This window comes from Ligilactobacillus sp. LYQ139, from assembly GCF_045033025.1.
Classification (GTDB): Bacteria; Bacillota; Bacilli; order Lactobacillales; family Lactobacillaceae; genus Ligilactobacillus.
Window position 1 is genome coordinate 1 of sequence record NZ_JBJFZW010000001.1, and the last position, 230686, is coordinate 230686.

The window sequence follows — 230686 nt, forward strand, 5'->3', positions numbered from 1 at the left end:
CTTAAAAAAGAATAAAAAATTAAAAGTGTGTGCACACGATGTGCACAGTTTTTGCAAAAACATACGAAAACATATGATTCATCAAAAAACAAAATCCCGCAAAATCAACGTTTTACGGGGTTTTATGATAACATATGATTCATTAAAAAGGGGAGTACAAAATGTGCAATATATAATGGCAGCTAGCTTCTAATTCCCGCAGTTTAAGGAATATAAATCATTGTTGATAACATAATTTATATTTATTTGAATGATTTTCTTAAATAGATACTAGTTTAATTTTTCTTTTTGAAAATGACATTTGATACGATATAAATAAATAAAGTAATTATCAAACATAAGATATATTGCATAGCATACATCTTAAGAATGCTAACAGGTACCGCTTGGGAATAAAAAACAGCCAATCTTCCCTGCCATATCCATGGTATTAAGAACCAAAATTTATCAAACAAAACGGTATTCCCCAATACCGCTGTAAATGATCCTATAATTCCTAATAATAATGTTATTCCGTTACTAAAAACATAGGCAATTATCCTGTAAATTTCATACTGTGAAATAGAAAGGATCCACATAAATAAACTAATAACAATCCCTTTTAAAAGAAATCCACCACTAAGTTTTGAAAAAACACCCCAATATATTATTGACGACCCCAAAATTACAATTAGATAAAGTACAATGTAAAAAAATAATTGCTCATTTAACATTCTTTCTTTACGTGTGGGTACTGATATCAAATTTTTAAAATGACCGGCTTTAGATTCTCGCTTGTTTACTATTGTAATAATGATACTTATTACCAGTGGAGTCATTAAAGACACCAACTGATAATACATCTTTACTGCAATTTGAGCTGTACATCGAACGTGCACTCCATAATACACTCCAAGTATTATAGGAAACGCTACTAAAGCAAATAAATGTAACCATAATATGCTACTTCGTTTGTTTTTTATAAATTCAGCTCTAAATATATTAACCATTATTCTTTACCTCCAATCTGCTAAATATTGTACTTGCTAGTATAGTTAAAACAATTGTCAAGAGTATGGAAGCAAATATCGGCCAATATACTGGATGGATGGTTGTATACTGCTTAATTGGAAGTCCGTTTACTTGAAGTTTTATCCAATAGACCGGAAAAATAGCTGGCCAGTTATAAGGAAATAATTTTCCAAAAACAGATTGGGTTGACGGTGATAAAAAGAAACTAGCAAAGGAAACAATTAATACCAAATAAATATTGAAAATACGAGCTAGAATTGTATATAGCGGAATTAACCAAAGTGAGGATAAAAATATACCAATCACTGATATTAAACAATTTATTAAAGAAACTTTAATTCCCATTACCCCGCCTAAAATTAGTGTTAGTAATACAAAAATAAGGTTTACTTTTACGGATAACATCATTTCATAAAGTAGGCCAGAAACACCATATAATTTTAAATTTATTGGAGAACTAGTAATTACTTTGTACTGAGTGCTATGTTTTTCATGCTGATCTATGAGTCCCGCTTCCAATGCTAAAAAAACATTTAACCATAAGAAGCTCCACTGATTTATAGCACTTTCTACTACATACCCAGTTGAAGAGAAAAAGATAACATCAGCAATGATTATAAGAACGGGAAATAGGAAAGGTAACTTTGTTACTAACAATCGTTTATTTTTTAGAGATTCACTTTTATAGTAATCGACTAATTTACTAATCATTTCCTTTCCTCCCGTCTGCAATGGTTTTATTGAAGAGTTTTTCAAGGTCTGTATTTAGAGTGTACTCTTCTTCTAGAAGTAATCTTCCATCCGAGATTATTCCTATATAGTCAGCCAACTTTTCAATTTCAGATAACATATGACTTGCAATTATAATCGTGATGCCTTTTGATTTTAATTTGACGATCAAATTTCTCAGTTCCTGAATTCCTATTGGATCTAATCCATTTGTTGGTTCATCAAGGATCAAAAGCTGCGGATCTCCCACTAATGCTAATGCAATTCCTAATCTTTCTTTCATCCCTAAAGAAAAGTTTTTGGAAAGTTTTTTACTATCTTCTAACCCTACAGTACTTAATATTTTTTCAATATTGCTATCAGATTCTCCCCGTAATCGGTTAATAACTTGGATATTTTCTCTTGCTGTTAAATTTCCATATATTGGAGCCTCTTCTATTAGTGAACCGATATTAGATAAATCCTTTCTTGTCCATTTGTGGTGGTTAAATTCTACATCGCCACTTGTTGGTGAAGTCATTCCTGTAATTATCTTCATAAGTGTAGTCTTACCAGCTCCATTTGGCCCTAATAAACAATATATTTTATTTTCAGGTATATGAATATTTACATTATTTAATGCTTGTTGATTACGATAAGACTTAGTTAAACTTTTTGTTGTTAATATGAAATTCATTTTATTTCTCCTTCATATACGTTTAGATTGACATCTTTTAAAACATATTTGGATTTATATTTCTTTCTAAATTCTTTTATGTTCAAAATGCTTTTCAACATAGCTAATCGCACATTCTTATTATTTATCAACAATACGCAAATTATATCAGTAATAATAATTTTTGTCTTGCCAAAACTTTGTCTAACGGTACGTGGTAGTATATTTGCTAGTTTTGATCTCCCGCCATACGAGCGTTGTTTTGTATGAAGTGATTTTTGTTTACTCTAATATTTGTTGCAAGTAGGGGATGGGTTAGCTGCCTGCACAAAATGATCCCAAGCTGTAATGGCTGGGGTCGTTTTGCATATAATATAGGCGTTTAAGAGTGATTGTAACAATCCTGAATCTAACGTTGCACACATATAAGATAATATATTCACCATAAAAGACTCTTTCGTTATTTTGCGGAGGAGTTTTTTATTAGCACTAATATTAAACTGAAATGTACTAAAAAATATATTGGTATAGCGCTTAAAAAAGAATAAAAAATTAAAAGTGTGTGCACACGATGTGCACAGTTTTTGCAAAAACATACGAAAACATATGATTCACCAAAAAGTAAAACCCCGTAAAATCAATATTTTACGGGGTTTCGTGATAACATATGACTCATTAAAAAGGAGAGTACAGGATTTGAACCTGCGCGCCGGTACTACCGGTTCGCCGGATTTCGAGTCCGGTGCATTACCACTCTGCCAACTCTCCGTAACGCTACTTATTATAAAAGGTTCGTGAGAAAGTTGCAACAATCATTTGATTGGTGATTATTTGTAATTAATTGGACAATCTCCTAAAAGGTAGCCGGCAACGACTACCTTTTGTTTTGCTAACAGTTGGCGCTTCCAGGCAAAAAGAGTACAATGAGAAGGATATTGAACGGCTATCAAGAATAGCTAGATACGGGGTGATCGGTTATGCCAATGTACTTGTTAATTATTTTTGCGGTCGTGCTGCTTGACCAACTCGTTAAGTTTTTTGTGCGGACCCAGATTCCAGTAAACGTTAGTTATACGTTAGTCCCGCACATTTTATCAGTAACGCACGTCCAGAATTACGGGGCAGCGTGGAGCCTCCTTCTTGGTCACCGGATCTTCTTCTTGATTTTTACCGTAATTGCGTTATCAATCATGATTTATTTTTTCCGTGATCTATGGCATAACTGGGGATACGCCCTGGGAATTTCCCTGATGATTGGGGGAACGCTGGGAAACTTTATTGACCGGCTCGTGGTAGGCTACGTGGTTGATATGTTTGAATTTAGGTTTATCCAGTTTCCCATCTTTAACGTTGCCGATGTTGCCCTGACACTTGGCGTGATCATCGTCTTGCTAACTGTGATGCAGGACGATGCCTTGTAAAAACATGTTGACGACGACGATTACAACCCAACAGGGCCGCATTGATAAGGTGTTACCCCAGCTGTTCCCGCAGTACTCCCGGTCACAGTTTCACCGGTTGATTAAATCCGGGGCGGTCACGGTTAACGGCAGTGTTCCCCGTGCCAAGGATCAGGTTCGGCAGGGCGACCTGATTCAGGTGATGGAACCAAAGCCCGTTCACCTTGATTTACAACCGGAAAACATTCCGCTGGATATTGTGTATGAGGATGACGACGTATTAGTGGTGAATAAACCACAGGGGATGGTGGTTCATCCGGCACCGGGGCATCCCAACCATACGCTGGTCAATGCGCTACTATACCATTGTCCGCTCTCGACCATTAACGGGACTTACCGGCCAGGGATTGTCCACCGGATTGATAAGGATACGTCAGGGTTATTGATGGTGGCCAAAACCGACCGGGCACACCGGTCGTTGGCTGCCCAGCTAAAGGCTAAGACCAACATTCGCGAATATACGGCGCTTGTTCACGGCAACATTCGGGAAGATCATGGTACTGTAGATGCCCCGCTTGGCCGTAACCCTAAGAACAGAAAACAGCAGGCGGTAGTTTCTGATGGGCGGATGGCGGTAACACACTTTACGGTGGCACGGCGGTACGGCGATTACACCTTAATTAAGTGTCAGCTTGAAACTGGGCGAACGCACCAGATTCGGGTTCACATGAAATATATTGGGCATCCGCTTGCTGGTGATCCTCTATACGGGCCCCGAAAGACATTAACGGGAAACGGTCAGTTTCTTCACGCGGGAAAACTAGGGTTTACTCATCCAGTAACTGGAAAACAACTTATCTTTACGGCCCCGCTTCCGCCAGTGTTTGAACGAACGCTGGCGCGGCTTGACAAACGGGGCCGGATTCAGTAAATTAAAGGTAACAATTGTCCTTTTAATTTGGTCCTGTGAGGCTAATAAGGGGGTACGGTTCGGTTATTAGTATGGCCGAGAGAACCGCTTAGCCTTACTTTTATATGGCTAAGTGGTTCTTTTTTGTGAACAGGAGGAAATTTTATGACCAAACAAGTCTTAGATGCGATGGCGATGAAGCGGGCACTGACCCGGATGACCTACGAAATTATTGAAAAAAATAAAGGCGTTTCGGGACTAGTTCTTGTTGGGATTAAGACCCGTGGTATTTTCCTTGCTCAGCGGATTGCTGCGCGGTTAAAACAGCTTGAGGGTGCGGTTGTTCCGGTAAAGGAACTTGATGTGTCGCAGTACCGGGATGATCAACCGTCATCAATCAAGCGACAGGCGGCGGCAGAGGCGGATGATCTTAATTTGACCGGCCAAAACGTTGTTCTGGTTGATGACGTGCTGTTTACCGGGCGGACAATCCGGGCAGCGTTAGATGCCCTGATGGATCAGGGCCGTCCGGCGCGCATTTCACTTGCGGTCTTAATTGACCGGGGACACCGGGAATTACCGTTACGTGCTGACTTTGTCGGAAAAAACATTCCGACGGCGCAGGACGAAGATGTTAAGGTAGCTGTCACTGAAGTTGATGACCATGATGCCGTTACAATTGAACATAAGTGATTTAATTCAACCATTTAATTGACCCCCGTGAGGGCAAAACGGTTGGGTTTTCTTTGCGAAAACTCTCTTTTGCCCGGACCGGCGGAAAACGGTCCGGGTTTTTATTTTGCAGAGAGGGGAAGCCGAAAAGGCAGAAAGGAGTCAGAGATGACTGACGAGTTTGTTCGTTTACCACACTTTGTATCCGTTAAGGACCTGACAGATGATCAGGTAATGAAAATTATCCACCGCGCCCAGGCATTTAAGCGTGGTACCGCTGATTTTTATCTGCGGCAACCTGTGTACGCGGCCAATATGTTCTTTGAAAATTCCACACGGACACGTTCCAGCTTTGAGATGGCGGAACGGCGGCTCGGAATTCAAACGATTCCGTTTTTCCCGCAGGCCAGTTCAATGAAGAAGGGCGAGACGCTGTATGATACGTTGCTCACCTTGGGGGCTGTGGGATGCAACCTGGCAGTCATCCGTCACTCCGAAAATGAGTATTACAATCAGTTAATTAATCTCCGGCCAGACCAGCACCTGAATATCGGTATTTTGAATGCCGGTGATGGTAGCGGGCAGCATCCATCCCAGTGCATGCTGGATATGTTAACAATCTACGAGCAGTTTGGCCATTTTGACGGGTTGAAGGTGGCGATTATTGGTGACTTAACCAATTCCCGGGTGGCTCGGAGCGACATGCAGATGTTAAAGACGCTTGGCGCAACGCTGTACTTTGCGGGGCCAGAAAATTGGTTTAGTGATGAGTTTAACGCGTACGGAGAATACCGGGATGTTGATGAGCTTGTAAGCATGGTTGATGTTGTGATGCTGCTTCGCGTGCAGCACGAACGACATGCTGCTGGGGAGGATGATCATTTTAATGCGGCTGCTTACCACAAGCAGTATGGAATTAACCGGGAACGGTACGAACGGATGAAAGATCAGACGATTATCATGCATCCGGGGCCGATTAACCGGGATGTGGAGTTTGCGAGTGCGCTGGTTGAAGCACCCAAGTCTCGCTTTGTGAACCAAATGCAAAACGGGGTCTTTGTCCGGATGGCGATGCTTGAAGCGGTCTTACGGGGCCGTCAGTTAGGGGGATTGGAATAATGAATATCTTAATTAAGGACGGAAATGTTTTTCATAATAATCAGGTTACGCAACAGGATATCCTTGTAAGTGACGGGCGGATTCGCGCCATTGGAAGGGATCTGGATGCACTAGGAGAAGAAATTGACCGCACCATTAAGGCGACTGACAAACTGGTTACGCCAGGCCTTGTTGACGTTCATGTACACTACCGGGAACCGGGGCAAACGTATAAAGAAACCATTAAAACGGGAAGCCAAGCGGCAGCTCATGGGGGATTTACGACTGTGTGTGCGATGCCGAACGTTGATCCTGCGCCGGATACGCCGGATAAATTACGGGCCATGGAAAAGTTGAACGCGCAAGATGGGGTTGTGCATATTTACCAGTACGCCACGATTACCCAGAACCGGACAAGTGAGCGTCCGGTTGATTACCAGGCCCTAAAAGAAGCGGGCGCTATTGGATTTAGTAACGATGGTTCGGGGATCCAAACTGCTGGCGCGATGATGACGGCCATGGAAGGAATTGCCGCAACGGGGTTGCCGCTTGCGGCTCACGTCGAGGATGAATCGCTTAAGCTTAACGGGGTGATGAATGCCGGCCAGCGGGCTGCTAAATTGGGCTTACCTGGAATTCCGGGAGTGGCAGAATCTTCCCAGGTTGCCCGTGACCTCCTGTTAGCGCAGGCAACAGGTGTGCACTATCACATTTGCCACGTTTCAACAAAAGAAAGCGTGGCGCTGGTCCGGTGGGCTAAACAACAAGGCATTCACGTTACGTGTGAAGCAGCCCCGCATCACATGTTACTTACAGAAGACGACGTTACGGTGGATGATCCGAATTTTAAGATGAACCCGCCGTTACGGAGCGAAGCTGACCGGCAGGCCGTCATTGACGGGTTGTTGGACGGAACAATTGATATGATTGCCACCGACCACGCGCCGCATAGCAAGGAAGAAAAAACGGGTGATTTGCGCCACGCAGCGTTTGGAATTACCGGAAGTGAAACGGCGTTCAGTACGCTGTATACGCGCTATGTACGGACAGGGGTCTTTACGCTTCCACAGTTGTTGAACTGGCTGAGTCGGCGGCCGGCAGAACTGTTCCACTTGGATCAAGCGGGGACGTTAATGCCCGGACAACCAGCGGACATCGCAATTTTTGACCTGAAGCAACCGCACGTGTTAACCGCGGCGGAATACTACTCTAAGGGAACCAATACGCCGTTTACCGGGCACCGGGTATATGGGACCACCGTTCTAACCATGGTTGCTGGCCAGGTTGTTTACGAGCAAAAGGAGGATTAAGCCGTGGAGCGTTACTTAGTACTTGAAGATGGGACCGTCTTTACCGGCGAAGCCTTTGGGGCAGCCGGTGAATGTACCGGCGAAGTTGTATTTAATACCGGGATGACGGGGTACCAGGAATCCGTAACAGACCAGTCATATGCTAATCAGATTCTGACATTTACGAATCCTTTAATTGGAAATTACGGGGTTAATCTGGACGATTATGAGTCAATTGAACCCAGTTGTTGCGGAGTTGTATGCCGGGAGTTAGCCCGGGTTTCCAGTAGCTGGCGGAAGCAAGACACTTTCGACCACTTTCTAAAGCAGATGGATATTCCGGGAATTAAGGGAATTGATACGCGGATGCTGACAAAGATTATTCGTTCGCACGGAACAATGAAGGGACGAATTACAAACGTTGCGCCGGATAAGCACACCCTTGATCAGCTGAAGGCCACGGTGATTAATGCCGGAATTATTGAGCAGGTAACAACCAGCAAGCCATACCCGAATCCGGGAAGTAAACGGAACGTGGTGCTAGTAGACTATGGCCTCAAGCACAGTATGCTCCGGGAACTTGGCAAACGGGGGTGCAACACGATTGTGCTCCCCGCAACGGCGACCGCCGAAGAGATTTTACGGCTTAATCCGGATGGGGTCTTGCTATCAAACGGCCCTGGCGACCCGGTTGATATTCCGGCAGCCGCTGCCATGGTGCAAGAAGTCGAGAAGCACATTCCGTTGATGGGAATTTGCATGGGCCATCAGATTTTTGCGCTGGCTAACGGGGCTAAGACCTTTAAGATGAAGTTTGGTCATCGCGGATTCAACCATCCAGTTCGGGAAATTGCCACGGGGCGGATTATGTTTACTTCCCAGAACCATGGGTACGCGGTTGACCCGGATTCGGTTGATCCGAACGAATTAATCATTACACACCAGGAAATCAACGATCACACCGTTGAGGGGCTGCGTCACCGGAAGTATCCGGCCTTTTCCGTCCAGTTCCACCCGGACGCAGCGCCGGGGCCGCATGATGCGGTCGACCTCTTTGACGACTTTATGCAACTTATTGACGAACGAAAGGAAGCGCACCGGAATGCCTAAGCGAACAGATATTCATAAGATTATGGTAATCGGCTCCGGCCCAATTATTATCGGCCAGGCCGCTGAATTTGATTACTCCGGAACCCAGGCCTGCATGGCATTGCGGGAAGAGGGGTACGAGGTGGTTTTAGTTAACTCTAATCCGGCCACGATTATGACGGATACGGAAATTGCCGACAAGGTGTACATCGAACCCCTGACGGTTGACTCGGTTTCTCGGATTCTGCGGCAGGAGTACCCGGATGCCCTCTTACCAACAATTGGGGGACAAATTGGGTTAAACCTAGCAGTGGCCCTGCATGATTCGGGAATCTTAGACGAACTCGGCATTGAATTACTCGGAACAAAATTGGATGCAATTGATCAGGCGGAAGACCGGGAACGGTTTAAGCAATTAATGAAAGACCTTGACGAGCCAGTTCCGCCTTCCAAGACGGTTAACACCGTGGAAGAAGCCACGGATTTTGCCGCTGAAATCGGGTACCCTGTTATTGTACGGCCGGCCTTTACAATGGGAGGTACCGGTGGTGGAATGTGTGACACCAAAGAAGAGCTCGAGGAGATTGTTGCCAACGGGTTAGACCTTTCCCCGGCAACCCAGTGTTTAATTGAAAAGAGTATTAAGGGGTACAAGGAAATTGAGTTTGAAGTGATGCGCGATTCTGCCAACAACGCAATGGTGGTTTGTTCGATGGAAAACTTCGATCCGGTTGGGATTCACACCGGGGACTCAATTGTTATGGCGCCAACACAAACGCTAACGGACCGTGAGTACCAGATGCTACGGGACTGTGCCTTAAAGCTGATTCGGGCTCTCAAGATTGAGGGGGGCTGTAACGTTCAGTTAGCCATCGATCCTAACAGTTTTAACTACAGTGTCATTGAAGTTAACCCACGGGTTTCGCGGTCATCTGCCCTGGCTTCTAAGGCGACGGGGTACCCGATTGCTAAGATGGCAGCCAAAATTGCGGTAGGGTTAACCTTAGACGAAATCATCAACCCGGTTACGGGGACAACCTACGCTGAATTTGAGCCGGCCCTTGATTACGTGGTTGCGAAGATTCCGCGGTGGCCGTTTGATAAGTTTACCAAGGCAGACCGGAATCTTGGGACGCAGATGAAAGCGACGGGGGAAGTAATGGCAATCGGCCGGAACGTTGAAGAAGCGCTCCAAAAGGCCGTCCGGTCCCTGGAAATTGATGAAAAGGACTTAATTTCACAAGTGGCGCAGGAAGCTACGGATGATCAACTGGAAGCAAAGCTGGTGCACCCACAGGATGATCGGTTATTCTACTTAGCTGAGGCTTTTCGGCGGGGCTACACCCTGGAAGAAGTTCACGAGTTTACTAAGATCAGCCCGTATTTCCTGGACATCGTTAAGCACATTACCGAGTTGGAGCAGGAGTTAGCAGCTAACCGGCGTGACGTGAATGTTTTGCGGCGGGCGAAGTACTACGGCTTTAGTGACTACACGGTGGCCCGACTGTGGGATGTTCAAGAAGACGATGTCCGCAAATTTCGGCTAGACAACGAGATTAAGCCGGTTTACAAGATGGTGGATACGTGCGCGGCTGAATTTGAATCCCACACGCCGTACTTCTACAGTACCTATGACCAGGAAAACGAAAGTATGCGGTCAAAAAAGGAATCCGTGATGGTTATTGGATCAGGTCCAATTCGGATTGGGCAGGGGGTCGAGTTTGATTACGCCACTGTTCACGCCGTTAAGGCGCTTCAGGATGCTGGGTATGAAGCTATCATTATGAATTCCAACCCAGAAACGGTGTCCACCGATTTTTCTGTTTCGGACAAACTATACTTTGAACCATTAACGTTGGAAGATGTTCTTAACGTGGTCGACTTAGAACAGCCTAAGGGTGTAATTGTTCAATTTGGGGGACAAACTGCCATTAACCTTGCAGCTGGTTTGGAAGCCCATGGCGTTAAGGTACTTGGGACGACGGTAAAGGACCTTGATCGGGCAGAGGACCGGGAGCTATTTGATGAAGTAATCAACGACCTTGGGTTGAAGCAACCAATTGGTAAGACGGCGACGACACAGGAAGCTGTTCTTAAGTGTGCTCAAGAAATTGGGTACCCGGTTTTAGTTCGGCCAAGTTATGTTTTAGGGGGAAAGGCCATGGCAATCGTAAACGATGAAGCCGAACTCCTTGCTTACCTGAAGGATAACGCAACGGCGGCAATTGACCACCCCATTTTGATCGACGCTTACTTGGAAGGGCGTGAGTGTGAGGTGGATGCCATTTGTGACGGGACTGACGTGCTGTTACCAGGAATCATGGAACACATTGAACATGCTGGGGTTCACTCCGGGGATTCAATGGCCGTGTACCCACCGCAAACGTTTAGCCAGGACATCAAGGACCAGATTGTTGCGGCAACTAAAAAACTTGCCGTGGCGCTTAAGTGCATTGGGATTATGAATATTCAGTTCATTGTGCACGATAATGAAGTGTACGTGCTGGAGGTTAATCCGCGGGCTAGTCGGACGGTACCGTTCTTAAGTAAGATTACCGGGATCAAAATGACACAAGTGGCGACAAAAGTTATTCTTGGCTCCACTTTGAAGGAACTAGGATACGAATCCGGTCTTTTCCCAGAAAGTGATCGTGTAAACGTTAAGGCACCTGTCTTCTCGTTCAGTAAACTAGCCGATGTTGATAGCTATCTTGGACCAGAGATGAAGTCTACCGGTGAAGTAATGGGAAGCGATAAAACGTTTGAAAAGGCTCTTTATAAGGCCTTTGTCGGCGCAAAGATGGAGTTACCAGAAGCAGGGCGGGTCCTGTTGACCATTGATGAACGGGATAAGGAAGCAGTCCTTCCACTAGCTAAGCGTTTCAGCAGAATTGGGTACCGAATCTTTGCAACGAAGGGGACGGCTCGTTTCCTTGAGAGTAACGGGCTTCACGTTACCCAGGTTAATAAGATTGGTGAGGATGATCAGCAGCATTACGGAATCTTGAGCATGCTTCAGCGGAACGCTGTTCAGCTGGTAATTAACACGATGGGGGATGACCAGGATGTCGCCTCCGATGGTTTTACGATCCGGCAAACGGCCATTGAACACAACATTCCGTTGTTAACATCGCTGAACACAGCGGACGCTCTCTTAAAAGCGCTTGAGAACCGGTCATTTGCAACGGACGCACTATAAAATGAGGTGAAGTATCGATGGAAATGACTAACCGGTTAGCCGTTAAGTTACCAGGATTAATGTTGAAAAATCCGCTGATGCCTGCTAGCGGGACGTTTGGGTTTGGGGACACCCCCTTAGCTCAGCAGGTAGACTTAAACCAGTTTGGAGCAATGGTCATTAAGACCGCAACGCCCCGGCCCCGGGTGGGCAACCCCGAACCCCGGATTGCGGTGCTGGATGACGGCGTCTTGAATGCTGTTGGCCTTGCGGGTCCCGGGGTGGATGCGGTAGCCAACGAAAAAATTCCAGCAGTGCGGCAAAAATATCCAGACTTGCCAATTATTGCGAGCGTTTCGGGCGGATCGATTGAGGAATACGCCGCAGTAGCTGCTAAGTTAGCAACGGCGCCAGTGAACGCACTGGAAATCAACGTTTCGTGTCCGAACGTTAAGGATGAAGGAATGTTATTTGGAACGGATCCAGCACAGGTCGAAGCCATTACCCGCGCCGTGAAGAAGCGGGTTGGGACGCTTCCTGTTTACGTTAAGCTGACCCCCAATGTTACGGATATTGTGACAATTGCTCTTGCCGCTGAACGCGGGGGCGCTGATGGGTTAAGCTTAATTAATACGCTGTTAGGGATGCATATCGACGTGCACACGGGGACTCCTGTTGTTGCAAACGTCACGGGAGGATACTCCGGTCGCCCGGTGAAGCCAATCGCAGTGCGTATGATTTACCAGGTGGCCCACGCAACAACCCTGCCAATCATTGGTATGGGCGGGGTTGCGACAGCTGAGGACGTGCTTGAAATGATGATGGCAGGCGCAAGTGCCGTGGCTGTCGGGAGCGCTCACTTTGCAGATGCCCATGCAATTGAACATATCGTAGCTGCTTTGCCTGCTTTAATGGACGAGCTCCACGTTGAAAGTCTCGCTCAGTTGCACGCTGATGTAAGGAGGAAATTTATTAATGAAGATTAACCGACCGATTATTGCATTAGATTTTCCTGACCAGGAGCAGGCAACTCGTTTTTTGGACCGTTTTCCCCAAGACGAGCACCTTTTCGTTAAAATTGGGATGGAAATGTATTACAGCGAAGGACAAGATTTTGTGCGGGCGCTCCTTGACCGGGGGCATGACGTTTTTCTTGACTTAAAGCTGCATGATATTCCCCACACCGTTCACGCCGCTGCCCGGGTGCTGGGAAAACTTGGGGTGCAACTTACCACCGTCCATGCTGCGGGTGGTCGGGAGATGATGGCCGCTGCGAAGGAAGGATTACTTGACGGGGCTGCCGGGCAACGGATCCCTCAGATTTTAGCGATTACCCAGTTAACGTCAACGAGTGAAGAACAGATGCACCGCGAGCAGCTAATTCAGGTTGGCTTGCAAGAAAGCGTGCTTAACTATGCGCGCGTTGCCCAGCAGGCGGGAATGGACGGGGTAGTATGTTCCGCCCATGAAGCCGCTGCAATTGCCGCGGTTACTGCAGCTGATTTCATGCGGGTTACTCCCGGGATTCGGCTGGCAGGCGGCGCGGTTGGTGACCAAAAACGGGTAATGACCCCTAATCAGGCAGCCGCCAACCAATCAAGTGCTATCGTGGTTGGTCGGGCGATTACTCAGGCGGATGATCCGGTAGCGGCATACCGGCTAGTGAAGAAGTTATGGGAGGAGTAACAAATGAAACAGATTGCAAAGGACCTTTTATCAATCAAGGCGGTTGAATTGTCACCAACCAAACCGTTTACGTGGGCAAGTGGGTTAAAGAGTCCGATTTACTGTGATAACCGGTTAACGATTAGTTATCCGGAAATCCGGACCCGGATTGCACAGGGGATTGCTGCGCAGATTAAGGAGCGTTACTCGGGTGTTGCGGTAATTGCTGGAACTGCAACGGCGGGGATTCCCCACGCAGCGTGGGTTGCTGCGGAATTAAACCTACCGCTTGTCTATGTTCGTTCAAAACCAAAGGATCACGGCCAGGGCCGGCAGGTTGAGGGGGTTCTTCCTACTGGGGCCAAGACGGTGGTCATTGACGATTTATTATCAACGGGTGGCAGTGTACTTAAGGCGGTTACGGCTGCTAAAACCGAGGGTGCTCAGGTCATTGGGGTTGCCGGGATCTTTAGCTACCAACTTCCACAGTTGGACGAAAACTTCCGGAATGCGGGGATCCCGTACACGACGATTACCAACTATACTGAGTTGTTAGATGCCGCGGTAGAGGAAAATTACGTTACTGCAGAAGAACGGGCTGTGCTTTCTGATTGGCGCCAGGATCCGCAGGCGTGGGGTGCCCGGTTTAAGAATTAGCTTCATAGTAAAGTGGTAAAATTACCTTGATTACTAGCGTGAATCCCAATATAATGTTAGTCTACAGCTGGTGAGAAACTACCAGGAGCCAACGTTACTGCGTTGAGTACGAATAGTGAGGACGACAATGAAGAGTAATAAGCAGAATATTTTTTCGGCAAAGGCACTGTCGTATTTTTTGCAATTAGTGGAAACTATGAGTTACACGCGGGCGGCAAAAATTCTTGGGATCACGCAGCCTGCACTTACCCAACAAATTAAGCGGCTGGAAAAGGCAATCGGGGCACCGTTGTTTTATTCGACCGGGAAAACACTCCACTTATCGGATGCCGGGTACACTATGCTGGATGCAACCAGACAGGTAAAGGACATTTTGAACAGGGCGCAGAACGAAATCCAGCAGATTAGTTCGGCGACGTATGGGGTAATTAACGTAGGAATTTTGTCATCAATTGAGGATACCGTAATTACGGACTTTGTGACACGGTATGCTCACGAACACCCAGATATTCGGATTCAATGTTACATGATGTCGCGGAAAGAAATCTGGGCGGGGTTGGACGATAATACCTTAGACATTGCAATCCTTTACCTCCCGGATAACCGGATTAAGGATTGGCAGGCGTACGAGAAATGGCGGATAATTACTGACGAACTGATGTTTTTGAATGCAGATTCTCACGCCACAGCAGCTTCGATTAAGTTGGCAACGGCCACGACGATGGACTGGGTCTCGTATCCGGGAAATTACTACATTCATCAGGTTATTAACCAAGCGTCCGAACAGCGGATGGTAACCGAGCCAAACTACGTTGCGTCCTTCACACGGCCGTCCCAGATTTTTCGGTTTGCAATTAGTAATCGCGTTAGTACGGCGCTTCCTAAGTCATTTTTACTAGCTCACCGGCATGAAAATCCCTTAACAGTTCAACGGTTTATGCCAGCAATCCACTTTGACATGGACTGCATTTGCCGGAAGGATAAGGGGTCAATTCCCCGGATTGCGTTTTTCATGGATAGGTTTAAGGAGTACCTTGATGCGGCGGATTATACCGAACGCTTGACAGCGATTCACCAAGCGCGTTAGTTTTAAGAAAGAATAATTAAGAGGAGACAATGGCATGAAAGAATTAGTTTTTGGACACAAGAACCCAGATACCGACACGATTGCATGTGCTAAGGAGTATGCATATTTACAAAACAAACTTGGTGGGGAGGTTGAAGCCGTTGCGCTCGGCGAACCCAATGATGAGACGAAGTTTGTGTTAGACTACTTTAACGAGCCAGCACCACGGGTAATCACCAAGGCTGCGCCGGAAGTTGATGCTGTAATGCTGGTTGACCACAATGAGGCCCAGCAGAGTGTTGATGACCTGGCGGACGTTACGGTTACGCACGTGGTTGACCATCACCGAATTGCAAACTTTGAAACGCAAGGACCATTGTACTTTCATGCTGAACCGCTTGGTTGCTGCAGTACGATTATTTACAAGGAATACAAGCAGCACGGAATTGATGTGCCGAAAAACATCGCTGGATTGATGCTTTCCGGGATTATTTCCGATACGCTGCTATTGAAATCGCCAACAACGACTGATGAAGACCGGCAGGCGGTAAAGGAGTTAGCCGCAATTGCGGGGGTTAATTATGAGGAATATGGCCTGGCAATGTTAAAGGCCGGAACAAACCTTGACGATAAGAGTGAGGAACAGTTGATTAGTGCCGATGCTAAGTCGTTTAACATGGGCAATAAAACGGTCCGAATCGACCAGATTAACACGGTTGATTTGAACGACGTTTTTAAGCGGGAAGCTGCTTTCCGGGCTGCGATTGAAAAGCAGAACGCAGCGGAAGGATACGACTTGTTCCTACTGATGGTAACGGATATCCTTAATTCAGATACACGGTTGATGGTAGTGGGTGAACCGCAAGCCGTTGTTGAGAAGGCCTTTGGCAAGAAGATCGTTGATGGCAAGGTGGATCTTCCAGGCGTTGTTTCCCGGAAGAAGCAAGTAGTTCCACCATTGGAAAAGGCTTTTTAAGTAAGAAATAAACATTCTTTAAGAGGGGAATGGCGATTGGCAAGACGTCAATTACCACCTCTTTTTTCTTAATTTCTGTTTTTTTGCCTGGTTTGCCGGAATTCACCGTGGTATCCAGGCAAATCTATTGTATAATGGCAAAGATAAAGTTTGTTAGGAGGGGTATTGTGGCTAGTCAAGACCGGAATGCCAAACGAAGAACGCGACGGCACCAGCACCAACGGATAAAAAAGGACGGCCGAAAAGTCGTTTGGGGAACCGTTACTGGAATTATCGTTCTGGTTCTTTTAGTTGTTGTTTTCGGGGTCCACTATTTGCGGAGTGCTGAGCAACCGCTCAATCCCAATTCGCACCAGCAAATTGAGGTAAAAGTTCCCGTGGGTAGTTCACCCAAGCAAATTGGGGCGTTACTTGAAAAAAAGCGTGTTATTAAGAGTGGATTTGTCTTTAACCGGTACACCCGGAAGCATAATATGGGAAACTTCAAGGCGGGTTACTATGAGTTTACTCCGGCAATGACACTTAATCAGATTGCAAAGAGTCTCGAGCAAGGGGGCAACAGTCATCCACTCGCCGGACGGGTTCTTGTTCGGGAAGGAGCTACGATTGACGAAATTGGGAATGTCATTCAAGCGCGTACCCGTTATTCAAAACGGGATTTCTTAAATCTAATGGAAAACAAAGCCTTCATTAAGGCCCTTGTGAAGAAGTATCCGCAATTGCTTGGTTCAGCGGTTAACGCAAAGCACGTTCGTTATCAACTTGAAGGCTATTTATACCCGGCGACGTATTATGCCAATAAGCATACAACGTTAAAGCAACTGGTTGAACAAATGGTTGCCAAAGAAAACCAGGAGATGAGTCCGTACTACGATGAAATTAAGCATCGGGGATGGACCGTGCAAGAAACACTAGCCTTAGCGGCTCTAGTTCAAGGTGAGGGTGGCAGCTCGGATGTTCAGGCAAAGATTGCGGGGGTTTTTGAAAACCGGTTGGATAAGAATATGAAAATTCAGTCGGATGTTTCAATTCAGTATGCCTTAAATAAGCACCATAAAAACATTACCTACAAGGATTTACAGGTTAACTCCCCGTACAACTTATATCAGCATGCGGGTGTTGGCCCCGGCCCGGTTAACAATCCCAGCATTGTTGCGGTGCAAGCCGTGCTTCACCCCAAGGACCGTGATCAGGGTTACCTATACTTTGTGGCCAACATGAAAACCGGGAAGGTTTACTTTACGCAAACCTACAGTGCACACCAGCAGAACGTTGATAAAGTAGATAGTGATAATAACTAAGGAGTAAGTAAATCAATGACAGAACAAGAAACACGGCGCCGGCCCGTTATTATTGGGGTCACTGGGGGTTCCGGAAGCGGAAAAACAACCGTTAGTGAAGCAATTTTTCACCAACTTAACGGGCATTCAATCCTGATGATCCAGGAGGATTCATACTACAAGAATCAGGATGATAAGCCCTTCGAGGAACGGGTAAAAACGAATTATGACCACCCGGATGCGTTTGACACTGACCTTTTTATCAAGCAGTTAAAACAGTTACGTGACTGGAAAACAATAGAAAAGCCGGTGTACGACTACGTTAACCATACCCGGAGTAAGGAAACAATCATTCAAGAACCTAAGGAAGTCATCATCGTCGAAGGAATTCTGGTGCTTAACGATCCGCGGTTACGGGATCTAATGGACATTAAGATCTTTGTTGATACTGATGATGATATTCGGATTATTCGCCGAATTCAACGGGACATGGAAGAACGGGGCCGGTCGCTGGATTCAATTATCAATCAGTACATGGCAACGGTAAAGCCGATGTACCACCAATTCATTGAGCCGACCAAACGGTACGCTGACATCATCGTACCGGAAGGAGGCCAAAATCACGTGGCCATTGATCTGCTGGTAACAAAGATTCGCGACGTTATCCGGAAGAACCGTGAACGGGTTTAGCGTGGTATAATCAACAATGCACTAACTGGACAGGAGGAAAACATTCATGGCAGATGAAAAGTCATTTCCAATGACCCTTGAAGGGAAAAAGAAAATTGAAGATGAATTAAACGATTTAATTACAAACCGGCGGCCGGAAATCGTCAAACGAATTAAAATTGCCCGGTCATTCGGGGACCTTTCAGAGAACTCCGAATATGAAGCAGCCAAAGATGAGCAGTCTTTCAATGAAAGCCGAATTAAGGAACTGGAAAATATGCTTCACCACGCTGTAATCATTGATAGTGAAAGCATCGATAAGAATGAAGTGGCTGTGGGAAAGACCGTAACATTTCAGGAATTACCAGACGAAGAACCAGAAACTTACAAGATTGTTGGCGCAGCAGAAGCTGACCCGTTTAACGGTAAGATTTCTAACGAATCGCCGATTGCTAAGGGGCTAATTGGACATAAGTTAAACGAAGAAGTAACGCTGACAACGCCAGGTGGTGAAATGACGGTTAAGATTACGGCAGTAAAATAAAAGTGAGAAATGTGCTAAAACGGCCGTAGTAAAAGCAACAAGCAAACGCAATATGCAGCACCGGGGGAACAGGTTATGATTTTCGTCGGTCCGGTTATTTTTAGCATCGCATTATACAAAAAAGTAAGGGGATGTGATTTACGTCACATCCTCCTTATTTTTTAGATAGTTCACTTTCGTGATAAGCGTTTTTGAGCTTGCTTAAAATTTTTCTATAAGTTTGCGTCCGTCTTGAAATTAAGCGGGGATAAGGCGGTTGCTGCTGTTACAAGTTCGCTGATGAGGGTATTCATTTTATTTAACCCCATTGCCTGCATCTTAATTGATGCTGAGGTCATTAGTTCTGTCCTGAGCGCTGGGGAAACTGTCAGTAGCTGTTCGTCGGTCGTAGCAAGCATCTGCCGGAATGTGGTGGTCAGTTCCTGTTGTACCTTATGCAGTTTATCACCTAAAACCGGGTAATTGGCATCAACAAGCACGCCAGCCAGTTTGTAAGTCCAGTACGCTGAATCAGGGCTGTACTCGTGTTTTCCGACCTTGTATGCGGCGTGAATATCTGTTGTTCCCGCGTAGGTTGGGACAAACACGCTTTGGGCGGTAACGCCCATTGCTAACCAGTGAATTCCCTGCATTTCCTTCGGCATTGTTGGCCGGATTTCTAATAGGTGGGATTCCTGCGTTTTAGCCAGGCTAATTGGCCGGAATCGGTGTTTATTGGAATTGTCCTTTCCCAGTAAGTCATAGGGTGTCTGCTGGTAGTGGTTGGCCAGTAGTGCCATCAAATCTTCCCGTTGAAGCAGGTGATCAGGGCGCATGATAAACGAGAGGTTTTCACTGGTTGGGGTTTCTGTTCCCGATTGTTCAGGGGAAAACAACTGGTGCCCCACCCAAACCCGGGGCGTGCTATACGTCTCATCACTGGCAGTGTGGGTACCAAAAATGTTACGGAAATTAAAGGTGGTTGGGTTAGGATTCAGGTGATGTTTGTTGACAAAGTTGGCAATTCCCGGGGCAACCATAAAGTTCGCTGAATCAGTTAAATCCACATCCTGAATTGCTAACTGGTTGGCAACCACCGCATAAGCGTCGTCCGGAATTCGTTGGGCAACCCAGTAATGACCCGTTGCAATTTCCATGTACCAAACTTCATTCTGGTCGGCGAATAAGACACCGTTTGTCTCCGCTGCTCCGTATTCCGTGACGATTTTTCCAAGGCGGGCAACTCCTTCCCGGGCTGAATGAATGTATGGGAGCACAACCGTAACCATGGCCTCTTCGCCAATCCCCGTACTGGTATTGAGCGGATCATAGGCTAAGACACGTTCGTTGGCATAGGCACTTTCCGTTGCACTCATCGCAACGTTTTCTTCGTTAATACCATTTTCTTCAAAAACCCCGTACTTTAGCGTCCATTCGGGGGTTGCCGTATACTTTAACCGCGTAGTCGGCAGGTCAATGGTAAAACCGTTATCCGGCGACTTAAACTGCTGGGGCGTGGTTGCTTCCTGGTGAGCGTGAATAACCATGTGCTTAGGCCACGCGGTATTGGCATCTTCGTTACGCCCAATAATCGGGGTTCCCATTGCCATGGCGTTTTTACCAACTAAAATACTTGTGCATGATGAAAAATAGTCCTCTTTCCGGGGCATTAAAATCCCTCCCAGGTAGATTAAAGTTATCCCGATTGTATCACATTAGCATTGTGCTGCGCTTGAATTCGTTGAGGAGGACCGGTAGAATGAGAATGATTATTGATGGTAAGGAGGGGCTAACATGCCATTAGTTCATATTGATTTACTGGCTGGCCGGTCAGAAGAACAGCTGCGGAGTCTGGTAAAAGATGTTACCGCTGCGATTTCTAAAAATACGGGAGCACCAGCTGAGCACATCCACATCGTGCTTAACGAAATGCAGCACGACCGGTACTCGGTTGCGGGTGTACTGAAAAGCGACGAAGAAAAGTAGGGATTAGTTTCTAAGAAGCATGTCTGATGGGTCAATCCTTTGTGGATAATAATTCCATGCGTGGTTTTCGATTAAGATTATAAAAGAGACTGTGACGGGAATTGATATAAGCTTCAAACCTTGAATTTACTTTATCCAAGATTTGGGAGCATATCAAAAAAACACAGTCTCTTTTGTTTATACTTTCCGGTAATTTTACGGAACAAGAGTATAATTACTTCCTGGAAAGAGGGTTCCTTTCTAAAAAGTAAGTTGCAGGTAATTCGCCAAGTAGTGCGCCATTCCATCATGGTCGTTATCCTTGGAAGTAATGGCGTCCGCCACCGCTTTAATCTGCGGTGTTGCGTTCTGCATTGCAACCCCGTGACCGGCGAAGCTGAGCATCTCGGCGTCGTTATGCTCGTCCCCAAAGGCGATTACCGCTTCACGTGGAATATGATAGGTTGTCATGAGGTGTTTGATACCAGTCGTTTTACTGACCCCACGACGCGAAAGTTCGAGGATTGGTCGGGGGCCGCCCCAGACGCCAACGTGAATTTGGTCTCCAAACCGGTCTTCAAGTGTAGCGACCGTTGCTGCCTTCGTTTTCTGGTTAGCGGCGACAAGCATGATTGAAAGCGGATCATTTTGGATGTTTTCTGCCCGGAGCAATTGTTCTGGGCGTGTTGCTAGGGGAAAGAACTCGTCAATTTCGTAATTGAGTTGGTCAACCAAACACCGGAACTTACTTTCAATGGAAACAATTTGTAAGTTAAGTTCTTCCTTGGCATCTTCAATGGCCAGCGCAATGTGCGGATCAATTGTTTCGGTGTATTCACCCCGCCAGTGTCGGTGGGGGATGCTGCCGAGGGCGCCGTTGAAGTTAATCATGGGACTAGTAAGGCCAAGTTCGTCGTAAATTGTTGTGCACATGCGGTATGGGCGGCCGCTAACGATTGCCACAACGTGCCCGGCAGCACTGGCCGCTTGCAACACCTGTTTAGTATAGGGGGTAACTATTCCCGTACTTGTTAAGGTGGTGCCGTCCAAATCAAGGGCAATCAGGTGGTTTTGCATCCGTCATTCCTCCGTTTACATAATTCTCAATTGTTCATTCTACGTGTTTTTAAGCAAAGAAACAATTTAATTTTAAGAGGGCGATTTAAATGACAAAGGCAGGGCATAAAATGAGTCCGTTTTCGGTGTTTCTTTTGGGTGTTGATAGTATGATTGGGTCCGCCGCGTTTTTGCTACCAGGTAACTTATACGGTAAAGCGGGAATCATGATTATTCCAATCCTAATTCTTTCAGGAGTATCCGCCTTGTTACTGGCGTTGTGTTATGCAGGTTTGGCGAGTCGAACCAGTGGTAACGGCGCGGGGTGGTTATACGCTTATAACGAATTTGGGCAGTTTGCCGGATTTGAAGTGGGTTTATTTACTTGGTTACAGGGAGTAATGACGATTGCGACTGAAATTGCCGCGTTTTTGACGGCTCTTCAGGTGTTTTTCCCCCAACTTTACCATCCGACTACCTATCGGATAACGGGAATCCTGGTTATCCTCGCGATTTCAGTAATTGGCATTTTGGGGCAACGGGTATCAAACGCAGCGAACGATACGGCAACCTTGTTAAAATTAGCGGTGTTACTTCTATTTGTTATCGGCGGTGTTTGGTTCATTCACGGCGCCCACTTATTCCATAGTCCAGCTCACTCGTTTGCATCGTATAATAACGCGTATAGTAACGTCTTTTACATGTACACCGGCTTTGCATTTCTCCCGGTTGCTGCGGCGGAAATGCGCAATCCCCAAAAGAATTTACCGCGGGAACTATTGGCGGTGATTACGGCAGTCGTAACCCTTTATGTGGTGGTCTTTGTGGTGGTAATTGGAATGTTAGGACGGCGGATTACAATGAGTTCAGCGCCGTTAGCTTTGGCATTTGCAACCCGGTTTGGATTTTGGGGAAAGTTACTTATTACGATCGGAACGATTGGTTCCATTTTGGGAGTCGCCATTTCCCTGTCGTATAGTACCCCGTTTGTGGCGTCCTCACTGGCAAATGAGCATAAACTGTTGCCAACATTTTTTGGGATTAAGACCAAGAACGGAGCGCCGTGGGTAGCGATTCTCTTGACGGCGGGAGTATGTGCGTTGCTTTTCCTAAGCGGAAACTACCTGTTCTTGGTGCCATGTGCGGTGATTGTTTCATTGGTTCAGTATTTCTCCACTGCATTGGTAATGCTCCGGGTAAAGTGGCGGCAACACCTGCATAAGGAACAAGCCCATACCGGATTCCACCTTCACGGTGGGGTGACCGTACCATTGATGGCACTCATCGTGTGTGGGTATATTCTGGTTAACCTTCAGTGGCGGGTAATTGTGTTTGGCGCCATGTTGTTGGCAGCAGGGATTCTTTTGTATGTGGGAGATACTACCGTTCAGCAGTGGCGTCACCGGCATCCCCTAAAATAATCTGTCGTTAAGGAAAATTCGAAGAAAACAAAGGAGGCTGTACCGTAAATCGCGGCCTCCTTTGTTTTCAAATAATTTGATATCAAAAAAACGCCGTTCCAAAACGAAACGACGAATATAACCTAATTAATAACAACCAGGTTATTATAGCGACTTCCCTGATAAAAGACAAGCGCTTTTTTTAGTTTTGCCGGTCATGCTCTGGTTTACCAATGATGATCAGTAGGACTGCAGCCAAACCGGTGATAATTCCGATTAACCACCACCTGCTGGTAAGGTGAGTTCCTCCCAGATAAAAGGCGCTAATTAAGGCGACAAGCAAAACACCAACCATGCTAAGCCACTGTAGTTTAGTAAAAGCAACGCCCGTTGTACTTCGCTGTTCCCGCCGGGTAATGTATGGCAGGATAATTCCGAGCCCAACGAGGACAATGATGGCGATGAGATTGATGGTTAGTTCATACCACCAAGTACCTGAGAACGTGGTAACATCTTGCGGAGCAATTCCAAGGATGGTTGCAATCGCCGTTACAATCAACATCCACCAGCCAACAACCAACGCAAACTTCCGGTTTTTAATATAAACATACGTGGACGGGAATTGGTTTTGCTTGAGCCGCACCATGATAAAAGCAAAGAAAATCCAGCAGGTCACTCCTGGTGATACGATTCCGTTTAGGTTTAATAACCAGTTGAAGATATCGTTCATATCCGGCAAGAAGATTCCTAAACCAATGATGAACGCACTTAAAACACATGTGAGGATATACCCGTTAATTGGCAACCCGGCAGCGTTGGTTTTTCGCAGAAACTTGGGCATGTACTTGGTGCCGGTATCTGAAATCAACATCCGGGTCATGGCATCAAGTAGCACTGCAAGCAAGGCGGCCAAATAGAAAACTTCGGTCCACGCAAAGCAGTACATGAAAAGGTTTCCTACATGATAATGCCGACCAAGTGCCTGGAAGGCGTAGTACGACCCGTTCATTTTAAGGTCGTTTGGTAGGTGGTGGGCGTTAAAGAAGACTCCCAAAGAGAAGGACCCGAAGATGGTCAAAAAGGCGGTCATGACTGCTAGCATGATCATTGCTTTGGGGAAGTCTGTCTTTGGTTTCTTCATTCGGGTAACGAACGGGGCAACTAATTCGGCACCGTTCATGGCATAGATTAGCATCCCGACCGTTGCGAAGTACTTAAAGTTAAATTTCGGCAGGATAGCGTGCAGGTTCATTGGCTGGGTGGCAATGTGGCCGCCCATCGCAATTGCTGTAATTGTCATGATGACAAACAGTACGGTCATCCCAAACATGGCAATGCCTCCAATGGTACTAAGAATTTCCATGGAGTGCTTAAACCGTGATTGGATCGCGATAAAGACGACAAAGACAATTAGGCTTAAGAGGGCAAACATGCTGTTGGAGAGGGTGTGTTCAAGGTGATCGTTGCCGTTAAAAGCCCATCCCAACCCAACAACGATTGAGTTTGCCGTGTCGACCACGTAGGGAATTGAAGCCGCCCAGTATGTCCAGGCAGTGAAATAGCCGAGAAATTCGCCACTTGTTCCTCGTACCCATGAACTTAAACCACCGCCTTCATTACTAAATGCCGACCCGAGGTGCCCGACCATTAATGAATACGGAATAACGTAGAAAAAGAGCATGATGATCCACGACGTAATAACGCTCAGTCCTTGGTTTTGAAAATTGTAAATTAAATCGTCAAAACCAATGACCGTCACGAAGTCCATTAAGGCGAGAACCGGCCAACTAATGTATGATTTTTTAGTGGTTTTAGACAAATCACTCATTGTGATAATACCTCCCTTAATAGCTTAATAATGATGAGCAGTGCACCGCTGTTAAGTGTACCATAACTATTTGCTAGTAAATTATTTAATTATAATCGAAAAATATTTGTTGTTTGATAGTTGTACCGAAAGGATGGGACTAATTAGTGAAGAAGTGAGTGAGCATATTATTTGAACCGGGAGAAGGGCGTTTCTATACTGAGAATGAAAATGTGCGCGGGTAAAAAGTGAAATTTCTCCACGCTCCCATTTGGGGGTAAAAGCGTTTTGCCCAAACAACGCATACTTTCATCCCCCATCTGTGGATATCCCACAGACCATTACCATAACGAAGGAGGTTATCTGAAGTGATAACCTCCTTTTCGTGCTAATAATGATGATACTTGGTAAGATGGAGACAGAAAAATGACTAAGAGGAAGGTGGGCTTAATGACAGTAAATGCGCTGGCCCTGATTAAACAACTAACCGCCCTATTAACGGCGGGAAACCAAACGGTGCGGCTGGCAGATAAAACCGGGACAAGAACGGTACGGCAGATGATTCAGTTGACTTGTACGTTAGCGGATGATTACCAAGCATTAGTTAACCGCCGCATGCTGGCAGCTGCTCGGGTTGTTTCACGGCCCATCTACGAGCGGGGCGTCTTTTTATTGTTTATTTTGCATGATCACGGGGAGAGTGTTTCCCGGGCACAGCTCTTCTACCATTCGAGCCGGCTACGGCAGTATTTGTGGACAAGAACGATTTGCGCGCACCCTGATTCGTTTATGGCCCTTGAACCGTTAGCATCAGCGTTTGCCGCCCAGGACGGTCAGTGTTGGGGGCAACATCATATGAGCCTTGCTAGTTGGTTAGCGCAGCGAATCGATGACGAGCGAACGACGTTTAATGCGCTTGAACAAAAGGCACAATACTGTGATTTAGCGTCATTTGGCCGCGATGACCGGCGAAAAACGTGGTACCGAACGGATCCGGAAGTATGGGGCCACGGGCCAAAGATTAGTAGTATCGCGGATGTTGCCCGGTTTGTATTGGGGGACCAGCATAATTACTGTCACCTGGTGTTTTACGGGTTAAATTCGTTGTTTACTCACGGGTATTATTTACCGGAAGTTCTTATCAAGGATATTACCGGAACATCATTCTTTGTTGCCGGGTTATTAGATGCTATCGTAGCTGCTGTTTTCAAGGAAGGGCATCCTACTAATAAGGAGCGTCGGCAGTTCCATCACCTTCATCAGCAGGTGATGGGATTGTTTAAGGCGCCAACTGTACCGCAATGGCCGCGAAGCGCTCATCCGGAGCGAGTTGTGCGGGGAACGGACGTTGCCTTTATGGCGCAGGCCCGGGCAACTTTAGATGCATACCGCTGGCTGCGAAAAGAGGGACGGAATCAGGCGGCACGTGTTCTTTTCCGCACTCTGAATGAGCAGTGGGTAAGTATCCGATGGATTAAGGCACAACCGACTAACGAAGCACAACGCGCGCTCTTTAACCGGTTTGTTTTAACCGCCCGTCTTCAACTTGTACGCGATGTGCGTCGTTTTGTTACGGCGGAACAGGCGGAAACGTTGACCCCCGTAGTAGAAACCCTCACCGACACGCTAGTTCAAGCGGCAATACCCGTGATGAATCAGCGAACACTCAGGCGGGATAAGCAACACCGGAACTGGTTAGCAATCGAACAGGGGCCGGGAAAACACGCCCGGTCTTTCCGGGCAGTGGAACGAATGGTAGTCCCGCATGGTACGTTTGCGTACCAGTACGCTAACGGGTTTCATTCCGTGCACGCCCACGGAATTAACCTGAATTTACCGTTTTTCATGGATGACCAGCAAACGCCGCTCTTTTTGTTGGGCGATTCTGCCGGAATGAAGATTAATGATCAGGTAGTGGCGGATCTTGTTTCGGAGGTGGAATAGGGATGGGACAACTTGGAATTATTATTTCCCCCGCCAAAAAGATGATGCGGGATACGGATGATTTTCAGGACGTTACCCGCCCCCTGTACCTGGACGATGCACGAATGATTCGGGATTATTTGCGGGCAATGAGATATGCGGACCTAGCAGCAATGTGGCATGCAAGTGACCGGATTGTTAAGGCGAGCTACCATAATCTTCAAACCATGGATTTGGAGCACAACCTTACACCGGCAATTATGGCCTTTCAGGGACTAGCGTACCAATACATGGCGCCCGACCTATTCACCGATCACGGGTTAGCCTACCTGCAGGACCACGTGACCATTCTATCAGGCTTTTACGGGGCACTTCGTCCGTTTGATGGGGTGGCTCCATACCGGCTGGAACTAAAGGCGAAGATTCATGTGAATGGTAGCCGCAACTTGCCGAATTTTTGGGGGAGCAAGCTCCATGATGCAGCATTTCGGAACGGGAAGGTCGTGTTAAACGTTGCTTCGGCGATGTTTGCCCGGACGGTCCGACGGTATCTTCAACCAGACGAACAATTAATTGACTGTGTTTTTGGCAAGTTGATTAATGGCCGGGTGGTTCAACGGGGAACGCTGGCAAAGATGGCTCGGGGGGAAATGGTCCGCTACCTCGCAGAAAACAATGTAACACAGCCCGAAACCGCCCGGCAGTTTCAAACTAGGGGCTACCGGTACCGTCCGGAATTTTCAAATTCAACCAGGTACGTTTTTATTCAGGATGAAGTGAATTAGGGAATAAATAAAACAAGCGTGGTGAAAGGAGCGCGCCTGTTGAAGTGGTGTGGAGTGCTTCAATAGAAGAGTTCTTCATCACGCTTGTTTTTTGCGTTAATACACGGCTTGATTAATTCAATCAGTGTTCTTGGACATACACTTTATGACTTCGGGGAAATTCCCGGCTGAACGCCCGCTTCAGGGCCCGTTTAGCGTTTTGCCCGTCAAGTTGGGTCCGTTCTTCGGCGTAGCCGTGTTCAATAAGTTCGGCTCCCCCGTCATCAATCAACTTAATCCGCACGGACCGATCCTTCTTAAACGTGTAGAATCCTAGTTCCTGTTTCCGACGCTTTTTAAGGTTAGTGATGGCTGTTTTTTGCGCTTGTTTTAGTTCAATCAGTTTCATTTCATTTGCCCCCTAAAAACTGTTCAAGTTCCTGGGTAAAGTCTGCCTTTGTGATGTTAGTTGTTAGGTATTCTACGGTTGCATTAGCGCCGTGCCGGGTAAAGGCAACCCGCATTGCTGGCAATTGCGGGGGATTAACCCGGCATTCATAACACTTAGTGCCCGCAACGGGGATGCGGGTTGCAAGTTTAGTTTTAGCGAAGTCCGTGGCAAACTGCTGGGTAAGCTGTGCGACGATAGCCTTTTGGATGGTTGCAACCTGGTGCTTATACGTTTTAAAGACTTTCTTGCAGCCCTTTTTATTATAGGTAATTTCCACCGTAATTCCTTCTTTCCGTTCTTAGTATATACCAGAAGGAAAGTTAGATGCGACCTGGAGCAACCGGTCGCTTGAAGTAAGTCTTCCGGGTATAATGGGATCAGAAAAATAAAGAGGTGGACAAAGTGGATCAAGGGATTAACGCAGCGCTGCTTGCCGGGTTTAGTGGTACCCGGGAAAAAACAACGGGGGTATGGGGGCCCCGGATAATTACTAACGAGCCGGGGGAAGAATTATGGAATTACCTACGGTTTGAATTGGAACACTGTACCCGTTTCCGGTGGATGATTGCGTTTGTTACTCCCGCGATGCTTGTTCCCTTAAAAGCCGTTTTAGCGGATCAACCGGCAGGGGTCACGGGGCAAATTATTACGGGAACTTATGCGGGCTTTAATCCTCCCGCAGCGTTTTATGAACTTAATAAGCTTCCGGGAGTTACGGCCCGGGTGGCAACTAGTCAGGGATTTCACGCTAAGGGTTATGCCTTTACCCGAAAAACGGGAGAGGAAGTGCTCTTTACGGGGAGTGCAAATTTCACTAAACAAGCGCTCCTTACGAACCGGGAGCTAACATTGCGGGTGGTGGGAACCACCCGCGGTACCGTTTTTCAGGAGTTTACAACAGCCTTTGAAGCGGAATGGAAGCAAGCCCATCCCATTACTCCAGCGTGGATTAAGGATTATGCTGCGACCTACCACCCGCTGGTGACTACCTCGCTGCACCAAAAATCCACCCAGAAAGTTACCCCGAATAAGATGCAACAAGAAGCCTTAGCAACCCTGCAGGCGTCCTGGAAACGGGGAGAACACCGGACACTAGTAGTATCGGCTACCGGAACCGGAAAGACATACCTAGGAGCGTTTGCCGTTCAGGCATTTCAACCGCGGCGCTTCTTGTTTATTGTGCACCGGGAGGAAATCGCCCTCAAAGCCCGGAAAAGTTTTCAACGGGTGTTAGGTGGACCTGCAAGTGCCTTTGGGATTTTGAGTGGCCATCATCACGACTGGGACGCCCAGTACCTTTTTGCGACCGTTCAAACCATGGCGCAAGAACGGATACAACATCACTTTTCCCCCACAACCTTTGACTTTATCCTTATCGATGAGGCGCACCGGGCCCCCGCACCAAGTTACCAGCGCGTGATGAATTACTTTACCCCGCAGTTTTGGTTGGGAATGACGGCAACTCCAGAGCGGATGGACGATGCGGACGTGTACGCCCTGTTTGATTATCATGTTGCCTATGAGATCAGACTTCGAGCGGCGATTGATAGTCACATGGTATGCCCGTTTGATTACGTTGGGGTAGCGGACTATACGTACCAAGGCCGGATAATTGACGAACAGGTTCCGTTAAAGCGCCTGGCAGCACCAGCGCGGGTACAGTATGTTTTGCAGCAGCTTGCCTATTACGGTACGCATGGTCCGGTACACGGGTTGGTGTTTTGCAGCCGGCAAGCAGAGGCCAAAAAAATTGCCGCGCAGTTCACGGCAGCGGATCACCCCGCGGTTGCGCTGACCAATACTGATGGGCCAACTACCCGGGTAAAGGCGGTCCAGGATCTTGAAGCTGGGCGGATTGAGTACATTATGACCGTTGATTTATTTAACGAAGGAATTGACATTCCATGTGTTAACCAGGTGGTAATGTTGCGGAGTACCCAGTCACCGGTTGTTTTTACTCAGCAGTTAGGACGTGGATTGCGGTGGGCTACCGGGAAGACGAGTGTCCTTGTGCTTGATTTTATCGGGAACTATAAGAATAATTACATGATTCCGATTGCGTTAACGGGACATCTCCCGGCGGCGAATCCCGCTGTTCGGGATATAGTAGCTGCCCCTCCAACCATGGGGATTACAACAATCAATTTCACCCGGGTTGCCCGGGAGCGGATTTTGCGAAGCCTGGAACAAACAAAGGTGGATGCGCTGGTGCACCTTAAGCAGGCGTACCAAACGCTCAAGCAACGATTCGGCCGGGTACCATTGCTCCACGACTTTGCTGCCGCAGAAACGGTGAGTCCGCGGGCGTTTACCCACCAAACGCGGGTGAAAAACTACAACCAGTTTCTTGCGCGGATGAAGGATGACCGTCCACTAACTAAGTGGGAGGATCAAGTGCTCACGTTTATTACCCAGGAGTTGGTGAACGGACTCCGACCACACGAATTGGTTTTGCTGAGGTTATTGCTTGAAAATGACGGCGTAGTGACTGAAAGAGCGTATAAGGAAGCGCTCAATCAATACCATGCTGCCACCGATCCCGCTACCCTTACTTCAGTGATGGGGATTCTCAACCTTAGTTTTTTTGATGTGACGGTGGGAAAAACGACGCGCAAAAAGCAGTACGGGAACCAAGCAGTGGTAGTTCAGATGGCGGCGGGATTTGCGTGGACAGAACCTATGGTCACCGCCTTACGGAAACATGATTGGTTCCGTTGCCTGGTTACCGATACGGTTATCACGGGACTTCAGTTAGTCCAGAAGGCGGATTCCCGAACAGCATTTACCCGGGGAAGGGAATACACCCGCAAAGATGTGTGCCGGCTGTTAAACTGGCCGAAGGATATTAGTGCACCATTATACGGTTATCGCGTTATTGATGGGGTGTGCCCCATTTTTATCACCGTCAAGAAGGCCACCGGCCAGCGAAGTGCACGGTACAAGAACGATCTACGTTCGGGCGATCGTTTGCGATGGTACACCCGTAGTCCGCGAACGTTAAGGTCGCCTGAAGTTCAGGAGTTACTGGCAGGAGTTAGTGCGGGGCACCAGCAAGTGAAAATGCTTTTATTTGTGAAACGGGATGATGGGCGGAAGGCGTTTACTTACCTGGGAGAAGTTAAAGTCGTGCCGACCAGTATTCAAGAAGAGGTGTTAAATGGCAAGAAAACGGTGGGGATGGACCTACAACTGGAGCACGCCCTTACCCTGGACCAGTACCGGGAGTTATTTACGGATTGAGAGGTAAGAAAAAGGCAAATGATGCCTGCCGCCTTTTAATAATTACTTGATAATTTAAACCAAATGAGCAGGACAAGGACTAAAAACGAACCGCGTTATAATGCAGTAATTCGGTTCGGCTTCAAACAACTTGCCGTGCTCATTTATTTTAATATAACGCTGAAACGTAGAAGTAAGCGGGAACGTGCAGCTGGTGTAGGGTGGCTTGAACTACGGTTTCATACGGCGCCTTGGCAGGGAGGGCCGCTTGTTGTTCGGCAATACGAGCCATAAAACGCTGGTTTTGGCGGGCAATTCGTGTGGCCTCTTCCATCGTAAACGGGATTCCATGTCCAGGATAGAGGGTGGCGGTTGAAGGAAAGAGTGTTTCCACCTGTCGTAAAAATTGCCGGTAACGGGTTCGTAAATGGGGAACAACTTCTTGACTGATGGGATCAATGTCGAGGAGTGAATTAAAAATAATCCCGGCAAGGAGAAGGTCCCCAGTGAACCAGTGGCCAGCTTCGTCTGTAATAATCGTATCTTGGGCACTGTGTCCGGCTAGGGTGCGAGAGTGCAGGCCAAACTGGGTGAGGGCCGTAAGGGGATAAAATGTCCGCTTTCTGAGTGCCGGTACTAACCGGGTTTCTAAGCGTTGTTGAACGTTGCGGCGAACCGCTGGAGGAACGACAACGGGAAGCTTCAGGCGATCAATCGCTTGCTGATAAGCTGAGGTACCGTAAAAGGCGAGCCCCGGAGCGGCATAAACTGGAATTTCAGGAGGAAGTGCTTCTAATAACCCCACATGATCTGGGTGGTGGTGGGTAACCACTACGCCCTGGAGGTCGGTGACCTGTAAGTTAAGTTGCGCTAATGCGGCCGTTAACCGGGCATAGTTTGCCGTTCCCGCAAAGCCCGCGTCGATGAGCAGCCGTTCGTGGTAAAGCAAAAAACTGTTCGCTGCTCGGGCGTGGGGATGCGGGGCCGGAAACGTAATCTGGTAAATATTATTTGTCCACTGTTTCATTTGAATTTCTCCGTTATAATTATCAAACATGACTATTTACCGTTGTGTGAAACGGGTGGGATTTAATTTGTTGATTACTGTTGGCAGGATTAGCAACGTACAAGAGGCAGGCTAAGGCAATAAGAAGTGCTAATAAAGAGCGCATCCACTGACCGTTTTCGCCAGGAATAAGCTGGTGTTGGTAGTGGCGAAGAATGTAAAACATTCCACTTCCAAATCCAATGAGACTAAGGAGCGCACTACTTCCAATGAAAAAGCCAATTCCCAAACCAACAAGTGCCCCTAACCACCGATCAAAAATCGCACCGATTAGCGTTCCAATTAGAGCGCAAAGAAAGATTCGTTGGCTAGTAAACGTCAATGCCAAAAAGAGGCCGCCAAATAAGCCTAGTTGCCACCAAACATAGTGTTTATTGCGGTCACCATGAGGACCGTTAAAAAGATTATTAAGCATATTTATTCCTCCGTTTCGGGTTGAATTCTTGTCCAGGACGTTCCTTCCGCCGCCCAAAATGAATGCTGTTAGAATAAGGGTGAGGTGAAAAGAATGCAAGTTTTATTTCATGTGAACGAGCCCGCACGGTTATCTGGTGCGGTACGGAACATTGATAACGTGTTAGATGAAATCCCGGCGATAAGCGTTGAATTGGTGGTTAATGGGCCGGCAGTCCGGGCGCTGGTTCCTAAAAACGATGCGGTTGCGCGCTTAGCAACTAAACCTGCAGTGACCGTTGCAGTATGTCAAAACTCTCTCCGCCGGTTTAACGTTGAGCCCGTTCAACTCCCTGATACCATGACAATCGTGGCTAGCGGGGTAATTGAACTTGTTCGAAAGCAGGAAGCCGGGTTTGCGTACATTAAGCCGTAAGGCTAAAGGCAGTACCGGCAAAACAAAACAATGGCTAAAACAATGGCACCACTCCCAACGATGCGGTGCATCACCTTATCGGGAAGGTGACGTACAAGGAGGGGACCTAAATATCCGCCGATAAAGAAGCCACATGCCATGGGGATTACAAATTGCCAGGTAATTTGTGTTTTAATGAGATACACAATCGCCGTCAATAGGTTAGCAACTACAAGAACAGCGTTTTTAACCGCGTTGACCTGGGCAAAGGTTCCCGGAATAAGTGTAAAGAGGGCTAAAAGCATTACCACCCCGCCGCCAGCGCCAAAGTACCCCGTGTAGATGCACACAAGAAAGGCAAGAGCCCACGCGCCCAGTCGATGGAGCGGGGATTTATGTTGCTCCTTCTGGTGAAATCGCGGAGGAAATAGCATGATAATTCCGGCAAGGGCGATAAAGAAGGGAACCACCATTTTAAAAACTGTTGCTGGGAGCGCAAATAAAAGGAGTGCCCCTAGAATCGCGCCCACAATTGTCATTGGTAAAAGAATCAAGAGGCGGCGCCCCTGGCCCTTTAATTCGTAACGGGATGAGAGAACGGCGCTAAGTCCTGACGTTACCAGGGCTAAACTGTTAGTGATGTTGGCGGCTACCGGTGTCATTCCCATTAGGAGAAGGGCTGGATACGAAACAAGCGAGGCTAATCCCGCTGCCGAACTAACGGTCCCCGCGGCAATTCCCGCAATCACCAGCCAGCAAAGTGTGATTATCCAATGCATCATGGTTAAGGCTCATCTCTTCTTTATCATCGTGTTATCGGTTTCCATTGTACCACGGGATGGGGATTGTTTTTTTACGGTGAAAGGGCGATAATAAGCGGTATTAAAAATGTAGCTTATAAATAGGAAGTGGGTTAGCATGACGGGACAAAAGACCGTTTCAGAATGGCGGCATAATTTATATATTTTGTGGATTGGAAACTTTATCGTTGCGATGGGATTCCAATTATTTATGCCGTTTTTTCCGCTCTATATCCGGACACTCGGATCCTTTAATCGGTTTCAGTTAAACATGTGGAGTGGGGTTGTGTTCTGTGCAGCTTATTGCGTTTCCTCGTGGATGGCACCAATTTGGGGGAAGTTTGCGGATCAACACGGGCGTAAGAAGGTGCTATTGCTATCATCCGCCGGGATGGCTACCATGGTGACCCTCATGGGGTTGGTAACAAATGTTTACGAATTAGCACTGTGCCGGTTATTACAAGGTTTTTTTTCGGGCTACATTAGTAATACGTCTGCCTTAATCGCAGCCAGCGTTCCGGGAGAGCGGAGCGGCCAGGCGTTGAGTTTACTGTCAACTGGGACAACGGCTGGAATGTTAATCGGTCCGTTCTTTGGCGGGGTAATTGCCAATACGTTCGGGTACCGTCTTACCTTTATCCTTACGGGATTATCATTATACTTCGTGTGTGGTTTTACATTGCTTTTTGTATGGGAAAAACACTTTACGCCGCTTTCCGCACGGGAAATGCTCTCGACTAACGAACTGTTTCATAGTTTAAAACACCCGCGGATTATCGTGGGAATGATTGTAACCACCCTGATTATTCAAGCGGCTAATAACTCAATTTCGCCGGTAATTAGTTTGTATATCCGGCAACTCATGCATGGTCAGGGCCGGGTAGCCCTTGTCAGCGGAATTATTGCGGCTTTACCCGGGATTTCGACTCTTTTAGTAGCGAAGACCTTTGGGGCGTGGGGGGACCGGATCGGCACGCATAAAATTTTATTGGCAGGCTTTATTTTTGCTTTTATTGTGTTTATTCCGCAAGCTTTTGTTCGGAATGTTTGGGAACTGGGAATCCTGCGCTTTTTAGTGGGCATTTCGGACGCTGCCTTACTGCCACAGGTTCAAACCATGCTGGCGAAGTATTCAAACTCCCGGTACTCCGGCCGGATCTTTAGTTATAACCAGTCCGCGCAGTTTGCCGGAAACATTGTCGGCTCGCTGCTTGGGTCAACTGTTTCCGGACTTTGCGGGTACGGGGCGGTCTTTTTGTCAACCGCTGGGTTAGTGGCCGTTAATTTCTTCTGGGTATGGCGAAGCGTTGGGGAAATTTTGCACCAAACACCGCGAAATGTATAGACAAATTTCTGAATAAAATTATTAAAACAATAACAGGAGGTTGCGCCGTAAGTTGCAGCCTCCTGTTGCTTCATATATCAAAACAAACGAATTAAATTAAAAAATATTAGTTGCTGAATCGATCTTCCTTGTTTTGGTTCGGCGAGTTAGTTCTACTACGCCATTTGGGCAATTAGTGAATTGTAATAATTCCGAAGCCCTGTAAGAGATGATAGGTTCCGGCCGCCAACATAACAATGTAGGCCATCCGACGGACAAAATTCATTGAAACATGGTGCATAATGCGCATGCCGATGGTTGTTCCAACTACGCAGGCGATGATGGTGACGCACAGCGGACCGATCATTTGAACGGTAAAATTGCCGCACGCAATGTTGTTAACCAAAACATTTACCGTCGTAATCGCAAAGTACAGTTGCAGGGTAACCTGGTATTCAAGGGGATCATCCATAACGGAATCAAAGTAGGCGACCATCGGCGGTCCCCCAATGGCAAACATGCCATCCATAAACCCCCCAAGGGCGCCCGCAATTGACCCAACTAACGGGTTGCGTTTCAGGTGGACGTACCTAACTCCAAAGATTAAGTACAGGGCAAGGATCCACATGAAGAAACCGAGAATAAGCCCCATGGTGCGAGAACTTAACCGAACCATCATGTACACGCCGATAAACCCACAGATTAGGGAGGAAATTGCCGGATAAAAAACCATCTTCCACTTAAGGTGCTTACGCATCGAAAAAATCGTGTAAAGTTGGAGGATGAGCACGGTTGCCACGACAATGACCGTACATTTCCGGTAGGGGAAGAAAAACGGCAAGATAGCCATGCTAAGGATACCAAAGCCAAACCCACTCGTACTCTGAACGAGCGCGGAAACAAACGTCACGAGGGCTAAGATGATTCCTAACTTAGGGGTTAAAATCAATAACAAAACCTCCTTTTCTGTTGATTAACCAAGGCTATTATACACGGCCAAATAACTAATTAAAAGTTAGTTTCTTGATAGGAGCTGTTGGCAATACCACTTAGGATTAAAATTTTGTTAGACGAGTATCAGGTGTCAAACGAAGAAGCTAAAATTACCTTTTCACTAGCAAAGAAGCATACAAACATTTTTGTCATAATGGAATGGCAAGGCTACATGTTAACAGAATATTGCTGGGAATCTAGTATTTCAACCTGTTAATCTTACTGAACAGTAATTTCAAACTTAGTGCTGTGTGGTTGTGATAGCCGCTGAACCGCAGTCCAAAGATATTAATTAGTCTTAAAACCCCCATTCATAAGAACTATAAAAGCTCTATGGATGGGGGTCCATTACTTATGTGTCTTTTTCTTTTTATCCTCGCGCCTTATTATTCCGCTGCCAGCGCCTTATTGACGGCTCGCCGTTCACTAGCAACCAGCGCAACATGACTCTCAATGATTCGAATATCCATTGTAATTTCACGGGTTAACCCTGGGGTATTAATCTTTGGTTCAAAGAAGCCCTTAAATTCATCCAACCGTTCTTCGGTATGGAAAGCGTTGGCCGTTACCGTAATGAACCGGCTAAATTCCATGTCACCACCAACCGTTTTTTCTAACCAATCCCATTCAGTCCGTAACCAGTCCCAGGCTGCCTGTTCTCCGGCCGGGTTGGTTAGTAATCCATTGTACCAAGAGCGAAGGTCCTGTGGCTTAATAACAGCGGCTTCCTCAAATTTTGTCAATAACTCGGTTATGAAGGTGTGGTCCTTCGTTGCCGTGAGGGCATTGCAAATATCCGACTTGTAGTTCGGATCAGACGTTGTAACGTACTGATTCAATAAAGCGTTAACCAGTTCATCATTGCCGTAGTGCTGAACCTCACTCTTGAGGATTAACGGCCGAATGTCGGCGTTAACTCCTTCAAGGTTTGCGAGGTTTGCAGTAAAGAGCTCATGGGCGGCTGCAATCGTGTCCTGGTTGTTGGCGGCTATGGCAGCCTTTAAAACGTACGACCGGGTCATTTGATCATCCTTTGATTCGGTCGTTGCCGGGTGCCAGCCAAGCCGTTGAACCTGGTGGGCACTCAGTTTATTGAGTAAGAACTGATAGTTCTTTTCTTCGTTCGTTTCTGGGGTAACAAATTGGTCTAGCTTATCAGCAATTGCATAGAGGGCATCGTTGACAATGGATGAGGTGCTATCTGCAAATCCGTTCAATAGTGGGACAAGTTCGGCGTATGAAATTTGCCGTCCCTCTGCCAGGAGACGCAGGTCCTGAAGAAGTTGCCGCTGGGTGATATGGTCAAGTTCATCCTTGTGAGCTAAAATGTCATTCAATAATCGTTGATCGTACTTAACGATGAAGTGTGAGTTATTATCTGCATTTAGCCGGAACGGAACGCCTTCCTTTTCTCGCAGTTCCTGGTAGTTACCTAAAACAAGCCGTTTATCCTTCATGATCGTTGGAGCGGCAGTATAGTTGCTATTTAGCGGAATCTGCCATGTCCGACCAGCTTCCTTACCATCGCCGATAAAGAATTGCTGCTGATTAAGGACCAGGTTGCCGTCTTCCACCTTAGCAATAACCACCGGGAAGCCTGGTTGATTTAACCAGGACTTCATGATGCTACCAATATCCATCCCGGCAGCATCGCCCAGTGCCTGCCACAGATCATCCCCGGTAGCGTTGTGGTACTTGTGGGCTTCAAAGTAATTCTTTAAGCCCTTCCGCATTGCGTCGTCCCCGATAAGGGCCCGAACCATTACTAACATTCGTGATCCCTTGGCGTACACAATCGCCCCGTCAAAGATGGCATCAATCTCAGCCGGATCCTGAACGTGAACGTGAATTGGTTGTACACCATCAGTTGCATCCCGTTGGAGGGCAAGAGGGGCTTCGGATGTCTGAAAGAGTTCCCAAATGTGCCAATCTGGCTCGAGGGCATCCACGGAAACGTATTCCATCATGTTAGCAAAACTTTCGTTTAACCACAGGTCATCCCACCATTTCATCGTAACAAGGTCCCCAAACCACTGGTGGGCCAACTCGTGGGTAATCACCGTTGCAACGTATTGCTTCCGAGCAAGGGAAGTGTTATCTGGGTTAAGCATTAGGGTTGCTTCCCGGTACGTGATTAACCCCCAGTTTTCCATGGCGCCAGCTGAAAAGTCCGGTAAGGCCAACTGCCATGAATGCGGAAGCGGGTAGGGGGTCTGGTAGAAGTCCTCGTAAAATTCAATTCCGCGCTTAGCAATGTCCAACGCAAAGTCAAGCTCCTTTGGTTGGTGAGCTTTTGTGGCGAACACGCCAACCTTGACTCCGCTCTTGGTAGTAGTCATCTTACTTTGCATTTCCCCAAAAGCAAACGCAACGAGGTACGTGGACATCCGAACGGTTGTGTCGAAATAGTGGAAACCACCTTCGTACTTGGTTTCAGGCATGTTGGCAATAATTGTTTCCCCAGCGTGCTCGTCAAACTTAATGGCCAAATCAAACGTGGCCTTGGCTTCTGGTTCGTCGATACACGGGAAGGCCTGACGGGCAAACGTGGTTTCAAACTGCGTTCCGATTAGCTGCTTTCGTTCGCCGTTTACCTCATAGTATGACGGGTATATTCCCATCATCGTGTCTGTGAGGGGGGCCTGATAGGCAATCGCCAGTGCTACCTTTCCGCTTGCTGGGAGGGTAATATAGATGGCTTCAGAGTCGTCGTCGAAGGTGAACGGAACATCTTGTCCACTTATTTGAACGCTCTTGATCGTCATGAATTTTTGGTTAACGACAATTTTTTGGGTTAATGCTTCCCCCGTAATAGTGGAAGTTCCTTCAATTGTCTTATGCTCCCGGTCAACGGCAATCTTAAGGTCGTAGTGTTCCGGGTGGAATTTTTCATATAAGTGTGTAAATTCAGCCATGTAGGTTCCCTCAATCTTTCTATAGAATCACTCACATTGTACCGCAGATACTATTAAAATAATAGTGAATTCGCTTTCGAAATGGGAGATTAAATAACATTACAGAACGTAATCAGTAAAAATTAACTGCTAATTTAAAGTGAACCAAACGAAGCTTCACCATTCTCCTCGGGTTATTAGCGTGCTAAGATAACCTTAAAATGAAAGGGTGGTTAAAAAATGCGGGTAAATGTCTTACAACATGCAGTAAACGAAGGACCGGGGGTTATTGCGACGTGGTGTCACGAACACCAACATACCATGACGGTTTACCATCCGGCAGAATTTGGCCGGTTACCGGCGCTTAAGGATACGGGGATGCTAGTAATTTTAGGAGGGCCAATGAGTCCAAACGATGATCTTGAATGGCTAACTACTGAACGTGATTTAATCCGGGAAGCGATTACGCGCAATATTCCAGTTTTAGGGGTATGCTTAGGGGCACAGCAGATTGCCAAGGCGTGTGGCTACTTGGTAACCGCTGCGCCGGTTAAAGAAGTCGGGTGGGCTCCTGTTCAGCGGGTTAGCACCCTAATTCCGGGCTTACCTACAACGGCAGAGGTATTACACTGGCATCAGGATATGTTTTCCATTCCAGATGAAGCGGAATTACTTTACCAGGGGGAACGAGTCACCAACCAGGCATTTGTTTTTAGGAAACATCCTGTTGTGGGATTTCAATTTCACTTTGAACCCTTGGCGGCTAATCTTCGCGAAATTGTTGTTAATGATGCGGCGTATGATAAGGATTCCGTCCTCCGGCAATCGCCGGCAGAAATTTTAGCCCACGGCATTCCGGCCGAAAATCCCCGGATAATGAGAGTAATTCTGGATTACCTAGCAACATGGAATAATTAGCAACTATCGCGCATTAATTTAGGACAGAACAGCCATCGCGGCCTTATATTTTTAATGTTTCTTTTTAAAATTTACAAGAAAATAATTTTTAATACCGTTAGATTGAGACTATAATAAAAACAATTGATAAAATAGTTTTGCGGAGGAAAAAGGATGAAAAATAAAACTCGTCCGGTGGTGTACCTTCTGTTGTGCGCACTTCCAGTAGTGATGACGCTCCCGTTACTCGTAACGGGACATACGAAAATGAAATATTTCTTTGGGGAATTGGCGTACTGCCTGTTTATTGTTGACGTGCTTCTTGGATTGCGACCAGAGTGGATTGAACGTTTGATAGAGTTAAAGAAGCTGTATTGTCTGCATGGCCTGCTCGCAATTATTGCTGTGATTGGGGCTGCGTGTCACATTGAAATGAGTCACCTGCACGGGTTCGCTGCGCTTCTTGGATGGGGCGCATTTTACGGAGCCATTGCAACGGTTATCCTCGCAGTGGGCTTTCTTACCAGCCAAGTCCTCCATGTGCCGTTTTTAGGGAATTGGATTGGAATGCTTCGTAAGAGATTAGCCCAAATTGGAATTACGCGAGAAATGGTGCTCTTAGTTCATATGCTATCACCGCTGATCGTTGTTATGGTCTTTTTTCACGTGGTGTTAATCCATAAGTTTAACCGCCTGGTATGGTTTATGGTGTTCTTCTGCGGGTACTTTGCGTTGTTTATCCTCGGATATGCTTACTGGGGGATTTACCAACGGTTAATCGTTGCTCGGTACACGGTTACGCGAATTAAACGGGAAACGGCGACCGTCTTTAAACTCACGCTAAAACATGCTAAGGGAGATATTATAACCGCACAAGGTGGTCAATTTGTTTTTATCCACGCCCCGTTTGCGATGCCTAACGAGTACCATCCGTTTTCGGTATTACAGATTAACCACGATGGAACTGAACTTACCTTAGGAATTAAGCAGGTTGGCGATTTTACGACTAAACTTGCACACGTTGCTCCTGGAACCCAGATTAAAATTCGGGGAGTATATGGACATTTTACTGCACCAACTGACGATACACCGATATTGGCAGTGGCTGGGGGAATTGGGATTACCCCGTGCGTTGGTATGTTGCAGTCGTTGCCCCACAACCAAACCGGGTACTTGATTTGGAGTGTGCGGTCCCGGGAAGATGCTTGTTTTAGTGAGGAATTAACGCAGTTACGGGTAACTCATCCGCACGTTCAGGTTATTCTGCACGACGATAGTGAATTAGGATATCTTGATAAGGAATTTTTAATTCGGCAAATTCCAGAACTTAAACAGCAACGCCCGTTAAATTGCTTTATATGCGGTCCCGCGCCGATGATGACCAGCGTTGAGCAGCAGCTCAAGGCAATGCAGGTCCCGGACAGGCGGATCCTTGATGAAGGATTTATTTTTTAAGACCTGTTATAAATAACGCTTAAATAAAAGGAGAGCTTTAGGTGCAACTCCTTTTATTTCTGTAAAAGTGGCTTTATTTTAATCCAATGATGATAAATCGATGAAAATTATGTTGACAATAATGGCGATTAGATTATAATAAAACCAATCAAAGAGATAAACATCATGAAAAGCAGAGTAACTAGCTTATGCTCACAGAGAGTTTCTGGGTGGTGTGAAGGAATGGACGGCGGTTAGTGAAGATGGGCTTGGAATGGCATCGGTGAATGGTTAACCGGTGACGGTGATGCACCCGTTATTAGTGCAGGGTCTTTCTGACACACAGGCTGTCGGCGTGACTCGGTAAGGTTACTTCTGTGAGGAAGTAATAAATAAAGGTGGTACCACGAAAATAACGTCCTTGTTTACAAGGGCGTTATTTTTTGTTTATTTCGTGAGCAAAAGTTGTTAATGAATTTATAGAAAGGAAGAAAGTTTATGAGGAAAAAGAATTATACGGGATTATTTGTTGTAGTTGGAATTATTGTTCTTCTTATTGGGGGTGCTTTATGGGGCGTTCATCAACATCAGCAAGCAAGTAAAACTGTCACAGTTGGAATTGTTGGGAATGATAAGGGGACGCAAGAAATTTGGAAGCAAGTGGCCAAAACAGCCAAAAAACGGTATGGAATTACGGTTAAAACAAAAACATTTACGGAATACACCCAACCAAATAAGGCGTTAGCCGCTGGCGAAATTGATCTGAATGCTTTTCAACACTATGTCTTTTTAAACCAATGGAATAAAAAGAATGGCAATCAGGTTGTTGCGATTGGAAAAACGTATATTGCGCCTATTCGGTTATATTCAAACAAATATCACCGGTTAAGTGCTTTACCTGACGGGGCAACGATTGCGATTCCAAATGATGCTGCAAACGAAAGTCGGGCGCTATATGTATTAAAAAATGCTGGGTTGATTACTCTGAAAAAGAGTGCAGGGAAGTTAGTTACAATCGCTGATATTGCCCAGAATCCTAAGCATCTTCAAATTAAAGAATTAGCGGATGACCAAACAGCACATGCACTTAGCGACGTTGATGCGGCAGTAGTTAACAATGATTATGCAATTCCGGCTAAATTAGGAAAGCGTCAAACCATTTATGTTGAACCGGTTAACCGCGATTCTGAACAATGGATTAATGTAATCGCCGCTAAACGGGGACAACAACATAAGCGGATTTACCAAGATGTTGTCAAAGCTTACCAAACACCTGCAGTCCAACGGATTTACCGCCATTACTACGGGAAGACGGAGTTACCTGCCTGGAACTTAAATTTGAAGTAAGGAGGTTGAAGTATGACGGATGCGGTAAAACTCCATAACGTTACAGTTCAATTCACGACCCCGCAACACACCTCATTGACAGCCGTTAACGAAGCTAATTTAACTGTGCGACAAGGTGATATTTTTGGAATTGTTGGGTACTCTGGTGCAGGGAAATCAACGCTTGTGCGCACAATTAATCTCCTCCAACAGCCAACGTCTGGGACAGTTCAGGTCGGAGACACTGTTTTATATCATGACCACCATCAACTAATTAGTACTGCCGAATTGCGGCAAAAACGGCGCCGAATTGGCATGATTTTTCAGCATTTTAACTTGTTAAATGAGTCAACTGTGGGGCAGAATATTTACTTTGCGCTGAAACACACGAAATTAACTGCTCACGAAAGTGAAGTACGGGTAAAACAATTACTTGAATTAGTGGGATTACAGGATAAAATCGACGCGTATCCCGCTCAGTTATCTGGAGGGGAACAGCAACGTGTTGCCATTGCACGGGCATTAGCGAATGATCCGGAAATTTTAATCTCAGATGAAGCAACGTCGGCCCTTGATCCTCAAAATACTATTCAGATTTTAGATCTTTTAAAGAAATTAAATCGTAAATACGGGTTAACAATTATTTTAATTACTCATGAGATGGATGCAGTAAAACGGATTGCAAATAAGATTGCAATAATGAGTGATGGGCAGATTATTGAACAAGGTCAGCTCCTAGACGTATACTTGCATCCCCAAAAAAAATTAACCCAACAATTTGTGGGGGGCGTCTTAGCAGCAAAAACGGTTTTGGAAACGATCAAGCACGAACAAGCATCAAACGAGCAAATTTTTCAAATTACATTTTCAGCTTCTACCCTGCAAGAGGCGATAACCTTGTCACTCTATAAAAAGCTTGGTGTTGAAGTTTCAATCATTTACGGGAACATGGAATTTTTAAATGATCAGCCAGTTGGAACGATGTTTATTTTAGTTCGTGGAACCCAAGAACAACTTAAGCAAGTTCCCCCATCATTAACCAAAACCGGTGTAACCGTAACAACAATTAATGACCGGAGGTAATAAGTATGATAGTCTTTATAAAGCACCTTTTACCCAATGTTATAAACCTTGGATGGTGGGGGGACACTGGTTGGGGAACAGCGCTTTTTCAAACAATTGCCATGACAATTGTTCCTGGAATTATTGGTGGAATATTAGGGTTAGTGTTTGGTTTTGGGTTAGTATTAACTGCACCAACTGGAATTTCCCCTCACAAGTCCTGGTTTAATTTTTTCGATAAAATCGTGTCACTCTTTCGTTCCATCCCATTTATTATTCTGTTAGCGGTAATTGCACCAGTTACCCAGTTAATTGTCGGTACTCAAATTGGAATGGTTGCTGCCATGGTTCCATTATCAATTGCAGTATTTCCCTTCTATGCCCGGCAAGTTCAAGTGGCCCTTGAAGGAGTCGATCACGGAAAGGTAGAGGCCGCTCAATCTTTAGGAGCAACTAATTGGGACATTATTATTGATGTATATTTGTGGGAAGCACGCGCAGAACTGGTTCGGGTTTCAACCGTTACGTTGATTAGTTTAATTGGCTTAACAACGATGGCTGGTGCGATCGGTGCAGGTGGGTTAGGAAATACTGCGATTACGTATGGTTACGACCGCTTTAATAATGATGTTACGCTTGTTGCCACTATATTAGTATTAATTCTGGTTTTAGTCGTTCAACTTGTTGGGGATTGGCTAACATTGAAATTAAATCACCAGCAGAGTTAACAAATTATTGTACACATACGGCCGGTGAATAATTTTATTAATATTAATTAAATAAGAACGTGGTTTTTAAACCACGTTCTTATTTTACTGACGCCATTACTAAAATAGTAACTTAATTAATCAGAATATAATGCTAGCGTTTGTCGGACTAGCTGTGTGTTTTAATTCATTGGTTAATGGGAATCCCCATGATCCTTTATTGCAAATTCCGTAGTTATTAAAAACTTTGTCTATAATAAATAACTTCTACTGCTAATTATTTTGGACTTTATCGAAGGATGATAATTATTTTTAGAATAGTTTCCTAATAAACATTCAAAATATATTGAAAATAAAGCCATTTATTGTATAATATTAGCAAATAAATAATAAAGAGGGGTATATTATGCATAAAGTAATTCATAAAATAACAATGTTTTTGATATGCATAGGTTTGTCCTTAGCATCGCTTGGAATTATGGTTAACGGCAATAATAATAGGCAACCAGTCAAGGCAGATGCAACGCCACAATTATTAACCCGGATTAAACACCGCGGTAAATTAATTGTTGGAACAAGTGCAGATTATCCGCCGTTTGAATTTAAACAAGGGAGCAAATATGAAGGAATTGATATTGATATTGCTCGTGATATTGCTAATAAGATAGGCGTTAAACTTGAAATTAAAAACATGGATTTTGATTCATTGCTTGTCGCCCTTGAAACCCACAAGGTTGACATGGTGATTGCGGCGCTGAATCCCACCCCACAACGTGAAAAAAGCGTTGCCTTTTCTAAATCATATTATACGGATGGCAATGACTTATTAATTCGAAAGAATGATAAAGACAAAATCACCGGGCTTAAGGATTTAACAAGCCACAGTACCGTAGGCGTACAAACCGGGTCAGTACAAGCAGAGTTGGTTAAGAAACAGTTACCCCACGTTAAAACGAAAGGACTTACAAAGCTTAATTCACTGGTAATTGCACTAAAGACTGGTAAAGTTAACGCGGTCGTAATGGATGAGGCCACTGCTAAGGCTTACGTTCAAAATGATCATAGTTTAAGTTGTCTTCATGCCGGATTTACTGGTCAATCACCGGCCAATGCAATTGCTTTCCCAAAGGGGTCAGCATCACAGTCACTCATTAGTTTAGCTAACCATGAAATTACCCAGTTGAAAAAAAAGCAAACAATTGATAAGCACTATGCTCCCCATGCAGTAGCCCTGATGATGAGTCATAAAAGTAAGCGTCATGTATGGAATTACACTAATTACTTTATTAGCGGAATAGAAATTACCCTTTTAATAACCGTAATTTCTACCGGAATTGGGGTTGTTTTAGGAACACTTCTCGCATTACTACGGTTAGGAACAAATAAAATTCTTAAGTGGTTATCAATTGCCTATATTGAGTTTGTTCGGGGGACACCACTGATGGTTCAGGTTATGTTTATGTACTTTGGTGTGGGAATGTTAATTAAAAACCTTCCAGCACTGGTTGCCGGAATTATCGCAGTTGCCCTTAATTCCGGTGCATATGTCGCCGAAATTATTCGTTCAGGAATTATGGCAGTCGACAAGGGACAAACCGAGGCAGCGGTTAGTTTGGGAATGAGTCGCCGTCAAATGTATCGTTATATTATTCTCCCGCAAGCCTTACGTAATATTTGGCCTGCATTGGGGAATGAATTTGTCACGTTAATTAAGGAAAGTTCATTAGTTTCAGTAATCGGGGTTGGCGAGTTAATGTACCAAACACAAATGGTGCAAGCAGCTACTTACCAGGGGGTTTTACCACTAGCCGTTACGATGGTAATTTATTTCGTCATAACATTTACGCTAACCCGGCTACTAAACTGGGGTGAAAGGAGAATTAACCATGACTAATGTTTTTGAAATTAATAATTTAGTTAAGCGGTTTGATAATAAAACGGTACTTCATTCAATTACAGCAACGGTCCCTGTTGGAAAGGTAATTTGTATTATTGGTCCATCCGGTGCGGGAAAGAGTACGTTTTTACGGTGTTTAAACGGCCTTGAGCATCCGGACGGAGGAACAGTTGTTTTTAACGATCAAGTTGATTTACTAACCGCGAGCCAGGCAACGTTAATGAACGTTCGTAAACAAATCGGAATGGTCTTTCAGGATTTTAACTTATTTCCCCATTTATCTGTTTTGGAAAATCTTGTTTTAGCTCCCACGATTGTGGAGGGCCGTTCCCGCGAGGAGGTCACCCATGCCGCACTTAAGAACCTTAAACAGGTCGGGTTGAGCGATAAACAAGATGCTCGGCCGCAAAGTTTATCTGGTGGTCAAAAACAGCGGGTGGCAATTGCACGGGCATTAACAATGAACCCGCGAGTAATTTTATTTGATGAACCAACAAGTGCCCTTGATCCTGAAATGGTTGGTGGGGTTTTAGAAGTAATGAAACAATTAGCTCAAGAGAAAATGACGATGGTTTGTGTTACCCATGAAATGGGGTTTGCCCGCCATGTAGCAGACGAAATTTGGTTTATGGCCGATGGGACAATTCAGGAACAGGGGCCGGCAGAACAATTGTTTAACCATCCTCATACAGTGCGGTTGCAACATTTTCTTGCAGAAATTTTGACATCGTAACTTTAAAGATTATTCGACTTAAAATAATGTATTTTGTTCGCAATATGCTCGTATTTTATAATATTAATTGAAAATTCCCTAACTTTTGTAATCATTTGCGTTGAATTCTAATTGTTTTCATATTAGAATTTAATCATTACATGGAAAGAGGGTTAGGGTATGAATTATTTTAAGTCATTATTTCGACGTCAAAATCCACAGGTTTACCAAAATTTGGACGGCCATTTGGAACGGACACTGACTACTAAAGATTTTATTGGTCTTGGTGTAGGAACGATTGTCTCGACGTCAATTTTTACCTTACCAGGTGAGGTTGCTGCGATGCATACGGGGCCGGCAGTAATTGTTTCCTTCCTATTAGCTGCCATTGTAGCGGGATTGGTATCGTTCGCATATGCAGAGATGTCAAGTGCGATGCCTTTCGCCGGGTCAGCTTATACGTGGATTACCGTTATTTTTGGTGAACTTCCTGGTTGGGTTGTTGGCTGGGCTTTATTAGCAGAATATTTGATGGCTGGCGCGTTCATTGCTTCCGGGATTTCAGCGAATCTACGTGCACTCCTCGCATCCTGGAGCATCACTTTTCCTGCCTGGTGTGCGCATCCGCTTGGAGTTCAGGGGGGATTATTCGACGGTGTTGCTATTTTAGCAATTATTATTACAACTATTCTTCTTAACGCGGGAGCAGAACATGCAACGCGTATTGAAAATTTGCTTGTTATCTTAAAGGTTGCCGCCATCATGTTATTCGTGTTTGTAGGGTTACAAGCCGTTAAGATGATTAACTTTCATCCCTTTATCCCGGCGTATCGGCATACTGCCAACGGTGCCTTTGGTGGGTGGCAGGGAATTTACGCTGGAACGTCAATGATTTTCTTGTCCTATATTGGGTTTGATTCTATTGCTGCGAATTCAGCTGAAGCTAAAAACCCAAAACGCACCATGCCGAGGGGAATTATTGGATCATTAGTAATTGCAGCAGTGTTTTTTATTGCGGTTAGTTTTGTTTTGATCGGCGTGATGCCGTATACAAAATACCACAATTCAGCAGAACCAATTGGTATGGCCCTCCGGGCAACTGGCCATAGTGGAGTTGCTGTTGTTGTCCAAACAATCGCTGTTATCGGAATGTTGACGGCATTAATCGGAATTACAATGGCTGGTTCACGGTTAATTTATTCGTTTGGTCGGGATGGGATGTTACCGTCATGGCTAGGAAAATTAAATGCAAAACAGCAACCGCGAAATGCCTTGGTAACAATTACTACGGTGATGTTAATTATTAGTGCCTTTTTCCCGTTTGCATTTCTTTCACAGTTAATTTCTGCTGGAACCTTAATTGCTTTTATCATGGTTGCCGTTGCAATTTATCCTTTACGCCATCGTGAAGGACACGATATTCCGGTTCCTGCTTTTCGGATGCCGTTTTATCCGGTTTTACCAACTTTAGCAACGTTAGCAGCTTTAGTAGTATTTCTAGGACTAGGAACGAGCGCTAAGTTCTTTATGCTACTATGGTTAGTTCTCGGCGTATCAATTTATTTCTTGTACAGTCATCAACATTCATTAAACGGGAAATAATGTTTCTTTAAGTAGCTTAGTGGGTCAATCCACTATCCTACTTTTATTTATTTTGCGGCACAGTTAGTTTATCCTTAATCACAGTACCCGGTAAATAACAAAAAGAACAATTAAGGAGCAGAAAATGCTCGAAAGGAGGAACTTATGCAAACAAATGATAGAGCTAAACAATACCAACTCATGCTAGCACAGGCTAAAGCGCTTTTCGCCAATGAACATAATGTATTAATAAACCTTGCAAATACCAGTGCGCTGTTAAAAACAACCTTCTTAAACACTGTCTTTGCGGGATGGTACCTATTTGATGGTCAGGAATTAATTTTGGGGCCTTTTCAAGGTCAAGTATCATGTGGACGCATTGCGCTTGGTAAAGGAATATGCGGTACAGCAGCAACAACACAATCAACTGTCATTGTTAAAAATGTTGCTAATCATGCCAATTATATTGCGTGCGATTCAGCTGCAATGAGTGAAATTGTGGTCCCAGTGGTTCAGGACCAACATCTTCTAGGAGTATTAGATATGGATTCAAAGGTAATTAGTGCTTATGAAACAACAGATCAAATATACCTAGAAACATTAGTTAAGCTCCTATTAACACAAACTAACTGGGACTTTAGCATGTTTATGGCTAACAATGATTAAAATATTGCAGATAAACATTACATTATTTAAAATAATTATCAAATGAAAGGAATGTGAACATGAAACATTTAAAAAGGCATTTAGTAGTGTGGGTGCTAATGTGTGTTGTTTTATTGGCAGAATTAGTTGGAGGGAATACGAAACACGTCATTGCCAAATCAACCACAAAAGAACCAACATACACAATTGCAACCGACGTGACGTTCCCACCATTTGTCTTTACAAATAATCATAATCAACTTACGGGGATTGATATCGACCTAATGAAAGCAGTTGCCCGTGAGGAAGGCTTTAAGGTGCGGTTTAAACCAATTGGATTTAATGCAGCGATTCAAGCGGTTACTTCTGGTCAAGTTAATGGCATGATTGCAGGAATGACCATTACAAATGAACGCCGGGAACGGTTTGACTTTTCAAACCCGTATTATTCATCCGGAATAGTAATGGCAGTTAACCCTAAAAGTAGCGTGCGGCGGTTAAGCCAACTACGCGGGAAAAAGGTTGCGGTCAAAACGGGAACGGCTGGTGCCAATTATGCTAACTCAATCAAACAGAAGTATGGTTTTACCGTGGTAACATTCGACGATTCAGATAATGTCTATAACGACGTAAAGACAGGAAATTCGGTTGCTTGTTTTGATGATGATGCTGTGTTGAAGTATGGGATCAAAACGGGATTAGGGCTAAAAATTGTAACGAAACCAACAGCAATTGGAAACTACGGGTTTGCCGTTAAGAAGGGGACAAACCAGCAATTAATGACAAAGTTTAATGCGGGATTAACTAAGCTTAAACGGAACGGTCAGTACAAAAAAATTATCAATAAGTATACTAAAAATGCGGCAGTGAAAGATGCGGCATCGAGTCATACATTTTGGGGATTAATTAAGCAAAATAGTGGCGCATTTTTAAGTGGATTAACAGAGACGCTAAAACTAACCTTAGTTGCTATTATTTGTGCAACTATTTTTGGCGTTATTGTTGGACTATGCGGGGTGGTTCCTAATCGTGTTCTAAATATGTTAGCAGCAGCGATTGTTTATATTTTTCGGGGATTGCCATTATTAGTTTTAGCATTATTCATTTATAATGGAATTCCTAGTTTAATCGGAATGAAAATTCCGGCATTTATCGCGGGAATCATCACATTAACCTTAAATGAAGGTGCGTATATTGCAGCTTTTGTTAAAGGGGGAATTCAAGCGGTTGATCGTGGCCAAATGGAAGCAGCGCGTAGTTTAGGACTACCATTTGGAATTGCGATGCGTAAAGTAGTGTTGCCACAGGGAATTAGGATGATGATTCCTTCATTTATTAATCAATTTATTATCACCTTAAAGGATACCTCAATTTTGTCAATTATTGGAATTGTCGAGTTAACCCAGACGGGAAAGATTATTATTGCCCGGAATCTAGAAGGATTTAAGGTATGGCTGATTGTAGCTGTAATGTACCTGGTATTAATCACTGTTTTAACGCTACTCTCAAAGTGGATTGAACGGAAATTGGAGGTATAAAATGACGCAAGCAAAGATTTTAGTACAACAAGTAGCCAAACAATTTGGACATAATAAGGTGTTAAAAAATATTAATTTTAAGGTAGATGAAGGGCAGGTAGTTGTCTTAATTGGTCCTTCTGGCTCTGGTAAGAGCACGTTATTACGTTGTTTAAACCGGCTGGAAACACCAACTTCAGGAAAAATTGTGGTAGATCAGTTAGATATTTCGGATCCGCGAGTTAATATCGATAAGGCGCGCGAAAACATTGGAATGGTTTTTCAACACTTCAATTTATTTAATAACTTAACTGTGGGTGAAAATATTATGCTTGCACCCCGGGAATTAAAAAAACAAACGGCGACTGTTGCTGAACAAACGGCAAAACGGTTATTAAAATTAGTAGGATTAAGCGATAAGTTTACTATGTATCCCCAATCATTATCCGGTGGACAGAAACAACGGGTAGCAATTGCCCGGGCATTGGCAATGAATCCAGATATAATGCTGTTTGATGAACCTACTTCAGCATTGGACCCTGAAATGGTTGATGATGTTTTAGCGGTAATGAAAAAATTAGCTGATGACGGAATGACAATGGTAATTGTCACCCATGAAATGGGGTTTGCAAAGGAAGTTGCGGATAAGGTAGTCTTTATGGCAGAGGGATATATTGTTGAAGAAGGGCGTCCAGAAGAAATATTTAATCACCCCCAAAATGACCGAACAAAAGCATTTTTGAAACGATTACATCAGATATAGATTTGGCAACAAGCCTTAATTTATTTAATTAGCTTATTCGATAATTAATATTTAATTATTTCTAAGATGTAAAACAAACTTATTTTAAATAATGGTGTTACAATAGCTCCTTGTGAGATTTTATTGATAAGGAGTGGTCATTGTGATGTCGTCATTCTTAGGCGAATTTTTTGGCACTTTAATTTTGACAGCAATTGGTGTTGGCGTAGGTGCAGGAGTTAATCTTTCTAAGACATTTAGTCGAAATCAAAATTGGTTGTTTGTTTCACTCGGGTGGGGATTAGGGATAACCTTCGGTGTTTATGTTGCCGGAACAATTGGTTCAAAAGGTTTTATTAATCCCGCAATTACGTTAGGAACGGCATTATGTGGTTTATTCCCGTGGGGACAAGTTTTACCGTACTTAATCGGTGAGTTTTTAGGTGCTTTTTGTGGTGCCGGATTGGTTATTGGCGCTTATTATGCTCAATTTAAACACGCTCAAACTGAAGAGGAAGGAAATACAGTTAATATTTTTGCAACTAGTCCTGCTATTGAAGATCATAAGTTTAACTTTGTCAGTGAGTTAATTGCAACCTTTATTTTTGTTTTCATTCTATTAAACCTAGGCTCGTTTACCACCGGATTAAAACCACTGATTGTGGGATTGATTATTACCGCAATTGGAATGGCTTTTGGGGGGACAACCGGCTTTGCCGTTAACCCAGCGCGGGACTTAGGACCACGTTTAGCTTATGCTCTCTTACCAATTCCTAATAAGGGTGATGCTAACTGGAAATACGCATGGGTTCCAGTCGCTGGGCCGATCGTTGGCGGCTTTTTAGCATGTCTATTAAAGGTGTTGGTTTAATTTTAAGTTAGATTAGACACATACTAATAAGGTTTACAGTATGGATTCTTTATTAAATCCCATCAATTAAAAAAATACGTCACCAATTTTAGGTGGCGTATTTTTTTAATCTCTTTGTTGAAATACAGACACAGCGTTAATAATCTGTACACAAAATTAATTGAAATTACGAACCATTTAATTTAAGAAGATGACACTATTTAAGTTAATTAGGGTATGCGGGTAACAGTGACCATAAAACACTATGTTTAATTAAACTGAAAACGGCGGATAATTCAGCCGTTTTCGCTTCTCAACTAGATATAAAATATCTCCTAAATTAACCACTAGTGGTTAATGTTTTCGCGTAATTTTGATAAAAATTGTTGCGGCTCCCAGTAATCCCCAACCACACAATATGATTCCGAGTGCCAGATGGTTCCCAGTTGCCGGTAATTTTTTAATGTGCATTTTCTTATTAGCAAAAGAAGAAGGGTTACTACCAGATGCCACTACTTGCAGTGTTTGATATTTATAGCCGGATGTTGGCGCTTTCTGACAATAATTGCAACGGGTAGGGGAATAGGAGTAGCTTGATGACTTAGCGCGGTAACAGAAATGTTTTGTTGGTGTTCGTTGTGTAGTCAGAGTGTTTAGTTGTGTTGTTCGTGACCACTTAAATTGTCCATGATCAGCAAAAAACTGTGCTAAAGCAAGCAAAATTCGGTCACTGTACTGTGAACCTTCAAACTGAATTCCCAATGGCAAGCCAGCCGGACTGATATAAGTTGGCAAACTGATAGCGGGCTCGCCTGCAAGGTTGGCTAACTGTGTAAATGGTGTTTTCGTAAGTCCGTGTAACCATGCGTTATAAATTAATTTCATTTGAGCATTAAAAGGTAATTTATTAATTTGACGTAATAACGCTACTTCGTGTGGTAAAAAAGCGGGGTCATCATTTTTCGGGGCAACGGTAGCCGTAGTTGGGGTAAGGTATAGCGGATATTCTTGGTGGAAAGCAGTCATTTGTTGGTGAATTAATTGAATTTCATGTGTCCACTGGTTTTCGATGTCATGCGGCGCCTTAAGGCTTGCTAGGTACAACGCTACGGTCATTGGACTAACTACCGTATTAATGTCGTTAGGAGTTAAATTACGGTGAAGGAAATGTTGACAAAGAAAATTAGCTACTTGACCGTCTGATAACGCCCTTAAGAAATAATTCTGCATTAGTTTTACACCATTAACTGGTGCATCCTGACGAACAACGGTAAAACCATGCGCCCGAAGGAAATCAACAGCCTGATGGACTGCTTGCCGGGCAGCAGGACTAACTGGGGTGCCAACAGGAGATTTATCGGTATAAGCAATTTTAAGGCGTGTTAAATCGGTAGGAACAGCTTGTAATTTACTAACTTGATCGGGCTTAGCTAAATAAGTCAGTAATGTATTCATATCTGAAACATTCCGGGCATCAACAAAATTAACAACGGATGGCGTTGTCGGATCACCTAGAATCAATCCTTGAGTTGGTTTAAGACCAATAACCCCCGACCAAGAAGCTGGAATTCGAAGAGATCCGCCTGCATCGTTTCCTGTTGCAATTGGAACAATGTCTGCTGCCACAGCGGCTGCTGATCCTCCAGATGAACCGCCTGGATTACGCGTTAAATCCCACGGGTTATGGGCAGTTCCATGAAGCAGCGAAGTGGTGACGTTAATTAATCCTAATTCAGGAAAATTAGTTTCACCAATAACAATGAATCCGAGCTGTTGAAGCCGCTTAACAAAGGAACCAGTATACGAATATGTTTGCTTAGCTTCAAAGGTAAGGCCATTTGTATTAGGGTATCCCTTCAACGGTTGGTCAAGTCCTTTGATTAATAGCGGAACGCCATAAAAAGGCATTGTTTGCGGATTATGTTGTTGTAACGCTTTAAGTTGCGCTTCAGCATAGGCCGGGTTTGTATAAATAACACTATTTAATTGTGGATTAAGCTGCTTAATTCTTTCATAGGTGTATGCAAGTAATTCTTGGGGAGTTATTGTTCCGTTTTTAATAAGGTGCGCAAGTTGTAACGCAGATTTTCCCTGAACTAATTGACTAATAGAAGAATTATTAGAAGTAGATGCCACCAATGGTTTAGTTTTATATAAAGGTGTAACTGAGGAACTAGACATTGAAGTAACAGGTTTAGAAACTGCAATTTTAGAAGAGGTCGATTGTGCTGCAGCATTCTTTGAAACATTAACGTGACTAATTTCAGTAGAGTGATTATTAGTCGTAGATTGAGCAGCTGATGTTAAAGAAATTTTCGATTGTTGGGATGATGATGTAGCCTTAATGTTAGTTGATGAAATAGCTGTCGCACTAACCTGAGCAGCTACCGCAACAGCTGGTGTGAAACAAAGAATACTAATTAAACTAATTATAATTAAATTTCGTATTGTTCGTAAAAATAGCCGGTTGTTCATATGCATTACTCCTTCATTACCAGATAATTAGATTGTATCAGCTTTAAGAAAGCGGTTGCAACAAAGTGAAAAATGTTCATTTTGTTGTTTATGAATAATGTTAATTTCATTAATTAACATTGAGCTTTAAAAAGTACAATGTGAAATGATTATAAAATGTGATTATCGTAATCACTATCCTAATTGTTAAATCAAAGCGGTCCAATCAGGTAATTTAGCAACATCAATAATTCTATTTTTAAATAACAGGATACCGGAAATACATTGACAGTTATAAAACTATTGAAGTATAATCACACTGATAGGAGGTGACTAAATGGTTACTATTTTTAAGGCATTAGCTGATAAAACGCGCGTTAATATCATTAAGCTAATTGCTAGGGATCCTGGAATTTGTGGTTGTGAAATTGCAGCTAAATTTAAAACAACTCAGGGAACAATTTCACACCACATACGAATCTTAGTCGAGGCAAAACTCATTATTGACACCAAAGAAGGGCGATCACATTACTATACGTTGAATGTAACGGCCTTTGAACACATTAACAAATTTGTCGATAGTTTAGCTATTCTTGATAAAGTGCAAAATTAGGAGGAATTGTTATGGACATTAAGAAAATTGATGTTTTAGTATTAGGAACTGGTTGCCCTAAATGTAAAAAATTAGCTACCAATGCTCAGCAAGCAGTTGAAACGGGAACCACCGCATCTTGCTCGTTTAAATATGTCACTGATCCTGTTTTAATGGGGCAGTTAGGTATTATGTCCTCGCCAGCACTGTTAATTAGGGGAAAGGTGGTATCTCAAGGCACTTTATTATCATCCACAGAAATTAATAAATTAATGCATGATAATGGGATTATTTAGGAAGAAGGGGGACTAATGTTTAGTTGGATTACTAACAATGTGTTCCGCATGTTATGGTTAAGTCGTTTTTTTAATTGGTTGTTGTACCAGTGTTTTCATTTTTCACGATTTAATCGAATTGCTAGTTCGCTTCATTTCTTCTTATTCGATACGGTTAAGATCTTTATTCTAATGTCAGTTTTGGTTTTTATTATGGGGATTGTCCAATCATATTTTCCTCCAGAAAAAACAAAACGTATTTTAAGTCGAATCGATGGAATTGGTGGCAATTTAGTAGGCGCATGTTTAGGCGGAATAACACCGTTTTGTAGTTGCTCTAGTATTCCAATTTTTATTGGGTTCACATCAAGTGGCCTACCATTAGGAGTTACCTTTTCCTTTTTATTTGCTTCGCCAATGATTGATATTGCGTCGTTAGTATTGCTTGCATCGTTTATGGGAATGAAGGTTGCGCTTAGTTATATAGTTGTTGGCCTAGTCTTTTCAGTAATTGGTGGTGAAATTATTAAGCACCTTCACATGGAAAACCAAATTGCTGATTATATTCACAACATTAATGGAAGTAATGCAGAAGCGGCCGTACAACGGCAATTATCATGGCAAGCCCGTGTTGCAGCTGGTTGGCACCAAGTAAAGGATATTGTCGGCCGGGTTTGGCCGTACATTTTAATTGGAGTTGGAATTGGTGCGATAATTCATGATTGGATTCCTACGCACCTTATCCAATTAGTTTTGGGGAACCATAATCCGTTTTCCGTAATTTTAGCAGTTCTAATTGGGACACCGATGTATGCCGATGTATTTGGTGTAATTCCAATTGCTACTGCATTATTCGCCAAGGGAGTTCCAATCGGAACACTCATTGCGTTCATGATGGCAGTCACAATGCTATCTTTACCCGAACTGATTATGTTAAAAAAAGTACTCAAAAATAAGCTGCTAGCAACGTTTATTGCAATTGGGACGTTGGGGATTATTTTAATTGGTTTTGGCTTTAATTTTTTACTGGGGTAGAATAATATATGAAAAATGTTGTTTTTGTATGTGTTCAAAATGCCTGTCGTAGTCAAATTGCAGAGGCATTTGCGAAAAAATATTTACCGCATTGTGCATGTTATTCTGCCGGAACAAACCCAGCAAAAAGAATTAATGCTGCTGCTGTTAGAATAATGAAAGACGTTTATCAAATTAATATGGAACCGGAACAATATCCCAAGTCACTATCACAACTACCGCATAAAATTGATGTACTAGTTACTATGGGGTGTGGCGTAAACTGTCCCTACGTTCCATGTACCCAAAAAATTGAGTGGAATATTGAAGATCCAGTAGGGAAGGATGATCAGTATTTCATAAATGTTATAAAAAAAATAAGAATAAAGGTTCGCTGTTTAGCAGCAATCATTTAAATAACAATGTCCTAATAATTAGGATATTAAAAACAGAAAAGCACGAGTCCTGTGCCTTTCTGTTTTTATTTTTATTAACAATAAACATCCTTCATAGGATTATCTAGTCAATGTTCGTTTTAAATAACCCTTACTAAAGCCAAGGATTATTAAACCAACTACTGCGAGAATTAACCAGGTTATGCCAATCCCAAAACGGTTAACTAATAATCCATTGATTCCAATAATTAAAATGGAAAATAATGATTCAAGAGAATTAAATACAGATGTTAACGTCGTGCGATACCGGGTTGTTGTAATGCTTTGCTGCAATAAAATTGATTGAAGAACTTCGTTTGTCGCTGCTACTAGAGTATATATGCTAAAACTAATACGTATAATTAAACTAACCTAAGTCAAAATTCAATACCATTGACACATAAGCAATATATCAATAAATAATATACAATTATTTTTAACTAAGTGTTTCAGTTACTTTGGCTTTCTTAAACCAGTAATACATACCATAAAAAGCATTGAATAACATAATAACCTGTAACATAAACATCGTGATCGCGCCAGCTCCACCTCGTGCCAGCTGAATAAACCATATGGTACAATTAACAATGTCATCAATAATCCAAATAACCCACTGAAATTTATAGCCGTATGTCATTAAAAATTGACCTGCAATACCAAGTGGCAGTAATGTTGCATCTAAGTAAATTTGTGTGCCGTGAAGGGCTTTACTGGTAGCTAATACAACAAAATACATACTTATAATCCCGACAATAACTAATATTTCTTTTTGCCAACTCATTTTTTTAGGCTTAATTTCGGTAGAATCAGTTTGATGCTTCATATTTCTGTGCCAAATAGAAATTCCTAAAAATTGCATAACAAGATAAAAGGTTTGTGAACAAATATCACCAATAAGATGATTGTTAAAAGCCACAATTAACCATACTGCACAACTTAAAATACCCCAACTGTAATTTGTTAAACGTCCTTGATCAACTAAAATCAAGTTCATCACAGTGGCAATACCAGTAAAAAGACCAATCCATCCCATAAAACTATAATTTTTGCCGCAAATAAAAACACTACCCTCGGCAATTAACATAATCGCCATTAGAATTTTCGTTATAGGTTTAAGCGACATAATATCGCATAAATTACTTTTTAATGAGAATGTTTTTCTAAGTCCTGTTAACAAATCTGTCATAATCTCCCCCTATGCCACTAGCTATATACCAATCGATACATCTTTTCCATTGTAAAATAATTTATTTGACTGTTCAAGATAATTAATTCACATAGAACGTATTCAAATTTATTTAAATTTAGAAAACATTATCTTGCACATTAATAAAAACGTTGTTTGGAATCAAAACCAATTGAAATAATTTATTATATAGTTCGTCATTAACTGATTATTAAAACGTTATGCTTTTTTGCGAAATAGAAATTAGCGTAAACACGAACTATATAGTGTTGATTATATAGAATGAACGTGGTACTATAACGGTGCTTTATATTTAATGCGTATTTTAGAATACGTATCCATCATAACAATAGAAAGGTGTTTATTGTGAGAAAGAGGAATATTGTTGCTTTAGCTGGCGTTGCCTTACATTTAATGATTGGTTCGGTTTATGCTTGGAGTGTTTTTTCTAAACCAATCATCGCTGCTACTCATTGGACTGAATCAGCAGTATCGTTTGCCTTTAGTTTGGCAATCTTTTGTCTTGGTATGTCCGCCGCTTTTATGGGACATGCCGTCGAAAAATTTGGGCCGACAAAAACAGGAACTTTTGCAAGTTTCTTTTTTGGCGCAGGAATTGCATTAACTGGTCTTGCAATTCACACCCACTCGTTATTATTGCTTTACTTAGGTTACGGAGTAATCGGTGGTATCGGCTTAGGAGCAGGGTATGTTACGCCCGTATCAACAATTATTAAGTGGTTCCCTGATCGGCGGGGATTAGCGACAGGGCTAGCAATTATGGGCTTTGGATTTGCTGCATTGTTGACTAGTCCGGTTGCTCAATTTTTAATGAAGAGCGTTGGATTAGTTAATACCTTTTATGTTTTAGCAATTGTTTACTTCATCGTGATGATTATTGCTGCTCAGTTTATTAAACGGCCCCAGCCGAACGAAATTCCATGCATTGATAATCAGCGAACAGTCGTTAAATCTACGTATCTTGATGGAAAGCAGTTTACTGCAAACGAAGCACTTAAGACGCGTTCATTCTGGTTATTATGGTTTATGTTCTTTATAAACATTACTTGTGGCATTGGGTTGGTTTCGGCAGCGTCACCAATGGCTCAAGCAATGACGGGTATGAGCGTTGGGAAAGCCGCCATTATGGTCGGCATCATTGGATTATTCAATGGTTTTGGCCGCTTAGTTTGGGCAGCATTATCCGACTACATTGGACGTCCAAATACGTTTTCACTCATTTTTGTTGTCGACATTATTATGTTAATCATTATGTTGGCGCTTAAGCTCCCATTAATTTTTACTATTGCATTATGTTTATTGTTATCTTGCTATGGCGCAGGGTTCTCTGTTATTCCTGCTTACTTGGGTGATGTTTTTGGTACTAAGCAACTCGGCGCAATTCACGGGTACGTATTAACTGCTTGGGCTGCAGCCGGAATTGTTGGACCAATCCTTCTATCGGTTACTCACCAGTTATTGCATACTTACGTGGTTACCATTGTTGCCTTCATCATCATTGATCTAATCGCTTTTGCAATTTCATACTTTATTCGCCGGGATTTCGTTCAGGAAATTCGGTCACAAGCAGAACATAATTAATGAATAATGCAAAAAAAATAGGGATTAAAAGTTACGGTTTCCGTGTTTTATGCGTTAAAAAATACAAATTTTTGCTAGACGAAAATTAACTAAAATAAATAGCTGATTCGTCAAGTAAAGCAGGACAATCCACAGGCTATTCTACTTATAGTGGTATGGTGCCAGGAATAATAAAAAACACCCGCGGAGTGGTTTACCACAAACCTCGGGTGTTTTTCTATGTTTTTACTTGGTTTAAAAGTAGGGTTTACTTAGGTAGCAGTTGGTCGCGAATCCATTGTTGATAAGCCTGTTCTTCATTAGTTTGTGAAACTGACAGGGGCGCAAACGCAGCCGTTACCTCAATTTCATGGGTGATCGTGGCGTTCCCAATTAGCTCAATCCACTTTCGCCCATCCTTTTTACGATGAACGATTGTTCGAACCATTCCCCCGGGATTTAAGACAGTGAGTGGTTGTTCAACTAACTCCGGATGGTAAGCAGTAACGTAGCTAAGACTGACTGCTGCCATTCCCGTACCACAGGCGTTCGTAAAGCCAACTCCTCGTTCGTAGGTTTGTACAAATAACGTGCGTTTACCTCGGATTTCAGCAAAACTAATATTCACGCCATCTGGGAAGTAACGGTTAGGAGCATTCAGGGTTGTTCCTAATCGCTTCAGGGTTGCTTGTGCCGCTTGAACCGATGGAACAAAGCTAATTAAGTGCGGATTAGGCACTGCAACTGCCGTAAAGCGTAAGTGGGGATCAAAGGCAGGAATAACGGCATTCACCACTGGATCATTTCCTAAATTAGTCATAGGTAACGCCGCTGGTTGAAACAAAACGGGTGAAATTTCAACACCAATTGCTGGCACCCCAGGAGCAAGGTCCTGATGAACCTGGACGGCAAGCGCCGCCTCGTCAGTTGCAACCTTAAATGACAACGTAGGCGCTTTGTGGGCCAAATACCTTGCAACCGTTCGCAATCCATTACCACACATTTTGGCATGGGTTCCATCACTGTTAATGATGACCATGCGTCCCTGACAGTCTGATTGCGTTGATGGTTGAACTAATAATACACCGTCAATATCCCGAAGTACGGGAATCCTTTGACGTAAAAAATCCGGAAATCGGCTCTCTATCACGGGTAACTGAGTAGACAGCGGTGGCGGAACAAGAGCAAACCGGTTCTCTGAACCATGTACACGAAAGATTTTCACTTTAAGCACCTTCTTTTTCAAAATAATTATAAATTGCAGCAATCCCGCGGTTAGCATCGTTTGCCCGAACGCCCACCATGATAGAAATCCGCGATGCTCCCTGGTTAATCATGTGGATAGCAACGTTTGCTTGCGCAAGGGCCGCAGTCACCCCGTTAGTTGTTCCAATCCGATCGTGCATCCCTTCCCCAACAACCATGATAATTGCGTAATCATCAATCCACTCAAGGCTATCTGGTTGGATTGCCGCTTGAATATCAAGGGCGATTTGCCGCCGGCGAACAGGTGTTAACTGAGCGGAACGCATGATAATGGTTAAATCGTCAATTCCAGACGGCATGTGTTCATACGAAATACCATGCGCTGATAGGATTTTTAAAATTTTAAGAGTTACGCCAACTTCCTTATTTAACAGGTACTTGTGCAGATATAGGGCACTAAAATCCCGCGCACAAGCAACCCCCGTGATCGTTGTTTGGGGGGTGAAATCATTGGCGGGAATAATACGGGTCCCTGGGTGATAGGGGGCGTTAGTATTCTTTACGATGACTGGGATTTTCCCCGCAATTGCTGGAATAAGGGCTTCATCGTGAAACACGGAAAAACCAGCGTATGCCAGTTCGCGCATTTCCCGATACGTCATTTCTTTGATGGGGCGCGGGTTGAGAATAATTGCTGGATTAGCCGCGTAAATCGCATCTACGTCCGTAAAGTTTTCGTAGCATTCGGCTGCCATTCCCCGCGCAATAATAGCGCCAGTAATGTCTGACCCCCCGCGAGAAAATGTGGCAATCTCTCCGGTAGAAGTATAACCGTAAAATCCCGGAACCACCAAAACTTCCTGGAAAGCTTGGAGCCGCACCAGGTGATCATAGGTTTCGGGGAGAACCGTTGCATTATTGGGGCCATGTTGATCACTTACAACAATTCCGGCTTCTTTGGGATCAATGAAACGAGCAGGAATCTTCTGATGATTGAGGAGGGCGGCGATCAGAAAGGCGGTTAGCCGTTCCCCAGTAGCCTTAAACGCGGCCATTAAATAGTCTGCGTTCGGGAAGGAAGTTTCCGCTAGGGAAACAATCGTTTGTGGAATAAACTGTAAGTCACTTTGCGGTAAATTAAAGTACGCAGCAATTTCGAAGTACCGGTGAATAATTTCTTCCCGAATTGCAGCGTAATCATCACGGTGAAGAACGGCGGTTGCGTACGCAATTAACAAATCCGTCACCTTAACATCATCGGCTGAACGTTTCCCGGGAGCAGATACCACCATTATTCGGCGTTTCGGGTCTTCCCTAATAATTGCGATTGCCTGCTTAACGTGTGGCCCATCTGCGAGCGAACTTCCCCCAAACTTAACGACTTTCATGTAATTTCCCCTCCAAATAAGAATTCTGTGAAAGATTACGTATTATTTTAATAACGCATTTGGTGCTGTCAACACCTAAAGTAAAACAAAAATAACAAATAGTGGTGCCATCTAAGGAAGAAAAAAATAATGAAAATTAAAATTCAATTAGCGATTGACATTTAGTAAATAGCAGTGTAGATTAAAAGCAAGTCGAAGAGGCGCGGCCAATATCAGTACCTTGGGTTAGTTTATTCCCGAACGATGATCCCAAGTGAAAGGAGCGGTCGCCGAAGCGCTGGAAAGGGAATTTTATTTCTGGTTTGCTGGGTTGAAGTTTAAGAGACTTCAGACTGTCGCAAGAAAATAAAGGCTTGCGGGGCGCTATCGACACCGGATTTCTACACTAATTTTAATTAATGATTACGTAGATTCCCCTGTGTGGCGCGCACACGGGGGATTTTTTTAGCGCCCTGTACTCAAAACGTATGGGGGAATTAAAATGTCATTTTCACACCAATTCGCAACAACGCCAACTGGTCACTTAATGCTCGGGGGATGTGATGCCCTGACACTTGCCCGTAAATACGGAACGCCACTAATCGTATACGACGTTGACCAGCTTGAGGCGGCTGTTTCTCAATTCACACAAACACTTGCCGCTTCGGGGCTCACATCTGCCGTTTGTTACGCAAGTAAGGCATTCTCGTGTATCGCAATCTACCAGTTAATGGCCCGTTTAGGGTGTCATGTTGATGTGGTATCAGGGGGAGAACTCTATACTGCGCTTCAAGCTCACTTCCCACCGGAGCGAATTTGTTTTCACGGAAATAATAAAACAAAAGCAGAGCTAGAATTTGCAATTACCAAGCATGTCGGGACAATTGTTATTGATAATTTCCACGAAATTAACTTACTAAAGCAAGTTTTGACTAACCAGAACGCTACGGTCAACGTGATGCTTCGGGTGACTCCTGGGGTACAGGCACACACTCATCGATACATTACGACCGGCCAAACTGACAGTAAGTTTGGGTTCGATCTCGCTTCAGGGCAGGCAACTACCGCATTGCAGTGGATTTTAGCTTGTCCCCGCATGAACTTCATTGGGGTTCATGCTCACATCGGTTCACAAATCTTTGTACCGGATGGCTTCATTACGGAAATTAACCGATTATGCACCCTTATTGCACAGTGGGCCCGTAACTTTGCGGTAATCCCCGCCGTACTTGATATTGGCGGGGGATTTGGCATTCAGTATACAAATGATGAGCACCCGGTTCCCGTGAAGACGATTCTTCAAACAATTACCACCACTGTCAAACAATCTTTTAAGCAAGCCCATTTGCCACTGCCAGCCTTGTGGGTCGAACCCGGGCGGGCCATCGTTGGTCCCGCCGGAACTACGCTATATACCGTAGGGAGTGAAAAACACCTCCCCGGGAGATTACCGTACGTCGCCGTCGACGGAGGGATGGGCGATAACATTCGACCAGCCCTATACGATGCCCACTACACTGCATTAAATGCTGCATGTCCAACCGCCCCCGCAATTAACCGGATTCGGTTAGTTGGAAAGTACTGCGAATCGGGAGATGTTTTAGTGGATGATTTACGAATTGCACCGTTATCCGCAGGAGACATTGTGGCGATACCGGTAACCGGCGCATATGGTTATTCGATGGCATCTAATTACAACCGAAATTGCCGGCCGGCAGTCGTTTTTGCACAGCGCGGACATTCGCAACTCGTAATTCGACGTGAAAGCTATTCACAACTAGTAATTAATGATTTGCCGTATGAAGGGAGTAATTAAAAATGAAGCAAATGAATACCCAAGAAATAATTGACTACATTGGAAACGCCCCTAAAACAACGCCCGTTCGGGTTTACCTTCAAGGAAAATTTACGACTGTTACGTTCCCAGCAGAAATCACCAGTTTTCATACACCAACCATGGCAATTTTGATTGGTGATTGGGGAAAGATTAAGCCCTTTATTACGGCGCATGCCACAGTAATTGAAACAACCCACGTCGAAGTACTTGCTCGAAATAGCGCCGTTCCGCTGCTAGACTACATTGACACGGATGCTCGGATTGAACCCGGAGCAATTATCCGGGACCAGGTTAAAATTGGAAACCGGGCAGTCATTATGATGGGAGCCATCATTAACATCGGCGCTGTAATCGGGGAAGAATCGATGATCGATATGGGCGTAGTCCTAGGGGGCCGAGCGCAAGTCGGCCGGCATTGTCATATTGGCGCGGGGAGCGTTTTAGCCGGAGTAATTGAACCAGCAAGCGCGCAACCAGTTGTTATTGAGGACAACGTTATGGTTGGCGCCAATGCAGTTGTACTAGAAGGCGTCCGGGTTGGCCACGGGGCAGTCATTGCCGCGGGCGCAGTGGTGACACATGATGTGGATCCCAACACCGTCGTTGCTGGGGTCCCAGCTCGGATTATTAAAAAGAAAGATAACCGAACGGCAAACAAAACAGCACTTGAGGATGAATTAAGGGGGCTAGATTGATGACACAGTTTACGGATAATGATTTAGTCCAAATTCGGCGTCAGTTGCACCAAATTCCAGAACTTGCCCTCCACGAAGCAAGGACGCACGAATTACTCCTCCAAATTGTTAAATCGTTTAACCAACGATACCTGACAATTCGAACGATTCCTGAGCTTCCAACCGCCTTACTAGTCCGTGTTCAAGGGAGTGCATCACAGCGAATTATCGGTTACCGAGCAGACATTGATGCGCTCCCCGTTACGGAGAAAACCGGCTTGCCGTATGCATCAAAGTTTTCCGAGAAGATGCACGCATGCGGGCATGATTTTCACATGACGGTGGCACTGGGAATTTTGAATTATTTCAGTGAACACCAGCCGAAAGACGACCTGTTATTCTTTTTTCAACCAGCCGAAGAACAGGACTACGGCGGGAAGCGCGCATTTGACCATAAGGTATTTACAGGAAAGTGGTGTCCGACTGAATTTTACGGGCTTCATGTTAACCCCGAACTGCCGGCAGGGGCAATTGGGTGCCGGCAGGGGACGCTCTTTGCGGGTACAACTGAATTTGACCTGACGCTCCACGGTAAACAAGGACACGCAGCCTTTCCTCACCGGGCTAATGACATGGTTGTTGCAATGGCGGCATTCATCATGCAGGCCCAAACGATTGTCGCACGGAACATCGATCCACTCAAAAGTGGGGTGGTAACGATTGGGAACGCGACTGCCGGGACAATCCGCAACGTGATTGCCGGAACGGCCCGCATTACAGGAACAATTCGGGGATTAACACAGGAAACGATTCTTCAGATTAAGCAACGGTTACAAGCCATTAGTGATGGAATTGCAACCAGCTTTAATTGTACGGCGGACCTAACAATGCATCAGGGGGGCTATCTTCCCGTCGTTAACGATAAGCAGTTAACAGCCCGGTTTATTAAATATATGAAGAGTAATCCTGCAATCACGTTTATTCCAACTTCCCCTGCAATGACGGGAGAAGATTTTGGCTTCCTACTCAGTAAGTTTCCGGGCACAATGTTTTGGCTGGGAGTTGGAACAGATGCATCACTTCACTCCGCCGAGTTTGCCCCTGATGAAGCCGCATTAAGCGCGGGAATGAATGCAATGGTTAACTTTTTAATTACAAGAATGGAGGAAAATTAAAATGAATTCACAGTTAAGAACACGGTTTAGCGAAGCAGATATTATTACCGCAATTATTACACCATTTACTGCAGCCGGAAAAATTGATTATCCTGCACTGGAAAGACTAACTAACCGACTGCTCGCAACGGGAACCCGGGGATTTGTCATTGGAGGAACAACGGGGGAGGGGCCAACGCTCACCCATGATGAAAAAATTACATTGTATCAGCGGTTTGCGCAGATGGTTGCGGGCAGGGGCGTCGTAATTGCAGGTACGGGGAGTAATAATACGGCCCAGACCGTTACGTTTACCCAAGAAGTTGCAGCCATTCCGGGAATTGACGCTGCGTTAGTCGTTGTTCCTTACTATAACAAACCGAGCCAGGCAGGGATGATCGCCCACTTCACAGCCGTTGCACAAGCTAGTTCACTCCCAATAATGATCTACAACATTCCCGGACGAACCGGGGTTGAAATGGAACCCACAACGGTTACTCAGTTAGCCAATGTTACGGGGATTATTGGGATTAAGCAGTGTTCTTCATTAGAAAAGCTTGAACAGATTGTGGAACAGACCCCCACCAATTTTTTGGTATACAGTGGTGAAGATGCGCAGGCGCTTTCTGCCCGGGTGATTGGCGCAACCGGAATTATTTCGGTTGCTGCTCATATTTACGGCAAACAAATGCGCACCATGTACGCCGAACTAACAGCCGGGAACGTTTCCCAAGCCGGACGCATTCAGCGCTGGCTAACCCCGCGAATGGAAGCACTGTTCATGTTTCCGTCACCCACACCGGTTAAAACGGTACTGGCAGCGCAGGGAAGTACAACACCAAACGTCCGGTTGCCGTTAGTCCCACTAACAACCCCGGAACAAGAACAGTTGGCAGAAGCATTGGGGCTAGCAGCTGACGCATTTGCTCATCCCTTACCACTAAATTTAGGAGGAACTCATAATGAAAACAACTAAAGTACTTGTTGCCGGATTCACCGGTGCAATGGGGAAAAAGGTGCTGAACCTTATTAACCAAATGCCTGGTTTTGAAGTTGGTGCCGTGTATTCACCAACCGCTCCCAGCCAAAATCCTACAGATTATGCTTTAGCAGAAAATGTCCCCGTCTTTACTGCGCTCGACGAAATTCATCAAAACGCTACGATTTGGGTTGATTTTTCCGTTCCAGAGGCAGCGACTGAAAACGTTGCATTCGCACTTGCTCATGGAATGTTCCCGGTAGTAGGAACAACCGGAATGTCCGAGGCAGCACAACATCAGCTTATTACACAAGCCGCTCAATTACACCGGGGGGGAATTATTGCCCCCAACTTTGGGTTATCCGCCGTCTTATTAATGAAGTTTGCGGCAATTGCGGCGCAGTATTTTCCTGACGCGGAAATTGTAGAAATGCACCATGCCGATAAACAGGATGCACCGTCCGGAACAGCGCTTGCGACGGCGCAAGCAATTGCTGCTGCCCGTAACCAAAAGACAAATACGCAATCAGAAAATTTAGCAGCACGTGGGACTCTATGTAATGGTGTACCAGTCCATGCAGTCCGGCTCCCAGGCTATGTTGCTCACGAGCAGGTGCTCTTTGGGGCGCCGGGAGAAGCGTTGACAATTCGTCAGGATTCCTTTGATCGGGAATCCTTTATGGCAGGAGTGCGCATTGCACTTCAGAAAGTTACCGCACTTGATCACATGGTTGTTGGGTTAGAAAATCTGCTATAAGGAGGGAAGGAAATGGTTTTATTAGGTAACGACGTTCAATCCCAAACCAATCGGGTGTTAGCGGCGCTTCAACCCGCAGGAATTCGGGAATTTAATAATCAAATTTCCTCAATTCCGCACCTGATTAGGTTGACGGTAGGGGAGCCGGATTTAAAAACCCCTCTAAGCGTTAAGATAGCAGCAACCGTGAGTATCTGGCGAAATCAATCCCATTACTCTGCTGCTGCAGGGATTCTTCCGTTGCGAAAAGCGATCGCTAGGTTTATGGCTAAAACGCAACGGATTAGTTATGATCCCGCCACTGAAATTATTACGACTGTCGGATCAACCGAAGGCTTAGCCACCGCAATTATGGGATTATTCAACCCCGGTGATCAGGTAATCGTTCCCACCCCGGCATATCCACTATACATTCCACTGCTGACATTCGTTGGGGCCCAGCCCGTTACGCTTAACACCGCTCCTGACCGGTTTAAATTAACAGCGGCACGCTTAACTAGTGAATTGGAACGCTGGCCAAATGCACGGGCAATTATCCTCAATTATCCCCACAATCCGACCGGAACAACGTATTCGGAAGGGGAGTTACGGGAACTTGCCCGGATTATTAAAGCTCACCATTTAATTGTGATCACTGATGAAATATACGGGCAACTAACGTACAACCAACCACATGTTTCATTAGCGCGGTTTATCCCGGAACGAACCGTCGTTGTAACTGGTCTTTCAAAGTCGCATGCAATGACTGGCTACCGTATTGGATCGGTTGTTGGACCAGAGGCGTTAATCCAAAAAATTGCAAAGTTACATTCATACCTTGTCACCGCTCCGTCCAACCCTGCGCAATATGCAGCGGTTCAAGCGTACCGGGATGTTCGCCCTGCTAATTCTGCACGTTTCCGGTACTACAAACGTCAGCAGTACCTAACAGCAACATTAACAGCAATGAACGTTTCATATGTTCAGCCACAAGGAGCGTTTTACTTATTTATGCGTATTCCTGAACAATACGGAACTAATGATCGTGAATTTGCCCTGAAACTAGCAAATCAGGCAGGCGTTGGGTGCATCCCGGGACAAATTTTTGGCCCCGGCGGCGCTGGGTATGTTCGGCTATCGTACGCCACTAAACTTTCCCAGATAAAAAAAGCAATGCAGCGGTTGGAAAATTTTATGAAACAAGATAAGCGTTTAAATTAGAAAAGGGGTTTTAACATGCCACAAAGTTATAACGTTGCGATTTTAGGGGCAACCGGAGCGGTTGGAAACCGCATTATTGAACAATTAGAACAATCGACAATCCCGGTTAACCACGTTAAGTTATTAGCGTCGGCGCGATCCGCTGGGAAAAAATTACGGGTGTATGACACTCCGGTTACTGTCGAAGAAGCCACTCCGGATAGCTTTACGGGGGTTGATCTTGTTTTAGCGTCGGCCGGGGGAGCGGTCTCTAAGGCCCTATTACCGGCGGCAGTTAATCATGGAGCCGTGTGCGTAGATAATACAAGTGCCTTTCGAATGGATCCCACCGTTCCCCTGGTTGTTCCAGAGGTAAACAGGGCATCCTTAAAACAACACCACGGGATCATCGCCAATCCAAACTGCTCAACCATTCAGATGGTAGTTGCCTTAGCTCCATTACAACAGGCATTTGGTTTACAACAGGTTATTGTATCTACCTATCAGGCAGCATCAGGGGCAGGGCAGCAGGCGTTAAACGAGTTATATACCGAAACGCGCCAACACCTTGAAGAACAACCAATGACCACAACCATTTTTCCAACTAAGGGAGAACCCCAGCACTATCCATTAGCGTTTAATCTTTTGCCGCAAATTGACGTATTTGAAGACGATGGTTACTCACACGAGGAGTGGAAAATGATTCATGAAACCAAAAAGATTATGTGCGGGGAAATGAATGATCCAGCTATTAAGGTCTCCGCTACCTGTGTTCGGGTTCCGGTTGCAATCGGACACGGAGAATCAGTTTATATTGATACGGGGGATCCGACAGCAACAGCCGCTGATTTGCGGCAGGTGTTAAGCACAGCGCCGGGAGTTGTTGTGCTAGATGATCCAGATAATCAGGTCTATCCACAACCACTAACCGCGGAAGGCCACCGGGAAACGTATGTTGGCCGGATTCGGTCCGATAACGAAAATCCTGGTTGTTTTAACATGTGGATTGTCGCGGATAACCTGTTGAAGGGGGCAGCCTGGAATACGGTTCAGATTGCCGAATGTTTGGTTGCTGATCATTTACTTTAAACAATTAAGAAACCACCCAAACATCATTTTTATGACTGGTGCGGGTGGTTTAATTGACTATTTTAATTGTTTTAGTGCATCCTTCTGGGCTTCCTGGTTAACGTGGGTGTACAGGTCCGTTGCGGAAGTCCCTTTTTGTCCAAGTTGCTGGGACACCAGCACCTGATCCTTAGTGATTCCATAGAGCTCTGAGGCAAGGGTGTGGCGTAGTTTATGAGGAGTGAGCGGGTGACCAAACGCGGTGGAATACTTCTTGATTAATTTTTCAATTGAATTGTACGTAATTCGGCGGACTGTTCCGTGGTACTGCGTTAGGAAAAAGGCGCGCTGCTCCTTCGGCGGGTTATAGCGCTCCTGCCGAATTGCCACGTAATCTTGGATATACGGCATAACCCACGGGGCAATCGGCACGGCGTCCCGCATTCCACCTTTCCGGATAACATCTAGCATGCCATCCGTCAGGTGTAAGTCCGCCACGTTAATATTTGCTGCTTCCGACACCCGAACCCCGGTACCAAGAATTAGAGCAGCAATACAGATATCCCGTTCCTTATTCTTCTTAAACGCTGCCTTAGCACGCGGATCACAGTCCTTTTCGTACTGATTTTGCATGTATTCAATAAACTCATATTTTCGTTCGCCAGTGTACATGTGGGTTTCCAAATTATGCGCCCGGTAGTTCAAGGTTTCAGTCGCGTTCAATGAATCAACCTTGAGCATGACGTTTTGGGTAAAATACGGCTTACCGTCAACCGTATCGGCAGTCACCGTTAAAAACTTAAAGAGTGAGCGGAGTGCGTTAATCGACCGGTTAATGGACGTTGGTGAATTGGAACGGCCTTGCTTGTTCGGTGAATGTTTCAAATAATCAATGTATAGCATAATGTCCGTTCGCCGAAGTTTAGCTAGCGTATCAACTGATACAGTCGTATTTTCAGTTGCAGCCGTAATGCCAGCTTCCCGCAGCCAATTAAAGAACCGTCGAAATTCAGTCAGGTACTGGTAAATTGTTGTGACCGAATGATTCGTCTGCAAGTAAAAATCACGGATATAATCCGGTAAGTGCTGCAATTCCTTTTTGATTAACGGTAAGTACCGATCATGATCCATGGATAAAAATCCTCCTTAAAATGAAATCTTGGTTACGGGGGAGATGCGTCTGCTCCGAATAACTTGTTATTAAAATTATAGTTTTAATGACAGAAATCGTCAAGCTGAACCAGGGGGTTTTTACATAACATACTGGTTATTACGATCTTTTTTATCCAAAAATAATTAAGTCCAATAACTAGCCATGCGTTTCCCATCGGTCGCATATTTTTTCGATAGTTAGTCCAATTTAATGTGTGCTGAGAGACGCGCTGAGCAGTTGCGTTCGGTTATTATAATGAGAAGATGATAATCACGACCACTAATCATCAAAACCACGGTGCTTTAGCTGACGGAATAACCGGCGATCTGCAACGCCAATTAGCCAGCCTTGAAAAATTAACGCAAAGATGGTTCCAATATTAACTGCCCACAAACGATGCGTCAGCCAAACACAAAGCAACGTGATAATAACTGCTGGTAAGTAAACGGCTAACATTGCGCGGTTAGCATTGCCTTCAAAGAATTTAAACCGCACAATCTGCATCAAGTCATCACACGGATGTAACATCCAGTTAACCCGCTGGTATAACGAAACGCCGGCGGCAATCAGAACAATTCCACTAAAATCAAGAAAAACCCGCATAATTATCGGAAGCGTCATCAAAGAAGTATGCTCAAACCACTTGCTTAACCAGTTAACGAGCGCAGCAAATAAAACCATGAAAATCACGTTCTTAAATGTCCGCCAACCCTGTATTTTTCGGGTAATTAAGATGGTTGTGATTACCAACGCCACACCCCAATATATCATAATGAAACCAAGTGAAATATGCAGGGCGTGCGCTACGTTAACGCACGCAGCAGTCCACACCGGACTCCCCAGATTTAATGCAACGGTAAGGGCGTTGCCACTCGCGTTAAGGATAAGTCCGAGAATAAAAAAGATAATTAAGCGTCCATTGAGGTGCTGCTGGAACATGCGCATTTTCCTTTCTCCTCCATGATAATAATTAATAAACCGCCCTCTATTATATACTCATTTTTACTAGTAACTGAACAATATAAAAAACAGACCGTTAAGGATCTGTTTTAAAATTACTGATTATAGATCAAGGAGTTATTCTGATTCCTTCGCAAAATAAGCATAATTATCACGAGAACGTGAGGCCTTGACCACTGTGAAAAAAAAAAAAAAAACAACCAGCATTGCCAGTTGTTAAAATTATTCAGTTTAACCATTATGCATGAACAACCTGCATTTCAGGACACTCCCGCATCCGAAATAACTGCTGCTTTTGCCGATTAATTCCCCACTTGGTTCGGGCACTAATAATATGAACGATGTGGTTACGGTAAGTATTGTTCGCATCAACCGCCCGAAACGCATCATGGAGGTTCGGCACCGTTGCAGATACGATCCGGGTTTGGTGAGTACTTGTTTGGTAATCAGTTGCGTAAACCGTCGGTTGGTTTGTTGCGTACTTGTTATTCACCGGAATTAAGTAATAATGTTTCACGGTAATCCTCTTTCTAAATCTAGGCCTTATTCTATCCCTCATTTACAGTGAATATTATGCTCCTAATTTAGTAAAAGATTGCTGGTATATTCTGAATGATCTGTTAATTATTAACCAACAACTTTGAATTCCCTTGAGGAAGATCCAATAAATTCTTTAATTCTGGGGAGAAAAGATTTATCAAAAAAAGCGCAACCCCATGGTTGATCTGGAGTTACGCTCTTATACGAATATTAAGGTTTTTAAATTAATGGGGAACCTTCCCTAAAACCCATGGTCGGACAATTTTTTGCCAAGCATCCCCGTCAATCATTGTTCGGGGTAAAGGTTGTGACAAATCCTGGCCGGGTTCAATAATGGCATTATTTAAGGAAAAAGTAATTATGCCATGCCGGGCAAAGTATTGTTGTTCCTTATTGGTCCCCTCCCCGTATGGATATGCAAAATACCGGGATTTATACCCAATATGCTCTTTGAGGGCCTGTTCAGATTGCCAAAAATCTCGCGTAAACCAGCGATAATTTTTAGCGTACATCAAAAGTGGTTTGTTTTGCTGTAACCGGTGCATGTTGTAGGTGTGCACCCCGAACGTGACGTTAGAGTCATCCCGCATTTCTTTGAGTTGCGGCCACGTTGCTAACCGTGTTCCGTTATCATACCGCCCCGTATTTCCCGTTACGATAAAAGCAAGATATGATAAATGGCCAAGGCGGTTGAGCACCGGTGTAGCATTTTCCGGAAGCGTTGCATCAACATCGTCAAACGTCAGGGTAACATATTTGTGACGCAATGGCTTAGATTGCTTGGCAAGCTTAATTGCTTTGTCCATTGAAATGATCCGTACTCCATGCTTTTTAAGAAAAAGAAGCTGCTGGGTCAACTGCTGTTGCGTAACGGAATAATCATGAATCTGATCGTTATTCGATAACGTTAGTGTAATTGTCCGAAAAATCGACCGTCGCGCAACCCGGTGATAACACAGGACTAAGATTCCGTTTGAGTGAATTTCCTGGTTAGTAAGATGTCCCGTACTAACTTCGCGCTGAATGGTTCGTTGTTCCACAAACGCTTGGTATTCCTGATAGCCAATTACAGCAACCAAGGTAAAACAAATCGTAATAAAAAAAGTATGCCAATAACGTTTAATTAGGCAAGAAATGGCCTTAAGCATTAGTTCTCCCGCCGCTTCCGCTCAAGCGGATACAAAACCCGGAACCATGCGAACCGAAGAAGAGCGCAGGTGCAAACAACGCTCATCGCAATGAAAAGAACAATGCTCATTGCATGAAAGACTGTTTGGTTACAGTTAGTCAAGACATACATGTCAACCATCCAATCACTAAAATGCCGCATAAGGAAAAGAGCTAAAATGGCAAAGATAAACACTTGAATAACATTACCAACTAACATATAACCTAAGCTGAATGCCTTTTTAAACCAGTTAACAAACTTTTTAATCATCAATCTTCCCCCGATCTGATGCACCCCATGCTGCGAATTTCACTGAATCAAAGAGGTGATAAAACGCAGCAAAAACAACAACAATATTATTAAGCCAATACGTATAGAAGAAAAACGGTAAATACAACCAGTAATGCTTATAAGAGACATAGGCGTTTTTAAAATTAAATTTCTTAGAAGCCCAGTAAAATAGCACTGTTACCGCATAGTACGCAATCAACACTCCTAGGTTAATTGCCAGGTTGTGCAAAAACACATACTTGAAGAATACGCGAGTAATCGCAAAAGAAACGGCAAAGACCCACAAGTAACTGCAACACATGTCGGTTGCTAATAACTTCTGGCCGGTTGTTAACAACGGAAAGAATCCGATATGTTTCCGAAGAACTTCTAATCCACCACGCCCCCACCTAATCCGCTGTCTGACAAACCCCCGAATGGTTTCCGGAACGTAAATCTTACATAACGCGCGGGGTTGATACGTACAGTAATATCCCATATCGTACAGTCGCCACGTAACATCGATATCCTCAGTCATTGCCCCGGTACTCCACCCCCCAACCGCGTTTAGGGCGGTGCGCCGAAAAAGGGTTAATACTCCAGAAACCGTCAGAATATGTCCCAGAAAAAAGGACTGTGCTCGCTTAATCATGTCAATGTTCATCACGTATTCCAGGTACTGTAACTTTCCCACGAGCGTCTGAACGTTCTTAACTACTGGGCGGCCCGTAACGGCGGCAATCCGATTATCTGCCTTAATGGCGGCAACTAAGAGGCTGAGTGATCGTTTTTCAAAGGTTGTGTCAGCATCAATGCACAGAATATACTCTGCTGTACTTTCCTTTAACGCCCGGTTTAGTGCAGCGGCTTTGCCCCGGTTAACCGGCTGGGCCATCACGACGATATTGGTATAATTCATCGCAAGCCGCCGCATAATGTCCAGCGTTCCATCGGTACTCTTATCATCAACAAGAACCACATGAAAATTTTGGTATGAAATCTGTTCCAGAGAGCGAACAGATTTTTCCAAAACCGCCTCTTCGTTAAAGCACGACATGACCACGTCCACAGAGGGGCCATCATCTTCAACACCATCCGGCTTTTTAAAGAAATGACGCTCACTTAGGTTAAAGAAGACGGACCCAATTATCCACACTAAAGACATGACAATTGGATAGTAAAGTTCAAATTTACCTAACATTCCCTAAACTCCCAAGCTCATCGATAATAAGGATGTTTTCTGATATCTTCCTAAGTTTTGTTTAAAACCCGTAAGAATCACCCCACGTTCATAAGGATTCTTTTTTATTTAACCATGAATTTATGACGAAACTTTGGAATTTGGAAAATAAGTTTAAAGTTATTATTAAGTTTAAATTTATTATAAAAACAAAGCAAAAACTTGATTTATAGCATTTAAACCGCGCTCTTTATATTGGACCGTTTTGACGCATAAATTATGTAGCAATAACAAAGAGACTGCGATTCCTATCACAGTCTCCCAACGGTTACACTATATGAAAGGCTTTAAGTTTACCCATTAAAACCTGGCATCCATCTGTGCCCCATACCATTTCTCTCCCCGTTTTGTTTTATAACTTAAGCCATTAAAAAATGAAAAATCCACTATTTTAACTTACAAAAGAACTTACATCCTTTTCCAGAAATACGTTAAACATCCAGATTATTTTTTCCACGAGCACTCTTAAACTTAACCAGCATGGAGATCATCATCCATCAGCAGATAAAGTTTAAAAAACTGCTCGCTACACACGAACCAGTGAAGTTATTGCACGCTAACCCGTAGCTAGTTATTGGCATGCAACGTCTGTTCCCCGCTTTGTATGGCATCCCTTTATTCAAATTCAAGGATAATAACTATTTGTTTCATTGAAACAAATACAAGATGTGCGTTGTTAGCGGTTTAATAAATAATCATGCTTTTTATAAAAACACTGATCATTACGTGAGTTATGAAGTACTTCACCAATCGCTAATGTCGTTATTAGTCCGGTAATCATGAATAATCGCATAATAATTACGTGCCGTTAACAGGTAAATTAGCGCATACCCTATCCCAATTAACCCGGCAGTTGTCAAACTAACAAGGAGAATCATTCTTCCGTTATAAATGGAAAACAACTTTAACATGCTCCGTATTGCCGGAAAAGCAAAACACGTGTTCAGGAGTGCACCAGCAAGTGGCAAGAGGAAAACTGTTAGCACCTGAGTACGTACAATCTGCCGTGCTTCTCCCGCGCTCAGTCCCAGTTGAAAAAGCGTTTGGAACCGGGCCCGGTCCTGGAGGCCTTCAGCTAATTGCTTGTAATAAATTAGCATGACCGTCACAATAATAAAAACGACGCTGACGATGATTCCTATAAAGAATGCGCCCCCAAACAAGGTTGCTAAAAAGGGACCCTGCTGGTACTTCGCGGTGTATTCCTCGTTTGTAAGGTGCAACCGCGCTTGCAGGTCATCCGCAAACCGTATCTTGGCATGCTTTTTCCCAACCGTATTAAAGAATGTCGTGAACAACCACGGGGTGCGACTCGTTTGGACGCACTGTTTGCGGCTACTTAAAATTACAAACACTGGTTGGTAAACCGCGTGCTGGTAGTCATAAAATAACGGATACTTCTTCAGCTGGTGCACTACCGTAAAATGACGCTGATTAATGGTAAGGGTGATAAATTGCAACTGATTATCCGGGCAGTAAATAAGCGCTTGGTTATCCCGAAGGTGGTAATGAGTGCGGGTAACCCGGTTATACTCATTAACCGGGACAAAGGCAAGCTGGTATCGTGGCTTTGTTGGAGTAAACTGCCCGCTCTTCGTTAAATTTCCCATAATAGGCGCGGTCATGATACTTTGTTGGTAATCAGTAACCGCTAAATGGTGCCGGTGCGCGGTCTGATTAATTATTTGCCGCTGTGCTGGAGAAAACGGTTTAGCCGTTGCCGTAATAACATCCTCAGGATTCCACAACCGCATTAAGCTACGCTCCCCCACCATTAAACTAACAACCGCAATCATAGAAAGCAGAACACTGGTTACCATGACACAGATGCCCGCAAGGCTTGCTCCGTTTTGCCGCATGCGTTGCCGGAGACCGGAAATAATAATAAACCGTCGCCGGTGATAGTATAGCTGCCGGTTATGCTGCAACAAGTTTAATACGAGAATGCTTCCCGCAATAAAGCACCCGTACATGCCCACAGTTACCAGAACGATGATCAGCATAGAGGTGGGAATGGCGTCCAGCCCCGGTTTGCTAGTCATTGACAAGTAGTAGCCCGTCACGGTCGTAAGAATTCCGGCAATTCCCCCCAACCACGGAAGCCGGTTAATCGGCTGTCCCTTTGACTTGCCGGCTGAATGATAGAACAGGCGGAACAAAATTAACCCGCCGGAAATAATAATAAATATCTCCCCACACGTTTCTAGCGGGCCAACCAAGAGCGGCGCATGAAAGTGTGAAATACCAAGAATGCGGGCTAGCGTCATAAAAACGAAACGCTCAAAGTTAATTCCCAGTAAAAGTCCTAATCCTAAGCCCCCCACCGTAACGCATGCTTGCCGAATTACGATGATAAGTCGCTTGTTAAGCGGAGCCATTCCGAGAAGCGTGTATACGCGGAACTCGTGGGCCTCACTCCGCGCTGTCATGGAACTAACGTACACTAAAAAAGCAATCGTGATAATTATCGATAGTTCAAACGTCAAGTGAAGTAGAACAACGAGCTGCTTGCCGAAAAGAAGGTGGTGAATACTTTGGTTAGCGGTTACCGCAAGGATGATGTAGTTAACCGCTACAAGCAGCGCCATGGCAATCAAATTGGGACCGTAAATTCGCCGGTTGGCGTGCATTCCCCGAAATGCAAGTTTAAGAGCGATCATCAGCCCATTCCTCCTTCCTGCGGCGCAGTACTAAGGGCCAGTTGGGTTTGAATTAACGTTGCGGCGTACGCCGTTCGCGGTTGGTCTCCGCGGTAAATGTCATTAAACACCACCCCATCCTTGATAAAGAGGGTCCGCTGGGCATAACTGGCGGCCTCAGCACTATGGGTAACCATTACGATAGTCTGTTGGTGAGCGTGAACTTCCTGCAGCGTTGTCAATAGGGTCTGGGTTGTTTGCGAATCAAGGGCACCCGTTGGTTCGTCTGCCAGGATAAGGTCAGGGTGGGTAATCAGCGCCCGTGCGACCGCCACCCGTTGTTGCTGGCCACCCGAAATTTCGCCCGGATACCGCGCCAGGAGAGCAGCGATTCCCAGTGATTCCGCTAATTCATTAACCTGCTTCTCATAGTACCCTCCCTTCTTACCCGCAAGAATCGCGGGTAAAAGAATGTTGTCCCTATTATTTAACTCTGGTAACAGGTTAAAGTGCTGAAAAATAAAACCAATGTGCTGCCGGCGAAACCTTGCGCAAGCCGCTTCGCTAAGAGACGTAATATCATGCCCAGCAAGCATCACCGTCCCCGCGGTTGCTGGGGTAAGGGTGGCAATGATATTAAGGAGGGTTGATTTTCCCGCACCGGATTCCCCCATAATAGCAACAAATGATCCCCGTTCAACGGTCAGATTAATATCACGCAGGGCGGGGACCTGGTTCGTCCCCCGCCCAAACGTTTTCTTAACGTGGGTTAGCTTTAAAAAAACCACTTTAAAGTCCTCCTTATTCTTGATAAACCCAGTATATAAAGAGCCACTAGCCCGTTTTCTTACAAAACTGCCAGCAGCCTTACAATTTGTTATTTTTCAGTTTGTTCGGTGTAAACGTAAGGTGAAAGGTCGTTCCCTGATCAATAACTGATGAGACCGTCACCTTAATCCCCAAAACGGTGCATACCTGACGAACGAGGTACAGCCCCATTCCAGTTGCATTAGGATTATGGATGCGCCCATTGTGTCCAGTAAAGCCCTCCTTAAAAATCTGCGGTTGATCAGTTACGGGGATCCCGTACCCCTGATCACTAATCAAAACCGTTTGATCATGAACACTAATCATAATGGTCCTTCCTGGTAAGCTATACTGAACAGCGTTAAGCAATAACTGGCGTACTACAAACGTCCACCAGGTGGGGTCCGTGAGTACCGTGATTGTCGGAGAAACGTCTAACGTGACTGCAATGTTCTTCCCGGTAAAAACCGGCTCTAACCGCCGGATCGTTCCGGCGATTGATCTGCGGAGGTTGACCACCGTAAATCCAAGGTCATTATGAATAAGACGCAACCGTTCCGCCGCGAGCAACATTTCAACCTGATGATTAACCGCCGTTAGTTGGGTTGTTAACCTTTGACGCTGCCGTGGTGGACACTGAAGGGCTTCTAACTTAAGCGCTGTGAGCGGGGTTTTAAGTTCGTGGGCCCACAATTCAAGGTATTCGTGACGCTGATCCGTTAACTTACTAATTTCTAACTCAAGGTTCCGCTTCTCCCGCCCTAACCGTTTTAATTCGTGAAGATAAAGTTGATCACGGAAAGAAGCCGTAAAAGCATAATCATGCTGGCGTAACCGGGAACGAACTTGAAAAAAACGAATTAGCCTGCCGGCCCCCCACACAACAACCATTGGCCAGGAAAACTGAAAAAATAGGAGGACAATTTGGTGGGTCCCAGGAACCAATTCTGTGAGAACTATAAGAATACCCAGCACCACTCCGTACCCAATAATAATTGGAAACAGCGCGGCAATGACCCATCGCATAACTTTTGTTATTCGTTCCACCGGTAACCCCTCCCCCGGACAGTTTCAATCGGCGTGTGTGTGTTGCGGAGAACTGCAACCTTTTTCCGAAGGCGACTAACATTTGTTGTTAATGCATCGTCGTTAATAAAAACATCAGCGCTCCACAGCGCACTTACCAGCGTTGAACGCATTACGGGTTCCGGTGCTGCCGTGAGCAGTAGTCGCAGAATGATTCCTTCCGTGGGCGTTACCCGAATCGTAGTGCCACCACACGTAAGTTGGTTAGTAACCGGGTTAAAGGAATAGGTGCCCCGAATGACTTTATTAGTTGCTGTATTCTGAAGAAGGAGGTTAATTTTGGCAAGAAGGTAGTCGATAGTTAGTGGCTTTTCGATGAAATCACTTGCGCCAGCAGCAATTGCCCTGCTGCCCGCTTCTGCGGTTGTTGCTGCCGTAATAAAAATAATGGGAACGGTTGGTAATGCCTGGTGAAGTTGGGCAGTCCAGTAAAAACCATCATACGTTGGGAGCGTAATATCCATTGTAATTAATGCCGGTTTAAACGCAACGGCCTCGGCGGTCACGTTTGCCCACGACTGAACCGTTGCCACCGTATGCTGCCACTTTTTCAAGGCAGCAATTAACGGGGTTGTAATTGCTAAATCATCCTCAACAACAAAAATTCGCGCCATCATCTAATTCCTTTTCTAGTTCAACACTGCAGCAACCTGTCTTCTTTAGTGATACTTTACCCGAGTATACCAGTTATTGCACCGCAATTCATCAGTAATAGCAACCACTTTCTTGCCAATGAATCACAACAACCAGGGCAACATTTAAAATGCCCTGGTTGTTTAAATTAATATTTCTTGATAGACTGTTATCCTTAATTCCGCGCCTTAAAGTGATAGGTCTTAGCGGTATAATCCTCGTGCACAAGCGGATCATACAACCCCATCCGCATTAACTCATCACCACCGTATACCGTATGGGTTGCTAGGTCCTCGTACTGTCTCTGTGGGTCGAGTCCGACCAGCTTAGTAACGTGCGCGCACGGCTGACCGCTGGATTGCGTGTGGAATGTATCAACGACCACTTCCCGCTTATCTGGAGAGACAAACATCCAGCCACACCCGTTTGTCGTATATGGATTCCGCAAACGGTAAAAGTCACCAAACTGAACAAGCGGGCGAATTTCCTTGTATTCGGCAACCTGTTGTTTAACCTGTTTCTGCTCTTCTGCCGTTAACTTCGTAAGGTCAAGCTCGTAACCAAACGTTGCACTCATGGCCACGGCCCCCCGCGTTGCAAAGGAAACGCTCCGCCCCGTTTGCTGGTTGGGAATAACCGAAACGTGCGCCGTGAAGCCACTATTCGGGTAGAACAAGGACGTTGCGTACTGAATCTTCTCTCGTTCATAAGCGTCGGTACAGTCACTCGTCCAGGACTGCGGCATGTATGCCAGCATTCCGTAGTCGATCCGGCCACCACCACCAGAGCATCCTTCAAACAGGATGTCCGGTAAATCCGTCGTAATCCGCTCTAACATGTCGTACAATCCCAAAACAAACCGGTGGTAAACCTCCCCCTCCTGATCAGGCGCTAATCCAAGGGAGTAAACATCGGCCAAATGACGATTCATGTCCCACTTCACGTAATCAACGTTGTTTTCGCGGAGAATTTTTTCCACCTGAGCAACAATATTATCCCGAACTTCTGATCGGGTAATGTCCAGGATATACTGGTTACGGGACGGTGACGGCTGGCGCCCAGGGACCTGCATCAGGTAGTCCGGATGATCTTCATACAGCTTGGAATCAAATGAAATCATTTCTGGTTCGAACCACAGCCCGAACTTCAACCCCTGTGCGTGAACGTAATCCACGAAATGCTTAATCCCGTGCGGAAACTTCTTTTGGTCCACAAACCAGTCGCCCAAAGAACTGTTATCGTCGTCCCGGTGGCCGAACCAACCATCGTCTAACACAAACATTTCGATCCCGAGTTTCTTGGCATCATCAACAATTGGGGTTAAGCGTTCTTCGTTAAAGTCCATAAACGTTGCTTCCCAGTTATTAACCAGAATTGGGCGCTCAAGATCCCGCCACTTTCCGCGGGCAATCCGCTCGCGCGCAATGTGCTGGAGGGTGTTACTCATTCCGTTAAGTCCATTTGGTGAGTACGCCACAAGTGCTTCGGGAGTCTGGAAGTCATCCTCCGGGTTCAGTTTCCACGTGAAGTTATAATCGTTAATTCCCGCAACTACCCGCGTCTGTTGAATCTGATCACGTTCAACCTGCATAGCGTGATTCCCCGAATAAATTAAGGAAATTCCGTATGCTTCCCCCGTATTCTCCGTTGTGGTCGGGTCCACCAAAGCGATAAAGTTACTCATCTGGTGGCTGGTGGTTCCCCGCCGACTTTCATATGAGTGCACGCCACGGCTCAGTGGTGTCCGCTCCATCTGGCGTTCACGAGCGTGAGCCCCTGGTAAACTAATAATCTCAAAGTCCCGTGGAGCGAAGTCTAACTGTAATGATGCCGCTTTTTCCAGGTAAACCGGCGTATCAGCGTGGTTAATAATGCGGGTTGACCGGGCAATTACCGCGCGCCCCATAAAGATGGAGTATCGGAGTTCTAGTTCCAGGTGCGCCACTTCATCTACAAGGGTGACCACGAGGGTTTCGCCCTCATCACCGTCCTCAACGTACGTACTCGGCAACCCTTTAAGCGCTGGCTTTCCCGTCTCAATCCGGTAATCGGAGTACTTGAAGCGTGTTGCCCGCGAACCGTTTTCCTGCCGGACAATCACCGCCGGAATCCGGTAGTCACCGATACCATTGGGAGTGTATTCCTGAAGCAGCGAATCCGGGGAGTATGTCCTGTCAAGGGAACCCGGCAAATTACCCGAAAAGCCCCGATCAGCGTACGGGTACTGGCGCTGCCCGTGGTAGGCATGGATCCGCTGGCCGTAGTACAGGTGGCTTAATAAATCCCCCTTTTCAATCTGGAATAGGTACGAAACCTGATCGTTATGCAGGTGAAAAACCCGCTGTTCTTCATCAAACGTGATCATTTTGCTCATGATGACCCCTCCTGTTAACAAGTAACCGCTTTCTTTACGCTTTTATTATACTAAACGTTACTAAAAAATCAAGGCAACATTGCATAATGTTTACTAAACGGAATCCTTCTATGAAACAATTGCTTTCCTCCCAAGAACTAAGTAAAATAGAAGACTACGATGAAAGTGAGGTAATTAAAATGACAACTAAAATCTACCCTGACCGGGAAATTTGGGAATACGTTGACCAAGAATTTGCGAAACGCGACATTTCGCTCGCCATGATTGCCCAGCACGCTTACGATCACCAGGTTCAATTTAACCCAGATATTACCATCGACGAAGCACAGTTGGCCGTAGGCAAGGTTTTAAAGAAGCGGGAAGTCCTTAACGCCCTGCTGGTGGCCCTTTCCCTGGATAACTTAGCAAACGAACACAAGCTACCCGAACCACTACAAACCATCATCGCAGAAGATAACAACTACTTTGGCGTGGATGAAATGCTGGCAATCAACGGAATTGCCCAGCTGTACGGATCAATTGCCGTATCGAACTTTGGCTACCTGGATGTGCATAAATCAAGCACTGCCCGGCGTCTCGATCAGAATCAAAAAAACGGCGGCCGGATTGCCACAATGCTCGATGACTGTATTTCAGCCATCCAGGCGTGCGCGGAGGGCTACCTTGCCCATAACATGGCCCAGGATGACCTTGATTAAGGGTCTATTAATGAGGGATTCCTTTCAATTTGAAGAAATTTATGGTAAAGTATCTTAAGTCTTATTTAAGATAATTTTTATTTACTGGGAGGAATCATTCGAATGGATAAGGAAGAACAAAAGCAGACGGAACAAACGGCAACGTTTGAAGGCACGGCTAATAAGAAGCCGAAGAAGTGGCTCGTTCCGACAATCATCGGTGCTGTGATTGTGATTGTGTTGGCTTTGTGTGGTGGTGGCTACTACTACCACTTCACCCACACGATGAAGGACTACATGCCAAACAGTTACGTTACCTTCAAGCAAACAGATTCAAAAATGACAATGCACATGCTTGGTCAAAAGGAAACTAACAGCGCTTCCTTCATGAACGGAAAAACAGGGTTTGTTCTTGCTAAGAACGGGAAATTCTACAACCTAAAGAAGGCAGAAGTTCCTTCAAAGGAGTCGGTTGCCAGCTACGTCAAGGGAAAGGACGCTCTTGGAACTTACGAATTTAAGGGAAATGACAAACTTATTCTCCACTTTAGTCTTAACAAGCTAGAGGAAACGAACCCGGACTTAAAGGACCTTGAAGGTGATGGTGTGAAGTACAAGGGGAAGACCGTTGATTTCACGTTCTCTGACATGAAGGGAAGCCTTCAAAAGGAACTCAAGGGCAAGTCAAACATGACGATTAAAATGTCCATTGACAAGTTAAACGCTACGGGCAACATTCACGGAAACGTTACAAACATGAAGGTTACCCGCCGGTAATTGTCCCAGTTCTCTTAAATAAAAAAGATGGGATGTGGTTACAGCCACATCCCATCTTTTTTATTTCCTACTTCGCAGCAGGTGTTTCCGTGTGCCAAAGCGGCCGCGTACTCCGCCGCACCCATCCCAGGTTAACCAGGATTAACAACGCCGTGGAAACGAAGACACCCGCATAACCAAAGGTCCCCGAAATCGTTGCTCCAATCATTGGTCCGAAGATGTTTCCCATAAACTGGGCGGCCTGGTTGAAACTAAAAATTCGGCCGGAGAAATGCGCCGGCGAGTACTTTGTGAGCAGGGTTTGGACCTGCGGAAGGAGCGCTGCGTCGGAAATCCCAACGAGAAACCGTAAAATTCCAAATTCCCACACGTTATGCACAAAAGCCTGGGGCAAGAAGACGCAAAAAGCAAAGATTAATCCCCCGAAGAGAACCTTATGCGTTCCAATTCGATCCCCTACCTCACCCAATATAGGAGCCGTAAAAATCGTAGCGATTCCCGGGAGTGCCGCCACAATACCACTTGCCAAGTTAACGCTTCCATGCCCGTGAAGAAGTTGCTGCACGTACAGGCTAATAACCGGTGAAATGGAGTTATTTCCCGCCTGAATGATTAACGTGGTAACAAACATTCCAATGACCAGGTGCGGGTACTTTAACTGGCCGAAAAGTTGACGGGTGTTCACCATTTTTTCGCGGGAAACCGGCTGAAAGTTGCTTTCATGAACACTGAAAATCGTTCGGATAAAGACGAGGGCGTATGCCATCCCCGTAATAAAGAACGTGGCCCGGTACCCAAACAAATCTGCCAGAGCCCCACCAAAGAGGGGCCCCACTAGCATTCCGGCAGTCGTCCCCGTCGCAAGGGTACTCATCGTTTTCCCACTTTGTTCTCGCGGAACCATCGAAGCAAGAAGCGCAGAGGTATTTGCCACGTAACCAGCAAAAAAACCCTGAAGTAACCGGAGCAACACTAATTCCTCAACGTTGCCCACAGTTCCCATTAACGTCATCGTCGTGCCCATACCCGCAGCGGAAATCAGCATAACCGCCTTCCGGCCCCGCTGATCAGCAATTTTTCCCCAGATTGGCGCCATCCATGACGATACAAGAAACGTGGCCGCAAAGACTAAGCCGCTCCACATGTTTAGTTGGAAACGGGTGAAATTTCCTAACTGACGAATGTAAAGGGCCATAAAGGGCATAATTAACTGGAAACCCATACCGATTATAAAATTATTCAACCACAAAACGTGGAGATTATGTTGCCATTCTGGCAACTGATGGTGTTTCATTGAATTACTCACTCCTTACTTACAATTAATTAGTATAACCCCAATATAGTAGTGATTTTACCGGCGACTGTCAAGCAGCTCAGTCTTAATTAGTACTTTAATGGTTTCTTTTCCGAAAATACTTGTGATCATTAACATCTTGTTACATAATGATACAGATGTATCAAAATATCCCATTCAATACACTAAAAAGAAAGCTGGAGATTTATTATGGCAAGCCGGATTACCCGAACCACCCGTCAGTGGCTCATTGACGCCCTGTTTCAGTTAATGAAGCACCAGGATTACGCAACAATTACCGTCGAGCAAATTTATACGACCGCAGAGCTTTCCCGCAAGACGTTTTACCGGAAGTTTAAGTCAAAGGATGACGTTCTCAACCAAGCGATTGCTGACTGGCAGAAGGACTTTGAAGCAGCCATGCAAGCGTCAGCGCCCACGGATTGGGCAGCATTTAGCAGCGCCTTTTTCCTTTACTGGAACGATTACCGGGACCAGTTAACGGTGTTAGTCCAACACCACTTACAAGGAATGTTTCTGGCAAACATGCCGGCATGCGCACCCACCCTTCCTTGGCTGTGTTCCCAATCCGCTTCTCGGCAAGCCTTTCTTCTTACGGGATTAGCGGGCATGCTGGTTGCATGGTGTACGTCAGAAAACCCAACGAAGGGTTTAAATATTGCCGCCCTTCAAGCAGAAGTTACCGTTTTGATGGCGTAAAAAAAGAGATTGAGACGACGGTTTCAACCTCTTTTCTTAGTTATTCAGCTACATCGTTGGGGGCGTTTATTTGTGCCTGCACCCGCTTTACGGCCGCTTGGAGGGCCTTATAGTCCCGAGGTCGCAGATAATATAAACCGTACTGGTTATCCTTCCGCGGAGCCGTGTTTAAAATCAACTCTTTGGGTTGCTTAGTTTCCACGGACAGAAAGGAAATTCCCATCATGTTAGTGAGCGATAACCGGTTTAATTCATCAAAACGGAGCCGAATCTGGCCGTTTTTGCGGAACGGAATAAAGGTGTTGATAACGATTTCACAGGCTGTCTCGTCAATCATCACGAGGGGGCGCTTTAGGCACAGGATAATTCCCATAAACGGGAAAAATACCACCGCTAGTCCAAAGAAAACAACCCCGATGATGGCGATCAGGGAAGATACATCCATGACAACCGCCGAAACAGCCGTCATCCCAATTGCCAAAATTTCCATTACAACCCATAAAAGCCACGAATCGTTAGCCGTAGTGCGTTGTTGCATCAAATCATCCTCTCTATCTAATTAACTATTTTATTCTATCATCAATTAGAATGGTTATCACTATCGGCATTAAGGACGTACTTAGTTGCGCGAGCCCGCCATTCGGCTCCCGTATATCCTAATAACCGTTTATGAAGCGTTAAAATATTAGCTGGATTAATTTCAATGAATTCAGCATTCTCGTAAATTAACGAAAGAACATCCCGGTACCTGGCAATTTCCGCCTCGCTTTGGTTAGCAGGTTGGATTTTATCCGCCATAATTGCTCGCAACCGATTAAACGTCGCCTTCATGTGGGGATGGTAATTCGCTACATATCCCCGCAACTCGCAAAGGTGATTTAGTTAGGCGTTCATTTCTGGGGTAATTACCAAATTGTTCAATTTGAGATAGTCAAATTCTCTCATCAGGTGCTTCTTTCAGTATCATTTCTTCTTAAATGATACAGAATACAAAAATGGATTACTCCTCACCAAAGTAACCCATTAATTTTATTGTCACTAATAGTGTTATTACCGCCGCTCCTGCAATTTCTTGTTTACCAAAGCAACAACGTGGTGGTTAACCAGCAACGCAATGCTCCACGCAATAACATACATCGCCACAAAGCTGACCGTGTACCCAGCGCAGGCCACTAACGTTCCCGGAAAGGCGTGCAACCAAGCCAAGTTGATTAATAAAATTCCGCCCCAAAATACCACGAAATGCAAAAAAACGGCTAAGACTTGCGGGAGGTATTCCTGCACAACAACAAAGTATGAAAGTAACCCGCCAAGGGCCCCAAAAACAAAAAGACTTCCGAGTTCTGCCCGGCTAATCACAACCGTTGTTTGAAAAACAAGCGCTCCTAAAACCTGACAACATACCGCAATCATGGCTCCCAGAACCATAATCCGGAAAAACATTAATCCCTTCCGTTTCATTTTCCTAACACCCTTTCCTTAACCTGCTGCCAATAGCGCCGTGATACGGGAACCCAATCTCCTTGTTTCAAGATAGCCACGTAGTTCCCCGTCAAAACGTTTTTAAAGTGATCCACCGCATCAAGGTTCACGATGGCACTCCGTGAAACCCGAATAAATTGCGGCTGGACTAGTTGTGCAGCGAGCACCTTTAATCGCTGCCGGACCGTATACGTTTTGGTAGTTGTATGAACGGTTACGTAGTCACCCGCAACGTCTACAAAGGTAATGTCCGCTAGCTGAATCGTGATGGGAACAGCGTCAACCGTTAGCGTCAGTGGTGTGGCGGCCACAACCCGAGAAACGGCCCGCATTGTTTGGGCAACTTGTTCATCCAAAGTTGCGGCCTGCACCGCTACCCGAGGCTCCCGCAGTGCTGGTACTTGTTGAAAAACAACCTTCATTTTCCTAATTCCTTTCTGTAATGGTTTACTTAATAGTACCCTACTTCACCTCCCTGTCACCGGTAGTATCGCATGGTTTCCAAAGTTTGGTGGATATTAAGCGATAAACGGCACCGCTTTCCCGGTAGCTGGTTGCTATTAAAAAAACGCCTTCCCCTTAGAAGACGTCATTCCATTGTTCTATTTTTAAAACTAATCACTTATTTTCTACACCAATGCGCTATCTTGGTATAGTACTGGGCAAAAATCTCCGCAATCATAAAGCCCACCGCAATGGCCCCCGCAATCATTAGCATGTGCACGAATAATACTTGTGCTTGTAACACGCGCCCTGCGATGAGCGCTCGCAATGCTTCTAAGGCAACCTCCCCCGGCACTAGGGGCATCAGCGCCGGAATGGTAAAGATGGTAACGGGCATCTGAAGCCGGTGGGCGAAAATCAACGCAACGATTCCGATAATGACGGTTGCAACAAGACTCGCCCCCACCGCACTGTGATTAGCATGACAATAATATACCAGGTACCCTAACCAGCCGGCCATTCCAGTAAAGCCCGTTGCAATAAACGCGTTTTTAGGAACGTTTAAACACACCCCAAACCCCCAGCAACTAAGAAAACTGGCAACTAACTGAAGCCAAAAACTACTATTCATCGCAACCACCCCTTAGAAAAACCGGAAAGCCAAGGCAATTCCGGTTCCCAATGCCGCCGCACAAAATAAGGCTTCAAGTCCATGGGCAACGCTTGTCAGCAGGTGTCCTGCCAATAGGTCCCGGAACGCGTTAGTAATCGCAACCCCCGGAACTAGGGCCATTACCGCCCCAATCACAACGTTACCGGCACTTGGAACCAGATGTAAGGCAAGTGCTTCTTGGGCAATTAACCCAATCACGAACGTTGCCAAAAGTTGGCTAAAAAAACTAATCCGTAATAACCGTTCAACCGTTGAATTAACAACGTAACCGGTACACCCCGCAACTGCCGCACACAGCATCGTATTTGCATGGTATCCCGGAATACAGATGGGAATCATCATGGCGCTAATTACCGCCACTGCAAGGAGTTGAAAAAACAGCGAATACCGGCGAATGTCATGATCAACTTCTTCTAGGCGCGAATGGAGCTCTTCAAGGGTAAGCTGGTGGGCGGCAAACTGGCGGGATAGCCGGTTTACCTCGTGCACTTTTCGGAGATTAGTCACCCGGTTAAAAATTGCCCGTTGCTGCATGGCCCGGTTATGCTGGTTGCTCACAAAAATCCCGGTCGGCAGGGTAAAAACAATCTCATCATCCACCCCAGCACTCCGCGCGATATGCTGCACGGTATCCTCAACGCGATACGTTTCCGAGCCACTAGAAATCATAATTTTCCCGGCAAGCAGACACGTATCCTGTAAGAGTTTTGCGGTTGTTGTCATTATTTTCCATCCTTTACATTTGAACTTTCTTCGATAATCATCCGCCACCTTCTGCCAAATGAAGGCAATTATTTCCTGTAAAAAACAACTAAGAACCGGTTGACGAGTATCTGGTCAGTGCAAAATGCCAAAAAAGAAGAACCCCTCCCAAACAGCCAAGCCCAACTAATGGACTGAGTCCCACCAGCCAGTTAGTCGTAAAACCAAACAGATAGCGAAATGGTTGGTAATTAATACACCCAAACGGCAGGATAAATGTTAGCAGAAACCGCACCCCACCTGGCAATGAATTTGTGGGGTAGTGTAAGACATCAGACCCGCTCCCCATCAAGAGGGCCGCAATGCTAATGGGATTAGTTGTAAAAATTGTTAGCGTTCCAAAAAACAGGTAAATTGATAAAAAAAGCGCAATTCCCCCAACGATGATCCCCACTAAAATAAAAGGCGTAAGCCCGTTCCACCGGGGATGTGCGGCTCCCAGCGCAATCCCAAAAATTAAAACAGCTTGTACTAAACGCCCAACCCGCGAAAACTCAAAGGCGTTCCCCATTACCTGCAACAAAATTGGCATTGGCCGTAAAAAGTAAACGTCGAGTTTCCCGGAACGTACGATTTTACCCAGGTCGTTAATCCCCTTTCCCCCCATCTCAGCAATGGTGTAACAAATATTAACCGTGGCGTAAATGAGAACCGCTTGCCAAACACGGTATCCCCGGACGTTTCCTAACGAATGAAATAGGATTAAAAAACTCAGGATAAACGTAAACTGGGCGATGAATTCACCAATCAGCAGTAGAATAACGGACCGGTTATACTCCATTTGTGCACGAATTGTCCGTCCAAGTAAACAAAGGTATTTTTGCATTCCTATCCCCCCTGAATAACAATGCGGTGAAGGCGGTGATCCAACCACCACCGCCCACCGGCAATTAGAACGACCAACCACACAAGCTGGGCGCCAACGCCCCCGTAAAGTTGGTGCCAGCTAAGCCCACCGGTAAGGTACTGAAACGGAAACGCCGCTCCGTACCAGAATGGAAACAGCCGAAACACTGCCTGCATCCCGGTGGGGAAAAAGCTAAACGGAATCACCGTTCCCCCCATAAATTCCATGATGGATCCAAATACTAGCAACGAGCCGGTAATCGAATATGTATAAAAAACAGAAATATACACTAGAAGTGAAAGGACCACATTTAAGCATAAGGCTAGGACGATGAGAAACAGAAAAACAACCCACTGAATCAACGTAGCGTGCACGTGAAATCCCCAGTGCCCTGGGAGCAAAACGGCAATCATGATAACAGGAAAACTCGCCAGGTATAGTTGGCTAACCCGACGACTAAGTAACCGGGTAAACCAAGAAAAGTAGATATCAAGGGGTTTAATATATTCATACGCCACGTTTCCACTCTTGATCATCGTATTCAGGTCGTAATCCACCACCCACGCCGAAACAACCGGGTAAAAAAGATTAATAAGCCATAAGTAATTGCTAGTAGCCGTTAAATTAGAATGCTGCGCTGCACTAAACGCACAGATAATCGCAATTGACAAAAGACCGCGCAAAAAATACAATGGCATACTCATTGTTGCCGAATGGCGGTACTGCCATCCCCGCTTAAATTCAGCGACGGCAACGCTAAGATAGCGGCGCATGAGCAACTCCTCCTTTCACCATGGCTTGCTGATAAAAACGGGCAATTACTTCTTCGGTTGAAAGTGCAGCAACTTGGTAAGCGGTAACGTCAGGATGACTGGCAACTACGGGAATAAGGGTTTCAAGGGTTTGTTGATCCGCCACTTCAAGGGTTACCAGTCCGGGAAACTCTTGAATTACCTTACATTGCTGCCATTCCTGATGAATGGTGGCTAAAATAGAAGCATTTTTTTTCGTTTTTAGGGTAACCTTATGAACGTCTGCAAACCGGCGAATAATCGTTTCAGGTTGGCCATCGTACAGTTTGATTCCCTTCCCCACAACGATAATTCGGTCAGCCAACTCACGAATGTCGCCCATATCATGCGTTGTTAACACCACCGTCAGTCCCGTTTCCACGTTCAACCGGCGGATAAATTGATGCATGGCAATCTTTGAAACCGCATCAAGGCCGAGGGTGGGTTCGTCTAAAAAGAGAATTTGCGGGTTATGGAGTAAGGCAACCACCAGCTCACAGCGCATCCGCTGCCCCAGGCTCATTTGGCGAACCGGAATAGATAACAAATCACTAATTCCGATTGTCTTGGTGAGACGGGTTAACCGCCGCTGAAACTGGGCGGCAGGAATTTCGTAGATGGTTTTCATCATGGTAAAGGAATCGATTACAGGTAAATCCCACAGAAGGTTAGAGCGATTCCCAAAGACAACCCCAATTTGGCGAACAAATTGTTCCCGGTTAATCAGGGGATTAACCCCCAGCACACGACAACTACCCTTATCAGGTTGTAAAATCCCCGTCATTAGTTTAATTGTGGTTGATTTTCCCGCCCCATTTGGCCCAATATAACCCATAATTTGACCAGTTGGCACCGTAAAACTCATGTCGTGAAGTGCTTCATGGTGCTCATATTGAGGGCGGATAAGGTTTTGCCAAAGACGACGGGAACGGCGTTTGCGCCGATACGTCTTAGTAACATGGGAAAGTTCAATCGCAGTTGTCATCGGTGCCTCCAGATTGCTAATACCGTAATAGTATGATTGCTTTCATGATACTTAATAATAGCATCGTATTCAACAAAATAGTTGGTATTAATACGAACAAATCATTATAAATTCTCGTCATAGTTTATAACTTACGAATTTTAACACTAAAAAAACCCTTGGCCACCGCTAGCCAAGAGCCTCTCTTTAATTTGATCGCTATTCTTACTTCCGGCGCCGTTCTGGAATCCGGGCAGCCTTTCCGTGAAGTTCACGCAGGTAGTACAGCTTAGCCCGCCGAACACGACCACGCCGAACAACCTCAATCTTGTCAACCCGGGGTGAGTGAACCGGGAACGTCCGTTCAACACCGACCCCGCTACTCATCTTCCGGACGGTGTACGTTTCACTGATACCTTCACCGTGCCGCTTGATAACAACCCCTTCAAAGACCTGGATCCGTTCACGCGAACCTTCAACGATCCGGGCGTAAACCCGCACCGTGTCTCCTGCACAAAAATCCGGGATGTCATCACGTAATTGTGATTCCGTAATCTTCTTGATTAATGGATTCATAATAAAATCTTCCTTTCACCGTCATTCTTGTCCCATTCACTGACAGCGGAATGCCGTTAATGTGTGGCCATAGCCGCCAACTAGTATACCACGTCTTATTTGTCCTGACAATTCGTTTCTTCCTTGATTTCCCGTAAAAGATGCCGTTCCTCCCGGGAAAGTGCATAATTTTCCAGTAAATCAGGCCGCCGTTCAAGGGTACGCCGTAGTGCTTCTTTTGTTCGCCACCGGGCAATTCGTTGATGGTCGCCACTAAGCAAAACGTCCGGGACCTTTAACCCGCGAAAATTGGCTGGCCGGGTGTATTGAGGATATTCCAGCAACCCCGTCGAAAAGGAATCGTCCATGGCGGATGAATCATTTCCCAAGACATCGGGAAGGAGGCGAACCGTGGCGTCAATTATTACCATCGCCCCCAGTTCTCCCCCGGTTAAAACGTAATCTCCCAGTGAAATTTCGTCCGTCACGCGAGTCCGAATCCGTTCGTCATATCCTTCATAGTGTCCGCAAATAAAGGTTAAATGTTGTTCATGAGCCAGTTCTTCGGCCACGTGTTGGTCAAAGCGCCGTCCTGCCGGATCTAATAGAATTACTTTCCCGGGAGTTGGCGCTTTTTGCTGGACCGCATCAAGTGCATCAAAAATTGGTTGGGCTTGTAATAGCATACCCGCGCCGCCACCATAGGAATAATCGTCAACGTGGTTTTGCCGGTCAGTCGTGTAATCCCGAAAATTAGTGACTTCAATATCAAGAATTCCCTTCTCAACCGCTTTACCGACAATTGATTCTGTTAAGGGGCCGGTAAACATTTCTGGAAACAAACTTAAAATATCGATCCGCATTATTCAAGCCCCTCCAGTAAATCAATAATTACCCGGTGATGCTCAAGGTCGACTTGTTTAATAACGTCCTTAATAGCGGGTAAAAGAAGATCGTTTTGTCCTTCCCGAGCAACAACCCACACATCGTTCGCACCGGGAGTCATAATTTCAGTAATCTTTCCCAAGATACGGCCATCCTGCGTTTCAACCTGAAGTCCCACGATATCGCGGTAATAATAGTTACCCTCTGCAAGGTCATCCTGTTGTTCAGCGGTTACCTTAAGGTTCCCCCCCTTCAGCTGTTCCGCGAGGTTCATATCAGTAATTTCCGCAAACGTCAGTAAGTCGAACTGTTTGTGTTTGCGGTGGCCCGTAACCGTTAATTTGCGGGGTACCTGTCCCGGAACAAAAACGGTGAGGGTTGCTCCCGGGACAAACCGTTCTTCTGGAAAATCAGTCGTTGCTAATACCCGGACCTCTCCCCCGGTTCCGTGAGTATTTACAATTTGTCCAACCTGGTAATAAGCTTCCATTTATGGTTTCCTCCGTACGATAAAAGGTTCCCACCAGATGGTCAGGAACCTTTTATTAATCATCAACAATATTCAACCGGATCCGCTTTGAACCGGATAAGCGAATACTATAAATAATCGTTCGAATTGCCTGTGCAACCCGCCCGTGTTTTCCAATCACCCGCCCAATGTCAGCGGGTGCAACCGCTAAGTTCAGGTTAAGAAAATCGGGTTGATCATCAAGGGTAACACTTACATCATCCGGTTGGGTAACCAGTGACTTAACAAGCGTTACCACCAACGTCTTCACGTCTTCGACCGTCATTGCTCTACCTTACTTCTTTGAAAACTTAGCTTCATGGAACTTCTTCATGATCCCCTGCCGGGAAAGGATGTTCTTAACCGTTGCAGACGGCTGAGCACCGTTATTTAACCAGCTCATAATCTGGTCTTCCTTCAGGGTAACCGTTTCTGGGTCGGTTAACGGGTTGTATGTCCCGACTGATTCAATGAACCGCCCATCACGTGGTGACCGGGAATCAGCAACGACAATCCGGTAGAACGGCCGCTTCTTGGACCCCATCCGCTTTAAACGAATCTTAACTGACATTCTGTCCACCTCCTACCTAATTACTCAACGGGTAATAATATACCAAGAATTTGGATGCCTGTAAAGGATAAATTCTTGACAGCTCTTATTTATTTCCGTTTTTTCTTTTTTTTCTTGTTTTTCCGGTTCGTCTTTCGGTTTGCCTTCTTAATTTTCTTAAGTTTATTCTTCTTCGTTTTACGGACCATTCGGTTCATTGACATCTTGGCTAATTTTCCAGTCATACCGCTACCGAAGAGGTTTTCCATTCCCGCAAAATTTCCGTTTGAGACCTTGTTCATCATCTCGCGCATCTGCTTGAACTGTTTAATCATCCGGTTGACTTCCTGAATTGGCCGGCCTGCTCCCCGGGCTAGCCGCCGGCGCCGACTTGGATTTAACAGATCTGGATTCTGCCGCTCAGCCGGGGTCATTGAATAAACAATCGCCTTTTCATGCTCAATATCCTTCGGGTTAAACTGCATGTTCTTAAGAGCTGGATTATTCGCCATACCCGGAATCATCTTAATGAGATCATCCATCGACCCCATTTTTTGTACCTGTCCAACCTGATCAAGAAAATCATTAAAGTCAAAAGTGTTAGCCCGCATTTTTTCTTCGAGCTGTGCTGCCTGGTTCTCATCATACTCCCGCTGAGCTTTTTCGATTAATGTCAGCATGTCACCCATGCCAAGAATTCGGGAAGCCATCCGGTCCGGGTAGAAGACGTCCAGGTCAGTCATCTTTTCTCCCTGCCCAACAAACTTAATTGGTTTGCCGGTTACCGCCCGGATTGATAGGGCCGCACCGCCCCGAGTATCACCATCAAGTTTGGTAAGGACGACCCCGGTAAGATCAAGCTGGTCGTTAAAGCCCTGGGCAACCTCCACCGCATTTTGCCCGGTCATCGCATCGACCGTCAGTAATACTTCATTCGGATGCACTAACCCAGCAATCTGCTGAAGTTCGTGCATCAGTTTTTCATCAATTTGCAACCGACCAGCCGTATCGATAAAGACGTAATCGTTTTTATTTTCCCTAGCAACAGCCATCCCTTGCCGAACGATCTCAACCGGATCAACGTTAGTCCCTAGTGAAAAGACCGGCACGTCAATTTGTTTACCAATGACCTGCAACTGGTCAATGGCCGCTGGTCGGTAAACATCAGCCGCAATCATCAACGGCCGCGCATGCTGTTCGTTTTTTAACTTCAGGGCTAATTTCCCGGCCGTGGTTGTTTTTCCGGCCCCCTGAAGCCCGACCATCATGATAACTGTTGGGATCTTTGGGGCTTTGTTCAGCGGAACGGCCTCTTGACCCATCACCTTCACCAGTTCCTCATTTACAATCTTGATGATTTGTTGGTCAGGACGCAAACTATCGAGGACTTCAGTGCCAACCGCGCGCTCCCGCACGCTCTTAATAAAGTCCTTGACAACCTTAAAGTTGACGTCGGCTTCTAATAAGGCCATCCGGACTTCTCGCATAACTTCCTTGACGTCGTTTTCGGTAATCTTCCCCTTCCGGAGTTTTTTAAATGCGTTTTGAATTCGTTCCGTTAATCCTTCAAATGCCATGTGGTTCACCTACGCTTCTTCTATTCGTTCTAATTGGGCAATCAACTGGTTAAGCTGGTTATCATCCGGATAATGCGCCGTAACGTACTGCCGGAGCCGATCAGTTTGGCTACTTTGATTAGTAAAATGCTGGTACAGATGCAACCGTTCCTCGTAGTTTTCAAGAAGTTGCTCTGTGCGCCGAATGTTATCATACACCGCCTGGCGCGAAACGGAATAATTTGCGGCAATTTCTCCTAATGAGTAATCGTCACGGTAGTATAGATCGATGTATTCCGCCTGCTTGGCAGTTAATAACGGTTCGTAAAAATCAAGCAGGGCATTAATCCGGTTTGTTTTCTCGATTGCCATCTAATCATCCTCAACAATTTTGGCGGTAACAAGTCCCTTAAACAACCCGTAAACAAATTCCTCAGGGGTAAAGTCCCGCAGATCATCCATTTGCTCACCCAAGCCCACTAACTTAACGGGCAGATGTAGTTCATTCCGGATTGCCAACACAATCCCTCCGCGGGCTGTCCCATCCAGTTTCGTAAGGATAATTCCCGTTAAAGGCGTAACCTCCCGGAACTGTTTAGCCTGAGCAAGGGCGTTTTGTCCGGTCGTTGCATCTAAGGCCAGCAAAGTTTCGTGGGGCGCATCCGGCACCTCACGTTTGATAATGCGCCCAATCTTTTCTAGTTCCTTCATCAGGTTAACCTTATTTTGCAGACGGCCAGCCGTATCAATTAGCAAAATATCGTAGTTCTCTTCTTTAGCCCTTTTTACGGCGTCAAACACCACTGCCGCCGGGTCGCTACCCGCAGGCTTTTGCACAACGGGCACCCCTACCCGGTCACCCCACGCAACCAACTGCTCAATGGCCCCGGCCCGGAAAGTATCCCCAGCCGCAAGTAATACCTTTTTCCCCTGCTTCTTAAAGCGATGGGCTAATTTTCCGATGGTCGTCGTCTTACCAACACCGTTTACCCCCACAAAAAGGTAGATTGTCGGCCCTACTGCCGCAAAGTGAAGGGTGTTGTCCTCATCCTTTCCCTCTGCGTCGTAGATCTCGACCATGCGTTCAATAACGGCGTTAGAAACATCTTCCTTACTTTTTGCGTTCCGAAACTTTACTTCATCCCGCAGAGCATCACTGATTTTCAGGGCCATTTCATAACCCACGTCGGCCTCGATTAAGGTTTCTTCAAGGTCATCAAAGAAATCTTCGTCCACCCGGTGAAAATTAGCAAGGAGTTGTTTTAACTTCGCTCCGAACCCGTGCCGGGTCTTGGCTAATCCCCGGTCATAGTGTCCTTCTTCAACGGTTTCCGTTGCGGGCGTAGATGAAGAACCTTGTTCGGTTACCGTCGGCTTTCCGGGCAACTCTTCCACGTTATCCGCAACTTCCTTTTTTTCTGACGTAGGTGATTCGTCCGAAGACCGCTGACAGGACTTCTTGGAAACCAGCCCAGCAGCAGAAAAGGATTGGTCTTCTTCTCCCTGTCCCTGGTTTTGGGAAGCAGTAGTGGTTTTCTCATTTTTACCTGGTTCTAAAAGAGGCGCGGCCTGCTTTTGGGATACCCGTGCCACTTTTTCTGGTGTTTCATTCGCCGCTGGCCCTTCCGGTGAAGACTGGGTTTCTACGGGCGTTCCCTGATCCGTTTCCGTGAAGGAAACACGTTGCTTTTCGCGCTCCTGTTCTTGATTGCTAGTTTCCTTCGACGTTCCCCGAAATGCCCGTTTCAGGCGGTCAAATAATCCCATGAAAATCCTCTCCGTTCGTGCGTTTTTCTGAGTAACATTCTACCAAACTTTACTCCCGATTTAAATTCACTGCGTCATCAACAGCAATGGAAACCATCTTTGAAACACCGGCCTCCTGCATCGTTACCCCGTACAGGACGCTCGCATTCATCATGGTTCCTTTTCGGTGAGTAATCACGATAAATTGTGTGTCAGTATCAAACCGCCGTAAAAACTGCGCGTACCGGGCAACATTAGCGTCATCCAGGGCAGCCTCCGCTTCGTCCAAAATAACAAACGGAACCGGCCGCACCCGTAACGTTGCAAATAGTAAAGCAATGGCCGTTAGGGCTCGCTCTCCCCCCGAAAGAAGGCGCATGTTTTGCTGCTTCTTTCCTGGTGGCTGAGCGGTAATCTCAATTCCCGTTTCTAACAAATTATCCGGCGCCGTTAATTCTAGGTCGGCTTGTCCCCCACCAAAAACCTGAGGAAAAATCTGTTGGAACGCTGTCCGGAGTTGTTCAAACGCCCCTTTAAACTTAGTAACCACTTCGCCATCCATTTCATTAATGGTAGCTGTCAATTGATCACAGGCTGCCTGTAAGTCAGCCTGCTGGTGGGCAAGGAACTGATACCGTTGATCAACCCGGTCGAACTCTTCAATAGCGCCCAGGTTTACCGTTCCCAATTCATCAATTCCTCGTTTAAGGAGTGGCAATTGCCGGTTAATGACCGCTAAATCGGTCTCGTGTTTTGCTGCTGCAGCCGCCTCATACGTCACCCCATACTTAGTACGTAAGGTCTCGAGGTGGTGGTCCATGAGCTCCTCACACGCTGCAAGGGCTGTTTGACGCCGCTGAAACTCATCGCGTGCATCCGCGGCCAATTCCTGAGCCCGGGTGAGCTGGCGTTCAATCGCAGTTACCTGAACGTGGAGCTGTTGGCGCGCTTCCTTAGCGGCGGTCATCTGAGCAGTAGCGGCCACTAGCCGCTCATGCATGGCGGTCACCTTTTGCTCAAGGGATGCCGCAGTATCAGGTGAAATAGGTTGTTTAACCCCAGCAAGTTCCTTTTGCTGTTCACGAATCCGTGTGGTTACCGCCATTAGCCGTTGCTTTGCGTCCGCGAGCCGGTCTTGCTGGGCGGTTAACGCCGCCTGCTTTGCCGTTACCGTGGTCGTTGCGGCCGTGTACTCAGCGGCTTGTTTTTGCCGGGCAACCGCCTTAGCCCGTTGCTTGGCGGTCAGTTCATCAACCTGCTGTTCTGCCTGGTGTAAAGCCGTCGTGGTGGTCGCTAATTCTTTTTCTAATTCCTTAATCCGGCGGGCAGTGGCCGCTGCCGTCTGCTGGGACTTAGTTTCAGCGGCAACGGTTTGCTGCCACCGGGCTACCGTCCCTTCAGCGGTGGTCATAGCCTGGTTTTTAGACGCTAAGGTTGCCCGCAGGTGTTCAATATCCTGGGTTAACCGGGCACCCTGTTGCCGTTGTTTTTCCACTTGGATATGCGTTTCTTCAATTGTTTGATTGAGTGCTTGAAGGCGCGTTTGCATCATTTTTACCTGGACGGCTAACTCGTCTTGGCGCTGCTTTTGCGCCAGAATTCCCCGGCGCTTGTGCTGCATCGCTCCCCCGGTCATCGCCCCGCCCGCACTAATCAAATCACCGGCGAGCGTCACGACCCGGACCCGGCGGTTTAAGGTGTTACTAATTCGGGTAGCCGCCGCTAAATCAGAAGCTACCACCGTTGCTCCTAAAAGGTGAGAAACTACCCGAACATTCTCCTGCGCACTGGTAACCAAATCGGCAGCCACTCCCTGAAACCCATCAATTTGAGCAGCCCGCGCCTGCTGCTCAGGAGTTAGTTGCCGGGACGTAACCGATTGGCGGGGTAAAAACGTTGCCCGGCCAGACCGGTGCAGCCGAAGATACTTAATGGCCTGTTGGGCCACAGTCTGATTGGTAACAACGATGTTTTGTAACTGACCACCAAGCACCGTTTCGATGGCCATGGCATATTGAGCTGGGACGGTTAACACATCAGCAACAGTGCCAATTACCCCGTCAAGGTGGGCCTTCATCACTACTTGTACTCCCTGGTAGTAGCCGTTATAATTTGCGGCCATTCCCCTTAACGTTTCCATCCGAGTGGTCGCCTGCTGGTAAATTCGATCAGCTTGTTGGCCCTGCCGCCGAAGCTGCCGTTCCTTATCCGCAGCCGCCTGAAGCCTGGTGGTGAGTTCCTGCTGGCGGGTTGTCATTTCCTTAAGCCGCTGCGTTGTTTGCTGAACATCCTGCTGCATTACTGCCAATCGTTTTTGAGCCTCTTCGAGGTGGTGGGTGGCAGTAACTTCTTGGGCGTTGGGCTCGTTTTCCTGGCTTTGACGGGTTTGTAAATCCGTAATACGGGCATTGGCAACGGACCTTGCCGTTGTTAACTTAGCTACTTGGGCCTGAGCTCTTTTAAGAGCAGCGGCTAATTGGTCATCGGCACATTCTGCTGGCGCAAGCGTCGCCACTCGTTTAGTGGCCGTTTCATATTCCTGGCGAAGTTGCGTAACAACCCGTTGTAGTTGCTTAACTTGAATGGTTTGCTGCGCTTGTTCCGCCTCCAGCCGGACTAATTCCTTCTTTCCAGCTGCAACCCGTTCCTGCTGGAAAGTCGCATCCTGTTGCTGAACCCGCTGTTCACTTATAAGATGCTCGTGCTGCTGGGTTAGGTGCACAACATTCTCTTGAAGCTGATCAAGCACCCGTTCCTTTTCCTGTAATGTTGCCCGTACTTCCGCGACAGCCCGTTGCCGTTCACGCCGGTCATTTCCGGTTTTAGCTGCTAATTCACTGGCCTGTTCAACGTCCGCTGCTAATTGAACCCGCCGACGTTTATTTTCCTCAAGTTCAACAACCAGCTTACTTTGATATAAGTAATCGTACTGCTCCTTCTGGTGTTGGTAGTCACGGGCAATACTAGCCTGCTCCTTAAGGGGCTCCCGTTGCGCTTTTAGTTCGGTAATAATGTCAACTACCCGATCCAGGTGTTCTTGGGTGCCCACCAACTCCTGCTGCGCCCGCTTCTTTTCTTGCTTATACTTCAAAACACCGGCTAATTCTTCGACGATTACCCGGCGTTCTTCTGGCTTACTATTAAAAATTTTTTCAACACGTCCCTGTGAAATAATCGAAAATGATTCCTTTCCCAGGCCTGTATCCAAAAAAAGGTCCACGATATCCCGTAACCGCACCTGACGGCCGTTTAACCAGAACTCACTGGTGCCGTCCCGGTATAGCCGCCGGATAACCTCAACGGTTTCGGGTTGGTGCGGTAACAGGTGGTCGCTATTATCAAAGGTTAAAACGACTTCAGCCCTATTTAATGGCGAACGGGTACTCGTTCCGGCAAAAATGACGTCGGCCATTTTCCCGCCCCGTAAACTCTTAGCAGACTGTTCACCTAGCCCCCACCGAATTGCTTCGGTGATATTACTCTTCCCGCTCCCGTTGGGGCCCACAATTCCGGTTACTCCGGGTTGAAAATCAATTACTGTTTTATCCGCAAACGACTTAAAGCCGGTTAGCGTCAGTGATTTCAATTTCATTAACGTTCTTCACTCCGTCCGTTGACCATTTCGCGCAACGCTTGCGCCGCTGCTGCTTGCTCGGCGGCTTTCTTTGAATGGCCCGTTCCTTCCCCAATTTGGCGGCCATCCGCCCATACGGTCATCGTGTACTGCCGGTCATTATCCGGTCCACTAGCTGCTTTTAGGCGATATTCAATGCAACAATCCCCGTTCTCTTGCAACCGTTCTTGCAATTCGGTCTTATGATCAAGTAAGTGATCAAACCACCCCATATCAAGCTTGGGAAAAACTACCCGACTAATAAACCGTACAACGGCATCCTTCCCCTGGTCGAGGTAGAGCGCTCCAATAAACGATTCGAAAATATCACAGAGAAGGGACGGCCGTTGCCGGGCATTCGCCTTCTCTTCCCCCTTCCCGAGCCGAATATATTCATCAAAGTGACACTCCTTAGCAAACTTGCTAAAACTATCCTCACACACCATGGCAGCCCGCAACCGGGATAACTTCCCCTCCGGCATTGTCGGATACCGTTTAAACAGGTATTCCGAGACACACAATTGCATAACGGCATCCCCCAAGAACTCAATCCGTTCGTAGTATTTGAGGTGCTCTTTGGGATGCTCATTCACGTACGATGCCTGGGTAAAGGCTTCATCCAATAAAGCAGGATTATGAAAATGGATGCCAAAAGTGGTGGCCAAGTGATGTTCGAGTCCAATAATCACGGTCGCATTCCCCCTATTCGGCGTGGCTAGCCGTTTCTTCCTTCTGGGCAGCCCGTTGAGCGGCAAAGAACTGGTTAAACCGCGGTAACATTTCACCGTTAATCATGTCCCGAATCTGCTTGATTGTCGCGTAAACCGCCCGGGCATCACTTGAACCGTGAGCCTTAACAACCGGTGCCTTAACTCCGAGGAGAACGGCGCCACCATACTGGGACTGGTCCATCATGACCTTTACCTTATTTAAACTCTTTCCCATCAGCATAGCTCCTAACTTTCCGGCAATTCCCCCGTCAAGAACTGCGTCCTTTAAGAGGTGCATGCAAGCCGAGGCGGTGCCTTCCATTGATTTAAGTACGGCGTTACCGGTAAACCCATCCGCAACAACGACGTCACACACTCCACTTACAATTGCCCGGGACTCAACGTTTCCGACAAAGTTAATGCTTGCATCAGCAGCAATTAACTGGTGGGCCGCAACCGTTAACTTACTTCCCTTATGTGGTTCTTCTCCATTATTCAACAGACCGATTCGCGGATTCTTAATTCCCCGAACAGTTTCGGCGTAATACTTCCCGAGAAGGGCATACTGGTACAGCTGTTCTGGCTTACTGTCAGCATTAGCCCCGCTGTCCAGTAAGTTAAAGGATCCCCCCTTCAACGAAATTACCGGCAATGTCGACAGCAATCCCGGTCGTACAATCCCCCGAATTCGCCCAACAATCAGGAGACCAGATGCTAAGAGCGCCCCCGTATTTCCACACGAGAACAGGGCATCCGCTTCCCCCTCCTTCACGGCATTGGCGGCCATCACCATTGAAGACGTCTTCTTTTTCCGGACCGCCTTAACCGGCTCATCGTTCATGGTAATGACTTCATCCGCCTGCTTTAGCGTAATTCGTTCGTCGTTCTTTAAAACAGCGCGCACCTTAGCTTCATCACCAAACAAAATAAACTCAACGTCGTTAAATTCATTCCGGGCCCGTTCAACCCCCGCAACAACACTTGCTGGTGCGTTGTCACCGCCCATCGCATCAACTGCTAATTTAATCATACTTTCTCTTCCCTTCACGATACTTAATTTACTTCTTTTCTATTTTACCCTAAATTAACACTAATCGAAATTACCTACCCGTAAAACACGGTCTCTCAGGTAACTACGTAACGTTGCATACGCCGGATTAGTTGTAAAGTCCGCCGCAAACACCACCGCATGAGCTGCCTGCTGCGCAACTTCAAGGATAGTTAGGTCCTGAACCGGATCCCCTACCTTAAATGCGGGCAGTCCCGATTGACGCTCGCCCATTACTTCACCGGGCCCACGTAATTCCAAATCCCGCTGGGCAATCACAAAACCATCGGCTGTCTGAATCATCGTCTCAAGTCGCTTTTTCCCGTAATCCGTTTTAGGATCCGCCACTAACAAACAGTACGACTGGACGGCTCCCCGACCGACCCGCCCCCGGAGTTGATGAAGTTGCGCTAGTCCAAAATGATCAGCATCAAGAATCATCATGGTCGTGGCGTTAGGGACGTCCACCCCAACTTCAATGACCGTTGTGGAGACCAAAACGTCAATTTCATGGTTCTTAAATGCCCGCATTACTGCGTTCTTTTCGTCCGCACTCATTTGTCCGTGGAGTAATCCTACGCGGTAGCTAGCAAATCGTGTTGTTAGTCGTTCATAGACGGCCGTGGCGTTTTGCAACTCAACCGCATCGCTTTCCTCAATGAGCGGAGAAATAACATAGGCCTGCTCCCCAGATTGGAGGCGGGTTTCGATGAACCCTAAGCCGTCATTTAACTGGGCTTTCCGCAACCAGGTGGTCTTAATCGGTTTCCGGCCTGCCGGTAGTTCGTCAATAATGGAAACATCCATTTCACCGTACGCCGTGATTGCTAAAGTTCGGGGAATCGGTGTCGCGGTCATCGCCAGTACGTCGGGGTTTCCCCCCTTTAACCGCAGCGTCCGGCGCTGGTTAACCCCAAACCGGTGTTGCTCGTCGGTTACAATTAGCCCGAGATTATGAAACCCAACTGGCTCCTGAATCAACGCATGCGTTCCCACAATGATATCAACGTCTCCGTTGGCCAAGTGTGCCAGTAATTCCCGCCGTTGGGCTGCCCGGGACGCTGAACTTCCTGTAAGCAATCCCACAGTAATTCCCAAGGGTTCAAACAACTTAGCAAGCTTAGCAGCGTGCTGTTCGGCCAGAATTTCAGTAGGTGCCATCAGCGCCGCTTGAAAACCTGCACTAACCGCAGCCGCCATGGCTATCGCAGCAACAACCGTTTTCCCTGATCCAACGTCCCCCTGCAGTAACCGGTTCATGTGAACGGGCCGGAGCATGTCCGCACAAATTTCGTTTACCACCCGCTTTTGGGCGGCCGTTAATTCAAAGGGCAACCGGCGAATAAAGTCCCGCAGGGTAGTGACGTCATACTTAATTGCTAACCCCGCTTCATGCTGGTTCCGGCGCCGCACGTATTGAAGTTCCACTTGAAACCGAAAAAATTCTTCAAAAATCGCCGACCGGCGCGCCCGTTTCGCCGCCTGCATGGTGGCCGGAAAGTGCATATCATGAATCATCTGTTCCCGTGGCTCTAAGCGGTACTTTTGACGGAGACCTACTGGAACCACATCATGGATAGCGGAATGAAACCGGTCGTACGCTTGCCGGACGAGCTGCTCAATGGCATTGGCTTTGATCTCATTGGAAGCCCGATAGACCCCCTGAAAACCGCGATCCTTAATCTTCTGCAGATTAATCAGTTTCATCCCGGTTAGCCGTTGGCGGGCCGCATTATATTTCCCGTAAACCCCAATTTCTGCCCCAAGCGTTAGTTGCTTTTTGAGGTATGGCTGGTTAAAAAACGTCACCATGATAACTGCTGAATCAAGAATCAGCCGAAAATTTAATCGGCTTTTTCGGCGACCAAACCGGGTTAAAACCGGCTCGGAACCGACAACTCCCTTGAGAGTTACCTTCTCTTCATCCGCAATTTCATCAATCTTTTTCGTGGTGAAATCATCGTACCGGAACGGGTAATCAACCAGTAAATCCTCAATTGTGTTAATCCCCAGTTTATTGAGGGCCTGTTGCTTCTTGGGCCCGACTCCCGTTAGCACGGTCACGGGCTGGGCAAGTTCGTCCATACCATTCACCTCCACTAAACCACAAAAAGGGTGACCGGCCACACGGACCAATCACCCGGAGGGATTTTTACTCAACTGAAATCAGGTACGGGTAAACCGGCTGATCACCCGCATGGATTTCAACCTCGAGTTCATCATCCAGGGTTAAAACGGCCGCTTTAATCGCCTGTGCTTCCGTTTCACTGCCGTCTTCCCCGTAAATAATCGTTACAATTTCGCTGTCTTCATCTAACATGTGACCAACCATTTCCACAGCCGCTTTCTTCTGGTCGGTATTTGTCACGACGATGGTACCATCAACAATTCCCATATAATCGCCTTTGTGAATTGCTCGCCCGTCAATCGTTGTATCCCGGACAGCAACCGTTACCTGACCGGACTTAACGTCGTCAAGGTTAGCGGCCATGTTCTTTGCGTTCTCCGCAAGGGACAGATCCTTATTAAAATCAAGTAACGCCGTCATCCCCTGCGCAATGGTCTTAGTAGGAACAACGGCAACATCCGCGTCAACCACTTCGGCGGCCTGTTCTGCCGCCATGAAAATGTTCTTGTTGTTTGGTAAAATAATGACCTTATCAGCCTTTGTCGCCTTAATTACAGCGACAATGTCAGCCGTACTTGGGTTCATCGTTTGGCCCCCACTCAGAACATTGGTTACCCCTAATCCGGTAAACATCTTAGCAATCCCGTCACCGGAAGCAATCGCAATAATTCCGTAGTCCCCCGCAACCTCATTTTTCTGTGGAGCGGGCTGGTCTTCTACGCCGTTTTCTTCCAAGATAGTTTCATGCTGAAGGCGCATGTTATCAACCTTCACCTTAATCAAAGCCCCGAAATGCTGACCATAAGATAGTACTTTACCCGGATGTTCCGTGTGCACGTGAACCTTAACAACTTCGTCATCAGCAATTACCAGGAGGGAATCCCCCAGTTTATTCAGGTACCCCCGGAATTCATCATAATCAAATTGCTTATCAACAAGCTTCCCGGCCCCTAACCGCACCATAATTTCAGTACAGTAACCATACTTGATGTCTTCCGGATTAAGCTGGGTCTGAGCGGCCTCCTGGTGCTTAGCGCTCACCATGCCTTCCATTTCGCCCGGGGTCGGTTGGTGCGTTTCATCAACCGCAACGTTTCCGGTTAAGGCATCCGCAAACGCTTGGTAAACAAACGTCAACGCCTGCCCTCCAGAATCAACCACGCCAACCTCCTTTAAGACAGGAAGCAAATCGGGAGTCGCTGCCAACGCTTTAGCCGCACCCGCCGCCGCCGCCTGCATAACCTGAGCCGCATCGTTTGTTTGCCTAACGGTATGACGAGCAGCCTCCGCCGCCTTCCGGGCCACCGTTAAAATGGTCCCTTCAGTAGGCTTCATCACCGCTTTATACGCCGTTTCAGCCCCATTTGTAATGGCGTCAGCTAAGTCCTGCGCTGTTAACGTCTTTTTCTTGCCAACTGACCGGTTAAATCCTCGAAAAATTTGAGACAAGATTACCCCAGAATTACCCCGAGCACCCATTAACAATCCCTTAGCCAGGGCCGTCATCAGCTCGCCAACACTCGTTGCCGCCGATTCTGCGACGTACTTTGCACCGCTCGCAAGTGACATACTGGTATTTGTCCCCGTATCGCCATCCGGAACGGGGAAGACGTTCAACTTATTAATAAAATCAGCATTTTCATTGAGCCGCCGGGTACTAACCGCGACCATTTTACGAAATTCAGTTTCAGTTATTTCGGAAACCTTCAAGACCATATCCTCCTACCTACGCTCAGCTTCAACGTCGATCACGCGAACGCCTTGCACAATTACGTTCACCGCATCAGCAGTGATTCCGAGCATGGATTCCAGGTTATACTTGACCTTATTCTGGACGTTCCGGCAAACCTCAGAAATCTTCGTACCGTATCCCACAATAATGTAGACGTCCACGGCAATCTGCTCGCCATCCTGCCGGACAACGACACCCTTGGCAAAGTTATCCCGCTTCAGGATCTCGTTTAGGTTATCCCGAATCTGGTTTTTGCTGGCCATCCCAACAATACCAAAAACCTCAGTGGCCGCACCGCCAACAACAGATGCAATTACGTTGTTATCAATATCAATGCTCCCAAACTGGTTTTGAATTTTAACTGCCATGAGCACCCAGCCTCCCTTAATGGTCAAATAATCATAGTACGATAATAGCACAGCCCCCGACAGATTAAAAGTTACGCTTCATCCCGATTACTAAAAATAAATCCTGCCAAGCAAATTTACTTTACACTTTTCCTTGCAATCGTTAGGATCCTATGATAACTTTATTAACTGAATGAGCAAGTACTACTTGCAATCTAGTGCTAAGGGAGGATTAACGATGGCAAAGGATTACATCACTGGCCGGAAGACCACCTTCGGAAAGAAGCGTTCCCACGCTTTAAACTCATCAAACCGGAGCTGGAAGCCGAACCTGCAGAAGGTACGCATCATGGTTGATGGTAAGCCGAAGAAGGTTTACGTTTCAGCCCGGGCGCTTAAGTCAGGTAAGGTTAAGCGCGTATAGTTAGTGAAAGGCTCCTCTCCCTTAGGAGTCTTTTTTATTACTAAAAAGCATGTATTCCCTCTTAGTCGTTGGAAATGCATGCTTTTTCTTTGTCCACTATTTTCTGACAATGTCCTTACTTTGAATTACGCACACTACCCCCTGCGTAAAACTCATCTGAGCCGTTGCGGCATTAAACTCGTTGCTGACAAGGGCCCGAGCGGTAGTAAACCGCGCTTCCGTTAATGGATACTTTAACCCACGCAGTGTCAGTCCCATAACGGGCATTAATGGAATCACCGCAAGGTAGTTCATTTGGTTTTCCGGCACTAATTTATGCGTTCCCGGCAGGTAAAACTGAACTACGTTTTGCCGGTCCCGAAGCGTCACATGAGGAGCTAACTGCCGTAATTCAGGGCGCAGGGGAAACAAGATGTTAGCTAACAGGTGGTCTAACCGTCCTCCGGTCGCCCCGTATACCGTAATGGCCGCTTGGGGCATGGTTGTTGCCAACCACCGCAAGGCTAACTCAGTATCGGTATCATCTTTCTCTGGGGGAGCCTGCACCAGAGTATTTGCCCATGGCGTTACCTGCTTAACCGCCCAGCCCATCCGACCAGCGGTATCAAAATCACCGATTGCTGCAACCATTCGGCAGTGGTGACGAACAAGTGCCACCGCCCCCTTATCAACGCCAAGCCACTGGCCGGCACGAGCAAAAACATTTTCCGGAAGAAACTCTGCTGGTCCCCCGACTAACACGTTTACCTGTTGCATCATATACCCCCCCTATTTTTTCCGTACCGGGGCCGTTGATGAGCCAGCCAGTCCTGAAACTGCACGTAATCAGCATACCGCTGTTGATCAATCTGACCGTCATCAACGGCCGCCTTTACGGCACAGGAGGGTTCGTTAAGGTGTAGGCATCCACGAAACTTACACCCTATTTGCCTGCTAGTAAACTCCGGAAACAACCCAGGAACGTTTTCCCGGGTAAGATTCCGAAGCTCAAACGATGAGAATCCTGGTGTATCAGCGATTAACGCGGTACCAACGGAAAGAAGTGTCACCCGCCGTGTCGTGTGTTTTCCCCGGGAAAGCGCCTTAGATACGGTTCCCGTTTCCAAAGCTAATTCGGGCGCTAACTGGTTGAGGAGCGTTGATTTTCCCGCACCGGTTTGCCCCATTACCACCGCTACCTGGTTCGTGAGGGTTCCGCGCAACGCCGTAAGCGTGTCCTGGTCATCCATTTTTGCCGGGAAAAAACACCGGTAAAATTGCTGGTAATACGCGACCTTTTCCGCCAGTTTAATTCGCTGCTCGGGAAGCATTAAATCCCCCTTCGAAAAGTATAGTACCGGTGTAATTTGTTGGGCCGTCAGCATAATCAGCTGCCGGTCCAGTAGGTTTTGGTTAAAGGCGGGCTCCACTGCGGCTGTGACCACGATGGCGCAATCAATATTCGCTACTGGTGGCCGCACCAATTCGTTCTTCCGGGGAAACACCCGCAAGAGGTAACCGTACTCCGTCCCCTTATCAACCTTAAACTCAACCCGGTCACCTACCAGAGGAGCACAGCGTTTTTGCCGGAGTTTCCCGCGGGCCCTGGTTCGATACATGTGCCCGCCGCTTTCCACGTCATAGTAGCCACTTAACGATTGCCGCACCTGTCCTTCCATTTAGTTCCTCCTTAAAGTCCCGGGATTGCTGACCGGGACTTCCGTTGTCGTCTGCGTCATGCTTCCCGGCTTAACCGCAACAACAACCCGCAGCACAGCCCCGTGCCGCACGTATACCCGAGGAGCCGGTTGTTGACTAATTACCGTATTATTCGGGTAATCGCTGGTTGATTTATTAATAATCACCAGCCGCAAACTCTCCTCCGTTGCATACCGTTTCAGGTGTTTAAGTGACCATCCCGTCACGTTCTTAACGTGAAACAACTGTTGGCCGGTATTAACGGTCAACGTCACCGTTGTCTGCTGAGGAACAACGCGCTCCCCCGGGGCAATACTCTGATCCATAATTTGGCCCGCCGTCATCCCAGGAACGTACACGTTTTGACGGAGCACCGTCATTCCCTGGTGCTCCAAACGCCGTTTAACCTGGTTAAACGACTGCCCCTGATAATCGCCGAACCGTTTGCGGTCCGCTCCCTGGGAAACAACTAACCTCACGGCGCCATTCCGGCGAACCTTCTTCCCCTGACCGGGGGTCGTCGTAATTACCTGGCCAGCTAAGTAATGGGAATTATATTGCTTTGTCACTCCCGCAACGCGGAGATGTTTTTCCTGCAACGCAGTTCGGGCAGTTGCAACTGTCATGCCGGCAACTGCCGGAACCTGCTGGGGAACTAACGCCCACACAGCGCCGCCACCTAAAATTCCAAGCAGAATAACCCCAACGCCTGCAATGGCCCACCGCCATCGCCGGGGATGGTGACGCCGGTGGTTTGCCTTATGAGAAACGGGAACCTTGTCTTTTTTTGAAGAAACTGGTCGCTCTGTTGGCGTGTTGGGCTGGGCTTCTACCGCCGGTGCCGGTGCCGCCGTATTTAACGTTGGTAATACCTTTGTTTCTTCGTTTACATAGGAGCGCGGTTCCCAGCGTACCTCTCCTTGCCGCTCAAATGACAGGGCAGAATCCAAGTCCTTCTTCATTGCGACCACCGTCGGGTAACGATCCGGTCGTTTCTTAGCCGTGGCGTGTAAAACCACGTTTTCTAATGATTGGGGGATTCCCACATCATACTTTCGTACGGACGGCATTGCTTCTTTACTGTGCTTAAGGGCAATTGCGACGGGAGTATCCCCGTTGTACGGCAACGTATTGGTTAGCAACACAAACAGGATAATCCCCAGGGAATAAATATCAGACTGCGCCGTTACCGCTCCGCCCCGGGCTTGTTCTGGTGAAATGTAGTGGACCGACCCTACCATGGCGTTAGTGCGTGTCATGGTGTCAGCAAGTGCAATGCCAAAATCCGTCACCTTTACATTCCCCTGATTATCAATCAAAATGTTTTGCGGTTTTAAATCCCGGTGGATAATATTGTGCGCGTGGGCTGCCGCCATCGCGTCCAGAATCTGGTCCATAATCCGGATCACTTCCGTGTACCGGAACGGGAAGTGCTGGTTAATATATGTCCGCAAATCAGTCCCTGCAACATACTCGGTCACAAGGTACTGCATGCCCCCTTCTTCCCCGTAATCATAGATGGTTACAATGTGGGGGTTCGTAAGTTCAGTTAAGGCGTACGCTTCACGCTGAAACCGCCGCATTGCGTCCGGATTATCCCGGAGATCCAAGCGTAATAGCTTCACGCTTACGTCCCGATTAAGGATCAAATCCCGCGCGCGGTAAACGTTGGCCATGCCGCCTTCGCCAATGAGCGCATTGATCTGGTACCGTTCGTTTAAGATGTAGCCGATCTTCATCCTACTCGCCTCCTTCATTCTTAACCACAAGCGCCGTAATATTATCAGTTCCCCCCGCAACGTTAGCCGCTTCTACCAGCCGGTGAACCGCCGCCGTAACCGTTGGCGCCGTTGTCAACAGTTGCTCCATCGTAGACTGGTCCACCAACTTATAAAGACCATCCGTACACAAAAGCAGCTGATCTTCATGAAGAAACGGAAACGTTGCGACGTCCGCTTTAACCTGGTCCGAAATTCCTAAGGTTCGGGTAATAACGTTCTTATGGGGAAACGTCGCCACTTCTTCTGGTTGCAATTCCCCCGCTGCTAATAATTCATTAACCAGGGAATGATCAGTGGTAAGTTGTTGTAGCCGTCCCTTTCGAAAAACGTACGCCCTGCTGTCCCCAACATGGGCAACCACAAAATCCCGTGGAAAAATAAAGGCACACACCAGGGTCGTCCCCATCCCTGCAAGGTCAGGGTATTCCCGCGACCGCTCAATAATAGCGCTATTTTCCTGGGGAATTACTTGCTGAAGCCATGGTTCGATGGCACTAGGGGTGGTGAGAGTTGTTTGCTGAAACTGAAACCCAAGGCTAGAAACCGCCATCTTAGACGCAATTTCCCCCCCCTGATGTCCTCCAAGCCCATCAGCAACGATTGCTGCGGTCACACCGCCCTGATTAGTAACAAGCTGCACGGCATCTTCGTTATGCTGCCGTACCCTCCCGGTAATCGTTTCATAATCCACATCCACTAAAACCACCTCCTACTTAATGCGCCGGAGAGCTGCAATGAAGAACCCGTCCGTCATGAAATCATCCGGGTAAATGGTTAAAGAATCCGTTTCCCGGTCGGTCTTAATCCCCTTGGTCGTTTGTACTCGCTCAAGGGTATACTCGGGATGGCGGGCAAGGAAAGCCGTCACCGTTTTCTCGTTTTCCTGCTGCAAGATGGTGCAGGTACTGTATACTAACCGGCCGCCAACCCGCAACGTGGGAGCGACAGCGTCAAGAATTGCTCCTTGAATAGCGTGCAACTGCTTAGAATCCGCCGCCGTTTTCATGTACCGAATTTCGGGTTTACGCCGGAGTAATCCAATCCCCGAACACGGCGCATCCACCAAAATCCGGTCAAAACAACCAGGAGTAAAGGTGGCGGCTGCTCGCCGCGCATCTAATTGACGGGCGTTAACCCGTGCGGCCACCCCACACCGGGTAGCATTCTGCTTAATTAACTTTATCTTATGGGCATGCAGATCAAGGGCCGTAACTCTTCCGGTAGTTAACTTCCCGGCAATTTGGGTTGTTTTCCCGCCCGGGGCCGCACACGCATCTAGCACTTGATCCGCTGGACGAACCATGAGGGCATCCACCGCGAGCTGTGCACTTTCATCCTGAACGGTAATCAATCCCTGTTTAAAAGCCGCGGTTGCCGGAACAAACCCCCCTGTCACCCGTAGCCCTACTGGTGTAATGGGACTTGGGGTTACCGCTAACCCCGCACGTCGCAGCGCCTCAACGACCCGGACGCGCGTAGCCGGATGAACCACTCGTACACTCTGCACCGGGGGGTCGTTAATTGTTGCCAACATCCGCTCTATTCGGGAGAACCCGTGTTCCGCAACCAGCTGCTGTACGAGCCACTGCGGAACGCTTGCCGTGATGCTAAGCTTTTTTACCGGATCAGCAATTACACTGAGCGGTCGGACTCCCTGGCGCTGAACGGCGTGGAGAACCCCAGTTACAAACCGGCGGATTCCCGCATGACCACGCCGCTTAGCAATCTCAATCGTTTCGCTAAACACCGCCCGGTCAGGAATCCGATCAAGGTAGTGCATCTGGTACAGGGCACTTAACAACAGCTCATTAACCCAGGGAACTAGCTGCTTTCCCCGAATAAACGGGGTTAACCAATATTCCAGCGTTAACCGGTGCTGTAATACCCCGTTAAAAAGCTGCGTTAACAACCGTTGATCCTTTTGAGTAAGAGGGTGATGGCTGAGGACCTGGTTTAAGGTGAGATTTGAATAGGCGTGCTGCCGCATTACCCGGTCAAGCATATCAACCACAAGGTTCCGCGGTGTTTCATTAATCTGCATCGGTAATTACCTGCATTCCTTCCTTAATCTGTTGGCCGCCCCCGTTCAGATAAGCCGTAATATCCATTCGGGCCTTGCCTGCCGGTTGCAGTTCGTTCACTTCGTACTGGGTCCCTTCAGCGGCCGCAAGGACAAGCCGGTGCTTTGTCCGGATAGTGACGGTCCCACTTGGAGCAGTTGTCACCTCACTTAGGGGAGTTACCCGCCAAAGCTTTGTTCGCTTCCCGTTCATATGCGCAAAATATGCCCCCGGCTGAGGCCGCAAAGCCCGCACACGCCAATCAACCTGCGATGCGGTCAGCGCAAGCGACAGCTGCTCCTGTTCAGGCCTAATTGTTGGAGAAAAGACAACCTGCGATTCGTCCTGCGGAACCGGGTTAACCTGCCCCTTAATCAGGCGGGGAAGCGTCTGGAGCAGAAGCGTCGCCCCCACGCCACTCATCCGCGTAAAAATCGTCCCCGTGTCATCGTTAGGTCCGATTGGCAACGACTCTTGCGCAAGAATGTCCCCCGCATCCATAGCCTTCACCATATACATGATGGTAACTCCCGTTTGCTCATCTCCGTTCATGATAGCATACTGCACCGGCGCTCCCCCGCGGTACCGGGGAAGCAATGACCCATGAACGTTAACGGCCGCTACCTTTGCCGCCCGGAGCAGTTTTTCCGGTAAAAATTGGCCGTACGCCGCGGTAATAATGAAATCAGGCTGCATGGCAATAATTTCTTCCATGGCCGCACTCCCACTAATTTTTTCTGGTTGAAGCACCTTTAAGTTGTGCCCAAGGGCAACTTGTTTAACGGGCGAAGCAACAAGTTGTCGCTTCCGTCCCACCCGCCGGTCTGGTTGGGTAACAACCGCCAGAAGGTCATATCCCGCGTCAATTACCGCCGTTAAAATCGAAGCGGCAAACTGCGGCGTTCCCATAAATACTACTGATGTCATTGCTAACTCCTTCCCCTAAAACCCCTGCGGATCACGGTCAATGATTAACTGAATGTGCTGCCGACTAAGCCGTTGGGTGCGCAAAACAAGTTCTCGGAGGTCCGCCTGCAACTGGGGTTCTTGTTTGTACTTAATAATTAATTGGTAATAATACCGATTATTTACCCGCGTTACCATCTGCGGGGTGGGACCGAGTAACCGTGCTTGCGGTGACAAAATTCGCGCTAATGCTGCCCGAATCTTCGTAAGAACCTGCAACACTTGTGCTTCCTGCGGCCCGCTTGCTGTCAGCTGAATTGTGTAGAAGTACGGCGGGTAATCGTTTTGGTGCCGCACCTGCATTTCCCGCACAAAAAAGCCCTCATAATCCTGCTTACCCGCCATTTGGATTGCGTAGTGGTCCGGATTAAACGTTTGAATAATGACTTCGCCGGCCTTTTGTGCCCGACCAGCCCGGCCACTCACCTGGGTAAGCAACTGAAACGTCCGTTCACTTGCCCGAAAATCGGGTAAACTTAACCCCGTATCTGCGTTTAAGACGCCCACTAAGGTAACATCGGGAAAATCAAGTCCCTTGGCAATCATCTGCGTTCCCAAAAGAATATCCGCATCGTGATTGCCAAACTGCGTTAAGATTCGCTCATGCGCGCCCTTTCGCCTGGTCGTATCAACGTCCATTCGTAAAACCCGCGCTGCGGGAACTAACTGGTGTAACTCTTCGGCAACCTTTTGCGTTCCGGTCCCGTAAAACCCAATGTAGCGACTCCCACACTGCGGGCATTTTCGGGGAACCGGTTGTTCGTGCCCACAGTAGTGACACTGCATCCGCCGCCGGTCGCGGTGAAACGTTAATGAAATATCGCAATTCGGGCACTGAACAACGAACCCACATTCGCGACACATCGCAAACGCGGCGTACCCGCGCCGGTTGAGCATTAGCACAACCTGTTCGTTGCGCGCAAGACGCTCCCGGAGAGCCGTAACCAGTTGTGGCGAAAAATCCGCCACCTGCGTTTTCCCCAGCACGTGCCGCATATCAACGAGCTCCACACGGGGCAAAGCCTGACCGTTAATCCGGTGCGGTAGCCGCAGCCACTGATAAACACCCTTTTGTGCCCGGGCCCGGGATTCAAGTGCCGGTGTTGCGCTCCCAAGCACGACGGGACACTGGTGATACCGCGCTCGCCACAAAGCAACGTCCCGGGCATGGTACCGGGGCATACTATCCTGTTTATAACTTCCTTCGTGTTCTTCATCAATGACAATGACGCCAATGTTTTTCAATGGGGCAAAAACAGCTGACCGGGCGCCTACAACAACCTTAGCCTCTCCCCGGGCGATTCGCCGCCACTCATCATACTTCTCGCCCACTGACAACCCACTGTGTAACACCGCCACTTGGTGCCCAAACCGGCTGCGAACCCGGTTTACCATTTGCGGGGTCAGTGCAATTTCTGGAACGAGCATTAATGCGGTTCGCTGGTGCTGAAGAGCAGCGGCAATTGTCCGGAGATAAACCTCCGTCTTCCCGCTTCCCGTCACCCCTTCAAGTAAAAAAGGCGTTGGCGTCTTGTCCTCTTCCGCAGCGGTAATTGCCGCAACGGCCCTTTCTTGGTCCGGAGTCAGGTGGGGCATCCTTGTTTTCTTTACCGGCGCATTAAACGGATCACGGTACTGCTCAACCTGCTTACGAACAAGCCACCCCTGTTGTTCAGCGGTCCGCAGGTGACTAGTTGTTAAGTTCGTCCCCCGTAGAAACTCCGCCTGAAGAACCGGTGCGTCAAGGTGTGCTAAGCGTTTGAGTAATTCCCGCTGACGAACAGCGTTGGCCCGGACGTGCGTTGCTAATTCGCGGTATTCCGCAGTTGTTTTGCACGGTACAACCTGCGAAACGGTCTTCTTGTGCCCACGCTCAATCACATGGTAATCAACCTTGACAACCCCGACTCGCTGCAACTCAACAATCGTCCGCATCATCGCCGGGGTAAGGCGGTCATCATCAAACGCTATCTCCTTTTCCTTCCCGAATAAAGCCCGCACGCTTGCCGGCACTTTCTCCGGCGCAATAAGCGTAATTATTTTCTGGTACTGGGCGCGCATGGCAGCCGGTAACATAGCCTGCAAGCAACTAATCTTAAAGGCAAACGTCCGTGCAACTAACCAGTCAGCAAGGCGGAGCTGTTCTTCTCCCAGAACAGGACTAACATCAACTAACCGCGTGAGGGCACGGAGTTGCACCCCCTCTGGGGCTTGATCTCCCGTTTCAACGATAAAGCCCTGGACTTGCCGCTTGCCAAACGGCACCTCCACCCGTATCCCCGGAGCAACAACAGTCGTCAATTCTTCGGGTACCCGGTACGTATACGGCCGGTTAGTTTGCTGAGTTGCAACATCGACAATCACCCCAACGTACTTACTGATGGTCACTCACCTGCCCTAAATGCCGTGCAATGGCCTGAATAATTGTTGCCGCGATCGTTTGCTTTGAAGCCTGCGCAACTGCCTGGGGCGTCTCTTCAGGAGTAAAAATGGTCACCGCATTTTCCCGGCTCCCAAACCCGATCGCTTGCTTCCCCACATCATTTGCCACTACCATATCAAGCTGCTTACTTTGAAGTTTGGCACGGGCATGTTCTGCCACCGCCGTGGTTTCCGCTGCAAAGCCCACCACATACTGGTCTGGCCGTTTGTTTTGCGCCACCGTTGCAATAATATCTTTCGTCTGGTGCAAATGGAGGGTTAACTCAGCGCCATTCTTCTTGATTTTTTGGGGCGCAGGATGTTCAACGCCGTAGTCCGCGACCGCTGCAGCGGCAATAATTATGTCTGCCTGGGTCTGGCGGGCAAAAACGGCCTGCGCCATTTCCGCACTTGTCTGAACCGCAACCAAGGTAACCCCCGGAACCGGAGGCAGCGCAGTCGGTCCGCTAACCAGCGTGACTTCCGCCCCCTGATTGCGGGCCGCGGCTGCTAGCGCATACCCCATCCGCCCACTTGAAGGGTTAGTAATGTACCGTATCGGATCAAGATACTCCCGGGTCGGACCAGCAGTTACCAGGACATGCTTCCCGGCAAGTGCCGTGCCAGGAACGAGTTGTTGGTAAAGCCACGTGCTAATTTCCGCGGGTGCGGGTAAGCGCCCCTTTCCAGCATAGCCCTCAGCAAGCATCCCCGTAGCAGGCTCCATCACCCGAGCCCCGTCCGCCCGTAACCGGGTAATGTTGCGCTGAACCGCTGGATTAGCATACATTTGATCGTTCATTGCGGGGATAAAGAGCCGGGGACAAACAGCCGCACACAGGGTTGTTGTCACTACATCATCCGCGATTCCCAGGGCAACCTTACTCAGAACATTTGCCGTTGCTGGAACCACGACCATTGCATCCGCCCACCGTGCAAGTTCAACGTGTGCGAGGGGCTGATTAGCCGGACCCAAAGTAGTTACCACTGCATGGCCCGTTAGCGTAGTAAACGTCAGGGGCGTAACAAATTTGGTCGCTTGGTTGGTCATCATTACCCGCACATCCCAACCATCCTTTATTAGGGTACGCACCACGGTAGCTGCCTTGTACGCCGCAATTCCGCCGGTGACTGCTACTACAATGTGCTTTGACATGCTCCTTTCCTCCTTAAATAATTGCGTTAATTATGCCTTCATTTTAGCAAGATTTACGGGTAAAAAAAAGAACCGGTCACCCGGTTCATCACTGCCTACTTTTCCTGGTCAGCACCCTTAATCTTCAGCTTACCAGCCGCGATTTCTTCCAGGGCCCGCCCCACGTTCTTACTTGAATTATACTTACTTAACAGTGGTAAAGCTCCTAGATCGAGTTCGTGAGCCCGTTTAGCAGCCAGCATCACCAGTGAATACCGGGAGTCAACCTTCTCTAATAACTTATCAACTGATGGGTATAAAATCATTTGAGTTCATCTCCTAAGTGTTTCTTGTAATCAGGTAAGAAGCGCTTCACCCGCCACCGTTCTGCCCGAATAATGGTTTTGATCTTTTCCGCAGCCTTATCAACCTCATCGTTCACAACGGCGTAGTCGTAATTCTGCATCATTTCAATTTCACCCTTGGCCTTGTTCATGCGCTTATCAATCGTCGCCATGTCATCAGTACCCCGGTTAATAATCCGCTGCCGGAGCTCCATCAAATCCGGCGGTGTCAGGAAGATAAAGAGTCCAGCCGGACACTTCTTTCGCACCTGCATCGCGCCTTTAACCTCGATTTCAAGGAAAACATCCTTTCCGCTATCCAATTTTTCGTTAACGTACTTCAACGGCGTACCGTAGTAGTTATCGACGTACTGGGCATACTCCAGCATGCCCCCGTTTGCAATTTCCTGCTCAAACTCCTCCTTCGAAACGAAGTAGTAGTCCTTCCCGTTGACTTCCCCCGGGCGCATTTTCCGGGTAGTCATTGAAACAGAATAATCAAACTTATTATCGTCCTGTTCGAAGATCCGCTTCCGAACCGTCCCCTTGCCGACACCCGACGGCCCGGATAAAACGATCAACATTCCTCTTTTCGCCATACTTCCTCTTCTCACCCTTAATCAAACTTATTGTAACCATCATACGGCGGAATGCCCCATTCTGACAAGGGTTAGGTTACAAACTGTCAATGTTTTGTAACTTAATCGTAATTTTCTGTTGCGATTTCGAACGCTCGTTTGTATAATAAAGTCATCATCTTGTTAAGAAGGGGGATAAGTTCATGTTAACGCGTAAGTCGATTGCGACCTTTTTACACCAGTTAAACTCGCAGTTCGAGTATTTCTTTTCGCCGGAAGCGGCGGTTCAGCGTCAGGTTACCACTGAAACCACGCCACTTAGTCAGTTGGTTGACGGTCAAACACCCGTCACCGTGACCCTCACAACGGGTGAAGCTCCACTCCACGGCATTCTTAATTGGCTAAACGCCACTGATGCGTTGGTTCTGACCGTCCCCGGGGAAAAAGTTAAGCGGATTATCCGCCCTAGCCAAATTGAGCACGTTGCGTATGATAATTAAATAACCCAATTGGAGGTCGTGGTGAGAGCTACGGCCTCCTTACTTTTTCGCATAATTCAGTACAAAAAACGATCACAAAAGATTGGTACTAGTCATTCGACCCTATCTCCCGTGATCCGTATGGCGGGCTTCTTCCACCACGCCCGTTGTTTGTTTTAAACCATCCTTATTTTCTTTGCTTTTCTAAAACATAATATCGTTATTCTGGGTAAACCATTGCTTATCCGCTTGTCGTAACGCCGCCGGATCCTGTAATAATTGCCGGTACTGTTCAATCTGATGGCGTTGAGAAGACGAACACTGTTGTTCGTCAATATGCCGTAAGCACTCCACCAGCACCTCATGTAACTGCTTAAGTCGTGTTGGCGGCGATAACCTTGTTCCGTCTGGGCGGGAAAAGTAAATATTTTTGCGACATAACGTCAGGGTTTTTAACCAGTCCGCAGTGATTAGCGTGGCAGTCGCCGGACTGTGCCATTGATTCAATAAGGAACAAAGTGCTGCCGTTTCAGTTGCCCGAACAGCCAGCCGGTGTTCATCATAGTGATTAACCGCCGAACCAACCCGTTGCTGATAATGGTAGTACGCACTTGGACTAGTAAGGACCACCGAACACTGATAGAAATACTGGTAATTTAAAACCGTATCTTCGCCCACCGGTAAATTCTGAAAAGTAAGCGGTTGTAATAACGTCTGCCGGTATACCTTATTACAGTTATAAAACATCCCGTCAGCAGCATATAATTGGGGAAAAGCAGCAATGAACGCCGCTTGGTCCATCTTCGGTGGCAGGTTTAAGTGCGACTGGCGTTCTTGGTTGCCCGGACCATCAAACGCAATGTCACTGATAATTAAATCCGGCATTTGTTTTAAAAGCGGGACTAACCCCGCAAACGCCGTCGGATCAAGGACGTCATCCCCGTCAACAAACGTAACGTACGGCGTCGTCACCCGTTGGACCCCCACGTTTTTGGCATGCGCAGCCGACCTATGCGGGGTAGTTACCAGCGTAAAGCGGGAATCTCGCGCGCATACTGCCTTTGCAATTGCACCTGTTTCGTCCGTTGAGCCGTCATTTACAATGATGACCTTAAATTCAGACATCGTTTGCTGCTGCAAGCTTGCCAGGGTTTGCTTAAGGTACGCCGCCACGTTATAAACAGGCATAATTACCGTTAATTCTGGCATCACCGCACCTCCTTAATCTTATCTTTGCCACAGAAAATGAATCAATAACTGGTCAACTTGGTGATTGGCGTGCAATCGACTATGCTGAGCCTTCCATCCCGAAATCATGACCGTACGGTACGATTTAGCCCGCACCGTAAGGGACCGCATTGCGCGGGAAGAATTATTCCCGACCGTCCCGTCTGCATTTGTTCCGTTAATGTTGCCGTAAATATTCAGCACCCGGATTCCCTGCGGATAGGTTCGCCGAAGTTGCGCAATTCGTTGATATGTAGCGGTTGGATGGGTTGGTACGCCCTCCTTGGTTAACGCAGAATTACTTCCGGCCATCCGAAGTACCCCGTTAAACGGTCCGGCAATTGCCACCTGCTTTTCTACCCGCGGCAGGTTAGGATCACTCCCGTACCGTAACAGGTAGGTCATAATATCAACGTTTCCCTTTGAATGGCCCACGAAGTTAATCCGCTGAACGTGATCGTCCCGTTGAAGTTGGACGATAATTCGGTGCAACCATGCCGCGTTTTGGGTTGATTGGGATTCCCGGTTAGCCGCAAATTGCACTTCTACGATGGGATTCTTAGCCTGCCGGTTAAACGTCCGCGACAAACGCACCTTCCCGCGAGTACTAACATCGGCGCGCACCACCGTATGAGTCACCCCAGCGCGTTCAGCAGCCTGCACCATATGCTGTTCCGCGTGCGCACTACTCCCATAGCCGTGCACGAACAACGTTACCACCTGAGGTTGTTTTTTCCTCGTTTTGGAAGCGTACGCTAACCGTGCTCCTCCTACCATGCCAATTATCATTACCATAACAAGTCCAAGCAACCCGATCCGTTTACCGTGGTTCATCGTTGCACCACCCCTTAATCAGTAAAATAACCAATCCTATTTTATAATTATTCTATTAAAATTGCTATTTTCAATTCCCCGACCATATAAAAGCGGTAACAAACCAGGAGGGAACACCCGATTGCCCGGAAGAAACAAAAAGATCGGGACCTTTTTCCCAACCTTTTCCTTAAATTAGACGTGTAAATACACTTTAACTAAATCTTCGTAATTCCAATCATGATGGGTTCATCCCCCCACCAAACACAAAAACCACCAGCTAAACAGGAGACATCCACCGCATAATGGACGCTCTCATCACCTTATTAGTGAATTTTTCCCGTACTAGAAACTTACATTCCCCAATTCACGGTAAAAATCAACCTTTCACCATTAGTGGTGCCAACTGCTCCTCAACCTGCAAACGTGTTACTCCCGTCGGAATGAGCGACGCTGCAACGTACGCGCCTTCAATCAACGGAACATTATAGATATGAATTTCCTTATCGGTGAGTTCGCTCGCCATTTCCAAGTTCATCTTAGCACTGCCAAGGTCGTAAAAAGCCAGGATTGTATCCGCCGGGTTATCCGCAAAGGCAGCGGTGATTTTTTCCATACTAGTACCAATCCGGCCATCATCGGTTCCCCCCGCAAACGTAATGGGGGTTTCTCCCGCGACTTGTTTGAGCAACTGAACGACACCCGCGGCAATTTCTGGCACGTGGGACACAACGGTAATTCCAAGCATTATTCCACCCCCACGTCTAATAAAGCAGTAAGCAGGTATCCGGTGGAAACCGCCCCGGGATCAAGGTGACCCTTCGCCCGTTCACCAAGATAAGAAGCCCGGCCCTTGTGCGCAACGAGATCGCGAGTGTGTTCAACCGCCGTTTGGATAGCTTCTTCCGTAAAAGTATCATCCTGAATCTGAGGAACTACCACCTGCCAGACATCAACCATCGTTTTATCGCCGGGGTGGGCACCACCCCGTTTCATTACCCCGGCAGCCGCGGCAGCAAGCAGTTCGCCCGCATCGTTCGTTACCGCACTCTTCTTCGCCATTTCTAAGAAGGCCGTGCCGTATAACGGTCCCGCCGCCCCACCAACCTTACTAATTAATGCCATAGCCGTTTTCTTTAGGGCTTCAGTAAGGGTCACTGGTGATGGTTCAAGAGCAGCCATGACCGCATCCATCCCCCGCACCATGTTACTTCCGTGATCACCATCGCCAATCGCATCATCAAGGTCATTCAGTTCTTGTTTATGCGCCGTAATAAGTTGTGCAAAATTTGTCATCCACTGAACGTCCTTTTCAACCGTTAGTTTCATAATTTCCCTCCTACCATGCAATCGTTGCAACCGGATAATTCAGGTACTCCAGCCACTTTTTATCCGCCACTTCCATGATGGTCAGGGAAATCCCTGCCATGTCAATTGACGTCATATAATTTCCAACCTTCATAAACGCTGGTTTAATTTTCTTGTTCGCTAACTGCGTCAGCAAATCGTTACTAAAGATATACTGCTCCATTAGCGGCGTGGCTCCCATACCGTTAACGAGCACCGCATAGTCCTTTTGCGCATCGAGATGCAGGTTGTCATCAATTTTACCAAGGAGTTCGGCAACCAGCTCCTTGGACGGCTTAATCTTTTCCCGCCGGTATCCTGGTTCACTGTGAATCCCCACTCCGTACTCAATCTCATCGGCAGCAAGTTCGAATCCCGGCTTACCCACTTCGGGAACGGTCGCCGCGGATAGGGCCACCGCAATGGTGTTAATGTGCGGAAGGACTCGCTGGGCAAGCTGCTCAATTTCATCAAGGCTCGCTCCTTGATCCGCAGCCGCTCCTAAAATTTTGTGCATCAAAACCGTTCCAGCGACGCCCCGGCGACCTTGAGTATACAGGCTGTTTTCAACGGCAATATCATCGTCAATGACGATAGATTTAACCGGAATATCATCCATTGCTGCCATATCCTGTGCCATCTCAAAGTTCATTACATCACCGGAGTAGTTCTTAATTACCAAAAACACTCCCTTCCCGTGATTGGCTGCTTGAATGGCTGCGTAAATCTGGTCGGGAGTAGGCGACGTAAAGACCTGTCCCGCTACTGCCGCACTCAACATACCTTTTCCAACGTAACCAGCGTGAGCGGGTTCATGACCACTTCCACCACCGCTTACGATGCCAACCTTCCCGACCATCGATTGTTCATCACTCCGGACAACGGCCATCATTTCGGGGATCTGTTTGATATATTGCGGATATGCTCCCACCATTCCCCGCAGCATTTCCGGCACAACATTTGCTGGATCATTAATAATCTTTTTCATGTCCACCGCTCCTTTCAGTTTCATTGTATAATAAAGCGTTTTCAAATGCAGCTTCAAATTAAGCGGTGTCGTTTATCGTCACCGCCTAATCAAATTCATTTAATTCAAAACTAACCTTGGTTCCTACTCTTCGCCGTCTTCCTTTTCAGCTACTACCGCATCGCTTTTCGCTTGCGTTGGTACTTCATCCATAATCCGGTTGTACTTCTTCTTGAAGAAGATTAGGATGAAGACCGCTGCAACAACGTACAGTGCGCCCGCAATGTAGTATGCAGTTGCATATCCGGATAATGACTTAAAGAGGAAGAACGTACAGAATAGTCCGGAAACAACTCCCATCAATGAGTTAACCAACGACACAACCGAACTAAAGGCTGGCCGTAAATCCTTTGACACCATCGCCATCTGCAATGACTGCTGGATTGGTGCCGTTGCGTTCGCAATACCTGACCGCAAGAACAAAACCACGCCAACAATAACAACGGCGACCGTTCCGGTTCCTAAGGCGCGCCCATTGGCCATTAGAATCATCATCGGAGCAACGGTAATTCCTGCCGCTGCCATTGAAACAATTGATCCTAGTTTCTTTTCCAGGAATGGCGCTAACAAGTAACCCAAGAACATGGCAGCGTTCTGGAACGTATTAACCGTGGCAGCTACCCCCCGTGGCATGTGCAGGTAATTGTTCAGGTAAATCGGGAAGTACGGTGTTACCAATAACGCCCCAAACCGTACAAGCACCAGGTATAATACCCATATCAATACCGTCTTAGTCATTAACTGCTTAAAGTTACTTGGACGCTGAGCTGCTTCGTCCCGTTCCCGTTCAACAGGGGTTTCACGGTAGTCACTTGGCTTCTCCCGGAAGAATAGCGCGAAAATAAATGCTAATCCTGCAAGGACCGCTGCAATTACAATCACCCACCGGTAAGCAGTTGTGTAGTTCGCTAGCATTACACCATGCATGGCTTCCTGGTGAGCTGATAAGGCTGATGCTTTTCCGTAGGAAATATGTTGCAGCAGTGCAAAAAAGTACACCACCAGCTTTCCGCCGAGGAACGTCAATACCGTCTGACATACCAGGTTATCCACCAGTATGTACGTCATCCATTTGGTCTGCTTTTTCCGCGGAATGTATACCGCAAACATAATTGGGTACAGGTAATCATAAATCCCAATCGTAATGGTTGAAGCAACACACATAATGATAATCAACGGCACATTATTTGTTATTACGGTAACTACTAGTGCAGCAACCGTAATTGGCGGCGCGATTAACATAATCTTCTTAAACCCTGTCCGGTGAATTAGGGCAATTAGTAATGAAAGGATTAACGTTCCAATTGAACTGTACAGGTTAAACCCCTTCACTAACTGGGGAGCCACAATTTGGTAATACGACATCAGTGCGTAGTTTGTAATCCCCGTAACGGCTCCTAATAACCCGTAAATCCAAACATAGAGCCATACATTGCGTTTTGCCCGGCCAGACCAGGCCGCTTCGCTATCCGCTGATAATGTGTCCATAATCATCAGTCCTTTATTATAATTTACTTGTCATTTACTCATCGACACATAGACTTATTTTACTCTTTTATCACTAAAATGCAATTCATCATTAAATTGACAACAAAAACGGAATACTACATTTGTATTCCGTCGCTTTTATTATCTGTTTTTATGTTAACCAATTCTGCCGCAGTAATTAAATATACTAACCGATATTTTTAAATTATTCTAATTTACCCGTTTCTAATTAATCACCTTCATATTTCCTAGAAGTAATCCGTGCGTATCCGATTAAGCCAAATAATGCAATTAAAAATAAAATGCTTCCTAAAATACCCACAATACTTGTCAAACTATAAGTTCGACTAAATAAACTAATCGTCCATGAACCAACCGTCATTAACAAGGATTCACCAAAATAGATAACGGACATTGCGGTAGCTCGGATTCCTTCGTAAGACATTCGCTGAATTTCCGCTTCAAAAATTGCATTCCACAGTTCAAAAGCAATGTTAATAAACATCAATCCGATTAACACAAACGATAACTGGTGCCAAAGAAAGCTTCCAAAGCATACTAGACATCCTAATTGCAATACAAACGATAAAACTAGCGGTTTAATAATCTTTGTTATTTTATAGAGAAAAGCCAAAATAAGTCCTGCAATCAATGCCATCAATCCGAAAATAAACCCTGCTTGGGCAACGGAAAGGCCTCCCTTAGTCAGCATTAATGGCCCGTATTGATGACTAATCGTAACGGCTGCTGATGAAGTACACATTAACAGAATCACCCACCGAAATGCTTGGCTTTCGCGCACAAACACCCCGAACCGGTGCCAAATCTGCTTAAACGACTGTAAGTCTTCCACTTCATCACCACCAAAATCAGCGGGATTAATGCTTAAGGCCGTAAAGAAAGCTAACGCCCGAATTAAAATACAGCAGGTAAATAAAGCCATCCATGAATATTTTGCAATCACTCCGCCTAAAGCGTTACTAATTGCCATTCCAAAAATTGCTACCATGTTAAAGTAACCGGAATATTTTAAAAATTTCTTTTTCTCAGCCTCCGGCACTGATTCGTACATCAAGGAAACGTCCGTTCCAGAAATAAGCGCTAACCCCAAAGCAAATAAAACAAAGCCAACGTACAATAGCCAATGTTGGTCCGGGAAGAAATACGTAATTAAATACAAAATACTTAACGTTTCCCCCAACAATAACGCATTTTTATGACCTAACCGATCAGAAATAATCCCCGTTGGAAATTCAAAAAGAAACTGACAAATGGTAAATACACTTTCCAACAGTGCAATTTCACCAACAGACCAGCCCATCTGTTTTAAATAAATCATCCACATGACCAGCTCTAACATAATATTAGACAGGCCATTATAAATTATTACCTTCTTCATTATTAATTTTCCCCTTTATTGTTATCATTAAACATCCGCTTTCGCTTATTTTAATAACCTATTAGGAGGCCAATTTACCAGAACGGTATTAGTCTCCATTTCAACATCATGTACACCAAGAAACATTATCACTCGCTTAAAAATGGGACGTCGTTCCATGAATCGCTTCACAATTATGAAGCGATTCTGTCGGCGTCCCATTATAAGCTACATTTAACTCCCAAACGCAACTACTAAGCTGTTACCGCAGCCGATCGCTGCTTGTAATCATGCGCCTCTTCAGCAGTGCACCACACAAAGTGTTGGGGAGTAATTTCGCGTAACTTCCGCCCCTCCACCTGTTTTTCAACACTTGAATCGTAATCCTTCCGGTGCCGTGCCCGCTCAATATGCGGATCAGGAACCGGAACCGCCGAAATCAAACTTTCGGTATATGGATGAAGGGGATGTTCGTACACTTCATCTGCCGGACCAACCTCTAATAACTTACCGTGATGCATTACCCCGATTCGATCAGAAATATACTTAACCATGGATAAATCATGGGCAATAAACAGGTACGTAATCCCACGTTTGCGCTGTAAATCCTTCATTAAGTTAACAACCTGTGCCTGAATTGAGACATCCAACGCAGAAATGGGTTCATCAGCAATAATGAACTGCGGATTAACTGCTAAAGCACGTGCAATCCCAATCCGTTGCCGTTGCCCTCCCGAAAACTCGTGCGGATACCGACTAGCATGGTCTGAATTCAACCCTACTGTTTTTAGCAAGCGGGCAACCATTGCATGCCGTTCTTCCTTATTTTGGGCAAGGCCATGGACATCGATCCCCTCTGCAATGATGTCTTCTACAGTCATCCGCGGGTTCAATGAAGCCTGGGGATCCTGAAAAATCATCTGGGCCTTTTGGGCAAAGGCCAACTGTTCCTTCCGCCCATGAATTTCACTGATATCTTGCCCATCAAACACAATCCGCCCAGCCGTAGGGTGATCTAACCGAATAATATTCCGTCCCGTTGTCGTTTTACCAGAGCCAGACTCCCCAACAAGCCCAAACGTTTCTCCCTGGTATACAGAAAAACTGACGTCATCAACCGCCCGAACAACCTTTCCGTTGCCCCTTTCAAAGTAACGTTTTAAATGTTGAACCTCAAGAATTTTTTGCGTCATTAACAGGAACCTCCTTACTATTCAACTTAGCAAACTGCGCCCACCGGCGTTGAATCTCTGGCGGCGGTGTCACCTGGGGAGCATCAGGATGCAGTAGCCACGTTGCCGCAGCATGGGTTGCTGAAACCTTGAAAAACGGGGGTTGCCGCCGCTGATCAATTTTTAAAGCGTACGGGTTACGGGCAGCAAACGGATCCCCCACGGGAGGATTAATTAAGTTTGGCGGAGTCCCCGGAATTGCATCTAACCGATCCTTAGTAGCTAACGTTGGCATTGAATTTAATAACCCCCATGTATATGGGTGTTGCGGATTATAAAAGATATCATCAACCGTCCCATACTCGAGAATCTGTCCGGCATACATTACTGCTACCCGATCAGCAATTCCCGCAACAACCCCTAAATCATGGGTAATAAAGATAATTGATGTCCCGAATTTCCGTTGAACTGTCCGCATTAAATCAAGAATTTGCGCCTGCACCGTCACATCGAGTGCAGTCGTTGGTTCATCTGCAATTAAAATTTCAGGATGGCAAATCAATGCAATCGCAATTACAATCCGTTGCCGCTGTCCTCCAGAAAACTGGTGCGGATAATCATGCGCCCGTTTTTCAGCATTAGGAATTCCAACAAGCTTTAAGAACCGAACCGCTTCCCGCCATGCCGCTGCTTTTTCAACGTGCTTATGCTTAATCAGTGGTTCAGCAACCTGCTTCCCAACCTGCATCGTTGGGTCCAACGACGTCATCGGGTCCTGGGCGATCATCGCAATATCTTTTCCTCGTAATTCTTCAAGTTGATGCTTTTTCATATGAAGCACATCATTTCCGTGGAAAAGTACCTGTCCGTCCTTTAGTTCAGCATTTTGCGCTAACAATCCCATAATTGCCTTTACGGTCACTGATTTTCCCGAACCAGACTCACCAACAATCGCTAAGGTCTCCCCGCGATTAAGGTGAAAGCTAATTTTTCGAATCGCCTGAACATCACCAGAATAGGTGTGAAACGTGACTCGTAAATTATTAACATTTAAAATAGTTTCTCCCATCGCGTTACTCCTTTGTCTTTGGATCAAATGCATCCCGCAAACCGTCACCTAATAAATTGAAAGCAATCATTAATACACAGAGAACAATTGCCGGGAACCACATCTGGTACGGTAAGAACTGAAAATTCTTTTGCCCTTCGTTTAACAAAACCCCTAACGACGTTTCTGGTGCTGAAATCCCGATTCCAATAAAGCTCAAAAAGGCTTCAAAGAAAATAGCATTTGGAATCGTGTACATTAACTGAATAATAATAATGCTCAGTAGGTTGGGAACCAAATGGCGCCAGGCAATTCTCCACGGAGACTCGCCCAGTGTCCGGGCAGCCAGTACGTATTCCGTCGACTTCAATTGTAAGGTTTCAGCCCGAACCATTCGGGCCATTGTCGTCCAACTTGAAATGGCAATTGCACAAATAATTGAAGTTAATCCTGGTTTAAGAACAACCAACATCAACACCACAATAACCAAATTAGGGACAGCAGAAATAATCTCAATGATTCGTTGCATAACGTTGTCAACCTTGCCGCCACACCAACCTGATATAATTCCGTATGACACCCCAATAATCACGTCAAAAAACGATGCCACAAGGGCGACAATCAGTGAAATCTTAGTCCCATAAACAATCCGTTGCGCTAACGAGCGTCCCATATTATCAGTTCCCAATACAAAACACTTATTCCGTGGAACACCCGCAGCCTTATATTCATCCACCCAATGGCCGTTAACCTTTTGTTTTCCGTTTAAGCCATTGATTGGACATCCCGGCACCTTGGCGGGAAGATTTGCATAAGTTGCATTAGAATGTACAAGGGTTTTCTGGGTAATAAAAGGACTTGAACCAAAGGCTGTTAGTGCCATAATCACAATTACAACCAGGGAAACTAACGCTCCCTTATTGGCTTTTAACCGCCGCCATGCATCCTGAGCAAAGGTTAGCGACTTACCAGTTACCTGTTCAGTTTGCTCAGGATTTTGTGTTGATACCCGTTCGAAGTCATCTGCTAGTAATTGACTACTTTCTGTCATTTATTCTCGCCTCCCGTTAGCCGAATTCGCGGATCGATCAATCCGTATATTAAGTCAGTTATTAAGATAATTACAACCAGCCCAACGGAGAAGAGCAGCGTCACGCCCATGATTGTCGGATAATCGTTTGTAATAATTGACTTAACGTATTGCTCACCAATTCCTGGAACAGAAAAAATGTTCTCGACTACCATTGAACCAGTCATCAATGCAACCGCATACGGTCCCATTAACGTGACTAACGGAATTAAACTATTACGTAAGGCATGTTTAAAGACAATTTCATACTTACTTAGCCCCTTAGCCTTAGCCAATTGAATATAGTCTGATCCTAAAACATCAACCATCTTAGTCCGAACAAACCGGGCCGTTTGCGCCAGCGGGCCAACCCCCAGTGCAATTGTTGGCAAAACTGTATGTGAAAAGTTTCCCCAGCCAGCAACCGGTAACCAATGGAGCTTTAATCCAACATAATACTGTAATAGGATTGCCAATACGAAACTCGGGACGGAAATTCCAAGAATGGCAACTACCGTCGCGGTTGTGTCCTCCCAACCGTTCCGGTGGACGGCTGCAATCGCACCAATTCCAATTCCAAAGAACACCCCAAAAATCATTGCTTGTAATCCTAATTGTGCTGACGCCCCAATCCGACTTGCAATTAACGCGGTTACGGGCTGATTGTTAAATTGAAATGACGTTCCCAAGTTTCCATGAAGCAAATTTCCCATATAAATCAGATATTGCTCCCATAACGGCTTATTTAACCCATACTGTTGCTTCATGATATGCAACTGAGCAGGAGACAGCTTCTGCTGGTTTGTAAATGGTGTCCCCGGCATCAACCGCATTAAGAAAAACGTAATTGATGCAATCAAAAACAACGTCACTATCATTGCTAAAATTCGTTTTAATAGATATTTCTTCATGAACCTCTCTCCTTACTTAGCAATGTACGTATTCTTCCAATTGTATTTCACTCCATCGTGATGAACGATTAAGCCCTTTACCCGCGGATTAAGTAAAATTGATTGGTTCTGCTGGTACAGCGGCGCAATACCTTCCGAATCCATCAACACACGTTCTGCATCCACCATGTCCTGCCAGCGTTGGCCACGGTTTCCTGCATCTACTCCCTGTGCACGCTTAATGTCCTTATCATACTGAGGGTTCTTCCACTTACCATCGTTCTGTGGGTTGTTGCTAGTCAATAACTGCATAAACGTAATCGGGTCTGAAAAGTCTGCCCCCCACATCGTAATCACCATGTCGAAGTTTCCGTTAGCAGACCGCGATAGCCGTGTTTTAAAAGGTACGTTGTTTGTTGTTACTTTTAAGCCTGGTAAGTGCATTTCAAGCTGACTTTGAAGGTAGTCTGTCGATTGCTTTCCGGCGTCCGTATCATCACTAAGTAGCTCTAAGTTTAGGTGTTTAATTCCTTCCTGCTTTAATCCCTTACGCCAGTACTGCCGGGCTAACCGCTGGTTGTATTCCACCGCCTGAGGAACCTCGGCTTGGGCCGCAAAATCTTTTCCGTTGTACTTAGCAAGCCCTGCACTGACAAATCCTTTAGGTTCAATAGAACCATCGCCCAAAATCTGCTTTACAAATTGCCGGCGATTAATTGCCAACGCAATTGCCTTCCGGATATTCGGGTTTCGAAGGGCCCGTACGCGCTTTTGATTAAACTCTAAGTATGCTGTCGTTGCACCCTGCAAAACATGAAGATCCGGGTTCCCCTGGAGGTGCTTGGCTTGTACCGAGCTAAGTGGCGTCATATCGAGTTGCCCACTTTCATACAGGTTGTAAGACGTTGAGGTACTCTTATTTACATTAACGACAATTTTGTGTAACCGAACATGTTTTCGATCCCAGTAAGTGGGGTTCTTAACCAACTTCCAACTTAAATTCGAACCGGTCCAACCAGTTAACTTGAAGGGACCGTTATATACCATATACTTTGAAGCCGTGCCGTACTTGCTTCCGTAGCGTTCAACTACCCGTTGGTTTTGCGGAAAGAATACCGGGAATCCCATTAGCAGTTTAAAGTATGGAATTGGTTTACTGAGTGTCACAACTAATTTATAATTTCCCTCTGCTTTAATTCCTAGCGTTTGGGGTTTCTTTTTCCCGTTAATAATTGCATCTGCGTTTTTAATTCCCGAAAACAGGTATGAATACTGACTCGCTGTCTTAGGGTTAACCGTCCGGCGCCAAGAATAAACAAAGTCGTGTGCGGTTACCGGATCACCGTTTGACCATTTCGAATGACGCAACTTAAACGTATACGTCTTCTTGTCAGGTGATACGGTGGTCTGAACTGCAACGCCTGGTTCGATCTTGTCATTCTTTCCAATCCGATACAGTCCTTCCAAAGTATTCCCTAGACTATCGAAACTAACCGTATCAGTTGCTAAGGATAAATCCATTGTTGGCATTTCAGCCGTCTCATCCCAATTTAATGTTTGGGTGTCAGCTGAACGTTTAGTATGTGACTGGCACCCACCAAGAACTAATCCTAATGCCGTCAACACACTAAACATAATGAGGAAACGCCTTTTCATTTAATCACCCCTGTTTATACTAAAGTTGCATCTAATTAGATTAGTCATAGAATATACCGAATTAAATTAAAAAGCAATGGTATTTGCCATTTTTCTCTAATTAGTTGCGCTGGTAATTTTTAATTTAACGTTCATGATTAACGCATAAGACAAAAAAATATCCAACAATAGTTCGTATATAGGTTGAAAAACAACCTGTTTTTGTTTTATTATACGGATATAGTAATTAAAAATAAGTGAGAAAGAAGGAAACTATATGTCATCATCACATCATCACTATCATTTATCACTTGGACTCCAGATTATCATCGGACTAATTGTGGGAATTCTTTTGGGATACTTTTTCAACGGAAATAAATCCTTCATCTCGTTTGCCAATGGTTTAGGCACGATCTTCATCAACTTAATCTCCATGATTGTTCTTCCCATCGTGATTACCTGCTTAACCGTTGGAATTGCCAACCTCGGTGATATAAAAAAACTGGGACGCATCGGTTTGAAGACAATCATTTACTTCGAGGTGCTATCAACGATTGCCTTTATTATTGGCCTAATCATTTCCAACATTTCGCACCTAGGAGCAATGATCGACCTTTCTAAGTTAAAGGCTGCCGATATATCCCAGTATGTTCACGCCGCGAAGACCACTTCCGGTGGTTTTGGGGCGTTACTTCTTTCCGTTGTCCCCAAAAACATCTTTACCGCAATGTCGACCGGTAAAATGCTTCCCGTTATTTTCTTCTGCGTGTTCTTTGGATTAGGAACAGCAGCCATTGGTGAGCGTGGGCAAATCATCATTGACTTTCTCAACGCCGTTTCCGCTGTAATGTTTAAGATTGCCAACTGGATTATGCACTTCGCACCGTTTGGAGTGGCAGGCCTGATGGGAGCCACCGTTGCCGAAATGGGAATTGGGACCCTAAAGCCCCTCCTTCTATTCATTGCGATGGCCTATGCGGTCATGGTTGGGTTTATTCTTATTGTTCTAGGAATCACTTCCCGCCTGTTCGGCTTTAAAATTACGGAACAGTTACGAGCCGTTAAGAATGAACTTATCCTAGCGTTTACGACGGCAAGTTCCGAGGTAACCCTCCCCGGACTCATGCAAAAAACACAGGATTTAGGAATCAGCAAATCCATTGCATCGTTTGTTATTCCAACCGGATACACGTTTAACCTTGACGGTTCCGCACTGTACCAGTCATTAGCAGCGATCTTCATTGCTCAGGCTTACCACATTCACCTATCCCTTACCCAGCAACTCACTCTTCTAGTTGTTTTGATGGTTGCTTCTAAGGGAATGGCGGGCGTTCCTGGTGCTTCCTTTATCGTATTAATGACTTCCTTAGGCACGGCGGGGATTCCTGCTGCAGGAGTTGCACTAATTGCGGGAATTGACCGGCTAGTAGATATGGGCCGGACGGTAGTTAACGTAATTGGTAACGTAACGGCCACGTTAGTCATTGGTAAATCAGAGCATGAATTTAGTCAGGATAAACATGACCACTACATCAAAAACTTAGACGCTAAAGCGTAAGGTAGCGCTGATTACAACAATCCAATTATCTTAACAATTTTCAAACTAAAACACCCCCGGCTAACAATAGCCGGGGGTATTTGTTCAGGGAATCGCTGCATTGTGAAACCACCCGTTTCACAATACTTTAAATCTAAAAGCGGAAATAGTTAAAGCCAACCGCTATTTTATCTGATTACAATCATCATAATAAAGAATCGCGCCAAATAAAATGCCACTAAACTATTTCCTACCAATACGTTGTTTCATCCCCATTTCACTAGTGTTACTCCTCGCCTTCTCCTTCAATCCGGGTTTCAATGATTGTTGGCTTTGCGAAATCCTGGTCAAAGTTTAGGTCGAAGTGCATGTGATCCTTCCCAATAATGGTATTCGGAAAAATGCTCGTTGCGTTTTCCTTATACTGTTCCGGATGCCGCATTGCCTGCGAAAAATGCGTGAGAACGAGCTCCTTAGCGTGGGCGTTTTTAGCGTTAGTAGCCGCGTCTGCGAAAGTCATGTGAAGCTTCTTTTGGGCCTTAGCTTCATCCTCATTGGCACCAAAATTAGCACAACTAAAAATCATGTCCGCATCCTTCATGAACTCTGGCAATTCCGGAACTGGCCGCGTGTCAGTAATCCACACAAACCGCAGCCCCTTCCGCGGTGCTCCTAAAACCATTTGAGGGGTGTACGTTTGACCGTCAAGTTCAACCGGTGCTTCACTCTTTTGAAGCTTTCCCCATAATTGCTGCGGAACGTTGTTCTCCCGCGCCCGCTGGGGGTCAAACTTCGGCGCCCGCTTAATATCAACCCGGTAAGCAAAACACGGCCGCGTATGCTTAACGAAAAGCGGCGTAATGCTGAGGTCACCGTGGATGTATTTGTTATTAATTACAATCGGCTTCCCCGGCTCCGGGTCCTCAATAATGTTAATGTCGTAAGCTAGCCATGGCATGATTACCCGGAAGCCCTTCATGACATCCTTAATTCCCTTCGGCCCGATAATCGTAATTGGTTCGGTCCGGCCGGTATTGCTCGTCGTTCCTAAGATTCCTTGTAGCCCAATCACGTGATCGCCATGAAGGTGGGTAATGCAAATTACATCCAAGTTCTTAAAGCCCGTCCGCGCAGCCCGCATGGACACCCCGGTTCCTTCACCGGCATCCATTAAAATTTCCCGTCCCTTATAATTTAAGACGGCCGCTGATAAGTACCGGTCAGGAAGCGGAATACTGCCGCCCGTTCCGAGTAACGTTGCTCCTAACATCACTAGTTCCTCCTCGTTATAAACTCCCCTTTATTATGCCGCGGAAAGGCACGAAAGGACAGTAAAAAGGGTTGGCGTAGTGGTTCAACTACGCCAATCCTTCGTCTGATTACCGTTATGAAGATAAGGGCGTGGCTTCGCACCTTACCTTAATCGGGCTCCGCCTAAAATCCGTCACCTAAGCCTGCTCCCTTGACCGGGCATTCGCCCGTTCTTCGCGAGCTTTGCTTAGTGTTCCGGATTTCTTAACGGCTCCGCACCTTGTTAAAACATATTATCAAACAAACTCAGCTGGTTCTCGTCTGGCAACTGGTCTAATACGTGGTTTTCCGTCATAAAATCAATAATCGTTTGCGAAACGTGCCCACGCTTCATCAGGTCTTCCTTAGACAAAAACGGCTTTTCTTCCCGGGCCGCCACGATTTGCTTAGCGGCGTTTTCCCCGAGTCCCGGAATCGCCGAGAACGGTGCAATCAACGTATCCCCGTCAATCAACCACTCTGAAATAGCGGAACGTTCCAGGTCAACCATCTGAAACTTAAAGCCCCGCTCAAGCATTTCGTTCGCTAACTCAAGAACAACCAGAAGCGTTTTATCCTTAGCCGAAGCATCGTTTCCCTGCTCCTCAATGGCTTGCATCCGCTCCTTGACGGCATCCTTTCCCCGAGCCATTGCAACAATATCAAAGTCGCGCGCACGCACGGAAAAGTAGGCACAGTAGTACACTAGCGGGAAATAAACCTTGAAGTAGGCAATCCGCAGCGCCATCAAAACATAGGCGGCAGCATGCGCCTTCGGGAACATGTACTTAATCTTTAAGCAAGCTTCCAGGTACCATTCCTTCACCCCAGCGTCCCGGATAATCTTTTGCCATTCTTCCGGAATTCCGCGGCCCTTCCGCACGTGTTCCATCGTGTTAAACGCCACGTCGTTTGGTACGCCCCAGTGAATCAGGTCCATCATGATATCATCCCGACACCCGATAACCTCCGGCATGGTGATTATTCCGTTTTTAATCAAGTCTTCGGCGTTGCCCAGCCACACGTCGGTTCCGTGAGAAAGACCGGAAATCTTCAATAACTCCGCAAATGTCTTGGGTTTTGTTTCCTCCAACATCCCACGAACAAACCGGGTCCCAAACTCAGGAATACCCAGTGTTCCGGTTTTTGAGTGAATCTGTTCCGGGGTAACGCCCAACACTTCCGTTCCCTGGAACAACTGCATCACTCCCGGATCGTCGGTCGGGATTGACTGCGGGTCGACCCCCGACAAATCCTGCAGCATCCGGATCATCGTCGGATCATCGTGCCCTAAAATATCCATTTTCAGGAGTGTATCGTGGATGGAATGAAAATCAAAGTGCGTCGTTTCCCACGAAGCGTTCTGATCATCCGCCGGATACTGAATCGGCGTAAAGTCGTAAATTTCCTTATCGGCCGGCACAATCAAGATTCCGGCCGGGTGCTGCCCGGTCGTCCGCTTAACCCCGGTTGCCCCCTTAGCAAGGCGGTCCACCTCGGCGCCGCGTAAATTCTGTTCGGTATCCCGTTCATACGCCTTCACGAACCCGTAGGCCGTCTTATCAGCCACCGTCCCAATCGTTCCGGCCCGGTATACGTTATCCGCGCCAAAGAGGACTTTCATGTAGTTGTGTGCGATTGGTTGGTAATCCCCGGAGAAATTCAGGTCAATGTCGGGCACCTTATCCCCCTTGAATCCCAGGAAGGTTTCAAACGGAATATCCTGACCGTCCTTCACTAGCGGCGTCCCGCATTCCGGACAATCCCGGTCTTCCAGATCATACCCGGAACCATATTCTCCCTTAGTATAAAACTCGGTCCACTGACACTTCGGACACCGATAATGTGGAGGCAACGGGTTCACCTCAGTAATTCCCGCCATCGTGGCAACTAAACTCGAACCAACGGAACCCCGGGACCCGACCAGGTACCCGTCCTTATTTGATTTCGCCACCAACTTCTGGGCAATCAGATAGTGCACGGCAAACCCGTTCCCAATAATACTGTCCAACTCCCGGTCAAGTCGGTCAGCTACAATTGCCGGTAATTTATTGCCATACAACTCGTGGGCCCGCTCCATCGTCATCCGTTTAATATCGTCTTCGGCCCCCGGCATTTTCGGCGGGTAGGTCTTATCCGTTACCGGTGAAACGTTGTCATCAACCAGGGCAACGACCTGCTGGGGAGCAGTAACAACAATTTCATGCGCCGTTTCATCCCCCAGAAAAGCAAAATCATCCAGCATTTCGTCCGTCGTGCGAAAGTGCAAGTCCGGCCAGTCCTTAAGCCGGTTTAACGGGTTAGCTCCTCCCTGAGAATGAATCAGGATCCGCCGGTAGATGGCATCCTCCTTATTCATAAAATGAACGTCCCCAGTCGCCACAACGGGTTTATCTAACTCATGACCCAGCTTCACCATGTTACTGATAATCTCTTCAAGACGCGCGTTGTCCTTCACTAATTCCTGCTCTAACAACGGCGCGTACGCAGCCTTGGGTTGCACCTCAAGGTAGTCGTAAAACTTCGCTTTTTCCCGTGCAACCGCATACCCCTTTTGCATCATTGCAGTAAAGACTTCGCCGTCCGCACACGCTGATCCCACTAGCAAACCTTCCCGGTACTTTTCCAGCAGTGCGCGCGGCACCCGCGGTACGCGGTAGAAGTACTCGGTCATTGACGCCGATGTAAGCTTAAAAAGGTTCTTCATTCCTGCCTGCGTCCGGGCAATAATAATGGCGTGAAACGGGTGTTCGTGCTTATACGCCCCGTTCTCTCCTACGTGATCATTAAGTTGATCATGAAACATAATCTGATACTGTTCTTGCGCATCCTTTAACATGGCGTAGTAAATATAGCCCGTAGCTTCCGCATCATAAATTGCCCGGTGGTGGTGTTCTAAGGCCACGTTTAACTTTCGGGCTAACGTGTTTAACCGGAACCCGTTCATCTCCGGGTACAGGAACCGAGCCAACGGAAGCGTATCAATCCACGGCTCGCTAATCGGATCAAGATCGTGGCGGGCATACCCCGTATTCATGAAATCCACGTCAAACGTTGCGTTATGCCCGACAATCACGCATCCGGCACAAAAGTCCTTAAACATCCGAAAGACTTCACCCTCCGACTTGGATCCCCGAACCATCTCGTCGGTAATACTGGTTAGGTTAATCGTTGTCTGCGACAGTGGGTGCCCAGGATCGATGAACTCTTCGAAACGATCAACCACCGTACCACCCTTCATCTTAACGGCAGCTAGTTCAATCACCTTATCGTACTGAGCCGACAGCCCCGTGGTTTCGGTATCGAAGACGACGTAGGTCGCATTTTTTAGATTGACGTGAGCATCGTTATACGCAATGTTTTGCCCGCCGTCAACAACGTTTGCTTCCAGCCCATACAGCACCTTAACGCCGTGCTTTTGGCCGGCAGAATGGGCTTCTGGAAAGGCCTGCAAGTCTCCGTGGTCGGTAACCGCAATGGCCTTATGCCCCCACTTGGCAGCCTGTGCTACGTAGTCAGTGATTGAATTGGTGGCATCCATCGTGCTCATCGTCGTGTGGAGGTGAAGCTCAGCGCGTTTATCACCTTCCGCTGTGTCTTGCCGTTCCGTGTGGTGGATTTCATTAATATCGCGGGCCATGATCACCAGGTCACGCAGGTAGGAGTCTTCCTGCACACTTCCCCGCACCTTAATCCACTTTCCGGCCGTCAGGTTAGCAAACTGAGCTTCATCCTCTTCACTATTAGAAAACTTTTTAATAACAAACGAAGAACTATAGTCCGTTACTTCGAGCGTAATAATCTTTCGCCCGGAGCGAAGGGCCCGCACCTCAGCGTTAAAGACGTACCCTTGAACAATCACGGAGCGTTCCTCTTCGGTGATTGCACCCATCTGCGTTACGGGAATATCATCCTTGATTTTCCGCCCCAAAAGCACTGGCCCTTCAGCTTTTAGTACCGTCTTCTTTTTTTTCTTAGCGGCTCGCTGTTGGGTTTGCTGCTGGATAGCTGCCATGGCTTTCTTGGTTAATTCCGCATCACTTTGTGCCCGTTTCTCCTGGTACTGTACGTGATCCGCCTGTTCACCAGCAATAATCACCGGCTTAATCGTGTACTTAGGAAACCCCACCTGCTGGTAGCCAACCGCAAGTCCCTGCAACGTTGTCTCACTCAGCAACGCTGCCTGGTTAGCGTCCGTCACCTGAAGGTGTAAGGTTTTCCCTACCAATTTGGGAGCCCGGCCACACACCTGGTTAACCACCTGCTCGTTTGCGGCACTATGCGCCACCACAAACGGCCAGTAGTCCTGAACTTCCTGCTCAGTTACCGCCGGCTCCACGGGCTCCACGCGCAGGGTAACATCTACAATTCCCTGAAAAGCCGCGTTAACCTGCTGATGAAAGCGCAAAAACACCTTAAACGGAATGACCCGCTGAACTCCCAGAACGATTTCCCACCGTTTAGAATGTTCGTGGACGATCACCTGGTTAACCGTTGCGTCCGTCAGCGCACCCGTGGGATCCTCCGTTGCATTCCACCCGGCCTGCGTACATAACTTTTCAAAAAGCGCGTGCTTATCAAGCGCCATTCACGTTGCCTCCTTCAGAAACATAAAGCCCCGGACTGGCCAACCGACCACACTACCGGGACTTACCTTTTATCCTAATTTTCCTATTCAGCCTGCTTCAACAGGATTGCCAGTGAGTTTTGTAACTCGGCGACCTTAACCTCAATCGGCTCAGCGGCCCGCCGGAGTTTAACCTCAACGATTCCATCGGCTGCCTTCTTCCCCACGGTAATCCGCACTGGCAACCCGATCAGGTCGGAATCAGCAAACTTGACGCCCGCCCGTTCCTTCCGGTCATCAAGCAAGACACTGTAGCCGTGGTCTTCAAGCTCTGATGTAATCCTTTCGGCGAGCGTCCGTTGCTCGTCGTTTTTAATGTTAACCGGAACAACGTGGACGTCAAACGGCGCAATCTGGCGCGGCCAAATAATCCCGTGTTCGTCATTATTTTGTTCAATGATGGCAGACAGCAGGCGGGAAACCCCGATTCCATAGCACCCCATCTTAAGCGGAACGTCCCGGCCGTTTTGGTCTAACACCGTTGCGTGCATGCTCTCCGAATAACGGGTTCCCAGCTTAAAGATATGGCCGATTTCAATCCCACGGGTAAACTGCAACGTTCCCTGCCCATCTGGGGATAATTCGCCTTCCGCGACACTTCTGAGGTCGGCAAACTGCTCAACGTTAAAGTCGCGCCCAATATTCGCGTTCTGATAGTGGAACCCGTCTTCGTTGGCCCCAACGCTGATATTCATCATGCCCGCAACATCCTGGTCGGCATAAATCTTGATGTGGTCATCAATCCCGACTGGCCCCAGCGAACCAAACGATGCCCCGTTCATGTACTGCTGCGCTTCCTCCGGGGTTGCAGGGCGTAAGTCGTTAGCTCCGAGAAGGTTTGTAAACTTGGTTTCATTTAACTGGTCATCCCCCCGCAACAGGGCAATAACTGGTTTCCCATCAGCAATGTACAGCATTGTCTTGATTAGATTAGTCGGTTTCTCGCCAAGGAAGGCCGCCACTTCATCGATTGTCCTTTTGCCCGGGGTCGCCACCTTAGTCAATTCCCGAACCGATTCATGCGACTTTTTCGCCACCCGGAGATTCTTTGCCATTTCCAGGTTAGCCGCGTAGTCACTCTGATCGGAGTACACCACCGTGTCCTCCCCGATTGGAGCGATTGCCATAAACTCCTTAGAAGTTTTTCCGCCCATCGCCCCGGAATCCGCAATAATTTCACGGTAATCAAGCCCACACCGGTCGAAAATATTGTGGTAGGCCTGATCCATTGCCCGGAACGTTTCGTCCAAACTATCATCATCAACGTGAAATGAATACCCATCGAGCATCAGAAACTCCCGCCCCCGAAGTAGTCCGTAACGTGGCCGGTCTTCATCCCGGTATTTCATTTGAATCTGATAGACCGACAACGGCAACTTTTTGTACGACTTAATACTGTCCCGTATAATGGTCGTCATCGTCTCCTCGTGGGTTGGTCCGAGAATGAAGTTCCTTTCGTGCCGGTTTTTAAACTTAAACAACTCCGGCCCGTACGTCGCGTACCGTCCCGATTCCTCCCACAGTTCAGCGGGAACAACGGCAGGGACCAGCATCTCAACGGCATCAATCCGCTCCATTTCTTGCCGAATGATGGCCTGGATCTTTTCCATCACCCGAAAAGCCAGGGGCAAGTACGCATACATCCCCGCAGAAATCTGCTTGATGTAGCCTGCCCGTAACATGAGTTGGTGACTCACTGCCTCGGCCTTCTTCGGTGTTTCCTTAAGTGTCGGAATTAACATCCGTGATTGTTTCATAGCTATCCCCTTCCGCTTCCGCGTATCAATAATCGCCTCCTATGATACCAAATTTTACCGGCTTCCTCCAGCTACCCCGAAATTACCAAGCAAGATATTTCCCGTCACAAAAATATCATGGGATAATTGGTTCACCAAAATAGACAAGGAGGAATTAGAATGATTGCAACCGACTTAATTAAGCCGCTTGTCACCCAGTTTTGCGATGACTACTTAACGGCAACACCAACGCTTCCTGAGCCAACCACCCTCTGGGAAGGGGCAAAGGAACGCGGGTTACTTGACCAGCCCCCAGCCCCGGTAATGACAGCGCTCCTTGAACGCACCGCCCCAGCAGTCCCCCGGTGGAGTATCCACCTTGCTGCTCACTGGGAGTTAGGGATAAATCCCCCAATGACAGCCCCAATGCTTCAAGGTGCCCTTACCGATGCTACTCCCCACAAACGACGCGAATTTGAACGCATGTTAGTTACCATTGCAGGTGCTTTGCAACAAGCAATGACGGGATACCTGGTCGAATACGGGAAAAACGTTCCCCACCAAAACGGCAACTTAGCCATGCAACCCGCCATGCAATACCAAATTACTCGGTTAACCGCCATGGCCGCCAGCACACAACGGCACGCCGGCTTTTTAAATTCCTTGACGTTAACAACCGCCAAACAAGATGATGAGCAAGACGAAGCCCTAACAGTTGCCATGATTACGGCGGGCACTAACCAACGAATCATTACCACCCGGATGGCGGCCACGTTCAAGGCATTTGGGATTCGTAATCAGGACCAGTGGACCAGCTGGGTCGCCGGTAGTCAACTTCTCCAAACATTGACAGTACTTAACGACCAGCGGGCAGCCACCGTCACGTTTGCCGCAATGCACCGCCAACGTTAATTAAGGAGGTCTCAAAAATGAGTATTATCGTATGCGTTAAGGGGGTTCCGGTCAGTGACCATGTGACCATTGACCCGCAAACCCACCACCTTGAGCGAACCACAACGGCAATCCACCTTGACCCGGCTGACCGGTATGCGCTGGCCGCGGCTAAGCTGCTTCGCTCCACCCCGGATGAGGACATCATTACGGTATGCATGGGCGCTCCCAATAACGAACGCCTCTTACGAATAACCCTTGCTATGGGAGCAACCCGCGCTATTCTTCTAACCGATAAGGCGTTTGCGGGGGCGGATACGCTAGCAACTGCAACCGCCCTCACAGCCGCCATTCAACATTGCAAGGCAGTCCGGCTGGTAATCACTGGAACCCAGTCCACTGATGCAGATACCGGTCAGGTGGGCGGAAACATCGCCGCTCAGTTAGGCTGGGAACTTCTCCCCAACATCACGCGCATTGTGCCGGCCGAACCAGCAGTGGTTACCAGTCAACTCGGCACCACCGCAACAACGATTACCCTAACTACCCAGGCAGTTTTAACGGTCGGAACGGCGGCAACGTTCGCTCCAGCAGCCATGACGGTTGCCCAAGCAGCGGCACTTAATCCGACCCGCCAATGCCAAACATGGGACTCCACCGCAATCGGGTGTGCCCCAACAACGGTTGGTCAGGCTGGCTCTGCGACAACTGTAACCACGCTGACACCGGTTCACCCTACAAAGCGTTCGACAACCACCCTGGCAACTGATGCAACTACTGCCGTAACCCAGCTAGATACCCTTATTCAACAATCACGGGAGGTAATCAAATGACAACAGGATGGCTTTTTGGTGAATATCACAACGGCCACTTCGCTCCGGGTGTGTTGGAGTTAGCCGCCCACACCCAGAAGTGGGATGGGGTGACCCTAAACATGGCAGTTCTCGGGTCGACTGGGGACCATCCCGCTCTCCAGCGCCAACTCCAGGACACAGGGATCGCCCACGCCACGCTCATTCCAGTTCCGGATGACGCCACCATTGCCCAACAAGCGGCCGTTTTAGCCGCCCACATCCGGACAATTGATCCAGCATTTGTGCTCTTTAGCGCAACCCCACTTGGCCGAAGTGTGGCCCCGTATGTTCAAGGACTCCTTCACACCGGCTTGAGTGCAGACTGCACGGACCTAGCGTTTAAGGATGGGCAACTCGTTCAGACCAAACCGGCCTATGGGGACAACGTGGCTTGCACCATCATGACCACCACAACCCCGGCCATGGCAAGTGTTCGGCCGGGCGTTTTCCCCACTCCTTCAGCAGTACCCGCAACATCCCTTCTTCAGCCCCAGGTAACGGTCACCCCGTTTCCCGTGCCCCTGAGCCAGCTGACCGGTGAAAAAACGGATACCGCCCCTACAACGCCACACCACCCAAAGGAGGCTACCCGAATCATTGCTCTGGGACGGGGAGCCGCAACTCCTGAGGGGCTCCGGTTTGCAAAGCAACTGGCCCACCAACTGGACGCGGCTGTTATGACTACCCGCCCGGTGTCACTTCTTCCAGGCTTTGGTGTGCAGGCGCAAATCGGCCTAACGGGCCAAACCATTCACCCCCGGCTCCTCATCACATTAGGTGTATCAGGTTCATCCCAATTCTTAGCAGGCGTTAAAAATGCCGGCACCATCATTGCGGTGAACACCGATCCCCACGCACCAATCTTTGACTACGCGGACTACCGCTACGTGGGCGATGCGGTGACGTTCATGCAGGCGGCGTGCAAAGAGTGGTAATAAGAAAAAATGTATTAAAACAAAAAGGTTGGGATGTATAAGTCCCAACCTTTTTTATCGGTTCATTTTTATTACTTAGAAAAAATACCGGCGCAAATCGTTCCACGTTACCAAAAACATTAGCACCATCAAAAACCCAAACCCAATTAACGTGAGGGTCGCTTCCACCTTCTGACTAATTGGCTTCCGCCGGACCGCCTCCACTAGGTTTAACAGGATTTTCCCCCCATCAAGGGCCGGAATCGGCAGTAAGTTAATGATTGCCAAGTTAATTGAAAGGAACGCCGTGAGACTCACAGTACTGATTAACCCCTGCTTAGCGGCGTGTTCGGTATACGAGAACATGGCCACCGGTCCCCCTAAATCGTTCAAGTGAAACCCGTGCGTAATCATCGTCCCCAACGCGCCAAAAAGGGCCTTAGTCATCGTCCACGTCTGGGTAAAACCGTACCCCACCATTGCAAAGAAGTGGTGGTTTAAGACTACTTTACCCATAATCCCAATCTGGCCAAGCCGTTTCCCGTTTTGCTTAACCACCTTAGGCGTCAATGTCGTCTTCCACTCCCGGTGGCCCCGGCGAATGGTAAACGTCGTCTTCTGACCGCCCCGTTGTTCGATTGCGTGGGTCAGTTCTGTCCAGGTGGTAGTTTGGTGATCACCAACCCGGAGAATTTGATCGTTTGCGCGCAACCCCGCCTTCTGCGCCACCGAGTGAGGTTCAACGCTCCCAACAGCGTTGGTTACCTGGGGGGCACCACCGTGCAAAAACGCAACCAACATAAACGCAGCAATTGCCAGCAAGACGTTATTAAACGGTCCCGCCACGTTTGTTAACATTCGTTTCCACACGCTGACTGCCTGGTACTGGACATCACGGGGCGCCACTTGCACCGGCGTGCCGTCCGGCTCAATCACCGTCGCATCCCGGGCAACCGCAAACCGGTGCACCTTTTCTTCGGCTCCGGTTTCATACCCCTCAATCCACAACTCGTCTTGAAGGTCCCAGTCCGTGATCTCCAGCGGCAAACCGGTTAAACTCGGGTGATCCCGGCGCAGGTCAATGGTCAAAACAACCTCATCCTCATCCGTTGTCAAAAGAGCCGCCATGCCCTTTTGAAGAGCGTCTTCGTCATCCAAGCCCGCCATCCGGACGTAGCCGCCCAACGGAAGAATCCGAATCGTATACGTTGTGCCGCCTTTCCGGTACGCAAAGAGTTTGGGCCCCATTCCAATGGAAAATTCCCGCACAAGGATTCCGGAATGCTTCGCAACGTAGTAGTGCCCGAACTCGTGCACCGTTACTAACACCCCAAAAACAATAATAAACGCAATAATCGTGACAATCATTATCGGCGTCCCCCGTTAAATTAAGCCAAAAAGGTGCATCAGCGGTAATACGAATAGTAATGAATCAAACCGGTCTAAGATCCCACCGTGACCCGGTAAAATCTTTCCGGAATCCTTTACCCCGTAATGCCGTTTGAAGGCCGATTCAACCAGGTCCCCAATTTGACCGGCAACTGACAGCACCAGCGTGATCAGGAGCATGACCGGCAAGGAGTACTTCTTAAGTGGGAAGAAGAACAGGTAAAGTCCCACCAGAATCACGGCTGCAACGGTTCCTCCGACTGATCCTTCCCACGTTTTGTTGGGGCTCATTTTCGGGGCCAACTTGTGCTTTCCAATTTGCCGGCCAATCATGTAGGCCCCACTATCAGTAATCCACACGATTAACAACCCGTACAGGATTGTTGCCAGCCCAACGTTCCGGGCGACAATCATGTAGTGGAACCCCAATCCAGCATATACGGCACACAAAACCAACGCCCCAGCATCGTCAAACGAGAACCGGTTCTTGGATGCCACCGTGTACAATAACAGGATCAGAGCAAAGAAATACAACAAGCCACCGTGCGTCATTCCCGGGATAATCCGTAACCATGAATCCGGCACCAGCATCCCCATCATCATCAAAAAACTAAGGCCGGCCTCTAAGGATACCAAAAGCTTCTTTTTCATCGTCAACATTTCCGCCATTGCCACCAGCCCCATTGCCACTACCAGGATACTGAATGGCGTCCCGCCACAAACCAGCAGCGGAATAAAGATAATCATGGCCACAATGGCCGTAATCACACGTTGTTTCATTTATTTTTCGTCCTTTCCGTCATCAAGTCCACCAAAGCGCCGGTGCCGCTGTTGGAACGCAACAATGTTTTGCACCAATTCCTCAGAAGTGTAGTCCGGCCAGTACACGTCCGTAAAGACCAGCTCACTGTACGCTAACTGCCATAACAGGAAGTTAGAAATTCGCTCTTCCCCACTCGTTCGGATTAAAACGTCCGGATCGGTATCCGGAGCAAGGGAAGCCGTCATCAGGTGGGCACTAAGCGTTTCTTCGGTAATTGCATCCGGCGTAACTTTACCGGCCTGCACTTCCCGGGCAATCTGCTGAACCCCAGTAACGATTTCCGCCCGGCCACCGTAATTCAGCGCAAAGTTGAGTACCATCCCCGTACAATGGGCCGTCTGGGCAATGGCGTCGTTGACAGCCTGCTGTGTGCTTACCGGCAACTGGTCCGTGTATCCCATTACGTTCACCCGCACGTTATTTTCAATTAGCTCCGGGACAAACGTACTGAAAAATTTTACCGGTAAATCCATCAGGTAGTTGACCTCCGCATCCGGGCGCTTCCAGTTTTCCGTGGAAAACGCGTAGAGTGTCAACACCTTAATTCCCAGGTGACTGGCCGCCTTTGTAATTTCCTTAACAACTTCCATCCCGCGCTTATGCCCCGCAATCCGGGGTAAGTGGCGTTTCTGCGCCCACCGGCCATTTCCATCCATGATAATTGCAACGTGGTGCGGGATCCGCTGGCGATCAAGTTCTGGGACTGCTGTATTCTGCCGGTGGTTTTTAAACCCGATTTCCATCTCGTTCCTCCTTTAAGCAAACGCAAAAGAAAAAACAGGGGCCGGCCGGGACCGGCCCCTGTTATTTTCCTTCTAACCTTCAAGGACTTCCTGCTCCTTAGCGGCCACGATATCCTCAACCTGCTTGATTCCTTCGTTGGTAAGTTGCTGGGCCTGCTCTTCTAGGTCATGCAAATCGTCATCCGTTAGGTCGCCGGCTTTATGCGCTTTCTTGAGCTTATCCATCATTTCACGCCGGACGCGTCGAACAGCAATCTTGCCCTCCTCACCGGTGGCCTTAACCTGCTTGGCGAGTTCTTTTCGCCGCTCTTCGGTCAACTGCGGGATTACCAGCCGAATGGCCGAACCATCATTCATCGGCGCAATTCCTAGGTCAGATGCCAGAATAGCCTTTTCGATATCCTTCAAGGAACTCTTATCAAACGGCGTGACTAAGAGAACCCGCGCTTCCGGAATGGTAATCTGGGCAATCTGGTTTAACGGCGTCGGTGCGCCATAGTAATCCACCATAATCCGGTTTAAAAGGCTTGCATTGGCCCGCCCAGCACGAATATTACCGAGTTCCCGCTGGAGGTTTTGCTCAGCCTTCTTCATTTTTTCTTGTGCGTCCTTTAATACTGGATCCGTAACCTTCATTTTTACTTGCCCTCCACTGTTGTTCCAATTGGGGCGCCCTCAACAACCTTCTTGATGTTACCCCGTTCGTTCATGTTAAAGACCACTAACGGAATGTCGTTCTCCATGGATAGGGATGAAGCCGTGGTATCCATTACGTGAAGCCCGCGGTTAATGATGTCCATGTGGGTCAACTTATCAAACTTCGTGGCCGTTTCGTCAGTCTTCGGGTCAGCCGAGTAAATCCCGTCAACCCCGTTCTTAGCCATTAAAATCACGTCCGCATTAATTTCAGACGCCCGCAACGCTGCGGTGGTATCCGTTGAGAAGTATGGAGAACCCGTTCCAGCGGCAAAAATCACAATCCGGTTCTTTTCAAGGTGCCGGATCGCCTTCCGCCGAATGTACGGCTCAGCAATTTGCCGCATCTCAATCGATGTTTGAACCCGGGTTGGTACGTCAAGTTGCTCGAGGTTATCCTGCAATGCCAGGGCGTTCATCACCGTTCCTAACATGCCAATGTAGTCCGCCTGGGAACGTTCCATTCCCATCTGGGCCCCGGCTTCCCCGCGCCACATGTTACCGCCGCCAACAACGATGGCAACCTGCACGCCAAGATCATGGACATCCTTGATTTCCCTCGCAACCTTCATGATCTCCGGCGGGTTAATCCCCCGGCCCTGTTCGCCGGCAAGAGCTTCCCCACTTAACTTTAACAGTACGCGCTTATACTTTACGTCCGTCATGTCCGTCCTCCTCAAGGTTTGTTCCATGTTCGAAAATCCGAACCATCAGTGGTATTCTACCATATCTCTAGAATTGATGAACACAAAATCAGCCGGAAGAACGATTACATTTATAAAAAGATGGACCCACCTAAGAAAGACCGTGTCCCGAAGCGCATTCTTCCTTGCTTCTTCCAGATAATCTGGCGCCAAAATAAACGGACTGATTAAGGTTATCCCTTCGAATCCCTACTGCGCGCGATCCAAAGGATGACACCTTCACCACACCCATTATACTATTTTGTAAATTCTTATCTGACTACCCTTCAACATGATTATCCTTGCCCAACGTCGCATTATAAATCGGGGTTGGCATTCCAAAACCACCAGCCACTGGAAGCAATTGCCCCGTAATGTAGGACGAATCATCGCTTGCCAAGAAAACCGCCGCCTTCGCAATGTCTGTCGGCTTTCCTGGCCGGTTCAACGGCACGTTCTTGATAAACGTGTCCCAGAACTGAGCGGGCATATTATTAACGGCGGCGTCAGTCGCAATCAGCCCCGGCATGATCGCGTTGCACCGGATACCATCATGAGCGTATTGCGTGGCCACCTGCTGGGTTAGCATGTTAATCGCCGCTTTGGACGTGCCATACGCCGTCCGGGCAACGTCCGGGGTTGCTCCCCCAACCGACGAAATGTTGATAATGCTGCCCCCGGTCTTTTGCTGCTGCATCTGCTTAACAGCATACCGGCAGCTATAGTAAACGCTTGCTACGTTAGTCTTTAAAATTGTAAAGAACATTTCCGGGTCGCCCGTTGTCACCGTCAGGTCCTTTTCAGGATCCGTCCGGCCAAAGTTATTCACGAGAATATCCACGTGCCCTTCTTTTTGGGCTACTTCCCTAATCATTGGTTCGTACGTCTCAAACTCAAACGCGTTGTAAATTACGTGCCGGTACCGGTCGTTTTCTGCGTGTAACTTTGCAACCAGGTTACGGTTCTTCTCGCTATCCCGGACAGCCATATAAACAATGGCGCCCGCCGCCACCATTTCTTGTGCAATCGCAAAGCCAATTCCGCGGCTGGATGCCGTGACAATTGCGACCTTATTCGTTAACGCGGTCATACTATCACTCCCATAGTTGATTATTCGTACTAAATTCCTGATTCATTATACCAAACCACCTCCAAATGAAAAAGCTAGCTGCACACCACCGTGCGGCTAGCTTAATAATTTTTTCAAATTTTAGACCAACTACTTCGTCCTCCGCTGGTAGACCACAAAGGTGTGCGGGTACCGGTTACGCTCATCAACCTTTCCGGCAACCCGGCGAACTTCTTCAAACCGGTTGTAATCAAGTGGCGGCATCGTCGTGTCAGCCGGAAACTCAGCCTCAATTCGCGTAACGTATAACCGGTCCACGCGCTCAGCATACATGCGAAAAAGGGTTGCGCCCCCAATAATGAAAACCAGCTCATCATCATGGGCTGCTAACCAATCATCCAGTTGGTCCTGGGTAAACACAAACTCCACCTGCGAATTACCCGCATACTGGGCTGCCAACTGCTGATCGTGTGTTAACACTACGTGGTGGCGGTGGGGCAAAGGATGAGGAAAACTTTGAAACGTCTTCCGCCCCATCACAACCGGATGATTAAGCGTTGTTTGCTTAAAATATTGCAGGTCATCCGGTAACCGCCACGGGAGGTGGCCATCAACTCCGATGTGATGGGCGGAATCCTCCGCCCAAATAAATGCAAGCATCCCAGCACCTCCTAAACGGCCACGGGCGCCTTAATTGCGCCGGCCGGGTGGTAATCCTGAACCTTAATGTCGTCCAAATCAAAATCAGCTAAGGCGTGTTTCTCCGGGTTAAGCCACAGCGTTGGCGCGTCCACCGGCTTGCGGCTCAGTTGTTCTTCTACCTGCTTAAAGTGGTTCTTATAAATATGGGCGTCTCCGAGCGTGTGCACAAAGTCGCCAACTTCAAGGTCTGTTACCCGGGCCACCAGGTGCGTGAGGAGCGCGTAACTGGCAATATTAAACGGCACTCCCAAAAAGATATCCCCACTCCGCTGATACAACTGACAGCTCAGTTTCCCGTCCGCCACGTAGAACTGGAAGAGCGTGTGGCACGGTGGCAGTGCCATTGCCGGGACATCTTCTGGGTTCCACGCCGACACGATCAGCCGCCGGGACGTCGGGTTCGTCTTAATTTGTTCAATCACGTTGGCAAGCTGGTCAATCGTCGTTCCCCGCCGGGTTTGCCAGTGCCGCCACTGGGCCCCGTAGACGTTTCCAAGACTGCCATACTTCGCCGCAAACGCATCGTCGTTCACAATCCGCTCACAGAACAGCTTCTTTTGCTTCTGATACTCCTCGTTAAACACCGGGTCCCGCTGAGAACGCAGCCCAAAGTCGGTCATATCCGGTCCCTGATACTCAGCACTCGCAACCCACTTCTCAAAAGCCCACTCGTCCCAGATATGGTTGTTATGCTTCAACAGGTACTGAATATTGGTATCCCCGTGAAGAAACCAGAGAAGTTCACTCTTAATCAGACCTAACGGTACCCGCTTTGTGGTCAGTAACGGAAACCCGTCTGCTAAGTGGAAGCGCATCTGGTAGCCAAACAAACTCCGCGTTCCCGTACCAGTCCGATCATCCTTACTATGTCCGTGTTCATACACGTCCCGCATCATTTCCAAGTACGGCGTTTCAACAATTGCCATGCATCCTACCCCTTTCGTTAGTCGACGTACGCACTCAGTTCATCCCACCGCGCCATCTTCGCATCAATCTGGGCGTTGAGATCATCAAGCTGTTGTTGCAGGACCGCCAGGTGGGGGTAATCAGCGCCCGTGCTGGCCGCCATCTCCTGCGCAACGGCCTGCTTTTGTTCCTCAAGTGCATCAATCTCTTCTTCTAGTTTATCAAACTCCAGCTGTTCCGCGTAGGTCAGCTTCTTTTTCGGGGTGTCCTGTGTGACCGGCTCGTTCGGTTTTGGCGCATCCTTGGGGTTTGCCTTCTCCTTATTCTTAACCTGGGCTGTATTTTGCTTAGCCGCTAAGTACTCCGTAAAGCGTCCGGTGTAGCGCTCAATGTGCGCATCCCCCTCAAAAATTAAAAGCTGATCCACTACCTTATCCAGAAAGTAGCGGTCGTGGGAAACCGTAATCACGGTCCCCTTAAACTGCTCTAAGTAGTCTTCCAATACCGTCAAGGTACCAACATCCAGGTCATTTGTCGGTTCGTCAAGCACTAAGACGTTCGGCTGGCTCATCAGAAGCTTGAGAAGATATAATCGCCGCTGCTCCCCGCCAGAAAGCTTCCGGATCAGGGTCCCATGCATGAAACGCGGAAACAAGAACTGCTCGAGTAGCTGAGTTGTGCTGATCCGCTCGCCGTCCTTATTAACAACGCTCTGGCCAACTTCGTTTAAGTAACTAATAACCCGTTTATCCGGCGGTAACTTCTCCATGTGCTGCTTATAGTAGGCTAACCGAACAGTCTCACCCCGAATCACCGTGCCCTGATCAAGGGGCTGGGCACCAACCAACGCGTTCAAAAAGCTCGTCTTCCCGGCGCCATTCATTCCGGTAATTCCAATCCGGGCGCCTCCCTGAATCAACAGGTTAAAATCCTGCATAATGGGATGGTCGCCCAGCATCAACGAGGCGTCCTTTAACTCCAGCACCTTTTTCCCGAGACGCTGCTGCCCCAAGTTAATGTTGACCTGGCCGTCCACCTGAACGTTTCCCAGGTTATCCGCCAACTCGTGAAAATGGTTAATCCGCGCCTGCTGCTTGGTCGACCGTGCCTTCGCCCCGGTCCGCATCCACGCGAGCTCCTTCTTGTAGAGCTGTTGTTGCTTATGCTCCTGGGTTAACTCGCGGTCAACCCGCGCCGCCTTTTGCCGCACAAAGTCCTCGTAGTTCCCGGGATACTGGTACAGTTTTCCAAACGATAACTCAAAAATCTGGGTCGCCACCTGATCGAGGAAATACCGATCGTGGGTGACGATGATTAACGCTCCCTTATACCCCTGAAGGTACTCCTCCAACCACGCAATCGAATCAAAATCGAGGTGGTTGGTCGGTTCGTCCAAGATTAACAAGTCGGGCGCCTGCAAGAGCACCTGCGCCATGCCAATCCGCTTTTGCTGCCCCCCCGATAACGTGCCAACCTGCTGGTCAAAGTCTTGGATGTGCAACTGGGTCAGGATGGCCTTGGCTTCGGTATCCGCGTTCCACGCATCTTCCTGGTTCATCCGTTCTTCCGCCCGCACGTAGCGCCGCTCGGCTTGCGAATCATCGGGGTGTTCCCCGTACGCTGCGACCGCCGCTTCGTATTCGCGGATGGTTTGAAACACCGGTGCTGCCCCGTCAAAGACGGCCGCTAGCACCGTTTTGTCCGGATCCAGTTGGGGAGTCTGCATCAGATAGCCGATCCGGTAGTCGTTGGGTTTAACCAGCTGCCCAGAATCGGCCGGATCCACCCCACTCAGGGCGTTCATCAGCGTCGTTTTCCCGGAACCATTCGTCCCGATCACACCAATCCGGTCGTGTTCATTCACGATGAAGTTCAGGTCATCAAACAGTGTCTTTTCGCCGTAGGTCTTTGTCAGGTGTTCCACCCGTAACGTTTGCATTAGTCGCTCATCTCCTTCAGGACGGTTTGGGCAAACGCAATTAAAGCAGCGTGATCGTTTGGCAACTCACCGGCAACCACGCGGTGCTCTGCCCGTGCAAGCACCCGGCCAAACGCCGGCCCCGGACGCACTCCTAATTCGTTCATCAAGTCCTGCCCGGTTAATCGTAATTCGCGCTTATCCTTGATTGGTAAGGCATCATACTGAACCAGTAGCCCCGCCGGAACGGAAATGCCAAGTAACCCGGCAACCACCTTCGCCCGTTCCAGGACTGACCGACCTACCGTATACGCCGTCCAGGCATCCATGCCCCCTGCCTGCAACTTCGTCAACGCCGTTCGCGCAGCGCTCACCGCCGTAATCGTTTCGTTGGCGCACTTCCACTGCCGCAAGAACCTGACGGTCTGCTTGGAAGTCAGCCCCATCACCGCCGTCAAAAGCGTCCACGCCGCGTTTTCGTCCGGCAAATCAATGGCCGGTAACTGCGCTAGGCGTTCCAGTGCTGGGCGGGCCTGCGCCATGCCCGGACAGTACTGGTACAGGCCCGTTTGCGTAAACTGTTCGATTCCTTGCCGCGGATTCTTTCCCAAGAGGAGCTTGATAAACTCCACGTGGATCCGTTCGACCGCAATCTTCTTAAGAAGCGGCGCGTTTTCCTTGATGGCCGCAAACGTCGCCGGATCCATCCGAAAGTCTAGCTGGCTGCCAAACCGCACCGCCCGCATCATCCGAAGGGCGTCTTCGTGGAACCGTTCGGCGGGTGTTCCCACCGCGCGGATTATGCCGTGCTTGAGGTCGGTCAGCCCGTCAAAGTGGTCAACGACAGTCCCATCAAGGCGCATGGCCAACGCGTTAATCGTCAGGTCCCGCCGCTTAAGATCTTCACCGAGCGACCGGACAAATTCTACGTGATCGGGCCGGCGGAAATCCTGGTACGCCGATTCCGTCCGAAAAGTCGTCACCTCATAGCCCGTTCCGTGATCCAACACCATCACCGTTCCGTGTTCAATGCCGGTATCAACGGTGTGCTTAAAGAGCTGTTTGATTTCAGCAGGATAGGCACTCGACGCAATGTCAACGTCGTGGAGTGGAATTCCCAAAAGCGTATCGCGGACACAGCCGCCAACAAAGTACGCTTCATAGCCGCCCTGCTCAATCGTAGCTAATACTGGTTTAGCCTTCTCAAAGGATGGTGGTAGGTTCGTAATCTTCATTAACTCGTCCCTCCATTCCGCATAATTCACTGCCTCCCATTTTAGCACACCCGCCAGGTTCGTTCCCGGTAATCGCCCTTCACTAGCAGCTATCCCGTATGATACGATATGCAAAGCGACTAAAAATAAAGGAGGTTTTTCTATGACAACAACAAATGACGAACGTTTCCGCCTGGTGGATTTTTTAATGATTTGTGCGGGGACTGCCATTTACGCGTTCGGGCTGGTGTTCATTAACATCGCCAACCGGCTGGCCGAGGGGGGCGTAACGGGAATTACGTTGATTTTACGGTACTGGTTCAGCATTAACCCCGCCTACTCAACGCTGTTAATCAACATTCCCCTGATCATCATCGGGTACCACTATCTCGGGAAAAAATCCCTGATTTACACCGTCTACGGGACGGTCATGCTATCGCTGTGGATCTGGATTTGGCAGCGGTTTCCCGTCATCCACATCAACATTCACCACGACCTCTTTATCGCCGGGGTGCTAGCCGGAATTCTCGGCGGGGGCGGTTCCGGATTAGTTTACCGGTTCGGTGGCACGACCGGTGGTACTGACGTAATTGCTAAGATCTTTGAACACAAGATGGGTATTCCGATGGGCCAAACCCTCTTTGCCCTGGATGCGTGTGTGCTAACCGCCTCATTGTCCTACATTGACCTGCGGCGGATGATGTACACCCTGTTGGCCTCCTTTGTCTTCTCCCGGATCGTTAACTTCATTCAGGATGGCGCATACAGTGCCCGTGGCATGATTATCATGACGCAGTTTCCGGAAAAGGTGGCCCACGCCATCATGGACGAAACCAACCGGGGGGCCAGCTACCTGATGACCGAAGGCGCCTACTCTGGCAAACAACGTAAGGCTGTCTACTGCGTAATGAATCAGGGCGAACTAACCACGGTTAAACGGATTGTTGACCGGATTGACAACAAGGCTTTCATCTCAATTCTGGACGTCAATGAGGTTGTCGGGGAAGGATTCACCTATGCCCCGGAAGACCGCATTGAGGATGAAGCACAAAGTAAATAGAAATTAATTATTTAGCCTAAAAAGGAGACTGCGTCCTTTATCACAGTCTCCTTTTTATTTCAATATGGTCTAGTCCCAAAATAAACGAGCTAAGTAAAAAAACGTACTTTGTTTCATCCCCGCTTACAATTCACGGGTTGTTACCCACACGCCCCGCTTTTGGCCAGATACACCCTAACCCAACAATTCATCCTGCAACCGCAGCATGTCCGGGTCATCCGGCTCAAACCGCAAGGCTGCCGCTACGCATTCTTGCGCGGCTTCGCGGCAGCCCGCATTGCGGTAAAAGAACGCCGCATCGCGCACAAATTCCGCATCAGTCATGAGCTCTGCCCGGGCGGCATCGTAGTGCTGTAAGGCCGCATCATAATTGTCCAGTGCTACATCGGCCCGCCCAAGGTTCCACAACAGGTGGGCGTCCGGGCTGCCCTCCTTCAGGTACGTCGTCAGCAATTCGCGGTTAGCCGTTGCGTCGCCCTGCCGGACCAGCAAGTCACTCAATAAACGCACGCCCGTCACGTTATCCGGATCCTGGTCCACGATGGTCTGTAGGTATTGCCGGGCCAACTTGTCATCCCCCAGCTGTTCGGCCAGCCGGCTGGCCCGCTCATACAGTTGCGGGTTGTATTCGTCGACCCCGATCCCCTCTTGGAGGGTGGCCAACGCCTGGCGCGGATTGCCCTGGTGAACGTAGATGTCAGCCAGGTACGGGTACAGTGTCGCGTAGTCCGGGTTGAGCTCGCGCAGCTTCTCAAAGTTCTTGCGCGCATCATCGTAGTGCTTAAGCTGCAACTGCGTAAATGCCAGCTGGAAGCGCGCATCCGCGTCGAGATCCTCCTCGTGAATCTGTTCGAGGTACCCGAGCGCCTGGGCAAACTTCCCGGCTTCGGCGTAAGAAACGCCCAGCCGCTGAACCAGGTTAACCTGGGCAAAGTGAGTGACTCCCTGCTTAATCAAGCTCAGGTAATACGTCACCGCCTGGCGGTACTGCTTGATGTCAAAATACAGTTCCGCCAGGGCAAACTGAATCACCTGTTCGTCTGGTGCTAACCGCAACGCCTCTAAGAGCTTTTGTTCCGCCACCTCAAACAGTCCCTGCGTCTGATATAGGTCCGCTGCCGCCAACAGCGATTGCAGGTACGCCGGTGACGTTGGGGGAATCTGCGCCAGGTAGTCAAGCGCCTGATCGTCATCCCCAGCATTGACCGCTAATTCCGCTAAGTCTACCCGTAGTTCATCTTCATCCGGATAACGCGCCAGCAACTTCTCATACGCCCGCTTAGCCATGTTGGTGAACCCAAGAGCCGCCAACTCCTCGGCCAGGCTGTGGACCATCTCATCGTCGTCCTTTCGCAAAGCCCACGCAAACTTCTTCTTGGCTTCTTCGTACTGGCCTGCCGTTAGCAAGTCCAGCGTCTGTTCTGAAAAGCTCATGCCATCGTCCCTTCTTTACTGTTATGCGTTGTTTCATTATAGCACGTTTTGGGGTTACGCTAGCGGGAGCAAGACGGTAATCATTAATTGTCCTTGTAATTTGTCCATTTAATTAAATAAATAACTTATTTCGCTGTAAATATTCATTCGATTAAACAAATATTCCATTTTGTCATAAATGTTTATTTGATTAAACACTTTTGCCGCCAAAAAAGAAACCCAGCACAGAAAATGCTGAGTTCCTTCTTAATATTACTTCAGGCGTCTATCGCTCCTAAAACAGCTAATTAATCATCATCGTTATCATCCTGGTCGGCTGGCTGCTGCGAAGAACTACTACTCTGGGCCGCGGCCTGCTTGGCTAAACTCTGGCTCCGATAGTACGTTTCATCGACGGTAAACATTGCACCCCCGGCTTCCAGAATAACCGGGACGTTCTGCCCATTCACGTTTTCCTGGTCAAGGCAGTACGATTCACCGTCACCCGCTGACTGGTACCAACCACGAACGTTAATCCACCGGTGGCCCTGCGCATCCATCCACTGGGCCTTGCCCCAGTGATCCTGCTTCCACGTGTTCTGGGCTTCCTGTGGATTATTAATAATCGATTCGTCTTCCGGCGTCCACGCCTTCATGGTCATGCACTGAAGCGTGTGCCCGTCTTCCGTCAGCTGATTTCCCTTAATTACCAGCGTGTGCATCTTCCCGTCAAACGGATCCACGCCGTACCACGTTCCCTGCATGTTCTGCGGGAAGGCAAACTGCTTCCCCTGATCAGACGAACTGCTGGTTTGAGCAGCCTGCCTACTGCTTAAAGCAATGGAATTCCCCGTCTTATTCTTCTGCGCAACCTTCTTCGTTGGGGTTGCGTGATGTTGCGTTGAACTTGCATGGTGCTGAACCTCGCACCCTGCGAGCGTTATCCCGGCCACCCCGACTAGCGCCAACGCTGTTATCTTATGTTGCATATGTATTATCCTTCCTTGGAATGTCTATGGTTAGGATAGCACAAAAAAGCGGTCGGGATAATTTTCTACCGCTTAAATTGAGTTTCTGGTAGACTGATAGCACAGGTCAACCAGAAAGGAGCATTTTTATGGAGATAGATACTAAAGCAGAGATAGATATTAAAGCGTTCAAGGAATTTATCAACCAATTCCCCGTTTACAACCCGGCTGACCTCGCCGCCCTTTCAGAGGATCCCCGTAAAAATCGAGATACCAAAAAACTCGAACGAGAAAGCCTGGAAAAAGTGCTTAATGATCCGGCTGTACGGGGAGCACTTCGATTGTTGGCGAAAAAATGAACGGGGTATTGTGAGAGTCCTAAACACTATATTAAGAGGTTGTTTTTAAAGCAAATAAATACATTATAAGGAGAACTAAATGAAAAAAACTGCCACCCTATCAATTGCATTATTAACGTCGCTCGGACTGGCTGGTTGCGGAACTGCAACCCACCACCATACGACTACACATCATTCTGAATTACATAGCAGTTCAAATAAGAGCAGCAGTAGTTCAAGGAACATGAGCTCATCTTCTTCCAGCTCAAATCAAAAGGTTACCCCGACTACTACCAACCAACAAACATCCATCCAGACTAACCAACAGCAAGCCCAAACCGCATCTGCTGCTAACTTACACGATTTCGTTAATCGGTACGGGATGTCCCCCGCTGAATATAAAGTTGAACATGAAGGAATGACACCCCAACAGGCACTGGATGCAACCCCCAATAATATGAAAACGGCTGGCGAAATCCAGCTACAACACAGTATGGAAAAAGGAAATTAACATTACTCTATCGCATAAAATAACCCCCAAATCCTAGATAGAAAGTCTAAGATTTGGGGGATCTTATTCGAAAACTATTTATCAATAAATTATGGCCTTTGACCTATTTTTTAACAGGCGTTCCGTCCGGATAATATCCGTTTTCAATGCAATTATTCGCATATTCCATTCGGTTACCACCCGTATTCCGATGGAAAGTTTGATAATTTTGTTTAATTTGTTCTTGGGTTAAGTGGGCATGTTGCGGTACTCCCTCCGCCTTATTGATATCAATACCCTCGTTCGGATGAGCAACACCGCCCGTTTGTTGAGCATTGCTCTGCGTGACTGTATTCTGTCTTAGTTCTGAACTAACCATTGAACTACTTGAACTCTTTTTGGAAGAACTAGAACTACTCTTAGAACTACTTTTCTTAATCTTATTCGACTTTGTAGTTTGCGCTACTCTATGTTCACTATGTTTTTCTCCAGCGTAATAAGTAATTCCACCTACAGCAGCAAGTCCAACTAGAATAATAATAATTTTACCAAATTTACGCATATATTACCTCCATATCAATTTAATGTTGTCTGTTAAAAAATACCCATCGATATCCCCATTACACTATCAACGATTCTCGTGATGACTTTCTAGTTAATATCGATAATCTTTTTAACTTCCTCTAGATAATCATCAGTATATTCCGGAACCAACAAGTCTCCTTCAATTGCATCCAACATTATTTGCTCTTTTTCTTTAAGGCGTTCATAAATGGCATGATCAACAAACCCCGATTCTGCTGCGGTTCCATTAGTCATTAAATAGTAATACCTTGTATATTGATCATCAGGTAATCCTAAACGATGAATCCGATCACGTGACTGCAGCATAAAAGTTAAGTTGAAGTTATATTCAAAGTAAATAGCGTCGTGCACAGTTTGGTGCAACGAAATTGACTCACCCAAAGTATTTGGATTCGAGGTTAGAACTTGACTATCACCACTTCTAAATTCATCAATCATCCCTTCACGTTCACTTTTGGGAGTTGCGCCATAAACCAAGGTTGACTTAATCCCTTCATCAGACAACGCATCTTGAATTTTATGCATTATACCTACAAACATTGCCCAAAACAAAACCTTTTTCCCCTTTTACTAACTGAGTAAACGAAATATTCATAAACCTATTCCTCTCCATCCTGAATTCGTCTTAACTTCTCCTGTACTTCTGGATCACTGGTTGCCATCATGTAGTAAATTCCACTTTCGTTTAATTGTTCAAAATACTCCTCTTGAATTTTGACAATTTGCTTATCATCTTCACGCGGATTTTCAGACTTCGCCTCAACTATCAGGTATTTCGCATCTTCCCCGTCTTCCTCAATCTTAAAGATAAAGTCTGGTGTAGTCGATTTGCCGGTATCGTCGTAACGCGGAATTTTAATTGCTTCCTTAGGTAACTTTCCATAAACAGTAATTTTTTGATTAGCATAACTATGCCTCAAAATATCTAATTCAGTATCCTTACTGTCATACCGTAATGGTGGTCGGGCATATAGGTATTTATCATCTGCTTCAACTGAATCTAAACTATATCTGCCAATTATACCTGCAGACACTTTATCAACGAAATCATCCTTTTCTAGATCATAAACTGATGTTGTGGCACTAAAAGCCAATGGTTTATAGCAATAAGAATTAGTGAATAAGCAAGTAAATTGTCTATTGAAATCATCTATAAGATTTTTCATAGTGATTTCATTAATAAAATATCTATCATTATTTATAAATTTCATACCGTTAATTACATGTTTGTTAATTATTGATGGCTGTAATCCTGTTTGTCGCGAAATTTGTTCTATAAATTTACCATAACTCATGGTTTCATATTGATGTATCTCATAATCTCCTTTTGGATCACTAATTATGGCTTCATCCTCAACAGACAATTTTTGTTTGATATTTTGAATTGATTGCTTTACATAATTATCACTATTTGTAAAAACTGCTTCTACGATGCTTTTAATTTTATCTTCCTTACCATGATCAAAAACAATCATTGAGCGTTTAACAAACTTTAACCAGATTTTACGTATCTTATTCCAATTTTCTTTATTTAACTCAATTTTCGTCGATTGTGGGTGCTCCTCCCCATCACAAACCTTATCCACGGCAAGTTTATATTGTTTAATAATCGGATAAAATTCCTCAAGCGCCTCAAAACCTGACATCACTTTACCGTTAATCTCAACCTTTTTATTAAAGTTTCCAGCAAAATCAATTACATGATGCTCCCCCAAATCGTTACGTAGTTGATTTTCATCAAATTCTGGATTATTTTTTTGACAGTCTTCAACAATTAACTTGATTGTTCTCTCATCAAGCTTCTCTTCATTTAGTTGAACATCAACATCACTATTAATTTCGTTTACAAGCGAATCCGCAAAATCCTTTTCATCATAGCCAATTAGAAATGATAAGCGGCTTTCAAACTCATCTTGATGAACCCGGTTACCGTTTTCGTCAACCGGTAGCCGAAGACCACGGCCAACCTCTTGAATTTTACTGTTTTCAGACCCAGAGGTTCTTAACTTAGCAATTACAAAAACATTTGGATTATCCCATCCCTCACGCAACGTCCATTTCGAAAAAAAGAAGCGGCGCGTTATCCAATTACCGTTCTTGTCCTTAAAGCTAAGCATTTTCTCCTTATTTTTCAAAATATCATCAACTTCAGCTTGAATATCATCGTCCTGCTTTTTTAATCCTTTATCACCACTGAAATATCCTGCATAAACTTGTTGATGTTCTGAATTTAGACTTTGAAGGGTTGCCCGCAAAAATTCACAGTATTCCTGTTCACGATTATTGACTGGATGAGAATACTTTCCAAGTAAAGCTCTTAATTTTGTGCGCAACAACTTTTCAAAGATTTTGATTAACCATCCCTTATCACGACCGGTTCCATTAGCTTTTCGGCGGCCATAGCTATCAATACTATCAATAAAAAACAAGGATAATGTTTTAATCTTGGGATTGTTATTTTTTCGAAGAAAATTTTGTTCTTCAATTCTAAAATGCTCGTCAATTGCCTGCTTAATAATTCTTTCTTGGTAGGATTCAGTAAACGTTCCTGGAATTAACTTCATTCCAGGCATGAGCACTAAATCATTAGACAGCCTCCCACCTTTTTTCGCCGAACCGCCTTCATAAGTGATGTTTCCCTCGAAAGCGTTATCGGCTACAGCAAGGTTTTCTCCTATTTGAACAACTCTTTCTTTTTTATTTGTATCTTCTAAAATTAATTCGTTTTTTCGAACAGACTTCACTTTATATGTAGTCTTAATAATTTCTTTATCTAACGAAGGGTAGAACACATCTATCCCTTTAACTAAGCCACGATTGAAACTCTCAACCGCATTTAAATTATATTGAGGCTTTCCCCGATAATACTGTGGCTTTTCAACTGCATCTTTCCCTCTTCCCACTTTCTTTTTGGGAAAGGTTGCCCCAAAGCGAATGATAGATTGTGGTTTTAATTTCTTTATATTCTTATAGCCAGTATTTCCCTCTGCAAAACGGTGCGGTTCATCAATAATTACTACCGGACGAGTCGCAGCAATCGCCTTAAGCGGTGAAGCTTCTCCACCAGCTAAAATCTGATCATAATCATCCCGCTTCATTGAATTGGAATTAAGCATTTGTGCGTTGATCAATAAAACCTCAATTTGGTTTGAATTGGCGCGTGAACTCTCAATGAACTCAGCCAATTGAGCAGGAAAATTCCTTCTACCCCCTCTGGCCTCAAAATCACCTTTATTAATGACATTTAATTGAATATTGGTGTTTTCATAAAATTGACTAAAATGCTGCTTAGCATAGTCACTTTCAATAAAGCTTTTAGTCCCCTCCTTGATACTTGGAGACGGAACAACAATTACGAATTTAAAAAGTCCGCGCTTATGAAGCTCATACATCATCCGGGTATAAACATAAGTTTTCCCCGTTCCAGTCTCCATTTTGATATCAATAAAATGATCTTCCTCATACGCATGTTTAATCAGAGGATTAGCAAAATTCAACGAGTCTTCCTTTAAATTATCAATTGCAGGAAAACTCTCATTAATTCGTTTTAACGCTTCATTTTGGTGCTGTAATTCTTCTAAAACAATCTTCATACTAATACCTCTTAATCAAACTAACCGTCGAATTCAGCTGATGAAGCCCAATATCAAGTTCTTTCATATCAATTATGTTGAATGAATATCCATATACTACAACTGACTGAAATTTCAACTTATTTGTTCCAAGTTGGTTTAATAGGTCTTTTGTTTGTTCAGTATGCCAATTACCATTAATTAGATACAACCGTGTATCTTTGATTCCAAAAGCTTTATATCCTGCAAAATCATATTCAACTAAATCGTCAGTATTAAAATCATAACCATCTTCGGCCAACCAAGTCGTTAGAATGGTGTCTTCACCACTCGCATTTCCAGGTACTCCTAAAGCTGAACTAGAGAAGCTTTCAACCATGTCAGAGACTAACTCATAATTTTCTGGATCAAAATCATAAATTTTATCAAGCGTTTCTTTTTCTGGAGAAACTGCAAAATAATGTTTATACCCATCCATCTCATTTATATTTCTTCTTGCATTGTTGATTCTAAGAGCAGTTATTTCGTCTATAGTATGTCTTTTAACACTGTTTTTATCTAGTAATTTAACTAACTTTCTTGCTTCTTTTTTTACTTCAGTACTTCCATTTTTAATACGATTATCAAGATCTTCTGGTAACTGAACTAAAATATAATTTAAATTAGCATTGTAATCATTGTTGTAGTTCATTACAGCTGATGCAGTTGTTCCAGAACCAGCGAAAAAGTCCATCACAATTCCGTGTTTTTTCCCGCTCCACTTTATTAGTTGTTCAATCAATCGGATCGGTTTCTTTCCGTTTTTATAACTCACTCCATCTTCGGATTTAACATTCATCATATCAGAATAAAAGCCTTTCCAAAGATTGCCGCGAATTGTTGTTCTCGTATATTCTGAGTTATATTCATCATTTTTTCTAATACCTTCATCAAATGACAATAATTGATCGAAGTTATTTTCGCCCTTTAAAATCAAAAGATGATCATTATATTCTAAAATACTTTTTTCTTTTAATTTCTGAATTACGTCCTCAGGTATTTCCAAATTGGCTGGCATTTTCCGATAAATATTATTGGCACTTTCTTTATAGAAGAAGTCCTTTATTTTTTTATTGGTTAAAATTCCTTTTTCTATAAATTCGTGGTTAAGCTTGCCATTTCTTGTACACAAGTTATCTTTTTTAAACTCTGAATAAATTTCGCTATTATAAATGTATTCAAATAAATTAGTAAATTGACTCCCATCATAATATATCGTATAATGCTGATCCCAGACTCTTCCAGCATCATATAATGGAACTCTTTTAAATTCATTCATATTCTTTTGACATGCTAAAATATACTCATAATTTTTTACAATTTTCCCTTTTTTGGCTGCTCCAACCTTATTCCCCTGAGTTTTACTAATTTCAACTCCAATATTTGAAATGAAATTATCTTCACCAAAAATATCATTCATTAATAGTTTTAAATTAGCTTGTTCATTATCATCAATAGAGACAAAAATAACCCCATCATTAGCTAACAATTGTTTAGCCAACCATAATCTTGGATACATAAAAGTTAGCCAAGCGGAATGGCTTTTACTTTCTTTCAAAGCGTCTAATTTTGAAACATCTTCATCTGACATTCCAAAAATCTCTTTAAGTTGTTTATCAGAATATTCAAATTTATCTGGATATACAAAATCATCGTTTCCCGTATTGTATGGTGGATCAATATAAATCACATCAACTTTGTTCGAATAATTGTTTCTTAAATGGCGTAAAACTTCTAAGTTATCGCCCGTAAAGAATAGGTTTTTACTATTTTTATTTTCCTCTTTCTGGTTATGCTCATTGTCCGGAACAATCACAGAAGTAGGTGCATCACCAGCTTGTTTTCGTGCATAATCTTTTCCAATGAAGTTTAGTTGATAACCCTCCGAAAATTCATTGACATTATTTTCTTTCAAAGCGTTTTTAAACTTATTAAGATCAAAACCACCATCGTTGAAAAATTCAGGTAATTTATTTTTTAATTCCTCTAAAAATGCTGTGTTTGGCTTAACATTTTCGTTTTCTTGAAGATGATCCTTAATCACAGCAATCACCTCCATTCAAAAGAAAAAATCCGTTTTTAAGCATATAAAATACACTTAAAAACGGATTAAATTGCTTGACAAATAAGCGTTGACTTACATAATCAACGTGTTGTGTTGTGTTGTGTTGTGTTGTGTTGTGTTGTGTTGTGTTGTATCATTTATTTCTTCCTTTTTGGTTACTGTGCTTGTATTCTACACCGTCATTCATTTAACTTCTAATGCACACCTTTTATCAAAAATGACTCCTAGTTTTATCTCTAGTAATTTCATATACGATTAACCTGATAATTATATTCTACATGATCAATCCCTCATTCCTGGTAAAGATTTCCTTATAAATGACACGTACCAATACCTTCGAGTTATATTGCATTCTCGTTATCAACAGGGTTTGCGTAATTTGAGGAGCTACGGCTCCCCTTTATTACCTAAAACACCAAAAATCCTGTTGATATAGTTTAACATTTAACCATATCAACAGGATCTAGTGTAGAGCCAAAGTAATAGTCTATGTAGCAGAAATGTGTGACTTTAATTAAATAATTTCTGCATAAAACCTATGTTACTGTGAATCGAGATATTCAATCATAATGGCAAAAATAATTTTAATTTCTTACTATACTCAACTAACGAATTACTGCTGAATTTTCATGTACAGCATTGTAACATCAATATTTATTTATTAGCATCAAAATTAAATACACTACTAATAATATGCTTATATATTTCTTCATTGTTAACTATAGCCAATGCTAAATTATCAGTAGCTCGAGAACAATTAACGTAGAATTCGTTCTCTAAAAAATAATAGTCATTAGACACTTTAGTTAACTTTATTGGACGATGGGGATTAGTGTCATCTTTCTTGTATATGAGACCTTCATCTATATAAGTAACAACATTTGAAAATTGATTACCAATTACACCATGTGTATCTTGGAAAAAAGGAATATCCAAATAAGAATCAGCACTTACTTTATTCAAACGATCCCCAGATGGTTTTATAAAAATAAAACCTTCTTCTATTTTCTCTTTAATCCAAGGCTTAGCGTCTCTAGAACTATTAAAGAATCTTACGGTTACATAATTCGACAACTTGCCTAAATCAATTTGTGCCGGTTTATTAACTCCAACCTTATACATAATTTTATCTATAAAGTACGTTATATATAAGTTTGACCTGATTTTTTTGCTTAATGATACTTTGTAATCACATAAATTATTAATAAAATATAACCCATCTTTTTTGCTTAAGCTTTGGTTTTGATCGTAAAACATAATGATTTTTTTATCCGGGTTGTTAGTAGCAAAAGTACCGATCATTCTCGCTTGGTCGAGATATAATCTCTGTGCTTCATCAACAATTATGTAATCATAGGCGGAAAGATAGGTATCATAAATTGATTTCGCTTGTATAAATGTCACATTATCTAACCTACTATTTAAAGTTTTGTGCCCGTCTTTCATAGTACCTGAAAAAATAAATAAAACATTTTTCCCTTCGCGAGATAAACTTTTTGCCGTATCCAAAGCTACTAAAGTTTTTCCTGTACCTGCATTACCCTTCACTCCTAGTATATTTCCTTTATGACGATTATGGAGTATATCATCCTTTACTTGTACTTGTTGTTGGGTTAAATAATAATTATCATTTATAAAATCATCAGTTTTTTTGATAGGGTCAATTAAGTAATCACTTGGACGTAAATTTTCAACTAAATTCTCTGATATGGCGTTGTCTGGACTACCAAGCTCCAAATATCCGATAAATTCTTCAATATCAATCAATTTCAAAGAATCGCTTAAAACGTCATGCGTATAAAAATCGCATTTTTCGTTTTTTATTAAAAATAATACATCATGTATTTGTTCTTCTTGAGGACGTACAATCCTTAATATTCTGTTTTGATTTCTAAATTTCCTTTCAACTTCTTTATATACATTCTGATCCCTAAGAGAACTCTTTAACTCTATATTGATTATTGATGACTTTGTAAACCGTAAAATATCAAAGTCACTAACAATATTAATATCTGTATCAAAGAAAAAACCTGTAATGTCATTATACATGCCGATTCTTTCTTTCAATAATCTGAATAAAGTAATAGTTGTCTTAATCTCTACATCTTTCTGATTACAGTGGAAATAATTTTCTTCAGCTTGTCTTAGTAAATTTCTTCCCGCTAGAGATAAATATTCATTTAATGTGATAGATTTCATAAAAGTCACCTCTTTTAAATTGTAACAGAAGATTATTTCTAATACACACCATAGTATTTAGATACATAAATAGAGTATAAATAGATCTAGTGGGTAGCTTATAAAGCCTAGAATTATGATTAGTTAATCCTGTCATATTATGTTGCATACTAATGCGAAAATAAAAAATACCGTTCTAGCATAGACTATATATTTCATCTATTGGAATAACCTTTTTCATACTAAAAAAACACGCACCACCCTCTCGAGTCGTGCGTGTCCTTCAATATTCACTTAACCTACACCGGCATCACATGAATCATAATCAAGCCGATCACCATCGATGCCAGCAACGTAAAGATTCCCGGTACGATGAAGCCGTACTTGGTGGTGCCGCCCGTTTCGTCGATGTCCGCCGCAAACAGCATCGGTGGCTGGGCCGGAATGACGAACACGAAGTTCAGTGCCTGCACCGTTGCCAGCAAGAACAGCGGCGTGATTCCGAGGCTCAGCGCAATCGGGAAGATGACTGCAACCGTGGCCGACTGCGACATGATGAGCATCGATGCCAGCATGATCAGCGGTACCACGATCCACGTATTGTGCGTGACGATTGAGCCGACCAGCTGCTTTAACAGCACCAGATTGTGCGGGTTATCAAAGAGCGTGGAGCCCAACCAGCCTGGTCCGAGAACGGCGAGTAAGCCACCAAACGCAGATGATCCGATCTTCGTGGCAAAGAGCGCCTTAGCAAAAATACCCGAGATTCCCCAACACGCACACGCCGCCGCTCCCACTAAAATCCAGCCACCATACTGTTTTCATTACACAATCCCCCCTTTACGTTCCCGTTATCTCCCTTGATAGTACCGGTTTACCGGCTTGTATGGTACATTTAGGATAGATGAAATCAAAGGAGGCCTTTATATGGCAATTAACATTTACGACACGGTCAATCAGCTTGCTAAGGAGCTCCCGCAAACCGAGCAGTACGGTAACGTCAAGCTCGCCTTTGCTGCCCTAAAAAACGACTTGATGGCCTATAACACCTACAAGAAATTCATGGATTTACAAGCCAAGATGCGGACTAACCAAATGACGGGCCAACAGCCCAATGAAGACGACCTCAAGCAACTTGAGGACCTTGCCAAACAAATGCAGGACATGAAGCCGGTTCAGAGCCTGATGGAAGCCGAACAAGCCCTCAACCAACTACTAAACGACATTAATAGTAGCTTGATGAAGCCAATCGAAGACATTTATAAGGACCTTGGTCCGAGTCAACCGCAACAACCTAACCAGTCCAAGTAAGCACTAGCTTAGGCTAATTATTGAAACATAAAACCCCGCAGCACATGGCTGCAGGGTTTGTTTTTACGTTAATCGCTTTTTAGTACATCTGGAAGTACTGCTTGCGCTCCCAGTCACTTACCTGCTGGCGGTAAGCGTCCCACTCGATCTTCTTACCTTCCACAAAGTTGTTGTATAAGTGACTGCCAAGAGCATCCTTAATGACGTCGTCCTTCCGGAGTTCCTTCAAGGCGTTGTGTAACGTTGACGGCAGATCAACGATACCATTTGCGGCCCGTTCTTCGTCCGTCATCGTGTAGATGTTACGGTCAACCGCAGCTGCCGGCTCAATCTTGTTCTTCAATCCGTCAAGCCCAGCTGACAGAATAGCGGCAATGGCCAGGTATGGGTTAGCTGATGGGTCAACGCTCCGGAGTTCAAGCCGGGTACCCATCCCCCGGGCAATCGGCACTCGCACAAGTGGTGACCGGTTCCGCCCAGACCAAGCAACGTAAACCGGGGCTTCAAAGCCCGGTACTAACCGCTTGTAGGAGTTAACAATCGGGTTTGTAACGGCCGTAAAGTTCCGGGCGTGCTTCAGCAAACCACCAAGGAACCAGCGGGCTTCGTCAGACAGCTGGTCGGCGCCCTCTTCATCAAAGAAGACGTTCTGGTCACCCTTAAAGAGTGACATGTTGATGTGCATCCCCGAACCATTTACCTGGGCCAGCGGCTTTGGCATGAACGTTGCGTGGAGACCATGCTTCCGGGCAACGGTCTTTACCACTAACTTGAACGTCTGGATGTTGTCGCAGGCGTGGAGGGCATCGGCATACTTGAAGTCAACCTCATGCTGGCCAGGAGCGACTTCGTGGTGGGAAGCTTCCACGTCAAACCCAAGCTTTTCGAGTTCTAACACAATTTCCCGCCGGCAGTTTTCCCCTAAGTCCACCGGAGCTAAGTCGAAATAACTTCCCTGGTCGTTGAGCTTCTTTGTTGGGTTACCGTCTTCGTCCATCTTAAAGAGGAAAAATTCCGGTTCCGGCCCGATATTGAAATCAGTAAAGCCTAACTTCTTCATTTCGTCAAGCACCCGCATCAGGTTATTCCGCGGATCACCCATGAACGGGGTCCGGTCGGCGTTGTACACCTTGCAGATCACCCGCGCAATCTTCCCGTGCTCGCTGTCCCACGGGAAAATCATCCACGTTGACAGGTCCGGATACAGCCACATGTCACTCTCTTCAATCCGGGTGTACCCGTCAATTGAAGAACCGTCAAACATCAGCTTATTGTCCAGCAGCTTATCTAACTGGCTCACCGGGACCTCCACGTTCTTAATCGTCCCGTACAGGTCTGTAAACATAAGACGGAGAAACTGAACGTTTTCTTCCTTAGCAATGCGCCGAATGTCGTCCTTCGTGTAATTATGCTTTACCATGCGATTATCGCTCCTTTATTTTCAAGGCCGAAGACTGTGGTGGAAAGGCTGCTCAGCGCCCTCATTCATCCCGCCGATATTCATGAATTCTTGCCGGAGAATCCGCCGCATCTCGTCGTCAGACAACGACTGCTGCAACTTCGCTTGCTGGCGCCGGCGTTTTTGCTCCTGCTCAGCGTACACCCGCTTAATCCCCGCAATGTTAAACCCATCGTGCAACAGATCCTTAATCTCGAGGAGCCGGTCAACGTCGTTAAGCGAGTACATCCGGTGGTTTCCCTCCGTTCGCTGTGGCACGACCAGCTGGTGCTCTTCGTAGTAGCGAATTTGCCGGGCAGACAAGTCCGTCAGCTTCATTACTGTTCCAATCGGTAGGACGGCAAGTGAACGCCGTAGTTCCTTCTCACGCATATCCTTCCTCCTCGTATGTGCCTATCATAGCAAGCCCCCTAATATAAGTCAACGTTTCACGTTAGCTTTTCTAACACAGATTACTGTTCGGGGGCAAAAAAGGTTTCCGCCACCGCGTGAGCTACCGCCACCTTAATGTGGGCATACGCCAAGCCCCCCTGAATGTACAGGCAATACGGTTCACGCAGTGGACCGTCACACGACAGCTCAATCGTTGAACCCTCGATAAAACTTCCCGATGCCATGATAACCTTGTCCTCGTAGCCATCCATGTAGCTTGGAATCGGGTCAACAAAGGCATTCAGCGCGGAATGGTGCTGAATGGCCCCGCAGAACTTAATCATCGGTTCTGGTTTGCCAAAAATCACCTTCTGGACAATGTCCGTCCGCGGCTCGTCCCACTTCGGGCTAACATCCAGCCCCATCTTTTCAAGGAGCGCCGCCTCAAAGATGGCCCCCTTAATGGCATCGCCCGTCGTGTGCGGTGCCATGAAGAAGCCCTCAAAGTAGTCGCGCATGTATGCGTATGTCGCCCCTTCGGCCTTGCCAATCCCGGGCGCCATCAACCGCGCACCACACGCATCAATCAGATCCTGCCGGCCAACCAAAAACGAACCAGACTTAACGAACCCGGCGCCAGCGTTCTTAAAGAACGATCCCGCCATAAGGTCAGCTCCGTAGAAGGTTGGCTCCTCCGTCTCCGAAAACTCGCCGTAACAGTTATCCACGAAAATAATGACGTTGGGCAAAAGCTGGCGGACAAAGGCAATCATTTCCTTAATTTCCGCCACGGTAAAGCTGGCCCGGGTCGCGTACCCGCAGGACCGCTGGATGGCAACCACCTTGATGTGGTCGTTGGCCCGCAGCTTTGCGGCCACCCCATCGTAGTCCACCTTTCCGTTTGACAAGAGCTCCGTTGTGTCAAAGTCAATGCCAAAGTCCTTCATTGTCCCCGGGTTATCGCCGGCAATCCCGATGACCTCCTGAATCGTATCGTACGGCGTCCCGGTCATGTAGTATAATGTATCCCCCGGCCGTAAGCACGCAAAAAGTCCGGTGGAAATGGCGTGTGTGCCCGTTGCCAACTGCGGCCGGATTAACGCGTCGTCCGTTTGAAAGTAATCGGCAAAAATTGCCTCGAGTTTATCGCGCCCGATATCATCCGTGCCGTACCCGGTCGAACCTACGAGATCCTCTTCCGCCACGTGGTGTTCACGGTACAAATCCAACACACGCTGCTGGTTGTAGAGCACTTGTTCGTCAATTTCCGCCAGCCGCGGTGCAATCTGCTGATCAACTTCTTTTATCATGTCCTGTAACGTTACCGGCAAGCCGGCCATCCAATTTTTCATCTACTTCACTCCATCTTGTAACCACTGCTTAACGTCTACTTCAATTTGCTGTTGCTGCTCCGGGTGGGCTACCAAGTCATACCAGTGCACCGTCATCTGGTTACGGAACCACGTTAACTGCCGCTTCGCATACCGGCGCGAATTTCGCTTAATTAATGCCACCGCATCCTCCAGGGAATCCTGCCCCGCAAAGTACGGATAAAGCTCCTTATAGCCAATTCCTTTCCCGGCTGGCAAATTGGCGCCGCCCTGCTCGTACAACCACCGCGCTTCATCGACTAAGCCCGCCTTAACCATCGCGTCGACACGGGCATTGATGCGTGCATACAATACTTCGCGTGCCGTCGTTAGTCCGATAATGTACGGATCAAACAAGGCCGCGTTCGCCTGCTGGGCAGAAAACCGCTGCCCGGTCCGCTCGTAAACTTCCAGTGCCCGGATCACCCGCCGCTCGTTATTGGGCGGAATCTTAGTGGCTGCCGGCGGATCCACGGCATTGAGTTGGTCCCATAGCGCTTGCCGTCCGTGCGCTGCCGCGTATGTATGCCATTTTTGCCGGATTGTATCGTCAGTATAATGGTCGTTTCCCAGTGTTAGGTTATCCACCAGCGCCTGCAGGTAAAAGCCCGTCCCTCCAACTAAGAGCGGTAGGTGGCCCCGCGCCGTGATTGCGTTGATTTGACAAGTCGCTTCGTGCATGAAGTCCGCCACGGAGTACCGGTCCGTTACGGCCACAATGTCAATTAGGTGATGGGGCACGACCCGTTGCTCTGCCGGCGTGGCCTTAGCCGTCCCAATGTCGAGGTGGCGGTACACCTGCATTGAATCACCAGAGATGACTTCCCCGCCAAACCGCTGGGCCAATTCCAACGACAACGCCGTTTTCCCCACCGCGGTCGGGCCCACAATTAACAGTACTTTCGGTTTCATCCGCCCACCTCTTTCCGGTTAAATTCTAACCCGCATTATACCATTTTAGGAGAAATTTTAAGCGTATTCCCTAGTATTTTTTCCGCCAATCCGCCATAATAAGGGTAACGGAACGAAGCAAAGTGAGGTGGACTTAATGAAGACATTTGGTAAAGGATTTGTTGTTGGTGTTGGCGCAACGCTTGGAGCATTAGCCGGGTGCGCGTACTATTTCAAGAAGACGGTCGTTGACCCGATTGAAGAACGGGAAGCCGTTTTAGACGAGCACCGGAAGCGGGCTTTACGGAAGAGCCGTTCAGCCCACCAGGGCTAAGAAAAGCACATAACTAGAAAGAGAAGCGGGCTAGTAATTACTAGTCCGCTTCTTGCTATATTTAATCAAACCTGAACCTGACGATCAAAGTACCCCAACTCATTTTCATGGTGAGTGACACAGATGAATGTTCTTGACGATTGGTATTTTTGAAGTAGTTTGAAAAACTTATGCGTTGCCTTCTGATCAAGCCCACTGGTAATTTCATCAAACAGGATAACATTCGCCGAAGATAAAAGGGCGCGAATAATTAAACATTTCTGTCGCTCACCACCAGACAAAGAATTAATAAGCTCCCCGCTTGTTTGCTCTTTAAATCCGCTAATGAGCTTGGGCGAAAAGTCAAAATACCGCATCATCTTCACTACCTGTTGCTCATCGACTTCGCTGTTCATGTACGCAATATTATCGTAAATGCTCCGGTTAAACAGCACAGCATCTTGATTAACATACGTAACTTTTATTTGCCGGGGAATCAAAACACTTCCTTTGGCAGGCGTTAAAATTCCCGCAACTAGTTTAAGGATTGTTGACTTTCCCGCTCCATTAACGCCCACTAACGCGCTTGACGCATTGAGGGGAAACCGTGCGGTATATCCATCTAAAAGTGGCTCCCCCTTTTTATACTGATAGGAAACATTTTGTAAGCGGATTTCAGCTGTTCCACCCTGTTTTACTGAAGAACTCTGATTCAAATCAATCATATTAAAGTTCAACTGCCGTAAGGCTTCGACTAAGCGGCCGAAAAGCTCCATTCCGGCAAGTAAATCACTCCCAAAATGCGATAAATTCATAATTGAATACACCATTACCAAAATAAGGGTAATTGCCTGGACTGTTCCATTTGTTACCATGCTTCCCCATCCAAACAATAAAATTACACATAGCGTTAATAGAAACTGTTGCACCATATTCAGCCGATCAATCCGCCCTTGAACCCTACTGTATGCTTGACGTTCACTTTCAAGGACTTGTTGATAGGCATCACCCTCAAATGCAAAGGAACGGTATGAATAAACAGTGTTTTTGTTTTTTAAATAATCATCCAATTGCTGGTCAGCAATGATCTTACTATTGAGCGCATCTTTAATTCCCCTTTTATTTTGACGGGATAACAAAATCGATCCTAACAAGTACAAAATGAAAAGAATAATATATCCGCTTCCTAAGAAAACATTCATCGTTGCTAACGCAATGGCATAAACGACTAGCGTAATCGTTGACTTTAATAGATTATTTAATACGTCGTGAATAATTCGCCGCAAGGATAGCGAAATTTCGCTCACAATACTTTCGAGGGTTGCGTCCTTATATCCCAAAAAATATTCATACCGTTGGCGGGTTAGAAAGTGAAAAACAGTTAATTTAGAATACTTCCGCACCATTTGTACCAAAAAACTAGTAATAAAGTTAACAACTGCCGGAAGGAGTAGCGTTGCCGCAAACAATAGCAACATCCTGTAATCAACCGTTTGGTGCCGCATAATCCGTGCTAAAATGAACGGTTGACTACAAATACCGACGTCACACAAAGTAATAATTAAGGCTGCTAAGGTTAGTTTTACTAATCCGATTTGATGAAAAAGATAGTGGAAGAATTGAAATACGCTGTTTACCCTTAACGCATGTACCTTCATTACACTTTCCTCCCTTTTCATTAACGGCTAGCCATTTAATTAATGTGAGCGGTTCTCATTTATTATTAATTTAATTATAATTAACTGCATAAATAATACAATCCTTAATACTAAAAAAGACTGATATCCCTTAGGTGGAAATCAGTCCTTTAACCTAAAATTCACACGTCCTAGTGCCCGGTCTTAACCTTACCGTCCCAGTCACTAAAGCCGTTCTTTAGAATTGCCAAATCAGTAAAGCCCGCCTTCTTGAGCTTTTTGGCCACCTTTACGGCTAGCGTTTTCCCGTCTTCGTAAATGTAGACGGGCCGGTCCTTCCGCAAAGCGCTGATGAAGAGCTTAAACTGGGAATACGGCATGTTCCGTGCTCCCATAATGTGCTTTTTCTTGAAGCTTCGCTCTTCACGTACGTCAATCACCTGCGCGGTGTGGAGCCCCTTTTTAAACTCGTCGTTTTCCAGCAACTTTGCGTAGCGCTTGGCGTTTAACGTGCTCAGCCACGGGCCGATGAACATCCACGCCAACAGCGCAATTAAAATAATATCAATCCAAATCCAAATTGATGATTTCACAACAATCCCTCTTCCTAATCAACAAACTGAAGTGCCAGTGAAGCTGCCCCGAGAACACCAGCCGTGTTTCCTAACTGGGCAAGCCGCAACTGCGTCGTTTCCCGAATTGTCGGAAAGGCATAGTGCTCAAAGTAGTGCTCAACTTGATCCAGCAAGAACTTACCAGCCGCCGAAACACCCCCACCAATCACGATATAGGCGGGGTTAAGGATACTTGAAATGTTCGCGCAAGCCATCCCCAGGTAATGGCATACCTTATCGACCACCATCTTAGCGAGTGGGTCGCCCTCTTTTGCCAGATCAAAGACCAGCTTAGACGTAACCTCTTCCCCCGCATCACTCATCTTCTTGAGTTCGGAATTGCCAGCATATTCTTCCGCCATATCGTGGGCGATGTGCACCACCCCAGTTGCAGAAGCGTATGTTTCCAAACAACCGTGGTTGCCGCACGTACACAGGTAGCCTTCCGGTTCAACGTTGATGTGCCCAATTTCCCCGGCAGCCCGCATTCCATGGAGGAGGTGACCGTCAGCAATAATTCCACCACCGACCCCGGTTCCAAGGGTCACAAAGACCACATCGTTGGCGTTTTCGCCGGCGCCCATCCAGCGCTCACCAAGGGCGGCAACGTTCGCATCGTTATCCAACACAAACGGCATCCGCGTCCCGGCTTCAATACTTTCCTTCACGTTTTGGATGGTCCGCCAATTCAGGTTATACGCACCAACCACCGTCCCGGCCGCGATATCAACCGTTCCCGGCGTCCCCATCCCAATACCGTAAAAGTCATCCGGGGTCATGTTGTACATATCCAGGTGGTGATTAATTGATTCGATAATGTCCGGAACAATGTGGGAGCCGTCATCTAAAATATTGGTCTCAATGCTCCACTTCTGCTGAATCTCGCCATCCTTGGTAACGATCGCAAACTTAATCGTTGTTCCGCCCAAATCAACCCCAATGAGCTTCTTTTCCATCTTTTTGTATGCCTCCTGCCTAATTCTGCTTGGCCTGCTCGCGCTTCTCCTCAACCGCATGCTCACGGTTCAACACGAGCTTCGCTTTCACGAAGGTCTGCTTATCAACCACGCCCGCCTCGTACAGGTGATCCAGTTCTAAGGCCATTAACTCGATGTCCCATAACCGTTTGCCCACGTAGACAAAGACATTAAACTGTTTTAATAATTGCTGGACATCGTACAGGGTTTTCATCCTGCTCGCCCCCTTACTGCACTCATTCTGCCAAGGCAACACGGTAGCATTATAGCATACCGCCGGCGCTGAATAAACCGCGGATTAGACCGCTTTCATCATCAGCCCATAGCCGGCAATTACCGCGATTACCCCTAATGCCACTAACGCTAACCCCCGCTGCCAGCGAGGTACCCGGCCAATCCGGGGAGCCGCCAACACGTACGCCAGTAAAAAACCACCAAGCAAACCACCAAGGTGTCCTGCAAGGTCAATTCCACTGCCAAACATGTCAAACACCACGTTAAACAAAACCAACGTTAGAAAAGTTCGGGCCGTTTGCCGAATTCCCGGTTGCTCGTAAAACGCCACACCCAACATCAGGTACGCACCAAACAGGCCGAAAATGGCTGTACTGGCCCCTGCCGAAACGGCCGGCGTAAAAAAGTAACTGGCAATATTACCTGCTATTCCGCTCCCCAGGTAAATTATTAGAAAACGCCAGTGGCCGAAGAGTGGTTCGGTCGCCACACCCAAAAAATAAAGCGTCACCATGTTTAACACAATGTGCTGCACTCCCAGGTGTAAAAACATCGGCGTGACCAGCCGCCACCACTGACCCACATTAATTAGCTGGTTGATTTTTGCCCCAAAGGCCACTAAGACCTGCGGCTTCGTCGGTCCTCCCGCAAGTACCATCGCAATGAAAACCACCACGTTGATTCCAATCAACAGATCAGTCACCAGTGGTTTATTCCGCCACGTTTCGGTCAATCCCATTCACCCCAATCAAAAGTTTAAGCCGCACGTCAGTCGGGTCCACGGGCCAATCAGCTTGGACTACTTGGCGGACAGTATCCATTAAGGCCACCGTTACGCCCGGATAGTCCTGCAGGTAGCGGTCATAGTAGCCCCCACCAAATCCTAACCGATCATGCTGCAAGCTGAACGCCAGCCCCGGGACCACGATGAGGTCGATGGCCTCTTTGGCAAGCGCCGGTTGTGTTGTATGCGGCTCCCAGATTCCCCCAAACGGACTTTGCTGCCACGTTATCTCTGGTTGCTGACAGTCCCAAAACGCCATTCGGCGGTGGGGTAAACACCGCGGCACTGCCACCCGTTTACCTTCTGCTAACGCATGCTCAATAATGGGTTGGGTGGCCAGCTCAGTGCCGCTACTAATCGTCACGCCGACTGTTTGGGCACTTTGCCATTCCGGTGATTGGTACAGGTGGGCTAAAATACCCTTTTCGTCGCAATCCTGCTGTCCTGTCCGCACTGCTATGCTAATTTGCTCAAGTTGCCGGCGCCGGGCCGTTTTTTTATCCATCATTTTCTCCTTAAAAACCACAAAGGGGGCCGTAATCAACATTACGGTCCCCTCGTTATTTACTTCGTTTCCTTGTGTAACGTAACCTTCCGCTGCTTTGGGCAGTACTTCTTCAGTTCAATCCGGTCCGGATTGTTCCGCTTATTCTTACTTGAAAGGTACGTTTGTTCACCACATTCTGTGCACTCTAATGTGATATGTTCACGCATGCGTCTAACCTCCAAACTATTCGAATATATTCTACTAGCGCTAGGCTAACAGCAACCATTTTAGCATTTATTCCTAGGAAACGCTAGGGGGACAGAACACTACTTGTTGATCTTATTTTTAATCCGTTCAAACAACGATTCGCTCGCCACGCTCTCCCCGGAGGCCACCGCAAAGTTTCGCAGTGCTTCCTTTTGCTTCTTGGAAAGCTTCTTCGGTGTTTGAATCTGGACGGTCACCTGTTCGTCCCCGTTGCCGGTTCCCCGTAGCCGCGGTGCGCCCTTGCCCCGCAGCCGGAAAGTCGTTCCGGTCTGGGTACCTGCTGGAATCCGCAACTCAACATCCCCGTGAACGGTTGGAACCTTAATCTCATCTCCCAGCGCCGCCTGCACGAAACTGATCGGCTGATCAAGGTAAATCTCCGCTCCGTCACGCTTAAACTGCTTGCTTGGGGCAACCCGGAATACGATGTAGAGGTCCCCATACGGCCCACCGTTCTCACCAGCTTCACCCTGGCCTTGAAGCCGCATTTGGTTACCATCCTCAACGCCGGCCGGCACGGTGACTTCAATGGCGTGCCGCTCCCGGACGTGACCGCTGCCCCCACACGTTGGACACTTTTCTTTGATTTCCTTTCCGGTTCCGTGGCACACGTTACATTCTTGCTGGGAAACCATCTGACCAAGCGGGGTTTGCCGTTGAACCTGAATGAAGCCGCGACCGCCACACCGGGAACACGTTACCGGTGAAGTTCCCGGTTTCGCACCCGTTCCATGGCAGTCCTTACACGTATCTTCGCGGGTGTATTCGATGTCCGTCTTCTTCCCGAAGACAGCCTCTTTAAAGGTTAGATGCATCTCGTATTGCAAGTCGCGACCCTGCCGCGGTGCGGTAGCCTGCTGGGCTGCGCTTCGGCCGCCGCCAAAGAATGAATTAAAGATGTCATCAAAGCCACCGCCGAACCCACCGTTAAAGTTGGCCCCGCCAAAGCCACCGGCGCCACCACCATTAAACTGCTGTCCGGTTGACCCAAACTGATCGTACTGGGCCTTCTTTTGCGGGTCGCCAAGAATATCATAGGCGTCGTTAACTTCCTTAAACCGCTCTTCTGCGCCCGGTTCGTGGTTCAAGTCCGGATGGTATTTCTTAGAAAGCCGCCGGTACGCCTTTTTTATTTCGGCATCCGAGGCATCCCGGTCAACGCCTAATACCTTATACGGATCACTTTCAGCCATTTTCTTCCTCCATTAAAACCAACCAGGGGCGTGGCCTCTGCCACCCCCCTGGAATGCAACCACTCAAATCAGCGTTTACTTCTTATCGTCCGGGTCAACTTCCTTAAAGTCGCCATCAACCGTGTTGTCGTCGGTATTTCCACCGTTAGTTGAATTTCCGGTAGCGTTGCTATCAGTCTGACCAGCCGCATTCTGTGCCTGCTGAGCCTGCTGATACAGCTTGACTGACAGGTCCTGAATAATCTTAGTCAAGTCGTCCTTCTTGCTCTTCATAGCATCTATATCGTTAGACTCCTGCGCCTTCTTCAGGGCTTCGCGGGCATCCTTAGCCTTCTTGACCTCATCTTCAGAAACTTTCCCGTCTAATTCCTTTAAGGTCTTTTCAGACTGGAAGAGTAACTGGTCAACTTCATTCCGTAAGTCAACTTCTTCCTTCCGCTTCTTATCGGCCGCTTCGTTTTCCTTAGCTTCCTTTACCATCCGGTCGATTTCATCGTCGGAAAGACCTGATGAACTCTTGATGGTAATCTTCTGTTCCTTGTTAGTTCCAAGGTCCTTAGCTGAAACGTTAACGATTCCGTTCTTGTCAATATCAAACTTAACCTCAATTTGCGGAACGCCACGCGGTGCTGGCGGAATGTCCGTCAACTGGAAACGCCCAAGCGTCTTGTTGTCTGCAGCCATCGGGCGTTCACCTTGCAGCACGTGAATGTCAACGGCCGGCTGATTATCAGCCGCGGTTGAAAAGACCTGACTCTTGCTGGTTGGAATCGTCGTGTTCCGGTCGATTAACTTGGTGAAGACACCCCCCATGGTCTCAATTCCAAGGGACAGTGGTGTAACGTCAAGTAAAACAACGTCCTTCACGTCTCCGGTAATCACGCCCCCCTGAATGGCAGCCCCTAAAGCAACCGCTTCGTCCGGGTTAACTGACTCGTTTGGCTTGTGACCGGTTTCCTTTTCAACGGCTTCCTTGACGGCCGGAATCCGCGTAGAACCCCCTACCAGAATGACTTCGTCAATGTCACTGTTCGTTAAGCCGGCATCCTTCAAGGCGTTCCGGACTGGAACCTTCGTCCGATCAATCAGGTCGGCGGTCAGTTCGTTGAACTTTGCCCGCGTTAACGTCATGTCCAGGTGCAGCGGACCGTTTTCACCAGAAGCGATAAACGGCAGTGAAATCTGCGTCTCAGACATTCCGGATAAGTCCTTCTTCGCCTTTTCGGCAGCTTCCTTCATCCGTTGCAGCGTAACCTTATCCTGGGATAGGTCAACCCCATGTTCTTCCTTGAAGTTGGCGACCATCCAATCGATGATCTTGTTATCAAAGTCATCCCCTCCAAGGTGGGTATCCCCGTTCGTGGAGAGCACTTCAAAGACCCCATCGCCGAGTTCTAGGATGGAAACGTCAAACGTTCCCCCTCCAAGGTCGAACACAAGGATCTTTTCGTCCTTATCCAGCTTATCAAGCCCGTAGGCTAATGCCGCAGCCGTTGGTTCGTTGACAATCCGCTCAACCTTTAACCCAGCAATCTTGCCGGCATCCTTTGTAGCCTGCCGCTGAGAATCGTTAAAGTAAGCCGGTACCGTAATAACGGCTTGTGTCACGTCTTCCCCCAAGTATGATTCCGCGTAGTCCTTGATGTACTGAAGAATCATGGCTGAAATTTCCTGCGGGGTATACTTCTTACCATCAATGTCAACCTTGTAGTCGGTTTCTCCCATGTGCCGCTTGATTGACGAAACGGTATTCGGGTTAGTAATCGCCTGGTTCTTTGCGACCTGGCCAACCTGTGTTTCCCCGTTCTTAAAGGAAACAACGGACGGCGTTGTCCGGTTTCCTTCAGGATTGGTAATAATCTTTGCATCCTTACCTTCAAGGACAGCAACTGCTGAGTTCGTTGTCCCAAGGTCAATTCCAATAATCTTTGACATCTACCTTACCTCTTTTTTCTTAAATTACTGTGCAACAACAACCATGGCCGGTCGTAAAACACGATCCTTTAACATGTAACCGTCCTGGAACACTTCGACAATTGTTTCGGGTTCCTGGCCGTCCTCAACCGGAACACTTTTGACTGCCTGGTGGAGCGTTGGATCAAACTTTTTCCCAAGAGATTCAATCTTTGTAATCTCGTTATCGGTAAAAGCCTTGTTTAGATCCTTCACCACCATCTCAACTCCCTGTTTGAGGTTCTTAGATGCTTCATCATCCACCTCAATCTCAAGGGCCCGGTTTAAGTTATCAATTACCGGCAGAACAGCAGTTGCTAGCCGTTGGCTCTGATACTTTAACAGCTGCTCTTGCTCCTTTTTGTAGCGCGTTTGCATGTTGGCCATTTCCGCTTCAGCCCGCAGGTACTTATCTTCCAGCTCATCCTTTTCCTTGGTAAGCTGAGCAACCTGTTTTTGCACTGCCTTCAACTGATCCTTTGCCGTTGGCTTCTTTTGGGCAGCAACCTTCTTAGCGGCTGCATCTTTTTGGGAATCGTGCTTAGAACCCTGAACCTTTTTCTTAGCGGTTGTAGCTGCTTGGCTTGCTTTTTCCTTATCCGCTGCCACGTCAACACCCCTTTTCTACTCGTCAAAATTATGGTAGTAGTTCAACATCTTACGCGTTAATTCCTGCCGGAGCGCTCCTAAGAGACCAATTACCTTGGAATACGGCATGTTGGTCGGTCCGAGAATAGCAATCATTCCCTTTCCGTAATCGTCAACATTGTAAGTTGCTGAAACCACACTATAATTCAGCAATAATTGGTTCGTCATCTCATCACCGATTTTGACGGTGATATCCTTGTCCTGGGGATCAACAATGTCAGATAACTCCGGTGCCCGCTCCATCAACGTATACAGCGATTTGGCTTCATTCAAATCACCATCGTTAGCAAAGTTGAAAACGTTCATCTTACCACCAACAAAGTACTGCTCGTGCGCAATCTTTTGCAGAATATCGCTCACAACATCAACCATCCCGGCAGGCTGCTTGAAATACTTGGCAATCAAGCCAAGGTTGGCAGTCAACTTGGCCGGAATCTGCCGGAGCGGTACCCCAACAAGCTGATCGTTAATCATGCGCATCACGGGTTCAACCTGGTCACCCGTCACGCCCGCAGGCAATTGGAACAATTTACTTTCAACCGTCCCGTCACTGGCAACAAGGATTGCCATCACCTGCTGACTACCCAACGGAACCATCCGGAATCCCTCTAAGAGGACATCCTCCACTTCCGGCTTCAGGGTAATTGTCGTGTAGTTTGTCAGGTCTGACAAAATGTTGGCGGACGTCGCCACAATTTCGTCAACCTTTGAAAAGTCCCCCTGAAAGGACGAACGAATATCCGCGAGAGCCTGCTGGTCAACCTGAGCTGGCGTTAAAATATTATCGACGTAGTACCGGTAACCCTTAATCGAGGGCACCCGTCCGGAACTGGAATGTTCCTTACGAATTAGCCCCTTCTTCTCCAACGCCGCCATTTCATTGCGGATTGTTGCTGAACTCACATGGACTGGTAATTGCTCCTGCAACGTTTTTGAACCAATTGGTTGCCCGACATCCGTATAATCCTTTATGATCGTCTCAAGAATTAACAGTTGACGTTCCGTTAACACCACAATCACCTCTTTTAGCACTTAGCACTCATAATTGCTAAGTGCTAAGTCACCTATAATATACAAAATTGATTGGCATTCGTCAATATTCTGGCTTAATTTTTCTTCTGCTGGGCAAACCACGTTTGAATCGTTTGCCGGTCCTGCTTTAGCTGAGTAACCAGCTCACCAGCAGACGCAAACTTCCGCTGCCTCCGAATAAAGTCAAACCACTGCACCCTCACGAACTGACCGTAAACCATCTGGTCAAAGTCGAACAGATTAATCTCAAGAACCACGTCATTATGGTCACCAAACGTTTCGTTTCGTCCCAACGAAGCCATCCCGTTATACCAGGTTCCCTGCACATTCACCCGCACGGCATACACCCCAATCGCTGGAAGGCGCAAGTTGTTCCCATCCGCGATGTTTAACGTTGGAAAGCCCAGACGTCGCCCCCGGGCAAACCCGTGAACAACGTACCCGTTCGTTTCGTACGGATACCCCAATAACCGGTTTGCCAACTGCACATTCCCACCATCAATTGCTTTTCGAATCCGGGTGGAGCTAATTTTGTCGTTATCCTGAAGGAGATGGGATACTGGTAAAACATCAAACCGGCCCTGCGCGTACTGTGGAAGGGTACGCATATTAGCCACGCGAGGATTTCCAAACGTATAATCCTCCCCGGCAACCACTGCCACTGCATTCAGCCCCACAATGTAACGGTCGACAAAATCCTGCGGAGCCATCTCCGCGAGGGTTTCATCAAACGTAAGAATGTACTCTACGTCAGCCCCCAAGGCGGCAAAGTGGGCAGCTTTTTGCGCAGGTGATGTCAGGTACCGGAAGGGGTGCCACCGCATACCCTGAAACGTTAATTTCGGATACCGATCAAACGTCACCACGCCTAACCGAACATGCCGCCGGGTAGCTTCCTTCTTAGCCGCTTCAATCACCCGCTGGTGGCCCCGATGAACACCATCAAAGAAACCGAGTGCAAGCACTACCGGCGCACCGGCAGTCCGGGTGACGTCCGTCACACTCGTAATCTCCACCGTCTCCATTCCATCACCTACTCACTTAAATCAATCATCCGCTCCGGCTGGTACCGGTGCTGCTTTTCATTATAACAGTAGACCGCCCGGACGCGCAGCCCGGTTTGTAAAACAACGTGGGGAACCGGTTGCCCTGTGGTTACCTGGCTTTCCGGAAGAAAACCGCCATTTTGCACCCGCCGCCACTCGCTGGTGGTTAACTGGTGGTGCGGAAGGGTACGCAGAGCGTGATCCACAGAAACTAGCGTATCTTGGCGTTGCTGCGCATCCATTTCCTCCAACTGAGCGAGCGTCACCGTCTCCTCGCTGGTGAAGCCACCGCTCTTAATCCGGGTTAACCGGGCCATCACCGCGGGAACTCCCAACGCTCGCCCAAGGTCAACCGCCAATGTTCGAACGTAGGTCCCCTTCCCGCACGCAACCTCAAAGAAAACGTGCTGTTCTTGCGCAGCAGCATCGTAGGTCGTTGACCGTAACTGCTTAAAGTAGTCCACGTAAATTTGCCGGGCTGGGCGGTCAACTTTTTCCCCCGCCCGTGCATATTCATACAGCCGTTTCCCGTTAACCTTTACCGCCGAATACATCGGCGGAATCTGGGTGATGGTCCCACAAAATTGCGCCATGGAATGATCAAGCTCTTCTGGGGTAAAGGGCGTTGTAATCGGTTTTTGGGCAATCACACTTCCCTCTAAGTCCTCGGTTTCCGTCGCCTTCCCCAAAATCAACTCCCCCTGATACACCTTGCCGGAAGCCATCAGGTAGTTAACAACCTTAGTTGCGTGGCCAATGCAAATGGGTAAAACCCCCGCCACCGCCGGATCAAGCGTTCCACTGTGCCCAACTTTACGCGTATGAAACAAACGCCGACACCGCATTACGCAGTCGTTGCTGGTCATTCCCCGCTCCTTATAAAGGGGTAAGATTCCGTTCATAAAACACACCTCATTAATCACAAAAAGAGGTTGGGACTTCCGTCTCAGCCTCTTTGTTTTTCTTTACATCACCGGCCCCGAAACGAACAAACTGGGCGCTAAAGTAAGCAGGGGTTTGTCTTCGCTGAACCGCTACTAACTGTTCCGGACGATTTCTTACTTCCCCGCTGCTCATTTTCATCGTTTGGGCCTCCTATGATTACTTATCCTGTTGATGAAGCTGAGTCAACAGCTGATCGATCCGATTACCGTAACGAACCGAATCATCCTGCGCGAACTTCAACTCCGGCGTCACATAAATGCTCAACCGGTGCCCAAGCTCACCGCGAACCAACCCGGTAGCCTTATCTAAGCCAGCTTGAACCTTCGCGGCGGTCGACGCCTTATCATCCAGAATGCTGTAATAGACAGTTGCATGTTGTAGGTCACCCGTCACATCAACGCCCGTGACCGTCACTCCTTGAACACGAGGATCACGCACCTTCTTTTGCAAAATATCAGTGACTTCCCGCTGAATCTCCTGGGAAAGCCGTCCAACGCGAAACTGTTGTACCATTTTCTCACCACCGTTTTCTAACGCTGGTCAACCGGAATTTCTTCCATAACGTAGGCCTCAATCTGGTCGCCAACCTTAATATCATTGTAGTTTTCAATCATCAACCCGCACTCGTAGCCGGCCTTAACTTCCTTCACGTCGTCCTTAAACCGCTTGAGGCTGGATAACTTGCCGTCGTAAATTACGATGCCGTTCCGAATCAACCGAACACCGCTGTTCCGCTTGATAACACCGTCCGTAACGTAAGAACCCGCAATTGTTCCCAGTTTGGAAACCTTGATGGTCTTGCGCACCTCAACCTGGCCGGTTACCTTTTCCTTGTAGACCGGTTCTAGCATTCCCTTCATCGCGGTTTCAACTTCATCAATGGCTTTGTAGATGACGTTATGCAACCGAATATCGACGCTACTGCTTTCCGCTTGGGCCTTTGCAAGGGGCGTTGGCCGAACATTAAACCCAATAATAATTGCGTTGGATGCTTCCGCTAGTGTCACGTCACTTTCGTTGATAGCCCCAACGGCCTGATGAATAATGTTAACCCGCACGCCGTCCACATCAATTTTTTGGAAACTCTGAGCAAGGGCTTCAACCGATCCTTGAACATCGGCCTTGATAATCAGGTCGACCTTCTTCATGTCGTTTTCCTTCATCGTATCAAACAAGTTATCAAGCGTGACGTGGTTAACTTGGCTCCGCTCCTTCATCAGAGCACGCTTAGCCCGCTCCTCACCGGCAGCCCGCGCCGTCTTTTCATCATCAAACGTGATAAAGCGGTCGCCGGATTCCGGCACATCGTTTAACCCGGTAATCTCAACCGGCATAGCTGGGGTTGCCTTCTTTACCCGCTTACCGTATGCGTCCGTCATTGTCCGAATCCGTCCGTAAGTGTTTCCAACAACAATCGGATCGCCAACGTGCAAGGTTCCTTGTTGAACCAGAAGAGTGGCCACTGAGCCACGGCCCTTATCCAACCGCGCTTCAATGACAGACCCCGCCCCGTGCTGGTCCGGGTTGGCCTTTAACTCAAGCATTTCGGACTCAAGTAAAATCATGTCCAACAGATCATCAATGTTCTTGCCAAACTTCGCCGAAATGTTAACGAAGATTGTGTCGCCGCCCCAGTCTTCTGGAATCAACTCATACTCCGTCAACTGTTCCATAACGTGGTCCGGGTTGGCACCTGGTTTATCAATCTTGTTAACCGCAACAATAATCGGCACCCCAGCAGCCTTAGAGTGGTTAATGGCCTCGATTGTTTGCGGCATAACTCCATCATCCGCAGCCACAACCAACACGGTAATGTCCGTCACATCTGCTCCGCGCGCCCGCATGTTCGTGAAAGCAGCGTGTCCCGGCGTATCAAGGAAGGTAATCGTCTTGCCGTTCCGCTTGATCTGATAAGCCCCGATATGCTGCGTGATTCCTCCGGCTTCTCCGGCAGTAATATTCGAGTGACGTAACTTATCCAACAACGTTGTCTTCCCGTGGTCAACGTGCCCCATAATCGTTACAACGGGCGGCCGGCTTTCAAGGTGGTCCGTGTTCTTCTGTTCTTCTTCAAAGAACTTATCGATATCAGAAACATCAACCTCCACCTTTTCCTCAGCCTTAATCCCGTACTCGTCGGCCAGGATTTCAATCGTGTCCTTATCCAGTGACTGGTTTTGGTTAACCATCACGCCAAGCATGAACAACTTCTTAATGATTTCAGCTGGTTCCCGGTGGATCTTCTTAGCAATATCCGCTACGTTCATTCCGACCGTATAAACGAGCGTATCCGGTAACGGCTTATTCTTCCGCGGGGTTGCCGGTTGCTTCTTTTGTTGCTTTCGGAACTTTTTGTTCTTCCGGTTCTTCTTGCTAAAACGGTTCTGGTTATTACCAAAGCGGCGGTTATTATTCCCCGTTCGCTTACCATTTTGCTTAAACTTCCGGTCGTTTTGCCGGTCACGGTTTGAGCGGCCATAACTGCTCTCCTCTTCGCCCTGTTGCCGGTCCTTCCGGGGACTTGTAGTTGCCTGCGGCCGCTTTTTTTGGGCGGTTTGGGGAGTCGCTTTACCGTTTTGGTTACTGGGCTTTGTACTTGACTTTTTCTTGGCCGTTTTGATCTTCGAGTTAGCAGGTTTTTTAGTTACCTTCTTTGCAGCAGAACGCTTCTTGACAGCCGGTTTTACCGCCTTCTTCTTAGTGGCCGGTTTCATGGCCGTCCGAATGCGCTGTTCCTCGTCCGGGGTAACAGCTGACATGTGATTACCCACCTTGATTCCTTGACTCTTAGCTGCTTGAAGGACTTCCTTACTTGCAACGTTGAGTTCCTTCGCTAGTTCGTAAATCCGTTTCTTACTCATAACTTCACTCTCCCTTTCATCCCGCTTTCAGGTGTGGATAGTCAAATTTACCCACTGCGGTTATTCCCTGTGATTATAGGAGTAGTCTTAATTCTGGTTTGTAGCCTGCCGGGCAAGTACCGTAATCTTCTTTGCAAATCCCGCATCGTTAACGGCAACTACGCTCCGTTGCTGTCCAATTGCCCCGCTAAGTTCTGCTTTGGTCAACGGGGTAACAAGTGGGATTCCAAAACTACGACATTTATCCGTCACCGTCTTCTTCGTTCGGTTTCCGCAATCACTTGCGAGCACAACCAAAAACGTTGTGTGTGCTCGAACGCGGGTTAGCACCTGATTTGTCCCCGTCGTTAACTTACGGGCACGCCGGGTTAACCCCAAAAGGCCACTAATCTGGTTACTTGGCATCGCCGAACAGTTCCCTCCGGGCAACCTGGTGATCAACGTACGCAACCAGTTCATCATAAAACTCCGGGGCAATCTTTACCCCAAACGCCCGGTCAAACGTCCGTTCGGCCTGCGCCTTCTTCGCAACGTCAACATCTAACGCAATGTACGCTCCCCGCCCGTTCTTCTTACCGGTCGGATCAATACTAACCTCGCCTTCCTTATTACGGACCACCCGGACAAGTTCCTTCTTCGGCCACATTGTTCCGGTTACAATGTCCTTACGCATCGGCACTTTCCGTTGTCCCATTGCTAGTCCTCCTGTTTATCACCGTCAGTAACGATGTCCGAATCTTCTTCAACGGCCGCTTCTTCTGCCGCATTATCCGTAGCTTCCGCTTCATCAAGGGGTTCTTCCGGCGCTAAAGCCGCCTGAGCATCAAGTGCTGCCATTTCCTCTTCGGACTTAATGTCGATCTTATACCCCGTTAACTGGGCTGCCAGCCGGACGTTTTGCCCACGCTTCCCAATTGCAAGGGATAACTCATCTTCTGGAACCACTACCGTACATGCCCGCTCATTTTCCGGATCAAACCGCACTTCCAAGACATCTGCTGGATTAAGGGCGTTAGCAATGAATTCCGCCGGATCCTCACTCCACTGAACAATATCCATGTTTTCCCCGTGGAGTTCGTTGACAATTCCCTGAACCCGCTGACCCCGGGGTCCGACACACGTTCCAACGGGATCAATGTTCGGGTCATTTGACCAAACAGCTACCTTAGCCCGATCACCCGCTTCACGGGAAACAGCCTTAATTTCAACCGTACCATCAAAAATCTCTGGTACTTCCTGTTCAAACAACCGTTTTAATAAATCAGGATGAGCCCGACTAACAAACACCTGCGGCCCCCGTGTGGCGTTATCAACCTTGTAGATGTACACCTTGATTTTATCGTGGGAGTTGTATTGTTCGCCAGGAATTTGGTCGCGCCGGGACATTACCGCCTCAACGTCACCAAGGTTAACGTAAATGAACCGGTAATCCTGCCGTTCAACCTCACCCGTTACGATTTCATGCTCGTACTGAATGTATTCATCATAAATCTTTTCCCGTTCAGCTTCCCGCACACGCTGAAGGATAACCTGCTTGGCAGTCTGAGCGGCAATTCGCCCGAAGTTACCCGGGGTCACCTCAAACTTAATCGTGTCTCCCAGCTCGTATGCCTTATTGATATCTAAGGCATCCTTTAGGCTCACCTCTAGTTGGGGATCAGCTACCTCGTCAACGACCGTTTTCACGGCGTAAACGTGAACGTTTCCCTTCTTCTCATCAAAGTCGACCGCCACGTTCTGAGCCTGTCCGTAGTTCCGCTTGTATGCTGAACTTAACGCTGCTTCTAAGGCGTCGATTACGATTTCGCGCTTAACGCCCTTTTTCTTTTCAAGAACATCGAGCGCATCTAGTAGTTCTTTACTCACTGCTATTCCTCTTTTCTCGGTATCAAAACTTAATTGCTAGGCGGGCTTGAGCAACCTGGGTTCGCGGAATGACGATTGTCTTAGTGCGCGCCTTATCAGCATATTCTATGGTTAATTCCGTTGATGCTACCGCCATTAACGTCCCCTCGTAAACCTTTTTCCCGTTAAACTGCTGGTACAGTGATACGTGGACATACTCACCAATTGCCCGTTCGTAGTCCCGTTCTTTCTTCAACGGGCGCTCAGCCCCGGGAGATGAAACTTCCAGGTAATATGCCTGCGGAATCAAGTCAGGATCACACTCGTCTAACTGTTCGCTTAACTGATCACTGACTAAAGCACATTCCTCAATATTAATTCCTCCCGGCTTATCAATAAATACCCGAAGGTACCATCCCTTTCCCTCCTTAACGAACTCAACGTCAACGAGTTCGAAGTGGTGGGCATCTAGAATAGGGGTTACCAGTTCTGTGACCGTTTCAACAACATTCTTGCTCACAATGGCCCTCCTTTGCCTGAAATCACCCGTCGCATTAAAAAGAGTGAGCATTGCTGCTCACTCTGCTACGAGTTCTAAAGACAAAATTAGTGTATCATAAATTCTATTTTGTGGCAACCATAACAAAACAATGCTAATAAATCGCCGACTGGTGTTGCACTTAACCTTAGTTACTTATTTTTAAAAATAAAAGAGGTTAGGTCTCATCCTAACCTCTTTATCCCTTCAAAATGGTCTAAAAATCAACCGGGGTGATTATTTGCGCCATCATTTCCAAAGACCTTACTCTTCGGCTAACCCAACACGGGTAAAAATTTCGTCCACGTGCCGAAGATGCCAATGGTAATCGAACGCATCATCCAGTTCTGCGGTCGACAACCGGGCCGTGATCGCTGGATCCGCCTCCAGTAACGGCCGGAACGGCACCTTTTCAGCCCACGCTTTCGCTGTCTTCGGCTGAATCGTATCGTATGCTTCTTCCCGGCTCATCCCTTTTTCAACCAACTTATTGAGCACGCGGCCACTGTAAATTAACCCCAGCGTCTGGTCCATGTTAGCCTTCATCCGCTCCGGGAAAACATCTAAATTATCCAGAAGTTTACCGAATCGGTGTAACATGTAGTCTAATAGTGCGGTCGTATCCGGTAAAATCATCCGCTCAGCGGAAGAATGGGAAATATCCCGTTCGTGCCATAGCGCAACGTTCTCAAAAGCCGTTACCATATGGCCCCGGATGACACGGGCACACCCGCAAATATTTTCTGAACCAATTGGGTTTCGCTTATGTGGCATTGCCGATGACCCTTTTTGTCCCTTCGCAAAATGCTCTTCCACTTCGTGAATTTCGGTCCGCTGGAGGCTCCGAATCTCAGTAGCAAAGTTTTCCAAACTGGTAGCAATCAGGGCCATGGCCGCAAGGTACTCCGCATGCAAATCCCGGGGAAGCACCTGACTAGAAACGTCCTGGGCCCGAATTCCGAGCTTCTCACAAACGTACTGTTCAACCCGCGGATCAATGTTAGCAAACGTTCCGACGGCCCCGCTAATCTTGCCGGCCTCAACCCCGGCAGCAGCATGCTCAAAGCGCTCAATATCACGGTTAATTTCCGCATACCAGCGAGCCAACTTCAGCCCAAACGTTGTTGGCTCTGCGTGCACTCCGTGCGTCCGGCCCATCATCACCGTATGCTTGTACTTCTTCGCCTTCCGGGCAACAACGGCACGGAATTCCCGCAGATCTGCCCGCAATAAATCATTAACCTGTTTTAGCTGATAACCCTGAGCGGTATCAACCACGTCCGTACTTGTCAGCCCGTAATGAACCCATTTCTTTTCAGGTCCCAAAGATTCCGAAACACACCGGGTAAACGCAATAACATCATGTTTAGTAACGGCTTCAATTTCCTGAATTCGCTGCACATCAAACTTAGCGTTCTTTTTCAATTTTTCAACGTCGGTAGCCGGAATTTTCCCCAACTTAGCCCAGGCTTCATCCGCCGCTAATTCAACGGCCAACCAGCACTCATACTTCTTCTCATCCGTCCATAACCGCCCCATTTCCGGGCGGGTGTAGCGATCAATCATCTTTATTCTCCTTTTCTATTATTCTTCTTGCCATACGCCCGTCGCGTCAATCTCCGCCAACGTCGCATCAACATCATCCGTTAGTATTGTTAAATGCCCCATCTTCCGATTCCGCCGCACTTGAGCCTTTCCGTAATCATGGAAATGCCACTGCGGTTTCAGCGCAATTAAGCGCCGTACGCCATTAACGTGCTGGCCTAACACGTTAACCATCACTACCGGGTGAAGCAGGTGGACCGTTGGCATCGGCCAGTCACAAATCGCCCGGTTATGCACGGCAAACTGTGAAAAATCACACGCTTCAATGGAATAGTGACCCGAATTATGCGGCCGCGGCGCTAACTCGTTAACGTAAACATGACCGTCCTTTCCCATAAACATCTCAACCCCTAAGATCCCGCACAAATCCAACTTTGCGGCAATCGTCCGGGCAACGCGCGTGGCCTCATCACGTAGTTCCGGACTAATCCGGGCGGGAACGATGCTTTCGTGTAAAATATGATTTCGGTGAATGTTTTCACTTACCGGAAAAACAGTAACTTCCCCCGAAACGCTGCGTCCAACCATCACCGAACACTCACAGGTGAAGGCAACCATTTGTTCTAAAATACACTGACCCGTTGCGAGAATTTCACGCACAACCGGTAGTTCCAGGTCGGCGGCTGCCCGCAACGTTACCTGTCCTTTACCATCGTAGCCTCCCTCACAGGTCTTTAGAATAGCCGGAAGCCCAATCGTTGCCACCGCTTGCTGCAACTCACTTTCTGAATTAACCGGAGCAAAAGCAGCCGTCCGTAACCCGCTATCCCGCAGGAAGGTTTTCTCCCGAACCCGGTCCTTTGTGATTCGAAGCAATTCGGTTCCCTGAGGGATACTTACCCGGTCACTCACCGCCTCAAGGGCAGTCAAATCAACGTTTTCAAACTCATACGTGAGAACATCTGCCGTAGTTGCCAGACGCTCAATGGCCGCTTGGTCATCGTAGGGGGCAACAATCTGCTCGTCAGCTCCTTGGGCCGCCGGACAGGCAGGGGTTGGGTCCAAAATGACCACCCGAAATCCCGCCTGCTTAGCCGCAAACGTCAGCATTTGTCCCAATTGGCCGCCCCCAATAATCCCAATCGTTTGTCCGGGAAAAATCTTAGTCAAGGTGCGCCTCGCTTCCTACCGCCATATCATGCATCTGCCGGCGATAATCCTGGAGTTTTTGGGAAAGAGCGGCATCCGTTGCTCCAAGAATTTCCAACGCAAGTAACGCCGCATTCTTCGCTCCCGCCGTTCCAATTGCAGTGGTAGCCACTGGCACCCCCGCAGGCATCTGAACAATCGAAAGAAGAGAATCCATCCCGCTTAGTGCATGGGTTTGAACCGGAACCCCAATCACCGGCAATACGGTATTTGCCGCCAGCATTCCCGGTAAGTGGGCTGCGCCACCCGCTCCTGCAATAATTACCTTTAACCCGTTACCAGCCGCATCCTGCGCAAAGGCAAACATTTCTTGCGGCATCCGGTGGGCGGAAATCACATGTTTGGTATACGCCACCCCAAATTCATCTAAAATCGTAGCAGCCGCCTTCATTGTCGGCCAATCTGACGAACTCCCCATGACAATACTAATCTCTGCGCTCATGGTAATCCCTCCTTATTCATCATAAGAATAGCAATCAGTCCCGGCAAAGTCAATCAAAAGTCGAACATTATTTACAAAAATCGGGATATTATTTACGTTTAGTTCGTACTATTGCGAACAATCTTCGCGAATTCTCCGTATTAGCTCAAAGAATACAAAAAGACCCCTATCCCACCGGATAGAGGTCATATGTTTTTAAGGGCTGAACTACTTAACAGCGTCCTTAAGCGCCTTTCCTGGCTTGAATGCCGGAACCTTGCTTGCAGGAATCTGGATTTCAGCACCGGTCTGCGGGTTCCGTCCCTTCCGTGCGGCCCGTTGCCGTACTTCAAAGTTCCCAAAACCGATTAACTGAACCTTTTCGCCGTTCTTCAGGAAGTCCTGGATTGAGCTGAATACTGAATCAACAGCAACAGTTGCATCCTTCTTCGTGAGGCCCGTCTTTTCAGCAACGCTTTCGATTAACTGTGCCTTGTTTGCCATGTGTTTCACCTCCCATGGAACCATTGTCCCGTGCTAACCCCATGCTGGGATCTGAACTAGCAATTACAAAACCACTGTTCGGGTATAAAGATAGCATACAAACCTTAATGTGACAACCTTTTACCGTGGTCTCTTAACGATTTTTACTTTCTTTTTCGTTCAATTAGGTGTAACGGGGTTCCGGTAAAGTCAAATGCTTCACGAATTTGATTTTCAAGATACCGTTCATACGAGAAGTGCATCAACTCGGGATCATTTACAAAAATCACAAATGTAGGCGGTTTGACCGCAACCTGCGTTGCATAGTACACCCGCAACCGCCGCCCGTTCTCTGTCGGGGTGGGATTATGCGCAATTGCGTCCATTAAAACGTCGTTGAGAACGGCCGATTGAATCCGCCGGGAGTGGTTTTGATCCACCTGCTTAATTAAGGCAGGGAGCCGATTTAACCGCTGATGGGTCTTGGCGGAAACAAACACAATTGGCGCGTAACTTAGATACTGAAACTCTTCACGGATCGTTTGCTCAAACTGATGCATGGTATAACCGTTCTTTTCAACGGTATCCCATTTATTCACCACAATGATAATCCCGCGCCCAGCCTCATGCGCGTAGCCAGCCACGTGCTTATCCTGTTCACGAATTCCGGTTTCAGCATCCAGGACAACCAAGACCACATCAGACCGATCAATCGCCTGCATTGCCCGGAGCACGGAATACTTTTCAGTGTTTTCGTATACTTTCCCCTTCTTCCGGATTCCGGCCGTATCAATCATCGTATACTCGGTTCCAGCGGGCGCAACAAACTTCGTATCAATCGCATCCCGCGTTGTCCCTTCAACGCTTGAGACAATCACCCGGTTCTCCCCAAGAATTGCGTTTACCAGGGATGATTTACCAACATTCGGCCGGCCAATCAGGCTAAACTTAATTGACTGGTCGTCAACCTGCTTTTGGTCATCAGGAAAGGCCTGACAGACCTTATCCAGTAAGTCCCCAATTCCAATCCCGTGGGTTCCGGCAACTGGAACGGGGTCCCCAAAGCCTAGTGAGTAGAAATCATAAATCTCGTTTCGGAGTTCCGGATTATCAACCTTATTAACGGCTAAAAGAACCGGTTTATCAGCCTGATAAAGAATCTTCGCAACGCGTTCATCAGCGTCAGTTACCCCTTCCTTGATACTCGTCACGAAAACAATTACGTCCGCCTCATCAATCGCAATTTTGGCTTGTTCGGTAATCTGGGTTAAAAATGGCTCGTCGCCAATATCAATCCCACCAGTGTCAATAATATTAAATTTTCGTCCTAACCATTCACCGTGAGCATAAATTCGATCCCTGGTAACTCCGGGAGTATCCTCCACAATTGCAATTCGTTCCCCAGCAATTCGGTTAAAAATCGTCGACTTCCCGACATTCGGCCGGCCAACAATCGCTAGCGTAGGGTTTGCCATCATAATCCCTCCTTCACTATATAAGGTGCAATAAAAAAACTGGTTCAACAGCGAGCCGCTCCTGAACCAGCCTAAATTTACGCTTGAATACGCTTAGTTGTTCTTCTTTAACTCATCACCGATTAAGTCACCAAGTGTAAAGCCCGTACTTTCTTCCGGAAGATCAACGCGCTCGTCCCGGTATGCCCGACGGCTTCCCCGGTTATTGCTACTGTTATCTTCCTCAGAAGCAGGCTTTTCCTGAAGCGCCTTGATTGACAGGGCTAACCGGTGATCTGCAGCGTTGACACTGAGAACCTTAACCTTAACCTTCTCACCAGAAGTTAGCACTTCATTCGGCGTCGCGATGTGCTTATGAGAAATCTGGGAGATATGAACTAACCCTTCAACCCCAGGAAAGACTTCAACGAAGGCCCCAAAACTTGTCAAGCGCTTAACGGTCCCGTCAAGAACGTCCCCTTCAGCAACCTTCTGGTCAATATCATCCCATGGCTGCGGGAGCGTCTGCTTGATTGACAGTGAAACCCGTTCCTTTTCAGGATCAACAGAAAGGACCTTAACCTTAACATCCTGGCCAACCTTCAGCACATCTGATGGCTTGTCAACCCGTTCAAAGGCAATCTCTGAAACGTGAACCAACCCATCAACCCCACCAAGGTCAATGAAGGCGCCAAAATTGGTTAACCGGGCAACTTTCCCTTCAACGATGTCGCCAGCAACCAACTTGCTAAGCGTTTCCTTCTTCTGTGCTTCCCGCTGTTCATGAGCGATTTCCTTATGAGAAAGGATTAGCCGGTTTTCGCTCGGTTCAATTTCGATAATCTTCAGTTCAAGTTCCTGACCCTTAAACTGGTTAAGGTCAGCAACATAGTGGTCTGAAACCATTGATGCAGGAATGAAACCACGAACGCCAGCATCAACAACTAAACCACCCTTAACAACCTGTGTAACAGGAGCCTTGATGATTTCGCCAGCTTCGAATTTCTTTTCAATTTCGTCCCACACCTTCCGGGCTTCGAGACGCCGCTGTGACAGCAGATAGCTGCCGCCTTCTTTGTCAGAACCGATCTTGGAGATAACGACGAGGTCGTAAACATCCCCTACCTTGACCTTATCCTGAATCTCGTCCGGCTTAAGGTTGAACTCCTTAGCAGGAACAACGCCCTCAACGCCGGTATTTTCGATCCCGACAATCGCTTGGTTTGAATCGTCAAAGGCAAGAACTTCCCCCTTAACAACTTCACCAACCTTAACTTCATGTACGCTATTCAAAGCTTCTAACAAATCCTTGTTTGCTTCTGTCTCACTCATGGACTGTGTCCTCCTTAACGACTAACTCTAGACTATATCTTATCTTATTTCGCGTCACACTTCAAACATAATTTACAAATTTATTAAGCAGTCGCTTTCCGAACGATTTCCAAGATCCGCTCAACAACCTGATTAATCCCCATGGCGGTTGTATCTACAGTTATCGCATCCGAAGCCTTGGTTAATGGCGAAATCTTCCGCGTTGAGTCTTTCTTATCCCGGGCCGCAATCTCTTGTTCAAGCACGGCAAGCGGCGTTTTAATTCCCTTCTCCTGGTTTTCCTTAAACCGCCGGAGTGCCCGTTCATGAACACTAGCTTCAAGGAAAATCTTTACTGCCGCGTGCGGGAGAACCGTCGTTCCAATATCGCGACCATCCATCACAATACCACCATCCGCGGCAATTTCTTGCTGTCGTTGGGTAAGATCAGCCCGCACACTTGGTTGGGCCGCAACCACTGATACATTATTGGTAATCTTCGGAAGACGAATCGTCCGCGTAACGTCCGTACCGTTAACAATCACTCGCTGCTCTGGTTCTCCGGGAATAAACTTCAGTTTCATTGTAGGAAGCATCGCCTTCAGCGCAGCGTCATCATCAAATGCAATCCCCGCTTGTTGGGCCGCATAGGTCGTTGCCCGGTACATTGCTCCCGTATCACAGTATACGTACCCTAACTTACGGGCAATAATCTTCGCGACCGTACTCTTTCCGGCCGATGCTGGTCCATCAATTGCAATTTGTATCTTTTTCATTGTTTCCTCCGTTCAATAATAAAAGGTTGCGGTGTTCCGGACACCCCAGCCTTAATCCATCATTAATTTACCTTTAGCTTTCCGGTTATTCCCGGACCCGAACCTGTTGCCCTGGGCTTAGCGTCGTTAAACCAGGGTTAAGCTGCTTTAACTGAGCAACCGTTAAACCATGATTGACCGCCACCCGGTACATCCCCTGGCCTGCTTGAACGGTAGCGTACTCACCGCCACTCTGCTGCGCGCTGTTCTGGGGTTGCTGTTGGGAACTAGCCACAACTGATTGTGCACTTTCCTGGGTTGTTTTATGGTGATACTTTATGCTTTTAGGTTTGCTCGCCGTTTTTTTATCACCATGAACCCGAGAGCTTACCGCCACCCGTGGCGCTTGCTTCTGAGCTGCTGCCGAATGCTGTGAAACAAAATACAGGGCAATGGTTCCAACAATAATCACCACAAAAATTACTAACAGTGACGTCGTAATCATCGTATTATTCCGCGTATTTCGCCGACTCGCCGTTCGGGAGTAATTACCCGCTTCATCCCGGTTTCCTTCAAAATTACTTTCCCATGGTTTTTTCTCGTGCTGGTGTTGATCATTCTGCGCCATCAACAATGCCTCCTCAGCTTTGCTAACTGCTATTCTACCATAGAATTAGTACCCGATTTCTTAAAGATTAAATAACTGTTGCAGAATTGCCGCGTATCCCGATTGCACGGTAGGTTCCGTTACAGTTTGACGGGTGACCATTCCCAGCTGTTCTGGAGTAACCGGGCTATTCATCGGTGCACAACACCGGTCCGTGTGCGTAATTTTGGTTTGTTCCCCAAAATAGTCCGTAATAAACTGGTGGCGACAACCGGTTGTTTGGACGTATTCCATCATTGCCCGAAGAGCCCGCTGCTTCTCTTGCCGCCGGTGGTCAAAGTACGTCGTAATCGCTGCTGGCCGCATTCCAACCCCCAACAACGTCCGCACTAGCTCTGTTTGTTCGTCACGAAAGAAACGCTCCTCGTGCTGATGTTCAGCTAAAAACTGCACTTCAGCCGGTGGCAACAGGTTCGCCGTCCCCAACCGCTGCTGAATGGTTTCATCGCCCGTTTGATACAGTAAAACTGCCAAACTTTGCTTCCCATCCCGACCAGCCCGCCCAATTTCTTGCACGTAGCTCTCAAGGTCGGCAGGAAGATGGTAATGGATAACGTACCGAATATCTTCCTTATTCACTCCCATCCCAAACGCACTCGTTGCACACACAACGTCAAGTTGGTGGTGTAAAAACTGCTGCTGAATAACTGCCCGGTCAGCGCTCGTCCGGTCCGCATGGTACGCAGCAGCCTGAATGCCCGCCTGCTGTTCTAACATGCAAGCAACCTCATTTGCCCGCCGCTTACTTGCAAAATACACCAACCCTGGGCCCTGAAAAGCCCGAACTAAGTCAACGAGCCGCTCCTCCTTAATTTTTTCGCTTTCAACCGCCTCAACTGCAAGAAAAATATTGGGCCGGTCCACGGAATGAACCTGAACGCTGGGATTACTCAAGTGCAATGTTTTTACAATATCCTGCTGCACCCGGGGAGAAGCAGTTGCTGTTAGTGCAAGGGTAGTTGGATCTCCCAATGCATGCCGCACCTGCCCTAACCGCCGGTAATCCGGTCGAAAGTCAGGGCCCCACTGTGAAATACAGTGGGCTTCGTCCACCACAAAGAGAACCGGATGCAACGCTTTAAGCCGGCGAATAATTGTTGGCTGCACCGCCATTTCCGGAGCAAGGTAAATAAACCGGTTAGCCGCAAGGGTTTTTAAGGCTAATACCCGCTCCTGCCGGGTAAGCGTTGAGGTTAGCGCCACTACCCGTTTTTCACCCGTTGCACGGAGCTGTTCAACCTGATCTTGCATCAATGATAACAACGGCGAAACGATAATAACCGGCCGCCCCATCATCCGCCCAATAAACTGGTAGCATAACGACTTCCCCGTTCCGGTTGGCAAAACTGCGAGGGTATCGTTTCCCCGTAACACCGCCTGAATCACCGCTAATTGCCCCGGTCGAAACGTATCAAAATCAAACAGCTGGTTTAACTGCGCCGTTAACGCCACTTCACTCGTGTTCACGCCGCCACCTCCTAATCTGGTAAAGCCGAAATTCCGGAAAAGTAATGGTTTCATCCGCTGCCACCACATCCCGGTAAGCCCAATGAACGTAGTCTGCTGGCGCTAGCTGATCTAACTGAGCGCTTCGCGCCGCACTTAATAGCTGCATTACCGGAAAATCCGGTTGGTATAATGCAAGCATTACCGCATGATCAGCCACCGTACTCATTTTTAAATGCCGCCGCCGGGCAATCGTTGCAAGAGACATCCCGGAAGTGATCATTCTCCCCGTTGTTACTAGTGATGGGGCTAGTTCTGGCCGCCGAAACGGTGTCATTAACGCTGCTCCCGCCGGCCACTTTTGCCACCGTTGCCATAGCGCAAGAGCAACGTTTTGATCATTCACTTGAACATCTTGAACGGTTAACTGTGTCGTCGCTCGCTGGGCAATCGTGTGTCCGTAGTACCCATGACCAACCAATCCCTGCGCATAACAGTCTGCCTGGTTAGTAGGAAATGTCTTCAAAACAGCAGCAAGGGATAACTGGAGGACATCCCGAAGTTCTCCAAGCGAATGGCCAGCGCGCAACCACTGCTTCAGCGTTACCTTAAACTGCAACCGGTCAGTCGCCACAACGTACTTAACGTTATGGTAACTTGCCTCGGAAGCAACCTGCACTAAAAAACGTACCATCTGGGTCCAATCAGCCACCGCGACCTGCCGAAATAGTTCAGGCGTTGTTAAAGCAAGGCGGTGGGCAACCACTTCCTGGCGCTTACGGTTGCCTTTAGGAGTCAAAAACAATTCATCGTCCTGGACACGCACTAACCCTTGGTGCTGGTCCCGCCGTAAAGCCGCAGTAAACTGCTGCTCATCGAGGTGCGGAATGGTATTTTGCCAATCAAGCAGCCCGTAAATCATTGCCCAAAAGAGTGTTGAACTCGTCGCCTGGTTACGTACCAATTTTCGAATCACCGCCGGGCGCCTGCCCTGAGTAGCACTAAAGAAAAATAACCACGCTGACGCCATTACTGCACCTCCGTTCAACTAATGATAATAGCTAGTACCACCATACCACCGGTCCTTCCGGGTGAAAAGCGCAAAAAAAGAAGCCTCAACCCTCGTCGAAGCTTCTCATTTATTTTAAACTAATGGTGCTTAGTACTTAACAATGAAGTCAGCCTTTGCCCCGTTACTTTCAATTAGCTGCTTGTTGTTGTTTAAAGCAACCTGAACCATGTTCCGCACAGCCGTCGTCGTGTAGAAGGCAATGTGTGGTGAAACAAGGATCCGGCCATCTTCAACCATGCCTTTCAGCACGTCATCCGGAATAGCATCAAAACTCCCGAAGTCGTTGTTAAACTTCCCAACTTCGTCTTCGTACGTGTCCAGCGCAGCCCCACTTAGTTTACCACCGTGAACGGCCTTCAGTAGTGCTTCAGTATCAACTAGTTCACCCCGGGCCGTGTTAATGACAATAGCACCATTCTTCATCTTAGCGATGGAATCGGCGTTAATCATGTGGTAGTTGTCCTTGGTAGCTGGGGCGTGCAGGTCAATAACGTCAGCTTGCGCGAATAATTCGTCCAGCGTATCAACGTATAACCCCTGCTTTTCAATGTCAGGGTTGTGGAACAGATCGTAAGCAATTACCTTGCAGCCAAATCCCTGGAAGTACTGAATTGCAAACCGGCCAATCCGACCCGTAGCAACTACCCCAATGGTTTTTTCATTCAGCTCACCGGCAATCTCTGGTGCCCACATAAAGTTTCCGTCACGCATCTTCGCTTCGTACTGCTTAGTGTTCCGCAGTAACCGAAGTGCCTGGGTAACTGAAAATTCAGCAATCGCTTCCGGTGAGTATCCCGGAACGTTTGTCAGCACGATGTTGTTCCGCTTAACAGCGTCAAAATCAATGTTATCAATTCCCACATTCCGCAGTGACCAGAACTTAATGCCGTTTGCCCCCATTGCATCAATCAGTTCCGCCGTGTACGGCTTCTGCTGGTATGAAACTAATCCATCAAAACCCTTGCACTGGTCAACGGTGTCCATCGTTAACAGTTCCTGAACAATCTTAACCTCAACGTCACTGTGTGCCTGCTTCCATTCGTCAACGTACGGGATTTCGTCGTCACGAATACCATAGGCAATAATCTTCATGTGAAACTCCTCCTTAATTTAATCACCCGTATTATACCATTGTTTAACAAAGTTTGAGCGCTTATTTTAAAAACTATTGCTTCACTTCGATGGTGTAGCGCATCTGAGCTAAATCCGCGGTGAGAATCGCCCGGGCTGTCTTAGCTTGATTCATGCGCGTTACCTGCATTGTATGATCGTCCACCGCCACCGCTGTAATTGTGCCTTCTAAATCAAATGCCGCGCAACTGTTCCGCAATTCTAACAACCGCAGCACCTTCTGCACCACTGGTCGCCGCAATTCCGCGTGTACCTCATCAAGCGTGTAGAAGTGACGGTTGATGTCCCGGCCCTCCCGGGTTTGTTCAACGAGAGTCGTATCGTTCTTACCGGCTAACAACCCCACGTAATATACCTGCGGAATTCCCGGAGCAAACATCTGAAGAGCTCGGGCACACAGGTACGCCGCATCGTTATTTCCCGTTGCTGAGTAATACGTCGTGTTTAACTGGTAAATATCAAGGTTATGGTACTTCGCACTCGAATATGCCCGTTTGACGTTCGCCCCAACCTTATACAACTGGTCAACAGTATAATCTAGTTCATCATCAGTTAGGATATCTTTCCCGTCAACCACCCCAATACCATCATGAGTATCCAAAGTCGTAAACTGGTGCATATCCGCCTGGTTAAACCAGTCAACCAGTGTTTTTACCTTGTGGGAATACAGGGCATGCAGGGTAATAATTGGAAGAACGAAGTCATAGCTAAAGTATCCATGGGCGTGCATTTTCTCGTTATACGTATAGTTCTCGTGGATTTCTGGTAACAGGGTTACGTCCGTTCCCGTGAGCATTTCCTTAATCCGATCTAGCAGGTGCCACGTCTCTGGTTCAACGAAGAAATCACTGGTTCCTAACTTCTTAACAGCGTATGCAAAGGCATCAAGCCGGATGATGCTGGCACCATGCTGGATAAGGTGCTTTAGGTTTTGTTTAATAAAGCGCATCGTCGTTTCCGTCCGAACATCCAGATCCATTTGCTGGTCGCCAAACGTATTCCAGATTTTTTCGGTAGTTCCATCCGCAAACCGTACCGGCATAAAAGGCGCCTTATCCTTTCGCTTGTAAATTTGGTCAACATCATCCTTAGTTGGCCTGCCCGCTGGCCAAAACTGATCCCAACTCAAAAACAAGTCCGCAAACTTAGACTCCCGGTGATGGGCCACAAAATCCTGAAACTCCGGCGACTTAGGCGAAAGGTGGTTCACCATGAAATCAAACATTAAGTAGTGGTTTTGCGCCAACCGTTCCACGTCCGCCCACGTTCCAAACTGCGGATCAACCTCATATCGGTACGGCGCGAACCCCGCATCCCCGCTTGAATAGTAAAATGGCAGAATATGAATGCCGCCAAAAGCTTTGGCAAGGGGCCCCGTAAGTAACCGGGTTAAATCAGCAAGGTTGGCTCCCATTCGGTTCGGGTAAGTAATTAACATCGCTTTATTTTCAAATTTCATAGTAATCACTCTTTCTTAAACACTTTTTTGTGTTTAGTATAACGCTTTCATTTAATTCTGCAATATTTTACCGGAAAAACCGCGCCAAACATTCAGCTTAACTGGCTTTTCCTCCTTCATTAGAAACCACGCTATCTAAAACAATAAAAGAGGCGCGCCCAAGCACAACCTCTTCTAATCCATCTTCTTTTGAACTGCCTTCGTTGTTTCACGCATCCTTAGCTCGCCCCGAAGCGTAATTTGTTCGGGAATAACCTGCGCCGTTGTAAGTTGCTGGTAAAGAAGCGACACTGCCCGCCGGCCCAACTCAAGGGTAGGAAGCTTTGCCGTCGAAAGTCGTGGAACGAGGTACCGGGCATAATCCAGATCGTCAAAACTTAAAATTTCAAGGTCAGCGGGGACCCGGATATGCAAATCCGCCACCGCTCGTAATGCCCCCAGTGCCAACGGATCAGAGGCAATTAGGAGCGCCTTAATCTCAGGAGATGCGGTCAAAAGCTGGCGGGCTGCTCTATAACCAAACGCAGGATCCCACGCTCCTAAAATATTATAGACGGGTTGCTGTGTTTGCTGACAAAAACGGCGGTACTCCGCCAACCGACCACCAGCAATCTCTACACCCAACTTTCCCGCTAGCGTCATCCCTCGAACCGTATTTCCGATAAAACCGACTGGTGTAACGTTACGAGCCGTAAAGACCATGAGTGCATCACGGGTCATCGCTGCCAAGTCAACTCCCACGGCCGGATAATCCGCTGTTACCACCTGGTTATCAATTAAAACAACGTGAATATTTCGGGCCGCAATGGTGGCTACCGCTTCTTGTGCAATCGAGCCAATCATAATAACCCCTGCGTACTTTTCAATGTCCGGCATCTCCGGACCTTCCGGCAACCTATAAATAGTCTTAACACTTAACCCGTTTTCCCGGGCGGCTGTGGTAATTCCGGTCATAATGACCTTAAAATAATCATCATAGACCTCATCTTTTTCTGCCACAGCTGTAATAACGCACAGTGAATTAATCCATTTTTTCCCGGGTCCTCGTTTACCAGGAACGCAGTGATACTGCGCTGCAAGGGTCTGAATCCGTTGTTTGGTTGCCGGGGCAACCGCCAGTGTCGGATCATGATTCAAAACCCGCGAAACAAGTCCCGGAGAAACACCGGCTAACCGGGCAAGTTGCCGCATACTAACCATTGTTCATCCTCCTATAGGTTTGGGGCCATCTTAAACGTTAACCGGGAAAATTCGGTTCCCCGTGCGACTAATTCCAAAATAAAGTCCAGCGTGTGTTCGTTAAAGTGGATCGCAATAGCGTGGTTTTGTTTGGTTAGGTACGTTGTTAACGCCGCCCCAGTTATTCGGCCCTCCTTGTCAACTTGACGAATCCTAGCGTGCGCCCACTGCGTTAATTCATTCTGGTAATCCAAGTCATCCTGAATAAACTCGTCGTAGTGCGCTTCAACCAACATCGCCAGTGTTTCATACAACCAGTACGGAAGCACATGCCGACTTAACAAAACGATCCATACTAATACTACTGTAATTGTTTTTATTCTAGCGCAAATTTCGCGTTAACGTCACGGGTTCATAAAACCGGTGACGGAGTCGCAGTTAACGTCCCCTTCACCGGTTATGATTTACTATCCTATTACTCTTCTAACTGGTGACACTCCCGCAAAACCCACCGGGCAGTGTAGTGATATAAAACCGCAAAGCAGCCTCCCACGATTACTCCCTTAATCAGGTTAAACGGAATAATCCCAAACAACACTAGCTTAGGAAGCGGCAACGCAAGACGCATTCCAATCACGTTAATATATAACGGCGTTAACACCAGCCAGTTGGCCAAGGCCATCACAACAGTCATCACTACAGTTCCGGTTACCAATGCCAGCCCCTCTCGCATCCAGGAAGGCTTTCCACATCGCACGCATGGCCGCATCGTCCAATAAAACGGTAAGCAAAATGACAATGCCGCCAACACATTACTTAAAACCCCAATCAAATGACCAACCGAGGGGCCCGTTAAAACAAAGTACACGGCCGCTTGCAGGAAAACTACCCCACACCCCCACTGTGGTCCTAAAACAAAGAATCCAAATAGAATCGGAATCAATGCTAAATCAACTTTAAGGTACGGAACAATTGGAATAATCGTAAACGAAAAATACAACAGTAGATAAGCAATGCACGCTAGGCACGCGGTGAGCGTAAAGCGTTGCAAATAACGATGATGACGCACTGCGCATCCCTCCATATTAATTTATTTAATATTGGACTGCTTATCCCCGTTGAAATCGAACTTGTGAATTCTCTCCCATCCAGACTATACTGTCGATACTGGAATTCCACCAGTCTTGTCGTCGGCATGACGGCTTGTGGACTATCACCACCGGTCGGGATTTACGCCCTGTCTCGAGAATAAACATTCTAATATTCTACCCATAATTTACCACATCTAGAAACCGCTGTCAGCATTAATTTGTGAATTACTCGACATTTTTCCTTAGAGTTTGTAACTCCCGGTGAGTCAACGGCCGGTACTGGCCCGGTGCTAACCCCTGATCAGTGAGCGGCCCGTACGCCGTCCGGCGCAGCTTTACCACCGGATGCCCCACAGCTTCAAGCATTCGTTTTACCTGATGGTAACGGCCCTCGTGAATTGTTAAACTAACAACGGCATGCTGCTGATCAGAATCATAGTTAATTACATGCACCCGCGCCTTTGCAGGGCGGCGATCATCAATCCGTACCCCATGTCGTAGTCGTTCCAGTTCTGCGTTCGTAGGAACCCCCAAAACCTTTGCTACGTATGTCTTATTAACCCCGTAACGGGGGTGCATTAACTGATTTGCTAACGTTCCGTCATTAGTTATAACAAGAATACCCGTTGTGTCGTAATCAAGCCGGCCAACTGGGTATACCCGTTCCTTGACCGCAGTAAAGTAATCGGTAACTACTCGACGGTTACGGTCATCCTTTGCAGCAGTGATCACCCCGCGTGGCTTGTTGAACACATAATACACCTTTTTTTCCCGGTCAATTGCCTTGCCATCAACCGTGATTACGTCACTAGGAGTAACCTTCGTCCCTAACGTTGTCACCTGCTGACCATTAACCGCCACCCGTCCCGCTTGAATTAGGCGTTCACTTGCCCGCCGGGATGCAACTCCAGCAGCAGCCATTACTTTTTGTAATCGTTCAGGCATCCTGATCATCCTCCTCATCTGTCAGCGCTGCATTAAAAAGGGTCATATATTGATTAGAACTCTCACCGTTCAACGCATCATCCTCAACGGGAAGTGGTGGCAAGTCCGTAAGGGCAGTCAACCCAACATAGTTTAAAAACGCGGGTGTTGTTCCGTACTGGGCAGGCCGCCCCGGCGCATCAAGCCGACCGATAACTGCGATTAGGCCCCACGCTTGAAGTTTCTGCAACATTGTGCTCGCCCGCACTCCCCGGACTCCTTCAATCTCAACCCGCGTAACTGGTTGCCGGTAAGCAATAATGGCCAGGGTTTCAAGGGCTGCAGGCGAAAGAGTCGCCATTGCGGGCGCTTCAAAGTAACGGCGAACAACGGTAGCAACACCCGGTTTAGTAACCAACCGGTACCTGTCTTCCGCATGAATTAGGGTCAAACTCCCGTTTCGGTCTGCTGAATATTTCTGCTCCAAGCGCGCCAACTGTTCCAAAACTGCCGGCTTTAAGATTCCAACCAGTTGCGCTAGTTCCGTTACCGTAATTCCGTCGTCTCCGCTCACGAAGAGCAGGGCTTCAATCTTTGCTTGGTTTGTTGCCATGCCGTCCCTCACTTATCATAATTGGTCCGTAGTTTTCCGCTTGCTCAGCAACCACGTCCTGTCGCCGCATCAATTCAAGGAGTGCCATAAAAGTTGTTACGTATTGTTCAGGGGCCGCCGTTGACGAAAAGAGCATCATAAACTCTACTTTATGGCAGCGCCTAAGCCGTTGCCGTAAGTAAGTCATTTGGTGCTTAACGGTATAGCGTTCCCGCTTTACCTGCCGGGGTTGGCGGCTAAGACGCCGGTTAACTGCCCGCTGTGTCATTTTCAGCATTACTTGCTGCATCTGAGTAAGAATATCGCTCCCTGCAGGGGCCAGTTGCCCTAAATGAGCGTCTGCTGGTAAAGCAGCTTCCGGCCTACCATACTCCCCACTCCGTTTTTCGACCAGCGCTCCTAACTCGGCAGCTGCCCGTTGAAACTGCTGGTGAACAACCAGTTGATTTACCAATTCTACCCGGGGGTCCTCCTCTTCTTCCGGTTCATCCTGTGCATGTTGCTGGGGAAGAAGCATCCGACTTTTAATGTTAACAAGCGTGGCCGCCATAACTAAATACTCCCCAGCAATGTCAAGCCGCAGTTCCTTCATTTGGTGCAAATAAGCGACATACTGGGAAGTAATTTTAGCAACAGGAATATCATAAATATCCACTTTATTTTTTTTAATAAGATGGAGCAGCAGGTCAAGCGGCCCCTCAAATTGCTCAAGCTTAAGGGTTAGCGCCGCTGGGACCTGCTGCGAATTATCATTCTTCTTACTACTCATTAGTTTGCTTTTCCCACGCGGTAATTAGCCCTGACGTTGCAAAGTTCCCCATTACTTTATACTCAGGAAACCGGTTTGCTAGCGCCGTCAACATCTGAAACTGAACGTCCCGTGGCTCATTTGGCGTAACCGCTACCCGGCGAACCATGATTGTCCGGTTATCAGGGTTAATTTCCGTACCAATTACCGCACTAAAATTACCATTGTCATTTTTCCACAAAAATAGGTTCCGGTACTCATCCGCATCGTACCACGCCAATTCCTTTTTTAGGTGTGGAATCTCTTTTAATTCCGGAATAAACGATAGCAGACCCATCGCAACCTTCCTGTAATCATCCTTATACTTATACAACATCCTAGTCTCCCCCTAATCCTCCTAAACACATATGCTAGGGTAGCACACCTACGCCCTAATCGTCAAAAGGTGTCCGGAGCCGAATCGTCCCGTTATCCTGCTCAACTATCCCAGCCTTTAGAAGGTGCCCTAAAGCCCGTTTAAACTGTCCCTTGCTGATGCCAAAGTAGGAACGAATGGCTGCAGGCGAACTCTTATCACAATACGGTAGGGAATGCTCTGGCGTATGCTCCAAGGCAGCTTTTAGCATCGCCGCATCAGGTTCGATGGCTTCGTATGCCCGCGGTTTAACTGATAAGTTAAGAATTCCGTCGGGACGAACCCCAATTACCCGCGCCTGTAAGGTCGCCCCCAGGCGAGGTTCTTCATCCCATTCAGTAGGATGAATAAACCCCCGCACATAATCTTGCGTTAACACGTATGAACCGACTAGTTTGGGCTGGTAGACCGTTACGGTAACGTTTTGATTTCGCAACCGTTGGTCCCCTAAAACACTTACCTGACGAATTTGGTCAGCGGTAGCTAAGACTGCCCACATCCGGGCCTTATCATCCACCCGCAGGGCCACCAACAACCGGTCTCCCTGGCGCGGCCATAATCGCGAAACTGTCGGTAAATCATCGAGAGAAACCACTACATCTTTATTCGGTAACCCAACATCTACAAAGACACCAAGGTCACGTCTGCTCGCAACTACCGTTCCCCACGCATACCGGTCAATCCCACTTTTCGGGGCCGTTTTCGTTAGCTGCAACTGGTGAGCTGCGTTTTCATACGCAAATCCCGTGATTAGTGTCCCCCTTGAGGGAACTGAATGTAATTCGGTTTTAGCGAGCCGAAACGTTTCTCCGGCTGCTTGTGCAAAGATAAAGCGGTCGTTTTCATCCGTAACCCTTGCCTGAATCGTCCGACCAATTAAATCAACTAACATTCCATTCATCCCTCCCATTAAACTGTAAGGTGTAACAGTGTGATAATGCAGTAGGTAATTCCACTGGCAATTACCGGTCCTGCGGCAATTCCCCGCATAAACACTACTCCAATAATTGTCCCAAATACCAGGGCAACGGTAATTTCCGGTGATGCTGCTAGTAACCCAACCCCGTGCTTTGACAAAATTGCTACCAGTGCACCGCATCCCACTGCAATCCAACCAACCGGCGACTTCATCACCCGAAATAGATCCTCAAAAGTAATCCGGCCCGTCGCAATTGGTACTAAAATGGCAATGGAAATTATCGTTACCCCCCAATTAATTCCCCGAGCGTCAATCACCTGCATTAACCGTCCACTAAACGGAATAGCCTTCAGTACCAAGACAACCACTGCTGCCACCGTTAAGGATGTATTTTTACTCAAAAAGGCTACCGCCAAAATTACTAATAAAAATAACCAACTTTCCACGTTCCACCCTCCATTAATAAATACGGCAAGAACCGCCATACTAACTATTATGATTTTCCATGTCGCTTCCCATTATCCATAATTCACTAAGAACCAGCAAGCACCCCCGCCGTTCTTTTAGCAAACAAATGTTACAATTAGTGGTTAGAGAAAATAATTGAGAAACGGAGTAACCCGCATGGCAATCTATGTTTATCAAGATAATCGGGGAAACGTCCCCTTCACTACGTGGTATAAAAAAATCAAAGAAAAGGATCCCAGTATCTACCGGAAGGTGAATTCCATGCTTAAGCAAATGGAAGCTCAAACGCTGCCCCTTACCAGACCAACCGTAAAACGCATGATTCTCCGGCTACCATACCGACACCTGTACAAAATTCGGCTTGGAAAATACCGGTTAATGTTTTTGGCTCAGGATGGAGATTATACTCTCATGCACGCATTCCGCAAAACTACGCAGAAAACCCCTGATAAGGAAATTCATAAGGTCGACCGGGAAATCAAACATCTCCAAAAACTTACGCTCACCTCTCAACTCCTTAATTAGCTGACAACACAAAAACTCCCGAAGATTGGTCGTCACCATCTTCGGGAGTTTTCTTATCCCTAAGCAAGTGCACCGCGTGCACTTCCTAGATCAAGATTCACATTAAATTGAGCTTGAAGCGCCGTCGTAAACAACACCCCGCCGTGAGTCAACCGTAATTAGCTGACCATCGTTCAAAATGTTGGTTGCGTCCTTCGCACCAACAACTACCGGAATTCCCATTGAAATTCCGACAACGGCCGCATGAGAGGTCAATCCACCGTTTTCAACAACCAGTGCAGATGATTTTTCAATGGCCGGTAAGTAATCCTTATCCGTGTTCTTCGTAACAAGAATTCCGCCCTCAACGGCTTTCTTGTTAGCTTCATCGGCTGACGTTGCAACAACTGCCTTACCAATTACAGTCTCTTCGCCAACTCCCTGGCCATCAACCAACTTAGAAGCAATCAGCTGAATCTTCATCAGGTTCGTGGTTCCTTCTTCACCGGCACCAGCCGTAATCAGGATCAAATCGCCATCCTTAGCAAAGCCTTGCTTCTTAGCTTCATCAGTTGCCAGACGGAAAATATCATCAGTTGAAGCTGGCTTGTCAGTAACAACCGGGTAAACGCCCCAGTTAACCATCAAACCACGCTGTGTCCGTTCGTCAAACGTCAGGGCAAGAATATCAGCATCTGGACGATACTTGGAAATCATCCGAGCAGTGTGTCCTGAACGAGTTGCGGCAACAATCGTCTTAATGTCCAGGTTCTTAGCTGCTTCAGCAACAGCCCGACCAATTGTTTCCGTAACATCAGTCTTATCGAATTCTTCAAATGTCTGGTTACGGTGCTGCCGCAAGGCGTTTTCAGCCTTCACGTCGATCCGAGCCATCGTCGCAACGGATTCAACCGGGTAGTCCCCGTTAGCACTTTCACCTGAAAGCATCGTTGCATCCGTTCCATCAAAGACGGCGTTAGCAACGTCAGAAGCTTCAGCCCGCGTCGGACGTGGATGCTCTTCCATGGAATCAAGCATCTGCGTCGCTGTGATAACCGGCTTGCCCCATGCATTGCACTTCTTAATGAAGTCCTTCTGAACCAACGGCACGTTTTCTGGCGGAATTTCAACCCCCATATCACCCCGAGCAATCATTAATCCATCAGAAACCTTCATGATATCATCGAAGTTGTCGATTCCCTCTTGTGATTCAATCTTCGGGAAAATCTGAACGTGTTCCATGTGTTTTTCTTCGAGCAGTTCACGAATGTCCAGTACATCCTGCGGCTTCCGCACAAACGAAGCGGCGATGTAGTTGATTTCGTGATCAAGACCGAAGCGAATATCACTTGAGTCCTTTTCCGTAATCCCTGGCAGGTTAATTGAAACGCCAGGAGCATTAACTCCCTTCCGGGAACCTAAAACTCCCTCGTTAAGAACCTTGCAGACAAGCTCCTTGTTTGCGTCATCCTTCTTTTCAATTAACATGTCAATCAGACCGTCATCGAATAACACGTGACCACCCTCGTGGACGTCATCATACAATCCCGGGTAGGTAACGGCGATCTTCTCCTTGGTTCCTTCAAGGGAATCATCCATTGAAATCCGCACTTCATCCCCAATATGGAATGGAATCTTGCCATCCTTCTGAACGGTTGTCCGGATTTCAGCTCCCTTTGTATCCAACAGGATTCCGACCGTCTTGCCGGTCTTCTTCTCAGCTTCGTGCACCAGGTTTAACCGCCCCAGGTGTTCCTCATGGTCACCATGGGAGAAGTTAAACCGAAAAACATTCGCACCTGCTTCAATCAGCTTAACGATCGTATCGAGATCATTGCTGGCTGGTCCAAGAGTACTTACGATCTTGGTCTTTTTCATAAGTGAAATCGCTCCTTATTGAAATAATATAACGACTTTTATGTCAGTCATTACCGTTGATTTAGCGCGTATTATTTAGAAACGAACGCGAGCGTTTAAATCAAGCAATGAAACGTCCGTCTCATGCTTGTGGTTTTCAAGGGTATCAATAATATCGTGGGCTTCCAACTGGTTATTGTGAATCCCGATAGCCAAGCCACCCTTCCCCTGCATAAGTAACTGGATTGCGTAATCCCCAAGCTTGTTAGCGAGGACCCGGTCCTTAGCGGTTGGCGTTCCGCCACGCTGGACGTGGGCTAACGTCACTGCACGGCTATCAAAGTCCCCGTGCTTATCTAACTCAGCTTTAAAGTCCTGAGCAGACATCACCCCTTCAGCAAGGACAATCAAGAAGTGATCCTTCCCGTTCTTCGCGTTATCCTTAATGTGCTGGGCAATCTTAGCAATGTCGTAATCGTGCTCCGGGATAACAATCTCATCAGCACCGGCAGCATTTCCAGCCCACAATGCGATGTCACCGGCTCCCCGTCCCATTACTTCCACGACGAACGTCCGCTGGTGGGACGTTGCCGTATCGTTAATCCGGTCAAGGGCTTCGGTAGCCACGTTCACCGCCGTGTCAAACCCAATCGTAAAGTCCGTCCCCGGAATATCGTTATCAATCGTTCCCGGAACACCAATTGAGTTGAACCCGTGTTTGGTCAACTTTTCAGCACCATGGTAGGAACCATCACCGCCGATAACAACCAATGCGTCAATTCCAAATTTCTTTAACTGCTCAATCCCCTTTAACTGGGTTTCTTCCTGAGCAAACTCAGGAAACCGCGCAGAGTACAAAATTGTTCCACCACGGTTAATAATCCCATCAAGCTCCTTGGTTTCCAGTTTGAAAATGTTTCCTTCAACCAGGCCCTTGTAACCATAGTTAATTCCATATGCTTCGAGCCCTGCGTTCATTGCTGACCGAGCAATGGCCCGAACGGCAGCGTTCATTCCTGATGAATCGCCACCACTCGTTAAGATCCCAATCCGTTTCATTTCTTCACCTCAAGTAAAAGCTATACATTCTCCACCTGCTATACTATCACTTTTATCCGTAAAAATCTGCCTAATTGTGAAACTTTTCAATTAGTCTTTCATTAATTTTCATCATGTCTTAAGTAACTGTAAGCAAGCGTTTACTTAATAACAACGTTCTCTGATCCCAGTAACATTTTCAATTCCGATGGAACCATTCGTTCATCAAGCCAGTACTTCTTAGGTAACAATTGCCGAAAATGACGCTCATCATCGACTAAAATTACCGGCATTTTTCCCCGGCGGGCGGTCATTAGTATCTGATGAAGTTTCTCCCGCGATGTTGCCCGTGATGCTGGCAAACGTAAGAAACACTTTTTCATATCAACCGCCGTAACATCCAACAGCTGGTCGACTACTACTTGAACCTGACCGTTTCGTTCCTCGGGTCGCCCGGTAACTACCACCAACTGGCCGGGACGAAGCCGCCCCTTATTTTGTAAGTACACCCGTGAAAAAACCGTTAGCTCAATACTCTTTCCCGCATCCTCACAAGTAACAAACGCCATTGGCAGCCCTTTTTTGGTCGTAATCTTACGAACGGCTTTAACCATTACAATTAACCGCACGGTGTGCTGCGCCGGTGTAACCCGTGCCACGGGCGTTGCTCCAATAATCTGGCCTAATAGCCGGTACTGGTCCGTAGGATGTCCCGAAACCCGCACGCCTAGGTACTCTTGTTCCTTAGTCAGCTGGTCGACCAACGTCAATTTGGTAGCCGGTTGTATTTTACTTGCCAAAACATCCTTTAACTCAGCGCTTGTTCCACTTAGATTTTCGGCCGTTAACGTCCCGGGAAGTTCCGCCACCAACTGTGCCCGGTTACTTCCAAACTCATCGAATGCCCCGCTATAAATTAACGGGGTGATTAACTCAACCTGCCGGAATCGCTGATCAAGACGATCAACAAAATTCTTAAACGACGTAAACGGACCGTTCTTTTTCCGCTCGGTCAAAACGGAGTCAACCACGTCACTCCGAAGGCCCCGGATCATCCGCAAACCAAAAACTACCCGTCCATGGTGTAACGTAAAGAGTCTCCCCGCCCGGTTAATCAGGGGCGGCGCTACCGAAATGTGCTGGTATTGAAGCTCACTTACGTACTGCTGCATCTTCGCCCGGTTTCCCATGGTACTATTCAACAGTGCAACGTAAAACGCCGCTGGATAATGGCACTTAAGGTATGCAAGTTGCACCGCCAATTTAGAGTAGGCAACGGCGTGCGACTTATTAAACCCATAATTACCAAACCGCTCAATGTACTGGAAGACCTGGGTGGCAGCCTGCTGGGTCGTCCCCCGGGCAACCGCGCCCCTTATGAAGGCCGTCCGCAAGTTATCAAGAGCCTGTTGGTCCTTTTTACTAATCGCCCGCCGGAGCAGGTCGGCTTGCGCCATCGAAAACCCAGCAAGGGTTGCGGCAACCTGCATCACTTGTTCCTGATAAATAATAATCCCACTGGTTGCTGCTAGGATCGGACGAACTGCCGGGGCAGGATACGTCACCGGTTTACGCCCGTGCCGTCGAGCGGCAAATTCATCAATGTTAGCTAACGGACCCGGCCGGTACAGGGCGTTCACCGCAACAATATCGTCAAACGTAGTCGGCGCAACCTGACGAAGTGCGCGCCTAATTCCCGCGGACTCAAATTGGAATACGCCGGATGTTTGCCCCATCGCCATCATTTTGAGGGTCGCTGGATCGTTCAACGGAATATCTGCTTCCCGCAGCGGCACCTTCTTGTGCCGGTTAACGAGCCGCAGCGTCGTTTGAAGTACGCTTAAATTCCGCAACCCAAGAAAGTCCATTTTTAACAGCCCAACCCGCTCAACGTCTCCCTTTGCATACTGCGACAAGAGAATGCCGTTATTCCCCATTTGAACGGGAACAACACTGGTAAGAGGGGCCGCACTAAGCACTACTCCCGCAGCGTGAACGGTCGTTTGCCGCGGAAGCCCCTCTAGGGTACGGGCAATTTTAAAACAGGCCCGGCCCAATTCATCCGCATCAACTAAATCCCTGAGCCGGCCAGACTGCTGGTACGCTTCTTGGAGGGAAGTAACCCCTCTGGGGAGTGCCCGACTCCATTCAGCCTGCCGGTACTGCGGTAATCCTAGCGTACGCGTTACGTCCTGAATAACCTGCCGCGGTCCCATCGTCGACAGGGCAATAATCTGCGCGACGCGGTCCTCCCCGTATTTTTGGTGTACATACCGCACCACTTCTTCACGGCGGGAATCGATAATATCAAGGTCAATATCAGGCATTTGCTGGCGTTCCTCGTTTAAGAATCGCTCAAAAAGTAATCCGGAAGCTAGTGGATCAATCGTGGTGATTCCTAAAGCATAAGCAACCAACGAACCAGCGGCTGATCCCCGCCCCGGACCCACCATAATCCCATGGTCATGGGCAAACCGGACCACGTCACTCACAATCAAAAAGTAATCGTCAAAGCCCATCCGGTGGATCACGGCCAATTCATGGTTTAACCTGGCAATATAAGGCGCCCGCTTAGCTGACGGAACCAAGGAGGCTAGTCCCGCCTCACACTGTGCTTTCAAGTAATCAGCGGCAACTTGTCCTGCGGGCACCGGAAATGCCGGCAATTCGGGATGTTTGAACGGAACCGTAACGGTCGCTGTCTCCATGATTCGCCGGGTATTTCGCCGAGCCACTGCCGGAAGGGAATTCATCTGGCGTTCCAGTTTTTCCGGAGAAACCAGTGCTGCTCCGCCCGTGCGATGAGTTAAAGCAACGCCATCGTCAACCGTAATCCCCCGTTGAATGGCCCGGGCAACTTGAAGAGCCCCATAATCATGTGCGGTTAAGTACTCCACCGTCCAAACGGCAGCAGGGGCAATCCCTAATCGTCGCCCCCGGGTAATCAGCTGTTCGTTTTGGGCGTTATCCTGCTGCGGGCTAATTCCTACGAATACGTGGTCAGGCCCCGCAGCGGTTACCAGCGGCCGCAACCATTCTGAATCCGTAGAAGGAAGGCGCAGGGAGCTATGCAGTGGGTCAGTCACCACAAAGGTATGACCTAGGTATGGTGCTATTTCTTCTGGTGTTACCGCATGGTTAGCTGGTTGATCCGCGTTAACCCCTAACTTTAACGAAGAAAGCTGTAAGAGATTCTGGTATCCGGCTGCGTCCTGAGCAAGCACAATAAGCCGGTTCCACGAAGAAGTTGTTGCCGGGTTATTCAATTCCAACGTAATGCCTAAAACAGGCTTAATGCCTGCTTGGTGACACGCTTCATAAAAAGAAAGCGTTCCGTACATAACATTACGGTCTGTAAGTGCAAGCGTGGTGTACCCCATTTTTTGAGCTACCGCAACGTAATCTTTAACCCGTAAGGTACTCTGTAAAATACTATTACAACTGATTACCTGAAGTGGACCGTTCACCAAGCTCCCTCCTTCCCGTAGTAACTTCGCGTTTATTATACCAAATCACTAGAATTGTCCCCACCCTTTGTCAAAAAGTATGGTACGATAATAGTGAATGTGAGGTGCTTGTAATGGCAAAATTAATTGCAAAGGAATTAACCATCCTCTTCTGGGGATTTATCTACGGCGAGGTTTTTGGTTACATCGTTGCCCCCTTAACCAATGCGACGTTCGCACCACTTACCAGTGGAATCATTGCGATGATTGGTGCTTTTATCATCATCAACGCTCTTCACTTTATCATTCAAGATCCTGATAAAGCGAAAAAGAACGCATAATAGTTAAAACGTACACTAAAACAACAAACGGACTAAGTAGGCACAGTGAGCTGCACGGATCGCAAAACACCGATTTAAAGGATTGCACCTTCCACTCAGTCCGCTTGTTTTAATTTTAAATTATGTGAAAAAGCCAAGTAACCACGAACATTACGTTTATATAGTACAAATAGTGGGGATGGAATTGTTCCATCCCCACTATTTGTACTTAATTACTTGTTCACCTTAATAACTTCGCGGTCACCGTAGTACCCACAGTTCGGGCATACGTAGTGTGACTTCCGTAATTCGCCGCAGTTCGGGCAAGCACTCATCCCAGGAATCTGGAGCTTGTAGTGCGTCCGCCGTAACCGTTTCCGCGTCTTAGATGTTTTCCGTGGTGGGACTGCCATCAGTAAACACCTCCTTCGTTAATCTCTCATTGCAAATTGCCTAACGTGTTAGATTGTACTTGTTTTTACGGTAAATTGCAACTCTTCCTTAGTTTTTATCGCCATTCTCATCGTCAAAAAAATCCTTCAGCTTTGCCAACCGGGGATCCACCGTCTTTCGGCGCTGGGAAGTGAGTTGCTCTTCACTCACTACCTGCCAGTCGTTCCCCCTCTGAAAATTACCACCCCGTTCTTCTTCCGGGGATAAAACCTTAAGGGGCAAGTGTAAAACAATGTTCTCCGCCACGGCTGTTGCTAGATCAACCACGTCGTGTTCTGGCTGGATTACAACATCGTCATTGGTGAAACGGGAAAAATCCTGTTCGTGTTCGCTAACGTAGTATTCCGCAAAGGTGAAAGCGACCGGAACAGCAACAGCGGTTAAACTACGACTCGATGGGAGCGTCACCGTCGTTGCCACATGAATCGTTGCGATAACTCCCCGTTGATCCTGCGCGATTACTCCGGTTACCTTCACCGGAGCAACATCCTGAACCTGGGCGTTCCGTTCCCTGACCGCTTTCTTAACATCCAACACAGCGTCAACCGGAAGCTCGTCAATTCCAAGCTGGGCTAACTCATTTAATGACCACCGTACTTCCATTGTCATCCTCCCTTGTTACGCGGACAGGCGCCCGCTTTAAATCCTGCTCCTGACCACCAGCTGCTAACTGATAAAGGACCCCTGCCCGGTAGTCGGGAGCATAAAACCCATTCTTATCCTTCTGGTTAATCTTAGTTAACACCGGAAAAGCATAATGGTGCTTAGCCCAACGTAGATACTGCTGCCCTTGCGTGGTAAATCCTAATAAGTGAGTATACGGATGAGCAGTAAACGTCGTAACCTCGTTTGCAGTAATTCCAAGTGCTACGTTCATCGCCAACCGCGCTAACCGCGTATAAGTAAACCGCTTAGATTTAACCGCATGCAGCCACGTTTCAAATGACGTTGATGGGGGTAATTCTTGTGCCAACCGAATCAACCGGTACTCAATTCCCTCGGTCATCCCAACAATTAATCGTAACTGAACCGGAGACACCGTTACAAGGCGCTGCCGGAGTCCCGGCCACAGCTGCTTCCAGTTAACAAAAGCACCATGGCGTAAAGCCCTAGCCGTTTCCCGGGGAACATACCGGCAAACATCCGTATATTTACCATTCTGCCATGCCCGCCGAATTGCCGTTGCACTTGCAATGGAACCAGCTGCCAGGTCGGCATCCAGATACGCCGCGTTGTGCCGTTGAATTGGTGCAAGCCGAAGGGGATGAGCAAGCTTTTGGTTTGCTTTTGCATACGCTAACCCTAATACATCATTTGGTTGATCTATAGGATACCCGACCTTTGCCGCAATGGCCTGCTGGTATGTCGCTGCGTACGATTGATCATGAACCGTAAAATCTCCTTGCACCGCCGCTGTTTGGGTAGCCAACGATGCAAAGTCATACCCCGCGTGTTCCGCGCCGAAGGCAAGGATAGAAACCCCAAGATTAGCAAGGATGCGTACCCCCCACTGGGCAAATACGTCGGCTGGCTGCACACTTGCTCTGACCGGTAATTCTACAATTACATCCGCCCCATTAAGAAGCGCAATTTGAGCCCGAACCCACTTATCAAGACACGCTGGTTCTCCCCGTTGCAGGTAATTACCACTCATGGCAACCACAATGACACTATGGGGGAACCGCTGTTTTACCTGCCGAAGCTGATACAGGTGACCGTTATGAAACGGGTTATATTCCGCAATGATTCCGACCGCTTCCATCCTATTCACCCGCCGTTTCTGGTTTGTGGCACGCAAAGTACCACCGATCTGCCTGTGAACTAGCTGGGTTCCCCATGACATCAGTAACGGCAATTGCCGTAAAACCAATTACTTGCAGGAGTTGCCAGTATGCCACTAACGACTCTGTCCGCTCGCGATGAAGTTCGCTGTACCGCCTATATCCCTGAAGTGCTTCATTCCACACAAAGAAGCGCAGATCATGCTCAACGGTATGGGGCTCACTCCCCGAATAACTTGTCCACATAAACGCTTGCTCGTCATCCTCATAATTGTACATGTATCCCGGGAAAACATGATCAACCTGGTATGGGGTTAAAACGTCAAATAAGAAAACCCCACCTGGTTTTAATCTCTGGTACACAGCCTTAAATGTTCGAACAAGGGTGGCGTGATCCGGAAGGTAGCACAGAGAATCCGCTGCACACACCACGTTTTCTACTAGGGGAAGGCCCATTAAGTCTGCCATGTCCCCCTGAACCAAGGTAACGGTTACCCCCGCCGTAGCCGCGTGCTCACCAGCAAGAGTCAACATATCTTCTGCTTGATCCAGTCCTATTACGGGATAACCCGCCTGCGCAAGCGCAACGCTCAACCGCCCACTCCCGCATGCAAGGTCAAGCGTTGGCGCCCTTGGAATTAACCGTTTACGGGCGTATACCATCCACTGCGTATAGAAGGCAGGTTCCATGAGTTGGTCATACAACTGGGCAAAGGTGGTATAAATCATTAATCGTTAACCCACGCTGAAACATCAACGCGCTCCGCATCTGACCATAACTTCTCAAGGTTGTAAAACTGCCGGGTCTCCTCTTGAAAAACATGCACCACTACATCGCCGAGATCAAGAAGAATCCAGTTAGCGCCGTTTTTCCCCTCAACGTTCCTGATCGTTCCGCCAGCCTCCGTAACAGCCTCATCAATGCTGTCAGCAATCGCCTTTACCTGCCGCTCAGAGTTTCCCTGCATAATTACAAAGTAATCCGCTAATAGACTAACGTTTTGCACGTTAAGCGCAACAATCTGTTCTGCTCGCTTCCCGTCTGCCGCCTGGACAACGGTTGCCAATAACTGCTTACTATCCATCATATCCCTACTTTCTTTTTCCAATCCACGCATTGTACGTTGCAATTGCCGCCGGGTAAATTGGCCGGTCGTTCGCCATCAAATATGTCAAGGTGTGCTTGGTTTCATACACTACTGCTTGTTCCAATGACGTTTGGGCAACCGCACGGGCCGTTGCAACGTCTGGAAAATCCCGGCCTGGTTCAATAAAATCGGCAACATAAATTAGTTGTTGCAACGGGGTCATATGTGGTGCTCCCACGGTATGGAACCGGACCGCATCAAGGATCTCCTGATCGGTTATCCGCAGATCCTGACCAATAATCCACGCACCAACCTCACCGTGCCAAATAAAGTTTCCCCAGTTAAGCAGATCCGGATCCAAATGTTCACTTTGAATTACCGCCTTAAACTGCTCATCACTACATTCCTTAGCGTAATCATGAACCAAGCCAGCAACGCTCGCCTTCTCCTCGTCAATCCCGTACCGGGAAGCCAACTTCACTGCAGTATGTTCCACCCGAATAACATGCTCAAAACGAAATTTGCTCAACTGTTCGCGTAACCGGGCAACCAATTCGTTCCGGGTCCCAGGATAATAGTGCTTCTGGTATTCAACTTCATTCACGGTATAACCCCTTTTCTTCAATGTATTCGCGGACACTTCCCGGGACAAGGTACTTAATCGAACCACCCATTTTAATCAGTCGCCGAATCAACGTCGAACTAACCGCAAATTCCGGGACATCCACCCAGGTAATCGGGTACGCGCTGGTTCGTTCATATCCCGGCCGTACCACCCCAACAAAGGTGACCAGTTTTACCAGTTTATCAATCTGATACCACTTAGGAAGGTCGGCCACCATATCCCCCCCAATAATAAAGTAATAATCGTTTTCCGGGTGGCGCTGACGGAGTTCTTTGATCGTGTCGATTGTATAACTCTTTCCTCCCCGAACAAGTTCCATATCACTCACGGCAAACTGTGGCTGACCGGCTACCGCTCGTTTGAGCATTGCTAGACGATCAGCCCCCGCAATTGCCGTTTTGGGGTCAACGTGGGGCGGTTCGTTATCGGGGATAAACACCACTTTGTCTAAATCAAGTTGACTCCGTACCTGTTCAGCAATTATTAGGTGGCCGTTATGCACTGGGTTAAACGTCCCCCCCATAATGCCAACCCGATGCCGTGGGGCGGAAAACTCGACCTGAGAAAGCACCGCAACCGTTGGCTTATTAACTTTCTTCCGGTAGCTCACCTTATCTCCCCCATTAAATCTTGGCAACGTCACGCGAAATTCGCCGATTTTCCTTATTGTCCGCCCGTTTAAACAACACTAACGTGTGCCCAATAACTTGCACTACCTGAATCTGACTGTGCTGTTCAATAAAGGCCTGCACATCCGCCGGCTCCTCCAACGCATTCTGTAACACTGAAACCTTAATTAGTTCACGTTTTTCAATCGTTTCTTCAACCTGTAAAAGCCACTGCCTGTCCAACCCATCCTTTCCAACCTGAACTACTGGCCGCATTGGATGAGCTAAACTGCGTAAATATCGTTTTTGCTTTCCGCGTAGTTTCATAGTTTCTCCCATTCATCCTCACTAAATCATTGCCCGTCGAAGCGTTATGGTCATTCCCTTTGGAACCCACCCCGCAACAACCATTCCCGGATGCACCGTTATCCAGCCTAACCCAGCAAACACTAGGTCACTTTTAGTGGTAACCTTAAACTCAGTGCGCACAAGGGACGGGTAATCCTTAATATTTTGTGGAAACGGGGGTTGAAGGAGTTCCCCCGCATGCCGGTGATAAAATTGCGTAGCGGTTGCCAATTTTGTGCGGTGAACCTTTAAGTTATTTTCAAGGTACAACGTTACCCCGGTCCGGGGACCTGCCACGTAATCAAAACGGGCCAACGCCCCTAAAAAAAGGGTCTGTTCCGAATTAAGCTGATAGGTTTTGGGCTTAATTTCCCGCTGAGGTAACGCATACCGGAGTTCTTTACCGGTCAAATAGTGCGCCATTTGCTCCCGGTGAATAATTCCCGGAGTATCGACCAAATAGTGCCCGTCATCTAGGGGAATCTCAATTTGGTCGAGGGTTGTTCCGGGAAAGCGGGACGTAGTGATGACGTCTGCCATTCCGGTCGTTTGCTTAATAATTTGGTTAATTAGGGTCGACTTTCCAACGTTAGTCGTTCCCACCACATAGACATTCCGGCCGTTCCGGTACTTCTCAATTACCGCAAGCAACTCATCGACAGCATGGTTCTTCGTTGCACTGGTTAGCACTACCTGCTTCGGGTGCAACCCCGCCTGGTTTGCCTGTTGCCGGAGCCAATCCTGAATTCGAGAACGATGTAGTGATTTTGGCAAAAGATCCTCTTTATTTCCTACCAGAATTACGGGATTCTTCCCGGTAAACCGGTGTAGCCCCGGAATAAGCGAACCGTTAAAGTCAAAAATATCAACTACATTAACAATCAGTGCATTAGTCGCCCCGATATGCTGCAAAATCCGGATAAAGTCCTTATCCGTTAACTCAACATCAGTCACTTCATTATAGTGGCGCAGCCGAAAACACCGCTGACAATATACCGTTCCGGTTGCCATAGCTTTCTCTAAAGCCGAAGCCGGCGTGTAGCCTGATTGCTTGGGAGTATTGGTTTGAATCAAGGTCCCGCACCCAATACAGTGCAATTCTTCAGAATTATTCTTTATCAAGCGAATGCCTCCAATCAAACACATATCCCTGCCGGTTAAGGAGCCGCTTAATTTGTCGCTCAACCATCCGGTTTAGCTTTGTATTCCAGTTATCAGACTTAACGAGCGGCTTTACCAGCACACTCCGAATCCCTGCCCTGTTAGCACCCCAGATATCAGTAATTAACTGGTCGCCAACAAGAATTACCTCATCATTTTCCAGCTGATACTTTCGCTGAACCCGCCGAATTCCCCGGGTTAATGGCTTAAGCGAACGGGCAAAGTACGGAATTCCAAGCGGCTGAACCGCCTTTTCAACCCGCCCTGGATTATTATTAGAAACAACTACTACAGGGATTTTAGCTTGATTCATAGTCTGTAACCATGCCCGTAGTTTTTGATCACCGTCCGTGTTATTCCACGCCATCAACGTATTATCTAGGTCAGTTAAAATCACGCGGATCCCCCGCCGGTTAACCTCTGCCGGGGTAATATTAAAAATAGACTCAATTGTCCACGTTGGTTTGAACTTTGAAAGCATATTCAGCCGTACTCCTCACATGTCATATTCCTTTTTATTCTACATTATCGCTTGCCGAAAACCAACCATCAGCCCATTATCAAAGTGAGAAGGTCTCAGCATGTTGAACCAATATAATAAAGCCAAAAACGGGCGTGATGAAAGCAATAAATCCAAACGAATCGCGAAACATTAGATTCGCCAGCTGCCGCACTTCCTTTCAGCCCGTTTATTTCGGTAGCAGATTACACAAAGTAATAGGAGGCTGCGCCCTTTGGCGCAGCCTCCTATTACTTACCCAAGGTTAATTAATCGAGTGCCTTTTTGGCTTCATCAACGATTGCCTTAAATGAGTCCATATCGTTAACGGCAAGGTCAGCAAGCATCTTCCGGTTAATGTCGATACTTGCCAACTTTAAACCGTGCATTAACTTACTGTAGCTGATTCCGTTCATCCGAGCAGCAGCGTTAATCCGGGCAATCCAGAGCTTCCGAAAGTTAGACTTTGTCTTCTTCCGGTCACGGTAAGCATACTGGTAGGACTTCATTACCTGTTCCTTGGCAGTCTTAAACAGGATATGCTTTGCTCCCCGGTAACCCTTTGCTAGCTTAATCATCTTTTTACGGCGTTGGCGCGTAACTGATCCACCCTTAACACGTGGCATATAAATTCCTCCTTAAAATGTGACCCTCAAAGCGAGCCCTCGTCTTAATTTTCGTTATTTCTGGTGCAAAGCCTACTTCATTTGGCTTAACATCTGCTTAATCCGCTTCATGTCAGAAGCTGAAACCATCCCTGGCTGACGTAATTGCCGCCGCTGCTTCTTCGTCTTCCCGTGGAACCGGTGGGAAGTATAAGCGTGATGCCGCTTCAAGCCACCATTTCCAGTCCGCTTAAAACGCTTTGTTGATGCGCGGTGTGTCTTCATCTTTGGCATAATAATCTCTCCTCTTCTAAATCTAAAGTTTCCCGGGAATTCCCGGTTCGTTTACGGTTAATCCTTTTTAGGAGCAAGCATCAAAAACATGCTCCGCCCATCCATCTTAGCCTTTGATTCAACCGTTGCAACCTCACTTGTCTCGTTGGCAAACCGGTTCAAAACTTCCCGGCCAATATCCTTATGGGTAATAGCCCGGCCCCGGAACCGAATTGAGACCTTTACCTTACTCCCTTTTTTCAAGAAACGGAATGCCGCCTTCACCTTCGTGTTGAAGTCGTTCGTGTCAATTGTCGGGCTTAACCGCACTTCCTTAACACTTACGGTCTTCTGCTTTTTCCGGGCTTCCCGCTGCTTTTTTTGCAATTCAAAGCGGTACTTCCCGTAGTCCATAATCTTAGCAACGGGCGGTTTGGCTTTCGGAGCAACCAATACAAGGTCAAGGTTAGCATCTTCTGCCATCCTTAACGCATCTTGCTTGGACTTTACCCCGAGCTGGTCACCACCAGCTGAGATTAACCGTACCTCACGAGCGCGAATGCCACCGTTTACCATTTTATCGAATGCTATAACGTTTCACCTCCATTTATAATCAAGAGAAAACGCAGAAAAAACGGGTACGTTGCTGTTTGCAAGCGCACCCGTTCGCCCGGTTAACCGGAATTAATATCGTAATTCTGCCCGGGGACCCTTGTCCCCTAGGCGAGAAGCGAGTGCCTCTGCTTTTTTCTCAACCTCTAAAGGATATCGAAGTTTCCTTCAGCTGTCAAGGAAGAGATTAATCTTCCCGACTGTATGTTTCAATGTCGTGCATTAGTTTACCAACAAACTCATCAAACGTCATGGTAGCCGTTTCTTCTTCGCCGTACCGCCGAACCGTCACGTTGCCGTCGTTAACTTCTTTGTCCCCCAGAACCAGGGTGTACGGTACCTTGTTAACCTGTGCTTGCCGGATCTTGTAGCCCATCTTTTCGTTCCGGTCATCAATTTCAACCCGAATGTTATGGGCAATCAACTTAGAGCGCAGCTCGTTTGCGTAATCCATATGAAGATCGTTCTTAACCGGAATTAACTCAACCTGAACCGGTGAAAGCCACGTTGGGAAAGCTCCCTTGTAGATTTCAGTCAGGTACGCGATGAACCGCTCCATCGTTCCAACAACGCCCCGGTGAATCATAATCGGCTGGTGTTCCTCACCATCCTGGCCAACGTATGTGAGGTTAAACTTCTCCGGTAACATGAAGTCCAACTGGATTGTCGACATCGTTTCCTCATTACCAAGAGCCGTCTTAGTCTGGATATCTAACTTTGGGCCGTAGAAGGCTGCTTCTCCTTCAGCCTCGTAATAATCTAAGCCGAGGTCATCCATGGCCCCCTTCAACATTGATTGGGCCTTCTCCCACATTTCATCGTTAGCGTAATACTTTTCGGTGTTCTTCGGGTCCCGATAACTCAACCGGAAACTGTAATCCGTAATATCAAAGTCCTTGTAAACGTCCATGATCAAGCGAAGAATCTTAGCAAACTCTTCCCGAATTTGGTCCAGCGCAACAAACGTGTGGCCATCGTTTAATTCCATTTCCCGCACCCGCTGAAGACCAGAAAGGGCTCCTGATTTTTCGTACCGGTGCATCATCCCAATTTCGGCAATCCGCATTGGCAGATCCCGGTATGACCGGATATGATGCTTGTAAATCTGAATATGGGATGGACAGTTCATCGGCCGTAGCTCAAGGAATTCACCATCGCCCATGTCCATTGGCGGGAACATATCTTCCCGGTAATGTGCCCAGTGACCAGACGTCTTGTAAGCGTCTAAGTTCATCAGAACCGGCGTGTAAACGTGCTGATAACCATCCGCTACTTCCTTATCAATAATGTAGCGTTCAATTGTCCGCCGAATCGTTGCACCCTTTGGCATCCAGTAAGGTAAGCCAGCTCCAACTTTTGGATCAACGAAGTACAAGTCAAGCTTATTACCGATTACCCGGTGATCCCGTTCGCGGGCCTCCTGACGCCGCTTTAATTCAGCCTCCAGATCCTTTTGCTTAAAGAACGCCGTTGCGTATACCCGCTGCAGCATCGGGTTACTGGACATCCCCTTCCAGTAAGCACCGGCAACAGAAAGAATCTTAAACGCCTTAATCAGCTTCGTTGATGGGAGGCAAGCCCCGACGGAAAGGTCAACATAGTCGCCTAACCGGTGGGCAATAACCACCCCGTCAACTGCCTTTTCAGCAACTAACTCTTTCCGGTACGGGTCATCAGCAAACTGGGCTAGAAGATCATCTTCTGCCAGTTCAACCCGTTCAACCGCAACGTTTCCTTTAATGGAAGCATCCATTTCAGCGCTGATTTTTTCAAAATCGGCTTCCGCAACCTGACCCGCAGCGTTATCCGTATCAACAAAGAATCCGTGCTCTGTCACTCCACTATCACCAAAATGCATTTCCGGGTATAGCTTATTTAAGCACGCTCCTAAAACAACGGCCGCCGTATTCCAGACAACCGGAAGCGCATCTTGCTCGTCATCCTTCGTAATAATTTCAATCTTTCCGTCCATTGTAATCGGCGCGCTTAAATCAAGCACTTTACCGTTTAACTTTCCTGCAACCGCCTTCTTTCCAAGACTAACACTAATATCTTTAGCGACTTCAAGCGAAGTAATCCCCGCATCAAACTCTTTTTTGTTCCCATCGGGAAATTCAAGATTAACCGTTGCCATAACTTTTTCCTCCCTAATAACTTGAAAATTACTAATAACTCCAAACAAAAACATTAATAAAAAAGACGTCCCTAGGATACTATCCTAGGGACGTCTTTTAACGTGGTTCCACCCATCTTTAAGGCCTTGGCCTCCTCATTTACCCGCATAACGCACGGTAACGTCGCGGTTGATTCCGCGAAACCCATGGGTGGTAAGAACCATCGTTTTGTGAGGCTTTCAGTCACGACCCCACTCCCTGAATTCAATGTTTCCGTTTGTCCCATTGCTAGCTTCTAAGCTAACTTACGGCTATTCTAACACATCTTAATATGAACGCAAGAACTTATGAGGGATTTCGCCAATTTTTTCCAACTAAGTCATACTCAGTTGCTAAAAACCGAATCCGCTCCATCAGCCGTTTAGCTTTGAGTGGTTCAACTTCATCCCGGGTATTCACTGCCAAATAATTTTTTTCAAGCTCATCCATGGTAATGTTAGCGCTGAAAAAGGTTGGCAGCTCCTGCTGCATCCGATACTCCAAAATCACCCCAAAAATCTCGTCCCGGAACCAACTGCTCATTGCCATTGCGCCTAAATCATCCAGCATCAAGACTGGCGTGGCCTTCACCGTCGCGAGCAAATCGTTTGTTTTGTGCTTATCAATCGCCGCTCGCATCATGGTTGCAAGCGTGGGTACGTGCACCATGGTCGTTTTAAACCCGTGCTTTGCCAACTCGTTAGCAATTGCACCCAGCAAATACGTCTTCCCAACACCAAAACTGCCCGCTAAGTATAATCCCTTGTGAAACTGCGTAGGCGCCGCTTCATAATCCACCGTGAACTTAATAGCCGCATTTAAGGCCTCTTCTCGGTTATCAGGAACATAGGTTGTTAAATCTGCAGCGGCAATACTCTTAGGCATTCCATACAGCATCACCCGGTGTCGCCGGGCCCGTTCTGCACGCTGAGCCTGCAAACGGTCACTTGGAACGTATTGCACTTCAATTTGATGCTTACTAAGAACGAGGCGGGGAAGATAACCTGGCAAAGCAACTGGTTTCCCCACAGCAAGCGCCTTTTTCGTTTGAACAAATTCGTACAGTTTGCTCATCCCGCGATCAACCGTTTTCGGAGCAAGTTCATCCCGGTGCGCTTCTAAGAAACGGCGTACATCCTCATCCTTCAACGTTGTATCAATTAATTGCTGGTACCGCTGACGAAATTCTGGATGACTTTTAAAACGCCGGTTTAATTCATTTGCAATTGGCTCCATCTGGACCCCTCCTTACGACCGCAGCTGGTTAAGTAGTTCACGACGCTGCTTATCCAACGCTGCCTTGTCCTTCTTTTTCGGTGCTTGCTGGGAAGGATGCGCATTGTCCGATCGGGCCCACGCTGGCAGGTTTTCTTTTTGAACCAACCGGCGGGACCGCCGCTTGGAAGATTGTTTCTTCGCTTGTTTTTGCTGATTAAAGTGGCGCGCTTGCCAAATAGCTTTCGCTGGCGCATCAATCCGCTTGCTAGCCCAGTCAGCCGCAATTGCCTCAAACAATGGTGCCGGCAACATGTCATTTCCCTGATCGACCATAATGTAGTGAATCAAAATATTAACTACCGCTGGTGGTAATTTTTGGTACTTAACTACCCGCTCAAGTGTTTGCCGTTCCGACCGCGCAATAAAGGAATGATTTTGCTCCTTTAAAGTTGCCAAAAACTCCATCGGCGCATACATCTGAGCAGCCTGAACCAATTGTTGATCCGTAGCGGAAAGCTGATGGTCAGCGGTCGCCTTAATTGTGGTTGCCGGAGCTACAGGACTTGCCGGACGGGGGCCAGCATACTGCTCTGCCGCAAGGGCTTTTACTTGTTCAAAATTAACCCGGTTTGTTTCCAAATTAGTCGCCTGCTCAAGCAGCTCCTTCACCTGTAACTCGTCCAACCCATATAACGTTACCAGCGCGTCAATCCGCTGCTTATTTTGGGCCACCTGTTGCCGGTCAACGTAAGACCGCGCTAATAATTGATCAAGTTGCTGGTAATCAATTGCTGCTCCTAAAGTGTGGAGCTGATTTTCATCCCCAGCCTCCCGGGGAGCGTGCAACCGCTCCGAAGCAGGCATATCAAATACCTCCGTTAACTGAGCAGTTGTTTCTGTCCCCGCTGGCAGTGGTGGGTTAGGGACCCACTTTTCTAACAATCGATTAAATTCATCAGCTCCAATCCAACTCAGCAACAGCCCACTGAGAAGATCATCAGCAAAAAACTGAGCAGGCGTTACCGGGCGAAGAACCCGATAACTTAATATCCGGGTTTCATGTTCTGTCATCTGAAACGTTCGTAACAATCCTAGCGCCTCTAAACGACATCGGGCCGCAAATAAGTCTTGCGGCGCGACATTTCCGAGCGCGATTAAGAGTACACTGTGGCGGCGAGAAGATTCCTTCTGGGTCCCAGCTAATTGATGATACAATGCATTGGCAAGCGCTCCAATCAGGGGTAAGTAAAGGTCCCCCACTATTGCTAAATCGTCCGGCTGAAGGCGCGCAGGGATTTGAACGCGGTACGGTGTTCCCGCTGTCACATCACACTTCTTATTGATCATCCTTCTGCTCCTTTGCGGCCCGTTCTTTTCGCCGGGCTTCCCGCCCTAGCAGGTCATTAAGTTCCGCCGCAAATGACTGCATATCCTTAAATTCATGGTAAACACTGGCAAACCGAATGTACGCAACATCATCCACGTCAGCAAGAATTTCCATCACGTACTCGCCAATTTGTTGACTTGAAATTTCGTTACCATTAACCGCGTGTGCCCGCGCCTCAACCTTATCAACAATTGCAGTAATTTGCTTACTGCTAATCTGCCGTTTTTCAGTGGCACGCATAATTCCCCGCATCACCTTATCACGACTAAATTCCTGACGGGCGCCGTCCTTCTTAACCACCAACAACGGCGTGACCTCAATCCGTTCAAAAGTGGTAAACCGGTAACCGCATTTTTCACACTCCCGGCGGCGCCGGATTGCCCGCCCACTATCAGCCGGCCGGCTATCCACAACACGCGAGCTTTGTGATTGACAATTCGGGCACTTCATCTGCTTTCACCCCGTTTACTGGCTAATTCTTCCCAACCATTAGTTTGTAACCATTCTATCACCTGCCGCCGCGTTGCTTCAACTTCACCGTTATTATCAACCACGACCGTAGCAAAGCGCTGCCGCTCACTATCGCTAATCTGCGCGGCAATTCGTTGGCGAGCCGCCTGGACACTTAAATGGTCCCGTAAAATAAGCCGCTTCAACTGCGTTGGCGGCGTAACGCTCACCACCATAATTCCGTCACATAATTCACCGTAATGCTGTTCAATCAACAAGGGAGCATCCAACACAACCATCGCTTTTCGGTGCTTTTGTGCACTAACAAGTTGTGCCGTAATTTGCCGCCGGATAAGCGGTGCTATAATCGC

Annotated in this window: 223 protein-coding genes, 1 tRNA gene, 1 pseudogene, 2 riboswitches and 2 other annotated features (1 of these 229 cut by a window edge); of the genes and pseudogenes, 63 read left to right on the forward strand and 162 right to left on the reverse strand. The window is 47.1% G+C overall.

The annotated features are described in order from the left end of the window. Positions 1-193: hypothetical protein (locus tag ACI3E1_RS00005; RefSeq protein ID WP_405023629.1), on the forward strand; the 193-nt coding region annotated here is incomplete at its 5' end. A gap of 82 nt (positions 194-275) precedes the next feature. Here the strand turns inward: ACI3E1_RS00005 and ACI3E1_RS00010 are convergent. The 4 genes from ACI3E1_RS00010 to ACI3E1_RS00025 form a co-directional block, all read right to left on the reverse strand. Beyond that, positions 276-989 (reverse strand): ABC transporter permease, encoded by a 714-nt coding sequence (locus tag ACI3E1_RS00010; protein ID WP_405023630.1) that lies wholly within the window; start codon positions 987-989, stop codon positions 276-278. Continuing rightward, on the reverse strand, positions 982-1722 hold the full coding sequence (locus tag ACI3E1_RS00015; RefSeq protein ID WP_405023631.1) for a hypothetical protein: 741 nt from the start codon (positions 1720-1722) through the stop codon (positions 982-984). Before ACI3E1_RS00015 ends, ACI3E1_RS00010 begins: the two co-directional genes overlap by 8 nt. Beyond that, positions 1715-2416: a lantibiotic protection ABC transporter ATP-binding subunit gene (locus tag ACI3E1_RS00020; RefSeq protein ID WP_405023632.1), complete on the reverse strand. Its 702-nt coding sequence runs from the start codon at positions 2414-2416 to the stop codon at positions 1715-1717. Before ACI3E1_RS00020 ends, ACI3E1_RS00015 begins: the two co-directional genes overlap by 8 nt. A 660-nt stretch (positions 2417-3076) precedes the next feature. After that, positions 3077-3163 (reverse strand) — tRNA-Ser (locus ACI3E1_RS00025). A gap of 209 nt (positions 3164-3372) precedes the next feature. Here ACI3E1_RS00025 and lspA point away from each other — a divergent pair. The 15 genes from lspA to greA all read left to right on the forward strand — a co-directional run bounded on the left by lspA (position 3373) and on the right by greA (position 18888). Beyond that, positions 3373-3816 (forward strand): signal peptidase II, encoded by a 444-nt coding sequence (gene lspA, locus ACI3E1_RS00030; protein WP_405023633.1) that lies wholly within the window; start codon positions 3373-3375, stop codon positions 3814-3816. Next, positions 3806-4726 carry an RluA family pseudouridine synthase gene (locus tag ACI3E1_RS00035; protein ID WP_405023634.1) on the forward strand — a complete coding sequence of 307 codons (921 nt, stop codon included), beginning with the start codon at positions 3806-3808 and terminating at the stop codon, positions 4724-4726. The genes lspA and ACI3E1_RS00035 overlap by 11 nt, the downstream gene beginning before the upstream one ends. A 144-nt stretch (positions 4727-4870) precedes the next feature. Continuing rightward, entirely contained in the window at positions 4871-5398 is a 528-nt protein-coding gene (gene pyrR, locus ACI3E1_RS00040) for a bifunctional pyr operon transcriptional regulator/uracil phosphoribosyltransferase PyrR (RefSeq protein WP_405023635.1), read from the forward strand. Between the two features lie 147 nt (positions 5399-5545). Further along, complete coding sequence (locus ACI3E1_RS00045) at positions 5546-6496, forward strand: aspartate carbamoyltransferase catalytic subunit (RefSeq protein WP_405023636.1); 951 nt, start codon at positions 5546-5548, stop codon at positions 6494-6496. Beyond that, on the forward strand, positions 6496-7785 hold the full coding sequence (locus ACI3E1_RS00050) for a dihydroorotase (protein ID WP_405023637.1): 1290 nt from the start codon (positions 6496-6498) through the stop codon (positions 7783-7785). Before ACI3E1_RS00045 ends, ACI3E1_RS00050 begins: the two co-directional genes overlap by 1 nt. Before the next feature lie 3 nt (positions 7786-7788). After that, positions 7789-8874: a carbamoyl phosphate synthase small subunit gene (locus ACI3E1_RS00055; protein ID WP_405023638.1), complete on the forward strand. Its 1086-nt coding sequence runs from the start codon at positions 7789-7791 to the stop codon at positions 8872-8874. Then, the gene (gene carB, locus ACI3E1_RS00060; RefSeq protein ID WP_405023639.1) at positions 8867-12052 is read left to right on the forward strand and encodes a carbamoyl-phosphate synthase large subunit; all 3186 of its coding nucleotides are present in this window, start codon (positions 8867-8869) and stop codon (positions 12050-12052) included. Before ACI3E1_RS00055 ends, carB begins: the two co-directional genes overlap by 8 nt. A gap of 23 nt (positions 12053-12075) precedes the next feature. Next, positions 12076-13017, forward strand: a complete 942-nt coding sequence (locus ACI3E1_RS00065; protein ID WP_405024040.1) for a dihydroorotate dehydrogenase — start codon at positions 12076-12078, stop codon at positions 13015-13017. Beyond that, positions 13007-13717: an orotidine-5'-phosphate decarboxylase gene (gene pyrF / locus ACI3E1_RS00070; RefSeq protein ID WP_405023640.1), complete on the forward strand. Its 711-nt coding sequence runs from the start codon at positions 13007-13009 to the stop codon at positions 13715-13717. The genes ACI3E1_RS00065 and pyrF overlap by 11 nt, the downstream gene beginning before the upstream one ends. Before the next feature lie 3 nt (positions 13718-13720). Then, positions 13721-14353 carry an orotate phosphoribosyltransferase gene (gene pyrE / locus ACI3E1_RS00075; protein WP_405023641.1) on the forward strand — a complete coding sequence of 211 codons (633 nt, stop codon included), beginning with the start codon at positions 13721-13723 and terminating at the stop codon, positions 14351-14353. A 127-nt stretch (positions 14354-14480) separates the two neighbouring features. After that, positions 14481-15440: a LysR family transcriptional regulator gene (locus ACI3E1_RS00080; protein WP_405023642.1), complete on the forward strand. Its 960-nt coding sequence runs from the start codon at positions 14481-14483 to the stop codon at positions 15438-15440. Between the two features lie 34 nt (positions 15441-15474). Continuing rightward, a complete protein-coding gene (locus tag ACI3E1_RS00085) occupies positions 15475-16395 on the forward strand; it encodes a manganese-dependent inorganic pyrophosphatase (RefSeq protein WP_405023643.1) in 921 nt (306 codons plus the stop codon). 167 nt (positions 16396-16562) lie between these two features. Beyond that, positions 16563-17696 (forward strand): endolytic transglycosylase MltG, encoded by a 1134-nt coding sequence (gene mltG, locus ACI3E1_RS00090; RefSeq protein ID WP_405023644.1) that lies wholly within the window; start codon positions 16563-16565, stop codon positions 17694-17696. 15 nt (positions 17697-17711) lie between these two features. Beyond that, the gene (udk, locus tag ACI3E1_RS00095) at positions 17712-18365 is read left to right on the forward strand and encodes a uridine kinase (RefSeq protein ID WP_405023645.1); all 654 of its coding nucleotides are present in this window, start codon (positions 17712-17714) and stop codon (positions 18363-18365) included. A gap of 46 nt (positions 18366-18411) precedes the next feature. Beyond that, positions 18412-18888, forward strand: coding sequence for a transcription elongation factor GreA (gene greA / locus ACI3E1_RS00100; protein ID WP_405023646.1), 477 nt, complete (start codon positions 18412-18414; stop codon positions 18886-18888). 212 nt (positions 18889-19100) lie between these two features. Here the strand turns inward: greA and ACI3E1_RS00105 are convergent, their stop codons facing one another. After that, on the reverse strand, positions 19101-20537 hold the full coding sequence (locus tag ACI3E1_RS00105; RefSeq protein WP_405023647.1) for a C69 family dipeptidase: 1437 nt from the start codon (positions 20535-20537) through the stop codon (positions 19101-19103). A 124-nt stretch (positions 20538-20661) separates the two neighbouring features. On the opposite strand from ACI3E1_RS00105, the gene ACI3E1_RS00110 reads away from it, so the two are divergent. Further along, positions 20662-20853, forward strand: a complete 192-nt coding sequence (locus ACI3E1_RS00110; RefSeq protein WP_405023648.1) for a 2-hydroxymuconate tautomerase — start codon at positions 20662-20664, stop codon at positions 20851-20853. 240 nt (positions 20854-21093) lie between these two features. On the opposite strand, the gene ACI3E1_RS00115 is transcribed toward ACI3E1_RS00110, so the two are convergent. Next, positions 21094-21909 carry a Cof-type HAD-IIB family hydrolase gene (locus ACI3E1_RS00115; RefSeq protein ID WP_405023649.1) on the reverse strand — a complete coding sequence of 272 codons (816 nt, stop codon included), beginning with the start codon at positions 21907-21909 and terminating at the stop codon, positions 21094-21096. A gap of 89 nt (positions 21910-21998) precedes the next feature. Between ACI3E1_RS00115 and ACI3E1_RS00120 the strand changes: the two genes are divergently transcribed. Next, on the forward strand, positions 21999-23309 hold the full coding sequence (locus ACI3E1_RS00120) for an APC family permease (RefSeq protein WP_405023650.1): 1311 nt from the start codon (positions 21999-22001) through the stop codon (positions 23307-23309). Positions 23310-23490: 181 nt separating this feature from the next. On the opposite strand, the gene ACI3E1_RS00125 is transcribed toward ACI3E1_RS00120, so the two are convergent. After that, positions 23491-25116, reverse strand: a complete 1626-nt coding sequence (locus ACI3E1_RS00125; RefSeq protein ID WP_405023651.1) for an APC family permease — start codon at positions 25114-25116, stop codon at positions 23491-23493. A 405-nt stretch (positions 25117-25521) separates the two neighbouring features. On the opposite strand from ACI3E1_RS00125, the gene ACI3E1_RS00130 reads away from it, so the two are divergent. Both ACI3E1_RS00130 and yaaA read left to right on the forward strand, forming a co-directional pair. Continuing rightward, positions 25522-27039 carry a hypothetical protein gene (locus tag ACI3E1_RS00130; protein ID WP_405023652.1) on the forward strand — a complete coding sequence of 506 codons (1518 nt, stop codon included), beginning with the start codon at positions 25522-25524 and terminating at the stop codon, positions 27037-27039. Between the two features lie 2 nt (positions 27040-27041). Continuing rightward, positions 27042-27803: a peroxide stress protein YaaA gene (gene yaaA / locus ACI3E1_RS00135; protein WP_405023653.1), complete on the forward strand. Its 762-nt coding sequence runs from the start codon at positions 27042-27044 to the stop codon at positions 27801-27803. Positions 27804-27924: 121 nt separating this feature from the next. Here the strand turns inward: yaaA and ACI3E1_RS00140 are convergent, their stop codons facing one another. Both ACI3E1_RS00140 and ACI3E1_RS00145 read right to left on the reverse strand, forming a co-directional pair. After that, the gene (locus ACI3E1_RS00140; RefSeq protein WP_405023654.1) at positions 27925-28191 is read right to left on the reverse strand and encodes a hypothetical protein; all 267 of its coding nucleotides are present in this window, start codon (positions 28189-28191) and stop codon (positions 27925-27927) included. Position 28192: 1 nt separating this feature from the next. Next, complete coding sequence (locus ACI3E1_RS00145; RefSeq protein WP_405023655.1) at positions 28193-28510, reverse strand: hypothetical protein; 318 nt, start codon at positions 28508-28510, stop codon at positions 28193-28195. 125 nt (positions 28511-28635) lie between these two features. On the opposite strand from ACI3E1_RS00145, the gene ACI3E1_RS00150 reads away from it, so the two are divergent. Next, on the forward strand, positions 28636-31473 hold the full coding sequence (locus tag ACI3E1_RS00150; RefSeq protein ID WP_405023656.1) for a DUF3427 domain-containing protein: 2838 nt from the start codon (positions 28636-28638) through the stop codon (positions 31471-31473). 148 nt (positions 31474-31621) lie between these two features. Here the strand turns inward: ACI3E1_RS00150 and ACI3E1_RS00155 are convergent, their stop codons facing one another. Both ACI3E1_RS00155 and ACI3E1_RS00160 read right to left on the reverse strand, forming a co-directional pair. Further along, positions 31622-32479: an MBL fold metallo-hydrolase gene (locus ACI3E1_RS00155; protein ID WP_405023657.1), complete on the reverse strand. Its 858-nt coding sequence runs from the start codon at positions 32477-32479 to the stop codon at positions 31622-31624. Between the two features lie 22 nt (positions 32480-32501). After that, the gene (locus ACI3E1_RS00160) at positions 32502-32933 is read right to left on the reverse strand and encodes a hypothetical protein (RefSeq protein ID WP_405023658.1); all 432 of its coding nucleotides are present in this window, start codon (positions 32931-32933) and stop codon (positions 32502-32504) included. 93 nt (positions 32934-33026) lie between these two features. On the opposite strand from ACI3E1_RS00160, the gene ACI3E1_RS00165 reads away from it, so the two are divergent. Continuing rightward, on the forward strand, positions 33027-33347 hold the full coding sequence (locus ACI3E1_RS00165; protein ID WP_405023659.1) for a DsrE family protein: 321 nt from the start codon (positions 33027-33029) through the stop codon (positions 33345-33347). A gap of 2 nt (positions 33348-33349) precedes the next feature. Here the strand turns inward: ACI3E1_RS00165 and ACI3E1_RS00170 are convergent, their stop codons facing one another. Further along, entirely contained in the window at positions 33350-34108 is a 759-nt protein-coding gene (locus ACI3E1_RS00170) for a sulfite exporter TauE/SafE family protein (protein ID WP_405023660.1), read from the reverse strand. Positions 34109-34244: 136 nt separating this feature from the next. Here ACI3E1_RS00170 and ACI3E1_RS00175 point away from each other — a divergent pair, with 136 nt between their 5' ends. Beyond that, positions 34245-35471 (forward strand): MFS transporter, encoded by a 1227-nt coding sequence (locus tag ACI3E1_RS00175; protein WP_405023661.1) that lies wholly within the window; start codon positions 34245-34247, stop codon positions 35469-35471. A gap of 172 nt (positions 35472-35643) precedes the next feature. Here ACI3E1_RS00175 and ACI3E1_RS00180 read toward each other — a convergent pair whose 3' ends face one another. After that, complete coding sequence (locus tag ACI3E1_RS00180; RefSeq protein ID WP_405023662.1) at positions 35644-36399, reverse strand: sulfite exporter TauE/SafE family protein; 756 nt, start codon at positions 36397-36399, stop codon at positions 35644-35646. A 430-nt stretch (positions 36400-36829) separates the two neighbouring features. After that, a complete protein-coding gene (locus ACI3E1_RS00185) occupies positions 36830-39358 on the reverse strand; it encodes a M1 family metallopeptidase (RefSeq protein WP_405023663.1) in 2529 nt (842 codons plus the stop codon). A gap of 219 nt (positions 39359-39577) precedes the next feature. On the opposite strand from ACI3E1_RS00185, the gene ACI3E1_RS00190 reads away from it, so the two are divergent. The 12 genes from ACI3E1_RS00190 to ACI3E1_RS00245 all read left to right on the forward strand — a co-directional run bounded on the left by ACI3E1_RS00190 (position 39578) and on the right by ACI3E1_RS00245 (position 52728). Continuing rightward, entirely contained in the window at positions 39578-40255 is a 678-nt protein-coding gene (locus ACI3E1_RS00190; protein WP_405023664.1) for a type 1 glutamine amidotransferase, read from the forward strand. A gap of 153 nt (positions 40256-40408) precedes the next feature. Next, on the forward strand, positions 40409-41689 hold the full coding sequence (locus ACI3E1_RS00195) for an FAD-binding oxidoreductase (protein ID WP_405023665.1): 1281 nt from the start codon (positions 40409-40411) through the stop codon (positions 41687-41689). Positions 41690-41845: 156 nt separating this feature from the next. Next, positions 41846-42094, forward strand: a binding site (T-box leader). A 72-nt stretch (positions 42095-42166) separates the two neighbouring features. Then, the gene (locus ACI3E1_RS00200) at positions 42167-43015 is read left to right on the forward strand and encodes a MetQ/NlpA family ABC transporter substrate-binding protein (RefSeq protein WP_405023666.1); all 849 of its coding nucleotides are present in this window, start codon (positions 42167-42169) and stop codon (positions 43013-43015) included. A gap of 12 nt (positions 43016-43027) precedes the next feature. Next, the gene (locus ACI3E1_RS00205; protein ID WP_405023667.1) at positions 43028-44077 is read left to right on the forward strand and encodes a methionine ABC transporter ATP-binding protein; all 1050 of its coding nucleotides are present in this window, start codon (positions 43028-43030) and stop codon (positions 44075-44077) included. 5 nt (positions 44078-44082) lie between these two features. Beyond that, complete coding sequence (locus ACI3E1_RS00210) at positions 44083-44784, forward strand: methionine ABC transporter permease (protein WP_405023668.1); 702 nt, start codon at positions 44083-44085, stop codon at positions 44782-44784. A 385-nt stretch (positions 44785-45169) separates the two neighbouring features. Next, complete coding sequence (locus tag ACI3E1_RS00215; protein ID WP_405023669.1) at positions 45170-46657, forward strand: ABC transporter substrate-binding protein/permease; 1488 nt, start codon at positions 45170-45172, stop codon at positions 46655-46657. Beyond that, complete coding sequence (locus ACI3E1_RS00220; RefSeq protein ID WP_405023670.1) at positions 46650-47393, forward strand: amino acid ABC transporter ATP-binding protein; 744 nt, start codon at positions 46650-46652, stop codon at positions 47391-47393. Before ACI3E1_RS00215 ends, ACI3E1_RS00220 begins: the two co-directional genes overlap by 8 nt. 159 nt (positions 47394-47552) lie before the next feature. Continuing rightward, the gene (locus tag ACI3E1_RS00225; RefSeq protein WP_405023671.1) at positions 47553-48974 is read left to right on the forward strand and encodes an APC family permease; all 1422 of its coding nucleotides are present in this window, start codon (positions 47553-47555) and stop codon (positions 48972-48974) included. A gap of 144 nt (positions 48975-49118) precedes the next feature. Then, positions 49119-49619 carry a GAF domain-containing protein gene (locus tag ACI3E1_RS00230; protein ID WP_405023672.1) on the forward strand — a complete coding sequence of 167 codons (501 nt, stop codon included), beginning with the start codon at positions 49119-49121 and terminating at the stop codon, positions 49617-49619. A 59-nt stretch (positions 49620-49678) separates the two neighbouring features. Beyond that, positions 49679-51136: an amino acid ABC transporter substrate-binding protein/permease gene (locus ACI3E1_RS00235; RefSeq protein ID WP_405023673.1), complete on the forward strand. Its 1458-nt coding sequence runs from the start codon at positions 49679-49681 to the stop codon at positions 51134-51136. Between the two features lies 1 nt (position 51137). Continuing rightward, a complete protein-coding gene (locus ACI3E1_RS00240) occupies positions 51138-51878 on the forward strand; it encodes an amino acid ABC transporter ATP-binding protein (protein ID WP_405023674.1) in 741 nt (246 codons plus the stop codon). A 145-nt stretch (positions 51879-52023) separates the two neighbouring features. After that, a complete protein-coding gene (locus ACI3E1_RS00245; RefSeq protein ID WP_405023675.1) occupies positions 52024-52728 on the forward strand; it encodes an MIP/aquaporin family protein in 705 nt (234 codons plus the stop codon). A gap of 333 nt (positions 52729-53061) precedes the next feature. Here the strand turns inward: ACI3E1_RS00245 and ACI3E1_RS00250 are convergent, their stop codons facing one another. After that, positions 53062-55182: an amidase family protein gene (locus ACI3E1_RS00250; RefSeq protein WP_405023676.1), complete on the reverse strand. Its 2121-nt coding sequence runs from the start codon at positions 55180-55182 to the stop codon at positions 53062-53064. A 316-nt stretch (positions 55183-55498) separates the two neighbouring features. Here ACI3E1_RS00250 and ACI3E1_RS00255 point away from each other — a divergent pair, with 316 nt between their 5' ends. The 4 genes from ACI3E1_RS00255 to ACI3E1_RS00270 are packed head-to-tail and all read left to right on the forward strand — an operon-like array spanning position 55499 to position 57458. After that, positions 55499-55774, forward strand: a complete 276-nt coding sequence (locus tag ACI3E1_RS00255; protein ID WP_405023677.1) for an ArsR/SmtB family transcription factor — start codon at positions 55499-55501, stop codon at positions 55772-55774. A gap of 11 nt (positions 55775-55785) precedes the next feature. Continuing rightward, entirely contained in the window at positions 55786-56049 is a 264-nt protein-coding gene (locus ACI3E1_RS00260; RefSeq protein WP_405023678.1) for a thioredoxin family protein, read from the forward strand. Positions 56050-56064: 15 nt separating this feature from the next. Then, complete coding sequence (locus ACI3E1_RS00265) at positions 56065-57063, forward strand: permease (RefSeq protein WP_405023679.1); 999 nt, start codon at positions 56065-56067, stop codon at positions 57061-57063. An 8-nt stretch (positions 57064-57071) separates the two neighbouring features. Then, on the forward strand, positions 57072-57458 hold the full coding sequence (locus ACI3E1_RS00270; RefSeq protein ID WP_405023680.1) for an arsenate reductase ArsC: 387 nt from the start codon (positions 57072-57074) through the stop codon (positions 57456-57458). 454 nt (positions 57459-57912) lie between these two features. On the opposite strand, the gene pnuC is transcribed toward ACI3E1_RS00270, so the two are convergent. Next, complete coding sequence (pnuC, locus tag ACI3E1_RS00275) at positions 57913-58662, reverse strand: nicotinamide riboside transporter PnuC (protein ID WP_405023681.1); 750 nt, start codon at positions 58660-58662, stop codon at positions 57913-57915. Between the two features lie 414 nt (positions 58663-59076). Here pnuC and ACI3E1_RS00280 point away from each other — a divergent pair, with 414 nt between their 5' ends. After that, complete coding sequence (locus tag ACI3E1_RS00280; RefSeq protein WP_405024041.1) at positions 59077-60264, forward strand: OFA family MFS transporter; 1188 nt, start codon at positions 59077-59079, stop codon at positions 60262-60264. Positions 60265-60511: 247 nt separating this feature from the next. Here the strand turns inward: ACI3E1_RS00280 and dapF are convergent, their stop codons facing one another. Continuing rightward, positions 60512-61525 carry a diaminopimelate epimerase gene (gene dapF, locus ACI3E1_RS00285; protein ID WP_405023682.1) on the reverse strand — a complete coding sequence of 338 codons (1014 nt, stop codon included), beginning with the start codon at positions 61523-61525 and terminating at the stop codon, positions 60512-60514. Then, positions 61470-62837 carry an aspartate kinase gene (locus tag ACI3E1_RS00290; protein ID WP_405023683.1) on the reverse strand — a complete coding sequence of 456 codons (1368 nt, stop codon included), beginning with the start codon at positions 62835-62837 and terminating at the stop codon, positions 61470-61472. The genes dapF and ACI3E1_RS00290 overlap by 56 nt, the downstream gene beginning before the upstream one ends. Positions 62838-63024: 187 nt before the next feature. Continuing rightward, positions 63025-63212: riboswitch (Lysine riboswitch) on the forward strand. A 106-nt stretch (positions 63213-63318) separates the two neighbouring features. Between ACI3E1_RS00290 and lysA the strand changes: the two genes are divergently transcribed. From lysA to ACI3E1_RS00325, 7 genes are read left to right on the forward strand one after another with little or no spacing between them, the layout of a single operon-like run. Beyond that, positions 63319-64632, forward strand: a complete 1314-nt coding sequence (lysA, locus tag ACI3E1_RS00295; RefSeq protein ID WP_405023684.1) for a diaminopimelate decarboxylase — start codon at positions 63319-63321, stop codon at positions 64630-64632. A gap of 2 nt (positions 64633-64634) precedes the next feature. Beyond that, the gene (gene dapD / locus ACI3E1_RS00300) at positions 64635-65348 is read left to right on the forward strand and encodes a 2,3,4,5-tetrahydropyridine-2,6-dicarboxylate N-acetyltransferase (RefSeq protein WP_405023685.1); all 714 of its coding nucleotides are present in this window, start codon (positions 64635-64637) and stop codon (positions 65346-65348) included. After that, on the forward strand, positions 65348-66502 hold the full coding sequence (locus ACI3E1_RS00305) for an N-acetyldiaminopimelate deacetylase (protein WP_405023686.1): 1155 nt from the start codon (positions 65348-65350) through the stop codon (positions 66500-66502). The genes dapD and ACI3E1_RS00305 overlap by 1 nt, the downstream gene beginning before the upstream one ends. Before the next feature lies 1 nt (position 66503). Continuing rightward, positions 66504-67457 (forward strand): 4-hydroxy-tetrahydrodipicolinate synthase, encoded by a 954-nt coding sequence (gene dapA, locus ACI3E1_RS00310; protein WP_405023687.1) that lies wholly within the window; start codon positions 66504-66506, stop codon positions 67455-67457. Beyond that, a complete protein-coding gene (gene dapB / locus ACI3E1_RS00315) occupies positions 67444-68217 on the forward strand; it encodes a 4-hydroxy-tetrahydrodipicolinate reductase (protein WP_405023688.1) in 774 nt (257 codons plus the stop codon). Before dapA ends, dapB begins: the two co-directional genes overlap by 14 nt. Before the next feature lie 12 nt (positions 68218-68229). Then, positions 68230-69417, forward strand: a complete 1188-nt coding sequence (locus tag ACI3E1_RS00320; RefSeq protein ID WP_405023689.1) for an aminotransferase class I/II-fold pyridoxal phosphate-dependent enzyme — start codon at positions 68230-68232, stop codon at positions 69415-69417. 15 nt (positions 69418-69432) lie between these two features. Next, positions 69433-70485, forward strand: a complete 1053-nt coding sequence (locus ACI3E1_RS00325; RefSeq protein ID WP_405023690.1) for an aspartate-semialdehyde dehydrogenase — start codon at positions 69433-69435, stop codon at positions 70483-70485. A gap of 57 nt (positions 70486-70542) precedes the next feature. Here the strand turns inward: ACI3E1_RS00325 and xerS are convergent, their stop codons facing one another. From xerS to ACI3E1_RS00380, 11 genes are all read right to left on the reverse strand, one after another. Next, positions 70543-71595: a tyrosine recombinase XerS gene (gene xerS / locus ACI3E1_RS00330; RefSeq protein WP_405023691.1), complete on the reverse strand. Its 1053-nt coding sequence runs from the start codon at positions 71593-71595 to the stop codon at positions 70543-70545. Positions 71596-71896: 301 nt separating this feature from the next. After that, complete coding sequence (locus ACI3E1_RS00335; RefSeq protein WP_405023692.1) at positions 71897-72562, reverse strand: YitT family protein; 666 nt, start codon at positions 72560-72562, stop codon at positions 71897-71899. A gap of 253 nt (positions 72563-72815) precedes the next feature. After that, positions 72816-73094, reverse strand: a complete 279-nt coding sequence (locus ACI3E1_RS00340; RefSeq protein WP_405023693.1) for a hypothetical protein — start codon at positions 73092-73094, stop codon at positions 72816-72818. 247 nt (positions 73095-73341) lie between these two features. Then, the gene (locus ACI3E1_RS00345; protein ID WP_405023694.1) at positions 73342-74265 is read right to left on the reverse strand and encodes a polysaccharide deacetylase family protein; all 924 of its coding nucleotides are present in this window, start codon (positions 74263-74265) and stop codon (positions 73342-73344) included. After that, the gene (locus tag ACI3E1_RS00350; protein WP_405023695.1) at positions 74265-74555 is read right to left on the reverse strand and encodes a hypothetical protein; all 291 of its coding nucleotides are present in this window, start codon (positions 74553-74555) and stop codon (positions 74265-74267) included. Before ACI3E1_RS00350 ends, ACI3E1_RS00345 begins: the two co-directional genes overlap by 1 nt. Next, positions 74548-75756 (reverse strand): glycosyltransferase, encoded by a 1209-nt coding sequence (locus ACI3E1_RS00355; protein WP_405023696.1) that lies wholly within the window; start codon positions 75754-75756, stop codon positions 74548-74550. Before ACI3E1_RS00355 ends, ACI3E1_RS00350 begins: the two co-directional genes overlap by 8 nt. Before the next feature lie 782 nt (positions 75757-76538). Then, positions 76539-78455 (reverse strand): hypothetical protein, encoded by a 1917-nt coding sequence (locus tag ACI3E1_RS00360; protein ID WP_405023697.1) that lies wholly within the window; start codon positions 78453-78455, stop codon positions 76539-76541. Next, positions 78455-79222, reverse strand: coding sequence for an ABC transporter ATP-binding protein (locus ACI3E1_RS00365; protein ID WP_405023698.1), 768 nt, complete (start codon positions 79220-79222; stop codon positions 78455-78457). The genes ACI3E1_RS00360 and ACI3E1_RS00365 overlap by 1 nt, the downstream gene beginning before the upstream one ends. 79 nt (positions 79223-79301) lie before the next feature. Then, the gene (locus ACI3E1_RS00370) at positions 79302-80288 is read right to left on the reverse strand and encodes a sensor histidine kinase (RefSeq protein ID WP_405023699.1); all 987 of its coding nucleotides are present in this window, start codon (positions 80286-80288) and stop codon (positions 79302-79304) included. Next, positions 80276-80944: a response regulator transcription factor gene (locus tag ACI3E1_RS00375; RefSeq protein WP_405023700.1), complete on the reverse strand. Its 669-nt coding sequence runs from the start codon at positions 80942-80944 to the stop codon at positions 80276-80278. Before ACI3E1_RS00375 ends, ACI3E1_RS00370 begins: the two co-directional genes overlap by 13 nt. Before the next feature lie 191 nt (positions 80945-81135). Further along, positions 81136-83334 carry an alpha-galactosidase gene (locus ACI3E1_RS00380; protein ID WP_405023701.1) on the reverse strand — a complete coding sequence of 733 codons (2199 nt, stop codon included), beginning with the start codon at positions 83332-83334 and terminating at the stop codon, positions 81136-81138. A gap of 179 nt (positions 83335-83513) precedes the next feature. Between ACI3E1_RS00380 and ACI3E1_RS00385 the strand changes: the two genes are divergently transcribed. Both ACI3E1_RS00385 and ACI3E1_RS00390 read left to right on the forward strand, forming a co-directional pair. Then, complete coding sequence (locus ACI3E1_RS00385) at positions 83514-84032, forward strand: phosphatidylglycerophosphatase A (RefSeq protein ID WP_405023702.1); 519 nt, start codon at positions 83514-83516, stop codon at positions 84030-84032. Between the two features lie 102 nt (positions 84033-84134). Continuing rightward, entirely contained in the window at positions 84135-84788 is a 654-nt protein-coding gene (locus tag ACI3E1_RS00390) for a hypothetical protein (protein WP_405023703.1), read from the forward strand. Between the two features lie 67 nt (positions 84789-84855). Here the strand turns inward: ACI3E1_RS00390 and ACI3E1_RS00395 are convergent, their stop codons facing one another. Continuing rightward, positions 84856-86082 (reverse strand): MFS transporter, encoded by a 1227-nt coding sequence (locus tag ACI3E1_RS00395; RefSeq protein ID WP_405023704.1) that lies wholly within the window; start codon positions 86080-86082, stop codon positions 84856-84858. Between the two features lie 210 nt (positions 86083-86292). Between ACI3E1_RS00395 and ACI3E1_RS00400 the strand changes: the two genes are divergently transcribed. Next, positions 86293-86802: a TetR/AcrR family transcriptional regulator gene (locus ACI3E1_RS00400; RefSeq protein ID WP_405023705.1), complete on the forward strand. Its 510-nt coding sequence runs from the start codon at positions 86293-86295 to the stop codon at positions 86800-86802. Positions 86803-86842: 40 nt separating this feature from the next. Here the strand turns inward: ACI3E1_RS00400 and ACI3E1_RS00405 are convergent, their stop codons facing one another. The 23 genes from ACI3E1_RS00405 to ACI3E1_RS00515 form a co-directional block, all read right to left on the reverse strand. Next, a complete protein-coding gene (locus ACI3E1_RS00405; protein WP_405023706.1) occupies positions 86843-87340 on the reverse strand; it encodes a hypothetical protein in 498 nt (165 codons plus the stop codon). A gap of 41 nt (positions 87341-87381) precedes the next feature. Further along, a complete protein-coding gene (locus tag ACI3E1_RS00410) occupies positions 87382-87633 on the reverse strand; it encodes a hypothetical protein (protein ID WP_405023707.1) in 252 nt (83 codons plus the stop codon). A 219-nt stretch (positions 87634-87852) separates the two neighbouring features. Then, positions 87853-88263, reverse strand: a complete 411-nt coding sequence (locus ACI3E1_RS00415; RefSeq protein ID WP_405023708.1) for a DUF3021 family protein — start codon at positions 88261-88263, stop codon at positions 87853-87855. Further along, complete coding sequence (locus tag ACI3E1_RS00420) at positions 88260-88706, reverse strand: LytTR family DNA-binding domain-containing protein (protein WP_405023709.1); 447 nt, start codon at positions 88704-88706, stop codon at positions 88260-88262. Before ACI3E1_RS00420 ends, ACI3E1_RS00415 begins: the two co-directional genes overlap by 4 nt. Positions 88707-88906: 200 nt before the next feature. Continuing rightward, positions 88907-89359: a threonine/serine exporter family protein gene (locus ACI3E1_RS00425; protein ID WP_405023710.1), complete on the reverse strand. Its 453-nt coding sequence runs from the start codon at positions 89357-89359 to the stop codon at positions 88907-88909. 12 nt (positions 89360-89371) lie between these two features. Continuing rightward, a complete protein-coding gene (locus ACI3E1_RS00430; RefSeq protein WP_405023711.1) occupies positions 89372-90124 on the reverse strand; it encodes a threonine/serine exporter family protein in 753 nt (250 codons plus the stop codon). A gap of 88 nt (positions 90125-90212) precedes the next feature. Beyond that, positions 90213-90989 carry an ABC transporter permease gene (locus ACI3E1_RS00435; protein ID WP_405023712.1) on the reverse strand — a complete coding sequence of 259 codons (777 nt, stop codon included), beginning with the start codon at positions 90987-90989 and terminating at the stop codon, positions 90213-90215. A gap of 2 nt (positions 90990-90991) precedes the next feature. Continuing rightward, positions 90992-91783 (reverse strand): ABC transporter permease, encoded by a 792-nt coding sequence (locus tag ACI3E1_RS00440; protein WP_405023713.1) that lies wholly within the window; start codon positions 91781-91783, stop codon positions 90992-90994. Then, positions 91767-92786 (reverse strand): ATP-binding cassette domain-containing protein, encoded by a 1020-nt coding sequence (locus tag ACI3E1_RS00445; protein ID WP_405023714.1) that lies wholly within the window; start codon positions 92784-92786, stop codon positions 91767-91769. Before ACI3E1_RS00445 ends, ACI3E1_RS00440 begins: the two co-directional genes overlap by 17 nt. Before the next feature lie 204 nt (positions 92787-92990). After that, positions 92991-93341 (reverse strand): 50S ribosomal protein L19, encoded by a 351-nt coding sequence (gene rplS, locus ACI3E1_RS00450; protein ID WP_405023715.1) that lies wholly within the window; start codon positions 93339-93341, stop codon positions 92991-92993. A gap of 95 nt (positions 93342-93436) precedes the next feature. Next, entirely contained in the window at positions 93437-94183 is a 747-nt protein-coding gene (gene trmD, locus ACI3E1_RS00455; protein WP_405023716.1) for a tRNA (guanosine(37)-N1)-methyltransferase TrmD, read from the reverse strand. Beyond that, positions 94183-94695 (reverse strand): ribosome maturation factor RimM, encoded by a 513-nt coding sequence (gene rimM / locus ACI3E1_RS00460; RefSeq protein ID WP_405023717.1) that lies wholly within the window; start codon positions 94693-94695, stop codon positions 94183-94185. Before rimM ends, trmD begins: the two co-directional genes overlap by 1 nt. A gap of 55 nt (positions 94696-94750) precedes the next feature. Next, entirely contained in the window at positions 94751-94999 is a 249-nt protein-coding gene (locus ACI3E1_RS00465) for a KH domain-containing protein (RefSeq protein ID WP_405023718.1), read from the reverse strand. Between the two features lie 9 nt (positions 95000-95008). Further along, positions 95009-95284, reverse strand: coding sequence for a 30S ribosomal protein S16 (gene rpsP, locus ACI3E1_RS00470; protein WP_405023719.1), 276 nt, complete (start codon positions 95282-95284; stop codon positions 95009-95011). An 89-nt stretch (positions 95285-95373) separates the two neighbouring features. Next, positions 95374-96840: a signal recognition particle protein gene (gene ffh, locus ACI3E1_RS00475; protein ID WP_405024042.1), complete on the reverse strand. Its 1467-nt coding sequence runs from the start codon at positions 96838-96840 to the stop codon at positions 95374-95376. 9 nt (positions 96841-96849) lie between these two features. Then, positions 96850-97191, reverse strand: a complete 342-nt coding sequence (locus tag ACI3E1_RS00480; protein WP_405023720.1) for a putative DNA-binding protein — start codon at positions 97189-97191, stop codon at positions 96850-96852. Then, positions 97192-98586, reverse strand: a complete 1395-nt coding sequence (ftsY, locus tag ACI3E1_RS00485) for a signal recognition particle-docking protein FtsY (RefSeq protein ID WP_405023721.1) — start codon at positions 98584-98586, stop codon at positions 97192-97194. It lies immediately after the preceding gene. Between the two features lie 49 nt (positions 98587-98635). Then, positions 98636-102157: a chromosome segregation protein SMC gene (smc, locus tag ACI3E1_RS00490; RefSeq protein WP_405023722.1), complete on the reverse strand. Its 3522-nt coding sequence runs from the start codon at positions 102155-102157 to the stop codon at positions 98636-98638. Further along, a complete protein-coding gene (rnc, locus tag ACI3E1_RS00495) occupies positions 102157-102867 on the reverse strand; it encodes a ribonuclease III (RefSeq protein ID WP_405023723.1) in 711 nt (236 codons plus the stop codon). Before rnc ends, smc begins: the two co-directional genes overlap by 1 nt. 13 nt (positions 102868-102880) lie before the next feature. After that, the gene (plsX, locus tag ACI3E1_RS00500; protein ID WP_405023724.1) at positions 102881-103918 is read right to left on the reverse strand and encodes a phosphate acyltransferase PlsX; all 1038 of its coding nucleotides are present in this window, start codon (positions 103916-103918) and stop codon (positions 102881-102883) included. A 60-nt stretch (positions 103919-103978) separates the two neighbouring features. Next, positions 103979-106021, reverse strand: coding sequence for an ATP-dependent DNA helicase RecG (gene recG / locus ACI3E1_RS00505; protein WP_405023725.1), 2043 nt, complete (start codon positions 106019-106021; stop codon positions 103979-103981). A 67-nt stretch (positions 106022-106088) separates the two neighbouring features. Next, the gene (locus ACI3E1_RS00510; RefSeq protein ID WP_405023726.1) at positions 106089-107774 is read right to left on the reverse strand and encodes a DAK2 domain-containing protein; all 1686 of its coding nucleotides are present in this window, start codon (positions 107772-107774) and stop codon (positions 106089-106091) included. A gap of 12 nt (positions 107775-107786) precedes the next feature. Further along, a complete protein-coding gene (locus ACI3E1_RS00515) occupies positions 107787-108164 on the reverse strand; it encodes an Asp23/Gls24 family envelope stress response protein (RefSeq protein WP_405023727.1) in 378 nt (125 codons plus the stop codon). 217 nt (positions 108165-108381) lie between these two features. Between ACI3E1_RS00515 and rpmB the strand changes: the two genes are divergently transcribed. Then, positions 108382-108567 carry a 50S ribosomal protein L28 gene (gene rpmB, locus ACI3E1_RS00520; protein ID WP_283581763.1) on the forward strand — a complete coding sequence of 62 codons (186 nt, stop codon included), beginning with the start codon at positions 108382-108384 and terminating at the stop codon, positions 108565-108567. A gap of 96 nt (positions 108568-108663) precedes the next feature. Here rpmB and ACI3E1_RS00525 read toward each other — a convergent pair whose 3' ends face one another. The 10 genes from ACI3E1_RS00525 to gmk form a co-directional block, all read right to left on the reverse strand. Next, on the reverse strand, positions 108664-109326 hold the full coding sequence (locus ACI3E1_RS00525; RefSeq protein ID WP_405023728.1) for a thiamine diphosphokinase: 663 nt from the start codon (positions 109324-109326) through the stop codon (positions 108664-108666). Next, positions 109323-110225, reverse strand: coding sequence for a ribosome small subunit-dependent GTPase A (gene rsgA, locus ACI3E1_RS00530; protein ID WP_405023729.1), 903 nt, complete (start codon positions 110223-110225; stop codon positions 109323-109325). Before rsgA ends, ACI3E1_RS00525 begins: the two co-directional genes overlap by 4 nt. Next, positions 110226-111983: a Stk1 family PASTA domain-containing Ser/Thr kinase gene (gene pknB, locus ACI3E1_RS00535; protein ID WP_405023730.1), complete on the reverse strand. Its 1758-nt coding sequence runs from the start codon at positions 111981-111983 to the stop codon at positions 110226-110228. It lies immediately after the preceding gene. Position 111984: 1 nt separating this feature from the next. After that, complete coding sequence (locus tag ACI3E1_RS00540) at positions 111985-112722, reverse strand: Stp1/IreP family PP2C-type Ser/Thr phosphatase (RefSeq protein WP_405023731.1); 738 nt, start codon at positions 112720-112722, stop codon at positions 111985-111987. A 12-nt stretch (positions 112723-112734) separates the two neighbouring features. Then, a complete protein-coding gene (gene rsmB, locus ACI3E1_RS00545) occupies positions 112735-114066 on the reverse strand; it encodes a 16S rRNA (cytosine(967)-C(5))-methyltransferase RsmB (RefSeq protein WP_405023732.1) in 1332 nt (443 codons plus the stop codon). Further along, positions 114056-115012: a methionyl-tRNA formyltransferase gene (fmt, locus tag ACI3E1_RS00550; RefSeq protein ID WP_405023733.1), complete on the reverse strand. Its 957-nt coding sequence runs from the start codon at positions 115010-115012 to the stop codon at positions 114056-114058. Before fmt ends, rsmB begins: the two co-directional genes overlap by 11 nt. A gap of 15 nt (positions 115013-115027) precedes the next feature. After that, positions 115028-117433 carry a primosomal protein N' gene (priA, locus tag ACI3E1_RS00555; protein ID WP_405024043.1) on the reverse strand — a complete coding sequence of 802 codons (2406 nt, stop codon included), beginning with the start codon at positions 117431-117433 and terminating at the stop codon, positions 115028-115030. Beyond that, a complete protein-coding gene (gene coaBC, locus ACI3E1_RS00560; RefSeq protein WP_405023734.1) occupies positions 117426-118628 on the reverse strand; it encodes a bifunctional phosphopantothenoylcysteine decarboxylase/phosphopantothenate--cysteine ligase CoaBC in 1203 nt (400 codons plus the stop codon). The genes priA and coaBC overlap by 8 nt, the downstream gene beginning before the upstream one ends. 95 nt (positions 118629-118723) lie before the next feature. Continuing rightward, positions 118724-118933: a DNA-directed RNA polymerase subunit omega gene (gene rpoZ, locus ACI3E1_RS00565; RefSeq protein WP_283581771.1), complete on the reverse strand. Its 210-nt coding sequence runs from the start codon at positions 118931-118933 to the stop codon at positions 118724-118726. Next, a complete protein-coding gene (gene gmk / locus ACI3E1_RS00570) occupies positions 118930-119550 on the reverse strand; it encodes a guanylate kinase (RefSeq protein WP_405023735.1) in 621 nt (206 codons plus the stop codon). Before gmk ends, rpoZ begins: the two co-directional genes overlap by 4 nt. A 182-nt stretch (positions 119551-119732) precedes the next feature. Between gmk and ACI3E1_RS00575 the strand changes: the two genes are divergently transcribed. Continuing rightward, positions 119733-120029, forward strand: coding sequence for a hypothetical protein (locus ACI3E1_RS00575; RefSeq protein ID WP_405023736.1), 297 nt, complete (start codon positions 119733-119735; stop codon positions 120027-120029). A 183-nt stretch (positions 120030-120212) separates the two neighbouring features. On the opposite strand, the gene ACI3E1_RS00580 is transcribed toward ACI3E1_RS00575, so the two are convergent. The 12 genes from ACI3E1_RS00580 to ACI3E1_RS00635 all read right to left on the reverse strand — a co-directional run bounded on the left by ACI3E1_RS00580 (position 120213) and on the right by ACI3E1_RS00635 (position 133123). After that, complete coding sequence (locus tag ACI3E1_RS00580) at positions 120213-121217, reverse strand: glycosyltransferase family 2 protein (RefSeq protein WP_405023737.1); 1005 nt, start codon at positions 121215-121217, stop codon at positions 120213-120215. Between the two features lie 18 nt (positions 121218-121235). Beyond that, the gene (locus ACI3E1_RS00585; RefSeq protein WP_405023738.1) at positions 121236-122069 is read right to left on the reverse strand and encodes an alpha/beta hydrolase; all 834 of its coding nucleotides are present in this window, start codon (positions 122067-122069) and stop codon (positions 121236-121238) included. A 358-nt stretch (positions 122070-122427) separates the two neighbouring features. Then, positions 122428-122799 carry a dihydroxyacetone kinase phosphoryl donor subunit DhaM gene (gene dhaM, locus ACI3E1_RS00590; protein ID WP_405024044.1) on the reverse strand — a complete coding sequence of 124 codons (372 nt, stop codon included), beginning with the start codon at positions 122797-122799 and terminating at the stop codon, positions 122428-122430. Further along, complete coding sequence (gene dhaL / locus ACI3E1_RS00595; protein ID WP_405023739.1) at positions 122796-123377, reverse strand: dihydroxyacetone kinase subunit DhaL; 582 nt, start codon at positions 123375-123377, stop codon at positions 122796-122798. Before dhaL ends, dhaM begins: the two co-directional genes overlap by 4 nt. 10 nt (positions 123378-123387) lie before the next feature. After that, positions 123388-124383, reverse strand: coding sequence for a dihydroxyacetone kinase subunit DhaK (gene dhaK / locus ACI3E1_RS00600; protein ID WP_405023740.1), 996 nt, complete (start codon positions 124381-124383; stop codon positions 123388-123390). Between the two features lie 123 nt (positions 124384-124506). Next, on the reverse strand, positions 124507-125910 hold the full coding sequence (locus ACI3E1_RS00605; RefSeq protein WP_405023741.1) for an MFS transporter: 1404 nt from the start codon (positions 125908-125910) through the stop codon (positions 124507-124509). 229 nt (positions 125911-126139) lie between these two features. Beyond that, the gene (locus tag ACI3E1_RS00610; protein WP_405023742.1) at positions 126140-127309 is read right to left on the reverse strand and encodes an MFS transporter; all 1170 of its coding nucleotides are present in this window, start codon (positions 127307-127309) and stop codon (positions 126140-126142) included. A gap of 233 nt (positions 127310-127542) precedes the next feature. Beyond that, the gene (locus tag ACI3E1_RS00615) at positions 127543-128481 is read right to left on the reverse strand and encodes an ABC transporter ATP-binding protein (RefSeq protein WP_405023743.1); all 939 of its coding nucleotides are present in this window, start codon (positions 128479-128481) and stop codon (positions 127543-127545) included. Next, on the reverse strand, positions 128462-129529 hold the full coding sequence (locus ACI3E1_RS00620) for an ABC transporter ATP-binding protein (RefSeq protein ID WP_405023744.1): 1068 nt from the start codon (positions 129527-129529) through the stop codon (positions 128462-128464). The genes ACI3E1_RS00615 and ACI3E1_RS00620 overlap by 20 nt, the downstream gene beginning before the upstream one ends. Positions 129530-129533: 4 nt before the next feature. Beyond that, positions 129534-130559 carry an ABC transporter permease gene (locus tag ACI3E1_RS00625; RefSeq protein ID WP_405023745.1) on the reverse strand — a complete coding sequence of 342 codons (1026 nt, stop codon included), beginning with the start codon at positions 130557-130559 and terminating at the stop codon, positions 129534-129536. Next, on the reverse strand, positions 130556-131488 hold the full coding sequence (gene opp3b / locus ACI3E1_RS00630) for an oligopeptide ABC transporter permease (protein ID WP_405023746.1): 933 nt from the start codon (positions 131486-131488) through the stop codon (positions 130556-130558). The genes ACI3E1_RS00625 and opp3b overlap by 4 nt, the downstream gene beginning before the upstream one ends. A 12-nt stretch (positions 131489-131500) precedes the next feature. Beyond that, entirely contained in the window at positions 131501-133123 is a 1623-nt protein-coding gene (locus ACI3E1_RS00635) for a peptide ABC transporter substrate-binding protein (RefSeq protein WP_405023747.1), read from the reverse strand. Between the two features lie 256 nt (positions 133124-133379). Here ACI3E1_RS00635 and ACI3E1_RS00640 point away from each other — a divergent pair, with 256 nt between their 5' ends. Beyond that, a complete protein-coding gene (locus ACI3E1_RS00640) occupies positions 133380-134660 on the forward strand; it encodes a dicarboxylate/amino acid:cation symporter (protein WP_405023748.1) in 1281 nt (426 codons plus the stop codon). Positions 134661-134925: 265 nt separating this feature from the next. Here ACI3E1_RS00640 and ACI3E1_RS00645 read toward each other — a convergent pair whose 3' ends face one another. The 3 genes from ACI3E1_RS00645 to ACI3E1_RS00655 all read right to left on the reverse strand — a co-directional run bounded on the left by ACI3E1_RS00645 (position 134926) and on the right by ACI3E1_RS00655 (position 142313). Next, positions 134926-135909, reverse strand: a complete 984-nt coding sequence (locus ACI3E1_RS00645; protein ID WP_405023749.1) for a ribonuclease Z — start codon at positions 135907-135909, stop codon at positions 134926-134928. 264 nt (positions 135910-136173) lie between these two features. Then, on the reverse strand, positions 136174-140517 hold the full coding sequence (locus ACI3E1_RS00650) for a PolC-type DNA polymerase III (RefSeq protein WP_405023750.1): 4344 nt from the start codon (positions 140515-140517) through the stop codon (positions 136174-136176). Between the two features lie 83 nt (positions 140518-140600). Next, a complete protein-coding gene (locus ACI3E1_RS00655) occupies positions 140601-142313 on the reverse strand; it encodes a proline--tRNA ligase (protein WP_405023751.1) in 1713 nt (570 codons plus the stop codon). Between the two features lie 159 nt (positions 142314-142472). On the opposite strand from ACI3E1_RS00655, the gene ACI3E1_RS00660 reads away from it, so the two are divergent. From ACI3E1_RS00660 to ACI3E1_RS00670, 3 genes are read left to right on the forward strand one after another with little or no spacing between them, the layout of a single operon-like run. After that, positions 142473-143204, forward strand: a complete 732-nt coding sequence (locus ACI3E1_RS00660) for a hypothetical protein (RefSeq protein ID WP_405023752.1) — start codon at positions 142473-142475, stop codon at positions 143202-143204. 17 nt (positions 143205-143221) lie between these two features. Beyond that, positions 143222-144016: an electron transfer flavoprotein subunit beta/FixA family protein gene (locus tag ACI3E1_RS00665; RefSeq protein ID WP_405023753.1), complete on the forward strand. Its 795-nt coding sequence runs from the start codon at positions 143222-143224 to the stop codon at positions 144014-144016. Next, a complete protein-coding gene (locus ACI3E1_RS00670) occupies positions 144013-144972 on the forward strand; it encodes an electron transfer flavoprotein subunit alpha/FixB family protein (protein ID WP_405023754.1) in 960 nt (319 codons plus the stop codon). Before ACI3E1_RS00665 ends, ACI3E1_RS00670 begins: the two co-directional genes overlap by 4 nt. Before the next feature lie 75 nt (positions 144973-145047). Here the strand turns inward: ACI3E1_RS00670 and rseP are convergent, their stop codons facing one another. From rseP to ACI3E1_RS00720, 10 genes are all read right to left on the reverse strand, one after another. Continuing rightward, positions 145048-146319 carry an RIP metalloprotease RseP gene (gene rseP, locus ACI3E1_RS00675; protein ID WP_405023755.1) on the reverse strand — a complete coding sequence of 424 codons (1272 nt, stop codon included), beginning with the start codon at positions 146317-146319 and terminating at the stop codon, positions 145048-145050. Positions 146320-146334: 15 nt separating this feature from the next. Continuing rightward, on the reverse strand, positions 146335-147120 hold the full coding sequence (locus ACI3E1_RS00680; protein ID WP_405023756.1) for a phosphatidate cytidylyltransferase: 786 nt from the start codon (positions 147118-147120) through the stop codon (positions 146335-146337). Continuing rightward, complete coding sequence (locus ACI3E1_RS00685; protein ID WP_405023757.1) at positions 147121-147906, reverse strand: isoprenyl transferase; 786 nt, start codon at positions 147904-147906, stop codon at positions 147121-147123. A 72-nt stretch (positions 147907-147978) separates the two neighbouring features. Then, positions 147979-148542, reverse strand: coding sequence for a ribosome recycling factor (frr, locus tag ACI3E1_RS00690; RefSeq protein ID WP_405023758.1), 564 nt, complete (start codon positions 148540-148542; stop codon positions 147979-147981). 2 nt (positions 148543-148544) lie between these two features. Next, entirely contained in the window at positions 148545-149267 is a 723-nt protein-coding gene (pyrH, locus tag ACI3E1_RS00695) for a UMP kinase (protein ID WP_405023759.1), read from the reverse strand. Positions 149268-149565: 298 nt separating this feature from the next. Continuing rightward, positions 149566-150375, reverse strand: a complete 810-nt coding sequence (locus ACI3E1_RS00700) for an SDR family NAD(P)-dependent oxidoreductase (protein ID WP_405023760.1) — start codon at positions 150373-150375, stop codon at positions 149566-149568. Between the two features lie 129 nt (positions 150376-150504). Then, a complete protein-coding gene (locus ACI3E1_RS00705) occupies positions 150505-151014 on the reverse strand; it encodes a dihydrofolate reductase (RefSeq protein ID WP_405023761.1) in 510 nt (169 codons plus the stop codon). A gap of 11 nt (positions 151015-151025) precedes the next feature. Further along, a complete protein-coding gene (locus ACI3E1_RS00710) occupies positions 151026-151982 on the reverse strand; it encodes a thymidylate synthase (RefSeq protein ID WP_405023762.1) in 957 nt (318 codons plus the stop codon). Between the two features lie 17 nt (positions 151983-151999). Continuing rightward, entirely contained in the window at positions 152000-153901 is a 1902-nt protein-coding gene (locus ACI3E1_RS00715) for an ABC-F family ATP-binding cassette domain-containing protein (protein WP_405023763.1), read from the reverse strand. Next, positions 153901-155115: a CCA tRNA nucleotidyltransferase gene (locus ACI3E1_RS00720; protein WP_405023765.1), complete on the reverse strand. Its 1215-nt coding sequence runs from the start codon at positions 155113-155115 to the stop codon at positions 153901-153903. Before ACI3E1_RS00720 ends, ACI3E1_RS00715 begins: the two co-directional genes overlap by 1 nt. A gap of 142 nt (positions 155116-155257) precedes the next feature. On the opposite strand from ACI3E1_RS00720, the gene ACI3E1_RS00725 reads away from it, so the two are divergent. Next, complete coding sequence (locus ACI3E1_RS00725; protein ID WP_405023766.1) at positions 155258-156154, forward strand: YitT family protein; 897 nt, start codon at positions 155258-155260, stop codon at positions 156152-156154. 174 nt (positions 156155-156328) lie between these two features. On the opposite strand, the gene ACI3E1_RS00730 is transcribed toward ACI3E1_RS00725, so the two are convergent. Both ACI3E1_RS00730 and ACI3E1_RS00735 read right to left on the reverse strand, forming a co-directional pair. Then, complete coding sequence (locus tag ACI3E1_RS00730) at positions 156329-157588, reverse strand: tetratricopeptide repeat protein (protein ID WP_405023767.1); 1260 nt, start codon at positions 157586-157588, stop codon at positions 156329-156331. A gap of 287 nt (positions 157589-157875) precedes the next feature. Then, complete coding sequence (locus ACI3E1_RS00735) at positions 157876-158556, reverse strand: hypothetical protein (RefSeq protein WP_405023768.1); 681 nt, start codon at positions 158554-158556, stop codon at positions 157876-157878. 128 nt (positions 158557-158684) lie between these two features. Between ACI3E1_RS00735 and ACI3E1_RS00740 the strand changes: the two genes are divergently transcribed. Then, positions 158685-158894 (forward strand): hypothetical protein, encoded by a 210-nt coding sequence (locus ACI3E1_RS00740; protein WP_405023769.1) that lies wholly within the window; start codon positions 158685-158687, stop codon positions 158892-158894. 79 nt (positions 158895-158973) lie between these two features. Next, on the forward strand, positions 158974-159384 hold the full coding sequence (locus tag ACI3E1_RS00745) for a hypothetical protein (protein WP_405023770.1): 411 nt from the start codon (positions 158974-158976) through the stop codon (positions 159382-159384). 103 nt (positions 159385-159487) lie between these two features. Here the strand turns inward: ACI3E1_RS00745 and ACI3E1_RS00750 are convergent, their stop codons facing one another. The 6 genes and pseudogenes from ACI3E1_RS00750 to ACI3E1_RS00775 all read right to left on the reverse strand — a co-directional run bounded on the left by ACI3E1_RS00750 (position 159488) and on the right by ACI3E1_RS00775 (position 168599). Next, positions 159488-159925, reverse strand: a complete 438-nt coding sequence (locus tag ACI3E1_RS00750; protein ID WP_405023771.1) for a hypothetical protein — start codon at positions 159923-159925, stop codon at positions 159488-159490. A gap of 89 nt (positions 159926-160014) precedes the next feature. After that, a pseudogene (locus ACI3E1_RS00755) lies at positions 160015-160515 on the reverse strand (helicase-related protein); the annotation flags it as partial. Positions 160516-160547: 32 nt separating this feature from the next. Further along, entirely contained in the window at positions 160548-163541 is a 2994-nt protein-coding gene (locus ACI3E1_RS00760; protein WP_405023772.1) for a type III restriction-modification system endonuclease, read from the reverse strand. Between the two features lies 1 nt (position 163542). Continuing rightward, positions 163543-165603, reverse strand: coding sequence for a DNA methyltransferase (locus ACI3E1_RS00765; RefSeq protein WP_405023773.1), 2061 nt, complete (start codon positions 165601-165603; stop codon positions 163543-163545). A gap of 675 nt (positions 165604-166278) precedes the next feature. Next, complete coding sequence (locus tag ACI3E1_RS00770; protein WP_405023774.1) at positions 166279-167823, reverse strand: DNA/RNA helicase domain-containing protein; 1545 nt, start codon at positions 167821-167823, stop codon at positions 166279-166281. Between the two features lie 278 nt (positions 167824-168101). Continuing rightward, positions 168102-168599 (reverse strand): anaerobic C4-dicarboxylate transporter family protein, encoded by a 498-nt coding sequence (locus ACI3E1_RS00775; RefSeq protein ID WP_405023775.1) that lies wholly within the window; start codon positions 168597-168599, stop codon positions 168102-168104. Positions 168600-168729: 130 nt separating this feature from the next. Between ACI3E1_RS00775 and ACI3E1_RS00780 the strand changes: the two genes are divergently transcribed. Then, positions 168730-169113 (forward strand): YlbF family regulator, encoded by a 384-nt coding sequence (locus ACI3E1_RS00780; RefSeq protein ID WP_405023776.1) that lies wholly within the window; start codon positions 168730-168732, stop codon positions 169111-169113. Positions 169114-169192: 79 nt separating this feature from the next. Here the strand turns inward: ACI3E1_RS00780 and glnA are convergent, their stop codons facing one another. The 4 genes from glnA to miaA all read right to left on the reverse strand — a co-directional run bounded on the left by glnA (position 169193) and on the right by miaA (position 173226). Further along, positions 169193-170533, reverse strand: a complete 1341-nt coding sequence (gene glnA, locus ACI3E1_RS00785; RefSeq protein WP_405023777.1) for a type I glutamate--ammonia ligase — start codon at positions 170531-170533, stop codon at positions 169193-169195. Between the two features lie 21 nt (positions 170534-170554). Further along, positions 170555-170944: a MerR family transcriptional regulator gene (locus ACI3E1_RS00790; RefSeq protein WP_405023778.1), complete on the reverse strand. Its 390-nt coding sequence runs from the start codon at positions 170942-170944 to the stop codon at positions 170555-170557. Between the two features lie 80 nt (positions 170945-171024). Beyond that, positions 171025-172296 (reverse strand): aminotransferase class I/II-fold pyridoxal phosphate-dependent enzyme, encoded by a 1272-nt coding sequence (locus ACI3E1_RS00795; protein ID WP_405023779.1) that lies wholly within the window; start codon positions 172294-172296, stop codon positions 171025-171027. Continuing rightward, positions 172297-173226: a tRNA (adenosine(37)-N6)-dimethylallyltransferase MiaA gene (miaA, locus tag ACI3E1_RS00800; RefSeq protein WP_405023780.1), complete on the reverse strand. Its 930-nt coding sequence runs from the start codon at positions 173224-173226 to the stop codon at positions 172297-172299. Positions 173227-173362: 136 nt separating this feature from the next. Here miaA and ACI3E1_RS00805 point away from each other — a divergent pair, with 136 nt between their 5' ends. After that, positions 173363-173539: a DUF3042 family protein gene (locus ACI3E1_RS00805; RefSeq protein ID WP_405023781.1), complete on the forward strand. Its 177-nt coding sequence runs from the start codon at positions 173363-173365 to the stop codon at positions 173537-173539. 65 nt (positions 173540-173604) lie between these two features. Here the strand turns inward: ACI3E1_RS00805 and ACI3E1_RS00810 are convergent, their stop codons facing one another. From ACI3E1_RS00810 to ACI3E1_RS01010, 41 genes are all read right to left on the reverse strand, one after another. Continuing rightward, a complete protein-coding gene (locus ACI3E1_RS00810) occupies positions 173605-175176 on the reverse strand; it encodes an ATP-binding cassette domain-containing protein (protein ID WP_405023782.1) in 1572 nt (523 codons plus the stop codon). A 170-nt stretch (positions 175177-175346) separates the two neighbouring features. Then, positions 175347-175748: a rhodanese-like domain-containing protein gene (locus tag ACI3E1_RS00815; protein WP_405023783.1), complete on the reverse strand. Its 402-nt coding sequence runs from the start codon at positions 175746-175748 to the stop codon at positions 175347-175349. A gap of 14 nt (positions 175749-175762) precedes the next feature. Then, positions 175763-176725 carry an ROK family glucokinase gene (locus ACI3E1_RS00820; protein WP_405023784.1) on the reverse strand — a complete coding sequence of 321 codons (963 nt, stop codon included), beginning with the start codon at positions 176723-176725 and terminating at the stop codon, positions 175763-175765. Positions 176726-176744: 19 nt separating this feature from the next. Further along, positions 176745-176960, reverse strand: a complete 216-nt coding sequence (locus ACI3E1_RS00825; protein ID WP_405023785.1) for a YqgQ family protein — start codon at positions 176958-176960, stop codon at positions 176745-176747. 84 nt (positions 176961-177044) lie between these two features. Next, the gene (locus tag ACI3E1_RS00830) at positions 177045-177713 is read right to left on the reverse strand and encodes a rhomboid family intramembrane serine protease (protein ID WP_405023786.1); all 669 of its coding nucleotides are present in this window, start codon (positions 177711-177713) and stop codon (positions 177045-177047) included. Continuing rightward, complete coding sequence (locus ACI3E1_RS00835) at positions 177691-178269, reverse strand: 5-formyltetrahydrofolate cyclo-ligase (protein WP_405023787.1); 579 nt, start codon at positions 178267-178269, stop codon at positions 177691-177693. The genes ACI3E1_RS00830 and ACI3E1_RS00835 overlap by 23 nt, the downstream gene beginning before the upstream one ends. A 59-nt stretch (positions 178270-178328) precedes the next feature. Then, positions 178329-178478, reverse strand: coding sequence for a 50S ribosomal protein L33 (rpmG, locus tag ACI3E1_RS00840; protein ID WP_283581633.1), 150 nt, complete (start codon positions 178476-178478; stop codon positions 178329-178331). 99 nt (positions 178479-178577) lie between these two features. Further along, entirely contained in the window at positions 178578-179711 is a 1134-nt protein-coding gene (gene dnaJ, locus ACI3E1_RS00845; RefSeq protein ID WP_405023788.1) for a molecular chaperone DnaJ, read from the reverse strand. 75 nt (positions 179712-179786) lie between these two features. Continuing rightward, positions 179787-181646, reverse strand: coding sequence for a molecular chaperone DnaK (gene dnaK, locus ACI3E1_RS00850; protein ID WP_405023789.1), 1860 nt, complete (start codon positions 181644-181646; stop codon positions 179787-179789). 24 nt (positions 181647-181670) lie between these two features. After that, entirely contained in the window at positions 181671-182273 is a 603-nt protein-coding gene (grpE, locus tag ACI3E1_RS00855) for a nucleotide exchange factor GrpE (protein ID WP_405023790.1), read from the reverse strand. 15 nt (positions 182274-182288) lie between these two features. Beyond that, positions 182289-183323 (reverse strand): heat-inducible transcriptional repressor HrcA, encoded by a 1035-nt coding sequence (gene hrcA, locus ACI3E1_RS00860; RefSeq protein ID WP_405023791.1) that lies wholly within the window; start codon positions 183321-183323, stop codon positions 182289-182291. A 95-nt stretch (positions 183324-183418) separates the two neighbouring features. After that, entirely contained in the window at positions 183419-184369 is a 951-nt protein-coding gene (gene ribF, locus ACI3E1_RS00865; RefSeq protein ID WP_405023792.1) for a riboflavin biosynthesis protein RibF, read from the reverse strand. Positions 184370-184377: 8 nt separating this feature from the next. Next, positions 184378-185292, reverse strand: coding sequence for a tRNA pseudouridine(55) synthase TruB (truB, locus tag ACI3E1_RS00870; protein ID WP_405023793.1), 915 nt, complete (start codon positions 185290-185292; stop codon positions 184378-184380). A gap of 13 nt (positions 185293-185305) precedes the next feature. Then, entirely contained in the window at positions 185306-185473 is a 168-nt protein-coding gene (locus ACI3E1_RS00875) for a hypothetical protein (RefSeq protein WP_405023794.1), read from the reverse strand. 18 nt (positions 185474-185491) lie between these two features. After that, positions 185492-185848 (reverse strand): 30S ribosome-binding factor RbfA, encoded by a 357-nt coding sequence (gene rbfA, locus ACI3E1_RS00880; RefSeq protein WP_405023795.1) that lies wholly within the window; start codon positions 185846-185848, stop codon positions 185492-185494. A 17-nt stretch (positions 185849-185865) separates the two neighbouring features. After that, positions 185866-188196: a translation initiation factor IF-2 gene (gene infB / locus ACI3E1_RS00885; RefSeq protein ID WP_405023796.1), complete on the reverse strand. Its 2331-nt coding sequence runs from the start codon at positions 188194-188196 to the stop codon at positions 185866-185868. 87 nt (positions 188197-188283) lie between these two features. Beyond that, complete coding sequence (locus ACI3E1_RS00890) at positions 188284-188601, reverse strand: L7Ae/L30e/S12e/Gadd45 family ribosomal protein (protein ID WP_405023797.1); 318 nt, start codon at positions 188599-188601, stop codon at positions 188284-188286. After that, positions 188591-188890 (reverse strand): RNase P modulator RnpM, encoded by a 300-nt coding sequence (gene rnpM, locus ACI3E1_RS00895; protein WP_405023798.1) that lies wholly within the window; start codon positions 188888-188890, stop codon positions 188591-188593. The genes ACI3E1_RS00890 and rnpM overlap by 11 nt, the downstream gene beginning before the upstream one ends. Before the next feature lie 2 nt (positions 188891-188892). Beyond that, the gene (gene nusA, locus ACI3E1_RS00900) at positions 188893-190062 is read right to left on the reverse strand and encodes a transcription termination factor NusA (RefSeq protein ID WP_405023799.1); all 1170 of its coding nucleotides are present in this window, start codon (positions 190060-190062) and stop codon (positions 188893-188895) included. A 22-nt stretch (positions 190063-190084) separates the two neighbouring features. Further along, positions 190085-190612 (reverse strand): ribosome maturation factor RimP, encoded by a 528-nt coding sequence (rimP, locus tag ACI3E1_RS00905; RefSeq protein WP_405023800.1) that lies wholly within the window; start codon positions 190610-190612, stop codon positions 190085-190087. Positions 190613-190843: 231 nt separating this feature from the next. Then, entirely contained in the window at positions 190844-192145 is a 1302-nt protein-coding gene (gene purB, locus ACI3E1_RS00910) for an adenylosuccinate lyase (RefSeq protein ID WP_405023801.1), read from the reverse strand. An 18-nt stretch (positions 192146-192163) separates the two neighbouring features. Beyond that, entirely contained in the window at positions 192164-193294 is a 1131-nt protein-coding gene (purK, locus tag ACI3E1_RS00915) for a 5-(carboxyamino)imidazole ribonucleotide synthase (RefSeq protein WP_405023802.1), read from the reverse strand. After that, positions 193287-193775: a 5-(carboxyamino)imidazole ribonucleotide mutase gene (purE, locus tag ACI3E1_RS00920; protein WP_405023803.1), complete on the reverse strand. Its 489-nt coding sequence runs from the start codon at positions 193773-193775 to the stop codon at positions 193287-193289. Before purE ends, purK begins: the two co-directional genes overlap by 8 nt. Before the next feature lie 207 nt (positions 193776-193982). Further along, entirely contained in the window at positions 193983-194258 is a 276-nt protein-coding gene (locus ACI3E1_RS00925; RefSeq protein WP_283581618.1) for an HU family DNA-binding protein, read from the reverse strand. Between the two features lie 143 nt (positions 194259-194401). Next, positions 194402-195712 carry a ribosome biogenesis GTPase Der gene (gene der, locus ACI3E1_RS00930; protein ID WP_405023804.1) on the reverse strand — a complete coding sequence of 437 codons (1311 nt, stop codon included), beginning with the start codon at positions 195710-195712 and terminating at the stop codon, positions 194402-194404. A gap of 93 nt (positions 195713-195805) precedes the next feature. After that, positions 195806-197023, reverse strand: a complete 1218-nt coding sequence (gene rpsA, locus ACI3E1_RS00935) for a 30S ribosomal protein S1 (protein ID WP_405023805.1) — start codon at positions 197021-197023, stop codon at positions 195806-195808. An 83-nt stretch (positions 197024-197106) separates the two neighbouring features. Next, positions 197107-197778: a (d)CMP kinase gene (gene cmk / locus ACI3E1_RS00940; RefSeq protein WP_405023806.1), complete on the reverse strand. Its 672-nt coding sequence runs from the start codon at positions 197776-197778 to the stop codon at positions 197107-197109. 85 nt (positions 197779-197863) lie between these two features. Then, entirely contained in the window at positions 197864-198385 is a 522-nt protein-coding gene (locus ACI3E1_RS00945; protein ID WP_405023807.1) for an SAG1386/EF1546 family surface-associated protein, read from the reverse strand. A gap of 60 nt (positions 198386-198445) precedes the next feature. Further along, positions 198446-199891 (reverse strand): RecQ family ATP-dependent DNA helicase, encoded by a 1446-nt coding sequence (locus tag ACI3E1_RS00950; protein ID WP_405023808.1) that lies wholly within the window; start codon positions 199889-199891, stop codon positions 198446-198448. Beyond that, positions 199878-200900, reverse strand: a complete 1023-nt coding sequence (locus tag ACI3E1_RS00955; protein ID WP_405023809.1) for a helix-turn-helix domain-containing protein — start codon at positions 200898-200900, stop codon at positions 199878-199880. The genes ACI3E1_RS00950 and ACI3E1_RS00955 overlap by 14 nt, the downstream gene beginning before the upstream one ends. A 129-nt stretch (positions 200901-201029) precedes the next feature. After that, on the reverse strand, positions 201030-202034 hold the full coding sequence (locus ACI3E1_RS00960) for a D-2-hydroxyacid dehydrogenase (protein WP_405023810.1): 1005 nt from the start codon (positions 202032-202034) through the stop codon (positions 201030-201032). A gap of 73 nt (positions 202035-202107) precedes the next feature. Continuing rightward, positions 202108-203532: a sucrose phosphorylase gene (gene gtfA / locus ACI3E1_RS00965; protein ID WP_405023811.1), complete on the reverse strand. Its 1425-nt coding sequence runs from the start codon at positions 203530-203532 to the stop codon at positions 202108-202110. A gap of 174 nt (positions 203533-203706) precedes the next feature. Beyond that, positions 203707-204732 (reverse strand): LacI family DNA-binding transcriptional regulator, encoded by a 1026-nt coding sequence (locus ACI3E1_RS00970; protein WP_405023812.1) that lies wholly within the window; start codon positions 204730-204732, stop codon positions 203707-203709. Positions 204733-204743: 11 nt separating this feature from the next. Then, positions 204744-205055 carry a hypothetical protein gene (locus tag ACI3E1_RS00975; protein ID WP_405023813.1) on the reverse strand — a complete coding sequence of 104 codons (312 nt, stop codon included), beginning with the start codon at positions 205053-205055 and terminating at the stop codon, positions 204744-204746. A 131-nt stretch (positions 205056-205186) separates the two neighbouring features. Beyond that, a complete protein-coding gene (locus ACI3E1_RS00980) occupies positions 205187-205780 on the reverse strand; it encodes an ECF transporter S component (protein ID WP_405023814.1) in 594 nt (197 codons plus the stop codon). A gap of 63 nt (positions 205781-205843) precedes the next feature. Beyond that, positions 205844-205965, reverse strand: a riboswitch (FMN riboswitch). Positions 205966-206027: 62 nt separating this feature from the next. Continuing rightward, positions 206028-206747: a pseudouridine synthase gene (locus tag ACI3E1_RS00985; protein ID WP_405023815.1), complete on the reverse strand. Its 720-nt coding sequence runs from the start codon at positions 206745-206747 to the stop codon at positions 206028-206030. Then, positions 206740-207339, reverse strand: coding sequence for an SMC-Scp complex subunit ScpB (gene scpB, locus ACI3E1_RS00990; protein ID WP_405023816.1), 600 nt, complete (start codon positions 207337-207339; stop codon positions 206740-206742). The genes ACI3E1_RS00985 and scpB overlap by 8 nt, the downstream gene beginning before the upstream one ends. After that, positions 207314-208108 carry a segregation and condensation protein A gene (locus ACI3E1_RS00995; protein ID WP_405023817.1) on the reverse strand — a complete coding sequence of 265 codons (795 nt, stop codon included), beginning with the start codon at positions 208106-208108 and terminating at the stop codon, positions 207314-207316. The genes scpB and ACI3E1_RS00995 overlap by 26 nt, the downstream gene beginning before the upstream one ends. Beyond that, positions 208101-208463 carry an N-acetyltransferase gene (locus ACI3E1_RS01000; RefSeq protein WP_405023818.1) on the reverse strand — a complete coding sequence of 121 codons (363 nt, stop codon included), beginning with the start codon at positions 208461-208463 and terminating at the stop codon, positions 208101-208103. The genes ACI3E1_RS00995 and ACI3E1_RS01000 overlap by 8 nt, the downstream gene beginning before the upstream one ends. Positions 208464-208518: 55 nt before the next feature. Continuing rightward, entirely contained in the window at positions 208519-209394 is an 876-nt protein-coding gene (locus ACI3E1_RS01005; protein WP_405023819.1) for a S1 RNA-binding domain-containing protein, read from the reverse strand. A gap of 17 nt (positions 209395-209411) precedes the next feature. Continuing rightward, the gene (locus tag ACI3E1_RS01010) at positions 209412-209867 is read right to left on the reverse strand and encodes a DUF441 domain-containing protein (RefSeq protein WP_405023820.1); all 456 of its coding nucleotides are present in this window, start codon (positions 209865-209867) and stop codon (positions 209412-209414) included. A gap of 178 nt (positions 209868-210045) precedes the next feature. On the opposite strand from ACI3E1_RS01010, the gene ACI3E1_RS01015 reads away from it, so the two are divergent. After that, positions 210046-210414: a type II toxin-antitoxin system RelE/ParE family toxin gene (locus tag ACI3E1_RS01015; protein ID WP_405023821.1), complete on the forward strand. Its 369-nt coding sequence runs from the start codon at positions 210046-210048 to the stop codon at positions 210412-210414. 102 nt (positions 210415-210516) lie between these two features. Here the strand turns inward: ACI3E1_RS01015 and pyk are convergent, their stop codons facing one another. The 3 genes from pyk to ACI3E1_RS01030 all read right to left on the reverse strand — a co-directional run bounded on the left by pyk (position 210517) and on the right by ACI3E1_RS01030 (position 216755). Next, positions 210517-212271, reverse strand: coding sequence for a pyruvate kinase (gene pyk / locus ACI3E1_RS01020; RefSeq protein WP_405023822.1), 1755 nt, complete (start codon positions 212269-212271; stop codon positions 210517-210519). Positions 212272-212346: 75 nt separating this feature from the next. Next, a complete protein-coding gene (pfkA, locus tag ACI3E1_RS01025) occupies positions 212347-213309 on the reverse strand; it encodes a 6-phosphofructokinase (protein ID WP_405023823.1) in 963 nt (320 codons plus the stop codon). A gap of 140 nt (positions 213310-213449) precedes the next feature. After that, positions 213450-216755, reverse strand: a complete 3306-nt coding sequence (locus ACI3E1_RS01030) for a DNA polymerase III subunit alpha (RefSeq protein WP_405023824.1) — start codon at positions 216753-216755, stop codon at positions 213450-213452. Positions 216756-216868: 113 nt separating this feature from the next. Here ACI3E1_RS01030 and ACI3E1_RS01035 point away from each other — a divergent pair, with 113 nt between their 5' ends. Next, entirely contained in the window at positions 216869-217075 is a 207-nt protein-coding gene (locus tag ACI3E1_RS01035; protein WP_405023825.1) for a YjzD family protein, read from the forward strand. 212 nt (positions 217076-217287) lie between these two features. Here the strand turns inward: ACI3E1_RS01035 and rpmF are convergent, their stop codons facing one another. The 18 genes from rpmF to coaE all read right to left on the reverse strand — a co-directional run. After that, positions 217288-217467, reverse strand: a complete 180-nt coding sequence (gene rpmF / locus ACI3E1_RS01040; protein ID WP_405023826.1) for a 50S ribosomal protein L32 — start codon at positions 217465-217467, stop codon at positions 217288-217290. Positions 217468-217555: 88 nt separating this feature from the next. Then, positions 217556-218110, reverse strand: coding sequence for a YceD family protein (locus ACI3E1_RS01045; protein WP_405023827.1), 555 nt, complete (start codon positions 218108-218110; stop codon positions 217556-217558). After that, a complete protein-coding gene (locus ACI3E1_RS01050; protein ID WP_405023828.1) occupies positions 218085-219269 on the reverse strand; it encodes a nucleotidyltransferase in 1185 nt (394 codons plus the stop codon). The genes ACI3E1_RS01045 and ACI3E1_RS01050 overlap by 26 nt, the downstream gene beginning before the upstream one ends. 1 nt (position 219270) lies before the next feature. After that, positions 219271-220017 (reverse strand): class I SAM-dependent DNA methyltransferase, encoded by a 747-nt coding sequence (locus tag ACI3E1_RS01055; protein ID WP_405023829.1) that lies wholly within the window; start codon positions 220015-220017, stop codon positions 219271-219273. Beyond that, positions 220017-220373: a ribosome silencing factor gene (gene rsfS / locus ACI3E1_RS01060; RefSeq protein ID WP_405024045.1), complete on the reverse strand. Its 357-nt coding sequence runs from the start codon at positions 220371-220373 to the stop codon at positions 220017-220019. The genes ACI3E1_RS01055 and rsfS overlap by 1 nt, the downstream gene beginning before the upstream one ends. A gap of 7 nt (positions 220374-220380) precedes the next feature. Further along, positions 220381-220980 carry a bis(5'-nucleosyl)-tetraphosphatase (symmetrical) YqeK gene (yqeK, locus tag ACI3E1_RS01065; RefSeq protein WP_405023830.1) on the reverse strand — a complete coding sequence of 200 codons (600 nt, stop codon included), beginning with the start codon at positions 220978-220980 and terminating at the stop codon, positions 220381-220383. Continuing rightward, a complete protein-coding gene (locus ACI3E1_RS01070; RefSeq protein WP_405023831.1) occupies positions 220973-221611 on the reverse strand; it encodes a nicotinate-nucleotide adenylyltransferase in 639 nt (212 codons plus the stop codon). The genes yqeK and ACI3E1_RS01070 overlap by 8 nt, the downstream gene beginning before the upstream one ends. 13 nt (positions 221612-221624) lie before the next feature. After that, the gene (gene yhbY / locus ACI3E1_RS01075; RefSeq protein ID WP_405023832.1) at positions 221625-221936 is read right to left on the reverse strand and encodes a ribosome assembly RNA-binding protein YhbY; all 312 of its coding nucleotides are present in this window, start codon (positions 221934-221936) and stop codon (positions 221625-221627) included. Between the two features lie 21 nt (positions 221937-221957). Beyond that, complete coding sequence (gene yqeH / locus ACI3E1_RS01080) at positions 221958-223079, reverse strand: ribosome biogenesis GTPase YqeH (protein ID WP_405023833.1); 1122 nt, start codon at positions 223077-223079, stop codon at positions 221958-221960. After that, positions 223066-223599 carry a YqeG family HAD IIIA-type phosphatase gene (locus ACI3E1_RS01085; RefSeq protein ID WP_405023834.1) on the reverse strand — a complete coding sequence of 178 codons (534 nt, stop codon included), beginning with the start codon at positions 223597-223599 and terminating at the stop codon, positions 223066-223068. Before ACI3E1_RS01085 ends, yqeH begins: the two co-directional genes overlap by 14 nt. Before the next feature lie 287 nt (positions 223600-223886). Further along, positions 223887-224243, reverse strand: a complete 357-nt coding sequence (rplT, locus tag ACI3E1_RS01090; protein WP_405023835.1) for a 50S ribosomal protein L20 — start codon at positions 224241-224243, stop codon at positions 223887-223889. 72 nt (positions 224244-224315) lie between these two features. Continuing rightward, a complete protein-coding gene (rpmI, locus tag ACI3E1_RS01095) occupies positions 224316-224516 on the reverse strand; it encodes a 50S ribosomal protein L35 (RefSeq protein WP_283581584.1) in 201 nt (66 codons plus the stop codon). 57 nt (positions 224517-224573) lie between these two features. Next, the gene (infC, locus tag ACI3E1_RS01100; protein ID WP_405023836.1) at positions 224574-225071 is read right to left on the reverse strand and encodes a translation initiation factor IF-3; all 498 of its coding nucleotides are present in this window, start codon (positions 225069-225071) and stop codon (positions 224574-224576) included. A gap of 44 nt (positions 225072-225115) precedes the next feature. After that, positions 225116-225247: a sequence feature (ribosomal protein L20 leader region), on the reverse strand. 47 nt (positions 225248-225294) lie between these two features. Further along, positions 225295-227241, reverse strand: coding sequence for a threonine--tRNA ligase (thrS, locus tag ACI3E1_RS01105; protein WP_405023837.1), 1947 nt, complete (start codon positions 227239-227241; stop codon positions 225295-225297). Positions 227242-227566: 325 nt separating this feature from the next. After that, the gene (dnaI, locus tag ACI3E1_RS01110; protein WP_405023838.1) at positions 227567-228496 is read right to left on the reverse strand and encodes a primosomal protein DnaI; all 930 of its coding nucleotides are present in this window, start codon (positions 228494-228496) and stop codon (positions 227567-227569) included. 12 nt (positions 228497-228508) lie between these two features. Beyond that, positions 228509-229825, reverse strand: a complete 1317-nt coding sequence (locus ACI3E1_RS01115; protein WP_405023839.1) for a DnaD domain protein — start codon at positions 229823-229825, stop codon at positions 228509-228511. Then, positions 229815-230315: a transcriptional regulator NrdR gene (gene nrdR / locus ACI3E1_RS01120; protein ID WP_405023840.1), complete on the reverse strand. Its 501-nt coding sequence runs from the start codon at positions 230313-230315 to the stop codon at positions 229815-229817. Before nrdR ends, ACI3E1_RS01115 begins: the two co-directional genes overlap by 11 nt. Continuing rightward, positions 230312-230686, reverse strand: partial view of a dephospho-CoA kinase gene (gene coaE, locus ACI3E1_RS01125; RefSeq protein ID WP_405023841.1) — the 3' portion only. The gene runs 255 nt beyond the window's last position; 375 of the gene's 630 nt are visible here — the last part of the coding sequence; its start codon lies beyond the right edge, outside the window — the gene reads right to left on this strand; it ends in the stop codon at positions 230312-230314. The genes nrdR and coaE overlap by 4 nt, the downstream gene beginning before the upstream one ends.

Excerpts from the sequence above, each read along its gene's own strand:
- ACI3E1_RS00405 (WP_405023706.1), bottom strand. The coding sequence starts at position 87,340 with ATGCAACAACGCACTACGGCTAACGATTCGTGGCTTTTATGGGTTGTA.
- ACI3E1_RS00395 (WP_405023704.1), bottom strand. The coding sequence starts at position 86,082 with ATGAAACACCATCAGTTGCCAGAATGGCAACATAATCTCCACGTTTTG.
- rbfA (WP_405023795.1), bottom strand. The coding sequence starts at position 185,848 with ATGGTACAACAGTTTCGCGTTGGACGGCTTTCCCAGGAGATTCAGCGG.
- rsfS (WP_405024045.1), bottom strand. The coding sequence starts at position 220,373 with ATGGATAGTAAGCAGTTATTGGCAACCGTTGTCCAGGCGGCAGACGGG.
- ACI3E1_RS00080 (WP_405023642.1), top strand. The coding sequence starts at position 14,481 with ATGAAGAGTAATAAGCAGAATATTTTTTCGGCAAAGGCACTGTCGTAT.
- ACI3E1_RS00020 (WP_405023632.1), bottom strand. The coding sequence starts at position 2,416 with ATGAATTTCATATTAACAACAAAAAGTTTAACTAAGTCTTATCGTAAT.
- ACI3E1_RS00825 (WP_405023785.1), bottom strand. The coding sequence starts at position 176,960 with ATGAAAACCCTGTACGATGTCCAGCAATTATTAAAACAGTTTAATGTC.
- rplS (WP_405023715.1), bottom strand. The coding sequence starts at position 93,341 with ATGAATCCATTAATCAAGAAGATTACGGAATCACAATTACGTGATGAC.
- gtfA (WP_405023811.1), bottom strand. The coding sequence starts at position 203,532 with ATGAAATTTGAAAATAAAGCGATGTTAATTACTTACCCGAACCGAATG.
- ACI3E1_RS00420 (WP_405023709.1), bottom strand. The coding sequence starts at position 88,706 with ATGAAGGTTGTTTTTCAACAAGTACCAGCACTGCGGGAGCCTCGGGTA.
- ACI3E1_RS00705 (WP_405023761.1), bottom strand. The coding sequence starts at position 151,014 with ATGCTTGCATTTATTTGGGCGGAGGATTCCGCCCATCACATCGGAGTT.
- pyk (WP_405023822.1), bottom strand. The coding sequence starts at position 212,271 with ATGAAAAAGACCAAGATCGTAAGTACTCTTGGACCAGCCAGCAATGAT.
- ftsY (WP_405023721.1), bottom strand. The coding sequence starts at position 98,586 with ATGGGATTATTTGACCGCCTGAAACGGGCATTTCGGGGAACGTCGAAG.
- ACI3E1_RS00780 (WP_405023776.1), top strand. The coding sequence starts at position 168,730 with ATGGCAATTAACATTTACGACACGGTCAATCAGCTTGCTAAGGAGCTC.
- ACI3E1_RS00585 (WP_405023738.1), bottom strand. The coding sequence starts at position 122,069 with ATGAACCACGGTAAACGGATCGGGTTGCTTGGACTTGTTATGGTAATG.
- thrS (WP_405023837.1), bottom strand. The coding sequence starts at position 227,241 with ATGGCAACGGTTAATCTTGAATTTCCCGATGGGAACAAAAAAGAGTTT.
- ACI3E1_RS00235 (WP_405023673.1), top strand. The coding sequence starts at position 49,679 with ATGAAACATTTAAAAAGGCATTTAGTAGTGTGGGTGCTAATGTGTGTT.
- ACI3E1_RS00995 (WP_405023817.1), bottom strand. The coding sequence starts at position 208,108 with ATGAGTAGTAAGAAGAATGATAATTCGCAGCAGGTCCCAGCGGCGCTA.
- xerS (WP_405023691.1), bottom strand. The coding sequence starts at position 71,595 with ATGGATCATGATCGGTACTTACCGTTAATCAAAAAGGAATTGCAGCAC.
- ACI3E1_RS00325 (WP_405023690.1), top strand. The coding sequence starts at position 69,433 with ATGCCACAAAGTTATAACGTTGCGATTTTAGGGGCAACCGGAGCGGTT.
- ACI3E1_RS00175 (WP_405023661.1), top strand. The coding sequence starts at position 34,245 with ATGACGGGACAAAAGACCGTTTCAGAATGGCGGCATAATTTATATATT.
- dapA (WP_405023687.1), top strand. The coding sequence starts at position 66,504 with ATGAATTCACAGTTAAGAACACGGTTTAGCGAAGCAGATATTATTACC.
- ACI3E1_RS00720 (WP_405023765.1), bottom strand. The coding sequence starts at position 155,115 with ATGAAGATTACGAACCTACCACCATCCTTTGAGAAGGCTAAACCAGTA.
- greA (WP_405023646.1), top strand. The coding sequence starts at position 18,412 with ATGGCAGATGAAAAGTCATTTCCAATGACCCTTGAAGGGAAAAAGAAA.
- ACI3E1_RS00170 (WP_405023660.1), bottom strand. The coding sequence starts at position 34,108 with ATGATGCATTGGATAATCACACTTTGCTGGCTGGTGATTGCGGGAATT.
- purB (WP_405023801.1), bottom strand. The coding sequence starts at position 192,145 with ATGATTGATCGCTACACCCGCCCGGAAATGGGGCGGTTATGGACGGAT.
- ACI3E1_RS00960 (WP_405023810.1), bottom strand. The coding sequence starts at position 202,034 with ATGAAGATTATTGCCTATGGTATTCGTGACGACGAAATCCCGTACGTT.
- ACI3E1_RS00255 (WP_405023677.1), top strand. The coding sequence starts at position 55,499 with ATGGTTACTATTTTTAAGGCATTAGCTGATAAAACGCGCGTTAATATC.
- ACI3E1_RS00045 (WP_405023636.1), top strand. The coding sequence starts at position 5,546 with ATGACTGACGAGTTTGTTCGTTTACCACACTTTGTATCCGTTAAGGAC.
- ACI3E1_RS00355 (WP_405023696.1), bottom strand. The coding sequence starts at position 75,756 with ATGTTAGGTAAATTTGAACTTTACTATCCAATTGTCATGTCTTTAGTG.
- dapF (WP_405023682.1), bottom strand. The coding sequence starts at position 61,525 with ATGCTAACCGCGGGATTGCTGCAATTTATAATTATTTTGAAAAAGAAG.
- yhbY (WP_405023832.1), bottom strand. The coding sequence starts at position 221,936 with ATGAAACTACGCGGAAAGCAAAAACGATATTTACGCAGTTTAGCTCAT.
- ACI3E1_RS00955 (WP_405023809.1), bottom strand. The coding sequence starts at position 200,900 with ATGGCGTCAGCGTGGTTATTTTTCTTTAGTGCTACTCAGGGCAGGCGC.
- ACI3E1_RS00375 (WP_405023700.1), bottom strand. The coding sequence starts at position 80,944 with ATGATGGCGCGAATTTTTGTTGTTGAGGATGATTTAGCAATTACAACC.
- infB (WP_405023796.1), bottom strand. The coding sequence starts at position 188,196 with ATGAGTAAGAAACGGATTTACGAACTAGCGAAGGAACTCAACGTTGCA.
- ACI3E1_RS00680 (WP_405023756.1), bottom strand. The coding sequence starts at position 147,120 with ATGAAACAACGTGTGATTACGGCCATTGTGGCCATGATTATCTTTATT.
- purE (WP_405023803.1), bottom strand. The coding sequence starts at position 193,775 with ATGAGCGCAGAGATTAGTATTGTCATGGGGAGTTCGTCAGATTGGCCG.
- ACI3E1_RS00210 (WP_405023668.1), top strand. The coding sequence starts at position 44,083 with ATGATAGTCTTTATAAAGCACCTTTTACCCAATGTTATAAACCTTGGA.
- ACI3E1_RS00660 (WP_405023752.1), top strand. The coding sequence starts at position 142,473 with ATGATTGCAACCGACTTAATTAAGCCGCTTGTCACCCAGTTTTGCGAT.
- ACI3E1_RS00435 (WP_405023712.1), bottom strand. The coding sequence starts at position 90,989 with ATGCAAAAATACCTTTGTTTACTTGGACGGACAATTCGTGCACAAATG.
- dapB (WP_405023688.1), top strand. The coding sequence starts at position 67,444 with ATGAAAACAACTAAAGTACTTGTTGCCGGATTCACCGGTGCAATGGGG.
- ACI3E1_RS00200 (WP_405023666.1), top strand. The coding sequence starts at position 42,167 with ATGAGGAAAAAGAATTATACGGGATTATTTGTTGTAGTTGGAATTATT.
- rpsA (WP_405023805.1), bottom strand. The coding sequence starts at position 197,023 with ATGAGTGAGACAGAAGCAAACAAGGATTTGTTAGAAGCTTTGAATAGC.
- ACI3E1_RS00050 (WP_405023637.1), top strand. The coding sequence starts at position 6,496 with ATGAATATCTTAATTAAGGACGGAAATGTTTTTCATAATAATCAGGTT.
- ACI3E1_RS00425 (WP_405023710.1), bottom strand. The coding sequence starts at position 89,359 with ATGAATAGTAGTTTTTGGCTTCAGTTAGTTGCCAGTTTTCTTAGTTGC.
- ACI3E1_RS00280 (WP_405024041.1), top strand. The coding sequence starts at position 59,077 with ATGATTGGTTCGGTTTATGCTTGGAGTGTTTTTTCTAAACCAATCATC.
- ACI3E1_RS00390 (WP_405023703.1), top strand. The coding sequence starts at position 84,135 with ATGGATAAGGAAGAACAAAAGCAGACGGAACAAACGGCAACGTTTGAA.
- ACI3E1_RS00875 (WP_405023794.1), bottom strand. The coding sequence starts at position 185,473 with ATGAAAATGAGCAGCGGGGAAGTAAGAAATCGTCCGGAACAGTTAGTA.
- ACI3E1_RS00525 (WP_405023728.1), bottom strand. The coding sequence starts at position 109,326 with ATGATGCAACAGGTAAACGTGTTAGTCGGGGGACCAGCAGAGTTTCTT.
- pknB (WP_405023730.1), bottom strand. The coding sequence starts at position 111,983 with ATGAAGATCGGCTACATCTTAAACGAACGGTACCAGATCAATGCGCTC.
- ffh (WP_405024042.1), bottom strand. The coding sequence starts at position 96,840 with ATGGCATTTGAAGGATTAACGGAACGAATTCAAAACGCATTTAAAAAA.
- ACI3E1_RS00750 (WP_405023771.1), bottom strand. The coding sequence starts at position 159,925 with ATGCGTAAATTTGGTAAAATTATTATTATTCTAGTTGGACTTGCTGCT.
- ACI3E1_RS00605 (WP_405023741.1), bottom strand. The coding sequence starts at position 125,910 with ATGGACACATTATCAGCGGATAGCGAAGCGGCCTGGTCTGGCCGGGCA.
- cmk (WP_405023806.1), bottom strand. The coding sequence starts at position 197,778 with ATGAAAAAGATACAAATTGCAATTGATGGACCAGCATCGGCCGGAAAG.
- ACI3E1_RS00670 (WP_405023754.1), top strand. The coding sequence starts at position 144,013 with ATGACAACAGGATGGCTTTTTGGTGAATATCACAACGGCCACTTCGCT.
- ACI3E1_RS00190 (WP_405023664.1), top strand. The coding sequence starts at position 39,578 with ATGCGGGTAAATGTCTTACAACATGCAGTAAACGAAGGACCGGGGGTT.
- trmD (WP_405023716.1), bottom strand. The coding sequence starts at position 94,183 with ATGCGGATCGATATTTTAAGTTTGTTTCCAGAAATGTTTACCGGCCCC.
- der (WP_405023804.1), bottom strand. The coding sequence starts at position 195,712 with ATGGCAAACCCTACGCTAGCGATTGTTGGCCGGCCGAATGTCGGGAAG.
- ACI3E1_RS00640 (WP_405023748.1), top strand. The coding sequence starts at position 133,380 with ATGTCATCATCACATCATCACTATCATTTATCACTTGGACTCCAGATT.
- pyrH (WP_405023759.1), bottom strand. The coding sequence starts at position 149,267 with ATGACGGACGTAAAGTATAAGCGCGTACTGTTAAAGTTAAGTGGGGAA.
- ACI3E1_RS00760 (WP_405023772.1), bottom strand. The coding sequence starts at position 163,541 with ATGAAGATTGTTTTAGAAGAATTACAGCACCAAAATGAAGCGTTAAAA.
- rpmF (WP_405023826.1), bottom strand. The coding sequence starts at position 217,467 with ATGGCAGTCCCACCACGGAAAACATCTAAGACGCGGAAACGGTTACGG.
- ACI3E1_RS00970 (WP_405023812.1), bottom strand. The coding sequence starts at position 204,732 with ATGGTTAGTATGCGGCAACTTGCCCGGTTAGCCGGTGTTTCTCCGGGA.
- ACI3E1_RS00140 (WP_405023654.1), bottom strand. The coding sequence starts at position 28,191 with ATGAAACTGATTGAACTAAAACAAGCGCAAAAAACAGCCATCACTAAC.
- carB (WP_405023639.1), top strand. The coding sequence starts at position 8,867 with ATGCCTAAGCGAACAGATATTCATAAGATTATGGTAATCGGCTCCGGC.
- ACI3E1_RS00245 (WP_405023675.1), top strand. The coding sequence starts at position 52,024 with ATGTCGTCATTCTTAGGCGAATTTTTTGGCACTTTAATTTTGACAGCA.
- ACI3E1_RS00350 (WP_405023695.1), bottom strand. The coding sequence starts at position 74,555 with ATGATTAAAAAGTTTGTTAACTGGTTTAAAAAGGCATTCAGCTTAGGT.
- ACI3E1_RS00715 (WP_405023763.1), bottom strand. The coding sequence starts at position 153,901 with ATGCAAACGTTACGGGTGGAACACCTGACAAAGACCTACGGCGAAAAG.
- ACI3E1_RS00120 (WP_405023650.1), top strand. The coding sequence starts at position 21,999 with ATGACAAAGGCAGGGCATAAAATGAGTCCGTTTTCGGTGTTTCTTTTG.
- ACI3E1_RS00110 (WP_405023648.1), top strand. The coding sequence starts at position 20,662 with ATGCCATTAGTTCATATTGATTTACTGGCTGGCCGGTCAGAAGAACAG.
- smc (WP_405023722.1), bottom strand. The coding sequence starts at position 102,157 with ATGAAATTGAAATCACTGACGCTAACCGGCTTTAAGTCGTTTGCGGAT.
- ACI3E1_RS01045 (WP_405023827.1), bottom strand. The coding sequence starts at position 218,110 with ATGGAAGTACGGTGGTCATTAAATGAGTTAGCCCAGCTTGGAATTGAC.
- lysA (WP_405023684.1), top strand. The coding sequence starts at position 63,319 with ATGTCATTTTCACACCAATTCGCAACAACGCCAACTGGTCACTTAATG.
- ACI3E1_RS00270 (WP_405023680.1), top strand. The coding sequence starts at position 57,072 with ATGAAAAATGTTGTTTTTGTATGTGTTCAAAATGCCTGTCGTAGTCAA.
- ACI3E1_RS00480 (WP_405023720.1), bottom strand. The coding sequence starts at position 97,191 with ATGGCAATCGAGAAAACAAACCGGATTAATGCCCTGCTTGATTTTTAC.
- ACI3E1_RS00465 (WP_405023718.1), bottom strand. The coding sequence starts at position 94,999 with ATGACGGTCGAAGACGTGAAGACGTTGGTGGTAACGCTTGTTAAGTCA.
- ACI3E1_RS00625 (WP_405023745.1), bottom strand. The coding sequence starts at position 130,559 with ATGACAGAAAGTAGTCAATTACTAGCAGATGACTTCGAACGGGTATCA.
- pyrE (WP_405023641.1), top strand. The coding sequence starts at position 13,721 with ATGAAACAGATTGCAAAGGACCTTTTATCAATCAAGGCGGTTGAATTG.
- miaA (WP_405023780.1), bottom strand. The coding sequence starts at position 173,226 with ATGAAACCGAAAGTACTGTTAATTGTGGGCCCGACCGCGGTGGGGAAA.
- yaaA (WP_405023653.1), top strand. The coding sequence starts at position 27,042 with ATGGGACAACTTGGAATTATTATTTCCCCCGCCAAAAAGATGATGCGG.
- ACI3E1_RS00700 (WP_405023760.1), bottom strand. The coding sequence starts at position 150,375 with ATGACCGCGTTAACGAATAAGGTCGCAATTGTCACGGCATCCAGCCGC.
- ACI3E1_RS00835 (WP_405023787.1), bottom strand. The coding sequence starts at position 178,269 with ATGGATAAAAAAACGGCCCGGCGCCGGCAACTTGAGCAAATTAGCATA.
- rpmG (WP_283581633.1), bottom strand. The coding sequence starts at position 178,478 with ATGCGTGAACATATCACATTAGAGTGCACAGAATGTGGTGAACAAACG.
- ACI3E1_RS00730 (WP_405023767.1), bottom strand. The coding sequence starts at position 157,588 with ATGAGCTTTTCAGAACAGACGCTGGACTTGCTAACGGCAGGCCAGTAC.
- glnA (WP_405023777.1), bottom strand. The coding sequence starts at position 170,533 with ATGGTAAAGCATAATTACACGAAGGACGACATTCGGCGCATTGCTAAG.
- rpmI (WP_283581584.1), bottom strand. The coding sequence starts at position 224,516 with ATGCCAAAGATGAAGACACACCGCGCATCAACAAAGCGTTTTAAGCGG.
- dnaI (WP_405023838.1), bottom strand. The coding sequence starts at position 228,496 with ATGGAGCCAATTGCAAATGAATTAAACCGGCGTTTTAAAAGTCATCCA.
- ACI3E1_RS00205 (WP_405023667.1), top strand. The coding sequence starts at position 43,028 with ATGACGGATGCGGTAAAACTCCATAACGTTACAGTTCAATTCACGACC.
- ACI3E1_RS00665 (WP_405023753.1), top strand. The coding sequence starts at position 143,222 with ATGAGTATTATCGTATGCGTTAAGGGGGTTCCGGTCAGTGACCATGTG.
- rimM (WP_405023717.1), bottom strand. The coding sequence starts at position 94,695 with ATGGAAGCTTATTACCAGGTTGGACAAATTGTAAATACTCACGGAACC.
- ACI3E1_RS00985 (WP_405023815.1), bottom strand. The coding sequence starts at position 206,747 with ATGCCTGAACGATTACAAAAAGTAATGGCTGCTGCTGGAGTTGCATCC.
- rimP (WP_405023800.1), bottom strand. The coding sequence starts at position 190,612 with ATGCTCACTCTTTTTAATGCGACGGGTGATTTCAGGCAAAGGAGGGCC.
- ACI3E1_RS00790 (WP_405023778.1), bottom strand. The coding sequence starts at position 170,944 with ATGCGTGAGAAGGAACTACGGCGTTCACTTGCCGTCCTACCGATTGGA.
- rsgA (WP_405023729.1), bottom strand. The coding sequence starts at position 110,225 with ATGGAAGGACAGGTGCGGCAATCGTTAAGTGGCTACTATGACGTGGAA.
- ACI3E1_RS00515 (WP_405023727.1), bottom strand. The coding sequence starts at position 108,164 with ATGGCAGTTAAAATTCAAAACCAGTTTGGGAGCATTGATATTGATAAC.
- ACI3E1_RS00580 (WP_405023737.1), bottom strand. The coding sequence starts at position 121,217 with ATGCCAGAATTAACGGTAATTATGCCTGTTTATAACGTGGCGGCGTAC.
- ACI3E1_RS00740 (WP_405023769.1), top strand. The coding sequence starts at position 158,685 with ATGGAGATAGATACTAAAGCAGAGATAGATATTAAAGCGTTCAAGGAA.
- ACI3E1_RS00290 (WP_405023683.1), bottom strand. The coding sequence starts at position 62,837 with ATGAAAGTCGTTAAGTTTGGGGGAAGTTCGCTCGCAGATGGGCCACAC.
- ACI3E1_RS00620 (WP_405023744.1), bottom strand. The coding sequence starts at position 129,529 with ATGGGAGAAACTATTTTAAATGTTAATAATTTACGAGTCACGTTTCAC.
- ACI3E1_RS00010 (WP_405023630.1), bottom strand. The coding sequence starts at position 989 with ATGGTTAATATATTTAGAGCTGAATTTATAAAAAACAAACGAAGTAGC.
- ACI3E1_RS00795 (WP_405023779.1), bottom strand. The coding sequence starts at position 172,296 with ATGAAAAATTGGATGGCCGGCTTGCCGGTAACGTTACAGGACATGATA.
- ACI3E1_RS00575 (WP_405023736.1), top strand. The coding sequence starts at position 119,733 with ATGTTAACGCGTAAGTCGATTGCGACCTTTTTACACCAGTTAAACTCG.
- dapD (WP_405023685.1), top strand. The coding sequence starts at position 64,635 with ATGAAGCAAATGAATACCCAAGAAATAATTGACTACATTGGAAACGCC.
- rpsP (WP_405023719.1), bottom strand. The coding sequence starts at position 95,284 with ATGTCAGTTAAGATTCGTTTAAAGCGGATGGGGTCCAAGAAGCGGCCG.
- ACI3E1_RS00440 (WP_405023713.1), bottom strand. The coding sequence starts at position 91,783 with ATGCGCCGCTATCTTAGCGTTGCCGTCGCTGAATTTAAGCGGGGATGG.
- pyrR (WP_405023635.1), top strand. The coding sequence starts at position 4,871 with ATGACCAAACAAGTCTTAGATGCGATGGCGATGAAGCGGGCACTGACC.
- ACI3E1_RS00240 (WP_405023674.1), top strand. The coding sequence starts at position 51,138 with ATGACGCAAGCAAAGATTTTAGTACAACAAGTAGCCAAACAATTTGGA.
- ACI3E1_RS00125 (WP_405023651.1), bottom strand. The coding sequence starts at position 25,116 with ATGAGTGATTTGTCTAAAACCACTAAAAAATCATACATTAGTTGGCCG.
- ACI3E1_RS00610 (WP_405023742.1), bottom strand. The coding sequence starts at position 127,309 with ATGAAGAAGGTAATAATTTATAATGGCCTGTCTAATATTATGTTAGAG.
- ACI3E1_RS00710 (WP_405023762.1), bottom strand. The coding sequence starts at position 151,982 with ATGGCAATTGTTGAAACGCCGTACTTGGAAATGATGCGGGACGTGTAT.
- ACI3E1_RS00085 (WP_405023643.1), top strand. The coding sequence starts at position 15,475 with ATGAAAGAATTAGTTTTTGGACACAAGAACCCAGATACCGACACGATT.
- scpB (WP_405023816.1), bottom strand. The coding sequence starts at position 207,339 with ATGGCAACAAACCAAGCAAAGATTGAAGCCCTGCTCTTCGTGAGCGGA.
- ACI3E1_RS00220 (WP_405023670.1), top strand. The coding sequence starts at position 46,650 with ATGACTAATGTTTTTGAAATTAATAATTTAGTTAAGCGGTTTGATAAT.
- rsmB (WP_405023732.1), bottom strand. The coding sequence starts at position 114,066 with ATGCAGATTAATGAAACACCGCGGAACCTTGTGGTTGATATGCTTGAC.
- ACI3E1_RS00225 (WP_405023671.1), top strand. The coding sequence starts at position 47,553 with ATGAATTATTTTAAGTCATTATTTCGACGTCAAAATCCACAGGTTTAC.
- truB (WP_405023793.1), bottom strand. The coding sequence starts at position 185,292 with ATGAACGGAATCTTACCCCTTTATAAGGAGCGGGGAATGACCAGCAAC.
- dhaK (WP_405023740.1), bottom strand. The coding sequence starts at position 124,383 with ATGAAAAAGATTATTAATGATCCAGCAAATGTTGTGCCGGAAATGCTG.
- ACI3E1_RS00430 (WP_405023711.1), bottom strand. The coding sequence starts at position 90,124 with ATGACAACAACCGCAAAACTCTTACAGGATACGTGTCTGCTTGCCGGG.
- fmt (WP_405023733.1), bottom strand. The coding sequence starts at position 115,012 with ATGACATCAGTAGTATTTATGGGAACGCCGCAGTTTGCCGCTTCGATT.
- rnpM (WP_405023798.1), bottom strand. The coding sequence starts at position 188,890 with ATGGGACAACGGAAAGTGCCGATGCGTAAGGACATTGTAACCGGAACA.
- dnaJ (WP_405023788.1), bottom strand. The coding sequence starts at position 179,711 with ATGGCTGAAAGTGATCCGTATAAGGTATTAGGCGTTGACCGGGATGCC.
- ACI3E1_RS01035 (WP_405023825.1), top strand. The coding sequence starts at position 216,869 with ATGGCAAAATTAATTGCAAAGGAATTAACCATCCTCTTCTGGGGATTT.
- rplT (WP_405023835.1), bottom strand. The coding sequence starts at position 224,243 with ATGCCACGTGTTAAGGGTGGATCAGTTACGCGCCAACGCCGTAAAAAG.
- ACI3E1_RS00155 (WP_405023657.1), bottom strand. The coding sequence starts at position 32,479 with ATGAAACAGTGGACAAATAATATTTACCAGATTACGTTTCCGGCCCCG.
- pyrF (WP_405023640.1), top strand. The coding sequence starts at position 13,007 with ATGAAGATTAACCGACCGATTATTGCATTAGATTTTCCTGACCAGGAG.
- gmk (WP_405023735.1), bottom strand. The coding sequence starts at position 119,550 with ATGGCGAAAAGAGGAATGTTGATCGTTTTATCCGGGCCGTCGGGTGTC.
- opp3b (WP_405023746.1), bottom strand. The coding sequence starts at position 131,488 with ATGAAGAAATATCTATTAAAACGAATTTTAGCAATGATAGTGACGTTG.
- rpoZ (WP_283581771.1), bottom strand. The coding sequence starts at position 118,933 with ATGATTTTATACCCATCAGTTGATAAGTTATTAGAGAAGGTTGACTCC.
- ACI3E1_RS00645 (WP_405023749.1), bottom strand. The coding sequence starts at position 135,909 with ATGTTAGGAGCAACGTTACTCGGAACGGGCGGCAGTATTCCGCTTCCT.
- ACI3E1_RS00345 (WP_405023694.1), bottom strand. The coding sequence starts at position 74,265 with ATGCTTAAGGCCATTTCTTGCCTAATTAAACGTTATTGGCATACTTTT.
- ACI3E1_RS01115 (WP_405023839.1), bottom strand. The coding sequence starts at position 229,825 with ATGATCAATAAGAAGTGTGATGTGACAGCGGGAACACCGTACCGCGTT.
- ACI3E1_RS01015 (WP_405023821.1), top strand. The coding sequence starts at position 210,046 with ATGGCAATCTATGTTTATCAAGATAATCGGGGAAACGTCCCCTTCACT.
- ACI3E1_RS00925 (WP_283581618.1), bottom strand. The coding sequence starts at position 194,258 with ATGGCAAACAAGGCACAGTTAATCGAAAGCGTTGCTGAAAAGACGGGC.
- ACI3E1_RS00735 (WP_405023768.1), bottom strand. The coding sequence starts at position 158,556 with ATGCAACATAAGATAACAGCGTTGGCGCTAGTCGGGGTGGCCGGGATA.
- ACI3E1_RS00320 (WP_405023689.1), top strand. The coding sequence starts at position 68,230 with ATGGTTTTATTAGGTAACGACGTTCAATCCCAAACCAATCGGGTGTTA.
- dhaL (WP_405023739.1), bottom strand. The coding sequence starts at position 123,377 with ATGAAACTAACGGTTGAAAAGGACGTTCAGTGGATGACAAATTTTGCA.
- ACI3E1_RS00160 (WP_405023658.1), bottom strand. The coding sequence starts at position 32,933 with ATGCTTAATAATCTTTTTAACGGTCCTCATGGTGACCGCAATAAACAC.
- ACI3E1_RS00130 (WP_405023652.1), top strand. The coding sequence starts at position 25,522 with ATGACTAAGAGGAAGGTGGGCTTAATGACAGTAAATGCGCTGGCCCTG.
- infC (WP_405023836.1), bottom strand. The coding sequence starts at position 225,071 with ATGGTAAACGGTGGCATTCGCGCTCGTGAGGTACGGTTAATCTCAGCT.
- ACI3E1_RS00115 (WP_405023649.1), bottom strand. The coding sequence starts at position 21,909 with ATGCAAAACCACCTGATTGCCCTTGATTTGGACGGCACCACCTTAACA.
- ACI3E1_RS00065 (WP_405024040.1), top strand. The coding sequence starts at position 12,076 with ATGACTAACCGGTTAGCCGTTAAGTTACCAGGATTAATGTTGAAAAAT.
- ACI3E1_RS00250 (WP_405023676.1), bottom strand. The coding sequence starts at position 55,182 with ATGAACAACCGGCTATTTTTACGAACAATACGAAATTTAATTATAATT.
- dnaK (WP_405023789.1), bottom strand. The coding sequence starts at position 181,646 with ATGTCAAAGATTATTGGAATTGACCTTGGGACAACGAACTCAGCAGTT.
- ACI3E1_RS00265 (WP_405023679.1), top strand. The coding sequence starts at position 56,065 with ATGTTTAGTTGGATTACTAACAATGTGTTCCGCATGTTATGGTTAAGT.
- ribF (WP_405023792.1), bottom strand. The coding sequence starts at position 184,369 with ATGGAGACGGTGGAGATTACGAGTGTGACGGACGTCACCCGGACTGCC.
- ACI3E1_RS00805 (WP_405023781.1), top strand. The coding sequence starts at position 173,363 with ATGAAGACATTTGGTAAAGGATTTGTTGTTGGTGTTGGCGCAACGCTT.
- plsX (WP_405023724.1), bottom strand. The coding sequence starts at position 103,918 with ATGATTAAATTAGCAGTTGATGCGATGGGCGGTGACAACGCACCAGCA.
- ACI3E1_RS01000 (WP_405023818.1), bottom strand. The coding sequence starts at position 208,463 with ATGTTGTATAAGTATAAGGATGATTACAGGAAGGTTGCGATGGGTCTG.
- ACI3E1_RS00230 (WP_405023672.1), top strand. The coding sequence starts at position 49,119 with ATGCAAACAAATGATAGAGCTAAACAATACCAACTCATGCTAGCACAG.
- ACI3E1_RS00185 (WP_405023663.1), bottom strand. The coding sequence starts at position 39,358 with ATGGCTGAATTTACACACTTATATGAAAAATTCCACCCGGAACACTAC.
- ACI3E1_RS00035 (WP_405023634.1), top strand. The coding sequence starts at position 3,806 with ATGCCTTGTAAAAACATGTTGACGACGACGATTACAACCCAACAGGGC.
- ACI3E1_RS00635 (WP_405023747.1), bottom strand. The coding sequence starts at position 133,123 with ATGAAAAGGCGTTTCCTCATTATGTTTAGTGTGTTGACGGCATTAGGA.
- ACI3E1_RS00165 (WP_405023659.1), top strand. The coding sequence starts at position 33,027 with ATGCAAGTTTTATTTCATGTGAACGAGCCCGCACGGTTATCTGGTGCG.
- rseP (WP_405023755.1), bottom strand. The coding sequence starts at position 146,319 with ATGATTGTCACGATTATTGCGTTTATTATTGTTTTTGGGGTGTTAGTA.
- ACI3E1_RS00360 (WP_405023697.1), bottom strand. The coding sequence starts at position 78,455 with ATGATCGCTCTTAAACTTGCATTTCGGGGAATGCACGCCAACCGGCGA.
- ACI3E1_RS01085 (WP_405023834.1), bottom strand. The coding sequence starts at position 223,599 with ATGCTTTCAAAGTTCAAACCAACGTGGACAATTGAGTCTATTTTTAAT.
- ACI3E1_RS00650 (WP_405023750.1), bottom strand. The coding sequence starts at position 140,517 with ATGGCGCTTGATAAGCACGCGCTTTTTGAAAAGTTATGTACGCAGGCC.
- pfkA (WP_405023823.1), bottom strand. The coding sequence starts at position 213,309 with ATGAAACGGATTGGGATCTTAACGAGTGGTGGCGATTCATCAGGAATG.
- ACI3E1_RS00385 (WP_405023702.1), top strand. The coding sequence starts at position 83,514 with ATGACAACTAAAATCTACCCTGACCGGGAAATTTGGGAATACGTTGAC.
- ACI3E1_RS01050 (WP_405023828.1), bottom strand. The coding sequence starts at position 219,269 with ATGGAAGCGGTCGGAATCATTGCGGAATATAACCCGTTTCATAACGGT.
- ACI3E1_RS00415 (WP_405023708.1), bottom strand. The coding sequence starts at position 88,263 with ATGAAACGGAAGGGATTAATGTTTTTCCGGATTATGGTTCTGGGAGCC.
- ACI3E1_RS00820 (WP_405023784.1), bottom strand. The coding sequence starts at position 176,725 with ATGGAAAAGAAGCTCATTGGGGTTGATTTGGGCGGAACAACGATTAAG.
- ACI3E1_RS00890 (WP_405023797.1), bottom strand. The coding sequence starts at position 188,601 with ATGCCAAGTAACCAGATTAGTGGCCTTTTGGGGTTAACCCGGCGTGCC.
- lspA (WP_405023633.1), top strand. The coding sequence starts at position 3,373 with ATGCCAATGTACTTGTTAATTATTTTTGCGGTCGTGCTGCTTGACCAA.
- ACI3E1_RS00810 (WP_405023782.1), bottom strand. The coding sequence starts at position 175,176 with ATGAAGGTACATGCGTTAAGGGTAAACAGCGTATTTCAATTCTTCCAC.
- ACI3E1_RS00215 (WP_405023669.1), top strand. The coding sequence starts at position 45,170 with ATGCATAAAGTAATTCATAAAATAACAATGTTTTTGATATGCATAGGT.
- ACI3E1_RS00260 (WP_405023678.1), top strand. The coding sequence starts at position 55,786 with ATGGACATTAAGAAAATTGATGTTTTAGTATTAGGAACTGGTTGCCCT.
- ACI3E1_RS00380 (WP_405023701.1), bottom strand. The coding sequence starts at position 83,334 with ATGAGCAAAATGATCACGTTTGATGAAGAACAGCGGGTTTTTCACCTG.
- rpmB (WP_283581763.1), top strand. The coding sequence starts at position 108,382 with ATGGCAAAGGATTACATCACTGGCCGGAAGACCACCTTCGGAAAGAAG.
- ACI3E1_RS00105 (WP_405023647.1), bottom strand. The coding sequence starts at position 20,537 with ATGCCCCGGAAAGAGGACTATTTTTCATCATGCACAAGTATTTTAGTT.
- ACI3E1_RS00945 (WP_405023807.1), bottom strand. The coding sequence starts at position 198,385 with ATGGCGCAGAATGATCAACACCAGCACGAGAAAAAACCATGGGAAAGT.
- recG (WP_405023725.1), bottom strand. The coding sequence starts at position 106,021 with ATGGACGAACTTGCCCAGCCCGTGACCGTGCTAACGGGAGTCGGGCCC.
- ACI3E1_RS00195 (WP_405023665.1), top strand. The coding sequence starts at position 40,409 with ATGAAAAATAAAACTCGTCCGGTGGTGTACCTTCTGTTGTGCGCACTT.
- coaBC (WP_405023734.1), bottom strand. The coding sequence starts at position 118,628 with ATGTCAAAGCACATTGTAGTAGCAGTCACCGGCGGAATTGCGGCGTAC.
- ACI3E1_RS00445 (WP_405023714.1), bottom strand. The coding sequence starts at position 92,786 with ATGACAACTGCGATTGAACTTTCCCATGTTACTAAGACGTATCGGCGC.
- ACI3E1_RS01005 (WP_405023819.1), bottom strand. The coding sequence starts at position 209,394 with ATGTTAGTTGATTTAATTGGTCGGACGATTCAGGCAAGGGTTACGGAT.
- frr (WP_405023758.1), bottom strand. The coding sequence starts at position 148,542 with ATGAAGGTTACGGATCCAGTATTAAAGGACGCACAAGAAAAAATGAAG.
- ACI3E1_RS00770 (WP_405023774.1), bottom strand. The coding sequence starts at position 167,823 with ATGAAATCTATCACATTAAATGAATATTTATCTCTAGCGGGAAGAAAT.
- ACI3E1_RS00725 (WP_405023766.1), top strand. The coding sequence starts at position 155,258 with ATGACAACAACAAATGACGAACGTTTCCGCCTGGTGGATTTTTTAATG.
- ACI3E1_RS00745 (WP_405023770.1), top strand. The coding sequence starts at position 158,974 with ATGAAAAAAACTGCCACCCTATCAATTGCATTATTAACGTCGCTCGGA.
- ACI3E1_RS00685 (WP_405023757.1), bottom strand. The coding sequence starts at position 147,906 with ATGGAAATCGGGTTTAAAAACCACCGGCAGAATACAGCAGTCCCAGAA.
- udk (WP_405023645.1), top strand. The coding sequence starts at position 17,712 with ATGACAGAACAAGAAACACGGCGCCGGCCCGTTATTATTGGGGTCACT.
- ACI3E1_RS01055 (WP_405023829.1), bottom strand. The coding sequence starts at position 220,017 with ATGATTTATACCACCTTTGCCCAGTTGTATGACCAACTCATGGAACCT.
- ACI3E1_RS00335 (WP_405023692.1), bottom strand. The coding sequence starts at position 72,562 with ATGCGCATGTTCCAGCAGCACCTCAATGGACGCTTAATTATCTTTTTT.
- ACI3E1_RS00400 (WP_405023705.1), top strand. The coding sequence starts at position 86,293 with ATGGCAAGCCGGATTACCCGAACCACCCGTCAGTGGCTCATTGACGCC.
- nrdR (WP_405023840.1), bottom strand. The coding sequence starts at position 230,315 with ATGAAGTGCCCGAATTGTCAATCACAAAGCTCGCGTGTTGTGGATAGC.
- ACI3E1_RS00615 (WP_405023743.1), bottom strand. The coding sequence starts at position 128,481 with ATGACGCAAAAAATTCTTGAGGTTCAACATTTAAAACGTTACTTTGAA.
- ACI3E1_RS00655 (WP_405023751.1), bottom strand. The coding sequence starts at position 142,313 with ATGAAACAATCACGGATGTTAATTCCGACACTTAAGGAAACACCGAAG.
- ACI3E1_RS00305 (WP_405023686.1), top strand. The coding sequence starts at position 65,348 with ATGACACAGTTTACGGATAATGATTTAGTCCAAATTCGGCGTCAGTTG.
- ACI3E1_RS00015 (WP_405023631.1), bottom strand. The coding sequence starts at position 1,722 with ATGATTAGTAAATTAGTCGATTACTATAAAAGTGAATCTCTAAAAAAT.
- ACI3E1_RS00410 (WP_405023707.1), bottom strand. The coding sequence starts at position 87,633 with ATGAAGGCGACGTTTAATCGGTTGCGAGCAATTATGGCGGATAAAATC.
- pnuC (WP_405023681.1), bottom strand. The coding sequence starts at position 58,662 with ATGACAGATTTGTTAACAGGACTTAGAAAAACATTCTCATTAAAAAGT.